The following is a 229,665-nucleotide window of genomic DNA, read 5'->3' as shown; positions in this document are numbered from 1 at the left end:
CCGGATCGTACTCGCCTCTCACGACGAGCACCGGTTGGTCCACTTCTGAAAGCCGGTCTTCGAGAGGGTAGGTCATTACCACCGGCAGTTCGCGGTGAAACCAGCGGGGCCCGCACCGCATGAGGTCCAGCAATTGCCGTCCGGTCAGCGATGGGGATTCCATCAGGGCGTTGTAAAACAGTGCCAGAGCCTGTTCGGAAGCCGACCGGCGCGCGGAGTCGACGGCCGGGCCGATCAGGATGAGGTGCGAAGCCAGCTCCGGCTGCTCAATGGCAAGCTCGACGACGGGTTGGGCGCCCATGGAATGCCCCACGAGGACGGCGTTGCTCACTCCGAGTCCATAAAGAACCTTCGCGAGCAGGCCGGCGTAGTCTGACATCGAGAGACGAGAGTCCGGTGTACGGGTGCTTCCGAATCCTGGCAGATCGATCGAGTACGTGTCGCCGACGTCGGCAAGGACATTGTGCAATCTGTGCAGGTACCGGTGTGACATGCCCATGCCGTGGATCAGGACAAAGGCAGGGAGCCCTTCGGTCCTAGGTGGACTGGCGCTGGAGTGAATGTGGCATTCCAGACCGGCCACTTCCATGCTTTGAAACGACGCCTTGTTTTGCAGCGGTGCGTTCCTGATGTTCATACCTGCAATTCGCTGCCATCGGTGCCATGGATTGCCAGATAGGATGCACTGGTGACTTGGATACTCCCTTCCCGCCCAAAACGCAGTGTCAGCGCAACAGACCGGACTGAACTAAGAAACCTCAGGAACGACCAGGAATACGCTCTCCTGCTTGAGACAATTCGGGAAGCTGGATCCGGCAAGAGAATTTTCTACGTGCCGAATATCGGCAATTGGGGCGATGGCCTCATACATGAGGGAACGGTTCAGTTCCTTCAAGAACATGGCATTGAATACACCCAGATTGACCGGCCGAAAATTGCGCAGATACGAAAGGCATTGGAAGGGACAGGTCTCGGCCTTTCAGATACTCTCCTTATCGCAGGCGGTGGAGGTGCCTGGTGCGAGGCGTGGTCCAGCACCCGGAATTTTCTAACGGCGAACGCTTCGCTCTTCGACCACGTAGTGCTATTACCTACAACCTTCGAACTGCCTCCCCTGGAGAACGTCGACCCTGACCGGATCACCTACTTCGCCCGCGATCGTCACACGAGTCAAGCGGTAAACTCGGCGAGCATGTTTTGCCATGATATGGCGTTCTATCTGGACTTAACGGTCCCGGTGGGGGAGCCCATGATTGAGCGGGGCAACTTCTTCCGGGACGATAAAGAGAAGCACCCTGACGCCAAGATGCCCGCAGACAACCTCGACCTCAGCCTGCAGGCTAAGCATCTGCAACCTGCTCTGCCTTTCTTCCAAATTCTGGCTCCATACCGGAAGATCTATACCGATCGGATGCACATAGCGATTGCAGGATCCATGCTGGGCCGGGAGGTAGCGCTTTATCCGGGCAACTACTTCAAATCCACTGATGTCTTTCGCAGCAGTATCGAACCCAACTACCCGGCTACCGCACTGGAAGTTTGGACATAGCCGACGGCTCGAAGGCGCAATGTTTCAGCCCGGCCTGAACTCGAGGGGACTAAAAAACAGCCTCTATGACACGCCGGGCCGCGTGCCCGTCGTCGTACGGTAAAAATCTCCTGATAAACGCATCGTAGGCGGCTGTCCGGTGTGAAGCGGGGTCAGCCCGCATCTCTATGGCAGCGGCAAGCTCGTTCGTTGAGTTGACCAAGGGGCCAGGGGCGATGGTTTCCAGATCCAGATATAGGCCGCGGCTCCCTTCCCTGACGGAATCGAGATCGGGAACCAGGAAATAGATGGGTTTTGCCGTATTGCAGAAGTCGAACATCGCTGAAGAGTAGTCGGTCACCAGAATGTCGGCAGCCAGATAAAGCTCATTGATGTCCGGGTATGACGTTACGTCCACCCCGATATCCAGGGACGAATTCCGCGGTCCTGTCATATCCGGATGACTCCGGTGCAATACCACGTAGTCGTTTCCCAGGGCGCTTTGAAGAACGCCGCAATCCATGAAATCGACCTGCCCATGCGGTTTCCCGATATCACTCACATCGTCGCGCCAGGTGGGGGCATAAAGAATAGCCTTTTTATGGTCCGCGATTCCAAGCAGTTCCCTGACCTGCCGGCGCCGGCCATCCTCGGCACCGGACAACGTGTCGTTTCGCGGGTAGCCAGTGACCAAGGATTCACCGTTGTAGCCGAGGGCTTTAGGCAGCACGTCCGCAGCAAAGTCGTTCTGGGCCAGCAGGATGTCCCAATCCTCAGCCTCGCGTTTTAAGGCTGCAAGTTCAGGCAGCTCCAAATGTGCAGTTGGGCCGTCGTGGCCTGTCCTCTTCAACGGGGTGCCATGCCAGGTCTGAATGTATTTCTGCCTGGAGTTTTTACGGAAGTAGTGGGGGAACAAGCCGTTATTCACGAGGAGCCCAGCGGATCCGAGCAACTCATACCACCGCCGCGAGTGACGTATCACGGGCACAGCACCGGCCGGCACGGGGATGGACCGATCCTTGACCGACCAATATTTGGTTCGTGTATCGCCCAGCCGGACCAGTTCGCGGTGGAGTTCCAACCCGCTGTCTGAGACAGCGCGGCCTCCGTACGATTCAAAAAGGATCGACTCCTCTATTCCAGGCCGGTGCACCGTCGAATGCAGGCTGGTTATGAGCCCGGTTTGCTGGAACTTTCCTGATTCATCAGCCTTTAGTGGTGCAGCAAAAGAGATGTAAAGATTCGCCGCGACGGCACTGCGTGTAACGCGAATTGTTGTGCTGTTCGTATCGAACTCGAGCGGAAGCGATGACTCAAGTCCCGCAGTCACCGGAACAGTGCCTTGGAATGGTTCGTCCCCGTCTTCCTTGGTGAGATACAGCAAAGAATAATTTCCGGGTTGAGGAGCTGCGACAATCCTTCCCCAGATTTTTTGGGCCAGCGGAAACTCCACGTCAAAGATGCCGTCGTCGTCGATGGTGAAGCGGGAAGCCTCCATATTGCGCTCGGCGGAAGCGAGGATCATTTTCTGGACTCCAGGGCGGAATCCGGTCGTGGATCCAGCAGTTACGCGGCCCTTGATAGCCAACGTTGCTTTTTCGCTGTCCAGGGTTACTGTTTCGGCGAAGATGGCCAGGGCGGATTCTCTTAGCTCCAGCTGGCCGAGTCCGTCTACGCTCGGCCGTAAAGGCAGGCCTTCAGGATACTGATGGCGTAGTTCAGCAGAAGAGCCGGGCCAGGTGAGGCGATGCAGGGCCCCGGAACTGGACCGTCCCCGTATTTGCCACACCTGCGGTTTCGAAGGACTTTCCCCTGGTGCTGGGGCGGTCAATTCCGGCAGGGCTACGAGGAATTCCGCTTTTCCGGTGGTTGAGTTTCGTGGTGCCGCGGTTAGGGATATTTTCCGGCCCCGTGCCTGCAGCACCAGACTTTCCGCCGTTTCGCCGTCCGGCGTCGCTATGTCCAGTTCAAGATTGCGGCCATTCAGCCGGACGGCCGGAACCTTCCACGTGACAGGGACGACTTGGAGGATCAATCCCTTGCCGTCGTCAAACCGGGCAACGCACCTGCTGGCTTCACCTGCCGCCACCAGGGGCAGGGTTGCAGCGGGACCCGAACGATCGCGCCCGGAGAACGGACCGGAGACAGCCACGTCAGCGACCCGTAACGTCATCTCCAGTTGCCACTCCGCCGCGTCAGTACTGCCAGGTGCGGCGTTGGCGTTTTCCAGGGAGCGGGGATCGATGGTTGTTTTGAATGCCGCTCCGACGTGGCTGGTCCATGCGTCATTCGAGGATTGGTCTATTGCATCGTCCCGAAACCGGCTGACGGGCAGCTTGATGGGAGCTCTTCCATCGTCTGCCTTGAGCCATAGGGTCAATTCCGAAGGGTTTGACGCCAAATCCAATCCAGGAACGTATGCGGCTCCTTCGACGTCGAGCTTTCCTTCCGCGCCGGCGCGGACGGCGGTCAGCCGGCTCCGGAGTTGGAGATAACGCGGATCAATGAGCAACAGGCGCTCTTCGATGGGATGTTGCAGGCTGGTCAGGAACGACGGCTCGGCTGACAGCACACCCCCACGGTTCACAAGCGGGAATGCAGAGCCATATTGGGCCAAGTGCAGTAGAACGGTCTCAAGATCGGAGCGGTGTCCGGCTGCCACCAGGTGCACCAGCAACCGTTCATGCACCCTCATCCGCTGCCAGACAGCGTCGTCGGCCCTGGCCAACAACTTCCGCACCCCGATCTGGAGAACAGTCCAATACCCATCGGAGACTCGAGGGATCTGCCGGTAATATTGCCCCAGGTCGTGGCCGAGTATCCTGGCGAACCAGTCCCGCCATACCTCTTCATCCGCCTCTGCCTGCACGAGAGTGGACGTACGGTCAACGACCGCAAGCCTGTCTTCAAGGTTGCCCATACTGGTTTTTTGCTGGGTGATTGAGGAACGATCGAGGCGGATCCGCCACTCATAAACTACGTCCGTCAGAATGTCGAAGGATTCCGCGCGGAGGAACGCCTTGGCTGATGGCTCCTGGTCTTCATAACGGAGTCCTTCGGGAAATCCGCCGACTTGCGCATCCCAAAAGGAACGGCGGAACATCTTGTTCCAGGCAAACACGTCCCGAAGGGCCTCCGGGAAATCCGTAATGCTGATTCCTATCCGCTGGCGACTATGAACGCCCCCGGCCGATCCAAAGGGTTTGCGACGGTCCCCGGCCAGTCTCCGCACAGATCCGACGGCGAAGTCCGAGCCTGATCTCTTGAGCGTGTCCACCATCAATTGATACGCGCCCGCCGGGACGACGTCGTCGGAATCAGCGAACGTCAGGTACCGGCCATAGGAGTGGGCAATTCCGGTGTTCCTTGCAGCGCCCAAACCAGCGTTAGGCTGCCTGACAATCGTGAAGCGCGAATCGCTGGCTGCATACCGCTCGGCGATCGCCAACGACCCATCGGTGGAACCGTCGTCGACGATAATGATTTCCATCCGGGTGATGGGTTGAGCAACCAGACTCGACAAACATTCGTCCAGGTACTGCTCTACGTTGTAGACAGGTACGACAACGGAGAGTATCGGGGCGGGCGGGGGAGCTGTCTGACTGGGCGCTTTGGTATCTGTTGCCAGAATCCGCCGCACAACCGGTTTGAGCCGGCCTTTGAGCGTGGGGGGCAGCAACCGCCACGAGGCCCGCAGAATGTCTGTATTGCGATTCTTCAAGGAATGCATTCACTACTTTCACTTCAAGGTCACGCCAGGGGCGCACGATGCAAAATCTCCGACTGGCCGTCCGCGGTACCGTCTTACGATACCAACGTGCAGAACGGCGCACCTCGTTTACTTCTAAACGCAGGCGGCGCAGCGTTTGGGATGCTTTCTAAGCATGCTTATGATGACGTTGGTATCCGGAAAGGGCGCCGTGCAGCCTGTCTTCCTGGCAATCGCTGGCATTCGCCAGAGGTCGACCAAGGGGTAGCTGACCGAAGAGGAGTGGAGATACAGACATGGGAAAAGTTCAACAGATAAGTCCATGGCGCGACAGCATGGGCCGCAGCAGCACCAGGGCGGCGCAGACATTACTGCTGCTCGCATTGGCGACGGTGCTGGTCTACGCCCTGATCCAGGTTTCGCTGGTCGTTATCCCGCTGCTGTTGGCGTTGATTCTCGCCGCCGCGATTGCGCCGTTCGTTAACTGGCTGCGCCGCAAAGGATGGCCGAGCGCAGCGGCCACCGGTTTCTCCTTCGTGATGCTGCTGCTCGTGTTCGGAGGAATCATTACAGGCATTGTCTTCGCGGTGATGAGTCAAGCCAGCGAACTAGCCCGCCGCGCCACCGAAGGCTTCAACCAGGTCTATAACTTTATTCGGAATGCTCCTTTACCAATCAGCGACCAGCAGATCGAACAGGCGAGGAACGCCGTCGTCGATTTTGCCACCAGCAGTGCTGTGGGAGCAGGAGCACTGTCCGGGCTTAGCGCCGTGACAAGCTTCATCACTGGCGCCTTGCTGATGGCAGTCATCCTGTTCTTCTTCCTCAAGGACGGCGAGCGGATCTGGGCGTTCATCCTGCGCGCATTCAAGGGCAAGCGACTGGTGAAGGCCCGCCGCGTGGGTTACAGCAGTCTGGCAGTGCTCGGCGGCTACGTACGCGGGACGGCGATTGTCGCCCTTGTCGACGCATTCTTTATAGGTATCTCGCTCTTTTTCCTGGGGGTCCCGCTCGCGCTGCCGCTGGCCGTCATCGTATTTATAGGCGCTTTCATCCCGTTGGTGGGCGCTACCCTGGCCGGTGTGCTGGCCGCCCTCATCGCACTGGTGGCCAATGGACCGTTTACGGCGCTGATGGTGATCATCGTGGTAGTTGTGGTCAACCAGCTTGAGGGAAACTTCCTGCAGCCGGTCGTGATGGGCCGGACCCTCAGCGTGCACGCCCTGGTGATCCTGCTCGCGCTGACTGCCGGAACCATCCTGGCCGGAATTGTCGGCGCCATCCTGTCCGTCCCGGTGGCCGCCGTCGGCTGGGCCGCGATCAAGGCATGGAACGCGGAAGATGACGATGCGATCACCCAGGAGGATGTCGAGGAGGCTGAACGCGCCACTGCACTGGACGAGACCGGACGGGGTCTTAGCGCAAGTCCCAAGAGCAAGCGGGGACAGAAAAAAGCTCAGGCTGACGCCGCCGTCGACGTTGCTGACACCCGTCCTGTTTCAGCCGCCCGGCCCGTCGATACGGGCGACGAGGCGAAGGATTCCGGCAAAGACGACGACGGTCAGGGAAAGAACGGCGGGCCTGCAGGGTTTTGACGTAATCGGGGACGCTTCTGCGCGCTCTTGTTAGTGGCCGATACCTTCTTCGCTTGTTTGCTCAGCGCTCATATCTGCGACGGCGATAATTTCGGAGGGTTCCAGGCCGGACGCCTTGGCAATGTCCTCCACGCTCTGGCCATGTTCAAGGGCTTCGGCCACGCGCGAATCAAGATTCAGGGTTGCGTGATCGCGTTCGAACTCGGCCGATTCGAGATCCGCTGCTGCGATCCAGACATTCTTGACGTCGTCTTCATTCATCTTGCTCGTCTCCAGCCAATCGATTCTTACCGGCACTGCGACAGTGCCGATGGGGGAGTGAAACGCCGTACTCGCAGTATGGCAGACCTCCCGCGCTTCGGAAGGGTCACGATTGCGCCGCCTCAGTCACGATCGCGTTAAAGTCGTTGTTCCGTTCGAATCAGCCTGCCTAGCGTTGAATGTGGGGACTCTTGAGCTCGCAACCTATGGAGGGCAACGCGATGAAAGCCGACGAGAAGCTGGAACCACCGGTGCGGTGCGGGGCGGAAGAAAACTGGCCGGCGTCGCATAAGGCCTGCGGTGCTGTGGCGAACCTGATGCGGTTCGCGGCAGTGGTGAGCCTCTTCGCCGCGATCGCGTGGATGGGCAGGGGAGAGATTGCATTGTTCGCGATCGTGTTCCTTGCGCTGCTGGTGCCCCGGATGACCTTGATTCCCCGCCCGTTCGACGCCGTTTTCTGCGCAACCCTGCTGTTCGCTACCTGGGCCGCCGTCGAAGCCTGGTACCAGCAGATCCACTGGCTGGACGACGTCGTGCATTTCACCACCAATGGAGCCGTGGCGGGCACCGTCTACCTGGTCCTCGCCCGGATCAACCTTGTCCGTGGATCCGGCGGCATGGGTCTGCAGCGCAGCTTGGCCGCGCCCGTGATCCTGACGACTTTGATGGGGCTGGCCATCGGGGTGATGTGGGAATTCTCGGAGCGCGTGGACACGATCCTCAATCCCAACACCATGCACAGCTACGCAGATACCGTCGGGGACATGGCAGGCGGAGGACTCGGCTCCTTCCTGGCCGGACTGGCTGTCCTGTGGCTGCTCACCGCCGAGCGGGATTCGACGGAGGCCTCCGACGTCGAGAGTCCGGTTCTTCCATCTAGGCTTGGCATGTGCGGGTGACCCGATTGATCAAAACCATGGAACGTCGACAGGTTGCCTTGTACCTGCTGGCCATCGTCACCGGAGCGGTTTTGGCTGGCTGGTTCCTGCCGCGTCCGTAACACTGGAGCAGGCAATTAACCCTGTCCTGGGGTTGCTGCTCTTTGCGACGTTCCTGGGAATCCCTTTTGCCTCGATCGGTAAAGCGTTACGGGATTTCCGGTTCATGACGACTGTTCTCGTCCTGAATTTCGTGGTCGTACCGGCTGTTGTCTTTGGTCTGTCGCGATTCATCGCGGATGAGAGGGCCCTGCTGATCGGGGTACTGATGGTGCTGCTGACGCCATGTATCGATTATGTGATCGTGTTCTCGGGGCTCGCAGGCGGCTCAAGCGATCGACTTCTTGCCGCCGCACCGCTGCTGATGCTGACGCAGATGCTGTTGTTGCCCGTATACCTACTGGTCTTTGCCGGACCCGGACTGGTTTCCGCGATTGAACCGGGCCCCTTCATCGAGGCGCTTGTCCTGCTGATCATCGTCCCGCTTGTGCTGGCCGCAGTCACGCAACAATGGGCAAAGCGGGCCACCACCGGCCGGTCCGTAATGGCGGTCATGGAAGCGATGATGGTTCCTTTGATGATACTGACGCTGGCCGTCGTCGTGGGATCACAGATTGTCGGCGTCGGCAACGAGATCGGATCCCTGCTGTCGGTGATCCCCATATATGTTGCCTTCCTCGTGGTGATGGTCCCGCTGGGCGTGGCAGCATCCCGGTTGGGGCAGCTTGACGCCGGCAGTACGAAGGCCGTGATTTTCAGCGGAGCGACGCGTAACTCTTTGGTTGTGCTCCCGCTGGCTCTGGCCCTTCCGCAGCCGCTCGCCTTGGTACCCCTCGTCGTCGTCACCCAGACGTTAGTGGAACTTATCGGGATGGTGGCCTACGTCAAAATCCTCCCGCGGATCATCAGGACGGACCGGAACCTTCAACCCGGATAGGCGCATGCTGCAGGCAGTGGCCTAGTCGAAGATCCCTCCTCCGGTGGGGTTGATGTGGTGAGCCCGTACCTGTGTCACGGCGAGGTCCAAGAACGGTGTATCGACATCCAGGGTTCGTGCGCGGGCCGCGAGGGAGCCGAGAAGGTGCTCCGCTTCGACTGCTTGCCCGCTTTGCAGATCGCGGTAAAGCGAAGAGGTGAACGTAGACCCCGGAGCAGCCAGCAAACTCAGGCTCTGCTGGTGCCCTGGATCGCTCACCGGGTAGCCGGCCGCTGCGGCAACGTTTTCGGTTTCGGCGATTGCTTGAAGGATCTGTGGTTCCCCTCCTGCTTCGAGGATTGCTCCCACGTTGTTGCGGAGCAGACAGGTGATTGCTCCTGCTGCGCTGATGAATGCCCACTTTTCCCAGAGCTGCTGCATCACCATGTCCGTGACGGTGAGGTCGATGCCGGTAACGTCCAGGGTTTTCTCGAGGGAGTCAGGAAGCGGACCGCCCGTCAAAGCACCGATGGTCATCGTGGCCATGGGTGTCATCTGCCGGATGGCGCCCGTTTCGTCGATCATGGCGAGGATTTTCACGAGACCGCCGATAACCTGTCCTGGATATACGTCTCCGAGCAGATCCATATGGTCCAGCCCGTTGAGGAAAGGCAAAATCAGCGTCTCGTTGCCGATTGCCGGGCGGACAGTGTCGAGGACCGCTTTGAGTGCGGGTGCCTTCACCGCAATCACCACCAAGTCGTAATGATCGCCCTCAGAGATGCTGGTGACTGCTGTAACGGCATGCTTCCGTTCGCCGTCCGGGGCCACGAAGCGCAGACCATCCCGTTGCAGGAGCCGCTGACGTTCCGGACGAACAAGGTACGTGACGTCCTTGCCGGCTTCCTGCAGTCGGGTTCCAAAGGCGCCTCCGGTGGCTCCCGCCCCAACAATCAATACCCGCATACGTGCTTCCTTCCAATCGTCCCCGGCAACTAAGGTGCCCGGAGGGCATGGTTCTGATCGTTTCCAGTCTCTCAGCCAGTAGGCGCCGAGGGTATTTCGCGGGCACTTTAACTGAGTCTTGTTGTCCGCTGGCGATGCGCGCGTGGGCCGAGTATTCTGATGAGGATCGGACTAGTTGGCACCCCTTTGTGGAGAACCTCATGCCCAGCACCAAAATGGGCGCGTGCCCGCTCCGCGCCCACGTCGATCCGCGACTCTTGCGATTCAGCGCCGGGGCCACCGCCGGTGTGCTCGCCGTTGTGCTGCTCATCGTTGACGTTGTTCGACCGTTGGGTCTCGGCCTCCTCGCGTCTCAGGTCGCCGTGTTTGGGTTCACCGGGTTCGTGAGTTTTCAGTGGTCGTTGTGGGCGCAGATCTTCGCCCGTTTCATTTGGCCGCGGATCGGAGAACCAACCGGGTTGGAGGATGCCCGTCCGGCGAGATTCGCCCAGTGCGTCGGCTTCGTGTTCACCACACTGGCGCTGATCAGCTTCGTCGTCGGCGTCGATGTCGCCGGCTACGGCTTCACCGCGCTCGCCTTCGGTGTGGCAGCCCTCGACGCATCCACCGGCGTGTGTTTGGGCTGCAAGGCCTACCTGCTGATCCACCGCCGGCAACCGGCCTGAGTCCGATCGAGCACGAACCACACGTGTTCCACCGAATTCAGCCCATCGAATCCGGGCCGATCATTCGCGACTGTGGTGCATCTGGCTCCTTTGCCGAGCCGGGGCGTTTTGCCTTCAGGATTTGGGTAGCAGGCTGAATTGTTCGGTCTTTTTGGTGGGCCCCGCGACGATGATGGTGTCGTCGTCGTAAAGCACTGTTTGAGCGGTCGTGTAGTCCCACTCTCCGCCAGCCCTTTTTACCGCCACAATGGTGATGCCGTATTTACGGCGTATTTCGGTCACCCCGAGCGGCCGGTCCTGGGAAACGAGCGGAGGGCTGGTTTTGACCATCGCGAAGTTGTCTTCGAACTCGACGTAGTCGAGCAGCGCTCCCCGCACCAGGTGGGCGACCCGGCGGCCCATGTCCTGCTCGGGAAATATGATGTTGGTGATCCCGAGCTGTTCAAGGATCTGGCCATGCGTATCACTGGTGGCTTTGGCCCAGATCGTTGGGTTCTTGAATTTGAGCAGGTTCGATGTGGTGAGAATGCTCGCTTCCAGATTAGTTCCGATGCCGACGACGACCCGGTCGAAATCGGGCACAGAAAGCTGGCGCAGGACGTCTTCCTGGCTAGAGTCGCCGCGGACGACATGGGTCAAATGCCCGTTTAGGGATTGGACTATCGCCTCGTCAGCGTCGATTCCCAGCACTTCGGTTCCGGCCTCCTCAAGCTCCAGCGCCAGAGCTTTGCCGAAGCGGCCCAGACCGATGACGACGACGGAATCCGCCTCCGCCAGTCGTTCCGGTGTGCGGCGGGTGAATACGGGTGATCTGCTAGCCAATGATCGGCCTTTCCTTGGGATACTCGTAGAGCCGCGGTCGATGTCGCAATGCCAGCGCTGTGGCGAAGGTGATCGGTCCGAGACGTCCAACGAACATCAGCATGACGAGGATCAGTTGGCCGCTGCCGGGGATGGCGGCGGTGATCCCGGTGGACAGTCCCACGGTTGCGAAGGCTGAGACGACCTCGAAGAGGACCCGGTCGAGACGGAATTCAGTGATCAGCATCAGGACCATTGTTGAAAGGGCCAGCAGCCCCACGGAGAGCAAGACAAGAGTGAGCGCTTGGCGGTGTACGGCCCGGGAGAGCCGCTTACCGAACACGTTGACCGCTGTTTCACCGCGGATCTCGGCGTACATGATGAAGAACAGTACGCCGAAGGTGGTGATTTTCAACCCACCGGCGGTACCGGCCGGGCCACCGCCGATGAACATGAGAATGTCCATCCCCAGCCAGGTAACCGGGTGCATCGCGGTGATGTCGAGGCTGTTGAAGCCGGCCGTGCGGGTCAGCACCGATTGGAAGAAGCCGGCCAGGACTTTGTCGTGGGTTGGGAGGCGGCCCATCGTGGCAGGGTTGGACCACTCAATCATCGTGATGAAGATGGTGCCGATAAACAAGAGTGCAACGGTCCCACTGATCACCAGTTTGGTGTTCATGGACCAGTGCCGGGGGACCCGGTACCGGCGGCGCAGCTCGAACAGCACAGGGAACCCGAGTCCGCCGAGAATCACGGCCGCGGCGATCGGTAGACAGATCCATGCATCACCGACGAAGCGCATGAGGCTGTCGCTGTAGAGGGCGAAACCGGCGTTGTTGAATGCCGACACGGAGTGGAAGATACCCAGCCACAGCGCATCTCCCAACGTTTCTTCATACCGGGTGTAGAAGCGTATGGTCAGGGCGGCCGCTGTGAGGGATTCAATGACCAGGCTGATCTTCAGGACTCCGAGGACCACCTGTTTCACATCTCCGAAACCGACACTCTTGGTTTCGGCCGCCGTCGATACGCGGGATACCAGGCCCAGTTTCCGCGACAACAGCACGCCTAGCAGAGAGGCGAAAGTCATGATTCCGAAACCACCGACAGCGATCATGACGAGAATGATGCCGTGGCCGAAAGGGGTCCAGTAAACGGGTGTATCGACGACGATCAGTCCCGTGACGCAGACGGCGGACGTGGCGGTAAACAATGCTTCGATAAACGTAGCGCCCCCGTTCCCTGCTTTTGAGAAGGGAAGCAGCAGCAGTGCCGTTCCAGCGGCGATGGCTCCCGCGAACCCGAGAACGATGACCTGAGCGGGGTGACGGGGTTCGAGCCGCTTGAAGAACCGGCTCAACAACAAGCTCACGGATTGCATTTGAAGTACTACCAACGATCATCTGTCCGCAGGGCCGCGATAGCGCCAATCCCACAACAGGCTGCCAACAGGAAAGCCAACACCACGATCCATCCGGACAACTCCAGGACCAGACCGGCTATGCCGAGGGCAAGAAAGGCGCACACCAGAACTGCCAGCACAATTCCCAGCAGCCGCATTTCCTCCGAAGATCTCACCGTTGACACCTCACATTTTCGGAATGGACCTTTGTTCTAAATGTTCCTCTCCGCATCACCGGTTTTGGCCGGTATTGATGGAATCCTGACGCCGCTGGTGTGGTTCCTGACGGATCCCGGACGGGGCGGATCCACCAATGGAGCATCTTCAGTGGTTCGATGGAGGCATCGGGAACAGAGAGTGAGGCGATGGTGGACGTGCACCGTGGAAGCCTGCGGGTATATCTGGGAGCAGCACCCGGAGTCGGGAAAACCTACGCCATGCTGGGTGAAGGTCATCGGCGGCGTGAACGCGGCAACGACATTGTCATAGGCTTCATCGAAACCCATGGCCGGACCCCCATCGAAGCACTGCTCGACGGACTGGAAGTGGTGGCCCCACGGATTGGGACCGCCGACGGTCTCGAACCCAGGGAGATGGACGTCGAGGCGGTGATCGCCCGTGCGCCATCGGTGGACGAGTTGGCCCACACCAATGTCCCGGGTTCCCGCAATTTCAAGCGGTGGCAGGACATCGAAGAGATCCTCGCAGCCGGCATCGATGTTGTCACCACCATGAATGTGCAGCATCTGGAATCACTCAACGACGTCGTCGAATCCATCACGGGCATCCGGCAGCAGGAGACAGTCCCGGATGCGGTGGTGCGCCGCGCCGACCAGATCGAGCTTGTCGATATGAGCCCGGAGGCGCTGCGGCGTCGGCTGGCCCACGGCAATGTGTACTCGGCAGAGAAGATCGACGCGGCGTTGACCAATTACTTCCGGCTCGGCAATCTGAACGCGCTGCGGGAACTGGCTCTGCTGTGGGTAGCTGACCGGGTCGATGATGCACTGGAGAAATACCGCATCGAGCATGACATCGATTCGCCTTGGCCTGCGCGGGAACGCGTCCTCGTCGCCCTGACCGGTGGACCTGAGGGAGACGCGCTGATCCGCCGTGGTGCGAGGATCGCCCAACGTGCCCAAGGCGGACAACTGTTGGCACTGCACGTATCCCGCAGCGATGGCATGGCTGATGCGCTGCCAACTATACTCGCCCAACAGCGCGCCCTCGTGGAGTCGCTGTCGGGTACCTGGCACACCGTCGTCGGCGATGACATCACCTCAGCGATACTGACCTTCGCACGAGGCATCAACGCCAGCCAGATTGTCCTCGGTGCCAGCAGGCGCAGCAGGCTCTCGGCGGCGATCTCCCCAGGGGTTGGTCGGGAAGTGGTCCGCGATTGCGGGGACATTGACGTGCATATCGTCACCCATGAACACGCCGGCCGTGGAAAGAGACGGTCACCTGCGCGGGGACTTCTCTCCAGAGCCCGGCTGACTTCCGGGTGGATACTCGCCGTTGCAGGACCACCGTTGCTGGCCGCGCTCCTGTATTTTCACCAGGGCCAGCAAGGCTTACCGAACGTATTGATGCTCTTCCTTGCGTTGACGGTTGGCATAGCCCTGGTAGGTGGACTGTGGCCAGCGATCTTTGCGGCATCTGTCAGTGGACTGCTGGCGAATTACTGGTTCACGGATCCGCTCCATACCTGGTCCATCAACGAGCCTGCCAACGTTCTGGCGATCATCGTCCTCGTCAGCGTCGCCGCGGCGGTTTCGGCTGTGGTGGATCTTGCGGCGCGCCGGTCACGGCAAGCTGCCCATGCCAGGACCGAGGCCGATACCCTTGCCACGCTCGCCGGATCAGTTCTGCAGAGCGACAACGCTGCGTCGGCCCTCCTCGAACAAGTTCGGGAGATGTTTAACTTCTCCTCGGCTGCGCTGCTCGAACATCTGGCCAACGGATCATGGGCGGCACGCGGTCACGCCGGATCCAACCCACCTCCAAGTCCCGGGGAGGCGGACACAACAATCCCGGTTGGCACTGGAATGGTGCTGGCTTTGCGCGGCCGCCCGATTTCAGCACAAGACTTGCGCATCGCGACCGCCATGGCGTCCCAAACTGGGGCTCTGATCGAACGGGACCGGTTGCGTGCCGAGTCCCGGAATAATCGGCAGGAGCGGGAGAGGACGGCTATCCGCGCCAGCCTGCTCGCAGCGGTATCGCACGATCTACGCACTCCACTGGCCGGAGTCAAGGCCAGTGTCAGCAGCCTGAGGTCCGATCTGTACGAACTCACACCGGCCGACCAGGCCGATCTACTTGCCGGCATCGAGGATTCCGCCGATCAGCTGAAAGCGTTGATCGATAATCTGTTGGATATGAGCCGCCTCGACGCCGGCGCCGTCGTTCCCCGGCTCGCCCCGGTTGCTTTGGATGAAGTCGTTCCCAGGGCGCTGTCGGCAATTCCCGCTGGACGTGTTGTCATCGATGTCCCCGAGACCTTGCCTCTGGTTAATGCGGATGCGGGGTTACTTGAACGGGCCGTTGCCAACGTCGTCGAAAACGCCGTCCGCCATGCCCCGGAGGAAGAACCCGTGCTGGTCGCGGCCGGATACGCCGGAAATTCGCTGGTACTTCGCGTGGCCGACCGGGGTCCCGGCGTTCCTGAGAATAAGCGGGAAGATATCTTCCATGCGTTCCAGCGGCTGGGCGACGCCCCCGATGGACATGGCCTGGGTCTTGGCCTCGCGGTCGCGCGTGGATTTACCGAAGCGAACGGCGGAACCCTTGAAGCCGAGGACACTCCCGGCGGAGGCCTCACCATGGTCTTCAATCTCAAGATCGTCTCCGAGGAGTGGCCGTGACCCGCGTCCTTATCGTGGAAGATGAACCTGCCCTCGCCCGGGCGCTGGCAATCACTCTTCGTGCCCGCCATTACGACGCCGATGTCGCCTTGAGTGGGTCTGCTGCCTTGGAGTTGGCGGCGAAGGGGCATCACGACGTCGTCATTCTCGACTTGGGTCTTCCGGATCTGGACGGACTCGATGTGCTGCGGGCGCTGCGTGGCTGGTCGCAAGTTCCCGTCGTCGTTTTGTCCGCCCGGCAGACCAGCGACGACAAAGTCGAGGCCCTTGATGCCGGCGCCGACGACTATGTCAGCAAGCCGTTCGGCATGGACGAACTGCTGGCCCGGTTGCGCGCCGCTGAACGACGTGGCCAGCCTGTCACCACGGCGCCGGTCGTGGAGACGGCTTCGTTCACCGTGGACCTTGCCCGCCGCCGCGTCAGCCGCAACGGAACGGAGGTCCGGCTCACTCCGACGGAATGGCAGCTTCTCGAGATCCTCGCCCGCCATCCAGGCGACGTCGTCGGCCGCCGCGAGATGCTGCTGGAACTACGGGGACCTCACCTGGACCGCGAAACCCACTACCTCCGCGTGTACATCGCCCAGCTGCGACGGAAATTGGAACCAAATCCCGCCAACCCAAGGCACCTCATTACCGAACCCGGTGTCGGCTACCGTCTGGTCCCATAGCTGTCGCTCATAAAATCCTGGCCCGGTCCGGCGTCGCGGTAGCCGTCGCAGGAAAAGCGTGCGCGACGGCGGATTGCCGGCTACTGATTGTTGGCTTCGTCTTCGAAGAAGGCGGCAATTTCCTCGTCGGTCGGTTCAGCCACGACGATTTTATGGACAGGTTCTTCGCCGAGTTCAATGAGGTAGTCGTTGATGGATAACTGCCCATCCAATTCGGCCGACGGCTCGTCCGCAGACTCTTGTTCATTGTCCATGTTCCGAGCCTATGCCGACCGCTGCGGCGATATCCGGCGGGACACGCTGCATTCGACCTGGCGTCCCACGATCGGAGACAGATGTGGCCCTTGACACTTGTTTTGGGGTTGGACAGTCTTGATTCTGGAGGAACTGGTTACGACCGGCGTGCCACCCACGGGCGGCTGATTCCGGTGATCCTTTCATCCGTCTGGGGGGCCAGACGCCAACCGGGCATCGGCAGCGTCTGCGACTGGAAAGTTACTCTCAGACGGGAACTGCAAAATGAAGAAAACTGTTACAGCAATGTCGACGGCGGCCATTGGCGCCTTGGCGCTGACCGGATTCGGCGGCGGGATGAACATCCAGGGGATGACCTCTGAGGCAGGACTGGATGTACAGCCGGCAGCACTCGCCAACGCACCGCTCGACCGCGGCGACCGCGGCGACAATCGTGGCAGGGACGGCCGGGGTAACGGGAAGCATGGCTTCGAAGCCGAGAACGTGATCCTGCTCGTCGCCGACGGCATGGGAACCGCCCAGCGCAACGCCATCCGGCTGTCCCACGTGGGCCTGAGCGGGGAACTAGCGATGGATTCGCTTCCGTACTCGGGCCAGGTCCACACCAACTCCGCCGATCCGGAAACCTTCGTCACCGACTCGGCCGCTGCGGCAACCGCCATGGCGTCCGGCATCAAGACCTATAACGGAGCCATTGGCGTCGACCTGGACCAGGAACCCGTCACTACGGCGCTGGAGGTGGCCGAGGAGCTGGGCAAAGACACCGGTTTGGTGACGACGAGCCAGGTCACTGACGCCACCCCGGCTGCGTTCGGCTCCCACGTGCTGGACCGGGATGCGCAGAGCAAGATCGCGGAGCAGTTCCTGAACAGCAGCCATCCGGAGGTCATTCTCGGCGGCGGCGAAGACTACTGGTACCCCGAAGGCAATCCCGGTAAGCACCCGGACAATCCCGCCGAAGATCCGTCCGAGGAAAGCGCCGGCACCGAGGGGAACCTTGTGGAACAGGCACAGGAGGAGGGCTATGAATATGTCTGGGATCTCGAAATGCTGCAAGCAGCCGACGGACCCATGCTGTTGGGCCTTTTCGCCAATGAAGAGATGTTCCAGTACGGCGACGACGTCGAGGAGGTGTACGAGCCCGCCGTCCCGCTGACAGAGATGACGAAGAAGGCTCTCGAGATTCTTTCCAGTGATGACGATGACGACCGCGGCGACCGGGATGATGATGACGACGACCGCGATGACCGTGGCGAGCGCAGCGACCGGGGCGACCGGGATGATGACGACGACGACCGCGATGACCGTGGTGACGATGAGGGCTTCTTCCTGATGGTTGAGGAAGAAGGAACCGACGCTATGAGCCACGTCAACAATGCGGAGCTGACCATCAAGGCGGGCATCGAGTTCGACAAGTCTGTTGCACTGGCGAAGGCTTTTGCCGAACAGGACGGTGAAACGCTCGTGATCGTCGTCGGCGACCACCAGACCGGCGGCATGACCATCGAGGCCCCGGATTCCGCGGAGAATCCGGATGAATCAGGAGAGGGCCTCTCCGCCGAGGATGGGCCGTTGCCGGTTGGAAATTCCGATCAGGAGTTCATGGTGGACTGGACGACCGGCGGGCATGCCGCCGTCGACGTTCCCTTGACCGCGATGGGACCAGGATCATCGCTGCTGACCGGTGTCTACGAGAACACCCACATCCATGACGTGATGGTTCAGGTCATGCGCGCCGGGGACTAGGAGGGACTGGCGGCCCACTCCAAAGGTGGGCCGCTTCGCTTAATGTTGTGGGAGCTTCCTTTGCCGGCCGGGTCACGGCCGGCCGGGGGTGTATGACTGCCGAGTATTAGGAGCAAACATGACGACGGCGATGGGTTTCCAGGTGCGGCACCGTGGCTGAATCCGGACTAAAGGGTTGGCAGAAAGCGTCGGGGATCATTGCGGACCTCGTCCGGTTTGCGGGGCTATTGAGTATCGTCGCGGCGGTGGTCTGGATGGATCCCAGCGACATCGTCCGGTTTTCCATTGCGTTTCTCGGACTGCTCGTGCCGCGGATCTTCCATCTGCCGCGGCCGTTTGATGCGGCCTACTGTACTACCGTGCTGCTGGCCACCTGGAGCGGCGCGGCAGGATGGTATGAGGCCATACCGTGGTGGGATTGGGTGGTCCACTTAATCACAAACGGGGCGGTCGCTGCCGCGGTGTATTTGGTCCTTGCCCGTGTTCGGGTGGTGCACGATATGCATGACCATACTTTGAGGCACAGCCGGGTGGCATTGGTGGTTTTGACCGCCGCCTTTGGGCTTGCCTTCGGTGCGTTATGGGAATTTATCGAATGGATCGGTGAACAGTACATGCCGCAGTCCATTCACATCGGCTATGTCGATACGATCGGCGACATGTCGGCTGGCGGCCTGGGCTCGGTGATCGCCGGCGTCGCACTCGTCATCTGGGCCGCTGCTGGTGGCGGAACCCGCCGCGAGAAGCGGGAGGGCACGACCGGGCAGGATGGCCACCGGTCAAATTCGGGCGCATAATAAACATCGAGGTGACACCCATGACAAGCTACACCTTTGATATCTTCAGCACACTGGACGGCTACGGCTCCCACGACGGCGATTGGGGCGGTTATTGGGGCAAGCAGGGCCCCGAGCTGCTCGACCACCGGGCGCGTCTCTACGCCGAGGACCAGCTTATGGTCTTCGGTCCCGCCACGTACCGCCAGTTCGCCGGCTTCGCGCTTGAGGGTGTTGAATTCGACGCGTGGGCGGCCAGGATGAGTGACTTGCCGAAGGTCATCGTGTCGAAATCCATGTCCCTGGACGAGCCGTTGCCATGGCCGAATGCAACCCTTATGCGCGGCGACGCTGTCGACGTCGTCTCCCGGCTCAAGCAGGAATCCGAAGTTCCGCTTCGATCGATTGGGAGCCTGTCGATGAACCGCGCTCTGATGGCCGCGGGTCTCGTTGACCGGGTCCAGGTGACGATCTTCCCCGTTATAACGGGAATCACCGGCTTGGAACCGATCTTCCAAGGCGCCGCAGATTTCGATCTCGAACTGGTTGATTCCCGAATCCTGGATGGACACATCCAGGAGCTGACCTACGCTCCGACCGTGCACCCTGCGAGTCCCGCGGTCGAACCAGCCTGACGCCGTAGAGGAGCAACGAAGCACCGACATGCGTACCAACGGATGTGGCGATGCCAACTGCGCTCAGCTGTTCTCCGGCTTTACCGGGGTGCCCTCGTCTTTTTCCTCTTCCAGTACGGAGTCTTCGTCCTCATCCCGCTGTTGCCGGAAAGCCTCGCTGCCAGGGCTGGATTTCTCCGTTGTCTCCTCGGAATCATCCTCCAGCTTGCGGTTGACTGCCTCGTGGAAGTCCTTGTCCGCCTTTTGCTCTCGTTCATTCATGCTTTACTCCTGCCTCTCAACGTGCACCAAAGCTGGCTCTTAACTAAGGCTACTTGGCAAGAGTACGATGACGACAACAGAACCGGCACACACGGAAGGTCACTTGTCCTCAATGTCGCAACCACGAGGCGGATATGTCGACCGTCCGCAATCAAGTTCGTTGGCCGACGTCGTCGAGGTGATCCTGGACAAGGGACTGGTGATTGACGCTTACGTCGGCGTTTCGCTAATCGGCATCCAGATGCTCACAATCGATGCTCGTGTGGTGATTTCCAGCGTGGATACGTATTTGCGTTTCGCCGAAGCCACAAACCGCCTGGACCTGACGCAAACAGGTGGTACGGCCCCGATGGATCTGAAGGACGAGGTTATCCACAGCGGTGCCAAGGGCGCGGTGAGCGGAGCAATCGCCGGTATCAAGGAGGGGCTGACTGGATAAACGATGCCGGCGAAAGGCGCGTCATCTGTCAGATTGGCCGGTGCGCAGCCCGTCCAGCAAACTCACAGGAAACTCCCGGGGCAGATCTGCCCCTAGCGTTATTCATCTGTGACACGCTAGATTCTAAGCATGCTTGGTGTATCCGTAGAGGAGGGATGCACCGAAACAACCTATTGGGAGGGCATCTCATGGACGACAAGGCAAAATTCGCAGCAATCCTCTTGGGCGGATACCTGCTCGGACGCACGAAGAAGGCGAAACTCGCACTGACACTGGCGAGCGCGATTGCAGGTAAGCAACTCAGCAGCAATAAGGGCGAACTGATGGGGCAGGTTAGCGAGCTCGTCAAGTCATCGCCGGAGGCGAAGAAATTGATGGACCAGCTCACCGGCCAGCTCGTTGAAGCCGCAAGGGGCGCTGCCATTGCCGGTGCAACACGGGGTATCCAGTCCGTTAACACGAACCTGCAGAACCGCACCCAGAAGCTGACCGACCTGCAGGGCAGCGTCCCGGATCTCGGCCAGAAGAAGTCCTCGGATGAAGAGGACGAAGAAGCTGGCGATGAGGCTCCCGAGGATCAGGCTGAAGAAACCGTAGGGGACACCACCGATACGGCCGAGGAAACCGCCGGCGACGTCGAAGACACGGCTGAAGAAGCGACCGGCGAGGCTGACGACACCGCGGACGAAGCAACTGATGAAGCCGAGGAGACTGCGGGCAAGGCCACATCCACTGCAGCACGCGCCACCGGCTCCAAGCGGACTGGTGGCACTTCACGTGCGACCAAAACCGCCAAGGCAGGCACCTCCACCGGCCGCAAGGCATCGGCACCGGCGAAGTCGGCCGGCAAAGCTGGCGTGAAGACGACGAGCGGCGCGGCAAAGAAGACCGCCGGCGCGGCGAAGAAGAGCGCGGGGGCCGCGAGCTCAAAGACCAGCTCCACCGGTAAGTCCACCACCCGCAAGTCGTCGTCCAAGTAAGGAGCAGATGTCATGGCCGATAAATCCACTTCCGGCTCACTTGCGGATAAGCTTCCGCTCGACAGCCTCAAAGACACAGCAGCCAGCTATGGCAAGTCTCTGATCAGCAGCACGCTGGGCAAGGCCTCCGACAAGGTCGGGGACCTGACCGGCAAGATTACCGACTTCACCGAAAATGGCGGGTCGCTGAAGGGCCAGGCCGCCTCCGGTGGCGCAAAGGCTCTTGCGAAAGGTGAAAGCCCCGCTAAGGGTGCCATAGGCGGCGTATTCTCCGGCCTCAAAGACAAGGTGAAAGACGTCTTCACCGGCGGTGGAGGCAGCGGCAGCAAGCAACAGAAGCTGGTCAATCTCGTCGAATGGATCGACGTCGGTGTTCCGGTCACGGTTGCCTATAACCAGTGGACGCAGTTTGAAGACTGGTCGGGCTTCATGAAGAAGGTCGAAAATGTCGAACATTCGGAGGAGGAGGGCACGGTCAAGTTCAAGGGTCAGGTGTTCCTTTCCCACCGGACCTGGGATGCGACCATTAAGGAGATGGTTCCGGATGACCGCATCATCTGGACATCGACTGGCCAGAAGGGACATCTCGACGGCGGCGTCACCTTCCATGAGTACGGTCCCCGGCTGACGAAGATCTGCATCGTCGTCGAGTACTACCCGCAGGGCCTGTTTGAGAAGACGGCGCAGATCTGGCGGGCCGTCGGTCGACGGGTGCGGGTGGAGATGAAGCGCTATGTCCGCCATGTGATGACGACGACGATCCTCGACCCCGATGCCGCCGAAGGCTGGCGCGGCGAGATCCGTGATGAGGAGATTGTCCGTACGCACGAGGAGGTCGTCGAGGAGGAAGAGGCCCAGGCCGCCGAAGACGAGGACCAGGAGTACGAGGACGAAGGCGAAGAATACGAAGACGAAGAACCGGACGCCGACGCCGAGGAGGTGGAGGATGAAGAGTACGAAGAAGAGCCGGACACCGCGGAGGACACTGCGGAAGCTGACGAGGGCGAATACGAGGAAGAACCGGAAGCCGGGGAAGCTGTCGCTGACGAGGCGGAGGGCGACGAGTACGAAGAGGACGCCGACGCCGAAACTGCTGAAGAACCGGCCGCTGAAGAAGAGTACGAGGAAGCCGAAGACACTGCTGAGCCGGCTGAAGAACCGGCTGAGGAAGTAGAAGAGGAAGTGGAAGAAGAACCAGAACCAGAACCCGCACCGAAAAGGACAGGCCGGAAGAGGAAGTAGGTAGCAACAATGACCACCATGAGCCAATCCCGCGGTGGCTACGTCGACAGGCCGCAATCAAGTTCGCTGGCCGACGTCGTCGAAGTCATCCTCGACAAGGGACTCGTGATTGACGCGTACGTCCGCGTCTCCCTGGTCGGCATTGAAGTACTGACCATCGACGCACGGATCGTGATTGCCAGCGTTGACACGTATCTGCGGTTTGCGGAAGCCACAAACCGGCTGGATCTCACTCAGCAGGGTGGCAAAGATCTGCCGGAACTGATGGAGTCCATGAGCTCTGGCGGCGCAAAGAGCAAGACCAGCGGCGCCATTTCGGGAGCCAAGGACGCGTTGACCGGGAACAAGCGCGACGATGATGACGACGACAACGAACGGTCACACCGCCCGCGCCGGAAGGTGGCAAGTAAGTCCGAATGAGCGTGGAAGAAGCAAATCTGGTCGGTGACCAGTACGTTTACGGCATAGTCCCTGCGGAAGCCGAACTGCCGCAGGGACTTACCGGCGTTAAAGACGAGCCGGTGGAGAAGCTTGTCTCCGGTGGTTTTGCGGCGCTGGTAACTCCGGTGCAGGAGCCCGACTCCGTTGGGACCCCGGACGACTTGCTGGCGCACAGCACCGTGCTGGACAAGATCTCCGCTGACGGGCCGGTGCTGCCGATGACGTTCGGGACGATCGTTCCGGATGCGGACACCATTACCTCCGTGGTGATGCCTTCGATGCAGGACACCTATGCCGACAGCATGCGGCGGGTGGACGGGGCCGCGCAGTACACCGTGCGTGCCCGGTATGTACGGGAGCAGGTCATCGGGGAAATGGTCGCGGAGAATGGTGAGATCGCTGCGCTGCGCGAGTCCACGTCATCGCAGAGCGAGGACGCTTCGCACTACGACCGGATCCGTCTCGGTCAGTTGGTGGTTGAAGGATTCCAGCGCAAAGCCGCAGCGGACTCCGGAGACATCGTCGACGCCCTGGCGCCGCTGGCCCGCGAAACATCGGTGCGCGAAACCACGCAGGCCGACGACGTCGTCGAACTGGCGCTGCTGGTGGACCGGGGATCTGCGGAAGGATTCGAGCAGGCCGTTGAAAAGCTGGCGGAGGAAACCCTCGGCCGGATCAGCTTCCGGCTGCTCGGACCACAGGCTCCCTACGATTTCGTGGGGGAGGTCTAGGCCATGGGCCTGTTCTCCTCCATCCTGGGACTGCCGTTCGCGCCGGTCCGCGGGACCATCTGGGTTGCAGAGAAAGTGAAGGAAGAAGCCGAACGACAGTACTACGATCCCGGCCTTATCCGCCGGAAACTCGAGGAAGTCGCCGACGCGAAAGAAGCCGGGACTATCACTGAAGAGGAAGCCGCCGACCTTGAAAAAGAGCTTGTCGGCCGCCTCATCGAAGCCAACCGGCGTCCACGCCAGAAGGGATAACCATGGCCAACGACGACGAAACAGCCACCACGGAACGTACGGAGAGCGCTGAGGAGACCGGGCGTACTGAGCGGTCCGCAAACACTGACAGTTCCGGCGCTTCTGAGCGTTCCGCGCAGCCTCCCCGGGATGGAGATGCGCCGAAGAAGCGCGTCCGCAAGACTAGTTCATCCGGAACGGCGCAGAAGCCAGCCACAAAGAAGCCAGCCGCGAAGAAGCCGGCTGCGAAGGAGCAGTCCAGTTCGTCCTCAGCGGAGCGTCCACGCCAGGACTCCTCTGCTGGAGAGGACAGCTCGAATAGTTCAGAGGAAAACTCCTCCAGGCAAAACCCAAGTGACGAGGGCGAGGAACGTTCGCAGTCGCCGTCGAAGCCCTCCGGCCCCCGGATGAACGCAGCCAGGGCCGCCCGTGAGGCGATGAGCCAGCTTGAATTGCTCACCAACCGGGATGCCGAAGGCGTCGTTGGGATCAAGAAGAACGACGACGGCACCTGGACCGTCACAGTGGAAGTCTGCGAAAGCCGGCGCATTCCCGACACTGCCGACGTTCTGGCCGAGTACGCTGTCACCATCGATTCCGACGGCGACCTGACGGCATACTCGCGTGAATCGCGCTATGTGCGCGGTCGCACGAACCGGGGGGAGTAGATTCGCTTCATGACAGTAGTGGCACTGGGATGTTCTGGCGACCTACACGAGGCGGATTTATAGATGAGTACGAATAACCCCGAAGGGAAAGCCACTCCGGCACGCAGCGGTCCGGCAGGTAGTGATTCCACGGGCGGCAATCCTGCCCGCAGCGGCGGCAATAATCCCGCGCGGACGGGCAGCGGCATGTCCGGCGTCGCCCGGGATACGCCGGCGGCCGGCAACGCCATGCAGCCATCGCGCGACGGCGCGGGCACACTCACCCACGTTATTGAGACACTCCTGGACAAGGGTTTGGTCATCAATGCCGACATCATGGTCTCTGTCGCCGGAGTCGAACTCTTGGGGATCCGGATCCGCGCCGCGCTTGCATCCTTTGAAACCGCGGCGCGCTACGGGCTCGAGTTCCCGGCCGGTACCGACAGGGACACCGTTGCATGGAACAAAGCGATCGAGCAGAAGGAAACCTGCCCGGAATGCGGCAAACGCGCGCCGATCGAGCAGTTGCTGAACGAGTTCTGTCCCTGGTGCGGGTGGAAGAGCGCGCAGGCGCTGGAGGCCGGCCGGGACCGGACCCCGAAACAGACGGACAAGTAAATGGCTGAGGCGATGCAGCCCACCCGTGATGTGCAGGCAACGCTGCCGGAACTGGTGGATGTGCTGCTCAACAAGGGCGTCTACCTCGACCTCGACCTGATTATCACCGTCGCTGACATCCCCCTGATCGGCGTCAACCTCAAGGCGACTATCGCCGGCATGGAGACAATGCTCGAGTACGGGATGATGAAGAACTGGGACGAGCGGACCCGCGCCTGGATCCGGCATTCCGTCTCCCGCCAGGTGCCGCTGCGCCCGGGCGAACAAGTGATCGCCAAGATGGCCGGCGGGCACTACTGGCAGGATCCGAACGGCACATTCGACACCTGGCGGCCCGGCAGTATCTTCCTCACGACACACCGGATCATTGCCTTCCGCCGCGACCCCCAGGAAATCCTCTGGCAGGCGAACCTGTATGACATCGAACAGGTCGTGCTGCAGAGCGAAACCAGTGTCGGCGGCGAGAAGCGCAGCAGGCTGCTGGTGGAGAAGCACGACGGCGGCACAGCGCTGCTGTCCGCGGCGCAGCCACACCGGATGCGCGATCTGGTGCGCCAGGCACAGGCCGGAACGGTGGAAATCGAAGCCAGCGCCGGCGGACCCGCCACCCGGAGCCAGGCCGAACGCGACGGCAAGGAAGACGCCCCGGATACGCTGCTGTTTGAAGGCGATGTCTGGTTCCAGGAGCAGCGCGCCGGAAGTCCCACGTGGCGGGGCGGCACCGCCAAATACGACTCGGAAGAAGGCTTTAGTTGGAAGGCGGCGCTGGACCGGCGGCCGGCAGTCCGGTTGAAGGCGGAAGAGATGACTGCTGTCCGGGCGGAAAACGGACATACGCCGGTGGGGAATTCATCTATCCTGATTCTGGAGTCGGAAGCGGAAACGTACCGGTTCGCGAGCGACCGGGTGGAACAATGGGCGCTGCTGCTGCATGGCGTCAGCCAACAGGAGCGGGAGGTGGACGATGACACTGAAAGTCAATGAGGACAACCTGAAGAACGGCGTCCTGACGCTGGTCGTCACGCTCGTTGAGGTCATCCAGGAAGCGATGGAAACCCAGGCCGTTCGGCGGCTGGAAGGCGGCGACCTGACCGAGGAGGAACAGAACCGGCTCGGAGATGCGCTGCTGGAACTGGACGAGGCGATGGAGCAGATCAAGAACGATCACGGCATCACCGGCTCCGTGGCAGAACTGCATGCCGGACTGGACGACGTCGTCGACGAAGTCGTCAATAAACTCATCAACCCCGAGCGCTGGTCCGATGAGTCCGACAAGCCAAAGTCCTTCAGGGACCGTAAATGAGGGAACCCGCCGACGGCGGAATGCCCGCCGGAACTGGAGAGCCCGAAGCTGAAAATCCGGCTGAAAACAAAAAACCGGGCGAAGACGGCAAGCCAACCGGACCGGGACTGTACGTGTACGCCATCGTCCCCTCCACGCTGTCCCCGGACGATCTCGGGGCGGGTATCAATGCCGCACAGCTGAAACTGGTCGCGGTCGCGGAGGGTCTTGCCGCCGTCGTCCATCAACACGAAGCTGAACCTTTCGATGGTGCAGATGCCGACGTCGAACGCTGGATCCTGGAACACGGTGGCGTCGTCGAGCGGTGCTGGGAAGCCGCGGGAACGGTCCTGCCGATGAGTTTCAATGTCATTGTTGCGGCCGGTGACGGTTCGACGGCGGAGCAGCGGCTGGCCGGTTGGCTGGGGGAGTCCGCGCGGGAACTCACGGAGCGGCTGAAGGCGCTTCAGGAGCGGGTGGAGCTGCGGATCGAGATTTCGCTGGATCAGCATGCCACCGCGGAAGCCAGTTCAGAGGCGGCCGATCTGCGGGAGGAAATGCGGCAAAGGCCGGCCGGTGTGCAGAGGTTGCTGCAGAAACGGCTGGACAAGACGGAACGCGACATTGCCGAGCGGCTGGCCGACGGGCTCTATCCGGAATACCGGCGCCGGCTCGCGGCGCTGTCCGAGGATCTGACGGAGAACCGCCGCGCGCACCGCCCGCCGGGCACCGTTTCAGTGTTGAGCGTCGCCGTGCTGGCGCACCGGGACGATGTGGAGAAAATCGGGCTGGAGCTGACCTCCATCGGCGATGAGCAGCCGGCCGCACAGATCCGGTTCCTGGGACCATGGCCGCCGTACTCATTCGCCGAGGTTCCGGAACTCGGCGCCGGCTAGCACCCTTGCTTTCCTCGGGGCCGGCTGGTTAGACCTCCTGCCAGCCTCCGGTCTGGGTGTATTTTGCCACCAGCTCGCCGTCACCTTGCGCCGTCGAATTGGTCGGATCCTCATAGAGAGCCGCCTTGGTGGACTTGCTGTGCGTGATGATTTCCTCGGCGGCTTCCTTGGCCTCCTCCAGCGAGGCACCGAACACACCACTGCGGGCGGACAGCTGTTCGACGTCGACAATCTCCGCGTCCGTCTCCGTCAAGGGAACGGTGTAGCCGGATTCCTTCTCGTTGACCGGAATTTCATAGTGATCGTCATCCTCAGGGTCCGGGATGGTGTATTCCACGTAGTAAGCCATCGGCCAGCCTTTCAAAAATAAGACAGTTTGCTTTCCATCTCCAGCTTTCTCCCTGTATCCGATTACCGCAAGCCGGAACTAGGCTGACTGGAACAACGACCGGAAGCACCCATCGTGTGGAGGAAAACATGATCGAGAGAGTCAGCAGGGCGGCCGGATATGGATTCGCGGCGATCTTTGCCGTCTTGAAGGTATTCCGCCACAAACGGCCAATTCATCCACAAGGCGTCTCGCTAACCGGGACGATCGAGCGTTTTGGCGCCGCCGACAGCGGGCTTTCCTGGGTCGACGCCCCTGGCGTCTCGCCGCTGCACGGCCGCTTGTCGAGGTCCGTGGGTCTGCCTAAGTCCTTGCCGGATATCATCGGCCTTGGTCTGCGGATTTCCGACGACGGTGGTTCCTCCGACGTCCTGCTCGCCTCGACAGGCATGTCCCGGGTGGCGCGGTTCCTGCTCTTGCCGCACAAGATGGCGTCGTCGGCGCGGATGACGAGTTTGATGCCATACCGCGGCGATCATGGGCCGGTGTTGCTCGCGGCCCGCACGCTGGAACCCGCCGACCCGCTTCCCTCAGGTCCGGAGGCGTTCCGCTCGGCGCTCGGCGCCCGGGATTGGCAGTTGGCGTTGTACTTCGCGTCTCCCTCGGGGGAGTGGAACCGGTTTGGCACGCTCTTCTTGAGACCCGATGCGGGACCCGTGGATACGGATCTCCGGTTCGATCCGGTACTCAACCCGTTGCCCGGTGCCGGAATTTACGGATGGACCAGCCGCCTCCGCGTCCCTTCCTACGCCACAGCACGCGGACGGAAAGGACACGGATCAGGAGTATGACTCCATCCTGAAGCGTCCAACGGCTGGAGTTTGCTCACACGTTTACTTGTTGGTTCTGCAGGAACTTGTCCAACGTAAGCAGGAAGCGGTTCTCGCCCAGCGGTACGAGCATCACGTGCTTCACCGTCATCCCGCGCGGATCGACGGTCTCCACGTAGGGCTTGGTGACGCCGGCGTGCTTCATCCAAGGCGTGTCGCTGGCAATTCCGCCGATGATAATATCGAGCTTGTCGTGTTTGATTTGCTCTGCGAGCTCGTGCTCGGCGCCTTGAATCCACTCGATTTCGGCGTCGCGGGCGTCGGCGAATTTGCGTACAAGATCGGGCTCAGTGCCCTGCGGTTCCTGCCCCGGCTCCAGCTGTACCCAAGGTTCGAATTCGGTAACGCCGACGCGCAGTGTTCCGCCGGTAATCTCCTCCAGCGTGCCATTCGGATCGCTGGGGATGGTGACCGCGCCGCACCCGGTCAGTACCAGAAGCAGCGAGGCGAAAAGCACCGCCAACGACGTCGTACGATTCTTGGTATTCACCGGTCACCTCCGGATTGACGGTCGCGGGATGCTCAATTCGAACTCTAGCACCCGATCAGTGCACCTTCTTTTTTGGCCACGATGGCGGCGGGGGATCGGATCACGATCCAATTAAGTCCCTTGGGTGCAGTTCTAAGCCTGCTTATGATTGACGGACGGTGTAATTGAAAGAACAACTGGCGGCGGAGGTCCGGCACGTCGCCGGCGCCGCCGTGCAGAAAGGACGAGTCATGGATACCCGCAACAAGGACATCTGGCTACGCAAGACCGCGGCGGCTGTGATCCTGCCCTTTGCCGCGCTTGGACTCGCCGGCTGCGGTGGCGGTGAGGACACTGCCGGTCCCGAGGTAAGCGCCGACGTCCAGGACGTCACGGAGGACATCAATTCCTATGTCAGTGAAACGCTCACCCTGTCGGCCAAGGTGAACGACGACATCACTCCGATGTTCTTCTCCATCGCCGGAACAGATGACACCGATGTGGAACCGTTGCTGGTGATGCACGGGGAAGACACGATGGATGTCCAGGACGGTCTGACGGTCAAAGTCACCGGAACGCTCCACAAGGCGCTGGATATCGCGGCCCTTGAGGAGAACATGGGCGTCGACCTGAATGAGAGCGCCCTGGAGAATTGGAACGGTGAACCCTACGTGGAGGCTGAAAAGATCAGCGTTCTGGACGATAACTAAACCGCCCGATAGCGGTGGGGATCGTCGTCGTCGACTGGATCATCCGCTGGAATCAGAAGTACTTGGACAATGCAGCGCGGCTGACGGCGGCATTGCAATGATTTACGTGGTTCCATGGAGAAAGGAATGTTCGGCCGAACAAGAAACGGGTGGTAAGCATGGCAGGCGGTAGCACCAAGGCGGTCATTACGGCGTTATTCGCGAACATCAGCATCGCCGTGATGAAGTTCGTGGCCTTCCTCTTGACCGGATCTTCATCCATGCTGGCCGAGTCCGTCCACTCTGTCGCGGACTCCGGCAACCAGGGCCTGTTATTGCTCGGAGGTAAACGCGCGAAGCGGGACGCAAGTCCGGAGCACCCCTTTGGCTATGGCCGCGAGCGGTATGTCTACTCCTTCCTGGTGGCAATCGTGCTTTTCAGCGTCGGAGGCCTTTTCGCGCTCTACGAGGCGTTCCAGAAGTGGCAGCATCCGCATCCGATTGAGGGTTTCTGGTGGTGGCTGCCGCTGGTGGTGTTGATTGGGGCCATCATTGCCGAAGGCTTCGCCCTCAAGACGGCAATTGTTGAATCAAACCGTGTGCGGGGCAAGCAGAGCTGGGCCGAGTTTGTCCGCAAAGCCAAGTCGCCCGAACTGCCGGTGATCCTGCTTGAGGACACCGGTGCCATTACCGGGCTGGTCTTCGCGTTGCTCGGGGTCAGCCTGACCCTCATTACCGGCGACAGTATCTGGGATGCCCTCGGCACGGGCATGATTGGTCTGCTGCTGGTGATCATTGCCATCATCCTTGCCATTGAGATGAAGTCCCTGTTGCTGGGTGAATCTGCCAGCCGGTCGAATATTGAGTCGATCAAGAAGGCCATTACGGCTGAGGGCGGGACCAGAATAATTCACCTGAAGACATTGCACCTCGGCCCTGAAGAACTCCTGGTAGCCGCCAAAATCGCGATTGAACGCTCTGACTCCGGCCAGGATGTCGCAGAGGAAATCGATGGTGCCGAGCGCAGGATCCGTGAAGCAGTTTCCATCACCTGCGTGATTTACCTCGAACCCGACATCTACTCAGCCAAGGCGGCGGCCACCAACGACGGCGCGTGAGGGCGTTTGTCATCGAATACGGGAGAATGGGCCTATGCGCTTAATTCTCGTACGCCACGGCCAAACTTCTTCCAATGTAGGTGGACTCCTCGACACCGCCGAACCCGGTGCGGATCTGACCAATCTCGGCCGCGAGCAGTCAAAAGCACTGCTGGATGTGCTCGCGGACGAGCCGATAGAGGCCATTTACGCGTCGACGTTAGTGCGCACCCAGCAGACAGCCGGACCGTTGGCGGAGTCCCTCGGGCTGGACGTTCTCGTCCGGGACGGAGTCCGGGAAATCAGCGCCGGAGACCTGGAGATGCTCAGCGACGTGGCGTCCATCCAGACCTACCTCGAGACCATCTTCCACTGGAGCGATGGAGACTTGGAGATGCTGATGCCCGGTGGCGAGAACGGAACCGAAGTCTACGCCCGCTTCGACAAGGTGGTGGCCGAAGTTGCAGGATCCGGTGTGAACACCGCGGTCATCTTCAGCCACGGAGCCGTTATCCGCACCTGGACGGCGGCGCGGGCGGACAACATCACCACCGACTTCGCAGCGCATAGCGCAGTCACCAACACCGGCGCCGTCGTGCTCGAAGGCAGCCCGGGGGAGGGCTGGACGGCCCTGACTTGGGAAGGACACGCCCTGGGCGGCCCCGAGGTCGACACCCCGCGCACCGACGGGCCGGCCGGCGAGCCTGTCGACATAGACGAATGACAGCGGGCGGAAGACCTTCGTCGCCTTGCCGGCTCATGGTGCCAGTCGCGCCCTGCCGGCGCATGGTGCCAGTCGCCCCCGCCTGCGTGAGGCGCCTGGTCGGCAGTGAGCCTTGTAAGTTGGATGTATGAGTGAAATTTCCGGCATCGCCGCTGATGGTCAGCCTGTAGCTGCTGTTGTTTACAATCCCGTAAAGGTGGATCTTGACGCCATCAAAGCGGCCGTAGCGGTGGAAGAACCGCGTGCCGGATGGGGAACGACACTTTGGTTTGAAACCACCGAAGACGATCCGGGACAGGGGCCCGCGCGCCAGGCACTGGAGGCGGGCGTCTCGATGGTCATCGCGGCCGGTGGAGATGGAACCGTGCGGGCCGTTTGCGAGGAGTTGAAAGGCAGCGGGATTCCGCTCGCCCTGCTGCCCTCAGGGACTGGCAATTTGCTGGCCCGGAACCTGGATCTCACGCTCGACGACCTCGAGCACTCGATTAACGCTGCCTACACTGGTGAGAACCGGAAAATCGACCTCGGTATGGTTGCCATCCGACGGGAGGATGACTCAGTGACCGACCACGCCTACGTGGTGATGGCCGGGCTGGGACTCGATGCGAAGATGCTCGCCAACACCGATTCTGACTTGAAGTCCAAAATCGGGTGGCTGGCCTACGTCCACGCGATTGGCAAGGTCCTCGGGGACAAGAACCGGCTCCGGATGCGGTACAAGCTCGATGAGCACCAAACCCGGTCGGTGCGGGCGCACACCATCATCATCGGCAACTGCGGGTCACTGCAGGCGAACGTGATGCTGCTGCCCGAGGCCGCCGTCGACGATGGGCTGCTGGACATCATCATCCTTCGCCCGGAAGGCTTCATGGGCTGGGTGCAGGTGCTGGTGAAAATCGTTTGGGAAAATGGCGTCCTGCGGCGCTCCAAGCTTGGCCGGGCGATGATGACCAAGGAGGTTCAGGCGCTGAACTACGTCAAGGGCCGTGAACTGATCGTCCGGCTCAGCCGGCCTGAAGGCGTGGAACTCGACGGCGACACCTTCGGGGAAGCCGTGGCATTGAAGACGTGGGTGGAACCGGCAGGACTCACCATCCGTGTTCCCGGGGAGACAACACCCGAAGCCTGAACCTCACCCTCAGACTGGAGTAGCGCCCTGGCCGGCGGCCGTTGTCTCGATCCGGAGCCGGACGGTGGAGAATATGCGCTGCAGGGCCATGGCGATGGTGGCCGCGGCGCTCATGGAGGCGGGGCCGGCGGTGCGGTGTTCGTCGATTCCGTTGAAGAGCGATTCGATACTGGCCTCTGCCCGTCGGATTGGTTCCTGCACTTCAGCCTCGTCCTCCCAGGTCGTCAGCATGTCCGCCACCGCAAGGATGGCCTCGCTCAGAGGTGGACACAACTCGGTGGGAAGCTCCACGGGGAACGGCTTGCCCCAGACGGCTCCGGCGAGGACCTCGGTCAGGTCGCGGATGTGGAAGGTTACATTCTCGAGGGCTGCCAGGTCGTCGTAGTCCCCTTCCAGGTTCCGCTTGTGGATGCGTGCGCGCGGGTTGCCTTTCCGGCTGTCGTCGGCGAGGTGGATGGTTTCCCGGACTTCCGCCGCCGTGCCCGAAAGTGCCTGGTTCTGGGTTGCCCAGTCCTCCCGCTCCGGCGGCCAGTTCTCGGTCAACGCTGTGCCGACGTCGTTAAGGTGGCGGGCGAGGCTCCTGCGGAAATGTGAGAACTTTTGGACCGCTGAATCGAATGTCAGGGGAGGCAGGACGAGGAGGTTGATCAGCAGCCCCACGGCGACACCGACGGTCATCTGCACGAGGTAGCCGATCGAATACTGGCTGGCGTCCTGCCCGCCGACGATCAGCACAAACAGGGCTGCGATCGGCAGGTATTCCTGGCCGGGAGCGCCGAGCCAGCGCATGCTGCCGATCAGGACACCGGCGGCTACCACGAGTGAGATGGTCAGGAAGTTTGGTGCGCCGAAGGCGAGCACGATCGCGGCGAGAAGGATTCCGATGGCCAGACCGCCGAGAATCTGCAGTCCGTACTTGGCCGAGCCTTTGAGCGTCGAATGCATGCTGAGCAGTGCACCGAGCGGCGCGTAGTAGGGATACTCATCGGCGACGCCGGGCATGAAGGGTGCAACCACCCAGGCAATGCCGACGGCGAGCGCGGCTTTGAAGGCGAGTAACAGCTTGTGGCTCATCATGGATGGCGTGAAAAATGTGGCAATGCGCCGCCAACTGCGGTGAGTGTCCATGGGGTATGGCTCCGGTTCGTCCAGTACAGGATGGGACCGGGGCTTGATCCGCATGCTTCATCGAACATACCGACTCTGCAGGGTCTGCGTAAAATCTGGAAGGGTGGGAGCGGAACCAACTCCAGCACTGCGGACTATTTTAAGCACCGGCGGTGTTGCCGCCCTTGTACCGCCCAAACGATAAGGAGACTGATTATGGCCAACGTGCCAAACGTGTCATTGAATAACGGTGTCAACATTCCCCAGATCGGCTATGGCGTGTTCCAGGTGCCGCCGGCCGAAACCCAGGAGTCGGTGGAGGCTGCCCTGACGGCGGGATACCGCCACATCGACACTGCTGCCGCCTACCGGAACGAGTCCGGCGTCGGCGCTGCCATCGCCGCCTCGGGTCTCTCACGCGACGAAATCTTCATCACCACCAAACTGCGTAACGGTGAACAGGACAAGCCGCTTGAGGCGTTCGACAACAGCCTGCGGGCACTCGGCGTCGACCAGGTTGACCTGTACCTGATTCACTGGCCCGCCCCGGATCAGGGATTGTTCGTCGAGGCATGGAAGGCGTTCGAGAAGATCTACGCCGAGGGCGGCGCGCGTGCCATCGGCGTCTCGAACTTCCTGCCGGAGCATCTGGACACTCTGCGGGAGGCCACCGAGATTGTCCCGGCCGTGAACCAGATTGAACTGCACCCGACCCTGCAGCAGACGGCTGCGGCGGAAAAGAGCCGCTCGCTCGGCATAGCGGTTGAAGCCTACAGCCCCCTGGGCCAGGGCTCTGATCTGACCGACCCGGTTGTACGGGATATTGCGACCAAGCACAACGCCACGGCCGGACAGATTGTACTGGCGTGGAACCTGCATCAGGGCAACATCGTCATTCCCAAGACGGTCCAACCGGCACGGATGAAGGAGAATCTGGAGGCGGCGGATATTCAGCTCAGCCCGGAGGAAATCGAAGCTGTTGGCCAGCTGGAATCCGGTAACCGGGTGACGGCCGATCCGGCTACGGCGAACTTTACGCAAATGTAGAAGTGGGGTTAACCCGTGCGTGAGTGGAGATTGTCCTTTTGCGCGTACGAGTCCCTCCGCGGCGGCTGGACGGAGGATTCCCCCCGTACCGGCCGCCCGGAGGGCTCGCGTTTGGGTTGCTGCACAGAAGGTTGCCGCACCGGCGGCTGCGGATCCCTTTGGGAAGGGGCAGCTGTGTTTGGCGGAGAATTTTCGCGCATCCGCGGTTGAGCTGAAGGTGAAAGAACAGTGCGCTGGAAGTACTGCTGCTCCGCGGCTTCCTGCCGGCGACGCCGGCGGAGTCTGCGCATAATGTCGATGATCGCCAGGGCAGCGGCCACGATTGAAAGTGCGACGGCTGCAAGCATCACGTAAAGCCATATCAACACGGTCAACGCTGGTTCAGGAGAATGGAGCACACGTAGCCCGCCCAGAATGCCCACGACCCAAAACACACAGACGCCAAACAGTACAATGGCTGCTGGTAAGTATTCCCGACCGCCATAGCCGGGACGGGGTCCACCGACTCGATCCTTCATAGCAAGAGTCTGCTGCCCAGAGTCACTTAAGACACCCCCGACACGCGGAGAAAATCCTATCGTCACCGGATCGTAAGATTTGCCTGCCCGCCCGGTCCTCAGCGGCTACGGCCCCACCATCAAGGGCAGCCGTGTCGCCTGAGACGGGAAATGCATGCATTGCGCAATAAATACCTTCAACATGCTTGATACGCGCAATGGCATAGTCCATGCTGGGAACTGTCCGGACGACGCTGCCCGGGCCTCGTTCCTTTGAGAAGGGGAATCCCCGCCGTGGATATACAACTCTTGCTGGCACTGGTTCTGGGCATCACGACAATCATTGTCCTCGTGCTGCGGACCCGTCTGGACGCCTTCGTGGCGTTGCTCATTGCCGCGCTGGTCACAGGCGCAGTCGCCGGACAGCCGGCACTCGAAATTGTCGGTTCCATCACCACCGGATTCGGCAACACGCTCGCCTCTATCGGAATCGTCATCGGTCTGGGCGTCGGAATCGGTAAGATCCTCGAAGTCTCCGGCGCGGCCAACGCCCTGGCGCTCGCGTTCCTGAAGGCCTTCGGCAAGGGACGCGAGCCGTGGGCGATGGGCAGCGTTGGCGCTCTGGTATCGATCCCGGTGTTCTGCGACTCCGGGTATGTGATCATGAACCCGCTGGCCCGCTCGATCGCGCGGGTGAAGAAGGCAGGATACGTCACCCTCGCGCTGGCGCTGGGCTGCGGTATGACCCTGACGCACCACCTTGTGCCCCCGACACCCGGTCCGCTCGCTGTCGCTGGTATTCTCGGTGCCGACCTGGGCGCATTGATCCTCGCCGGCCTCGCCTTCACCGTGATCTTGCTTCCCATCGTCGTGTTCTATGCCAAGTGGATGGGACCGAAACTGGAATCGTCTGTCTCTGAAGAAATCCGCGAGGCCGTATACGGGAGCGCCGCGCTGGCCGGCCGCCATGGCTCCGGTTCGGGGACAGCCGGCACCACCTTCGCCGACGACGACGATGTGGTCACATCGAATGCCAGGGACGTCGAGCCTGCGGAGGAAGCGGGTTACGATCTCGGTACCCCGCCCGAAGGTGCCAAACCACACCGGGTCGGAGCGTTGGTCGGGTCACTGCCGCTGGTGATTCCGCTGCTGCTCATCATCCTGAACACGGTCACCGCCGCCGTCGATCAGTCCAATCAGGGTGTCATCGGGGCCGACGAGTACACCCCATCGGCCTGGGCTGTCCCCTTCGCTTTCATCGGGAACCCCGTCGTCGCACTGGTCATCGGTGTTCTGCTGTCTGTCTACATTCTGTTGCCGCGGTGGACGCCGCGCACCAAGGTCCAGGGCTGGTTTGCCGATGCCGCTGCCTCTGCCGGTCTGATCCTGCTGATCACCGGTGCCGGCGGCGCCCTGGGACAGGTATTGCGCGACTCCGGTGTTGGTGACGCGCTGGCCGAAGCGATCGCCGCCACCAACCTCCCGGCGTTCCTGGTTCCGTTCCTGATCGCCACGCTGGTCCGCGTTGCGCAGGGCTCGGGAACGGTCGCCATGATCACCGCCGCTTCCGTCACCGCTCCACTGGTGACGTCCCTCGGCGTCGACCCGCTGATCGCCGCCCTGGCCTGCACCGCCGGTTCCATGGTGTTCAGCTACTTCAATGACTCCTACTTCTGGGTGGTCACCCGCTTTACCGGGATCGAAGGCACCGCGGCGCTGAAGGGCTGGTCCGGGATTACGACGGCGGTCTGGGCCGGCTCCATTCCGCTGCTGTTCATCGCCAACATCATTCTGGGCTGACAGCGGCGTTGGAGGTGGCACCCGAGCTGCGCAAGGGCACCCGCGACCGGCATGAACGGCTGCTGGCCCTTGTGCGCTCGGGTAAAACCAATGTGCACGACCTCTCCGGCCAACTTGGCATTTCCGCCTCAACGGTCCGCCGCGATCTTGCCCGGCTGGACAAAACCGGGGTGCTGACCCGCACCTACGGCGGCGCCACCACGGGCGGAACCTTCCGGGAGCGGGACCTAAGTGAACGTCTCTACGTCGAACGGGAAGCCAAGGCGGCCATCGGGGCGCGCGCGGCGGAACTGGTCCCCGACGGCGGAACCATCTTCCTCGACGCCGGTTCGACCTGCGCGCAGCTGGCCGGACATCTGCCTGGCCGCGGCGGGCTCACAGTACTGACCCGTGGCCTCGACGCTGCCCTCCAGCTGGCGGGGGACGCCGATCTCGAGGTGATCATCATCGGCGGGCGGGTCGCCCGGAAAAGCCACGGCCTGGTGGGGCCGCTGACGGATTATGGGCTCAACCGCTGCCTGGCCGACGTCGCATTCCTCGCCGTGGACGCGCTCGATCCGTACGACGGCGTTGGCGAACCGACCCTGGCGGAAGCACAGGTGAAGGAGACCGCAGCCCGCCGGGCCCGCCGCGTCGTCGTACTGGCCGACGCGACCAAACTGGCCCGCGGATCAGTGCCGGCGTGGGCGCCTCTTCCCGAGGGCTGGACGCTGATAACCAATGCCGACGACGACGGCGTGCTGCAGCGTTACCGGTCCGCCGGCGTCGAGGTCATCAGCACAGGTGTCGGCGAAGTAACGGATTGACAAACTCTAATGTTTCTCTAACCTCCAGTCGCTAGACTTTGAAAATGGACACCGAGGGGAATAAGCGGGGCCGTGCAGGCACGGACACCGCTGACGGATACCGGGGGAAACAGGCAACCTCGCAACTGGACGCCGGCACGCCCACAGAGGCGGCCGACGTCGAGGAACTGCGTGCGGGCCTCCATGATGACCTGCCCAGCCATGATGACCTTCCCGATGCAGGCGCCGATGCCGGTGCCGATTTCGGTGCCGGTGCCGCAGGCGTTGCTACCGTTGCCGGTAAGTCGGCCGATGAACCTGCCGGCGCCTCACCGCGCCCGCCACGCCCACCGCGGCGGCCCGGGGGAGCGGACGGTTACGTACTGGCTGACCGGTACCGGCTCGGCCAGCGGATCGGCCAAGGCGGCATGGCGAGCGTGTACCAGGCGCGGGACGAGGCCCTGGGCCGGGAAGTAGCCATCAAGCTGTTCCATTCCGACGCCACGGATGCGGACGAAATCAACCGCCAGCAGGGTGAAGTCCGGGTGCTGGCAAGCCTGAATCATCCGAATCTTGTCATAGTGTTCGACGCCGGCACCGACACCAGTACCTTGGAACCGCGGACCTACCTCGTGATGGAGCTGGTGCGCGGTACGGATCTGCACCGGCTCCGGCGTCGTTCTGAGCTGGGCGAAGAGTCCAAGCTCAGCCAGGAAGAGGTCGCGACGATGGGCGCGGGCCTGGCTGATGCGCTGGCCTATATCCACGGCGAGGGAATCGTCCACCGCGATGTGAAGCCGGCCAACATCCTTCTTGGTGGAGGCGACAGCCGGCACCGGATCGGCCACCCCAAACTCACGGACTTCGGCATTGCGCGATTGGTCGACAGCGCACGCCTGACGGCGACCGGCCAGTCCATGGGCACAGCCACTTACTTCAGCCCCGAGCAAGCGCAGGGGCTGGCCATTACTCCTGCCTGTGACGTCTACTCGCTCGGACTGGTGCTGTTGGAATGCCTCACCGGACGGGTGGCATTCCCCGGTCCGGCCGTCGCATCGGCCGCGGCCCGCGTGCACCGTGATCCGGAAATTCCGGCGTCGCTGGGGCGCGGCTGGGTGGAACTGCTCACCGCCATGACGGCACGCAATCCTGCCGACCGTCCCTCCTCCGACGAGGTCGCCGCCGCCCTGCGCTCCGGGCCGGCAGCGGGCGCACTCGGCGGCTGGCGCGCCGGTAATCAGGGAACGTCGACCGAAGCGATGCAATCTGCCGCAGCAACCGGGCTCTACCCGTCGTCGGAGCCGGCTGGTCCGGACACCCACCCGGTCAATTACGGCCCGACGACGTCGCCCCTGCCGGTCACGCCGGCCGCCGGGATGGAGCAGGTCGATAGTGCGGCTTCATCATCGGCCCGGTCTGGCCGGCAACTCGATCTGCCGGAGGAACGCGAGGACCAGGAACCGTCCAATCGACGACGGCGGAAGGGCGGTGGCCTCAGTGCGCTGCAATGGGTGCTGCTCGTGTTCGTGGTGGCTGTCGTGGCCGCCGCTGCGGTCGTGGTGACCATGCTGCTGCTGGGGCCAACTGGCGTCGAACCCGTTGATTACCCATCGGTTCCCGGCGAGCTTGGCCAACATCTGGAAGACCTGCAGGAAAGCGTGGCTCCGTGATGAAACTGGACAAGCGTCTGCTGCATGGCGCAGCGGTTGGAGTGCTCAGTGTCGGATTCCTGTCCGGCTGCAGCTCATCAGGCAACTACGGTTCCGAGGCGGCCAACCAACTTCAGGCGGCCGTCCAGGTGGTGACTCAGCTTTCCGCGGATGAACAGTATCCCCGGGCCATGAACGCACTTCAGCGGCTGGAAGAGACCCTCGAATCGGTGGCTTCGGAAGGCTTGGTTACGGAAGACCGGCGTCAACAGATCGAAGGCGCCATCGTCGTCGTACAGTCCGATCTCAAGGCGAAAATCACTGATGAGCGGAAGAAAGAGGAAAAGTCGCCGGACCATTCCTCCGACAATCAAGCTCCGCAGGCGCCCGCACCGGCGCCGGCTCCGGAGCCACCGGCTCAACAACCTCCGGGCGGCGGATCGGACGTACCAGCGCCGGAAACGGAAGTGCATCCGCCGGACGTCGACGATACCTTCGACAATCAGCAGAAGGTGGAGAAGGAACGGCAGAAGGAACAGGAACGTCAGCAGCGCGAGCAGGAAAAGCTGCAGCAGGAACAGACGGAAGAACAGCAGGAGCAGCAGGAAGAACAGCAGGAAGAGTTACAGGAAGAGCAGCAGGGGCAGCCGGCGCAGCCCGGTCAGCCGTCGCAGCCAGAGGAGCAGCCGGGGCAGCCGGAGCAGCCGGAGGGCCCCGTGCAGCCGCCGGGGCAGTCGGAAGAGGAACTCGAGGAACAACGCGAGCAGGCCGAGGAGGCGGCAGAGGAAGCCGCCGAACGGGCCGAGGAACGGGCCGAACGGAACGGAAACAGGGCTGGAAACAGCGGCAGCGGCAACGGTGGCACCCCGGGTTCGGGAGCCGAAGGACCCCGGCCATAGCAATGGCTCACCCCGATTGCCAGGTGGAACGGATCTAGTAGGCCGGCTCAGCGAACCAAAGCTGGGTTTCGCCATACTTTTTTGAGGAGAACCACTCCAGACCATCCGGCCAGCCGGGTTCAGCGCTGCGGGCGGAACGTTCGACGACGACCACCGACTCCTCGGCCAGATGCGGCACCAGATACTCCAGAATGTGCCCGAGTTTGCTTTGCGACAGACCGTACGGCGGGTCGATAAACACCAGATTCCAACCGCCGGCGCTTTCACGCTGCAGGAACGATTCCACCTTGGTCCGGTGGACCTTCACGACCGAACTGCCCAGAACCTTGTTGACGATGTCCGCATTCCGCTGGCACACGTCGGCGGCACGGGCATCCATCTCGACGAGGTGGGCAAGATGCGCACCGCGGCTCGCACTCTCGACCCCGAGCGAGCCGGATCCGGAGAACAAGTCCAGTACGCGCGCATCGGAAATGACGTTGTACGACTCGAGCCGGGAGAACAGAGCCTCCTTCACCCGGTCCGTCGTCGGGCGCGTGCCGTCGCCCGGAACTGAAAACAACCTCGTCCCGCCGGCGGCTCCTGCGATGATGCGGCTCATTACCCAAGCGTAGCGAACACCTGTGGTGAGCGGACTTAGCCGGGGCCGAGGCCGCCGTCGTAATTCGAATTGTTGGACTGATCCGTCCCGCGGCCGGTCTTTGCCTGCAGGCGCTCGCTATGCCCGGATGCTTCCGCAGGGACTACAGCGCGTCGTAGTTCGGGTTATGGATCTCCGCCTCGCGGTTGCGCATTTTCATCGATCTCATCGAAGCAAGTCCGCCGACCACAATGACGATCAATCCAACGATCCAGGCGGTGAAAGCGGCTCCCAGCGAACCCGCGTACATCAGCACCCAGGGGGAGATGAACAGAGCGAATCCGAGCGCTGCTTGTGTCCAATTCATGATCATCACGATCGGTGTGCCGAGGGAAAGAATGCCCGCCGCCACGATCATGAGTCCGGCACTGATCAACGCCATCGCGCCGATCCTTCCCGTCGGTGTCCAGATGGGGGAGAGGGCCGCGTAGAGCCCTGCCACAACCGCAACCCAGTTCTGCCAGCTTCTCCATGCCTTCACGGTAACCAACATCCTTTCGGTGATCGGCCCGGGAGGTAGCTGCGGGCCTGTGAGCGGTCATGACGCGTTCAGTAAGGCTGCTTCGTAGTCTCGAATGTGACGTTACGCCCGGCACGGGTGCCGGTCAATGGCGATACTTCATTGCGCATGTCCTCCGCTCCTACATAGGCTGTAAGCATACTGATTATCGGGTCGCGGGCACGTTCGGTGTTCCGCAGCCGGGAACCTGCGAGGAGGAGCCGTGGCGTCAATGTTGGTGGCTGACTATATTCTGGACCGCCTGCGGCAGTGGGACGTGGAGCATGTTTTCGGCTACCCGGGCGACGGGATCAACGGCATCATCGGCGCCTTCGGCCGGTCGGATAACGAGCCACAATTCATTCAGGCGCGGCATGAAGAGATGTCGGCATTCGAGGCCGTCGGCTATGCCAAATTCACCGGCCGCTTGGGCGTCTGCATGGCCACCTCCGGACCGGGAGCGGTGCATCTGCTGAACGGACTTTACGACGCGAAGCTGGACCACGTTCCCGTCGTCGCCATTGTCGGCCAGACCGCGCGCACGGCGATGGGCGGCTCCTATCAGCAGGAAATCGACCTGCTCAGTCTCTATAAAGATGTGGCCAGCGACTATGTCCAGATGGTGACTATGCCCGAACAGCTGCCCAATGTCCTGGACCGGGCCATCCGGGTGGCGATGGCCGGGCGCGCTCCGACTGCCGTCATCGTGCCCGCCGATTTGCAGGAAATGGAATACAGTCCGCCGGCGCACGCCTTCAAGATGGTGCCCTCCAGCCTTGGCACCGAATGGCCGGAAATTAAGCCCGACGACGGCGCCATCGGCCGGGCTGCCGAGGCCCTGAACGCCGGTTCCAAGGTGGCGCTGCTGATCGGGAACGGAGCGCGCGGTGCGGAACGGGAAGTGGAGCAGGTCGCCGATCTGCTCGGCGCCGGCGTCGCGAAGGCGCTGCTCGGCAAGGACGTTCTCTCCGACGAGCTGCCGTTCGTGACCGGTTCGATCGGACTGCTGGGGACCCGTCCGAGCTACGAGATGATGATGGAATGCGACACGCTGCTCACGGTTGGGTCGAGCTTTCCGTACTCGCAGTTCCTGCCCGAGTACGACCAGGCACGCGGCGTGCAGATCGATATCGATGCCAAACAAATCGGCATGCGCTATCCATATGAAGTCAATATTGTCAGCGACGCCGCCTCCGCTCTGCGCGCGCTGATTCCACAGTTGCAGCGCAAACAGGACCGCAGCTGGCGCGAGGGGATCGAAAGCAACGTCACGCAGTGGTGGGAAACCATGCAGCAGGAAGCGATGGTGGACGCCAATCCGATTAATCCGATGCGGCTGTTCTCCGAACTTTCCAGCAGACTGCCCGACGACGCCATCGTCACCGCGGATTCGGGTTCCGCGGCGAACTGGTACGCCCGTAACCTGAAATTCCACGGCCGGATGCGGGGATCCTTATCCGGCACGCTGGCCACCATGGGGCCTGCCGTACCCTACGCCATCGGTGCGAAATTCGGCTGCCCGGAACGTCCCGCCATCGCACTTGCCGGCGACGGGGCGATGCAGATGAACGGGCTCGCGGAGCTCATCACCATCAGGCGGTACTGGGAAGAATGGGCTGACCCGCGGCTGATCGTGGCGGTGCTGCACAACGATGATCTAAACCAGGTGACTTGGGAGCTGCGCGCGATGGGCGGGTCCCCAAAATTCACCGAGTCGCAGATGCTGCCGGACATTTCCTACTCTGATTTTGCCGAAAGCATTGGTCTGCAGGGGATTTATGTGGATGATCCCTCGCGGATTGGCGAGGCGTGGGAGCGGGCTCTCGCCGCAAACCGCCCGACCGTGCTCGATGTGCGGGTGGACCCGGATGTACCACCGATCCCGCCGCATGCGACCTTTGCGCAGGCGAAACAGTCTGCCGAGGCGATGATCAAGGGTGACGAGGACGTCCTCGGGGTGCTTAAACACGGCATCAAAGTCAAGGCGCAGGAGTTCCTGCCCGGCCGGAAGAAGTAGAAGGGAACGACCATGGCGCATCTCAGTGTTGGGACCGAGAACACCACACCCATCGAGCTTTACTTTGAGGACCACGGGGCCGGACAGCCCGTCGTCCTGATCCATGGGTACCCGCTCAGTGGCGCCTCCTGGGAGCGGCAGACATTGGCACTGCTCGACGCCGGTTACCGGGTGATTACCTACGACCGTCGCGGCTTCGGCAGGTCCAGCCAGCCGACGACCGGATACGACTACGACACCTTCGCCAGCGACCTGAATATCCTCCTGGAGACACTGGAACTGGACGACGTCGTCCTCGTCGGATTCTCAATGGGAACCGGAGAGGTGGGCCGGTATCTGGGCACCTACGGTTCGAAACGGGTGGACAAGGCCGTCTTCCTCGGATCGCTCGAGCCGTTCCTGCTGCAGACCGAAAACAATCCGGCCGGCGTCCCGCAGGAGGTCTTTGATGGGTTGCATGCCGCCGTGGCAGCCGACCGCTACGCGTTCCTGACGGACTTCTTCATGAACTTTTTCAATACCGACGAGTTCCTCGGCAACCGGCTCAGCGAGGAGGCGCTGCGGGCACACTGGACGGTTGCTGCCGGCGCCGGCGCGCATGCCATGGTGGCGGCGCAGGCAACCTGGCTCACCGACTTCCGCGAGGATGTCGCCAGGATCGATATTCCAGCGATGATCGTGCACGGAACGGCCGACAATATCCTGCCCATCGACTCAACCGGACGGGAATTCGCCAAGGCGCTGCCGATCGCGAAGTACGTCGAAATCGAGGGCGCGCCACACGGGATGCTCTGGACGCATGCACCGGAAATTAACGACGCTCTGCTTCGTTTCCTGAACAGCGACCTGCCGTTTCCTTGATAGCGTGCCCTTCTATGCGAGCTGACCGAGCCAGAGCCCGGCAGCAGCGGCCGGCACCGCGACAAGCATCGTTCCGAGAGCATTGAGCAGGGCGAGCACGGGACGGCGGTTCTGGATCAGTCGGACGGTTTCGAGATTGGTCGTGCTGAAAGTGGTGTAGCCGCCCAGAAATCCGACGCCCACGATTAGCTCCAAGCTGGCCGGCACTGTTAAGGATGCGGCCAGACCCACGAGCAGCCCCAGGAGCAGTGAGCCGCTGATGTTGATCAGAATGGTTCCCAAAGGCATCGCCGTACGGAATTTGGAGCCGGCGACGCCGTCGACCACGAACCTTGCGCCGGCTCCAAGGCCACCGGCCAGCGCCATGAAGACAATGATCACGGTGTGCCCTTTCGATACCGGGCGTGTCCCAGCCAGATCCCGGCCCAGCTTGCCAGAACGCCGCCGACGAGACTCACGGCCAGGTAAAGTGTTGCCACTGCGGTCTGGCCGTCCAGGAATTGTTGCACTGCTTCGAGGGTTAGCGCACTGTAGGTGGTGAACGCCCCTAGAAACCCCGTCCCGGCCATCAGCCGTACAGTCCGCCGCCGGCCACTGTCAGTGCCGCGGCGGACAAGGGCTTCGACCAGCATGCCGAGCGCGAACGCACCGACAATATTTACGGTTAGCGTCGACAGCGGCCAACCGCCGGGTGAAGGCATTACCAGATCAACGCCATACCGGGCGAGGGTGCCCAAGGATCCGCCGGCGATGACGAGCAGAATTACTGGACCGGATCTTCCGGGCATAGCTCACCTACCTCTGTTTGCAAGGCAGGAACCATCAGCCACTCGGCGGTTCGAGCTCCAATACAGGGGCTCCGGCGGGATCCATCGCCGTCGGACACACTATACCCGGGCCCTTGATGGCTGTCGCGGTCGTCCGTGGCCTTCGGGTGGCTTCCGCCGGCGGCAACGAAAATCCGCTCGTTCCTCACGAATTATTAAAGCCGCCTCACGGAAGCCAGCCCTTCGCCGATGCACGCGGCCAGCCTTTCGGCGATGGGCTCGGCCGGCCTCGTGGCCAGGCTGGCATCCAGATCGGCGTCGACGTCGCATACTTGACTGCGCGGAACCTGAGGAATGGTGACTCCATCATCGGTGGGCAGCGTATTAACGGTCAGTTCGTTATCGTTTCGTGATACGTATCCATCCAGATATTCGAATACTGTCGGTGGCGGGTCGTAGCGTTGGTGGCATGAAGAACGCAGCAGGTTACAGTACCGGATCCGGCACCGCCGCCGGCTCTGGTTCTGCTGCGTTGGAGACGATGGCGGATGAGTTGCGGGTGCTCTCGCATCAGGCGGCTGCGGGCACCGCCGGTGTGGTGGAGGCTGGTGAGGCTGCGTTGTTCGCGCACCGGGTGGAGGAACTCTCCCGGACCGTGGAGCATTTGCAGGTCGTCGCGGCCGGCCGGCTCGAACAAGTCCGCTCCGACGCCGAATCCGAGGGCAAAACCACGTCTTGGGTGAGTGCGGATGGGAAGGTGCAGCAGGAATACCGGCATACCGCCGACTACCTCCGCGCCGCGCTGCGGATCGGCCGCGGCGAAGCGGCTAAACGCGTCCGGCTCGCCGCGACCCTGCTGCCTACTACGGGGATGACGGGGGCACCGGTTCCGCCGGTGCATGAACATTTGGCTGAGGCGATGGCCGACGGGGACGTCTCCACCAGGGCAGCGGTCGCGGTGACGACGGTGCTGCGGAAGGCTAAGCCGTTGGCCGATCCTGCCACCCTGGTGCGGATGGAGGAGTCGCTGACGGCGACCGCCGCGGAACAGGACCCCGACTTCGTCAATATCGCCGCGGCGAGGTGGATGAACCACATCGACCAGGACGGCGCGGAACCCACCGAGGACGTGCTGCGGCACCGGCAGGGGATCTTCACCCGCGCCAAACGGGCGGGTCTGCATCATTTGGAGATCTTCGCCACCGACGACCAATACGAACATCTGATCACCACGGTCAATACCGCCGCGAATCCGCGTGCCCGCGGCTGCGGCACCGAGGACCCCGACCCAGCAGATGCCAGCCGGGCTGGCGAAGCTGCAACCGGTGCTGATGCGGGTGTGGTGGATGGCCGGTCGCGGCCGCAGAAACTGCTCGATGGTCTCGTCGCCGCCTGTAAAGCCGCTCTCGCCGCCGGTGGGATGCCTGCCACGGGCGGGCACCGGCCGCAGGTAATGGCCGTGATCGACTACCAGGACCTGATCAACGACCTCGACCTTGACTCCGGCACGGGTTCGTACACATACACGGGTCCGGTCACCGCGCAGAACATCCGCAAACTCGCCTGCGACGCGGAGATCATGCCCGTCGTCCTCAGCACCGAAGGCCGGATCCTCGACGCCGGCCCCGGTCAACGGCTCTTCCCGCCACACCTGCGTAAAGCACTCGTCGCCCGCGACGGCGGCTGCGCGTTCCCCGGCTGCTACATGCCCGCCTCCTGGTGCGAAGCACACCACATCGACTACTGGTCCAAAAACGGTGCCACCAGCACCGACAACGGTGTTCTGGCATGTTCGTTCCACCACCACCTGATACACAAGGAAAAATGGCGGATCCACGTCGAAAACGGGGTCCCCTGGTTCATCCCACCCCAATACGTCGACCCCTACCAAAAACCCTTACGGAATCACTACTTCGACCGGCGCCCCCACACAACCGGCCACCACCAAACGAGTCTCCCACTACCAGCCACAGGGTAGAACCATGCCTACACCCAAATTCTCATGTCTTGCGGCTGCAAAAGCTTCATCATCCGATTGACATACCGGCGATGATGGACACTTCTCTAACGGAGCGGATCCAATTCCGGGCCGGTTTTCACTCCGGCAGGATGTGGTCCGGCATCCAACAAGCGCTCGGTCCATTCCGCCGTCCATGGCCGGTTCAGTCCGACCAGCACGATATTTCCGGGGTAGCGGCCGCTGAACATAGCCTCCTCAGCCAACGCAGCGACGTCGTCCATTACCTGATCAAGGGCCCGGATCTGGCTGCGGGCGAATGCCAGTGGCGGGTCGTCACCCACATTCACCAGGAGCACGCCGCGCTCCGACAACAGGTTGGCGGCTTCACTGTAAAAGGACGGTTCCGTGAGGTGCGGCGCGGAATCCGGACCGGCAAAGACATCAAGCACGACGACGTCGAACGCGCCGCACCCGTCTTTGTCGAGCCCGTCGCTGTCGAATGCGCTGCCGGGAAACGCGCCGCCGTCGAATTTTGCGAGGGCTTCGCGGGCATCGCCAATTTGGTTCGTAAGGTCCGTTCCGGCGGGCAATGGAAGGTGGCGGAGGACAAAGTCCAGCAACTCACGTTCGTGCTCGACGGCGTGCTGGATCGAGCCTGGCCGGGTCACAGCGATGTAGCGGGCGAGCGTCAGCGCGCCGGCTCCCAAATGCAGGGCACGTATGGGCTGATTCTCCGGTGCCACAAGGTCCACCACGTTGGCAATTCGGCGCAGATACTCGTAGAACACCGATTCCGGATGGGCGAGGTTGACGTGCGACTGCTGGGCGCCGCCGATGCTGAGGATGTATGCACCTGGAGTGAACGCATCCTCATCGATGGTCGCATGCATGCCCGAGACGCGGAGAAGGCGGCTGGGATTCATCCGCTAAGCGTACTGCCGAAGGATACGATTGGGTCAGCCGGCCGTGGAACCTGCGAACGCATTGGATCAGCCCGCCGTGCTGCCGGCGAGAGCTGCCGCTCCCAAGGCAACCAGCACCAGTCCACTCGCTGCAGCGACGAACTGACGGACTCGCGGGCGTTGAAACAATCGCTCCCATACTCCGATGGCGGAGCAGAGGGCGACATACCAAATAACAGACAGGCCGAGGAAGACGGCGGCCAGGGCGATGTTGTTCCACAATCCGGTCAGTTCTCCGAGCTGAAACTGGGGCAGAAGTGCGAGGTAGAAGACGGCCACTTTGGGGTTGGAAAGGTTGCAGATCATTCCTTGCCGGTAGTGTGCACCTCTGCGTGGGCCAGCGGATTCCTGCCTCGCCCGGACGGTACCGGTGCGCAGCTGCCACCAGCCGATGAGCGAGGTGATGCCGAGATAGAGCAGGTACGCTCCGCCAGCCAGGGTGAGCACCATATAGGCGGTTTCCGATGTGCGCAGGATCGCTGTCAAACCCGCGACGGCGAGGGAGGCGAGTATCAGGTTTCCGGTCATGACGCCGGCTGCTGTGGCAACCGCTGCAGATCGCCCGCCTTGGGCGGTGTTGCGCAATGTCAGCGCGAAGTCGGGGCCGGGGACGACAATAATTACCAGACACACGGCAATAAAGGACAGCAGATCCGGCATGCCACATAGCCTAGACCGACATCGGCGCCACGGTCCTATTCACATACCGGGCGCCCGAGTCAGATAAAGTCACGGGGGATGGTGGTGGTCCAGTTCTTGGAAACCACCCGTCGTCCACCCTCGTAGGCATCCAGTTCCGCATCCACATGGAAGTCCGTCGGGGTCGAGGTCAACACGGTCTTCGTCGTGATTTTTACTCGCCAGTCCCCGCGCTCGAATCCCATGGTCCAGTCGGTCTCGCCGCAAACCGAGTTGGCGTCCCTGGTGGCGAAGCTGTACTTCTCGTAGGCCCGGCGGGTGACGGCGAGATCAATGTCGTCGAACCGGACTACCCCCAGATCCTTGACCACCTGCAGCTGTCCGGTGAGGTCGACCAGATTACGCGAGACGTTCCAATCGTGCTCGCCGGGCTGGATCTGGGTCACCGGGATGGGCGGGGCTCCTTCCGGTTCGCCAAACGAGGGAACGGGGCCGTCGTCGTCGGCAGTTGCGGGACGCACAGGCAGCACGAGGACGCTTTTCTCCGGGTGCACCGTGAGCCGTACCGGTTCCGGTGATGGCCAGACCACCGGCCAGTACGACGTCGACAGCGCCAACCGCAGGCGGTGGCCAGCGGGGAAGGACTGCGCCATGCCGTTGAGCTGAACCTTGACGGTCTGAGGTTCTCCCGGCTCCAGCGGCCGGGGATTGTCTGAGCCCTTGTAGTGGGTCAAGTTGTAGAGGCCATAGCTGACCCGGGTCGTCTGGTCGTCGGGGGCTACGTCCGAGAGCCGCACGGCCACCATGGCTATCGGCCGGTCTGCGGAGAGTGTGAGCTCCACCGTCGGCGCCCCCAGTAACTCCAGGCGCTCGGGCAGCCGGTCGCTGTCGAACACCATCGAGCCGCCGTCCTCCTCGCGCTGGTCGAAGGGCATATCCGGAGGCGCGTTGTAGGAGCACCATTTTCCCGCGAACTGGCCGACCGACAATGGCGACTGCACGGTCAGCGCGGGGCTGTGCATCTCCGAGTCCGGCTCACCGATCCGGTGACGTCCCAGCGGATACCGGGTTTCGATGATGCGCGGGCTGGGCCAGCTCGGCTCGCCAACCCACCGGCCCGGCCGGTGCTTGTAGGTGGTCGAAGGTTCCACCGAGTCCTGCATCCAAATGCTCAGGTCCGGCCCGTCCACCGCGCCGTTGTCACTCTTGTCCTTGAGCCAGTGATCCCACCAGGCAACGCACTCCTGCAGGAACCCGATGGGTGGTCCGGGCTGGCCCATGTGCGGGTACTTGTGGCTCCATGGCCCGATCAGGCCCCGGGTTGGTACGTCCAGACCTGCCAGCATTCTGAACACTGCATTGGAGTATCCGTCGGCCCACCCGCTCACCGCGAACACCGGGCATTCGATGTCCGAGTAGTCCTCATTGATCGAACCGTGCTGCCAGTACTCGTCGCGGCGCTGGTGCCGCAGCCACTCTTCGAGCCAGAGCCCGCTGTGCTCGAGCCGGTCCATCCAGAGCTCCCGCCACCGCTCACCGACAATTGCAGGATCCGGCGGACACGAGTTGTAGGCGAACATCGTCGACGCCCAGGACAAGTTGTCGCTGAGCAGGCAACCACCCATGTAGTGCACGTCGTCGGCGTAGCGGTCGTCGGAGGAGCAGACGGTGATGATCGCGCCCAGGCCCGGTGGTCTGCGGGCGGCGACCTGCAGGGCATTGAACCCTCCCCAGGAGATGCCCATCATTCCGGAGCGTCCATTGCACCACGGCTGCTCACCCATCCACTCGAGAACCTCCTCGGCGTCCTGCAGTTCCTGCTCGAGATATTCGTCGGTAAGCACCCCCTCGGAGTCGCCGCTCCCACGGAGGTCAACGCGCAGGCAGGCATAACCGTATCCGGCCATATACGGGTGGTGGATGGAATCCCGCTGCGCTGTGAGATCCCGCTTGCGGTACGGAATCATCTCCAGCACACCCGGGACGGGTTCATCATCAGCGGAGACCGGCCGCCACAGCCGTGCGGCAAGCCGGGTCCCATCGGACATAGGAATCCACAAGTGTTCGGTCTCCTCGACATCGTGCGGCAAAGAGGTGACAGCACGCATCAGGCTCCTTCCTGGCGGTCCTCGATCTCAAATTTGAGGGCCTTTACACATTGGTCGTACTTCTCTATCAGTTCAGCTTCGTCGCGCCCCCCGATGAAAATCTGTGCCAGGACGTAGCTGTAGCTGTCTTCGCCAAATCCCTCCGAGAGCCGTTCCCCTTCATCGACAGTGACCTCGACTGTGATGCCGGGAATCTTTTGTTCGAGCTCCGCAATTTCCCCTGGGGCCGGCACCCGGTGCACAACGCCGTCGGAGAAGCGCCGCAGAAACCACTTCGCCGCGTGCCCATACATCCCCTCATCACGGGTGAGAACGGGGTCGCGGTCGAGGGCCAGGTCGACCATGCACTTGTGGTTGGACACGCCGTCGACCATCTCAAAGAGTGAGGCGTGGGACTGGGAGTGACGGGCATTAACTTCCAGCAGCCTGAGGCGGTCGTTCTCCGGATTCCAGAAGTATTCAATGTTGAAGGTGCTGTTGGTGAGGCCGACGGCGAGGATCACCTTGCGCGAGACCTCGGCCATATACTCCTTAACGGGTGCCGGAAGCCGGGAAGGGTACTGGTAGCGAAGGAAGCTGGGAGCTTCCCGGTAGGGGATCGAGTCAATCACACCGTAGACTTCGATCCGCCCGCCGCGGCTGAAACCCTCAACGGTGACTTGGTTGCCGACGGCCGCCTCCTCAATGAGACAGGCGCTGCCGCCGATTTCGGCGATTTCTGCCGGCAAATCAAGCATCGCGAGGATATCGCCGAACGGGCCGCCGAGCCTGCCGACCTCCTGGCGTTCCTTCTCAAGGGCAGCTTGGAGCTGCTCATCGTTCTCGACGTAGTGGGCGCCTTCGGACGAATGCGACTTGATTGGCTTGATCCACGCCGGGTAGGAGACATGGTCCGGCAGGGTGGTGTGCTCGTCATCGAGGTCGAGGAGAGCGAAGGCTGGGTGCTCATCGATCACCTTTTGCTGTTCCAGACGGCTCCAGTACTTGTGCTCACATTTGACGACGGCTTCGAGATCCGCCGATCGCAGCCCGTTCCGATCGCACAGGATCGGCACCATCATGCTCACCGGAAAGTCCCAGTAACCCACGATTGCATCAATGGGGCCGTTAAAGGCATCAAGCTGGCGCTGGGCCTTGTCCAGCAGATCGGGAACTGAGATCGTTCCTTCCTGCAGTTCCTCGGGCACGAGCAACTGGTGGAAGTCATACTGGTCGGCACCAGGCAATGCGCGAAGTACCGTGTGGTTGTGATCGTCGAGCCCGACCACGAAGATATTCTTCTTCACTTGGACCTTCTTTCAGGTGCCATGCTCCGCAAACCCCGCCCTGCGGACGTCGTCCGGTGGCCATCATCATGGCAGGAACGGAGACTAGCCCTCATCCATCACGATACGCCTGCGGGTGCCGCGCAGCGACGGATCGCTGATCGGGACGGCGTCAATGCAAACGACGCAACAGAAGAGGTGGTAGGCGGAGCCTATTTGACGACGTCGTGCAGCTGCGCCAGGCGGCGGGCACCTTCGGTGAGCTTGTCATCGGATTTACAGAAAGCGAAGCGGAGCAGGGAGTTGTTCCGTTCGGCGCCCTCGGGATGGCAGAACGCAGGAACCGGTATCGCCGCGACGCCCACAAGTTCGGGCAGCTGCCGGGCAAGATCCAGGCCGTCCGTGAATCGTCCGCTCCGGAGCAGGGGAGCGGTGTCGGCAATCACGAAGTAGGTGCCGCGTGGGTTGTAGACCTCGAAGCCGGCTTCCCGCAGACCGTCGCTGAGGACATCCTTCTTCCTGGCGAGTTTCGCGGCGATTCCGGCGTAGAAATCGTCCGGCATGCCGAGCCCCTCGGCGATGGCCATCTGGAACGGCGTACCGGAGCTGTAGCTCATGAAGGTCTTCACGGTACGCACCTGGGCGATCAGCTCTTCGGGACCGGAGAGCCAGCCGACCTTCCAGCCTGTGAAGGAGAAGGTTTTGCCGGCAGAGGAAATCGTGATGGTCCGCTCTGCGCCGCCGGGCAACGTGGCTACCGGAGTGTGGGCAACACCGAACGTCAGGTGCTCATAGACCTCATCGGTGACGATGACGGCGTCGTACTTTTGCGCCAGCTCAATGACCTTCGCCAGGGTTTCCCGGCTGAACACCGTACCGGTGGGATTGTGTGGATTATTGACCAGCACCACGCGGGTCCGGTCGCTGAAGGCCGCTTCGAGGGTCGCCGGATCCGGTTCGAATTCCGGAGCGAGCAGCGGCACGGTGGTGTGGGTGGCCCCGGAGAGTCCGATGACGGCGCCATAGGAGTCGTAGAACGGCTCGAAGGTCAGGACTTCGTCTCCCGGTCCGGTCAGCGCCAGCAGGGTGGCCGCGATGCCTTCGGTTGCGCCGGTGGAGACGATGATGTCCGTATCGGGGTTCGGGGTGAGACCGTAAAACCGTTCCTGATGCGCGGCGATGGCTTCGCGCAGGGCGGGCACACCCTTGCCGGGAGCGTATTGGTTGTGGCCGTTCGAAATCGCGTCACGTGCCGCCTGTGCAATCTCCGCGGGCCCGTCCTCATCCGGAAATCCCTGCCCGAGATTGATCGCCTCGTTCCTCACCGCCAGTGCCGTGATTTCCTCGAAGATCGTCAGCCCAAGGTGGCCGTCCGCGCCCAGCAGGTTGGCGCCCTGTGCCGTGCGCTGCCACGGTGCCAGTTGTCCACGGGTGGCTGGCGACGGGTGGGCTGACTCTTTGGGCATATCGACCTCTTTAATGTCTATATCGTGCTGGACCTCTGAACGAGCATAATAGCTTGTCTGCAGCTGACTCATTGGGTGGGTTGGCGATGAATAAGCGAAGCGTATTTCCGGTCTTGAGGTTCCAGCATATTCTGCTCCCAAAGCAATTCCGCTTATCGCTATGGGTCGGCGGTCGCCGGACGCAATACAGCGCGTCTGGAAAGCCAATGCGCCAAAAGTGTAGATTTATTGGCATGATGCGCGCAGTTTGCCCCGGTTCCTTTGATCCTCTCCATAATGGCCACGTCGAAGTGATAGCCCGAGCCTCCAGTCTGTTCGACGAGGTCATTGTGGCCGTTTCGAAGAACCCCTCCAAGAAGCCGCGGTTCAGTCTTGAGGAGCGGATGGATATGGCTCGGGAAACGCTGACGCTATTGCGGGGGATAACCGTAGAACCGATGGGGGAGGGACTGCTGGCGGAATTTTGCCGTGATCACGGCGCAGGGGTCATTGTAAAGGGGCTGCGATCGGCTGTTGATTACAATTACGAGGTGCCCATGGCCGCGATGAATCGGCAGTTAACTGGTGTAGAGACGGTCTTCCTCGCGGGGGACAGCCATTACACGCACCTTTCGTCGACATTATTGAAGGAAGTCGCAAGTCTGGGTGGAGACATTTCGGACTATGTTCCCCGCGCTGTCTACAGGGGGCTGAACGGCACGCAGTGACCGGAACGGTTCAAGCGTCGAATGGGTCTGCCAGCTTCAATAAATCCCCAAAAAAGTCTGGCGCCGATTCCGGGAACAACGCGATAGCACCCGGGTGGCCATAAACGAACGGCTAATAACGTTTCGGGCAGACCGCAGGAATTATGATGCTGCGGCCTATTTATGATCACAGCGTGGGAAAAGTCGCCCTAATGTATGTCATTCCAATGATAAGTAGGCTTATGCTGGGTCCATTCGAAAGGTTCGAAGTTCTGATTCACAGTTGGTAAAGAGGCCAGCCGTTTTTCAGATCATGAGCATGTAAGGAAATCTAATGGACTTCTTGCAAAGTTTCGATTGGCCAGGGATAGTGCAGAAGGTGGTCGTCGCACTGATCATCCTGCTCCTAACTTGGCTCCTTGCAAAAATCGTAAAGTGGGCTATGGGCAAGCTGGTCGGTAAGGCTGAATTCCTGCAACGCGAAGGTGCGGATGGCAAGCAAATCGGCGAGTCGTTTGGAACAATAGCGGCGCTCATCGTCTGGCTGTTTGGCCTCGTGGCAATCCTGCAGGTATTTGCATTGGCTGAAGTCCTGGCGCCTGTGCAGGACCTCCTTGCGACGATAATGGGCTACCTGCCCAATATCATCGGCGCGGCAATTGTTTTCTTCATTGGCTACGTGATCGCAAAGATCGTCCGTCAGCTGATAGAAGCTGCTCTCAATACCGTGGATCTCAGCCGGATCACCAGCCGGTTCAAGCATAATGATCCGAGTGGAGATCCTGCCGAACGCGGTGAAACCAACGCCAAGGTTGCATCAGTTGTCGGCAATCTGGTGTTCGCTATCATTCTCATTGTCGTTGGCATAAGCGCCTTGCAGATACTCGGTATTGCTGCCATCTCGGATCCAGCAACTAATATGCTGAACTTGATCCTGAACGCCATCCCGCTGATTATTGCGGCCATCATCCTGCTCGCCATTGGCTACGTCATCGCAAAGTTTATTGGCGCCCTTCTGGAGGGGCTGCTTCGCAGCGTGGGAACGGACCAGGCTGTTGGAAAATTGGGAATTGTTCCCGAGGGCCAGAGTGCTTCGTCGATCATTACCACCATAGCCAAGGCAGCAATCATGATCTTCTTCGGCATCATGGCCGCGCGGCTACTGAACTTTGCCGAAGTGACGGAAATTCTCAACGAGATTCTCACCCTGGCTGGCAATGTCCTCTTCGGTGGTGTGATAATCGCCGCTGGCTTCCTGATTGCCCGGATCCTCTTCAGGTTCATGGGAGCGGGAACGGTCTCAAAGATTGTCAGGTATTCCGTGATCGCTCTGTTCGCTGCCATGGGTTTGAGCTACATGGGAATCGCCGATTCGATAATCAACCTCGCATTCGGGGCGATCGTCGTCGGTGCTGCGATTGCGGCAGCTCTTGCCTTTGGTCTCGGAGGCCGCGACGCGGCCGCACGGACGCTCTCGAAGCTGCAGGCGAAGCAGCAACAGCCAGATGCGACTCAACAGCCGGATTCGACCCGGAGGCCTGATCTCGGCTGACCTTGTTTGTGTAGAACTGATAGGTCGGGGCGCCGGTGGCATTCTGCCGCCGGCGCCCCTTCTGAACCAATGTGTGTTGGTTTGAGTCTGAACCTTCGGGCACTGTAGACTGGGTCGTCGGTCATTTGTTCTACAGGAGTTCTCATTAGTACTGCCAATCAGCGCGAGCTGAAGTCGCCTTTGATGCACAGCGTCAAGGACCTCGGGCGAAGCCCGGGCAGCATGCGGACGCTGGAAGAACATATACCTGCACCAGATGACTTTGGTACCCCGCTCATTGGAGTTCGGCCCGGATCCGGGATGGATCTTCAGCTGAGGCTTGAGGGTGTGCACGAAGGAATTCTGGTTTCCGGAAGCGTAACCGTCGATGTGATGGGTGAATGCGGCCGGTGCCTGGATCCTCTCGAGTACGACCTTGAGGTAGATGTGCAGGAGCTCTTCAGCTATGAGGATCGGGAAGATCTTGAGGCTGAGGACGAAGAAGAGCAACGCCTGGTTGAGAACGAGATGATCGATCTTGAGCCGGTGTTGCGGGACGCAGTGGTTACCGCACTGCCGTTCCAGCCGGTATGCCGGGAAGACTGTGAGGGTCTGTGTTCCGAATGTGGAATCCACCTCGCGGAGGACCCCGGTCACCACCACGAGGTCCTGGATCCTCGCTGGGCGGCCCTTCAGGGGTTGGCCGGCCAAACTGCAGAGACTGCAGACAACGACAATGTGTTGGACGAGAGAGAAGAGAGTTAGCCGTGGCTGTTCCCAAGCGGAAGATGTCCCGCTCGAATACGCGTGCCCGCCGGTCCCAGTGGAAGGCTTCTGCCCCCAATCTGGTCAAGACCGTGGAGAACGGCCGCGTCACCTACAGCTTGCCGCACCAGGCCAAGGTCGTCACCGACTCCGCCGGTACTGAGCTGTTCCTTGAATACAAGGGCCGCAAAGTAGCCGACGTCTAAGGAACGGTTTCCGCCCCTGCAGCGTCGATCCGACGTGGCGGGGATGTAAACCTTGCTCTTGGCCATGGCTGCTGACGAACAAGACCTGCTGAAGCGTCTCGGTGTCAATATTGACGCCGGGACGCTTCGTCTTGCCCTCACACACCGTTCCTACGCGTATGAGAACGGTGGCCTGCCCACGAACGAGAGGCTCGAATTCCTGGGCGACTCGATTCTGGGTTACGCCGTCACGGATTCGCTCTTCCGCGACCACCCGGATCTGCCTGAGGGTGACCTTGCCAAGCGGCGCGCCGCCGTCGTCAGCACCCGTGCCCTCGCCGGCATTGCCCGCGACCTGAAGCTTGGCGACTACGTCCTGCTGGGCCAGGGCGAGAAGCTGACCAACGGCAAAAACAAGTCCTCCATCCTTGCCGACACCATGGAGGCAATCTTTGGCGCCACCTACCTGAGCTGCGGCATCGAAGTTGCCCGCCAGCTGGTGATGCGCCTGACCGGTCCGCTGCTTGGGGACGCTGCCGCGCTGGGCGCCGGCACAGACTGGAAGACCAATGTCCAGGAAACCGCGGCCACCGAGGATCTTGGCGCCGTCGAATACATCGTCGAAGGCTTCGGTCCCGATCACGCGCGCACCTATGAAGCGAAGCTGCTGATCGGCTCCGTCGAATACGGAACCGGCAATGGCCCTTCCAAGAAGGAAGCAGAGAAGGACGCCGCCGCCCAGGCGTGGAAGAAGCTGTCCGCGTCCGGGATTCCAGCGCCCGATACCCCCAACTTCGCACAAGGGCCGTTTGCCGACCCCGAATCCGGACAGGTCACCTCCGGCAGTTCCGAATACGCCCAAGAATCCGGTGCCTGAACTTCCCGAAGTTGAGGTCGTCCGGCGCGGCCTCGCCGCCTGGGTGGTGGGGCGTTCCATTGAAGACGTCGAAGTCCTGGACGAGCGCTCCATCCGGCGTCATCTCCTCGGTGCTGAGGACCTCCGCGGCAATCTCATCGGAACGACGGTCACCGATGCGGTCCGGCGCGGTAAATTCCTCTGGCTGCCGCTGTCTGATGATGGGCAGGACGACGGCGTTCCTCAGTTTGCGTTGATGGCACACCTGGGCATGAGTGGGCAGTTGTTGATTGAGGACACGGTTGCGCCGGATGAGAAGCATCTCAGGGTGCGGTTCCGGCTGTCCCGGCAAGCCGCCGACGTCGGATATCTTCCGGATGAATTGCGCTTTGTGGACCAGCGCATTTTCGGAGGGGTCTTCCTTGCCGAGCTGATTCCGACGGCTGACGGCCATCCGGGTGGGCTGTCGGAAACACCGCTGCCGCTGATACCGCGTGAGGCCGCCCATATCGCCCGTGACCCGCTGGATCCGGCCTTCTCCATCGACGAATTCCACCGGCGGCTGCGCAAGCGCCGGACCGGGCTGAAGCGTGCGCTGCTGGACCAGGGCCTGGTGTCCGGCATCGGGAACATTTATGCCGACGAGGCACTCTGGGCCGCTAAACTTCATTACGCCCGGGCCACCGACACCATCCGCCGGAACGAAACCGCCAGCCTGATTGAGGCCTGCCGGCAGGTAATGCTCCATGCACTGGAGGCGGGCGGCACCAGTTTCGATTCGCTATACGTCAACGTCAATGGCGCCTCGGGCTACTTTGAGCGCTCACTGAACGCCTACGGGCGGGAAGGTGAAGCGTGTCCACGCTGCGCCGCCGTCGGACTGCAGACAAAAATACGGCGCGATATCTTCATGAACCGCTCCTCCTACACCTGCCCGGTCTGCCAGCCCCGGCCCCGCAACGGCCGCTGGTAACAGGCTGTCAAAACCCGTCAGTCGGCTTAGGACTCTTCACAGACGGAGATCGGTGGAGTAGCGTCGGAATTGCCCGCGCCTTGGGGCTGAAGTCCGACCGCACTGGTCGTCAACCGTAGATGAAGGAGACGCAAATGCAGATCGACAAGCAGCAGATCATCGATTTCCTAAAGAGCCGTGGTGAGGATCAGAAGGCCGACCAAGCGACCCAGGAGTTGCCCGACAAGGTCGATACCGACAAGGACCAGGGAACGCTGGAGAAGTTGGGCATCAATCCCCAGGACCTCACAGGCAGCCTCGGCGATGTCGGAAAGAAATTCGGCCTGTAGCAGGGGCACCTAACCTTCGCGTGCGCGCGGGCCGGCGGCGAACATCTTCGCCGGTCCGCAGCGCCGGAACAGTCAGACCGACTGATGGGAGCAGAGTATGGACGCAATGGGACAGGTCCGTGAAGGAATGAAGGTACTTGACCAGTCCGGCCAGGAGATTGGAACGGTTGAGGAGTTCAAGCTCGGCGACCCTCAAGCAGTAACCGCGGAAGGCCAGGCGCCGGACAGCGGCGGCGGCCTCGTCGACGATTTGGCGCGGACCATTTCCGGCGGTCCGGACCTTCCGCAGCAGTATGCCGAACGCCTGCTCCGTGTCGGTTACATCAAGATCGACAGCAAGGGGCTGTTCAAGTCCGACTGCTATGCCGGCGCCGACCGGGTGGAACGGGTCGACGGCGATACGGTCCACTTGAACGTCGAGAAGTCCCAGCTGGTTAGTTAGCAGACAAACCTCGCAGCCCGAAAGGGGATTTAGTCAGCGAAAATAAGGACTCTGGCCGGTCATGGCCATACCCCGGTGGCACTCTGCTACCGGATGCGAGGGGCTGTTCCCGCCGCGCCATAGTAGGCCGCCAGGCGGGACAGCCCCTCATCTACGCTGATCCTGGGTTCCCAGTCGAGTATCCCGCGGGTCTGCCGCTGGTCGAACCAATGCGCTGTCGAGAGTTGTTCGGCTAGAAAACGGGTCATTGGCGGCTCATCGGCCCCTGGCCGGACAGCCCAGAAGCGTTCGACGGCGGCTCCGGCCCAGCGTGCCAGCCAACCGGGAACGCGCCGTTGCGGCAGTGGGGCACCACCCGCAGCGCAAATGCCGGCCAGCAGTTCGCCGACGGGACGGGGTTCCCCATTGGTCACGACGAGGGCTTTGCCGTGGGCGTGATCCATCCGCTCAAGGCCGGCAATAATCGCGTCGGCCGCATTGTCCACGTAGGTCGTGTCGATCAGCGCCGCTCCGGCGTCCAGCAGCGGCAGCCGTCCGGCCTTGGCGCGGGCGATCACCCGTTCTACGAGTTGGGTGTCGCCCGGACCCCACACAATATGCGGACGGATTGCGGTAACGCGGAATCCCGAACGGTCGGCGGCGAGGGCGAGCAGCTCGGCCTCGCCCTTGGTCCGGGCATAATCGCCCCGCGCCAGTTGCGGTGTGGCCGGTGCGGCGCCGTCGCCCATGATGGCAGTCCCGTGGTGGGCGACGGAGGGGGAGGAAACGAAGACGACGTCGGCCACGCCAGCCTTTTCCGCGGCATCCAACAGCAGCCGGGTGCCCTCGATATTCACGGCGTCGAACTCCTCCGGAGCGCCGGCGAAGGATACCTTGGCTGCCAGATGGATGACGGCGTCCACGCCGGCTACGGCATGCTCAACCGCGTCCCGGTCGGTGAGAGAGCCCAGCCGGTCCTCCGCCCCGTGCACACCGGAGGGACCGCGCTGGAAAGTATAGATGCGGTCAAGACGCTGCAACCGGGCACTGCGGGCAATCAATGCCGCGGCGACGGTTCGACCGAGCATGCCTGAGGCACCGGTGACGAGGATCCTCACCGTGCCACCATCCGTGTTGGTCGGAGGAAGGGGCGGTGGGCAGGACTGTTAGTAATCATGGCGCGGTCATTCGTCCACCGGCGAGTACCTTTGAGGCCCATTCAGCCAAGCGGGCGCGGTCGATCTTGGCATTGTGCCGGATATCGGTAGGCAGTTCCGGAACCACGACGACGGCGGCAAGGCCGGGGGAGACCGACGCCTCTTCCCGTGCAACTGCCTGGCGTACGGCCGCTGCTGCTTGTGCGACGGCCTGGCGCACGGACGCCGCGAGGACGGTACCCGCGACTGCCGGTTGTCCGGCCGGTGGAACGGTCTCCACGATGGCAACCAGGACCTGCGCTCCGGAGGGACCGACCCCGACGACGGCTGCCCGGCCCACGCCGTCGGCGGTTTCGATGCTTTGCTCCAGCGCGACTGGAGTCACGACGCCCTGCGCGGTCGTGATGATGTGGCCGAGCCGGCCTTCAACCCACAGCCTGCCCTTGGAGTCCAGATGGCCGACGTCGCCGGTGCGGTGCCAGCCGGGATTCTGCGAACTGATCTGTTCGGTTGCCCAGAGCCGGTCGTAATGACTCTTCACATGCGGGGCGCTGACCAGGATCTCACCGGTAACGCCGGACTCGGTGGTCAGGTCGCCGGTCGCGGCGCCAGAACCGTCCAGCGGGCTGACGCAGATCTTCGCGCCCTCGACAGGCGTGCCGACGCAGACTCCATTGCCAGCACCGTCGAGGGGCGGCGTAACGTTGTCGCTTTCCGTTGCGGGCGATGCATTTCCGGCGTCGAGCCGGGCACCGCGGATGCCTTCCAGATCGATGTCGGTGATCGGGAGCGCTTCGGTCATGCCGTACGGCGTGTGCAACGAAGCATTTGGAAGGAGCCCGGTCAGCTCGTCCAGCAGGGCTTCCGCAATCGGCGCACCGGCCGAGAGCAGCAGATTCACCTTCGCCAGCGCATTCCTGTTTCCAGCCTCCAGTTCGACGGCGGTGTCCAGCACGTTGCGCAGAGCCGAGGGCGAAGCGAAGACCGCCGTCGCGTCGACAGCCGCAGCAGCCTCGGCCAGGGCCTTTGCGCTCAGTGTTTTTGGAGCGGTGACGTCCATGTCGGGGGTGACTGTCGTGGCGCCGAGGGCGGGACCGAGCAGTGCGAACGGGGCGAAACCGGCGACCAAAGCAGTGCCGGCTGTCAGGCCGTACGTGCCGGCGACCGCGTCGCGCATGGCCGAGAGCTGGCGATGGGTGTAGACGACACCCTTGGCCGGACCGGTGGACCCGGATGTGAACAGGATCGCCGCCTCATCATCGGCAGCGGGTACCTGCGGTTCGGCAGCCCCTGCACGGAGCGAGGCGGCGCCGCGGGCGGTGATTTCCGAAAGGGTGTGGCTGACGCCCAGCAGGCGCCGCCTCGCCGGGGGTAGGTCTGAGACGCTGATGCGGTCGCCCGGCCAGTTGAACAGGCGGGCGGCGGTCAAGCCGCGTTCGATGCCGACAAGGTAATCGGGGCCTGCGCCTTTGATGGCACGGCTCAGACCCTTGGCGCCCAGGCCGGCATCGGCGACGACGATGACCGCGCCGATGCGCAAACAGGCGTAGATCAGCGAAGTCAGATCCGAGCCGGGCGGCACCAGCAGGTTAACGCGATCGCCGGGTTTCACCCCCGCGGCAGTCAGTCCAGCAGCCAGGTTGCTGACCCGGTCGGCCAGCTCTGCCCAGCTGAGCTTCCGTACGTCGCCATGGACCATGTCGACGACGGCGGTGCTGGTTTCCGTGGAACGGCGGTCGAGTTCTGCCCAGAGCGGCGTGAATTCTGTTGGTGGGCCGCCGTCGTCGTTCCTCTTCCTTTGGCCCAGCCAGCGCAGGACTGTGCCGGCAACATCGCGGTCCTCGACCACAAGGTGTCCAGCGCCTTCGAACCTGTGCACATCCGCCTGCGGCAGCCGGTCCATCAGGTCGCGCAGGTAGCGATCGGAAAAGACCGGATCCTTGGGGCCCCACAACAGCAGCGCCGGAACACCGAGGGTACGCACACCCTCGGCGACAGCCTCCAACGTGGGGTAGCTCGGATGGGAGGGGCCGGCCGGGATGTCGGCGACGAAATTGCCGACACCCTCCCGCCGTCGGGCACGTCGATACGGCGCCATGTACGCCGCTTCCACGTCCTTCGGCAACGGCGGATGGGCGAGCGAATGCGTCACGCGCAGGAACGCGCTGCTGGATTTGGTGCCCCAGGCGTGCACGGCAGGATTGAGCACGAGCTTCAGCGGCGCCGGGATGGAGGCGTTGGCCGGCTGGTGGATGGCGGTATTGGTCAGAACGACGCCGGCGAGCTGGTCCCGGTGGCGGGTCGCCCAGCCGAGGGAGATGACTCCGCCCCAGTCATGCCCGATCGTTATGACCGGCCCTGCCAACTGCAACGAGTCGGTCAGGTCGCCCAGGTCGGTGATGCGGTCCTCGAGGCGGCGGAACCGGTCCGCGCGGTCGGAGTAGCCCATGTCCAGCTGGTCGACGGCGACGACGCGCCACGGCCGGGGGGCCTCGGTGGCTGCCTGGATAAGACTTCGCCACAAGTAGGACCAGGTGGGGTTGCCGTGTACGCAAAGGAGCGTGCCTTCCGGCGTGAGGCCGCGTTCTTCCAGTTCCTGTCCATTGTCGAGCAGATGCCAGTTATGGACGGTTCCCGGTGGGTCGACGGCGGCCGTTGAGGGCACACTGACACGGCGGGACCAGCCCAGTTCGACACCGGGCCATGCTGCACTTACCAAACGAGTTCCATCATGGTGGTGTTCAGCCCGGAGCCGACCCCCATGCACAGCACCCTGTCTCCGGTATTGAGGTTCTGCGATTCGGCGGCGAGGGTCATCGGCAGCGAGGCGGGACCGACATTGCCCCACAGCGGGAAGGTCATCGGCACCTTTTTGGGATCCAGGTTGATTGCGTCCACGATGGCCTTGGTGTGGGCTGTGGATACCTGGTGGGTGACGTAGCGGTCCATATTCGCCCAGTCCCAGTTGTCCGCCTGCGCCTCGTGCCAGGCTGATTCAACCAGGTCGAGTCCGCCCTCCATCAGGCCCTTCGCATCTGTGTACATTCCGTCGACGCCGCCGACACACAATTCATGGTGTTCGGTTCCAGCCCGCGAGACTCCGCCGATGACCCGGTGGGAACCTGTATGCGCGTCCGCCGGTCCAATCACAGCAGCTGCGGCGCCGGAGCCTAGGGTGAGGGTGGCGAACTCCCGCATGAAGTCATCGCGGGTGGTGTCCGGGCGATTGAGCCGGCGCACGGTGGCTTCCTGCGTGGCCTGCGAATCCTCGCCATTGACGATCACGGCGTACTTGATCTGGCCGCTGTCGATCATGGTCGCCGCCAGGTTGATGCCATTGAGGAAGCCGAGGCAGGCGTTGGTGATGTCGAAGTTGACCGCCGATGACGGCAGTCCGAGTCCGTGGTGGATCTTGACCGCTACGGAAGGTTCAAGATTTTCGCGGCTGACGGAGGTATTGATCAGCATCCCGACCTGGCCCGGTTCGATCCCGGCAGCGGCAAGGGCTTTGGCACCGGCTTCCATGGCGGCGTCGACGAATGTTGTTCCCTCGTCCCACCAGCGGCGCTCTCTTATCCCTGCGACGCGTTCCAGCAATCTGGAGGAAAGTCCCAGACGTTTCAAGGCCGAACCCAGGCTGCGGTCGAAATCCGCTGAGGGGACAATAACGGGCGCCTCGACGCTGGTTACCGCCAGCAAAGCGGTGTTGGTATGCCGAAACGTTGCGTTGCCGATCAAATCGCTGCCTCTGTGTGATGCCGACTGGGACGCCTGCAGGTTGCCGAAACGCGCAAAAAACAGGTCAGGTAGTTAACTATGCACCTCTCAGCGTAGTTCCGCATATGCCGCCAAGAGAACATACGGCGCTGATTGCCGCGTCATTCACCGTGCTCCGGCACAGGGAACTATGCTGGAGTACCCGTAATGGAAAGGATACTTACTATGTCCACCGCATTGGTAGTCGTCGACATGATGAATGCCTTTTTTGAGGGCGAACCGCTGAAACCGTTGCGGAAGGAACTGACGGCCAGGGTCAACGAACTGGTGGATGCGGCAAAACAAAAGGGCATTCCGGTGGTCAATATCCGCACCCAGCACGAACGCAATAAGTCGACCTGGACGCGGAGCATGATCGAGGACGACCAAGGCTTCGTTTTTGTCGGTGACGACGATGCGCAAAATGTGGACGGTCTGGATGTCGAGGATGCGGTGCAGGTCGTCAAGACCCGGGATAACTCCTTCTATGGAACGGATTTGGAAGAGCGGCTGAAAAACCTGCATGCGGAGAAAATCGTCCTGTGCGGCGTGTCGACCCATACCTGCGTTGCGGTGACCGCCGCGGAAGCCTACGCACGGAACCGCGAGGTGATCCTGGCCAAGGAGGCCATCGCCTCGCATGTGCCCGACGTGCATGAGCGGACACTCGAACTGCTCAATGCCGAGTATCGTCAGCCGATACTGTCCAACGAGGAAATCCTGCGGGACGTTTTCGGGGTTTCCTGAGCTAACTGGCGAGCATATTGGCAAGCCTGACCACTTCTGCGGCGCACCCCCAGCCGATGGTGATGCCGGAGCCGCCGTGGCCGTAGTTGTGGATCACCGGAACGGGGAGCAGCTCCGTGTCGGTTTCCAGCCGGACTTCGGGCCGTCCGGGCCGGAGCCCGACGACGCTTTCGATGACTTCCGCACTGGCCAAGGCGGGCACGATGTCGGTGCAGCGGTCCAGGATCGCTTTCGTCTCGAAGGGATCGGGTGTGTCGTCCCATTCACCGACGTCGAACGTTCCGCCAAGGATGCAGTCACGGCTGCGGGGATGAACATAGGCACGGCCGCCGGGGTGTTTTTCGTCGCGGACCGAGGTGCTGAGGCCGGGGTTCCGCACCCGGACGATCTGTCCGCGGACCGGATAGGTGCTGTCGTCGCCCACCAATGGACCAGCGGCCATTCCGGCGGCGTTGACTATCAGGTCCGGTCTCCAGGAGAGCAGATCTTCCAGCCGGTGAACCCGCTCGGCCACGTAGTTCACCCCCGCCGCACCCGCCCGGCGCAGCAGCCCGGGCAGATACGTCGGCATCTCGACCAGCGGCACGACGAAGCGCAGACCGTGGGCATAACCGGGCGGCAACTCCTCCGCCATTGCCGGGCGCACATCGCCGACCGACTTGACCCAGTCCGGCTCGCCCGGCTCTTCCCTGTAAAGGGTTAGCGATTCGAGCATCGTCACCCCGGGATGGCCGTCCGCTGCTTCGCCCGCCAGCACGGAATAGGTTTCATCGCCCCAGGGCCCGACCCTCTCCGGCGGGCCGGCAGCAGTGGGAAACCACACGGCGGCGGCGAGATGCGACGTCGTCGCCTGCACGCGCTTGTCGCTGACGACGGTGACGTCGTGGCCGGCCCGGCGCAGCAGCAGGGCGGAGGCCAACCCACTCATTCCGGCGCCAAGAACGACTGCGTGCATGAGCTCATAATGGCATAACGCATGTGAATGGCGGCCGAAACGCGTTACTCGCAGTAAATTGGAACAGAACACCGCCGCGCCAGAAAGAGTCCAAGTCCTTGCACCTGAAGAGTTTGACCGTCCGCGGCTTCAAGTCCTTCGCGTCTGCGACGACCTTTGACTTCGAGCCCGGGGTAACCGCCGTCGTCGGGCCCAATGGCTCCGGCAAGTCCAATGTGGTGGACGCCCTCGCCTGGGTGATGGGCGAACAGGGTGCGAAAACCCTGCGCGGCGGGAAGATGGAAGACGTCATCTTCGCCGGCACCTCCGGCTCCTCCGGCCGGGCTCCACTGGGGCGGGCGCAGGTTTCGCTCACCATTGACAATGCCGACGGCGCCCTGCCGATCGAATACTCCGAAGTCACCATTTCCCGCACGCTGTTCCGCGCCGGCGGGTCGGAGTACGCGATCAATGGTGCCAACTGCCGGCTGCTCGACATCCAGGAACTGCTCTCGGATTCCGGCCTCGGCCGCGAAATGCATGTGATCGTCGGACAGGGCCAACTGGACAAAATCCTGCACGCAACCGCCGAGGACCGCCGTGGGTTCATCGAGGAAGCCGCGGGAATCCTCAAGCACCGCCGCCGCAAGGAAAAGACCGTCCGCAAGCTCGAGGCCATGCAGGGCAACCTGTCCCGGCTGAACGATCTCACTGGTGAAATCCGACGGCAGCTCACGCCCTTGGGCAAGCAGGCCGAGGTAGCCCGCCGCGCGCAGACCGTCCAGTTCGAGGTCCGGGACGCCCGCGCCAGGCTCCTCGCCGACGATCTGGTCCGCCTCACCACCAACCTGGAGCAGGAAGTCGCCGACGAGACGGCCCTGAAGCAGCGCCGTTCAGAGGTCGAAAAAGCACTTGAGACGGGCCGCGCCAGGCAGTCGGAACTGGAGCGGCTGGCCTCAGAGGCGACCCCGAAGCTTCGGGCGGCCCGGGACGTTTGGTACCAGCTCTCGTCCACCCGGGAACGGCTTCGCTCGCTCCGGAACCTGGCAACGGAACGACGGCGGCTGCTGGGTTCGTCCGACGAGCCGCAGGACACGGGGCGGGATCCGGATCAGCTCGAACAGCAGGCGGCCCGCGTCCGGAAGGAACAGTTCGAGCTGGAAGGTTCCATTGCCGACCAGCGCAACGCATTGGAAACCGCCATCGCTGCCCGCGGTCAGGCCGAACACATGGCCGCCGAAGAGGAAAAACGCCTGACAGCGATCATGCGGGCCGCGGCAGACCGGCGCGAGGGACTCGCCAAACTTGCCGGGCAGGTGGGGACAGCGCGTTCGAGGGTCGAATCGGCCGAAGCTGAACTTGGCCGGCTGCGACAGTCCATTCAGGATGCCGAAGAGCGCCGCACGAAGGCTCAGTCCGAGTTCACCGCTCTCGAGAGCCAGGTCGCCGGAGCGGAGGAGGGAGAGGAGGGACTCGATGCCGCCTATGAAAGCGCCAATGAGGAGCTCGATGGCATCCTGGACCAGATTGAGGCCCTGAAAACCGAAGAACGCGAGTCCGAACGGGAACGTGATTCCCTGGCCGCCCGGCGCGAGGCCCTCGAGGTGGGGCTCAAGCGCAAGGACGGCTCCGGCGCGCTGCTCTCCGCCGGCTTGAAGGGCGTCCTGAGCGGCGTGGCTGATCTCATCACGATCGAATCCGGCTACGAGACGGCCATCGCGGCAGCACTGGGACCGGCCGCCGAAGCCGTGGCTGTGACCGACGCGGACGCCGCGGTGCGGGCGCTGCGCAAGCTCAAGGACGGCGCCGGCGGCCGGGTCGATCTGGTGCTGGCCGACGGGGCGTCCGTTGAGACTTCCGAATATAAGGACCTGCCGTCAGGCGCCAAGCCGGCGGTCGATCTCGTCACCTCCAAACCCGAACTCAAGGGTGTCGTTGAGGCGCTGCTGGCCGGCGTCGTCGTCGTCGATAATCTGGCAACGGCCGGGGCCGTCATCGCGAAACAACCACAACTGACCGCCGTGACATCAGACGGTGACGTGTTCACCGCTCTGTCCGTGCGCGGCGGATCCTCCAGTGCGCCGAGCCTGCTCGAGGTACAGGCAGCGGTCGACGAGACGACGGCGAAGCTGAACGCGGCGACGGCGCGGTCCGAACGGGCGCGATTTGCGCTGGCCAATGCGAATGCCAAGCGGGAGGAAGCCCAGCAACGCACCGACGCGGCGCTGGAGCGGCTGCACGAATCGGACGCGAAATTCTCCGCAGTCGCCGAACGGCTCGGCCACCTGGGATCGACGTTGCGTTCGGCAGTGGGGGAGTCGGAGCGGCTCGCCAAGCTGGTCGAGGCCGCCGAGGCGAACATCGTCACCGAACAGGAAGCGCTGACGGCCGTGACCGAGCGGCTCCAGGCGGCCGAGGATGCTCCTGCCGACGAGGAACCGTCCACCGAATACCGGGACGAACTCGCCGAAGCGGCGACGGAAGCACGCCAGACGGAAATGGAGGCCAGGCTCGCACTGCGCTCGGGTGAGGAGCAGCTGACCGCGATCGGAAACCGCGCTGCATCGCTGGAGCGGGCGGCGGAAACGGAGCGGCGGGCGCGGGCGCAGGCGGCCGAACGTGCCAGGCGCCGACAGATCCAGGCACGCAAGGCCGCAGCGGTGGCCAAGGGTGCAGAGACGGCGCTTGCCTTCATTGACGTGTCGGTTGACCTTGCCGGCAGGGAGCGGGACGAGGCCGAGGAGGTGCGTGCGGCGTGGGATTCAGAACTCGTGGCGATCCGCACGGCCAACGAGAAGTATCTGGCGGAGCTGGCGGAGTTGACCGATTCCGTGCACCGGGACGAGCTGGCGCGGGCAGAGCAGCGGGCGCGGATCGAGGCGTTGGAAACCAAGGCGATCGAGGAGCTGGGGCTGACCGCCGATCACCTGGTGGCCGAATACGGCCCGGACCAGCTGGTGCCTCTGCCGAAGGAACCGGAGCCTCTGCGGAAGGCCGCGCCGGCCAAGCCGGACAAGTGGGCCGCACTCGACGCGCCCCTGAGCGAGGAAGAGAAGGCGGCGGCCGAAGACGGCGCCGACGAGGGTGGCAACCACGGGAACGACGACGGCGACGGTGAAGCAGGAGCCGGGACGGCCGAGGGCGACCCCGGCGGTAGTAGTGATCATGCCATCGGCGCGGATGGCGGCGATGGCGTCGACGGGGGCGGAAACGCCGATGTCGGCGGTGGATCCGAAACGGAAAAGTCCGGCGGGAACGAGCCGGAGCCGGAGGGCATCCCATTCAAACGTGCCGAGCAGGAGAAGCGGCTCAAGCGGGCAGAACGGGATCTGGCGGCCCTCGGCAAGGTCAATCCGCTCGCCCTGGAAGAGTTCGCCGCCCTTGAGGAGCGTCACCAGTACCTGAGCAGCCAACTCGAGGACCTAAAGTCAACGCGCAAGGATCTGCTGGACATCATCCGGCAGGTGGACGAACGCGTCGAGCAGGTCTTTACCGCCGCCTACCAAGACACCGCCGTGCAGTTCGAGCGCGTCTTCGGACGCCTGTTCCCGGGCGGCGAAGGCAGGCTCGTCCTGACAGATCCGGACGACATGCTGAACAGCGGCATCGAGGTGGAGGCCAGACCGGCCGGCAAGAAGATCAAGCGGCTGTCCCTGCTGTCCGGCGGGGAACGTTCACTGACCGCCGTCGCCCTCCTGGTGGCGATCTTCAAGGCGCGGCCGTCGCCGTTCTACGTGATGGATGAGGTCGAGGCCGCACTGGACGACACCAACCTGAGCCGGCTGATCACCATTTTCGAGGAACTGCGCGAGTCCAGTCAGCTGATCATCATCACGCATCAGAAGCGGACCATGGAAGTGGCCGACGCGCTCTACGGGGTAACCATGCGCGGCGACGGCGTCACGACGGTGATCAGCCAACGTATCGGCGCCGACGCGTAGGCGAGAAGGGCGCCGACGTTTAGGCGAGAAGGAAGTCCGCTCCCGATTGTGACAAATTGACCTGCGCGTCCGGGTCAATTTGTCACAATCGGGAGCCGGCCGCCTGACCGTGACCGTCTTACGTCGCTGTGCGGCGGAGTGACGGTCTTATTCGCCGCAGCGGCGGAGTACAGTCGTCGCCCAGTCAGCGTCGTCGTCGAACGAGGCCAGTTGCCAGCTCCCGAAACGGTGCTCAGTCCGGAAACCGGCGGCCGAGGCGTCGGCGTCGAACTGCTCGAGGGTATAGTCCCTGTCGGTCGCGAAGCCGGTGACAAGGCGGCCGTCGTCGGTAAGCAGAGCCGCGAAGTTCCGCAGCACCTGGATTTCCGATCCGGGAGCCAGATACACCATCACGTTGCCGATCGCCGCGATCAGGTCATAGGTCCGGGGCAGTCCACCCGCCGCCAGCCATTCGCCTGTCACGTCCACGAGATCCGATCGCAGGAAGTCATGGCCGGGGCCGTGCAGTTCCTTCGCTGTCCTGAGCAGCTTTGGATCCTTGTCGACGCCGATGCAGAGGTGTCCGCGCAGGTTCAGCTCCGAGGTCAGCCGGCCGGTGCCGCAGCCGGCGTCGAGCACTGTCGATCCGCGGTCCAGCAACATGTCGATGAAACGCGCCTCGCCAGCCGTGTCCGTTCCGTCGTCGTGCATCTGCCGGAACCGGTCCTCGAATTGCTTCCGGATGCCCGCGTGATCCGGACGTTCCCAACGCGTCTCGTCAGTCATCCCTCCATTGTGCTGTCCGTGCCGAGGGGATGCCGGACCGACACGGTGCGGCGGGAAGCAGACAAAGTCGCAGAGGTACGCCCGCGCCGGAGCGACACGGGCGCGGAACGCGGGCCGGCCAGGTCGCCAGGGGTTATGCCCCTTCGGCCGCCTCGTCCTTCTTCGAGTGCTCCACATGCTCGTCCCGGGACAAAGTCTCCCGTCCGCCGAGCCACGCCGTCGCAGCCAGCAGGGCGATGACACCAGTCAGCCCGAAGGCCCAGCTGTAGGACAACCGATCAGCCAGCAGCCCTGCGAGGATCGGCCCGAGGATGGCACCGGTGTCGGCGGTCATCTGGAAAGCGGCCAGCACCTTTCCACCGCTGCGGTCATTTCCGACGACGTCGGCCACCGTTGCCTGCTGCGCCGGGTTCAGCAGGCCCGAACCCATGCCGGCGATGACGGAGACGGTCAGGAACAGCCAGACCGTGTCGGTAAAACCGATCGCACCGGTGGCTACGCCGTTGACCACCAGTCCGGTCAGGATGAGCGGTTTGCGTCCGATGCTGTCTGCGAGGCGTCCGGAAACTGTCAGGGCGGCGGCATTGCCGGCGGCGAAAACGGCCAGCGCGATGCCGGCAATCTGCGGACCGGCACCCAGGGCAGCGGCGGCGAACAACGGAATCAGGGCAACCCGGACACCGAAGGATGACCAGCCATTGGCGAAACTGGAGGCCAGAGCGGAGCGGTAGGCACTGTCGCGGATGGCCTCCCGGAACGTCATCGGAATCTGCTTCTTCTTCGCTTCCTTCGAGCCCAGGGAAGCATCCTTGAGCCGGAAGAATACGACGGCGTTCGCAATCAGCAGGGCGACGGCATAGACGAGGAACGGCACACGGAGTCCGAACCCGGCCAGCAGCCCACCAAGCACCGGACCGCCGATACTGCCGAGTAGGAAGGCGGAGGCGTAGGCGCTGGAGACGCGGCCGCGGATCGATGGCGGTGCCAACCGGATGATCAGACCCATCGCCGACACGGTGAACATCGTTGACCCAATGCCGCCAAGGCCACGGAAAATCAGCAGCTGCCAATAGTCCTGCGCGAACGCACACGCACCTGTCGAGGCGGCCACGATCAGCAGGCCTGTCACGTACACCGGACGTTCGCCGAGCTTGCCGATCAACTGCCCGCCAACCGGGGCAAAGATCAATCGGGTGAAGGCAAAGGCGCTGACGATGACGGAAGCGGCGGCGACACCGACGTCGAAGCTTTGAGCGAACTGCGGCAGGACGGGCGAGACCAATCCGTAGCCGAGTGCAATCACGAAGGCGGCGGCAATGAGGACGCGGATCTCCTGCGGGATCGGTAACCGAGGGGCTGGAGGAGTCGCCGTGCTGGGTGCGCCGGGCGGGCGGGAGAAGCGGGGAAGTCTGACCATGGCAGGTAAAGTCTCTCAGATAACCCGATCCGCAGCCTGTCGGACGCATGTGAGAAGCTAGGACGCGTGACTGATTCAGGTATTCTTCCGATCATTTTGTACATCGTCCTGGCTATTGCCGTGCTGGGAATCCTGGCCGCCGTGCTGGTCAAGACCCGCCGCACCAAGGACACGTTCACCACCACCCGGGACGCCAACGATCCCGCTCCCGGTGGCGGAACGGACACCCTTGAACGGCCGACGGAAGCTCCGCCCGGACCGGAAACCGTCGAGCCGCGCGAGGACCTGACGGAAACGGCACCCGTCGAGGATGATCTTGCCGGTCTTGAGCAGCTTGAGGTGGAAGCTCCAGAACCGGCCGCCGGACGCCTGGTGCGGTTGCGCGAACGCTTGTCGAAGTCCAACAACGCCCTGGGCAAGGGCCTGCTGATGCTGCTGGCCCGGGACAAGATTGACGAAGACGTCTGGGACGAAATCGAAGAGACCCTGCTGCTGGCCGACCTCGGAACCGAACCGACCATGCAGCTGGTGGACGCGCTGCGCGAACGCGTGAAGGTAATGGGCAGCCGCACTCCGGAGCATGTCCGCGAGCTCCTCCGCGAGGAACTGATCAAACTGGTGGACCCGACGATGGACCGCTCGCTCGCCGTGGACCGGCATGCTGACCGGCCGGCCGTGATGATGGTGGTCGGCGTCAATGGGGTGGGCAAGACCACAACGGTCGGCAAGCTCGCGCGGGTGCTGGTGGCTGAAAACAAGGAAGTCCTCCTAGGCGCCGCGGATACCTTCCGTGCCGCTGCTTCCGAACAGTTGGCAACTTGGGGCCAGCGGGTCGGCGTCGCCACCGTGAAGTCCGACGTCGAAGGTGCCGATCCTGCCTCCGTTGCCTTTGAATCGGTGAAGGCCGGAATCGAAGGTGAGGTCGACGTCGTCATGATCGATACTGCCGGGCGCCTGCAGAACAAGGTTGGGTTGATGGACCAGCTGGGCAAGGTCAAACGCGTTGTGGAAAAGCAGGCCACCGTTGATGAGGTCCTGCTGGTGCTGGATGCGACGACCGGACAGAACGGCATGGCCCAGGCCAAGGTGTTCTCGGAGGTAGTGGACATCACCGGCATCGTGTTGACCAAGCTGGACGGAACCGCGAAGGGCGGCATCGTCGTGGCCATACAGCGCGAGCTCGGCGTGCCGGTCAAACTGATCGGATTGGGCGAGGGAGCAGACGATCTTGCACCCTTCGACGCTGAGCAGTTCGTGGACGCGCTGCTGGCATAACCCCTGCGGATTTGGCGCCGCCATCTACCGAAAATGGTCTGGCGGCCATAGTCTGTTGATGTGGAACGCAAGGTGCTGACGCCTAATCCTGACGCACTGCCCGGAGCCGAAAAGCCGCGGGCAGGTTATTACGCGGTCAACGGCACCAGCATCTACGCGGAGGTCCGGGGCAGCGGTCCAGCCGTCTTGTTGATTTCGTCTATCTATGAAGATGCGGAGATCTACCGGGCGGTTGCCGAAAGGTTGACCGGTTTTACCGTCGTCACGTACGACAACCGGGGTACTTCCCGCAGCGGCAGGGAGAACTGGCCGGGATGCGGTTCGGGGCAACATGCCGACGACGCGGCCGGGCTGATCCAAACTCTTGGACTGGAAGACGTCGTCGTCTTTGGATCCGGTACCGGCGGGATCATTGCGCTCCAGTTCGCACTGCGGTATCCAGAATTGGTGAAGTCCGTCCTGGTCTACGAACCCGGGTATTTCAGTCTCACGGAAGACGGACGAAGACTGCAGGACGTTGCATCCCGCACGATAGACCACTATCTGACTGCGTTTCCCGATGACTGGGTCGGCGCCCTTGCGGCTTTGGGCAGGGCCACCGCCGGCGTCAAGGAGGGCACCTCGAGAGGATTTTTTGAACCCCCTGCGGGTAAAGAGTGGTACGGAGAACGCCGCGATCTCAATGCCGAGGCCTTCGTGAAAAACGATATCCAGCTGGGGTTCGAAACCCCGGACGAAGCAGCGCTGGCAGCCCTCGACGTCGACGTCCGGGTGGTGTGCGGGACGTCGGCCGTACCGGTGTTCAGCGATATCGCGGCGCGCCTGGCTGCCATCCGCGGGACGGTGCTGGATTTCATTCCGCGCACTCACCATCACCTGTATTTCAGGGCGGATGCCACGGCAGCATACATCCAGGAACGCGCCTCCGCTCCCAACCAAGGTCGTCCCCAGCCACAAGCGGCCGATGGCTCCTGACTTTTTACACGCCTGAAATCTAACTCTCCTGTAGCTGAAACATAGCGGCGGCATGCTCGAAACCAGCGGGAAATTCCCGTAGTTGGTGAGAAGGGCATGGATGATGGAACTGACTGCAGGTCATATATGGGTCATGCTGTCCGCGGCACTGGTGTTGCTGATGACCCCCGGACTGGCGTTCTTCTACGGCGGAATGGCCAGGGCGAAGGCCGCGGTAAACATGATGATGATGAGCTTTGTCTCCGTTGCACTGGTCGGCGTCGTGTGGGTCCTCTGGGGATACTCGATGACCGGCGGGAACGGAATCGCCCAGTTGTTCGGCAATCCCTTCACCTCGGCGGGGCTGATGGATCAAATAGGGACAGAAGACCTGATCGGCGCAGGTTACGGCGCCACCTTCGCCATCATTACCGTGGCGTTGATCAGTGGGGCGATCGCCGACAGGACCAAATTCGCTTCCTGGACGTTGTTCGTGCCGCTGTGGGTGACTCTGGTCTACTGCCCGATGGCGTTCATGGTTTGGGGCGGTGGATTGCTGACCGAGGACGGCCTGATCGGTAGAACCTTCGGTGCGGCCATCGACTTTGCCGGCGGGACGGTCGTGCACATCAGCGCCGGCGTCGCCGCGCTGGTGCTGGCACTGATTATCGGAAAGCGGCACGGTTTCACCAAAAGCCCGTTCCACCGCGCGCACAGCGTTCCTTTCGTGATGCTCGGTGCGGCACTGCTCTGGTTCGGCTGGTTCGGGTTTAACGCGGGCGCCGCGGGCTCGGCGGAGGAAGCCGGCCTGATCTGGATCAACACTCTTGCCGCTCCGGCTGCGGCCATGATCGGTTGGTTGGTCACCGAACGGATCCGCGACGGCCGTCCCACCTCCGTCGGTGCGGCATCCGGCGTCGTCGCCGGGTTGGTGGCAATCACGCCGGCCTGTGCGAGCGTCAGTCCGCTCGGTGCACTCGCCCTCGGCGTGGTCGCGGGCGCCGTGGCGGCGTTGGCCGTCGGATTGAAGTACCGCCTGGGCTTCGATGACTCGCTCGACGTCGTCGGCGTACACCTTGCCGCCGGTTTGGTGGGTACCGTGGCGCCGGGCTTCATTGCTATGCCGGTCGACGGCGGGGGCAGGGCAGGCGGCGGGCTGTTCTACGGCGGCGGTTTCGACCAGCTCATCGCCCAGGTTGCCGCCGTCGTCGTCGCTATTGTCTTTACTGCGGTGCTGACGTGGCTGATTGGATTTGGCATCCACCGCACTGTTGGATTCCGGGTCAGCCAGGACCACGAGGTGGCGGGAGTCGACCTCAGCGAGCACGCCGAAGCGGCCTACGAGTTCGCCGAACCGGATCCCGGCTACACCGAGGTATCGACCCGGGGCGATGACAAGGACCGCATCCCGGTTGGCTGAATACTGGGACGAATAAGAACAACGGGATCGCTGCAAATTTAGTGCCTTAGGCCCTGCCCGTCCGGGGAATCGCGGTGCTAGACTGACGCCCTTGCAAGTGTGTGAGCACAATGTCTGGAGCGCCTCCGGGGCCGGCGCCTTCCGCCCGGATACGGCGGAAGTGCGGCCGGTATCGAAGACGGCTCTTCCTTCATTTATCCCTGGCAGGGGAGCTTCACCGCCCTGATGCCGGGACCGTTTCGCTCCGCCTAAGGAAGTCGATCGCAATGCGAGCTCATTCCAAAGTCAGACCCGGCATCACCGCCGGTTTTATCTCAGTCATCTTCAGTCTGGTGGTCGCCGGTTCTGTGGGAACCGCAACGGCCGGACATTCGCCCGGGCCGGGGGCTCCCATCGCCGATCCGATTGATGGGCATATTGACGACGGCGCCATCCAAATGGAACTGGAGACCGTCACCGAAGGCAAAGGCCTGACGGCGCCGAACTGGGGAACATACGCCCCAGGTGTTCCCGGCGTACTGTTCGTTGTCGACCAGGACGGCCCACTGTGGGCGGTGGACCTGGAGACCGGCGACAAGAACAAGATCCTGGATACCGCATCGTTGCTGGTGCCGCTCATCCTCGACGCCGACGAGCGAGGCTTCCTGGGACTTGCGTTCCACCCCGACTACGCGACGAACGGCCTGCTGTACACGATGACGTCCGAACCCATTCCGGGCACCGCCTCGACACCTGACCAGCAGCCGAATCACTTGGCGACAGTGCGGGAATGGACGGTTCCAAATCCCACGGCAGACGTGATGAAGCGCCAGCCACTGACGCCCGCGGCCAACAGCAGGGTTCTCTTCACCATCCTGGAGCCGCAGTTTAATCACAACGGCGGTGCGCTGTTCTTCGGGACCACGGCGGCAGACCGGAACCTGATGTACATCACCTCCGGCGACGGCGGTTGTGCCGACGACCAGAATGGCCAGTTGGGCTTGGCGGGTGAGGGTCCGTGCATCAGTCACGAAGACCCGGGCAATGCGCAGAATCCGAACAAGCTGCTGGGGAAGATCCTGCGGATGAATCCGCTCACGGACACGGTGCCGACGATCTTCGCGTCCGGGTTCCGCAATCCGTTTCGTGCCTCGTCCGACCGTGCCGATCTGGGTGGAACGGGCATGATCTGGACTGCCGACGTCGGACAAAACAATATTGAAGAGGTTGACGCGCGGATTGTGCAGGGTGGCAATTACGGATGGCACCTCAAGGAGGGAACCTTCCAGTTCAACCCCAATGGCACGGCGCTGAACGGGTTTGCCTCTGACGGTTTCGTCTTTGCCAATACGCCGGGTCTGCCCAAAGGTTTGATCGATCCGGTCGCGCAATACGACCATGATGAGGGAGTCGCCAGCATCGGCGGATTTGTCTACCGTGGCTCCGAACTGCCGGAGTTGTTTGGCACGTACGTGTTCGGCGACTACTCGGACGGCTTTAATTCAGCCAATGGACGGGTGATGTATGTCGTTGAGGACGATAATGCGGATCCGGACGAACGCACTCCGAACGTCTTCAACCTGGTCAACGGGCACATCAATCTGTTCGTGCTCGGGATTGGCGAGGACATGAACGGCGAGCTCTATGTGTTGGCCAACAAGAGCGGCGGGCCGGACGAGGAGCGGGGAGTCGTGATGAAGCTGGTGCGTGAATGCGCCGACGACGCCGACTGCCGCGATTAAGTTCGCGTGTGCCGGGTTCTGCGGAGCGGTGACTACGCCCCCAGGGCCCGGCCAACGCATCAGCCGGGAAGCGGTTTCTCCCGCGAGGTGTCCCAGTCCTCGGGTCCCAGTGAACCGGCGGGGTACTCCTGCAGGGGTACCTCGCCGTTCTCCCAGGCAGTCAGCGTGGGTTCAACGATCCGCCAGCACTCCTCGGCAGTGTCACCGCGCACGGACAGCAGCGGATCGCCGGACAGCACACCTTCAATGACTTCGCCGTAGGGAAGGACTTCCGCCTCGTTCAGCTCTGCGGACATGGCGACCCGGTTCAGCTCGAAGATATCGCCCGGTCCGTTGACGTCGAGCTCGAGCTGAAGGGTATCCGGCCCGAAACCGATGCGCAGCCGGGTGGCTTCGTCCGGGCCTTTGAAGCCTTCGGGGAGGTGGGGGACAGGTTTGAAAGTGATGACCGCTTCTTTCCGCGGCTGCCCGAGGGCCTTGCCGGAGCGGAGGATGAACGGTACGCCGGCCCAGCGCCAGCTGTTGATCGAGACCTCGACTTCGGCCAGTGTCTCGGTTTCGCGCGATGGGTCGATCCCCTCCTCATCCGTGTAGTTGGGAACTTTCCGTTCACCGATGACGCCGGCGGTGTACCGGGCACGGCGTGTCGTCCCGGAAAGGGGCGCGTCAATGGTGCTGGCGCGGAGTACTGAACTGATCCTGTCACGCAGATCGCGTTCATTGAGTGATGCCGGGGCGTCCAGTGCGATCAGTGCCATGATTTCGAGCAAGTGGCTCTGGATCATGTCCCGCAGGGCGCCAGCCGTGTCGTAGTACCGTGCGCGGTTTTCGAGCGTGAGTTCCTCATCGAAGAGAATCTCCACCTTCTCGATGTGGGTGTTGTTCCACAGCGGCTCCAGCAGCCGGTTGGCGAACCGCAGACCGAGGATATTGAGGACAGTGACCTTGCCCAGGAAATGATCCACCCGGTGGATATGGTCCTCGGGAACCAGACGCACCAGGGTCGCATTAAGGTCCGCAGCCGATTGTTCACTGGAACCGAACGGCTTCTCCATCACCAGCCGCGTGCCGCCCGGAACATCTTCTGGCTCAAGCACTTCGCAGGCCTTCTGGCTGACCGCCGGCGGCAGTGCGAAGTAGATGGCAACGGGCCCCTCCAGCTTGTCCAGCAGGGACGCCAGCGCGCCGGGCGCCGTCACATCGACGCTGTGGTAATCCGAATCCGTGGCGAACGCTTCGAGCGCTGCCTTGCCGTCGTCGTTCGATTTTTCCGTACTGCCTGCAAAGGAGGTGCGGACGCGGTCCTGCCACTTTTCCCGGGACCACTCCTCGATGCCGGCGCCGACCAGCTGGATCTTCCCGGCCTTGCCGCGGCAAATCAGCCGTCCCAGTCCGGGCAGCAACAGCCGGCCGGTCAGGTCGCCCGACGCGCCGAGGATCAGCAGCGTTTTCATTTCCGTCTCAGGTTGCTCCACTGAGCCTTTAGATTCAGTCACTGTTTCAGCATGCCACCGATCAGGAAGATTGTGCAGGCTTGATACCCTAGGTAGTTGAATCCACCTATACGTTTGACGAAAGAAGTGCACTTCGCGTGTTCAATTCACTCTCCGACCGGCTTGCAGCGACCTTCAAGAACCTGCGTGGCAAGGGCCGCCTGTCCGAGGCGGACGTCGACGCCACGGTCCGGGAAATCCGCCGCGCCCTGCTGGATGCGGACGTTGCCGTACCGGTGGTGCGCGCCTTCACGGCCAGGATCAAGGAGCGGGCGCTCGGCGCTGAGGTATCCGCTGCCCTGAACCCGGGCCAGCAGGTCGTCAAGATTGTCAATGAGGAACTCGTCAACATCCTCGGTGGCGAGACCCGCCGGATCCGGCTGGCGAAGAACCCGCCGACCGTGATCATGCTCGCGGGCCTGCAGGGTGCCGGTAAGACGACGTTGGCCGGAAAGCTGTCGAAGTACCTCACCGGACAGGGGCACAAGCCGTTGCTGGTGGCGTCCGACCTGCAGCGCCCGAATGCGGTGAACCAGCTTCAGGTGGTTGGTTCCCGGGCCGGTGTTCCGGTCTTTGCGCCGCATCCCGGTGCCACCTCCGAACTGGACACGCCCACCGGTGATCCGGTCCAGGTTGCACGCGACGGTGTTGCCGAGGCGCGGGCCAAACTGCACGACGTCGTCATTGTGGACACCGCGGGCCGCTTGGGTGTGGACGCGGAAATGATGCAGCAGGCCGCGGATATCCGCGCCGCCGTCAACCCCGACGAAGTGCTTTTCGTGATCGACGCGATGATCGGGCAGGACGCGGTGAACACCGCCCAGGCGTTCGACGAAGGCGTCAACTTCACCGGCGTCGTGCTGTCCAAGCTCGACGGCGATGCCCGCGGTGGTGCCGCGCTGTCGGTGGCGCAGGTGACCGGCAAGCCGGTGATGTTCGCCTCCACAGGTGAGGGTCTGGACGACTTCGAGTTGTTCCACCCGGACCGGATGGCGAACCGCATCCTCGACATGGGTGACATGTTGACCCTGATCGAACAGGCGGAGAAGTCCTGGGACCAGGATGAGGCCGCGCGGATGGCGCAGAAGTTCTCCGACCAGGAGGACTTCACGCTGGACGACTTCCTTGCTCAGATGGCCCAGATCAAGAACATGGGCTCGATGAAGAAGATGCTCATGATGATGCCCGGTGCTGCCGGGATGCGCGAGCAGTTGGAGAACTTCGACGAGCGCGAGATCGACCGGGTTGAGGCGATTGTCCGCTCGATGACGCCGCACGAACGCGTTGCCCCGAAGATCATTAATGGCTCACGGCGTGCCCGTATTGCCCGCGGTTCAGGCGTGGCCGTCTCCGAGGTCAACGGGATGCTGGAGCGGTTCGGCCAGGCTCAGAAGATGATGAAGCAGATGGCCAAGGGCGGCGGCGTTCCCGGTATGCCGGGGATGGCCGGACCCGGTGGGTTCAGCGGCGGCAAGAAAAAGCAGCAGCAGGCCAAGAACAAGAAGAAGTCGCGTTCGGGCAACCCGGCGAAGCGTGCGGCCGAAGAAAAGGCGCTGGCTGAACGGCGCGCCAACGGCAACAAGTCCGTTCCAACCGGTGCGTCGTTCGGCAGCCAGTCGGGACAGGATTTCGATCCGTCGAACCTCCCCAAGGGTTTCGACAAGTTCCTCGGCGGCGGACGGTAGGACGGTAGTTACAACGGATAGCCGGAATCTTTGCGCGGCGATTCTGTCGTTGGCGTCGGATAGCGTGCACGCATGAGTAAAGAGCGGATTGTCTTCGTGCACGGCAGCGGAAGTTTCGGTGCTGCCGCCTGGCCGAAGCAGCACAGGCTCGCCGGCCGCTATGACTGCCTGTTCGTCAAGCGGCACGGATTCGATACGACGGCGGATCCGGAGCCCACCGATTTCGACGCCGACATGCGCATCGTGCTGGACAACCTGAATGGCAGGCCGGGACATCTCGCAGCGGCCAGCCAGGGTGCTATTGCCGCGATGATGGCCGCCGTGGAGCGGCCGGACTTGATCAAATCGCTCACCTTGTTTGAACCCGCATGCTTATCACTGACGGTGGATCTGCCCGCGACAATGCAGCACAGGGAAGTCGTCGGTCCGTTGTTCGAGCGACCGGCCGAAATGACCGACGGGGAATTCCTGCGCGAATTTGTCCGGCTGGTGCACTCCACCGATGCCCGGATGCCGACCACCGAGGATGCCAAACGGTCTGCGTCCCGGCTCCGGTTGCAACGTCCGTCATGGGAAGCCCCGCTGCACATCGTTCCCGGCGTTCCGACGCTCGTCGTCACTGGTGCGTGGGAGCCGCTGTATGAAGAAGTGGCGGACTATTTGGAAAGTACCGGCGCGATGCACGTCCACACCGGCGGTCACCATCGGCCGCATGACACTGACGAAGGACACCAGGCACTGGCGGATTTCATTTCCAGCCATGAATGACCTCCCTGATCTCATCCCTTAGGCGGACCCGGGATGGAACGCCGTCCTATTAAGCTGAACCATATGGTCAAAGGTCGTTCCATGATTCCGGAAGGTCTCGCCGAGTGGTGGTCCGATGCGGATCAGTGGGAACGGCCCGCTCCGTCGGAGGCACAGCTGCGCCGGGATATCGCCGGTGCTGGTGTCTTTGTGCTGGTCAGCGTTGTACTGCTGGAGCTGAGCCGCAGTTTTGGCGTGATGAATTCCGACGACCACGCGGTCTGGCAGCAGTATCTGGTGCTGCTGATGATCACAGCGCCGCTGGCCGTCCGGCGGCGCTACCCGCTGACGGTGATGCTCGTGCTCTCGGGACTCTTTATCGTTCTGGCGCTGTGGATTCCGGCGATGGCTATGCAGATTCCATATCAAGTCGCGTATTTCGCGTCGCTCTATACCGCCGTCGCCTGGGCCAGGGACCGGCGGATGCTCTGGCTGGGCGCCGCCGTCGTCATTACCGCCATGTTCACCTGGCTGATCCTGTCCATGACCGTTGCCTCCGCGGTGGACCAGATCCTGGAGCGGGCCCTTGAGGATGGGGCGGCCCCGGGGCCCTTTCCACCGGTCGTCTCCTACGCCGTGTACCAATTCATCATTAATATTGCCTACTTCGGTGGAGCCTTGATGGCCGGACAGGTCTCGTGGCGCAATGCCCTGCAGCGCAGCCAGCTGGCGGAGCAGGCCCGGCGGATCGAGCAGCAGTCGGCAGAGATTGCCCGAAGGGCGGTGATTGAAGAGCGGCTGCGCATCGCCCGTGAGCTGCACGACGTCGTCGCACATCACATTTCCGTCATTGGCGTGCAGGCGGCTGCCGGCCGGCGGGTCCTGGAGACTAAACCTGCGACGACGGCGGAGTCGTTGCAGGTGATCGAAGAGTCCAGCCGCGAAGCAGTGGCGGAAATGCGCGGACTTCTCGGTGTCCTTCGCACAGACACCGAACTTCCGGACGACGGCGGGCAGTCCTCCGGGGGCAACGGTTCCGGCGATTCGGGCGCCGGTGGGGCAGACCGGAACACGGGCGGACGGGCGCGGACACCTGAACCGGGGTTGGATGACCTCCCAGCGCTGGTGGCCGAGCACAGGGAACTCGGGCTGGAAGTGGAGTTCTCCGCCGTCGAACATGAGCCTGACGCCCTCGAGGCGGTGTCCGGTCCGGTGGCACTTTCGGTCTACCGCACCGGGCAGGAATCGCTGGCCAATATCCGCCGCCACTCGACGGCCACGGCCGCGGTGATGACGTTGCGGACCGGAACGACTGACGAACGGAAATGGGTGGAACTGGAAACGGTGGACAACGGAAGGCCGAAGGAATCGGGCGACGGCGGTTCGGGCTACGGACTGCGCGGGGTACGGGAAAGGGCCTCGCTGCACAGGGGAGTTGCCGAGATTGGTCCGCGTGAAGGCGGCGGCTGGCGGGTGCGGGTCCGTTTCCAGTTGCAACCGGAGCGGGCTATTCCAGCCGCGCGGACTCAACGATGAAGCCGGTACGTGTCCTGCTGGTGGATGATCAGGCGCTGGTCCGGTCCGGTTTCGCCGTCATGCTTTCTGTGGAGGACGACATCGAAGTGGTTGGCCAGGCGGGGAACGGGCAGCAAGCCGTTGAGGCAGCCATGCGCTTGGATGTCGACGTCATCTTGATGGATGTGCAGATGCCGGAGCTGGACGGGATCGAGGCGACCGAGCGGATTGTTGCCGCAGGCCGTGGCAAGGTGATCATCCTGACCACTTTTGAGCGCGACGACTATCTGTTTGATGCCCTTCGTGCCGGCGCCAGCGGCTTCCTGCTCAAAAACGCCGATCCGGACGAACTGGTCGGTGCCGTGCACGCCGTCGCGGATGGACACGCGTTGCTGGCGCCGGAAATGACCGTCCGGGTGATCGAAAAGCTGACTCAGCACACGAGCCGCGAGGACAACAATCCGGCTGCCCGCGGCGGGGAACTGCTCCTCCGGGTTACGGAGCGGGAGCGTGAAGTGCTTCAACTGATCGCCCGCGGCTGCAGTAATGCGGAGATCGCCACTGCGCTGTTCCTGAGCGAAACGACCGTCAAGACACACGTATCCAATCTGCTGGGCAAGATCCAGGCGCGTGACCGGGTGCAGGCCGTCGTCTTCGCGTACGAATCCGGGCTCGTCCGGGCGGGGGAGCCGGAGAGCTGAACATCTCGGTCTTCCGGCCGATCCGTTGGAGTTGACGCGTTCCTAAGCTGGAGGAAATAGAGCCGGCGCAAGAGTGAGGAAACAGCAGCCATGCTGCAGATTGAGCATCTGAGAAGGACGTTCGGAGACCAGACGGCGGTCGACGACGTCAGTTTCACCGTCGAACCTGGCCGGATGACCGGCTTTGTCGGCGCAAATGGAGCCGGCAAGACCACCACCATGCGGATGATCATGGGCGTGTTGGCCATCCACTCGGGCCAGGTCCAGTGGAACGGACGACCGATCACGGCGTCGGACCGCTCACGCTTTGGCTACATGCCGGAGGAGCGTGGCCTGTATCCGAAGCAGCCGGTGCTCGATCAACTGGTCTACCTCGGACAACTCCGCGGCATGAGCCAGGGCGATGCCCGCCGCGAAGGTCTGCGGATGATCGGGCGGTTCAGCCTTGAGGAACGGCAGAAGGACAAACTGGAATCGCTGTCCCTCGGGAATCAGCAGAGGGTGCAGATCGTCGCCGCCCTGCTGCACCGGCCGACCGCGCTGATACTCGACGAACCGTTCTCCGGTCTGGATCCGGTCGCTGTCGATTCCATGGTCGATCTGCTCCGCGAACGGATTGCAGAGGGCACGCCGGTGCTGTTCTCCAGCCATCAACTGGATCTTGTGGACCGGCTCTGCGATAACCTCGTCGTTCTCTCCGGCGGGCGTTTGGTCGCGGCCGGACAGGTGGATTCGTTGCGGCGCCAGGGGCAGCAACGTCACCGCGTGGTGACCGGGCCCGACGCCGGGTGGCTGCGTGAAGTGCCGGGTGTCAGGGTTCTTGACGTTGAAGGTTCCAAAGCAATCGTGGAGATCGTCGATCCGGCTGCACGCAGGGCCATCGTCGAACAGGCTCTGCACCGCGGAGGCCTGGACGAATTCACTCCCATTGTTCCCAGTCTCAGCGAGATCTACCGGGAGGTAACCCAATGAGCGCCCCCGCCAGCACAAAGTCCAAGCCGACCGCACCGCCGTCGTCCCCGTCCCCGGTGAACAACGCCTGGGCAATTGTGACGCTGCGGGAAGTGACAGTGAAGGTCCACGACCGCGGCTTCGTCGTGTCCACCCTGGTGACGCTGTTGTTGATCGCCGGCTGGATGGGCGTCAGTGCCTTCTTCTCCAATCAGGCCGACGAGCATACGGTCGCTGTGGTAAGCCCCCAGGCGGAACGCGTGGTCGGCGGTGCGGGGAACTCAGATCCTGTGGCCGGCGACGAAGTCGTTATCGACGCTATGGAGGTTGAATCCGGAGCGGCTGCACGTTCGGCCGTGGACTCGGAGGAGGCCGGTGCAGCCCTGCTGCAGGTTGATGGCGAATGGACCTTGATCGGCAAGGACTCCATCGACGACGGACTTCGCGGGCTGGTAGCGGAGTCTTTGGCGGATTTCGTGCTCGGGATGAACGCGCAGGCGGCGGGCACCAGCTCCGGGGAGTTGCTGGCCGGCAGCGAACTGGAAACCGATGTCCTGCAGGGGAGTGTGGAGGACGAGACGCTGAACACTATTGTGGCTTTCGCCTTCAGCTTCCTGTTCTACATGTCGGCGATCATTTTCGGGATGGCGATAGCGACTTCCGTGCTGGAGGAAAAGCAGAACCGGGTGGTCGAAATCCTCGCCACGGCCATTCCGATCCGGCAGTTGCTGTATGGGAAGGTGATCGGCAATACCATACTGGCCATGGTGCAGCTGGCCCTGTATGGCTGTATTGCGCTGATCATGATGAACCTGACCGGAGATACCAGCATGCTGGGAAGCATCATCGCCGCATCCGGCTGGTTCTTTGTGTACTTCCTGGTCGGGTTCCTGATCCTCGCATCCGCCTGGGCGGTGGTGGGTTCGCTCGCCAGCAGGTCCGAGGACCTGCAGTCCAGTTCGATGCCGGTCATGATGGTGATCTTCGCCGCCCTGTTTGCTGGCATGTTCGCCGAGGGTACCCTGCTGACCGTTGCCTCCTATGTTCCCGTGGTCTCGTCGGTGGCGATGCCGGTGCGGTTGCTCGCCGGCGATGTCGCGCTGTGGGAGCCGTTGCTGTCGATCGCCGTGGCACTGCTCGCGGCTGTGGTGCTGGTGCGCCTCGGCGAGAAGATCTACCAGCGGGCCGTGCTGCAGTCCGGCGGGGCGTTGACCCTGCGGAAGGCCATGCGCCTCGAGCAATAGTTGGCCTTGCGCAGGCGGTCGGTGTTCGCCTGCGAGGTAGCCCCTGACCGTCGACGTAGCCCCTGACAACCCGCTACCCCGACGGGGAACCCGCTACCTCGACGGCGAACCGCCAACTTCGAAGCAGACCGTCCGGCGGGGGCTTGGCAAAAGGTGAAGCTTCAACTATTATTGTACGTATGAACCTTCAAGCAACGAATCAGGACCTCCTCCCGGCCGATCTCGCCATGGGCACGGTCATGCTCAAGGTCGGCGACATGAAAAAGATGCTCGACTACTACCAGAAGGCCCTTGGCCTGGATGTAGTGGCCGAGGCCGACGGCGGCGTGTATCTGGGCCGCGGCAGCACGCCCCTGATCCACCTCGCACCCGCGGCGGGCCTGAAGATCCCTTCCCGCGGCGAAGCCGGACTCTTCCATACCGCCCTGCTCTTCAACGATCAGGCCTCGCTTGCCGCCACGGTCGCCTCTGCGGCACAGTACAACCCGCAGGCGTTCGTGGGCAGCGCCGACCACTTGGTCAGCGAAGCGTTCTACTTCACGGACCCTGAAGGCAACGGGATCGAGCTCTACTACGACAAGCCGCGGAGCACCTGGCAGTGGCAGAACGGGCAGGTGCAGATGGACAACGTCGCACTCCCGCCGCAGGGGTACCTCAACTCCCACCTGACCGAAGAAGCGGTGACGGGCCAGCGCAAGGCGGGTGCCGGCGTCGGGCACGTTCATCTTCAGGTGGGCGACGTCCAGACGGCACAGCAGTTCTACGTCGACACGCTCGGATTCGAGAAAACCGCAGGATGGCATGGCCAGGCACTGTTCGTCTCGGCCGGCAAGTACCACCACCACATGGCCATGAACGTGTGGAACAGCCGCGGCGCCGGGCCCCGGAAGGACACGCTGGGCCTCGGTGAAGTGCTGATCACGGTGCCGGGAACGGACGACGTCGGTGCACTGGCTGAGCGGCTGTCCCACCGGGGCGTTGCGGCCAGCCACGACGGCGCAGAGCTGCGGTTCGAGGATCCGTGGCGGAACACCATCCGTGTCGCCGCCACGTAAGCCGTCGCCTGTCTGGATTCGCCGGATCTGCGCGTGAACCGGCGTCGGATGAGGTGTCAGCGGCAAGCCAATGACGGCACTGGCGCGCCAAGTCGCGGAAGGGGCCGGGTTTCTGGCACAATAGACTCCGTACCCGATCCGTACGGCCCCTCTCACCGTGCGCGCATTGTGTCCTCAGAACCCCCATGAATGGCCCGCCCCACGGGTGCAGGAAACGGGTTCGCCCTTAAAATCATCAAGGAGTGACCACACAAGTGGCCGTAAAGATTCGTTTAAAGCGCTTCGGCAAGAAGTTCGACGCTCACTACCGCATTGTCGTCATGGACGGCCGTGCCAAGCGCGATGGCTATGCCATCGAAGAGGTCGGCAAATATCAGCCGATGCAGGAGCCCTCGTTCATCGAGGTCAAGTCCGAGCGCGTCCAGTACTGGCTCGGCGTTGGCGCACAGCCAACCGAGCAGGTTGCCGCCATCCTTAAGATCACCGGTGACTGGCAGAAGTTCAAGGGCCTTCCCGGTGCCGAGGGCACCCTGAAGTACCCCAAGGGCAGGGAGCCGTTCGTGGCTCCGGAGAAGGACTCGGTCATCGTGCCCGAGGCCATCACGCCCAAGAAGAAGGATTCCGCTGAGGCATCCGACGCAGAGAAGGCTCCGGAAGCGGACGCCTCCACTGAAGAGGCTCCGGCCGCCGAAGCTGAGAAGGCTGAGTAGATTGCTGGCTGACGCACTCGAACACTTGGTCCGCGGCATTGTCGACAGTCCTGATGACGTCGACGTGTCGATGAAGAGCAACCGCCGGGGGGAAACCCTTGAGGTGCGGGTTCATCAGGACGATCTCGGACGGGTGATTGGCCGCCAGGGCCGCACCGCACGCGCCCTGCGCACGGTGATTTCAGCGTTGGCCGATGGTGAGCCGGTACGCGTGGACGTCGTTGATACGGACCGCCGCCGCTGACCTCAGCTGTATAAATGAAGACTGTTCGGCCCCGCCACCAGATAATGGTGGAGGGGCCGAATTCTTTTATCATCGAAGGAGAGTCCATGCAGGTTCAGATTGCAAGGATCGGGAAACCACACGGAATCCGCGGAGAGGTCACCGTCCAGGTGATGACGGACGATCCGCAAAACCGTTTCGTCACCGGCGCCGCGTTCGACGTCGAACCCCCGAAGCTTGGTCCGTTGACCGTGGCCAGTTCCCGCTGGAACAAAGACATTCTGCTGCTCGGATTCGAGGGCGTGCCGGACCGCAATGCCGCTGAGTTGCTGCGCGGGGCGAAGCTATTCATTGAAACAGAAGAGGTCGACGACGACGAGGACGACGCCTGGTACGAGCACGAACTGGTGGGCCTGAAGGTCCGCGTGGTCTCCGGCGCCGACGAACCCTACGACGAGGTCGGCACCGTCAGCGGCTTGAACACCATGCCGGCGCAGGACCTTTTGGTGGTTGAAACAACCGCCGGCGATGAAGTCCTGGTCCCGTTTGTCGCTGAGATCGTTCCCGAGGTCAACGTCGAGGGCGGTTACATCCTGCTCGACCCGCCGGCCGGCCTCTTTGAGCTGAACCGAGGCGACAATGGCCCAGGAAGCAACGGCTAGTGAGAATCGACGCCGTCAGCATCTTCCCCGAGTACCTGGCACCGCTGGAGCTCTCCCTGATCGGCAAGGCGCGGCAGGATGGAATTATTGACCTGCGGATCCATGATCTCCGCAGCTACACCACCGACCGGCACCGTACCGTTGACGACTCGCCCTACGGCGGCGGCGCCGGCATGGTGATGAAGCCCGAGCCGTGGTCCCAGGCGCTCGAGTCCGTCCTTGCTGACGATCCGGGTGCGCGCCCGACGTTGATCGTCCCCTCACCGGCGGGTGAAGTCTTCAATCAGGCGCTGGCGCACGAACTGGCCGAAGTGCAGCATCTGGTGTTCGCTTGCGGCAGGTACGAGGGTATAGACGAGCGGGTCATCGACTGGGCTCAGGATCATTTCACGGTGCGCCCGGTGAGCCTCGGCGATTACGTCCTGAACGGGGGAGAGGTCGCGGTCCTCGCCATGGTGGAGGCGGTCGGACGGCTGCTGCCCGGCGTCGTCGGTAATCCCGAGTCCCTGGTGGAGGAATCCCACGCCGATGGGTTGCTGGAGTATCCGGTCTACACCAAACCGTCGAACTGGCGCGAACGTGAAATACCGGAGATCCTGCTCAGCGGAAATCACGCGAAAATCGCACGATACCGGCGCGACGAGCAACTCGCCCGGACCGCAGCCCGGCGCCCGGACCTGATTGAGCAACTGGATCCCGACTCGTTGTCGAAACACGACCTCGCGACGCTGTCCGCTCTCGGGTACGCGATTGAGGGCGCCGCCGTCGTGCAGGTACGACGATTACCATAGATTGCCCAACTGTGGCAGAATAAAACCTTGTGTTTACTGGGTTCGCCCCTGCCACAGGGGGAGCGCAATCGACAGTCAAACACACCGGCTCCGCACCTCATCAGCGGAACCGGTGCAACCTCAACTTTCGGCAAGGTTTCCTGCATTGGGCAGGCTTCGTTGCCGCGACCAAAGTGAGCGACCTGTGGCGTTCACCAGGAGTGACAATATGCACATCCTAGACAGCGTAGACGCAGCCTCGCTGCGCAGCGACATTCCCGAGTTCCGCGCCGGTGACACCATCAAGGTGCACGTGAACATCATTGAAGGCAGCCGTTCACGTGTCCAGGTGTTCCAGGGCTTCGTCGTGGGACGCCAGGGCCATGGTGTTCGCGAGACGTTCACTGTCCGCAAGGTTTCTTTCGGCTGTGGCGTGGAGCGTACCTTCCCGGTGCACTCGCCCATCATCGACAAGGTCGAGGTTGCCAGCCGTGGCGATGTCCGCCGCGCGAAGCTGTACTACATGCGTGAACTGCGCGGCAAGGCTGCGAAGATCCGCGAAAAGCGCTAAGCACTCCTCGCAAGAGAACGGTGCACGATACACAAACTCTTCGCGGCAACACCGCAGAGAACAACACAAAACGCCGGCCCCGGAAACTGGGCTGGCGTTTTGTGCTCTGGGCGGCCATCGCAGGAGTGGTGGCGGCCGCCATCGTCCGGGCTTTCTTCGTGGAGATCTATTACATCCCCTCCGGATCCATGGAACCGACGCTCCAAGAGGGGGACCGCGTCCTGGTCAGTCGCAATGGTTTCGACGACGGCGGCATCCGGCACGGTGACGTGGTGGTCTTCGACGGCCGGGGTTCCTTTGCGCCCCTGCACAGCGGTGATCCGTTTCCCTTGGCGGCAGCGAAAACCATCGGGCAATGGCTGGGTCTCATCGGCAGCGACACGGTCTACGTCAAACGCGTCATCGGACTTCCTGGCGACCGCGTCACCTGTTGCGATAAGGCCGGCCGGTTGTTGGTGAACGGTGACCCGCTGGAGGAGAATTACCTGTACCCTCAGGATGCAGCCAGTGAGTTGGAGTTCGATGTGCGCGTGCCGGAAGGTAAGTTGTGGTTAATGGGCGATCACCGGTCGGTTTCGGCGGATTCGCGTTCGCTGCTCGGAGCACCGGGCGGCGGATTCGTGCCGATCGACCGTGTTATCGGCCGGCCAACCACCATCATCTGGCCGCTTGACCGGATCGGCCCGCTTGAGCGGGTTCCGGCCACCGGGGGAACAGCTATGACAATGAAGGGCACATAAATGCCGGACAGCACCGCCAATCAGGCCGAGGACGACGGTTCCGCCCGCCATTCCGCCCAGCACCGGGAGGACCCGCCGGTCACTGGACCTGGTACTCCTGCCGCCGAAACACGTGCCGGGAGCCACACAAGTAGAGGCAGTCACGCCAAGGACAACGACGGCGACGACGACGGTAAAGGTTCGGGTGGCGGCAACTGGGGCTGGCTGCGCGAGATCCTGGTGATCATCGCCGTCGCACTCATTCTGTCGTTCCTGATCAAGACCTTCCTGTTCCGCGCATTCTTCATCCCGTCCGGATCCATGGAGAACACGCTGCGGATCGACGACCGGATCTTCGTCAACCTGCTGGCGAAGGAGACCGGGGACATCGAGCGCGGCGACGTCGTGGTCTTCGAGGACAACATGGGCTGGCTGCCGCCGGTCGAGCAGCAGCCTGACGGCCCGGCCAACTGGTTCAACGAAGCGCTGACTTTCGTCGGGCTGATACCGGACAGTTCCCAGCAACACCTGGTTAAACGGGTCATCGGCGTCGGCGGAGACCATGTTGTCTGCTGCAACGCGGAGGGCCAGATCACCATCAATGGTGAACCGATCGAGGAGCCCTACCTCTATCCCGGAGCGGCGCCGTCGGACAGTGAATTCGATGTGACAGTCCCCGAAGGTAAAATCTGGGTCATGGGCGACCACCGGAATGCCTCCTCGGATTCACGCGAACACCACCGGACAGACGGCAACGGCTTTGTCGATTTGGATGCCGTTGAAGGCGAAGCTGTCGTCATCGCCTGGCCCTTGAGCCACTTCGACTTCCTCGGAAGCTATCCGGAGGTGTTCGACGACGTTCCCGAACCCGCTTCGTCCGCCCAGTCACTAACCCGCCCGGAGCCGGTAGGAGCGGAATGAGTAAGAGCCCCACCCTGCGGTACGAGCGGTCGCTGACGTCCTCGGGGCACCGCCTGATCGCCGGCTGCGATGAAGTCGGCCGCGGTGCTTTGGCCGGTCCCGTGAGCGTCGGCATGGTGGTCGTTGACGCCTCTGCCGTCCGCAGTCTCAAGGGCGTACGGGACAGCAAGCTGCTCTCCGCCGTCGACCGGGTGGCACTTGTGCCGAAGATCCAGCGGTGGGCCATTTCCTACGGCGTCGGCCACGCCAGCGCTGAAGAGATTGACGACGTCGGACTCATGGCTGCGCTGCGCCGCGCCGGTAACCGTGCCTGGGCGGAGTTGCAACTGCACGCACGACCCGATGCTGTGGTGCTCGACGGCAATCACGACTGGCTCTCAGTACAGCCACAGGGCTCGCTCTTCGAGGCTGAACCGGCCGGTGACTGTGAACCCGCGGCATGCAATGCCCCGGTCTACACGAAGATTAAGGCCGATCTGCAGTGCCTCAGCGTTGCAGCGGCCAGCGTGCTGGCAAAGGTCGAACGGGACACGCACATGGCGGAACTAGCCGTCGAATATCCCGCCTATGGGTGGGAAATGAACAAGGGCTATGCCACAGCGTCCCACCGCAAGGCGATCCAGGAACACGGACCGGCACTGGTGCACCGGCGCAGTTGGAACCTCACCGGTGCCCCGCGGATCGATGCGTCGTCCTCTGAGATGATGGGTTTATGAGCGCCGAAGATCTTGAAAACTATGAAACGGACATGGAGCTGCAGCTCTACCGCGAATACCGCGACGTCGTCGGCTTGTTCTCCTATGTGGTCGAGACCGAGCGGCGTTTCTATCTGGCCAACAAGGTCGATGTGCAGGCCCGCTCGGCCGAAGGCGAAGTCTATTTCGACCTGACCCTCCAGGATGCCTGGGTGTGGGATGTGTACCGGTCGGCGCGCTTTGTGAAGAATGTCCGGGTCATCACGTTCAAGGACGTCAATGTCGAAGAACTGGTCCAGTCCGACGAATTGCAGGTCCCCAAGGATCCCGGGCCCGGCCTGTAAACCATCCCTCCGCGGATAACTCACTGGCTCCGCCGCGCATGGTCCGCCGTCCCGGGGCCATCTTTTCCTCCACAATCTCCCCTTTTTGCCTGACCGTCCACATAGCGCCTTGATGCTCTTACCCTCTGCTCCAGCAGCGCCAATGCTGGAAGCGGAGGTAATTGATGAGAGCGAAAGATGCACTGGGCCAGCGCGGCGAAGCACTGGCAGTGAACTATTTGGAAGAGACCGGCCTCAGGGTCGTTGACCGGAACTGGCGCTGCGCCGACGGGGAAATCGACATAGTCGCCATCGACGGCAATATTCTTGTTGTGGTGGAGGTCAAGACCAGGACCTCGCTCGCGTACGGCCATCCATTTGAGGCCATTACCGAAGCGAAACTGCAGCGGTTGCAGCGGCTGTCGGGTGCGTGGTGCCGGTTCCACAATCTTCGGTTCCGACGGCGGCGCATCGACGCCGTTTCCGTGCTGGATGATGGTGCGGGACCCGTGGATATTGAGTATCTGAAGGCGGTCGGCTGATGCCGCTGGGGAGGACCCACGGTGTGGCGCTGGTGGGACTGACCGGCCACATCGTCGAGGTCGAGGCTGATATTGGACAAACCCTGCCGGCCTTTGTGCTGCTGGGGCTGCCGGACGCGTCGTTGCATGAGGCCAAGGACCGGATTCGTTCCGCCGCGCAAAATTCAGGAATTCCACTGAGCAGGCGCAAGATCACCGTGAACTTGATCCCTGCAACACTGCCCAAACGGGGATCCAGTTTCGACCTGGCAATTGTCGTGGCCGCGCTCAGGGCAGCTGGTGATATTCGTGATCCTGGTCAGGAGGTGTTCATCGCTGAACTTGGCCTCGACGGTCGGCTCAGACCGGTCCGCGGAGTGCTTCCGGCCGTGATGGCCGCCGCCGGCGCAGGCTACAGCGATTTTGTAGTCGCAGCGGCGAACGCCGACGAAGCAAAACTGGTACCTGGAGTCAATGTGCACAGTTACCGAACGCTTGCAGAGGTCGCACTGGCCCTCGGCGCTGACCCGCTGCATCTGGCCTTGCCCGAAGATTCCGAAGCCGCAGCTGAGGTATCAATGTCGTCCGCTGATGACGACGGAACGGGTGCGGCTCCGCGGGATGTTCCCGATATGGCCGACGTTGCCGGGCAAGGGGATGCGCGCCTGGCGTTGGAGGTGGCTGCGGCCGGCGCCCATCACCTCCTGATGACCGGTCCTCCCGGGGCAGGCAAGACAATGTTGGCCGAACGATTGCCCGGCCTGTTGCCTGACCTCGACGATTCGAAGGCCATGGAGGTCACCGCTATCCACTCACTGGGTGGAATCGCCGCGGAGCGGGCGTCGCTGATCCGCCGCCCGCCTTTCGAGAGCCCGCACCACAGTTCCACGGCAGTTGCCATTATTGGCGGTGGGACAGGGATTCCGCGGCCCGGAGCGGCTTCACGTGCACACCGGGGCGTGCTCTTTCTCGATGAAGCGCCCGAATATCACCGCGGTGTACTGGACGCCTTGCGCCAACCACTCGAGAGCGGCCAGCTGGTCATCCAGCGTGCCGCCGGCACAGCATCATATCCGGCGCGTTTTCAACTGGTGCTTGCCGCCAATCCATGTCCATGCGGGCAGGCTTCCGCCAAAGGAATCAACTGTACGTGTACGCCGTTCAAACGCCGGCAGTATTTCACACGCATTTCGGGACCCTTGCTGGACCGGGTCGATATTCAAATATCCGTCCCACGCGTTAGTTTCTCTGATTTTGCCGCAGGGGAGACGGCCGAGAGTTCGGCTGTAGTTGCCGAACGGGTGAAGCGGGCCAGAATTCAACAGCACCGGCGGCTGGCTCCTTTCGGTTGTGAGACCAATGCCGAGATTCCGGGCAGGGTACTGCGCAACCGCTTTGCGCTGGATAGGAGCATAACGAGCGCTATGGACCTAGCTCTGGAGCGTGAGACGCTCACGGCCCGGGGATACGACAGGGTGCTCAGGGTGGCGTGGACTTTAGCCGACCTCCGAGGCAGGGAGAGACCGAACGATGAGGATGTGGGGACGGCCTTGGCCTTCCGGCAGCAGGTGAGCGCGGTATGACGACAACAAGGCAGGAGACGAAAGCATTGGACCTCCGCACATCGAGGGCTGCACTGTCGCGGTTGATGGAACCATCCGACATGGTTGGCATGGCTCTGATTGAGAGCGTCGGTCCTATAGACGCACTCCGCATTGCAACGGGACAAATCAGGGCCGGTTCCCAGACGAGCCAGGATATCGCAATGATACTGGAGGCGCAGGGGACCATATCCAAACGCTCAGGTCTGGGGGAAGCACTCAAACGCTGGGCGCCCAGGACCGCGGATTTGGCGCCGGAGCGGGATATCGCGACCATGCAACGGTTAGGCGGACGGATCTGGACGCCTGAGGACAACGAGTGGCCGGAGGCACTGCTCGACCTTGGCATCGCCCAACCTATATGTCTATGGATCCGGGGCGGTCCGGACAGCGGAGTCCCCGTGGAAAACCGCAGTGTCGCGCTGGTCGGCTCAAGAGACAGCACCAATTACGGCAACAGCGTGACAGGGGATCTGGCTGCGGGCCTGGTACAGCGGGGTATCTGTGTTGTGTCGGGTGGTGCCTACGGCATCGACGCCCAAGCCCATCGTGCTGCCCTCACGACCGGAGCAAGGGGTGACGCGATACCGACGATTGCCGTTTCGGCCTGCGGTCTGGACCGGTATTATCCTGCGGGCAACGAAGATCTGCTCCGGGCCATAGGCCAGCAGGGAATGCTGATCGCCGAAGTCCCGCCTGGTTCATCCCCTACACGTTGGAGATTCCTGCAGAGGAACAGGTTGATCGCAGCGCTGTGCTCGGTCACCGTGGTGGTGGAGGCACGATGGCGGTCCGGTGCCCTGAACACCGCGCACCACGCTGCAGACCTGAGCCGTGAGGTCGCGGCAGTGCCAGGGTCGGTCCACTCGGCCAACTCTGCCGGCTGCCACCGCCTGTTGCGGGAGGGCTCCGCTGTCTGCGTCACCGATGCGGCCGAGATCGCTGAACTGGCCGGACCCATGGGGCAATCATTATCTACTGAACCGGCCGGCCGGGCAGCTGACCACGATGGTCTGAACCTGGAGGATCTGCTCCTGCTCGACGCGCTGCCCGTCAAGTCATCGGCGACATCGGACAAACTCGCGGCAGTGGCCGGGCTTAGCCATACGGCAGTGCTTGCGGGGCTGGGACGACTACAGCTGGCAGGACTGGCCGAATCCATCGGCGGCTCATGGCGAAGGAGGAAACCAAATCGCTAAATCGTTCCGGACAGGTCGGGAAGGCATGTCCGCGGGCATGGCATCCCGGAATGCTGAGGCAACGGGTATCTAATGGAGTGAGACTCAACGAACAGGCACGGGACAGGCAGAAGGGATGGCGCAGCGGCATGGCCCGAAGCAGCAGTAACGGGGACAAGGGCGATGAACGTCTGCCGGGGGATGTACATGCCTTCCAGGAGGCGATTGACGGTTTCGAGCGATACATCACCGCGGAGCGGGGCAGATCGCCGCACACTGCCAGGGCCTACATCGGAGACCTGAACAGTCTTTCCGGCTATGCCGCGTCTACGGGAGCATCTGCACTCGGAGACATCACTCTGGGCATGCTGCGCAGCTGGCTGGGGGAGCTTAGCGCTTCAGGACTCGCACGCTCATCCCTTGCCCGGCGGGCGGCGACGGCGCGGACCTTCCTGCAATGGGCCGTCCGCGAGGAGCTCCTCGAGCTCGACCCGTCCATCAGATTGAAGGCACCAAAACGAAACAGCAGCCTTCCGCAGGTCCTGCATCAGCAGCAAATGTCACGGATGCTCGAAACCCTAGCCGATGGCACCACCACCGGGGAGCCCCTGCGGGTGCGGAACCGGGCAATCGTGGAACTTCTTTACGCCACAGGTCTTCGAGTCGGGGAGCTGGCGGGGCTCGACATCGATGACTTGGACCCTGACCGGCGGACCCTCAGAGTGGTCGGTAAGGGCAACAAGGAACGCACGGTCCCGTATGGATTACCGGCCGCCGTCTCCCTCGATGATTGGCTCCGACGCGGCCGTCCTGCCTTGATTGTGGACGGAAGCGGTCCTGCCCTGTTCCTAGGCAAACGGGGAAGGCGCGTGGACCAGCGGCAAGTACGGGAAATGGTTGGCAAGGTCCTGGCTGAACTCGGCGATACTGCTGCAACCGGCCCACACGCCCTGCGCCACAGCGCCGCCACACATTTACTCGATGGGGGAGCCGACCTGCGGGCGGTTCAGGAGATCCTCGGACACAGCAGCCTCGCAACCACGCAGATCTACACGCACGTCTCGGTTGACAGGTTGCGGCAGAGCTACCAGCAGGCTCACCCACGGGCGTAGCTCTCACACATAGGGTGCGGCGGCTGCCAGGGTTTGGCGCAGGTAGCCGCCGCCAAACAGGATCGCATGCACGAGGAGAGGATACAGCTGATGCAAGCCGACGCGGCCGCGCCATCCCACCGCGAGAGGATGGGCGTCCTCGTAGGACGCGATGACCGTGTCCAAGTAGGGCAGTCCAAACAGCGACAGCATCGCCAGGTCCGATTCCCGGTGCCCGCCGTGGGCGGCAGGATCGATCAGGACAGCCCCGTCCGCGGTCCACATGACGTTTCCCGACCACAAGTCTCCGTGGATACGTGCAGGTGGTTCATGATCATCGAAGTCGCCGGCCCCCAGCCGGTTCGTAACAGCTTCGAGCTGCCGCCGGGCGGAGCTGTCCAGAACACCCTGGGTTGCGGCGATTCCGATCATTGGACCGAGTCTCGCCTCGGCGTGGAAGGTTCCCCACCGGTCGTAGGGCGCGAGCGGGACGGAAAGTGGATTGTCGAGCGGTCCAAAGAAGCCATCGCCATTCCACCCAGGCGGGCCGGCGCCGAATGCCGGTGCCCCTGCGTCGTGGGTGGCGGCCAGCCGGCGGCCGAAGTCCGCGGCCGCTTCACGAGTCGGTGCCGTTGGACTGAGCCGTTCCAATTCCAATGATGTTTGCGAGACCTTGCGGACCTGAGCACAGGGAACGCCCTGCGCTGCCGAGCCCAGCCACTCCAGCCCGGCGGCTTCCAAGGCGAAAAATCCTTTCGGCGCGTCGGCGCGCTGCTTGATGAATCCAGCCATGACAACAGGCTAACGTTTGTGTATCAGGTCTCGTAGAGGTCCCGCCTTGGACGCGTGTCTGCCGCAGTTTGTCACTGTCACTAATTACACTGGCGCAATTCGGATTTGTACGGCAGAATGTGACAGAGCAAGTATGTGGGCTGGTTAACCGGCACGGTACTGCGCGGTAAACAGAATTTCATCACAGGTTGAAGGTCGTTGGGGAAGACGTACCTACAGCTATGGAGGATGGAATGTCTGTTGTGATGGCGCGCGGTGTACTCTTCGTGCACTCAGCCTCTAGTGCGTTATGCCCGCATATCGAGTGGGCCATCGGATCCGTCGTGGATAAGCGAACGGATCTTGAGTGGACCCCTCAGCCTGCCGCGCCTGGAATGTTCCGGGCCGAATTGTCGTGGTCCGGCAAGCAGGGAACGGGCGCCCAGCTGGCGTCTGCGTTACGGGGGTGGGCGCACCTGAGGTACGAAGTCACCGAGGAACCGAGCCCCGGAGTCGATGGCGGCCGCTGGTCCCACACTCCCGAACTTGGCATTTTCCATGCAACCACAGATGTGCACGGCAACATCATGGTGTCCGAGGACCGCATCCGCTATGCCTATGAGAACGGCGCGGGAGACCCCGCAGCGGTCTACCACGAGCTGTCCCTGGCGCTCGGTGAGGCGTGGGACGAAGAACTGGAGCCGTTCCGTCATGCTGCCGAGGGCGCCCCCGTGCGCTGGCTGCACCAAGTCGGCTAGGTAAACCAGCCACCAAATTAACGAAAGAGGAGCCGGTCCCAGTAGGACCAGCTCCCAATTCGGCGTACCGCTTTCTCCCTACCGGTTGAGCTTGGTTTCCTCCAGCCAGCTTGAACAGCCGCCGGAGGAATCCACTGGCTAAACGTTGCGGATTACGATGACGGCGTTGTGGCCGCCGAATCCAAACGAGTTGCTCAACGCGACGATGTCTCCACTGGGCAGTTTCCGCTCGGACGTGACGACGTCGAGGGGAATATCCGGATCCTGGTTCTCAAGGTTGATCGTGATAGGTGCTGTGCGCTCGTACACCGCCAGGACGGTCATGACCGCTTCAACGGCACCGGAGGCGCCGAGCAGGTGCCCGGTCTGGGACTTCGTCGCCGAAACGCAGACGTCGTCGACGTGTTTGCCCAACGCCTCGCGAAGGGCTGAGTATTCCGGCTTGTCGCCAACCGGCGTCGACGTTGCATGCGCGTTGACATGGACGACATCGTCGGGCTGTACCCGGGCATCGAACAATGCGCCCTTGAGCGCACGGGTGGCACCGAGCCCTTCCGGGTCCGGAGCGGTGATGTGGTACGAATCGGAAGTTACGGCCGTACCCGCCAACTCGCCGTAGATTTTGGCGCCGCGCGCGAGAGCGTGCTCCTCGGCCTCCAAGACCAATGCACCTGCTCCTTCGCCCATCACAAAGCCGTCGCGGTCGATGTCGTAGGGACGCGAGGCGTGTTCCGGGTCGTCATTGCGGCGGGAAAGCGCCTGCATAGAGCTGAATGCCGCCAGTGGCATCGGGTGGATGGCGGCTTCGGCGCCACCGGCCACGACGACGTCGGCCCGGCCGGCACGGATCAGGTCGATTCCCTGGTGCAATGACTCGGTTCCCGAGGCGCATGCAGAGACCGGTGTAAAAGCGCCCGCCCTGGCGCCCAGATCCAGGCTTACGGCTGCGGCCGGCCCGTTTGGCATCAGCATGGGCACGGTCATGGGCAATACGCGGCGCGGACCCTTCTCGCGGAGGGTGTCCCAGGCGTCGAGAAGAGTCCATACTCCACCAATACCGGTTGCGAAAGACACAGCGAACCGTTCACGGTCAAGGTCCTCGATACCGGCGTCCGCCCAGGCCTCCCGGGCGGAGACCATGGCAAATTGGGTGGATGGGTCCATCCGCTTGGCCTCGTGCCGGCTGAGTACCTCGGAGGCCGGAGTGCTGACCCGGGCGGCGAAAGTGACGGGCAGATTGTACTTTTCAACCCAGTCGTCCTCGAGCGTGCGGGCCCCGGAGACGCCCTTCAGAGCGTTCTTCCACATGGTAGGGACATCGCCGCCGATGGGAGTCGTTGCTCCCAGTCCGGTGATGACTACTTTGCGTGCCATTAATTCACTCTCTTCGCCGATATTTTCTGCCGTGTGCGCGGTTGCGGACGGTGGCAGAAATCAAATTGGTGGAGGCTGGGGCCGGTCGTCCGGCCCCAGCCTGAGCAACCCTGTACTAGCCCTCCTGGGCGTTCGAGATGTAGGTGACGGCATCGCCGACGGTCTTGAGGTTCTTGACCTCTTCATCGGGGATGCGGACGCCGAACTTCTCTTCAGCATTGACCACGATGGTCATCATGGAAATGGAGTCGATGTCCAGGTCGTCGGTGAAGGACTTGTCCAGCTCAACCGCCTCGGGTGCCAAGCCGGTCTCTTCGTTGACGATCTCAGCGAGTCCGGCCTGGATTTCTTCATTGCTAGCCATGGTGGCTCCTTTTCTTATGTTTGCCGATACTTGACTTGGCATGGGGTTTCAAACCGCGGTCCGCGGCCTGTCGGATTGGATTTTACGGAAGTGCGATGACCTGGGCACCGAAGACGAGCCCTGCACCGAAACCGATCTGCAGGGAGAGGCCCCCCGAGAGTTCCGGATTTTCCTGCAGCAGCCGGTGGGTTGCCAGCGGGATCGACGCTGCCGAGGTATTACCGGCGTCGGCAATATCGCGGGCGATGACAACCGACTCAGGAATCTTAAGCTTCTTGGCAAGTTCGTCGATGATGCGCATATTTGCCTGGTGAGGAACGAATGCGCTCAATTCCTCCGGCTTCACCCCTGCGGCATCAAGCGCCTGCTGGGCGACCTTCGCCATTTCCCAAACGGCCCACCGGAAGACAGTCTGGCCGTCCTGACGGAGAGTAGGCCACAGGCTTTCGGCGGCGACGTCGTCTTCAACGTTTGCGGTGGCGATGCGCCCGGCTGCCTTGCCTTCAGGGGCGTGATCGCGCAGCTGAAGGGACGAACCGGTCATGCTGATGGCATCCCATTTGCTGCCATCGGAGCCCCAAATCGAAGGCCCGATTCCAGGAGTATCGGAGGGACCAATGACGACGGCGCCGGCACCGTCTCCGAGGAGGAAGGAAATCGTCCGTTCCGAGTTGTCAATAATGTCTGAAAGCTTTTCCGCGCCGACGACAAGTACATATTCGCTGGTCCCGCTGCGGACCAGTGAGTCGGCCTGGGCCACACCGTAGCAATAGCCTGCACAGGCAGCGGAGATGTCGAACGCCGGTGCCGGGGTGGCCCCGAGGCGCTCCGCGAGCAATGCCGCGCCCGAGGGCGTGGGGTACGGGTGGGTAACAGTGGACAGGATGACCGCATCCAGTTGCGAGCCGTCGATCCCGGCGGCCGACAGAGCATCGTGGGCTGCCCCTTCGGCCATGTCGATGACGGAGACGTCCTCCGCGGCGCGGTGCCTGGTGACGATTCCTGTCCGTTGCCGGATCCACTCATCCGAAGAGTCGATCCACTGGCAAACGTCCTCGTTGGTGACAATGATGTCCGGCCGGTAGGAACCGAATCCCATAACCCGGGTGTGTTCCCGCAGCGGGTTTTGATTCATCACTGGAGTGCTCACTAAGCGCCTTCTTCCGCGGCTTCGGTCTTGATCATTTCCCTGGCGGCATCAAGGTCGTCGGGAGTCTTCAGAGCGGCAGTGGCGACGCCGGGCATTCCCCGCTTCGCCAGCCCCGCCAGCGTACCCGCCGGCGGCAGTTCAATCAGGCCGCTGACGGCCATGGTCTTGAACTGCTCCATGCAGAGGTCCCACCGCACGGGGCGGGAAACCTGTGCGATAAGACTGTCCAGATTTTCCTCACCTGTGGTGACCGGACCGCCGTCGTAATTCGACAGCAACGGCAGGGAAGGGGTCTTGGGGGAGAGCCGGGGGCGAAGCGCTTCGAGGGCATCCGCCGCAGCAGCCATGTGCCGGGTATGGAACGCACCGGCGACCTTCAAAGGAATGACGCGTGCCTTGGCGGGCGGATTGTCGGCCAGGTTCTGCAACTGCTCAAGAGTGCCGGCTGCGACGGTCTGGCCGCCACCGTTGGCGTTGGCCGCTGTCAGTCCAGCATTGTCGATGGCGGCCAGAACCTCTTCCGGATTGCCGCCGAGCACAGCGCTCATTCCGGTGGGCGTCCGGGCCGCGGCGTCGGCCATGGCATTGGCGCGTTCGCGCACAAAAGCGATGGCGTCGTCTTCGGTCAACGCCCCAGCCAGGGCTGAGGCGGTGATTTCGCCGACTGAGTGTCCGGCCAGTACGACGCCGGAGGTGCCCTTGGCCGCTGCAGATGTGCCTTCCAGCAAAACGCGGGCGGTAACAAGGCCAGCCGCAACAATCAGTGGCTGCGCGACGGCGGTGTCCTTGATGGTGTCCGCATCCGATTCGGTACCGTGCTTGACCAGGTCAAGCTGCGCCGAATCACTCAGCCGCTCCAGATGCTCTTTGACACCGGGCAGTTCGAGCCACGGAGATAGGAATCCAGGAGACTGGGAGCCCTGGCCAGGGCAGACAATTGCAAGCACCATTCAAGCTTTCCAAAATACGTCGGGCAACGAGGTGTTTCCAGTGACGAAGCTGGTCCGGTCACTTTGTAGGAAGTCTACAACGTCCAGTCTAATGTCCGCGCCCGTTGTTACGCTCGGCGGGCTTGCCCGGCACGGAGGCGAGCCGGCCCATAACGAGTGCCGTTTGCAGCACGAACGCCTCCCGCGGGAGCAGCGGATCCCAGCCGGTGACATCGGTGACGCGGCGGAGCCGGTAGCGGACAGTATTGGCGTGCACGAACAGTTCCCGGGCTGTCGCCTCGAGGGAATGTCCCAGATTGAGGTAGCTGGACAGCGTCTCCACCAGGCCGTTGGAGGCTGCGACGAGCGGGCGGTAAATGTTATCGACCAGAGCGCGTCCCGCTGCTTCATCGCCGGACATGACACGTTCCGGCCACAGGTCGTCCGCCGCAACCGGACGGGGAGCCATCGGCCAGGCGCGGGCAGCGGTGAGACCGGCGAAGGCGGCTTGGGCGGAGGCGCTGGCATCGGCAAGGGACTCAGCCAGCGGCCCGTGAACGACGGGACCGGGCCCGAAAAGTTCGCTAAGCCGCTGGTATGCGGAGCTTCGCCCATTCATGCCGCCCAGAACCAGGATCAGCCGGTCGCCCTGAATCCCCACGAGGGTGTCGTCGGCGAAACGGGCGGTGGCGCGGCGGAGCTCACTGACGAAGGTGGGGCTTGGTTCTGACGGCGAGCTGCCGACGATGACGGTGATTTTTGACTGTGATTTCCAGCCGACGGCAGCAATCCGCGACCGCAGCGCGTCCGAGCTCTCGCCGCGGAGGATGGCGTCGACGACCAGCGCCTCCAGTCTCGTGTCCCAGGAACCGCGGGTCTCGGCCGCACGGGCGTAGACGTCGGCGGCGGCAAAGGCCACTTCCCGGGAGTAGCGCAGTACTGCCTCGCGCAGGTCGGTCTGGTCGGCCTCCGGTGCCAACTCCGGAACCTGGTCCTCGACAACCTGGACGACAATACGGATCAACTGCAGGGCCTTCTGCAGCGAGATGGAACGAGTCAGTTCTGTGGGCGCGGCGCCGAACACATCGCTGAGAACCCAGGCAGGAGACGCCGGGCGTTCATACCAACTGACGAAGGAGGAAATGCCTTTCTGGGCGATGAGCCCCAGCGCGGAACGCTCATCGGCGCGCAGATGCCGGTACCAGGGAAGCGACGTTTCCAACTGCCGCAGCGTCGTCGTCGACAGGGTTCCAATATTGGACCGAAGCCGGGCCAGCGTCTGGGCTTTTCCGGCCGACGGCGGAGCCGGGGACTCCTTGGCAGGGTCTGCCGAACCGCTGGCGGAACTGCCGGAGCGGGTGTTTGCACCCTTGGTGGAGGTGCTGCGTGAAGCGGCCATCCTTCGAGCTTACGACGAGTTCGGATCAAACCTCCATTTGTGCGAAGGCTACAATAACGCCGTCGCGGCGACGGTGACCGATAGAGTGATGCCATGAGTCAGTCTTTGTTAAAGCCGGGACGGAACGTGTGGGGTGTTTTTGCGGATATTTGCCGGATCGCCACGTTGCTGAGCACCGGATTGGCTCTCGTTTTCTGGGGACCTGACAAGGTCATTGCCTTCCTGGCCGTCTTTGCGATCCTCGTCATTCCCCGGATGATGCGGATGCCGGAACCCTTCGATGCTGCCTTCGCCATAACGATGTACATTTCCACCCTGACCGGCGCCCTCGGCTGGTACGAAAATCTCGACTGGTGGGACAAGGTGGCGCACGTGGTGACCACCGGCGCAGCGGCTGCCATGGTGTGTTTGATCCTGTCCCGTTATGGCTTGGTGGACAACGTGCTTGACCGGACCCGCCGACTGTTCCGCTGGCGGGTTGTTCTCCAGACGACGGCGTTTGGCCTCAGTATCGCCGTGATTTGGGAAATCCTGGAATGGTTCTACAAGACTGTTAACTCCAACGACCCGCCAGCTACATATCTTGACACTATGGCGGACATGCTTGGCGGCGCTGTTGGATCAGTTATTGCCGCATTCTTTCTCACTGGCTGGGCGCGGGATAACAGGCACGAAGCCACGCAGGAGAGTGGGATGCGGCACGCAGATCCGCTGCCTGGTTCTTTGAGTGACCTGGACGATTCCGGCATTTAGCACCCGGGCACAGCAAAGGACGGCCAACCGGAGTTGACCGCCCTCAATGCTGCCGGAAGTGTTTATGCCACCCGGCGACAATCAGTCCCTACTCGGCGCCACCTGCAGCGCCGGACGTACCGGCGGTAACGTCGTGCAGCTTGTACTTCTCGATCGCTTCACCCGGAGCGCGCCAGTCGACCTCGCCCCGGCGGGCCAGCATCTCCAAGGCTCGGACGACCATGGATGGTCCGTCGATCTTGAAGAACCGGCGGGCGGCTGCGCGGGTGTCCGCGAAGCCGAAGCCGTCAGCCCCCAGGCTGGCAAACTCGTTGGGCAGGAACTGGCGGATCTGGTCGGGTACGGCCTTCATGTAGTCGGTGACCGCCACGATGGGACCAGTGGCGCCTTCGAGCTGCTTGGTCACGAACGGTGTGCGTGCCCCGGCAGAGGGGTCCAGGAAGGCTTCCTCCTCGGCAGCGAGACCGTCCCGGCGCAATTCTGTCCAAGACGTCACTGACCAGACATCGGCGGAGACGCCCCAGTCCTCGGCCAGCAGCTTCTGGGCTTCCAGCGCCCACGGCACCGCCACACCGGAGGCGAGTAACTGGGTGCGCGGTCCATCGATGTCGGCCGGATTGAGCAGGTAAATGCCCTTCAGAATGCCTTCGACGTCGGTTTCCTCCGGCGCCGCGGGCTGGCTGATCGGCTCGTTATAGACCGTCAGGTAGTAGATCAGGTTGCGGTCGTCTGAGTCCGGGCCATACATCCGCTCCAGCCCGTCGCGCATGATGTGGCCGATTTCGTAGCCGTAGGCAGGGTCATAAGTGACGACGGCGGGGTTGGTGGAGGCGAGCAGCGGCGACTGTCCGTCGGCGTGCTGCAGACCCTCACCGGTCAGGGTCGTCCGGCCGGCGGTGGCACCGATCAGGAAGCCACGGGCCATCTGGTCCGCGGCGGCCCAGATGAAGTCGCCGGTGCGTTGGAAGCCGAACATCGAGTAGAAGATGTAGATCGGGATCAGCGGTTCGCCATGTGTGGCATAGGAGGTGCCGGCAGCGGTGAAAGCCGCGACCGAACCGGCCTCATTAATACCCGCGTGCAGGATCTGGCCCTGCTCGGACTCCTTGTAGGCGAGGACCAGTTCGCGGTCCACCGAGAGGTAGTTCTGACCCTTGGGGTTGTAGATTTTCGCTGTCGGGAAGAACGAGTCCATGCCGAACGTGCGGGCCTCATCCGGAACAATCGGCACCACACGCTTGCCGAACTCCTTGTCCCGCATCAGGTCTTTCAGCAGCCGGACGAAGGCCATCGTGGTCGCCGCCTGCTGCTTACCCGAACCGCGCCAGGCAGCCTCGTACGCCTTTTCCTCAGGCAGGTGAATCTCTTCTGCCTGCTCGCGGCGTTCGGGGACGAAGCCGCCGAGTTTTTCGCGGCGTTCCATCAGGTACTTGATCTCCGGGGAGTCTTCGCCGGGGTGGTAGTACGGGGGTAGTTTCGGGTTTTCCTCCAGCTTCGCGTCATCGATCGGGATCCGCAGGTGATCGCGGAAGTCCTTCAGGTCATCGATGGTCAGCTTCTTCATCTGGTGCGTCGCGTTCCGGCCCTCGAAGTTCGTGCCCAGCCCGTAACCCTTCACGGTCTTGGCCAGGATCACGGTTGGCTTGCCGGTGAACTCGGTCGCGGCCTTATACGCCGCGTACACCTTGCGGTAGTCATGCCCGCCACGCTTGAGCCCCCACACCTGCTCATCATCCATATCCGCGACCATCTCCTTCGTCTGCGGAGACTTCCCGAAGAAATGCTCCCGCACGAACGCACCGGACTCGGCCTTATACGTCTGATAATCCCCATCCGGGGTCGAATTCATAATGTCCACCAAAGCGCCGTCGGAGTCGTTGCCGAGCAGTTCGTCCCACTCCCGGCCCCAGACGACCTTGATGACATTCCAGCCGGCGCCGCGGAAGAACGCCTCCAACTCCTGCATGATCTTCCCGTTACCCCGGACCGGACCATCCAGGCGCTGCAGGTTGCAGTTCACCACAAACGTCAAATTGTCGAGTTTCTCATTCGCGGCCAGCTGCAACAATCCACGCGATTCGGGCTCGTCCATCTCCCCGTCGCCGAGGAACGCCCACACATGCTGCTCGGACGTGTCTTTGAAACCACGGTTCTGCAGGTACCGGTTCGACTGCGCCTGATAAATCGCGTTCATCGGCCCGATCCCCATCGACACCGTCGGGAACTCCCAAAAATGCGGCATCGACCGCGGATGCGGATACGAAGACAACCCATGCGGGGCCGCGGACTTCTCCTGCCGGAACCCGTCCAGATCCTCCTCTGACAACCGTCCCTCAAGGTAGGCGCGGGCGTACATGCCGGGGGAGGCGTGGCCCTGGAAGAAGACCTGGTCCCCGCCGCCGGGGTGGTCCTTGCCGCGGAAGAAGTGATTCAACCCCACCTCATAGAGGGTCGCGGCGCCGGCGTAGGTGGAGATATGGCCGCCGACGGCGATATCGGGCTGCTGGGCCCGGTGCACCATCACCGCGGCGTTCCACCGCAGCCAGGCCCGGTACTTCCGCTCGATCTCCTCATCGCCGGGGAAGGGCGGTTCCTGATCGGTGGGAATCGTGTTCACATAATCAGTGGTCGTCACCATCGGCACACCAACACTGTGTGAACCGGCACGCTGCAGCAACGAACGCATAATATACTGCGCCCGCTCCGTCCCCTGCTCCTTAATCAACTGATCAAGGGACTCAATCCATTCAGCCGTCTCCTCGGGATCACGGTCAGGCAGCTGGTTTGTTAACCCGCTCAGGATTTGCGTTTCTTCTTCTCCTGCGGCCACGTCCAACCTCTCTTGTGTGCGGTACATATGCGTGCTTGTCAGCATCCGGTGTCGCTGACACCCGGCGGTCTGTGGACCAGGTGCGACGGACGGCGGAGCCTCTGCCCGGCACAGCGGTGTTACGGGCATAAAAATCCACATAACCACTCTAGTCCCGCGTTCGCCCGGATGCGTAGCCGGGCAGTCTCCGGGTGGAAATCCCGCCGTTTCCGTCCGCGCCCAAACCGCGGTGCCGTCGTCGTAATATCCCGTCAAGGTGAGAGGCGGTGGTGGGAGAGATGCGCGTTTGAGCAGGCTTTTTACGCAGGCCACGCCCGTGTGGCTTGATGCGTAGGGCTTAAAGGTGTTGGCTTGTAGTTAGGCATCTCACCGGCTCTTGACGGAACACGTCCGCAGGCGGGGATTTGCAGACCATATTGGCAAGTCAGTACAGGAGGAAACACGTGAGCGAGGCCGAGGCCGCCGCGGTGGACAACGTGGCGAGCAAGTTGGGTTTCAAAAACGGAGACCTGATTCAGGAATTCGGCTATGACGAAGACGTCGATTTCGAGTTGCGTGCTGATATAGAAGATCTGATCGACTCCGAGATCCTGACTGAAGAGGATCAGGAAGTCGTGGATGCGGTCCTCTTGTGGTGGCGCGACGAGGACGGCGATCTTGTCGATGCGCTGATGGACTCGCTGACGACTCTCGGAGAAGGCGGCGAAGTCTGGGTTCTTACCCCGAAGGCCGGCCGCGACGGATATGTGCAACCAGCCGATCTGCAGGAAGCCGCCCCGACGGCCGGGCTGCACGTGACCACACAGGCGGCCGGCGTTTCCGGAGACTGGACGGCGACCCGTCTGGTCAGCAAGCGCAACAAGGGCTAATGCCGGCTCACATACCCCGGATCGGCGAGACCGCTCCGGACTTCGAACTGCCCAACCAGTTTGGCGAACCGGTACGGCTCTCGAAACTGCGCGGCAGGATCAGCGTTGTGGTGTTCTACCCGTTCGCTTTTTCCGGCGTCTGCACCGGTGAGCTGTGCGAGCTCAGGGACAACCTCGGTGCGTTCACGGCGAAGGATGCGCAGGTGCTTGCCATCTCCGTGGACGCCAAGTATGCCCTGCGGGCGTATGCGCAGAGTGAAGGATACGAATTCGATCTGCTCAGTGATTTCTGGCCGCATGGGGACGTGGCGCGCAGCTACGGTGTTTTCAACGAGAACCGCGGGATGGCCGAACGCGGCACATTCATTATCGACGACGGTGGCACTGTCCGTTACAGCGTGGTGAGTCCGGTGGGGGAACCGCGCAGCCTGGCCGAGTACCGGAAGGCTCTCGACGAACTCGCCTGATTCGGCAAGACTGGCAGGGTGACTGAACAGAAACCGGTCGGCATCGGCATGACAGCGTTCGTGAGCAATTCACCCAGCAACGGTGTTCCGCCGTTGATCACCAGCGAACAGCAGAACCTGGCCGCCGTCGTCGATCTGCTGTCCGGGCACCGGCTGGCTGTTCTCACCGGGGCCGGGCTGAGCACGGATTCCGGCATTCCCGACTACCGCGGCCCCAATTCCGCGCCCCGCAATCCGATGACGTATCAACAGTTCACCGGTGACGAAGCGCTCCGGCGCCGGTACTGGGCACGTAACCATGTCGGTTGGCATTTCATGCGCCACGCCGCACCCAATCCCGGTCACTATGCGGTGGCGCAGCTTGAAGAGCGCGGCCTGATGTCCGGTCTGATCACCCAGAACGTGGACCGGCTCCATGAGGAGGCCGGCAGCAGGACCGTCGTCGACCTGCACGGGCGTTTCGACCGGGTCGTCTGCCTCGACTGCCACACCGTGGTGACCCGCGACGACCTTGCCCGGCGCCTGGACGAGCTCAATCCCGGGTTCGCCGAGCGGGTGGGGCAGGAGGGGATTGTCGAGCTGGCTCCGGACGCCGATGCGGTGGTGGACCAGACGTCCGATTTCGTCATCGCGCCATGCCATGTCTGCGGGGGAATGCTGAAACCGGACTTTGTCTTCTTCGGTGAGAACGTCCCCAAAGACCGGGTGGCCAGATCCTACGAAATGGTGGACGACGCCGGGGCGCTGTTGGTCGCAGGCTCCTCGCTGGCGGTGATGAGCGGCCTCCGCTTCGTCCGGTATGCGCATAAGCAGGAAAAACCGGTGGTTATCATCAACCGTGGAGCCACCCGGGGTGACGACCGCGCGGCACTGACAGTCAATGTGGGAGTTTCCGCCGCGCTGTCGATGCTGGCGTCATCACTGCCGGATTTGCCCGGGACGGCCGGCTAGTGCCGGTCCGGTTAGCGGAGCCGCGACTGATCAGGTACAGTTATTGCTCGTGAACTGGAGCGGATCTGCTGCTTTTCACGCGTGCAAGGGTCTTTAGCTCAGCTGGTAGAGCGCCACGTTTACACCGTGGATGTCATCGGTTCGATCCCGGTAGGACCCACCATCCGATTACTGCTTCACGGCAGCCCAGCCGTGTCCCGGCTTTGGTAACGGAACGGTAACAACTAGACTGTTCCGATGCCCACCACGTCCCCGCGTGACCAGCGGCTCGACTCCGCCAAAGGTATCCTCATTGGCCTGGTTGTTCTCGGTCACCTGTTGGAGGCCACCAGCGCGTGGCACGCCGACCTCATCCGTCTTCCCTTGACGATGATTTACATGTTCCACATGCCCGCCTTCGTGTTCCTCTCGGGGATAACGGCCAAAAGGGACAACCTGCTCAAACGGGTCGCCACGTTCACGGTCCTGTTGCTGACCTTCCAGGCGCTCTACTACCTCGCCGTGCGACTGCTGCCGCTGGAACGCGATTTCTCCGCCTTCATGCCGTTTTGGCTCCTCTGGTTTCTGCTCGGGATGATCTGGTGGCTGCTGCTCCTGCCATTGGTCATGAAAGTTCCCAGGACCGCTGTGACAGCATCCTTCGTGATCGCCATCGCCGCTGGTGCGATCGACGTAATGGGCTACGCGTTCAGTGTCTCGCGGGCGCTGGTCTTCCTGCCGTTTTTCATCACCGGCGCGGTCTACGGAAGGCAGATCCTGGACGCGGCCACAAACCTCTCGAAGAGGTGGAAGGTGTCTGCGGCGGTTCTGTGCAGCGCGCTGGGACTGATCCTGTTCAGCACAGACATACACCAGGGTTGGCTCTATGGCAGTTACAGTTTCGAACGGCTCAACGCCTCCACAGGGGAGGGGCTCGCGACACGGGCCGGCTTGCTTGCGATTGCGGCGTTGACCACGTTCGCCGTGTTATCCCTCATGCCGCAGCAGCAGAACCCCGCCACCGTCATCGGCCGGCGCAGCCTGGGCATTTTCGTCCTGCATGGGTTTGTGGTGCTGGCGGCCACGCCGTTGCTTCCCGGTCCGCTGGGGGCAAACAATATCTGGGCGCTCGTTGCCTGTGCGGCGATTGCCATCGTGACGGTCAGCGTCCTTGCCGCTCCGCCCTTCGACCGCGGGGTCCGGTTGTACACGTCCAAAGTGGTGCAAATGTCCGCCCGTCCTTTCCGGCAGGAGGAGCATCCGGCAGCCGGGCGGCGATGACCCGGGGCGGCAGGGAACGGAGGCCCAGTAAGCCCGGGGCTTGATGGGCCCTCAGGCGCCGCGCTGGCTTAAACGAAAACCCCTTATCCGGAATCTATTTGGGGGAATAAGGTCCAGGATAAGGGGCCGAAGCTGAATATATCTGCTTTATTTCGGCTTCTGCAAATTGGTTGCGGCACCACGTGTGGAATTGTGATGTGGTCTATCAATAGAGTGGGAGCATCCGACCGGACGAAGGAGCGAGTATGGCCCATTCCAAACTCAAGGGTAAGAAGCTTCCGCCGATGGTGGTTTTGGGGGTCTCCGGCTCCGGTAAGAGCACAATAGGATCGCTCCTTGGCGAATCATTGCAGGTGCCCTATGTAGAGGGCGACGAACTGCACTCGGATGCCGGCGTTGGCAAGATGAAAGGCGGCAGCGCCCTGGACGACGCCGATCGGGAGCCCTGGCTGCGGCGGATCGGCGATCTTTTGAAAGAGCGTAACGACGACGGCACATCAGTGGTCGTCGCCTGCTCGGCGCTTAAGCGTGGCTACCGCGACATATTGTGCGGCTACGTGCCGGAAACGGTATTCATCCATCTTGAAGGCAGCCGGGAGGTTATCGCCGCCCGGCTGAGCCAACGGGAACACGCGTATATGCCCAAGGATCTGCTCGATTCGCAGATCAAGGCGTTGGAATCGCTGGTGGACGAGGAATCAGCGATCATCGTGGATATCGATCAAAGTCCTGAGGAAATCGTCCGGGATATTGAAGAACAACTGGTCATCCTGACCGACAGCAGCGCGGACGTGCCGGACGAGCACTAAGGACAGGCACTGGCTCAATCAGTGTCGGTACCGCGCGGTATCTGCGCCCACTCCTGTTGCATTTCGGCAATCGTCCGGCGCATGATTTCGTTCATCGCCCCACGGGCCTCTGCGGGCCGGCGGATGGCAATCGCTTCGGCAACGTCCATGTGCAACTGCACCGCTTCTTCGTGAGGATGGGCTGGCAACAGGCCCATATCCCGGCGGCCAATTAGAATCTCCTCAACCGCATCATGCAGTTTGGCGAACATTTCGTTGCCGGACCCGGCCAGCACAACCGAGTGGAAACGCACATCGAGCTCCAGGAACCGACGGGCGTCCTGGCCTGCTGACCGCATCTTGTTGGCAATGTCGTGCAGCTCTTCGGCAACCGATTCCGGCGCGTATTCCGCTGCGAGTTCCGCCGCCATCGGTTCGATGGCGACGCGCATTTCAGTCAATGAGCGCAGCTGGGCGCCGCGGTTGTTTCCACGCAGGCGCCAGCGGATGACGAGTGGGTCGTACGGATTCCAATCGCTGCGCGGCTGCACCCGGATGCCGACACGCTTGGTCGACTGGACGAGACCGAGGGACTGCAGGACGCGCACCGCTTCGCGGACGACCGACCGTGACACACCCAGTTCGGATTCCAGCTGCTCCGCCAGCATCACATGTCCCACCGGCAGAGTGCCGTTGACGATGCGGCTGCCAAGGTCTTCGAGGGCCCTTTGATGCAGTCTGCTTGGCATTTTCTGTCCCCCGGATTGGCTGTCAACGCCCTCGAGTCTAGCTCAAACCGGTAGTCCGCCCGGCCGTCATATTTACCCGCGAAGTAGCCGTACCCGGAGGCTGACTCATAGGGTGTAAGGGAGAGCCGGGCGCTGGCAGCCGCGCTACCGTACCGACGTCGTACCTTCCGCCGCGGCCACGACGCTTCATCCGACAAAAGGAGTAAGAATGTCTGCACAGATCGGTGTCACCGGATTGGCCGTTATGGGCGCCAACCTGGCCCGCAACCTGGCACGGAATGGATTTACCGTCGCCCTGCACAACCGCAGCGTCGAGAAGACGGATACCTTGCTGGAGCGTTACGGCGACGAGGGCGAATTCGTCCGTACGGAATCGCTGCAGGAGCTGGTCGACTCACTCGAGAAGCCGCGCCGCATCCTGATGATGGTCAAGGCCGGCCAGGCGGTCGACTCGGTGATTGAGCAACTCGAGCCATTGCTGGAGGCCGGCGACATCATTATCGACGCCGGTAACTCACACTACGAAGACACCCGCCGGCGCGAGGCGGCCCTCGCCAAGAAGGATCTCGATTTCGTTGGCATTGGTGTGTCCGGTGGTGAAGAAGGCGCTTTGCTGGGCCCCTCGATCATGCCCGGTGGATCCAAGCGTTCCTACGACGCGCTGGGACCGCTGCTGGAGAAAATCTCAGCCCACGTCGACGGCGAACCCTGCTGCCACTGGATCGGAACCGACGGTGCCGGTCACTTCGTCAAGATGGTGCACAACGGCATCGAATATGCGGACATGCAGGTTATTGGCGAGGCCTACGACCTGCTGCGGACCGGTGCCGGAATGGAACCGGCCGAACAGTCGAAGGTCTTCGAAGAGTGGAACAGAGGCGATCTCGCTTCGTTCCTGATTGAGATCACCGCCGAGGTGCTCGCGCACACCGATGCGAAGACAGACAAACCCTTCATCGACGTCGTCGTCGACGCTGCCGGCCAGAAGGGCACGGGACGCTGGACTGTCGTCTCGGCGCTTGAGCTGGGCCTGCCGACGTCGGGCATTGCAGAGTCGGTTTTCGCCCGGGCGCTGTCCTCGCAGGCGGACCAGCGCGCCGAGGCGCAGCAGGTGCTGGCGGGGGAGGAGAACGACGTCGAGATTCCGGAAACGTTTGTCGACGACGTCCGCCAGGCGCTGTACGCCTCCAAACTGGTCAGCTACGCACAGGGTCTCGATATGCTTACCGCTGCTGCCGGCGAATATAACTGGGACCTGAAACTCGATGAGATCGCTTCGCTGTGGCGCGGTGGCTGCATTATCCGCGCCGAACTGCTGGCCGAGATTACCAAGGCTTATGCCGCTGAGGACAAACCGCTGAACCTGCTGCTCGCTCCGGCCTTCAGCAAAGCCATCGCCCAGACGCTGCCGGCATGGCGCCGCGTCGTGTCCACGGCAGTTCAGCTGGGTGTTCCGGTACCCGTCTTCTCGTCCTCGCTGGCATACTACGACGGGCTGCGTCGCAAGCGCCTGCCCGCCGCGCTGACTCAGGGACTGCGCGACCTCTTCGGCGCACACACCTACCAGCGGATCGACACCGAGGGCACTTTCCACACGCTCTGGGGCGAAGATAAGTCGGAAGTTTCCGCAGACTAAGCAGACTAAAAAGGGAAGAGCCGCCATGTGGACGATATGCGGTCCACATGGCGGCTCTTCCTGGGTCTATCAGTATTCAGCCGATCAGGTTTCGTTAGAACTTCTGGTCATAGCGGAACAGGAATGCAGCCATAGCGTCGCGGTTAATATCGGCCAGCGGACGGAAAGTCCCGTCGTCCCAGCCTTTCGTGATGCCGGTTGATTCGAGCCAGGTAACTTCTTTATAGAATTTGCTTCCACGGGGATAGTCCGTGAATGGGGAAGTCCTTGGTGGATCGAAAGACGGCTTTCCGGCGAGCCGGTAAAGGAAAGCGGCTATTGCCTCGCGGTTAACATCGGTCAGTGGCCGGAACGTATCGTCGTCGTAGCCGGTTGTGATGCCGGTTGATTCCAGCCACGTGACTTCTTTATAGAACTTGCTTCCCCGCGGATAGTCCTTGAACGGGGAGTTCGATGGCGGGTCGAAGGCAGGTTCGCCGGCAAACCGGTAAAGGAAGGCGGCGACGGCGTCACGGTTTATATCCGCCCGTGGCCGGAAGGTGCCGTCGTCCCAGCCGGTCGTGATTTTCTGTCGGTCTGCCCACATTACTTCTGAGTAGAAATCGCTTGACGTTGTCACGTCGGCAAACCCGTTGGTAGCGAATTGCTGCAGCTCTTTGTACGTTCCGTTCCACTGGTTCGAGTCGCCGGCGAAAGGACCGTAGGCCGAATACTGCCACACCGTGAAGTCCCGCCAACCGCCAAACATCCAGATGTCGAAATTGTCCTGGTAACCGGGATAGGGGAAAGCAGCCACGTGGAGGTCGTGGTTGTTCAGCGCAGTGCTGTTGTTGGTGCACTCGGTCCACCATGCGTACGTTGTGTAGATCATGGGCTTGCGGCCCGTCATACGCTGAATCTGGCCGGAAAAGCTCTGCACCCAGTCGACCATCTGCCCAGCAGACATGTTGTAGCACATGTTGCCGAGTGACTCGTAGGGGTTGTGTTCAATGTCCAGCAGTGGCGGAAGGGTATGCCCATCGGCAGACCATCCACCACCATTATTAACAAAGAACCTGGCCTGCGACCGGGCGTTACCCACCTGCGGCAGCGCGAAGTGATAAGCCCCGCGGATCATACCTGCGTTATAGGCACCGGCATATTGCCGGTTGAACGTGTCGCTCCTGAAGGAGTCGCCTTCAGTGGCCTTGACGTAGGCAAAGCGTGCTCCCATGTTCCATTGCGTTTGCCAGTCGACATCCGGCTGCCAACCGCTAACGTCGATGCCGTTGATCCCGGGTGCTTTCCACGTGTACCCGGCTTCCATCGGCTCCCCGGCGCTAGCCTCCATTAGCCGCGGCGGTTTAGCGTCCTGAATCTCCACCCTCTGCTGTTTGGCGATCACGGATTGCCCCATAAAGGACCCGCGTTCACCAATAGCCTCGGCCCCTGGCGATACAGCCGAAGGTGCAGACGTGGAGGCCGGCGTTGCAGCGACGGATGGTGATGGGGACTCTTCGGCGATAGCTGGCGAAGAGAGGCCTATCGACCCAATAACGACGGCCATGGAGCACGAAAGTGCAACTAATCCCTTGGCGCCGCGGTTACCCGCACGGTTTTTCTCTGGATTGTTTCTGGATTTCATGTATTAGCTCCGGTGAAGGACATCTTCGAACGGTGTGGTGAATTACTGGTCATTGCTAGAATTTCGTGTCGAATCGCTGCAGGAATGCCGCCATGGCATCGCGCTTGATGTCGGCACGAGGGCGGAAGGTTCCGTCTTTCCATCCTGTGGTGATTTTCGTGGACTTCAGCCAGGTGATTTCTTTGTAGAACTTGTCGCCAGGTTGTACATCGGTGAACGGTGATTGGCTTGGCGGGCTGTAGTGTGGCTTATCCGCCAGCCGGTACAAGAAGGCGGCCATGGCATCACGGTTGATCGGTTCGACTGGCCGGAAGGTATCGTCGTCGTAGCCCGTTGTGATGCCCGTTGATTCGAGCCAGGTTACTTCTTTATAGAACTTGCTACCTCGCGGATAGTCCTTGAATGGTGAAGTCCTCGGTGGGGTGAAGCTGGGCTCGCCCTCCAGCCGGTACAGGAATGCCGCCATAGCATCGCGGTTGATTGCCGAATAGGGGCGGTAGGTCCCGTCGTCGTAGCCGGTGGTGATTTTGTTGTCGTATGCCCAGCGGATGGCGTCTTGATGCGCGGTTCCCCCATCAACGTCGGTAAACGGGCCGGCGGCTTGCGATGGTCCGGGAGCTGTGATCGTGACCTTCGCCTCGGCGTGTGGCCCGCTTCCGGAGATCCAGTTCACCTTGACTTGTGTTCCGGCATGAGTCGTGAATACCTGCCCCGCTTGCCAGGCGTGCTCCATGCTGTAGTAGTTGGCGAAGGGCCGTGTGTCGGGTTCGAGAACTATGGATGATGGCAATTCGTATTGTCCATAGGCAGGCACCTGAGTGATTTTCACGCCGCGGTTCAATTGATGCAGCCCACTTGACAGGAATCTGTCCTCATCAACGGGAAGCCGCAGTTCCAGATAGTAATTTTCCCCGCTAACCGGGTCCCTGAATTTGACTGCCCGGTTGGACTTCTCTCCACCCCAGGGCCGCAGTATGTAGGACTTAGAGCCGGAGACGGATCCGACGTTGCGGATGTCATCGTAACTGCCAAAACCGGCGATGTCCCAGAAGCTTGCGCTGATCGTTGGACGGTGAACCTGGGAGGTCCCCATAAGATCAAGTGTGTCGCCGTAGGCCCGGACCCAGCAGCCGGCGTAATCGGGTGTGTCGGAGCCCCCATCCGAGCAGGTCAGTGCATTGGCGTGTCCCAGGCCGAATACATGACCAAACTCATGCGCGAGGACGCTGTCGGTTAAGGAGTTGTGGCCCCAGGTACTCGGTCGAGGCATCAGGATCCGGCCGGACGTACCGTCGGTGCTCCATCCCGCTCCGTATGCTCCAGCAGAAAGAGTTTGGGTAGGGACAAAAACGATCAAGACCCTGTTCTTTTGATAAGACCAGTTCAGTTCCTTGGTGACCTGGGCCATGATGTCCCAGTAGTTCCAGGTTGATTTAGCGTCTGTCTGGAAGCGTGGTTTCGTCTCGGCGACCGAAAGGGAAATTCTGCCCTCGGACATGTCCGACCAATACCGGTCGGCGACGTCGATTGCCTCGGTGGCTGCCGCCAGCGAAACGGAGTCTACTGCTGCCCGGCTCATGTCTTTGGGCTGAGCCCGAACGAGCGTAATTTTGACATCCCCTGCAGGGTGCACGCTCCGGGCCGCCATGGGTGAATCTTCCCCTGTTGGCGGATCGATGCCGGGAATCAGACCGGGTTCGTAGTTGTGTACAACCTTCGGACCGCCTTCCACATGTTGCTCGGGTGGAGGTGTCGGCGCGGCGACAACCTGAGGCGCGGAAACCAGTGAGGCCGCCACGAAAGTTGCCGCGGTTAAAGCCGCGAACGAGACTGTGCGAGTGGTGGTGCCTATGGACATAAATGGATTGCGAGTTTTTATCATGCTGCGAAGAACTCCCCGACGTACTCCTGTCGTATTTCGACAAGGAGGGGTAGCTGTTCCCCTGTAATCCCCCATGGGCAGATGCCCCAGATTCAGTGCGGTGGGTACAGCTGTACCGAAGAAAAGATAACACCAAAGTGGCTTGTGTGGCCAATGTTATTTATGTGAATCGGCGTGTCGAGTCGACACGCCGACCTTTGAGGGCTAGCACTGTCAGAGCGAGGACAGGCTGGACGCACGTGTGGTCCGCACCGGGCTTGGTTCTGCTTGGTGCGGACCACACTCTGCGAGTGGTTTGCTTACTTGTCGCCGGCCTCGACGTTGCCGTCAATTTCCGTTTGCGGTGCCTCTTCGGCCGGTTCTCCCTCAGCTAGCCGCTGCAGGAAGACAGCCATGGCATCCCGGTTTATCGGCGTGTATGGCCGGTACTCTTTGGATTCTCCTACAGTCCAGCCGGTCGTGATTTCCTGCTCATACAGCCAGGAGACCTCGTCGTAGAACTTATTATCGTCGTCGTAGTCCGCAAAGTATGACTCAGCCGGGCCCTCGAATTCTCCTGTGGGGCCGTCGAATCGATCGCCTTCCAAAGCGGCGAAACGGTACACGAAGGCAGCCATCGCGTCTCGATTGATCGGCTCAAAGGGGCGGTATTCGGCCGTGTTTTCAGTTTCATCGACGGTCCAGCCGTTGGAGATGTCATTCGCCTCCAGCCAAGTGACTTCCTTGTAGAACTGGTTGTTCGAGTCGTAATCGACAAAGGGCGAAACCTCTGGCGCGTCGAACTCGGGCTCGCCGGCCAGCCGGTACATGAAGGCAGCCATCGCATCCCTACTGATGGGGGTGTACGGCTTGAAGACACCGTCTTTTTTGTAACCGTTGGTGATGCCAGCTTCGACAGCCCACTGAATCGCCTCGTAGTACATGGTGCCGGGCTTCTCATCGGTTCCTTCGAAGACATCGGTGAAGTCGAGGGTATAGGTTGCGCTTTGAGTCACTGATGCGTTCCCGGCGCCATCAACAGCGAAGTACTTAAGCTCGAACCAACCTTCGATGGCAATCGGAGTTTCGTAGAGGGTGCTTTCCTCCGTCGGCGCAGAGCCATCAATGGTGTAGTAAATCTTCGCGTCCTCGTTGGCCGAAAGCTCGATGTCGGATCCATAGAGGTGCTTCCCCGCCTCCAATGAAACAGAGACTTCAGGGGCGACTACGTCGGCCGGCGCGATAACGTCCGTGGGATCGCTGATCACTGTGGTGGTGTTGTAGCCGTCCTTGGTGCCCGTGACACTAACGGTCATGACAGCACCCTCGTCTTCGGCGACCGTTTCATAGGTGGACGATGTAGCACCAACGATGGAGGTATCGCCCCGGAACCACTGGTACGAAAGTTCGACCGGCTCCGGGCCCCATACACCTGCATCGGCAGTTAACGTTTCGCCGACATAAAGCGGTCCGCTGACCGTAGGCGTTGGCGTTGCGCTCAGGTCCGCCGCCTCGACCTGGAATTCAACTGCGTCACTCCATGCTGATACGCCCGCGGCGTTCTCAGCTGCAATCGAGAGCGTGTATGTTCCCTCTTCGAGCAGGGTGGTCAATTCACATGAATCGCAATTGACCGTTTCCGTCGCAAACGAAGAAACCTCAGCGCCCTCGGCGTTCCGGATGCTGCCAACGTACTTCACAACTGGAGAACCGTTGGGCTCCGGCGCGTCCCACGATGCGGAGATCTGGGAGATGATAGCCGAGCTGACCTCGACCGTGGCGGGCGCGTCCGGTGCTACTGCATAGGTGAATGTCTCGGAAGCGCCTTCGCCGACATTGTTAAGAGTGTCGGACAAGGGCGCGAGGGCTACTTCCCACTCGCCAAGAGGCTGCTGGCCATACGCGCTGACCGGAATTTCGATTGTAGCCTCGTACGTGGCATCCGTCTTATCGCCTGGGTCTCCGACAGCGGAAGTCGTCGCCGGACCATATAGGTTTCCGGCGGCGTTGAAGATGGTGACCTCAGGCAGATCCTTCAATCCTGTTTCGTCGGTGATTACCAGTTCGGCGGTGACGATGGCGCCCTCTTCACCATCAACGATGTTCGGCGTGACGGTGAACGACTCAAGGACCGGTGCTTCGAGGTCCACGTCATTTGCCATGGCGGGCGCCATGGAAATGGATGTGAATCCGAAGAGCATTACCGTGCAGAGTGCGACCTTTTTAGGCCTGAAAAATGAATTGCTCAAAATGAGCTACCCCTTTGTTAGTGCGACGTGATACGCCAAAAACTTCCCCGACGTACGGGTGACCCCCGTGGTCCCCCCAGTCTCATGTTTATCATGAGTCACACTCAGTTGCTGCAAGCCACAGAATTTTGCCGCGGCTAATTCCAGCTGAGGAGCCGGTTCCGTTGTATTTTTCGGTGCGTCTGCTGGTGCTAACGGCCTCGCCGGGAGGCGGCGCGCATGCGTCGCTGGACGGAGTCGGGAACTACGCGGCGGAGCAGCGATGACTGGCTCAGATTGCGTACAGACTTACGTGCCAACGCACGGTCCCGCAGACGACGCGCGATGGTCGCACAACGGGCCAGCGTCATGCCCGACGGCGAAGGCGCAGCCGGAGCCGGGGGAGCCCCTTTAGCGGTCTGGGAACTATCAGTGGCGGCTATCGTCGTCTGGCTCAGTTTACGGCGTGCCACCCGTAGTTCGCGGCGCAGCCGCTGGGCTTCAGTCCGCAGATCGCCGATGCGCTCATTGGCCACGGTGTGGAAGGCTGCATGGTCGATGGCATCGGTCGACCAGCCGTTGGGCGCAAGTTTGAGCTTGTCGATGTTCCAGCGGTCTCCGAAGGCCGTGAAGTCGTCGGCGTAGGCGTCCTCGATAATTTCCCGCACTCCGGATTCGAGCACCTCTGCCGTCATGCGCAGCGGGGTATCATTCGCCTTCAGTATGTACAGCTCCTGATCCAGCCCCAGCTTTCCCAGATGGGCGTGAATATCGCTGAAGAGGGTGGGCAGTTCCGGCAGACTATAGATCTGTGTGTAATTGATGCCGTCCGGTTTGATGGCGTGGACCTGCGGCCGGAAGTGAGCATCTTTGTCCAGACCCGGCACATCGTCCCACGGACGCGCACGCACGAAGGCCCGCCAATCATCGAGGACTTGACCGCTGCTCTGCGGGACACGCGGCAACCACGGTTGATCCGAGTACCGATCCATGAACTTCACATTCCGGAGCAGCAGTTTCGATTCCCACGCCGACCAGAGACGGCTATAAGGATCACGAACGACGGCGAAGATGAACCAGCCGTTGTCCTGTGAGATCTGTGCCAGTTCGGCCGGCGGCAGATCGGTGAGCCGAGGCGTTTTCTTCCACCGTTGCCGGCCATCATGGATGCCCATGAGCCTCGTCTGCTCTCCGCCGATCCCCGCGTAGAATGGTTCGAAATCCTCGCCGGCCAGGTCCGCTATCATCCACCGGAGGGTGGTGCTGGCGGCCTTGGTGGTGTCGATGTAGACGAGCTTGTGCTCGGGCAAGACGAAGGAGTTCGCTGGGGCGCTGATTCCGTTCAAGAGCGGTGTCGGGGTGCTGGTCACGATTATGGTTCCTAGCTAGTGTCGAAATGTCTCTTTGCACAGTAGCGTAAGACGTGTCATGGCAAATCCGTCGAATGCAGGAGGAAGCAATGAGCGAGAACACTTACAGGGTTATAGAAATCGTCGGAACTTCGACGGCCGGTTCCGACGAAGCTATCGCCAATGGCGTGGACCGGGCCAACAAGACGATGGAGAATCTCGACTGGTTCGAAGTGATTGAGGTCCGCGGCCATATCGAGAATGGATCCATCCAGCACTACCAGGCACACCTCAAAGTAGGCTTCAGGCTCAACGAACCCGCCTAGAAACCACTCCGGGCTTAAACATGTTGGCCCCGGGACGAAAGAAAACGTCCCGGGGCCATCCCCCTCATGGCAACTGCCGCTGCCTTCGAGCACAACGAACTAGATATACATTGCAGGATCGATGTATTCAGCCGGATCAACCTGTGGCTGTTTTTCCCGTTCCGAGACGCGCGGACGGGCCTTGGCCGGAATGCCGGTGATGATGGAATCCGCCGGTGCATCCTTGACGACGACGGCATTGGCGCCTACCGCGCTGTCCGCACCGATCACGACGGGTCCGAGTACCTTGGCTCCGGCACCGATCACGACGCGGTCGCCGATGGTCGGGTGGCGCTTCACGCGGGCGAGCGACCTCCCACCGAGCGTGACGCCCTGATAAATCATGACATCCTCGCCGATTTCGGCGGTTTCCCCAATGACGACGCCCATACCGTGATCAATGAAGAAACCGCGGCCGATAGTCGCACCGGGATGAATCTCAATTCCAGTGATCCACCGCGCGGCCTGGCCGATCAGCCGGGCAGGAAAACGCAGTGCCGGGTTCGTCCACATGCGGTGTGTCAGCCGGTGAATCCAAATGGCATGCAGTCCTGAGTACGCGAGCAGGTTCTCCGCGTCGCCGCGGGAGGCAGGATCGTGCGCCCGGGCTGAAGCCAGGTCATCGCGGAGACGCGAGATGAAAGTCATGTATTCCTTCGGTTGCTTCGGCTTTAGCCGCGGATGTCGTCGTACAGCAGAGTGGAGATGTAGCGCTCTCCAAAGTCAGGCACGACGGCGACAATGAGCTTACCGGCATTCTCCGGCCGCTTCGCCAGCTCCAGGGCGGCCCAAACAGCAGCTCCGGAGGAAATCCCGCCGAGGATGCCCTCCTTCGTGCCCAACGCCCGTGCGGTGGCAACGGAATCCTCGACGGTGGCGTCGAGGACCTCGTCGTAAACATCTGTGTCCAGAATATCCGGGACGAAGTTCGCACCAAGGCCTTGAATCTTATGCGGACCGGGAGCGCCGCCGTTAAGGATGGCAGAATCCTTCGGCTCGACGGCGACAATCTGCACGCCGGGCTTACGCTCCTTCAGGAGCCGGCCCGCACCGGTGATGGTGCCGCCGGTGCCGATCCCGGAGACGAGGATATCGACCGCGCCGTCGGTGTCTGCCCAGATTTCTTCGCCGGTGGTGTTCCGGTGCACGTCCACATTGGCCTGGTTGGCAAACTGCTTGGCCCAGATCGAGTTCTCGGTGTTGGCGACTATATCCTGCGCCTTGTCGACCGCCCCGCGCATACCTTCAGAACCCGGTGTCAGCACGATCTCGGCACCAAAAGCCCGCAGCATGACCCGGCGTTCGGTCGACATGGTTTCCGGCATCGTGAGGATGACCTTGTAACCGCGGGCGGCGCCCACCATGGCCAGGGCAATGCCGGTGTTGCCCGACGTGCCCTCGACGATCGTTCCGCCCGGCTTGAGCGCGCCCGCCTTCTCCGCGGCGTCGACTATGGCGACACCGATCCGGTCCTTGACCGAATTTGCCGGATTATAGAATTCCAGCTTGACCGCGACCTGGGCGTCCAGTCCTTCGGTCAGCCGGTTGAGCCGCACCAGGGGAGTGCCGCCCACAATCTCGGTGACGTCGTCGTAAATCCTTGCCATGGAGATGCCTGCCTCAAAAAGTAGTGTCAAAAAGCAAAAGTGAAAACCGCCGGCCACGAGATATTGGCCGGACCTTTCAGCCTAGCCAGCGGGATGGTGCGGTGGCTATGCGACCAGCCATTCTTTGTAATGTTTACGTGCCTTGGCCAATTTGGGGCTGATTATGACCTGGCAGTAGCCGACTTCGGGGCGCTGCCCGTAGAAATCGTTATGGATTTCCTCGGCCGGATAAAACCGCGGCACCGGCGACAGTTCGGTGACAATCGGGCTCTTCCAGTTTTCCTGGTTCCGCTCGATCGCTTCCTGGAACAGCACCTTTTGATCGTCGTCGGCATAGAACATGACCGAACGATACTGGGTACCGACGTCGTAGCCCTGGCGGTTGAGAGTGGTTGGATCATGGGCCGTGAAGAACATATCGAGGATCACCTCGGGCGGGATGGTTTCCTCATCGAAGGTCACTGCCACCACCTCGGCATGGCCGCTCGTCCCCGAACAAACGGTTTCGTACGACGGCGCGCGGTCATGGCCGCCGGAGTAACCGGAAATCACCTCCGTCACGCCACGGGTCTTCTGATAGATCGCATCGAGGCACCAAAAACAGCCTCCTCCTAGTACAAAAGTCTGCATGCCCTTAACAATGCGCCACAGGCCCGGAAGATTCCCTTTGCGTGCACCGGCGGTTTCATAAGGTAAAACTGGACTCATGGATACACCAGCATCGCAACCCGGTGGACCCTCCAGCGCCGGCGGCTCCAGTGTCCCGTCCGGTTCAAGTCAGGGGACCGACGACGACGTCCGCACCGCCTCCGGGCCAACGCTGGGAGAGGTGTTGCTGGCCGCGGAAGAACTCTGGCCCGAATCCCTCGCCGAGGATTGGGACGCCGTCGGACTGGTGGTCGGACGCAGTGAAAAGACCGTGGCGAAGATCCTGCTGGCGGTTGATCCGACGTCGGCCGTTCTTGACGAGGCGCTGGAATGGGGTGCGGATCTGCTCATTACGCACCATCCGCTGCTGCTGAAGCCGGTGAACTCGGTTGCCGGATTCACTTTCAAGGGCGACGTCGTGCACCGCCTTATCGAGCGGGGCTGCGGCCTGCTCACCATCCATACCAACGGGGACAGCGCGATCGGCGGCGTTTCGGACGTACTGGCGGACGCGCTGGGGCTGCTGGATGTGCAGCCATTGAAGCAGGCGTCGGCCGGACTGGATGAGGAAGGCATCGGCCGCTGCGGCGATCTGGCGGAGGTGACCAGCCTGGGTGACTTCGCCGCCAAGGTTTTCAGCATCCTCCCCGCAGTGGCCGGGGGAGTAAAGGTGGCGGGTGATCCTGACGGTCTGGTGCGCAGGGTGGCCGTCTGCGGGGGAGCGGGGGACGCCCTATTCGACGAAGTCCGCGCCTCCGGTGCGGACCTCTATGTAACCGCGGATTTGCGGCACCATCCGGCCTCGGAAGCGCGCGAAGCGGCTGCCAATGGTCGGCCATACCTCATAGACGTGTCCCACTTTGGCAGCGAATGGCTGTGGTTGACCCCTGCTGCGGAGGCGCTGGACAACGTGCTGCAGGACCTGGGCTACAAAATCGACATCCGGGTCAGCAGCATCAATACCGATCCGTGGGACTTTATCCTGACGCCTGGAACGGATTGAGCGGCTCCGGCCGGGATCGGTCCGGGCAGGCCGCCTCGCAGATTGCTTCGGGCAGGTGCCCAGCGCGCAGGCTGAATTCACCGGCCGGTCTGGACTACCCTAATACAGACCGGGCCAACGGCGCCTGGTAAACGTTTGGAGGATTTTCGGTGGCAAAAGCGGCAGTAGCGGACCAATTGAAATTGCTGGACTTGCAGGCACTGGACACCAAACTGGCTCAGCTTGCACACCGCGCACGGACGGTGGCCGCCAACCCGGAGATCGCCGACGCCGAGAACCGGTCCTCGGCTTCAGGCCGCGAACTCGTCGAGATTGATACGGCGATTGACGACACCCGGCGCGAACTGACCCGGTCGGAAAACGATGTCGAGGTTGTCGCGACGCGCATCGAGCGGGACCAGAAACGCCTCGACAGCGGCTCCGGTACTTCCAAGGATTTGACCGCCCTGCAGAGCGAATTGGCCTCACTGGCCAAGCGCCGCTCAGACCTGGAAGACGTCGAGCTCGAGGTGATGGAGCGGATGGAAGCGCTCAATGTCCGCCGCGCGGAGCATCAGGAAGCGGCTGAAGCCCTCACCGCCACTCTGGCTACCTTGTCCGAAAAGCGCGATGCGGAGCTGGCGGCGATCAAAGCTGAGGAAGAGACGGTCTGGAGGGAGCGCGGGGAAATGGCTGCCGGAATCGATGCGGCCCTCGTAGCCAGCTACGACAAGATCCGCGCAAACCACAATGGCGTCGGCGCGGGCGCCCTGCACCAGAAGCGTTGCGAAGCCTGCCGGATGGAGCTCAACCCCCGTGACCTGGCCGATATTGCCAAGCGCGCGGAGGACGACGTGGTCCGCTGCGAGGAATGCGGCAGAATCCTTGTCCGCACTCCGGAATCGGGGTTATAGAGGATGACACTCTTTGGCGAAGCAGAAAAGTCCGGCAATAACGACGACGGCGGTTCCGGCCGCCGTTTGATTGTGGAGACCGACGGCGGCTCCCGTGGCAATCCCGGACATGCCGGCTATGGTGCTCTCGTCCGTGATCCTGACACCGGAAAAGTGCTGGCCGAAAAGGCTGAGTACCTGGGCAAGGTATCCAATAATGTGGCTGAGTATTCCGGGCTGGTGGCCGGACTGGAGCTCGCATTGCAGCAAGACCCGGACGCGTTGATTCACGTCAAGATGGACTCAAAACTCGTCGTCGAACAGATGAGCGGCCGCTGGAAAATCAAGCACGCTGATATGCGGGCGTTGGCCACCAAGGCGCGCAGCGTCGTCGACCCCAGGCGGGTGACATACGAGTGGATTCCCCGGGAAGTCAACACGGACGCGGACCGGCTTTCCAATGAGGCCATGGATGCCGGTGAGGCGGGCGTCGAGTGGAAGTCATCGGGGACGCTCATGGCCGGCGGACCGGAGCCGGTGGAAGAGCCCGCCGGCGTCGAACCGGAGCCAGCGGAGACGCCGTCGGAAGCGCCAGCCGAAACCACTCCCGAGGAAGAGCCGGAGCTTGGGCCGGCGCCAATAACCACGCCGATGCCAATTATCGTCGACCGTGATCCTGAACCGTTCTACGAGCAACCGGACCCGCTCGTCGAAGAGTTTGCCCAACCGGCGGAACCGGCCGCTCCTGCCTTACCGAGCGGACGGCTTCACCATATTGAACTCTGGGTGGAGGACTTCGCCGAAGCCCGCACCTCGCTGGGTTGGATCTTTGAGCGACTCGGCTACCAGCGGAAAAACGAGTGGGAGTCGGGGGCCAGTTGGCAGGGCGCCGTCGGCTACATCGTGCTCGAGTCCGGCCCCGACGTCACGCCCGGACGGCATGAACGCAAGCGGCCGGGTATGAATCATCTGGCATTTTGGGCAGGACCGCCGTCGTTGGTCGATGCCATCGTCCGCGACGCGCCCGAATACGGCTGGAAGCTCATGTACGAGGACCAACACCCCTATGCCGGCGGCAGCGGACACTACGCCGCCTATCTGGAAAACGAGGGCGGTTTTGAAGTGGAGTTGGTCGCAACGCCCGACAGCGCGTAGACGGTGTCCTCCGTCGTGAAGTCCTTTAAACGCGGCGCCGGAAAATTCCGGGACGACATAGGACCTGTCGTCGATGCTGCCGAAGAATTCTCGAACACCAAGACATTGGACGTCATCGCGAGATTTGGCTACGCGATAACTGGTCTGTTGCATTTGCTGATCGGAGTGGTGGCACTACAGCTGGCGATGGGCGGCACTGGCCAGGCGGATACCGCCGGCGCCATTGAGACCCTTGCACAGGAAACCCCTGGGCGCATTGCGGTGTGGGCCGGCTTCATCGGTTGCATGGGCCTTGCCCTGTGGCAGCTCAGCGAGGCAACCCTGCGGGCAAGACGCCTCGAGCCCGGCGAACGGGCGGCGAAAATGTCGACGTCTGGTTCTTTGGCTGTAGCGTACGCGGTTTTGGCCCTGTCCTTTGCCAACTTCGCCGTAGGCCCCGGGTCGGACTCCAGCCGAAACACCCGTCATTTCAGCGCTACCGTGCTCAACGCTCCCTTCGGTGTGGCCCTGTTGATCGGCGTCGGGGTGGTGGTCGCGGTTATCGGCATCTACTTCGTGATTAAGGGACTGACACGCAAATTCCGGACAGAACTACATTTTGCCGACTCAAATCGTGGGGTTGTCATCGACGGCATCGGTGTAGTCGGGCACGTTGCCAAGGGTATCGCGCTGGTATTGGTCGGGGTTTTGTTTTGCGTCGCTGCGATTCAGCAGGACCGGGTGCAGGAGACTGGCTTGGATGGAAGCCTGAAGTTGCTGCTGGAGCAACCGCTGGGGCCCTACCTGCTGGGTATCATCGCCGTTGGTTTCATCTGCCACGGCTGCTTCGGGATCATCCGCTCCAGATATGGGTTGATGTAACTTCGGCAGGAATGGCGGCGGACCGCTCAGCCGGGCAGCACAATATTGAGTCAGCCGGGAAGCACAATATTGAGCTGATGCGCCTTGCGTCCCTTTGCCTCGACCAGTTCGGCATTCCACTTCTCCCTGGCCGCCTTGAGGAGTTTTGCCGCCGTCGAAGGTGCGGCGCCGCGGCGGGTCAGCAGGTGCCGGGCAAGTTCCCCGCGGGTGTGCTTGGCAAAGTGCGAAACCACCGTACGCCGGCCATCCCGCTCCTGGAACACGTTGACGGCCACGGACTGCCCCGCCGGAGGAGCCCATGCCGCCGAGTAGCTGCTCGACCGGCAGTCCACCACCAGTTCATCGGCTGCGCGGTCATCGAGCGGAGAGGCGAGCTGCTTCTTCCAGTACGTTGACAGCTTTCCGGTGCCGGGCAGAGAAACATTCATGGACAGCCGGTAGGCCGGAACACTGTCGCCAAAACCGATGGCGCCCCACAGGCCGGAGATGACGACGACGGCGGCATCGGCCTTGCGCTTCTGCCCGGCGGTCATGCTCTTGTAGCCGAGCGCGTCGTAGAGCACCCCGGTGTAGATCTTGTGGGCGGGCGCTGCCGGTTCTGTCTCCAGCGAGGTGTTCCGGCGCACGTCGTCAACCAGCGAAGCGCCGACACCCAGAACGTGCATGGCATCGTCGCGGGAACTGACGTGGGCCAGCGTTTGCAAAACCTCTTTACGCGCCGCATTCAGCTCCGGAAAACTCAGCTGGTCGAGCTCAAACGGCTCTCCTTTGGTGGCGGCGGTCTTACCTTCGGACGGTGGGAGCAAAATCAGCACCCATCGATCCTACCGGGATCTGGGGGGCCGCCTTCCTGCGCACCCTTTGCCCAGCGGCGGGACGGGAACGGAGGTCAGCGGCGAGAACGGTGCTGGTCACCCCCGTCCTCGCCGGTCACCCCGTCGTCGCGGCTCACCACCGTCCTCGGAGCTGTGCGCCGTCGTCGTTGTTGAGCATCTAGACTGGTGTATGGATGGGTTGGCCAGGCGGCCGCGTTGACCCGGGATGGATTCGTCCTTACCCGGTGCACCGAGGAACGTCCGGGCTCCATAGAGCGCAGGTGGTGGGTAACGCCCACTCGGGGTAACCCGCAGGCCAGTGCCACAGAAAATAAACCGCCGTCCTGCCATTGTGCGGGGCTGGTAAGGGTGAAAAGGCGGTGTAAGAGACCACCAGCGCTCCGGGTGACTGGAGCGGCTAGGTAAACCCCACCCGGAGCAAGGCCAGACAGGGCACGTTTGAGGGCTGCTCGCCCGAGTGTCCGGGTAGGCTGCTGGAGGGCATCGGCAACGGTGTCCGTAGATAGATGGCCGCCCCACCGTTGCGGGTAACCGCGGTGGTGGACAGAACCCGGCGTACCGGCCAACCCATCCCTCGACCGGCGCTGATAGTCCTGGTTGGCGGGACCGGCAGGTACGGCGCCTTACGCTTGCGCCGCTCCGGAACCGGATGGGTCGCGGTTGTCCAGCTGTGCCTGGCGAATGAGCCCACCGACGTCTTCGGCGCGGTTCAATACACGATCCAGGTCATAAGGTGGCGGATCAGTGGCACGGAAAGCGTCTGTCATCAGCGTGATCTGGTTCAGGAGGGCGGCAGCTGTTTCGGCGGGTATCGGTTTCCGGCCAACCCGCCCGGCCAGAACCAGGCTTGCGAGCAGGACGGAAGGATGACTGAGCGCGTACGAACGCACGGCGTCGAACACGAAATCAATGAGCTCAATGGGACTGGTTTGCCGCGCAATCACCCGCAGGACTCCGTCGTCGTCCACCCGTCCGTTTCCCGGGTCCGGCCGCTCACAGAACGGAACAAGCCCGACGGCGATTTCCTGCAGGGCGTTGTGCGCCGTGAATGGATCATTCATGCTGGGCGATAGTGCCCTGACGGCCATTTCCGTCAGCTGTTGTACCGCATAACCGACGTCTTGTTCGGGGGCCCGGTCGTTTCCCAATGTGATGCAATGCCGGACATCTTCCAAAATGGTGTCGTCCGGCTTGTCCTGCCACACATGTGCCATCGGTTCTTCGGCAATCATGTGCTCCCCGGGCATCACCAGAAGTTCGACGACGAGCCGGTTCCTGGTGGAGAGTCCCAAAAGGTTTTCGCGATCGATTGTCTGAACGAATCCGGTGCCCTTGGAGAAGACCGTCCGGCAGGGCCCGGACGGGCCGGCAGCATCCTGGACAGAATTGGACGGTGCCTGTCGCGGCCGCACGCGGTTTACGACCGCAACCAGTTCCACCCGGACCCGGTTGGAAAGCGTTGCCACTTGGATGGAGTCGGCAATGTGATGGATGAAGTAGACCAGCACGGCAACATCGACGATGGCAAAGAACACCGCGAGGTTCACGGATATGTCAGGAACAAAGCCCCCGCCGGGAGCGTCGACCGAGCGGATAGTCCGCAACACCATAAGTGCATAGAGGAATGTTGCGCCGAAGATACCTAAGACAAACTGGTTCCGGCGGTCGATCATGAAATTCCGCACCAGCCGGGGACCGTAGGTGGCGCTTGCGGTCGCGAGCACCATGATGGTGACGGAGAACGATGTTGCGGCCACAGCCAGCATGGATCCGCCAATGGCTCCGAGGATGTCCCGGCCGCCGCTGGCGCCGACCTGGAACAGCAGGACGTCGAGAACGCCGGCGGCATTCTGGTCAACCAGCCGGTCCACCCAGACCATAAGCTGGGCAAAGACGAGCGCCGCCAGACAGAGTATTGCCGGGAGGAACCAGAAGGAGTCCCGGACGCGTCTGAACCAGGTCATGTCCCCACCCTACCGGGGTAAGAATGCGCCTCCGGGAACCTGTTATGGACGGGTATTTTGTGCCATGATGCCGTCATGGAAGAAACTGCTGAATACCAACAGGCGGAAGCGAATCTCAAGGAAGCCGACAGGCAGCTCAAGAAGGCCGAGAAGGATCACAAAGCGGGCGACATTGACGATGAGCGCCTGGCGGAGCTGACCCGGCTTCGGGAGATTGCCGCCGAGGACGTGCAACGGCTCACCGGGCACTGGTACTGACCGGCGCAGCGTCAGTGGCCGAACGGGTCGGGATCGACGCCTGGCATCCAGATCAGTCCCGGCACGCCCCAGCCATGTTCTTTTGTTGACCGCTTCGCTTTCCTGGCGTAGCGGTCATTGAGCCGGTCCACATACAACCGGCCGTCCAGGTGGTCGTATTCGTGCTGCATGCAGCGGGCAAACCAGCCGGTCGCCTCAAACTCCACCGGGTTGCCTTCCGCGTCGAAGCCGCTGATCATGGCCCAGTCGGCACGCTTGAGCGGAAAGCTCTCGCCCGGCACCGACAGACAGCCCTCGGACTCTTCGTCCGGGTCCGGGACGGTTCCGGGTACCTTCGACGTCGTCAGTGTCGGGTTGACCAGCACGCCACGGTCCGGAGCGTCGTCGTCGTTGTTCATCCCGTAGACAAAAATCCGCAGCCCGACGCCGATCTGCGGGGCTGCAAGTCCCACACCATAGGCCGCATCCATCGTCTCGAACATGTCCGCCACGAGCCGGCGGAGGTTCTCGTCGAAGTCTTTGACCTCGGCCGCCCGGCGGTGCAGTACAGGCTCGCCGGTAATAACGATCGGATGGACGGTCATCAGTTGGTTCCTTACTTACCCGCGATGTTGCGGCCGACGACGTCGCGCATGATTTCGCTGGTGCCACCGAAGATACTGAGCAGCCGGACCGCCAGGAAGGCCTGCGCGATCGGGTATTCGAGCATGTAGCCGTAGCCGCCGTGCAATTGCAGGCACCGGTCGGTGATGGATTTCACACGTTCGGAGGCAAACAATTTCACGCTGGCGGCGCTGGCGGTGTCGAGTTGTCCTTCATTGAACGCGCGGATGGCATTGTCCACGTAGGATTCCGTTGCCTCGACCTCGGCCAGCACATCTGCGAGCACGAAGCGGGTGTTCTGGAAGTCGATCACTCGCTCACCGAACGCGTTGCGCTCCTTGGTGTAGGCGACGGCGGTGGAATAGGCCTGGCGGGCGACGGCGGAGGAGGCCACCGCGATGGCGAGCCGCCCCTGGGGGAGCTGCTCGGCGGCGTAGCGGAGACCTTGGCCCTGCTCGCCGATCAGGTTTTCCGCCGGGACCCGGACCTTGTCGAAGAACAACTCGGTGGTGTCGGAGGCGCGCAGGCCCATCTTGTCCAGCTGCCGGCCGGGTGTGTAGCCCTCGCCTTTGTCCACCATAAAGAGGCTGAAGCTGTCCGAGGAGCCGCGGCCGGAACCGCCGTCGGTCCGTGCCAGCACCAGCGACGCATCACCGCTGATCCCGTTGCCGATGAACGTCTTCTGGCCGCTGATCAGCCAGTCACCGCCGTCCTGCACGGCTTTGGTCCGCACGCCGCGCAGGTCACTGCCCGCACCCGGTTCCGTCATGGCGATGGAAGTGACGCGTTCACCGGAGACCATGTCCGGCAGCCAGCGCTGCTTCTGCTCGTCGGTGCCGTAGGCCAGGATGTGGGGGAGCACCATGTCATCGTGCAGGTGGAAGGCGAGACCGACGGCGAGGTGGTTGGCTTTGGCGAATTCCTCATCCAGCACGGCACGGAAGCGGTAGTCCGGCATTTCCGCTCCGCCGAATTCCTCTGGAACCGCGAGCCCCAGCAGTCCCTGTTCGCCGGCCGCGGTCCAGACCTTGCGGTCCATCATGTGGTCGCGGTCCCACTGCTCGTAGTCCGGTGCGACCTCACGGACGTTGAATTCACGGGCTACTTCGCGGAAGAGTTCGTGGTCTTCCTCGTACAGGTTGCGTTTCATCGTTGCTGCCTCTCCGCCGTCGTCTCGAAGCTAACTTCATTGTTGCCGTGCATAAACTGCTGCTCATACAAAAGGCCGCCCCGGATTCCTCCGGTGCGGCCTCTGCCGAGGCTTCAGGCGCTCGAAGCCTCCATGGGGTGAGTAACGGGGCTTGAACCCGCGACCTCCTGGACCACAACCAGGCGCTCTGCCAACTGAGCTATACCCACCATGCGACCCTACGACTTTATTCTGCTTCGGCTCCGGACACAAACCGAGCCGCAATTTTCCTCGCTTTGGCGCTGTCGGGTCCAGGAGACGGCACAAAAACAGCCTGCCGGTAGTACTTCAGTTCGTTAATCGAGTCCTTGATGTCACCCAGGGCACGGTGGTTGCCGGTTTTGGCGGGCGACTGGAAGTAGGCGCGCTGGAACCAACGCCGGGATAGCTCCTTGATGGTGGAGACGTCAATGATCCGGTAATGCAGATGCTCGACGACGGCGGGCATGTCACGGGCCAGGAACATCCGGTCCGTGCCGACCGAGTTGCCCGCGAGCTGGGCCTTGCGCGGTTCGGGAACCCACGCCGTGATGTAGTCCAGCACCTGTTGCTCCGCTTCGGCCATGGTGATGCCGTCCGGCAGTGCATCGAGAAGTTTGGAGTCGGTATGCATCTGGCGGACGAAATCGCCCATCTGCTCCACCGCCGCGGGTTCCGGTTTGATCACGACGTCGACGCCGTCGCCGAGGACGTTCAGCTCGGAATCGGTGACCAACACCGCAACTTCAATCAGCGCATCCTTGAGCAGATCGAGCCCGGTCATTTCACAGTCGATCCATACGATGTGTTCATTAGTGATAGGCACCTGTCCAATGTATCGTGCCCGGCGCCGCTTGGAGGAGAAGGGACCGGCGGCGGGCCGGTGCTAAAATTGCATCACCGCAAAACTTTGCCCGCTGCCTGTCCGTTCGCAGGCGACATGGCCGCCGTCGTGCAGTGTTTCACCGCCAGACCATGTCGAACCCCGTAGATAGGAACGACCCGCAGATGACCGCCCCGGTTCCTTCGACTGAACCTTCGGAGCGCGACAGCCGGCCGGAAGTCGATCATCCGAAATCCGCCATCATCTCGGGCACAGTCGGATCGTTCATGATGTTCCTCGGCTCGTTCGGAGTCGGGTGGCTGGCCTCGGTATCGGATCTGTCGCGGTGGCCGCCGATTATTTTCCTGCGGCTGAACCCTTTCGGTGTTATTTTTTCCGTCGTCCTGCTGGCCGCCGGCGCGATGCTGCTGGTGCGGTCCTGGTTGCGGCTCGGGCAAAAGGTGCGGATATGGGGCCCGGAAGCACGCTCTGCGACGATGACGGCGGTGCTTGCCTGGGGCGCTCCCATGATGTTCGCGATCCCGCTTTTCAGCCGCGATGTTTACGCCTACATCGTCCAGGGCCAGATGGTCATTAATGGCCTGAATCCTTACCAGGAGGGCTTCTCGCAGATCTCCAATTGGTTCTCCTCGGGTGCCGATGGGCTCTGGGCGCAGAGCCCCACTCCGTATGGCCCACTGTTCCTGTGGCTGGAGGAATGGGTGGTCTGGTTATCCGCGGGCCACCAGGAATTGTCGATCCTGCTGTTCCGGTTGGTGGCTCTGGCCGGAGTGGTGTTGTGCATTATCTATATCCCCAAATTGGCGGAGCTGCACGGGATCAATCCGAACCGTGCGCTCTGGCTGACAGTGGCGAATCCGTTGTTCCTGATCAACTTCATCGCCTCGGTGCACAATGACGCGTTAATGATCGGGCTCGCCCTGGCCGGGCTCTATTACACGGCCACCAGCAAGGCGTTGCGGGGCGTGCTGCTGGTAACGCTTTCGATCGCCGTGAAGCCGGTGACTATCGTTTTCCTGCCCTTCGTCGGGTTGCTCTGGGCCGGCAAGGGCGCAGGCTGGGGGCGCAAACTTTTCTACTGGGTCCTGACAGCGGCGGTTTCCTTCGGGGTGCTCGGCCTGCTCGGGCTGTTTAACGGCTATGGCTTCGGCTGGATCGGGGCGATGGCGACTCCCGGGAGTTTATGGATCTGGTACTCGCCCGTCGGCATTGCGGGCTGGGCGGTTGCCACCATCTTCAGCGCCTTCGGCCTGGATGGTTGGACTTTTGGCAACGTGGTCCACCTGATGGGGCCAGCGGCCGCCGTCGTCATCATCCTGATCCTGGTGTTCAAGGGCAGTTACGAGCGGATTATCCGCCGGCTTGCCATCGCCTTTGGCGCCCTGGTGTTCCTGTCGCCGATTATCCAGTCCTGGTACGTCGTATGGCTGATCCCGCTGTTCGCCGCAACCGGCATTCGGAATGACTGGCAGGTCAAAACTCTCTACTTCCTGGTCTCGTTCTTCATGATCTACTCCGTCTCGGACCAGCTGGACATCGCCTGGTTTATTGATCTGGATCTGAACGTCGCCCGCGTCATTGCCTCGCTGGTGGCCGTCGGCTTCGCGATGTACCTGATTTTCGTGGACTCAAAAACCAAGCGGCTGTTCCAGCGCAAGCTGGTGGATCCCGGAACGGCGCATCAGATCTGAGGGTCCTCGTTGCTGCGTTAGTCGGTACGGGGAATGATGATCTCGAAGCGGGCACCGGATGCAGTCCCGGAAGTCCCAGAGATTACGCGGGCGGAACCTCCATGGGCATCGGCGATGGCTGCAACTATTGATAAGCCGAGTCCGGCACCGCCCTGACTCCCGCTGCCTTTCGCCTTCAGCGAGCCACGCTGGAAGCGCTCGAAAATATGTTCCGCCTCTTCGGCCGGTACGCCAGGGCCGGTGTCCGCCACCCAGAGAGTCACCGAGTCCGGGACGAGGTCGGCGCCTATCCGGATGACTGAATCGTCGTCGGTGAATTTCACGGCGTTCTCGGCCAGTTGCAGCATGCCTTGGGTCAGCCGGTTCCAATCCGCATTGATGACGATTCTTTCCGGAGCGTGCAACTGCCAGTCGCGCCGCGCCAACGCTGTTGCTTTGCGGTGGACCGCTCGCACGAGGTCCTGAACATCCATCGATTCAAGCTGGAGAAAGTCCGGCCGTTGTGCCTGGGCGAGCAGAAACAGGTTGGACACCAGTTCATTCATCCGGTCGATTTCCCCGGTGACCAGTGCAACGGTTTCGGCCCGCTCAGCCGGTGTCTCATCGAGTTCGATCAGTTCGATGTGTCCCCGGATAATCGTCAGGGGAGTGCGAAGTTCATGACTCGTATTGTTCAGGAACTGCCGCTGATCCGTGAAGGCGTGCTCCAGCCGGGCGAGCATGTCGTTGAATGCTGCGGCTATCTGTGAGGCCTCGTCGTGTCCGGTGACCTCTATCCGCTGGCTCAAATCGGTATCGGAAATCTTCCGAGCGGTGGTGGCTAAGGATTGAAGCGGCGAAAGCACTCGTCCGGCCAGGGCCAGGCCGAGTAACGAGGCCACGAGCAGGGTCACTGTTTGTACGGTGATCTGGGTCTGTACTGCATCGTTGATCTCGTCCCGCTCGAAGGCTGGAAAATTGGCTACGACGAACAGGCCGTCGTTGGGCTGACCGTTAACCGGAATGGCGACATAACGGGCCGATCCGGCGGGGGTGTTCATCATGCCTCGCTCCGTTTGCTCCAGCGACAGCCAATAATCGATCGTCGACTGGATCTGTTCGGGAGCGGCCACACCCTGCGATCGCCGGGATTCGTAGAGCTCGCCGTCCACGAAGGCCAGCAGCGTTTCCCCCTCATCAGGGACATCGCGGGCAAAATAGACATCGAAAATGGCCGATAAGTCATTTCCGAATGGCCGACCTGTCCGCGGATCGGTCCCTCCAGCCAATAATTGGAACTCTTCCGTTTCCTGCCGCAGACTCGTCCGGATCTCCGCATCGAGGTGTTCGAACAGCACAACCCGCAGCAACAGTACGGAACCGATTGACGACAGCAGCAGCAAAGCGACAATGACAGCAACGATGCGAACCCGGATGCTGCCCAGCAGGCGTCGGGGTTTCCAAGTCGTCATAACGCCAGACTCATTTTCCAGACTTGCCCGCGCGGATAATGCCTCGTACGGCCCATCCGAGGACCACGAACGACAGCACGTTCCGGATGGTCAGCAGCAGCGCGACCGCCGGATTCAGCGAGAACAACTCTCCATAGAAGGTGGGATAAATAAGCGTAGTCAGGGCGGAAATGACCAGCATGAGGACGCCGGGAACCATCCAGCGCCGGCGGTCAAAGGCCAACCCCACGGCGACGACGGCGATGACCCACAGTTGAAACTGCGGCGAGCCTACCTTGTTGAATACCACGAAGGCGGAGACCATGGCCAAAGAGCCGAGCAGTACCAGCTGTCCCCGCGCGGCGCCGTTTTTCATCGCCCACAGCAGCAGGCCGGCGACGGATAACGAGGCGAGGAAGAGCAGCGGCGTCATTAGATCCGCCACGAATGCTCCCATTGCCCCGCGGATTTCCAAGGTGTTAATGCTCACATCATGGTAGACATGTGCACCATCCAGACCCAGCACAGCCTGCCACAACCCAGGTGTGGTGAAAGGCGCCTCGAGCTGCATTCCGCGGTCGGCTTGGGCGCCGATGAAACTAAGCAGATGCTCCAATCCACCGAGCGCCGTGACCACGGCAGCGATGATGGCGGACACCGCCATGCCGGTCAGGAGCATTGCCAGCCGCTGCCGGCTTGCCACCAGAAGCACGCCAATAACGGCGGCGGGCCACACCTTGATCCAGGTCGCCAGTGCCAGGATGGCCGATGCAATCACCGGCCGCGCCGTCATGAGCACCAGACCGGCGATAACCATCGGTCCGGTCAACCCATCGATGCGGCCGACGGCGACCGGCCCCAGAATACTGGTCGCGGCCAACCACCAATATGCGGCCGGGTAACCCTGGATGCGTTTGCCCTTGCGCGTCAGCACCAGTACGGCAGCGGCATTGAGCGCGGTGAACATCAGCCACCACGTGAGGTGGTACAGGTCGTAGCCCAGAGCCGTGGCCGCAACCATCGGCAGCAGCGCGGCCACGGGATATACCCAGTCCTCGGTGATGCCAACCCAAACGCCGTCGCGAAGACCGTCGAAGGCCCACGACCGGTAGAACGCGACGTCGCTGAGCACGTCTCCGGTGACGATCAGCGGAAGCAGGAAAAACAGGAAGACCAGATGAACGACGGCGAAGACCGTCGCCAGGGTACGTGGCCGGCGCAGCCTGTCCCGGATGCCCGCGGGGATCTTTTCCTCCGGGCCGGCAGTCATTACGGGCGGCCGAGTGCGCCGAAGGACCAGCCCGCGGTACGCCATGCCGTGGGGTCGAGAACATTGCGCCCATCAATCATGACCGGTTCGGCCACCAGTTGCCGCAATGCCGCCGGATCAAGTTCGCGGTACTCCTGCCACTCAGTGAGCAACAGCATGCCGTCGGTGTCCGTTACTGCATCAATCAAGGTGTCGGTGTAGGTGAGATCGGGAAAGCGCAGGCTGGCGTTGGCGGTGGCATGCGGGTCGCAGACGGTGACGACGGCGCCGGCATCCTGAAGCTGCTGGGCGACGTCGAGGGCGGGGGAGTCGCGGACGTCATCGCTGTTGGGTTTGAAGGCAGCACCCAGGACGGCGAGCCGCTTGCCTTCGAGCCCACCGCACATCCGGGCCGCCAGATGCACCAGGCGGGAGCGCTGGGATTGATTGATGTGATCAATGTCATTGAGGAAATTGACCGCCGAATCGACGCCGAGATCCCGGGCCTGCGCCTGCAGCGCCCGCACATCCTTTGGCAGGCAGCCGCCACCAAACCCGACTCCGGCGTTGAGGAATTTCCGCCCGATCCGGTCGTCGATGCCGATGGCGTCCGCCAGTTCCGTCACATCCGCTCCGGAGGCATCGCACAGTTCCGCCATGGCGTTAATGAACGAGATCTTGGTGGCCAGGAAAGAGTTGGCACTGTTCTTGACCAGTTCCGCCGTCGGATAAGCCATCACCAGACGCACCGTTCCGCGGTCCAGCATGGTGGCATATGCCTCATCCAGATCCTGGATGGCAGCGGCGGATGCCTCCTTGTCCCGCACGCCATAGATCAGGCGGTCGGGATTGAGCGTGTCCTTGACAGCATGCCCCTCGCGGAGAAACTCAGGGTTCCAGATTAAGTCCGCACCGGCGTCGACAATCATTGGAGCCAACCGCGCAGCAGTCCCAACCGGCACCGTTGATTTCCCGACGACGACGTCGCCTGGCTTGAGGTACGGCAACAGTGACTGGACGGCCGCGTTGACGTAGGAGACATCGGCGGCGAGGCTTCCATCGAGCTGCGGCGTGCCGACACAGATGAAATGCATGGTCGACGGCGCCGTGTCGGAGAAATCAGCGCTGAAGCGGAGGCTTCCCTTGTTCTGCGCCTCGATCAGCAGCTCATCCAGGCCGGGCTCAAAGAACGGTGAATGTCCGGCGGTCAGGCGGTCCAGTTTGTCCTGGTCAACGTCTATTCCGACGACGTCATGGCCAAGCGAGGCCATGCCCGCTGCGTAGACGGCGCCGAGAAATCCACACCCTACTACGGAAATCTTCACAGTTGTCCTTTGCTGGAGACGGCCAACGCCATGGGCGCGGTGAGTTGGAAGCGTATCAATTACACTCTAAAGGGATGCGGTCCGCCCATGCGGCACCGCGAGACTTGAAATCATACTTGGGTAAGGGAACTAGCTGGCATGAGCGTTGCCGACTTCGCGGCTGAGAACAATCTGCACAGGGTTGGTGCCCGGCCATCACTGCACAAGTATCTGCAGGAAATGTGGCGGCGCCGGGATTTCGCCATCGCCATGGCCCGGTACAAGATCGAGGCGGACAACCAGAAGAACCGGCTGGGAATGATCTGGATCGGGTTGAGCCCGGTCCTCACCGCCATCGTCTACGGCGTGGTGTTCGGCCTGCTTCAGGGCGATCGCAGACCCGATAACTTCGCATCGTTCATCATCGTTGGCGTATTCCTGTTCCAGTACTTCACCAACACGATGAACAGCGGCGCGAAATCCATTGTGTCCAACAGGTCCTTGGTCCAGTCGCTGGCGTTTCCGCGGATGACACTGCCGATGGCAACCGTGATTCAGCAGTTAATGAACGTTGTCGTGATCATCGGAGTTATGTACGTCATCCTCCTGGTGCTGGGTAATCCGCCATCGTTGTCGTGGCTGATGATAATTCCACTTGTGATGATCATGACAGTATTTAATGCTGGAGTGGCGCTTTTCACCGCTCGTCTGACTGCTCATACGCGGGACTTGACGCAGGTGCTGCCTATCGTCACCCGGATCTTTTTTTACACCTCCGGCGTGCTGTTTCCGATCGATAGGGTCTTGTCTCACTTTCCGGCGCTGGTGAAGGTCTACGATTTCCATCCCATCTACGAGTTCCTGGTGATTGGCCGCGGTGTCCTGTTGGAGGGGTACGAGGTACCGCCGGAGTACTGGCTGTACGCCTCAGCATGGGCGGTGCTCCTGCTGGTCATTGGTACGGTGACTTTTTGGGCAGCAGAGGAGAGCTATGGACGCGTCGACTAGATCGGAAAGCATCGTGGATACGAATGATTCGCCGTCCAAGACGCCGGTCGTCGTCGTGGATGACCTCTATGTGGATTACAAAGTTCATGCGACGGGCAAGCGGTTCAAGGGTGCCAACAAGAAACTCCTGACGCCGACCCGTGGGCTTCGAAGCGTCCATGCATTGCGAGGCGTTTCCTTCACCGCCTACGAGAACGAATCAATCGGCATTATTGGTTCGAACGGTTCAGGCAAATCAACATTGATGCGCGCCATCGTCGGGCTGACCCCAGCGACCAAAGGCTCCGTGTACGCGGCTTCACGGCCCAACATGCTGGGCATAGGCGCCGCGCTAATTCCCGATCTCTCCGGGGAGAAGAACATAGTGCTCGGCGGATTGGCCCTTGGCCTGTCGAAGGCGAGGATCAAGGAACTGCAGGAGCAGATCATCGAGTTTGCCGAACTCGAGGATTTCATCGACCTCCCAATGCGAACCTACTCCTCGGGCATGCAGGCGCGCCTGAAGTTCGCGATCGCCGTGGCGCGCGATCACGAAATCCTTATCGTCGATGAAGCCCTCTCCGTAGGCGACCGGCGTTTCCGCCAGCGGAGCGAAGAAAAGATCCGCGACATCCGTGCGAACGCCGGTACTGTTTTCCTTGTTTCACACTCCATGAAATCGATCAAAGACACCTGCACCCGGGTGATCTGGATCAATCAGGGTGAACTGCAAATGGATGGCAACCCTGAAGAGGTCATCGAAGCCTACGAGGGCTCGAAGAACCAGTCCGATGATTGAACACAACGGAACGGGATCCCAGGACGGGCTTCCCGGAGTCTCCTTCATCATGCCCATCCTCAATGAGGCCAGATACATCGAGCGCGCCGTTGGCAGTGTGTTGGGACAGGACTACGACGGCGACAAGGAAGTCATCCTGGCGCTTGGCCCCTCCACCGATGGAACCAATGAAATTGTGTCCCGGCTCCAGAGCCGCGAGCCGAGGCTCAAGACGGTGCACAGCCCGACCGGTGCCACACCGGCGGGACTGAATCTAGCAATCGAAGCGTCGCAGTATCCCGTGGTGATCCGGGTTGATGCGCATTCAGAACTATTGCCCGATTACACCCGGGTCGGTGTCGCCACCCTGGAGCGGACCGGAGCGGCCAATGTCGGCGGACTCATGGACGCCAAGGGGGAGACGCCCTTCCAGGCGGCCGTGGCGCGCGCCTATGTGAGTCCCGTTGGTCTGGGTGGTGGTGTCTACCACAGTGGGACCGAGCCGGGTCCGGCAGAATCCGCCTACCTGGGAATCTTCCGGCGCGAGGCGCTGGTGGCAGCCGGTAGTTTCGACGAGACTCTGCGCCGCGCCCAGGATTGGGACCTGAATCTTCGCATCCGCGAGGGTGGTGGAACGGTGTGGTTCGATCCGGAGTTGAAGGTGACGTACTGGCCACGGTCCAGTTGGTCGAAACTTGTACGCCAGTTTTATGCGACGGGAGTCTGGCGCGGCGAACTCGTCCGCCGGCACAGCGCCAGGAACTCACTGCGGTATTTCGCCCCGCCCCTGCTCGTGGCGTCGATTTTTCTCGGATCCCTCTCCGCGGCGTTGAAGCTGTCCGGAGCGACGTCATTACTGCCCTCATGGGGTGCCCGCGCGGCCACGATGGCGGCATGGGCGCCGGTTGCCTACCCTGCGTGGCTGCTCTGGGCGATTGCGACCTCAGGCGAGGGAATGAGCTTGAAGGAGCGCCTTTATCTGCTGTTTGTACTGCCCAGCATGCACATTAGCTGGGGATCAGGTTTCATGTCCGGCCTCCTCAAGGGAGCAACAGACCAAGTCGATACCAGCAGGTAGGCGGCTATGACCTCCAGCCAGAGGCCGGCGGACCGGCCTGCCCGCCCGACACTGGAAGAACTGCGATCCATTGCCCAGCCGCCGGAAGTGCGGGCGCGGAAGAACGCGGAGCACTGGACCGCTGATCTGTATCTCCGGCATTTTTCGATTTACTTCACCATGCTGCTTGTCCGGACGCGGATATCGGCAAATGGAGTAACCGGGCTAATGATCCTTGCCGGTTGGGCGATTGCGGCGTCGTTGCTTATTCCCGGTATTTGGGGGCCTGTGCTGGCGGTCTTGTTCTCCCAGGTGCAGATGTATATCGACTGCTGCGACGGCGAAGTGGCGCGTTGGCGCGGAACCTTCAGCCCCAAGGGGGTTTTCCTGGACAAGGTCGGCCACTACACCGCTGAAGGCTTCATCGGCATCGCCATCGGGCTGCGGGCCATCGGGGACCTCGACCGGTTTGGCACCGATCCAGCAACTGCATTCGGATACGCGTGGGCGGGAGCAGTGCTGGGCTTCTTCATCGTCCTCAATAAGTCGTTGAACGATATGGTCCATGTATCCCGGGCCTTTGCCCAACTGGGGCGCCTTCCGGACAGCACGGAAGCCACAACCGTCAGCCAGACGACACTGGTCGGCAGGCTCCGTGGCGCTGCCCGGTTCCTGCCCTTCCACCGGATTTACCACTCAGTCGAACTCAGCCTCCTGACACTGGCCGCCGCCGTCGTAACTCTCATTTCGGGTGCCCCGTTGTTGGGTGAACGGCTCCTGCCGCTGGTGCTGGTTCCGCTCGTAATTCTGGCGACGGTCGGCCACTTTGTGGCCATTATGGCCTCTTCAAGGCTGACCAAATAATGGCCGTTGAGCACCGGTCCGCCCCGACATTCGGCGTCGTAATTCTCACCCAGGGAAAGCGGCCGTCCGACCTGCAGCGGGGATTCGAATCCATACTGGCCCAGACCGGCGTCCAACTGGACGTGGTCGTCGTCGGTAATGGTTGGGAGCCAAACGGCCTTCCGGAGTCATTCAAGGCTCTTTATCTGCCGGATAATGCGGGAATACCGGCCGGGCGGAACGCGGGCGTGACGCTTGTGCAGGGGGAGTACCTTTTCTTTCTCGACGACGACGCATGGTTGCCGGACCCGGATTTCCTGCTCCGGGCGGCCCGGATGTTGGAGCAGCAACGCGGTATCGGAATGATTCAGCCGCGGATAGAAGATCCTGATGATCAGGCGGCTCCGCTTCGCTGGATTCCTAGATTGCGCAAGGGCTCGCCCTATCGGTCCGGGAACGTTTTTTCGGTGGTGGAGATGGCGGTTGTGCTCCGCCGCAAGGTGTTTGAAGAGGCCGGCGGATGGGCCGGTGCGTTCTGGTATGCGCATGAAGGGATCGAACTTTCCTGGCGGGTCTGGGATACCGGCTATAGAACCTGGTATGCCGGGGACCTGCGTGCAGGACACCCGGTGATCGATCCCGCCCGCCACGAGGAGTATTTCCGGCTCAATGCCCGGAACCGGGTCTGGCTTGCGCGGCGGAACCTGCCCTGGCCCGTCAGTTGGGTCTATGTGGGAACCTGGACCCTCGTCCAAACCGCGCGCTGGGCAAGTAAACCTGACCAGTTGAAGCCTTGGGTCTCCGGATGGGTATCCGGATGGAGACAGGGTCCTTGGTCTGGGGACGAACCCCGCCGTCTGCTCGCCTGGTCGACCCTCTGGCGAATGGCGAGGTATGGGCGGCCGCCGTTTATTTGAGCGGCCTCCACAAGATCCGGGGCGTTCGGCCCTAAACTGAACAGCAGCTATGACCGATGCAGTGACAATCTTTGAGTGAGGTAGGACTATGGCGAAAACGGTTCTGACGTATGGGACTTTCGATCTGTTCCACATCGGACACCTGAACATCCTCAAGCGGCTAAGCGAGCTGGGAGACAAGCTCATAGTTGGCGTTTCGACTGACGAGTTCAACGCCATTAAAGGCAAGAAGCCCATTGTCCCCTTTGACCAAAGGCTCGAAATAGTCCAGGCGATCCGCTACGTCGACCAAGCCATTCCCGAAGACCGGTGGAGCCAGAAGCGTGAGGATATCGACACGTACAAGGCGGACGTCTTTGGAATCGGCGAAGACTGGAAGGGGAAGTTTGACGACCTCGAAGACAGGGTGGAGGTCGTCTACCTTCCACGTACCAGCGGGATCTCGACGACTGAGATGAAGCGTGTGTTGAGCGCCTTTGACACCAAACATGTCGAGGAGCTGAAGAAGACGCTCGACAGCATCAGCCAGATCGTAAAGGAATTGAGCTGATTGCCCAGCGGCATTGCCCGGCGGGCACTCTGGACGAAACCGCCAACCGCTTCCCCTCTACAATGGATAGCCGAAGGAAGTGTAATCCTCGCCATAGATCTCTTTAACCTTGGTCTCCATACTTGGCGAGACAATGACATCGCTACTGGAAAATCCGGTTTGCTGCTTACCGTCTTTTAGTTTGGGGATGTCCGGGTTCAGCCCCAGGTCCAGGCGCGCGTTAAGGTCGTCCACGACGCCCCGCATGCCGTCCTCGAACCGATAGACGCTACTGTTCGGAAGATGGAATTCCACTTGCCGCCTGAGGTGGTTGTCAAAAATGAAGTTATCCCGGGCATACTGCTTAAACGCCTTGGCGCCCCAGCTATTGACTGACTCTGCGTCTACGACCTTCAAGTCTTTTCTATTGCGCCAGATGTATTCAGATTTGAAACGCGCCAAGGGGTCGCGAACCATCATGAAAATTTCGTCGAAGTTCCCGAGCCGGAAGTTCATTTCCAACATGTCGGCATGCATGTGTTGGGGCGTGCACCGGCGTACGTGGTTTACTGACGCCGGGCCGACCTTTCCGTCCAGATAGAGCGTTTGGTAGCCGCTTTCCCTGAAGACCTTTTCTATTGTTGACCCACCGGTCTTGGGCACATGGACGAAAAGTATGTTTCTTCCGTCTTTTCTGAAGATTGGCACTCTCTAGAGCCTTTCTGGAATTGGCGATCTGGCTTGGGCGGGCGGCACCTCAAGCAACCTGACCCGAAGAAACGGATGCAGGATAGTTATTCTTGCGAAATACAGAATACTTGATTTGAAGCGGACTCCGGCGTAGCGCAGCCCCGCCTCATTCCGTCCCCGGGATGAGGGAGCGCCGCGCTATGAGGCTGAGTACCGCGTCGGTTGCTTCCTTTACCGAAATTACAGATGTGTCGACGACGTAGTCTGCATCCCCAGGCTCGTCGTACGGCGAATCGATGCCGGTAAAATCCGGGATCAGACCCGCTCTGGCCTTGGCGTAAAGTCCCTTGCGATCCCGCCTCTCGCATACTTCCAACGGCGTCGAAACATGGACAAGAATGTACTGCCCGGCACGTTCTGCGAATTCGCGCACGCGCTTTCGGCTTTCATCGAACGGAGCAATCGGGGCGCATACGGCTATGCCACCTGCGGACGAAATTAGTGACGCGACCCAACCGATTCTCTCGACATTGGTATTCCGGTCCGCCCGGGTGAAACCCAACCCTGCAGTTAGGAATCGTCGCACATCGTCGCCGTCGAGCAATATCGCCTGACGGTCATCGATGGTTTGTATTTGTTCGACGACGGACCGGGCCACTGTCGACTTTCCTGAGCCGGACAGCCCCGTGAACAGGACAACCATCCCTCCTTGGCGGGGAGATGCAGTGTCGCTTCGCGCCGGCTCGTCGAGGGATGAGAAGTTGAGCACCTCACGTGCGCCCAGACGCCGCAGGACAAAATCGCCTATAGAACCATCCCCCTCATGAGCTGTGGCCGCATAGTCCGGAACAACCAAGAGGTTGGCTTCGGCGTTTTCCAATGGACCCGCACACGCGCGCACTGCCGCCAGCAATTTTGCCAACTCGTTATCGGTTGCGTCGCCTGTTCCAGCCAGGGCGACAAGGTGCAATTGAGCGGCCGATTTCTGTGCTGTCGCCACGGCTAAGGCGAGTTGCTCCGCGGTTGGTGCGCGGTCAAAGGCTGCCACGATCCGGGCCGTTCCGGAAGCACTGAATGGGGCGGTGATCCGCAGGTCCCGTGCGGCAGAATGCTCGGGCTCCTGCAGTCGCGTCAGCGGACCGGCAAGATAGACCGCATCTGGTGGTGCTGCTTCGGTGGAAGTTACCTCCAGCCGGGCCAGAGGTGTGCCGTCGGGGTCCGCGAGCAATAACGCGCCGTATTCCGTGGCTTTGTCGGCAACAACAGGGGGGACGGTGAGCAACGGCTCGACTGGGAGGTTCGATGGCACTTGCCCGGGGAGCATATACGACGTCGTGCCCAGCAGCCCGCCCATGAGCAACTCAAGTGTGTCGAGGATGCTGTAGTCGAGTGAGTGGCTTGGTTCGTGCAGCATTTCCTGCCACGGCGTCATCTATGGTCCTTTCGAAGGGCGTTCTCGTCTTGGTGCGCGGACTCGGACGTGGGGATGTAATTGATTCCGGCGACGACCGCCATCATCATACCCGCGACAGTGCGGAAATATCCGGAGCTCCGGCGCGGCGACGGTCATGGATCGCTCCGGCCGGCCAGGTCATTGCCCATCGGCATTACCTGTAGTTTTCCTCACACTGTGGAATAGGAAGTCTGGCGGATTGAGGAGTGGGCGCCTATGGTCTGTAAGGTGATTCCCGAAAGGGCTGCCGGCTTTGGCTGCCTCACAACGAGCATGGAGTCATGAGTGGAGTCGGAAGAGTGGCTGCGGAATGAATTCAGCCAGAGCGAAGCCGACGCGGCGTTCGCATCGCATCTTGCAGGCGAGGCTGGCCGGATGCTGCGGAATTTTCGGTCCGAGGCGCTGGCAGAAGGAATCGCGAAAGACCAGCTGAAAGACGAAGGTGACGCTCGTTCCCAAGCCTTGATGAGCTCGGTTCTGTCTTTCGCCCGCCCGGATGATGCCGTCCTTTCGGAGGAAGCCGTTGACGATATCGCACGCGTCCACGCCAATCGCGTCTGGATTATCGACCCGCTGGATGGCACCCGTGAGTATTCCGAGAATCGTCACGATTGGGCGGTGCATGTTGCGCTCTGGATCGATGGCTCGCTCAGTGCCGGTGCGGTTGCACTGCCAGGTAAGGACATGGTCCTTGGCAGCGCCATAGAGGTGGGCTCCTCCAACGCCGCCCATTCGGGCCGAATCAGAATAGCCGTGTCCAGGAGCAGGGCCCCGAAGTTGGTTTCGGATGTCGCTGCTGCTCTTGACGCTGAGCTGGTGCCGATGGGTTCGGCAGGGTACAAGGCTTCCGCCGTCATCCGGGGCGAAGTGGACGCATACATTCACGCCGGTGGGCAATTCGAATGGGATTCGGCCGCACCCGTCGCTGTTGCAGTGGCGCAGGGCCTGCATGCTAGTAGAATTGATGGTTCGGATCTTCGATACAATCAGGAAGACCCTTATCTGCCTGACCTACTGGTATGCCGTGCCGACTTGGCCGACCAGTTGCTGAGCGCCATCGAACAAGTTAAATGACACAGACAACGGAAGTTGAGAGACGGACGGGATGCACACATGAGTACCGCTAGCGGCTCTAAATATAATCTGAGCCAACTCAAGGCGCTCGAATCGGAAGCGATCTTCATCATTCGTGAGGTCGCCGCCGAACTCGAACGACCAGCGATGCTGTTCTCCGGCGGCAAGGATTCGATGGTGATGCTTCACCTGGCGGTGAAGGCCTTTGCGCCTGCCGCAGTACCCTTCCCAATTGTCCACGTGGACACCGGGCATAACTTCGACGAAGTCCTTGAGTTCCGGGATCAGGAAGTCGAGCGGTTGGGTCTGAATCTGGTAGTCGGGTCAGTTCAAGAAGCCATTGATAGGGGAATCGTGGCGGAGGAGCGCAATGGCTCCCGCAACCGCATCCAGACGCCGGTCCTCCTGCAGACGGCGGAGAAACACGGATTCAACGCCCTCATGGGCGGAGCGCGCAGGGATGAGGAGAAAGCCAGGGCCAAAGAGCGGGTCTTTTCATTCCGGGACGAGTTCGGACAGTGGGATCCGAAGAACCAGCGGCCGGAGCTATGGAACCTCTTCAACACTAAAGTTCACCCTGGCGAAAGTATCCGTGTATTCCCGCTCTCCAACTGGACTGAGCTGGATATCTGGAGCTACGTCGAGCACGAGAACATTGATCTCCCGTCGATCTACTTCGCCCACGAGCGCGAGGTATTTGAGCGGAATGGCATGCTGATGGGCGTTCACAGGTTCTGCCAACCGCAAGAGGGTGAAGAAACGTTCATCGAAACTGTGCGGTACAGGACCGTCGGTGACGCCAGCCTGACTGCAGCAGTTCGCTCTTCAGCGACGACGGCTGCAGACATCGTTGACGAAGTGGCGGCATCACGTATTACCGAGCGCGGCGCCACCCGTGGGGATGATCGAGTTAGCGAAGCGGCCATGGAAGACCGCAAGAAAGAAGGATATTTCTAAATGGACCTCCTGCGATTTGCAACGGCTGGCTCGGTTGACGACGGTAAGAGCACCTTGATAGGCCGGTTGCTTCACGACTCGAAATCAATTTTCGAGGACCAGCTGGCGGCTGTGGAAAAAACCAGTCGCGCCCGTGGAGACGACTATACCGACCTGTCGCTTTATACTGATGGCCTGCGGTCTGAGCGGGAACAAGGCATCACCATCGATGTTGCGTACCGCTATTTCGCCACGCCGGAGCGCAAGTTCATCATTGCGGACACTCCGGGTCACATCCAGTACACACGCAATATGGTCACAGGTGCCTCCACCTCCGATTTGTCCATCGTCCTGGTGGACGCACGCAAGGGCTTGGTGGAGCAGAGCCGCCGTCACGCATTCCTGGTTTCTCTCTTAGAGGTTCCACATATGGTGGTGGCCGTGAACAAGATGGACTTGGTCGATTGGTCGGCGGATGTTTTCAAGGAGATTGAACGGGACTTCGCAGAATACGCGACCCGTCTCAATATTGCCGACCTGACTGTCATTCCGGTATCTGCCCTTAAGGGCGATAATGTTGTTTCACGTTCGGAAAACATGCCGTGGTACGAGGGTCCGTCTCTTTTGCATCACTTGGAGCACGTTCATATTTCGAGTGACCGGAACCTCGTTGACGTTCGCTTCCCGGTTCAGAATGTTATCCGCCCCAAGAGTGACGACTTCCACGACTATAGGGGCTACGCCGGCCGCATCGCTGGCGGAGTGATGAAACCCGGTGACGATGTCATCGTATTACCCAGTGGGTTGCCTTCACAGATCGAGTCGATTGATACCGCTGATGGGCCGCTCGAAGAGGCATTCGCTCCGATGTCCGTCACGGTGCGGCTGAAGGACGATATTGATGTCTCGCGCGGTGACATGATTAGCCGGCCGAACAATCAGCCACATGTTACCCAGGACATAGAGGCAATGATTTGCTGGATGGACCACGCTCCACTCGTGCCCGGCACGAAACTTGCCATCAAGCACACCACGCAGTCCGCCAGGGCCATGATTAAGGATCTGCACTACGAGCTCAACATCAATACTCTGCATCGCAACAAAGAGGCAACAGAGCTCAAGCTGAACGAGATCGGGCGGATCCGCTTGCGGACCACCAAGCCACTGCTTGCGGACGAGTATCACCGCAACAGACTGACCGGTGGCTTTATCCTGATTGATGAATCTACGTACAGCACGGTGGCTGCGGGAATGATCGTCAGCGCCGAATAGCCCGCCGTTTCACCGTGATGTCATGCATGCCCCGGGGTGGTCCAGCAACAAAGGATCCGCTCCGGGGCACTTTCAGCGGTATCCACGGATAGAGTCCGCGCAGGCAGCCCTCACATGATTAGGGTTTCCATATTGGAGGGGCCTGGTGTTTGGCGGCTAAGCTCCGTTCACTGCCCCAATTGCCCGGTAAAATTCGTCCATCGCCCGCCTGTTGTAGGCATCCGCATCGAAGAACCCGGTGGGAATTTCCCTTTGGATAGCCTTACGCATGCCCTCTGCGAGCGCTTCGTCATCCTGTTCGACAATTAGCCCCATCCCATCAGGCAGAGCGCTCTTTGCTGAACCGAATGCTGTGGTCAGAACCGGCAGCCCCAGAATCAAGGCTTCCAAAATGACCATCGGCTGCCCCTCGTAGTCGCTTGATACCACCATGCAATCCGCCGCGGCCATGAGGGCGGCCGCGTTCGGCTGTTGACCGGCAAATGTAACGGAACGGTTGAGCCCATAATGGGCAGCGACGTCGCGCAGGTATGCAGCCAATGGTCCGCTGCCGACGATGACAAGACGGGTCGCGGGGTTCTCAATGTGGACTGCCGCAAATGCGCGCAGAAGCCGGGCATGGTTCTTTTCCGGCGACAGCCGGCCGACGGTGACAAACGTGGTCACGCCGTCCCGCTCTGGCATGTAGGTGTCCACAACCTTTTGGCGTTGCACCTCATTGGAGACAGTTGCCAGCGGATAGGTCTGCTTCAATGAGACTATAGCGTCCCGCAGATTTCGTATCGGATCAACAATAGGCGCTGGCTCATTGAGTCTGTCTATTGAGATGGGGTCGCCGAATGCCTGTCGACGGACTTTCTGTGCATCGACCGTATTCGCAGCAGCAACAAACTTCTCGGCCGGTGCGTGTTCTGCCAGCTTTGGCTGGTTCACTTCCCTCAGAGCTTCCGACACAGAAACGAGCCGGTCAAACCGCGGAAAGGTCGAAAACACGGCTTCGAGGCCTCGCTTGAGCGGCCGCTTGCCATCGACGGTCCGCTCCGAATCGTTGCGAACATCGTTGTGCAGCCAGATCGAGTGGGTTTTTGCGTCACCATTAAGGAGTATGTAGTCCCAGAATGGGCCATAACCGCTGAAATCGACTATGTAATCGAATTTGCTATTACCGAAGCAACGACTCCACTCGTCTTTCCAGATTCGGGCATCAGGAGCATGGTCCGTGGACGAGACGCCCCGTCCCTTGCCCTGATGCCGTTTGGCAAACCAGTGTTCGAGCTTATTGCCGTTGAGGCCTCCTTCCCGGGGGAAGAGCCGGACATTGTCGTTGATTGCCGCTTCACTTGCTTTTTTGGCGTGGGTCCGGCTGTACGAGTAAAACGCAGAGACGTCGTATCGCTCATGATCTATATTGTTCAGTAAATTCAGCGCCGACGTCGTAATGCCGTTCGGTTGCATCCCACCGAGGTAAATGAGGATTGATTCACGACCGTCTGAAAAGTCGTCGTAGACCTCGTAAGTGTTGTCGTTCTTGAAAACAATGTCGACAACCCTCGCCGCTGCTTGACCGTCCTCGTGCCCGCAGAACCGCTGCCTGGCACACTCGTATCTACGCGATAGGGCCTCATCGGCAAAGGGTGCCGGCCCTGCTTCATCCAGGGCATTTACATTGTCGGCCAGTACGGAAACATGATTGGATAGTGGACCTGGCAGTTCATCTGTGGAGAGGTAGAGGCCACGACCGGCGGAATACTGGTCCAAGTCGGGAAGATGAAACAGAATCGGCTTTCCTGATGCGAGAAAATCATAAAAAAGACTTGAATAGTCGGTTATGAGAACGTCCGTGGCACCCAGCACCATGTTGGTCGGAATCTCATTTGGAACCAGATAGCCAGCGAGTTCTGGGATAGTCTCCATTTCCTGAAATACGACTTGGTGCGTTTTGAGGAGAACCCTGTACTTAGAAGTGTCGATCCGGCTCTCAAGTTGCTCAACGACCCGCTTGAGAGCGATTGCATCATTCAGCGGCCGATAAAAGGACTCACCCTTCCACGTGGGCGCGTATAGAATAACTTTGCGGTCGTCAAGAATGACTCCACTTGACTGCATCCGTCGACGGAATTCGCCGGCGTCTTTCCTTGGGGTGAATTGATAATCGATTCGAGGATAACCTTCCTCGATAATCCGCCCTTGAAATATATTCTTAAGCTTGTATCCATCCAAATACATTTGCTTCGTCATGAACTCATTCGCTGAGAGCAGAAAGTCTGCTGCGACGAAGTTCCGGATAATGTTCCTCGTGTCCGGTCCACCGCCTGGAACGTCGTATCCCATACACTTCAACGGGGTACCGTGCCATGTATTGATATATGTCTGACCATCCCTCTTGCTGAATTGCCAAGGGAACGTTGCGTTATTGATTAGGTACTGGGAAGTGGCCAGAGCTTTATAATACTTATCTGACTTATATTCGACGAAAACCACATTTGGGTAGTTCCGGTACATTTCAATTGTGGACCTATATCGATCCATGTTGGCAAGCACCCAAATATGTTTCAGATGTTGTAGGTCAGAATCGCGCAACAAAGTTTGGAATATCGCCTCAGGGTTACACAGCATTCCATTTCCGGAGAAGGACTCATACACGACCGTGTTTTCCTTAACCGGCCGTGTGCTCCAGAAAGCGTACGATTCATACCGCTTGGCTTTGGAGAGTTTGTCCCCGACAAGCTTAACGTAGTTGCGACTACCCAATACTTCCTCCGATTAACGTGGCCGCCGTGCGCTCTGAACAGGCACCGAATGAGCCCGGGCTGCCCGGTATCGCATTCTCGGTGACGGCGAGCCCCAGTCTAACGTAGAGGTCTGAAAGTGTCGTTGACCCGGCTCCTCCAAGGAGACCTTGGTTTCTTCCGGGATTTGGGTGGACACTAGTCGAGGAATGTCGTGCAATCGTATGCGTGCAGGAGAGTCGCGATGGCGGAGTTGGTTGCGCCTCTTTACGTGGATCGCTTTAGTTTGCTACTTCAACGTGGGACGGTGAACGTCCTTACAAAGGGGGATGAATCAGTGGTTTTGCCTGACAAGACTAATTCCGGCGCGGACCATGCCTGCCGCATGTTCGAATGGCCCGCTAATGAGGCAGTGCCGCGCAACCTGGTGGAACACGTTGAGTACTGGATTGGAGTCACGATCCCAGGTGCAGGCGCACAAGGGTTCCTGGGTTCTATCGAAGTCGTTCTGAAGTGAAATCGATTCGACGGATCAAGAGTCTGCTTGGACGCCTGGGTTCTGGGAGGGCAGAGGGCCCGATACTCGTTGGAATGGACCGAGCCACGAGTGGGCCTTTGCGGCAATCGTTAAAAGTCGACCAGAACGAAGCAAAAATCCACATTGCAATCACTCTGGCCCGCGGTGCGCGAGTGGTGGCATTATGGGCTCGCCAGCATGGATCCGGATGGGTGCACATCAGCGACGCCTTCGAAAAGCCTCAACATTCTCCGGGAGGCGAAGTCCGATCATCTTTCGAGCTGACTCTGGACCTAATGGGCCGATTCAACAACTTAAGCAGTGGAGTCACAGCGCCAGTCGACGTGAAATCAGCAATGCCGTCCAATGGAGCCGAGCAGACCCTTGACCAGCCGGCACTGAACAATCCACAACCGAATGTCACGCTGTTCCTCGAGGTTGAGTGCATGGAATCCCTGTTGTTGTGGGCCGGAGTCGCCTCCCGGCCAATTGGCAGCCGCTTCAGCAGCGAGCAACCGGCAGGCCCGGGGTGCAGTGGTGCTGCCCGGACCGAGGGGCCCGAAGGCATGGTTCGGGCACGCATTCGCCTGGGAGGATTTCAACATACACATCTCGGTTCCCTGCCAAGTGTTTCAGCGGCGGATCAGCGAAGGAAGGCGTATGTGAACCGTGATGGGAACCTCGTCATTGCAGTAAACCGCGAGTTGCGAGGCTATGGCAATATTCATCTGAATTCATTAGGCATCCAAGATGGCAAGCTCAAACTTGAGGGGGAGATGGAGACTGGTGATCGGGTGATTACTGGCTCACGGCTGCTGCTGATCAGCAGTGTCGGTGGACAGAGGCTATCTGCCGACTGTGTGCCTCAGATCGATGATGAGAGGACTTCGTCAAGGTTTGGACTGCGGCATTACACCTTTGAAGTCGTACTTCCATTGAGTCGGCTCCTCGGAGAAAATAAGCCAAGTGCTGACGTCTTCCTCAGTGCTTGGCTTGAAACAACAGCGCTTGGAGAGGGACAACCACATCGCGCCCGTTTGGGCCGAGCACGCCAGCCCATCCCTATCGAAAATGCGCAAGGATGGGTGGAGAGCAACGACACCACGCTGTCGATTCACCACTACTACACTCCAAAGTCCGACAAATCGTCGTTTGTCGTGGAAGTGTTCGATCGCGCAGCGCATCAGCACCTTAGGGAGCGAATTTCCACTTTCTCAAGAAGTGCTCATCCACTTGAGCGGGTTTGGCTCATTGGCGAACTTCCCTACAAGGCACAAGACAATGGTCTTCATTTTTTCCGGTACGTGTCCAAGAACCATCCTGAAATCAACGCATACTATGTCATCAATACAGAATCTGTTGAGACGAAGAACCTAGTCGGCCACGAAAACGTTGTCCATTTTCGGTCAAAAGAGCATATTGAATTGTTCTTCAAAGCAGAGCGGTTTATTGGTTCCCACCATATTGACTATCTCTATCCCAGCCGCGCCCCGCTCATTAAAAGCGCCGCAGGCGGGACGAAGATATTCTTGCAGCACGGTGTGATGGGAACGAAATGGATGGTCCCTAACTATGGCAAGGATGCTCCCGGATTCGAGACCGATCTGTTCTTGGTCAGTTCGGTACGGGAAAAAGAGATCATTGTGTCGGACTTTGGCTACGGGCCGGACGAGGTTGCCATCACGGGCTTGTCGCGGTTCGACGCCTTACTCACCCACGATGTCGATGTACGAGCTAAGCAACTACTAATCATGCCTACGTGGCGGGATTGGTTGGGAGATGCAGGGCGGTTTTTGGAGTCCAAGTATTTCCACGCTTGGTATGGACTTCTTCGTGATGAGCGACTGCGCGTCCTTGCTGCAAACTACAACTTGGATATCATATTTTGTCTCCACCCTAACATGCAGAAATATCGCGATTATTTCATGGATATGCCTTTTAAAGTGGTCGCACAGGGGGAAATTGATGTTCAGTATCTGTTAAAACAGAGCGCCATAATGATCACAGACTTCTCGAGTGTTGGTTTTGATTTTAGCTTCCTGCATAAGCCTGTCATCTATTACCAATTTGACCGGGAAGAATTTATCGGTTCGTGGGGATCTCATCTGGACCTGGATGTCGAGTTACCGGGTCCTATTCACGGCACCATCAATGGGCTAATTGAGGAGGTACGGACCACGCTCGCTGCTGATTGTGAAATGGAGCCCCGGTATCAACAGCGTGCGGACCGGTTCTTGACCTACCGGGACACCGGCAGTAATCAGCGAATATTCTCCCGCGTGGTGGCTGGGGTTACATGATCCTTAGGGATCGACTGTGTATGGGCTCGCCCTCGAACTTTGCTGAAGTTGTTGCCATAAGCAGTCCGTAAACTCCGGATGTGGCCAGGGACCGTCAGACTCGGAAACTCAAGTTGCCATGGATCGTAGAGTAGGCGTCGACGCCGTCGTCGATGCTGCCCGTTGAAACGCGGGCAGATTGCAGTCCATCTCTTCCCAGTATCTCGACGAATGCGTCATAGACCGCCTTTTTATTTCCGACCAGAATATCCGCCGGCCACTCCGCCGATACACGAAAATAAGTGTCTGTTTCGCGAGCAACGGCATTGGTATTGGACCGGTAGAGTTCCTTACCGCCGCGCTCACGGAGCGCTATCGTAATGGGAAATGCCGGAACACCGACAAGAGCCGGAGGTGCTTCGAAACGGACACTGCAATTGATGGCCAGCCGATTTCCGCTCACGGCAGTGTCTCCATTCTCCGCCTCGATGGAGCCCTTCCAATCAAGGCCGGCTTTCCATCGTTTGGCGTGGTCGAGGGCGGCCAGCCAAAGCGGTACGGTTGCCTCGTCGGAAAAGTCGCCAGACCTCTTGACGGCTGCTTCCCGCATGGCGGCCTTCTCCGCAGCAGGTAGTCGCAGAAAGTCGTTGATTGTTTCTTTGAGCGCCTCTTCGTCACCCAGGGGAACCAGGAAGCCGTTAACTCCATGGTCAATAACTTGGGAGGGCCCATAATTCATGTCGTAGCAAATGGGAATACAACCCATGGCCATGGATTCGAGAATAACCAGTGGCAATCCCTCAGAGTGGCTCGTCAGCAAGGAATATGAGGACCTCGCAAATTCGCCAGCCACATTGTCTGTGAACCCCTCCAGATGGATGGACTTGCCCATCTGGCTGTCGCTAATCAACTGGCTCAAGGAATCAACTTGAGAACCTGAACCGAAGATATGCAGGGATGAAACACTTTTGGGAGTATTGAGCGCTGATACTGCCCTGACGGCATGGTCAACCTGCTTTCGGGTGTCCAAGCTTGCCACGATGATCCCGCGGGCTTCATCCCGTTCCCTCGTTTCGACTTTTTGGGAACCGGGGTTCCAACTGTTCGGAATGACAGTCAGGTTCCCAAAGTCACCCAAACGCACCGCTGTATGGAACTTCTGACGATCGGTTAGGAGCACGACCCCGTCGAACCGTTCCAAACCTGCAAAGGCGTCCCTGCGCACGCGGCTCAATGGCGCATAGGGAGAACGTACCCGCCAATCAATATGCGCGCCATGGACCATATACATCGTGGTGACATTCGAACGGCGGTATTGCGCAATGAAGTCAGCGGCGAACTTGCTGTCGACGATCATGAAAGCGTCATCACCGGCCGTGAGCTGGTCAAGCCATAAGTGATAGAGAGCCGACGTGTTAGTCAACGTTCTAACCGGCTTTCCTGAGCTATCGCAGATGAAAATCCGGCGGGCTGCCTTTTTTCCTTCGGTTACTGCTACGTCGAAACGATCTGATGCAAGCAGCGAACCGTCTTGGCGGTAATAGTCCTGCTGCAGAAGAGTTTTCCCGTCCTGGGAGTAACGCCTTCGACGATCCATTCGATTCTGATCTGGTCTTTCCGGTGCGTCCAGGGGCATAAAGCCCTCCCCGCTTTGCCTGTCGCCCAGAGCACGAAGGTGCCTATCGTCTAGATCCGCCAGCCACTCCCACATGTTCAGCAGCTCAACGCCTTTGGCGAGGGCACCTCTGCGCTGCAGCGCTTCCCGTGCATCGTCGTAATTCGGACGCCAGTCGAAGGTAAGTACCGTAACGTTCAGGCCGGCCTCCCGCGCAAGCGCGCGGGAACGATGGAACAACGCGTTCGTCATGCCGCCATAGTTGTCTGGAATTGCCCATGTGACGACAAAGTGCTTGGAGCGGGCTACCGCGTCGCCGGGCCTGTTCGGTCCACCGCCGGTACCTCGAGCCGGAATATGCCGGCTGATGCGATTCAGGATGCGCCGGGGTACTTCAGTGGAAATAGGCACGCAATGATCACCTTTCGAGACAGTATAAGACTGGTTGAGTTGGAAGGACGGCATCAGTCATGGGAAACCGGGAACTCCCCACGCGTGAAAGCTGTTGATGTTTTGCTAAGCGTACGTGGCAAGTGGCCGGGCCTGCTACCGTAACGTGAAGCGAAAGGCTTATGTTGCACGAGTGATGCAGCAGCAGGGCGAACTTCGAATTAGAGGAATGAGTTGAAGGACTGGATCGGTAAAAAGGTGCAAGTGGCGGTGTCGTCACCGACTGGCATCTGGTTGCGCAACTGGATGGGTTTGCGGGGTGCGTCCCGATCCAACCACGAAATACACGGCATACCTGTTCCCGCGGATGTCGTCGTCTATTTCGGCGACGTCGCGGCGAAGGCCTATCAGCTCGAACAATGGCTTCCCGTGCTCGAGCGTCTTAACCGTGATCACAAGGTCCTGCTTGTTTTCCGCAAGGTTGGTGCGCTGCGTGAATTACGGAAACACACAACCCTTTCAATGATCTTCGCCCGCCGTTTCGACGATGTCATGGAACTTTTCGACGCCAACGACTACTCCCTTGGCATCTATGTCAATAATGGCGTGAACAATTTCCAGTCGCTGACCTTCGCCCGCATGGTCCACGTTCATGTCAATCACGGTGAAAGCGACAAGCTTTCCATGGTGTCCAATCAGGTCAAGGCGTACGACAAGGTTTTTATCGCCGGTCCTGCGGCATTGGAGCGACACCGTTCAGTCCTTCTCGATTTCGACGAATCGAAGCTCGTGATGGTGGGACGGCCACAACTGGACCTCGACTTCCCCCCGGAGCTCGAACCTTCCGCATTGCGGACTGTGATGTATGCGCCAACGTGGGAAGGCGAAAATGAGTCGAACAATTACACATCGCTGGATGTGTATGGACAGCAAATCGTAGATGTCTTGCTCGCCCTCCCCGATACGCGCGTGGTCTACAAACCGCATCCCCGTATTGCGTCAAGCCCGAACCGGGATGTTGCGCAGGCACACGAAGATATTGTCCGGGCGATCGAAGAAGCGAATATTGACCGTCAGACCCCGCACATAATCTCTGAGCAAGGCAACATTCTTGCGATGTTCGGCAGCGTCGATGGGTTGGTAACCGATGTTTCCAGCGTTGGTTTGGATTTTCTATACCTTTATCCTGAACGGCCGCTGGTCCTTACCGACCGGAGAACGGACAGGCTTTGCCTCGAGCGCGACGCGCCGGTCGCCCGTTCCTGCCCGGTAATCGACGGGGAGTCTGTGAACGAAGCGTATGGGTTGATCGCCACTGCGTTGGAACAGGATAAGTCTTCAGCAGAACGTGCAGAGGTGCGGCGATTCTACTTTGGTGACCTTGCCAAGGGAGATTCAACGGACATCTTCGTCTCAACCGTTCACGACCTGATTACCGAGCGCAGGAAGAAACTTGTGAACCATCAGTTCCATGCCAGCGCCGGGGAAGCGGCGGACGAGTAGGTCTGGCATGTCACTGTTGAAGAAGTCTGCGCGGGGAGCCACCATTATCCTCAGGCGGGCAGCGAATGTATGGCTTGAAGCGAAGGCCAGGCACCAGCTCGCTGGTCAACTCCCGATGGCGGGAAGCGTTGAATGTGGCCTGTACTTTGCCGACGAACGAATCAACGCGTACCAGGTACGCCAGTGGTATGAGCCCATGCGGCGGCTGTCGGAATCCCATCCCGTTGCTCTGCTGGTCCGCTCACCGCGGGCCGCTCTCGACCTGATCGTTGACTGTCCTTTACCGATCGTACTGGCCACTAACATGCCTGAGCAGGAGCGCTTCCTCGGTTCCCATCCGATACAGATCTTTTTTTATGTGAACAACAACAAGGAGAATTTCTTACCGCTGCGTTTCAGTGAGCCTATCCATATCCACTTAAGCCATGGCGAGAGCGATAAGACGTCTATGGCATCGAATCAGTTGAAGGCCTACGACTACGCATTTGTAGCCGGCGCCGCGTCACGAGACCGCATCCAGAGGCAACTTCGGAATTTCGACGTCGGGCATCTTCTGGAAATTGGCCGGCCCCAACTGGACGTACCGAGGAACCGGCGGCCAATGCCCGACGACGGCCGGACAGTCGTTCTGTACGCTCCGACTTGGGAGGGAGACCGGGCGGCCATGGCTTACGGCTCCATCGTTTCGCACGGCGAAACTATAGTTGCTGAATTACTGGCGGATCCCCGCTTCCGCCTCGTTTACCGACCACATCCCAGGGTCGGGGTACGGGACAAGCGCCAGGCGGTTGTTTCAGCGGCGATTAAATCTGCCATTGTCAAGGCTAATGAAGCCGATTCGGGTGCCCACCACGTTGTGGACGATGCACGGGAGTTCGGCTGGCCGATGGACGCTGCCGATGTCGGCATTGTCGATATTTCGGCCATGGCCGCCGATTGGCTGTCCACCCGTAAACCTATGATTGTGACCAAGCCGTCCGAGCCCAATGCCAAAGTGGATCCGGACGGCCTGGCCGGTGCGTTGCGGCTGATGCCGGCGTCGGAAGCTCAGGATGTGGGCCAAATCATTGGGCGACTGATGAGCGAAGGAACCCCCGAAGAGCAGCTCGCTCAGGTGGAGCACCATTTCGGTGACACCACCCCGGGAGCGAGCATGCAGCGGTTCCTCCGGGCTGTCGAAGTGGTGTTGGATTAAACAACATTCCAACTGAGTATGCTGGACGGTGATTCGTCGAGAGGAATTAGTGTGCCCATCAGCGTAAACCTTCCCCCATTCCGCTACTTTATGGTGACGTGGGGAGTCGGCGCGGAGTTTGGCGGCATGACGACGATGTGTCTGACGCGTTCCCGGACAATGCGGCAGCTTGCAGGGATCCATGCCCCGGTTATCACGTTCGACTTCCAACCGAACTACGAGGATATTTGCGCGAACCTGCTGCGTGCCGGACACATTGTCGACAGCCGGGACATCGTCAACATTTATCATGATTACCGCTCCAGGGATCTCACTGGCCGCCCGTCCATCGCGGGGCAAAACGCGGGTGAGTCGCTGGCTCCACTGAGCGACGTCCAAACCCAGACAGTCCGGGACGCTGAGGGATTGGTCTTTTGCCGGGTGGTCCGCACCCTCGATGCCGAGACGGAAATCCGGCGCGAATACTTTCGGAAGGATGGCAGCCCCTTTCTTGTCGAGGAGGCCAAGCCGAAAGCCGGCAGTGGGGAGGGACGCTCGATCTCGTTGCTCGACAACGAGGGCCGGTGCGTCGCAGCTTTTGCCAGCCGGCACGAGTTTTATCAAGCTTGGATGGTGGAGTTGACGGGTGGCGAGCCCAGCGTCTTTATCGTCGATAGTCAACAGACCATAAAACATGTGGGCACGCTCGACGCCGACCACATCATGAAGTTTGCCGTCTTTCATAACAGTCACATTTCCGGTGGCGGAGACCCGTTGAGGGGCAAGCTGGCTCCGGGACGGCGCGAGCTGACAGAGTTTTCCCAACGGTGGGATGGGTTGCTCTTCCTGACTGAACGCCATAGGCAGGACTTCATCGACAGGTATGGGACTGCGAATAATCTCTTCTGCCTGTCCAACCCTTCACCGCGTGCCGATGCGCTACCGCCATTCGAGCAACGGACCCCCCACCGGGGCGTCATGGTGTGCCGGCTTGAGGAAGTCAAGAACGTCCGCGCGGCCATCGACGTAATTAGTATCGTCCGACGGTCCGTACCGACGGTTAAATTGGACGTTTATGGGACGGGTAGGCAGCGTCAGGAGTTGCAGGAGCATATCGAGGATCTGGGGCTGCAGGAGAACGTTGAGCTGCATGGGTATCTGCCGATGGCCTCGGCGCAGTTTAGGACCGCTGCGTTTTCCCTGCTGACCAGTAACAAGGAGGGCCAACCGCTGGCGCTGCTGGAGAGTCAGGGCCTCGGCTGTCCTCCCGTCGCATACGATATCCGCTACGGCCCCGAAGACGTGCTGGAAGACGGTGTGAATGGTTTCCTGGTGCCGCGGGGAGATATAGAAGCTGCGGCTGCGGCAATTATTGAACTGTGCACTGACCATGTCTTCGCCGAAAAGCTAAGCGCGCGGGCCTGGGAGGACAGCAGGAAATTTGGTTTCGGGGGAGTGCTGCAACGTTTAGGAACGATAGTGGATAAAGCATGGGAACAACGAACAGATCGGCTGGAAATGGACGAAATGCAATTCGTATGTGAACGGTCGGCTATCCTGTTCACCGGAGAGCTGGAGCTCATGGGCAGATTCACCTGGGACCAGTCAGCAGGTGAACCTGCCGAAGACCTGCTTTCAGCCGAGCTTCAGATCATTCCGAGGAAAGACGGCCCCGCGCATTCGTTGCCCGGCGAGATTCTGTCGCGGGCACCAGGGGAGATCTCTGTGCGATTCCTTGCCGGGCTGGACGAACTTGGAGAGGGCGCATCGAAGGACGACATGCTGGATGCCTTCGTACTGGTTACCGGCCGGAACGTTTTGTACCGGCACCGTTTGGAATTCAGTACAGGACACGCGCAATGGATTCCGTGCTCCACGGCAAAGGGCAAGTTGAGTCTCAAGGCTGCCCCAGCATCGTCGTAAGGATTACTCGGAGGGTACGGCCAGGAGTGGAATATGACTACCACGGGACAATTACTGTTCACAGTGGGACACGGAGCAGCGCCACAGTGGGATTTTACACAACTGCTCGACGATAACGACGTCCAGTCACTCGTGGACGTCCGGATTGGTCCTGGAAGCCGGAAGCACCCGCACTTTGGCAAGGACCGCATGCAGGAATGGTTGCCGGCAGCAGGGATCGACTACCGATGGGAGAAGCGGCTCGGCGGTTTCCGGAAACTCCTGCCGGATTCGCCGGACATGGCGTTGCGGAATGAGTCGTTCCGGGCCTACGCAGGGTATATGCGCTCCGATGAATTTCTTGCTGCCCTCACTGAGCTCATCGCTGACGCAAGTGAACGCCGTACGGCGATCATGTGCAGCGAAACCCTCTGGTGGCGCTGCCATCGGCGCTTGATCTCAGACCACGGCGTCCTGCTTGATGGACTCGATGTCCGGCACCTCATGCCCAAGGGAAGGACGACGGCGCACAAACCAACCGACGGCGTCAGGGCCGCTGAAGGCGAACTGATATACGACGTCGTCAACAAAGTGGACGCCGACTCCTGACTCTCCGCCGCTACGCTGCCCGTGGAGGTCCCGTCTCCTGGCGGTGAACCTTCTTGCCGCGGATGGCGGATCCCAATCCAATGACGAACGCTGTCAGGCCTATCAGCCATGCGATCCAGGCAGAGCCTGCGTTTGCTGTGTAGCCGAGAACCCAGGGTGTCAGAAACAGCAATAATCCAAATACGGCCTCGAACCAGAACACGGAGACAGCGTTGGGAGCGGCGAGGTTTATTACGGCCGCCAATACGAGTAGCCCGCCCAAGAGTGCCAGCGCGCCGGCAGAAGCCGGAGTGGTGGGAAAGAACGACGGGGAAAATGCGGCGATGATTCCGCCGACGATAATGATCCAGTCGGGTAAACGCGTCCATGCCTTCATTAGTGCCACGCTCCTTTGGTTGGGTTCGCCCTATAGTCAGTATGCTGAGTGAACGCTGTCTGATCAACCTTGGAAGAACCGCAGGGCACGCTTCAATCGGCAGGGGCAGTGTCGACAATCGGGCGCCTGGTGGAAATGCACCACCCGATAACCTGGGTGGGCACGGATAACTAGAGTGCTTGACGAATGGCATTCGACAAATACGGCGCCAAGGTGCGCGCATATGTAGCTGTTATATGCGAACCGTCGAAGTAGACAACGACGCCTCCAATAACCGCCCGGCATCGGCCTTCTCCACAGAAATAGCTGTCGAGATTGACCGTATGGATGTTCGGCCGTGCCAGCTCTTTTGCCGCTGCGAACAATGGAGTCATGACATGCCATTCCTCAGGCGTACCAGAGCATGACAAGTGGTTTTCGAGGTTCTCCGCTAAACAGTCTGGTACAGAACCACCAGGAAAAGTCGGATCCTTAATTATCACCAGATTGGTGCCGCCCTCGGACCAGTCTTTGAGGTAGGAGATGTAACCGTCCTTCGCCGGCTCAGAGGAATTTGAATAGCTGTAGCCTTGAACCGGCACCGACTGCCTTTCTGACGTAAAGACGAGGTCATACTTGGTGCCTTTAGTTTCCTCCATTGCCCAGCGGCCCCACTCCAGACAGTTCTCCGTCTTTTCTGGAGTATCAAAAGTCAGCGGCGCGTCTGTCGGGTTACACCGCGAAACCAGATATGTCGTTATAGTCCATCCCCTTTGTTCGGCAATGACCTGGAGGGCTGGCAACCAGTGTCCAGCATGGGAATTGCCTACGAGCGCTACCTGCTTGGGGCCGGAGCCGTAAGTACATTTCGTTCGCTCGGTAAATGGGGCGTTGTTCCAGCAATGATCCTCGTAGGCCTCAGCCTTATCCGTTTTTGCGAGAGTGAGGTCGGGGACAGGGGCAACCGACGGATTCTGCGGGCACTTATCAAATCCTGCAGCAATCGAAGACGCACCAAAACATGGGTCGTTACCATTGACGGCTGACTTCAACTGATTGGTGGCCGCGGTTTGGCGGTATTCCACTTCCGCCAATTGGACGGCAGACAATGCCACAACCGCTATCATGCCCACGCCCGCCAGACGATACGTTGCCGCCAGCGATGCGCCTGGCTTACTGACGCGATACCGATCCTCAATGAACTTTTTACTGGCTCCTGCCAACAGTAGCGTCGCGACGAGAATGAATGCCTTGTCCAACCTTCCAAGATGTCCACCACTGACATAGGGGATCAACGCAATCAACGGCCAATGCCATAGGTACACGGAGTAGGAAACGTTCCCAAGCCACTGGATGGGACGAAGTTGGAACACATTGGTCGGAGAGAAGGCATCACATGCGCCAGTCCAAATAACGAGAGCTGTGCCTAGAACTGGTACGAGCGCAGCGTATCCGGGAAATGGAGTTGAGCCGCTGTAGTACACAGCAGAAATCACAATGGCGGTTACTCCGAGCCATGCCAGAAGCGGCCCGAACCTGGACGCCAATCTTGTCGACATGATTGGGAGAGCCGCTATTGCTCCACCCATGGCGAGTTCCCACATGCGGGTGGGGGTAATGAAGTATGCGCTGGCAGGCTCGTTGATAGTCGCCGATACGGAGAAGGCAAGTGACAGGACAATCACGCCGGAGATCACCGCCCGCGCAGTGGTCGTTGGCGAAAGCTTAAAGCGGCGGGCAACCCAGAATGCGGCGAGTAAGAGTATCGGCCAAAACAGATAGAACTGTTCTTCCACCGAAAGGGACCAGAAATGTTGGACGGGAGAAGCACTGTTATCAGCAGCCAAATAATCGGTCGCAGACGACGCCAATGCCCAGTTCTCAATGTATAAAGCAGAAGAAATGATTTCCCGTGATATCTGCTCCCATTGGGTAGGCGGTGCCAGCAGACGGGTCGCCACGGCGGTTATTGCGAGAACAACAAGGGAGGCAGGGAGCAGTCGTCTAATACGGCGACTCCAGAATCTCGCTAGATCGTGGAACCGGGCCGGCGGTTTAGCGAGCAAGTGTGCTGTTATGAGGTAACCGGAGATAACGAAGAAAGCGTCTACTCCAACGAACCCGCCGGATAGGCGATTTGGCCATAAATGATAAATGACCACAAGACTTACGGCTAGCGCGCGCAGGCCTTGGATGTCTTTTCGGAAGTTCTGCCCGTCCTGAGGGGCACGTTCCATGACGGCAGTAATGTGACTTCTCCCTGTATTAGCTATCCCGCATATGACCGACCACAAGCTTATCCGGCCGACGGCGGCAGAACTCTCCCGGCGCGGCCGCAGGTCAGCTTCATGAGCGGACTTTTGAAGGCAGTGGGAGGGCACCACAGTTCACCACAGTGGCAGTTGTGTACTGTCGCTGTAAAATGACGCCATGGCTGACCGAATCTACGTCCATATTGGCGCGCCGAAATCAGGCACAACCTTCATCCAAACCATCTTGTGGGATAACAAAGAACGCCTCGCCGCCAATGGAATCCTGCTCCCCGGGCTTCGGCGGTATGACCATGTCGAGATGGCAAATTATGTCCGCTCGTCAGCACCGTCCAAGAGCTCGGCAGCGACCTGGCGCCGCATAGGCGAACAAATTCGTTCGTGGCCGGGTACGGTCATTCTGAGCAACGAGTGGTTCACCTTGGCGACTGGAGAACAAGTACGCAAGTTCATAAATGCGCTCAGGCCAGCCGAGGTACACGTCGTCTTTACAGCCCGGAATTTCGTCTACACAGTTCCCGCTGCATGGCAGGAGATGCTAAAGCTGGGAGGTGGTCAATCCTTCGAGGAGTTCTACACTGCGTTTGAGAAGTCACGGGCGGGGCGTTGGGGATGGAACACTATGGATGCGTCGCTAATCCTTCCCGTTTGGACAGAGAGTGTGCCGACAGAGCAAACCCACATCGTTACCGTCCCGCCGCGTAGCTCGGGAACTGGGCTTCTATGGGAACGTTTCGCAACCGTGTGTGGGCTGGATGCATCGGCTTTCCGCACAGACAGCGCTTTCGCGAACGAGTCCATTGGCGCGGAAAGCGCCCGGTTGCTCGAACTGATCGGCCCGGAGATTCGGCACGCCGTCGAAGCGGATCGTGGACATCGGGCATCACAGTATAAATTGATCCGCAATTATTTCAGCCATTCACTACTGGCGCCTTTGGGCGGAACGAAGATCGGCGTGGACAATGAGTACATAGCAAGAATAAACACTCGTTCAGAGGCTACCGTCGAAAAGCTGCATGATGCAGGCTATGTCGTCGAGGGAAACTTGGACGAACTGCGGAATGGTGATCTGCCGGAGTCGCTCTTACCCGAGAAGGTGGAAGGCGAGGCAGTATTGTCAGTTGCCCTGAGCATAATTCCACAGTTGCTTGGACGTATCCATCAGGAATCCCGGAAGTCAGAGACTGAGGCTAAGAAGGTCAAAGAGCTTCAAATGCAAGTTGATCAGCTGCGCGGTGTGCCGAACCACGCCCCTTTGGCGGCTCGGCCCCTAATCCGTAAAGCATTGCGCGCACTGGCAAGGACTCGCAGGGGGAGTAGGCGGAGCGGTCCACCAACCAAGTCCTAGAGCGATCCCTGGTTGCCAAAGATATGATCGACAACTCGTTCGGTGGCATGCCCGTCCTCGAGCGGACTGAACCGGCGGATAAATTCCCGATACGACGATGCGTAATCCTTGTTCACTTGAGACAAGTCGCCGATCGCATCAAAAAGTTCTGATTGGTTCCTAACAACGGGACCAGGTAGATCAGTATCGTAGTCCAGATAGAAGCCGCGGAGCTGATCTCGATAAATATCCAGGTCGTAGGCATAAAAGATTATTGGCCGTTGCAGATTCGCATAGTCAAAGAAGACCGAGGAATAGTCGGTTACCAGAGCATCGCTTATGAAATACAGCTCATGGATATCGGCCACATCAGAGACATCAATAACATTGCCCTTCAGCTCCTCAGGGATCGTGATCCGGTCGCGCACGAGCACATGGGTGCGAAGCAGCAGGACCGTAGTATCGCCGAAACGACTATTGAATGCCTCCAGGTCTATGGGTAACTTGAAAGAAAAACGACCCTTTCCCTTCGACTCGTTGTCACGGAAGGTGGGGGCGTACAGGATGACGGTCTTGTCTTTATCGATTCCGAGACGCGAGCGCATATTCGTGGCCGCCTCATCGTCCATCTCACTGAACAGAACGTCGTTTCGGGGATATCCCGTCTCAAGTACCTCGCCTTGGAAGTGAAATGCGCTCCGCATTGCCCGTGTTGCATAAGGACTCGGCGATATTAGTAGGCTCCACTGACTCGCTGCCTTGCTGACCCGGTTCAGATATCCTTCATCGCGACCATATACTTCATCAAGGTCATGTGCCATGCGTTTAACCGGAGTCCCATGCCAGGTCTGCACATAGACACCGCCTTCTCGACGTGTAACATAGTGCGGAAAACTTTGGTTGTTCACCCAGTATTTCGCTTTGGCGAGATACCAGTAGTATTGCGGCGACAAACGCTTAACGACAATCGTATTCGGATCGGATACGGGAAGACTCTTGGAGTAAGCCCATACCTTGAGGCGCTTATCTCCTCGGCGAATGAGTTCTTCATAGACATACCGGGGACTATCAGCGTATTGGGTGCCGACGCCACTCTCAAAGACGATGACGTTTGGATCCAAGGGAAGCAATTTAGCTAATCGGAACATAAGGCGCATAGCAGGGAAGTAATGCCTGCTGCGGCGGAATACGCGAAAGGCAGCCTGAAGTATTTCATTGCGCCCCATCCGGGTAATCCAGTTATCTGAGCGCCGCGCTTTCGATATGGCCTCGTATATGCGTTCGCTACTGGAAGTGTCCCGATACTCGATGAATTTGTCCGCGCGATCAACATACTGAGCATCCATGGTGTTACCAGTGGAAATGTAGCGATCTACCGTGCTAACGAGCCTGTCTAGGTCGAGAGCGATTGGCCCTGGAAGTTCTCGGTCAAGGTCAAGATGGGAACCACGGTTGCCCAGGAAGCGTTCGCGATCGAATTGATAGTAAATTACTGGCTTATGTAAAAAGCTAAAGTCAAATGCAACGCTTGAATAATCGGTGATCAAAAGACCACTTTGTTTGAGGAGAAATTGCACATCCACTTCTCCCTGGCTGATAATACGGGCCGGTACATCCGCGAACATTCCGCGATGCTGTTGCATATTGGGATGCAGGCAGAAGATGATGTCCAGTTGATATTCTTCGGCCAGTTCTTTGACTCTAGGGTGAGTCAAAAACTCTTTCCATCGATGATAGTAATCTGAATCCAGGAAGAGTTTAGAATCCTGAAGCCATTCCCGCCACGTCGGAATGATCAGGATTTGATGAGTCCTGGATGGAACATCAGGCTTGAATAGAGTATCGAAACGAGCCAATCCCGTAACCGCCACATCATCCGGGGCATACCCGAAGTCACCAACGATATATTCCTTCTCCCGCTGAGAGCTGACGATGAAGAGGTCGGTCTCAAATGTGCTTACGGTCTTTCCATACATGGGCGCGAGCCATTTCGTCCCCATCACTCCGTGTTGAAGAAAGACTTTTGCGCCGCTCATTGCTTTTATAAAGGCTGGCGTACGCAATGGATACAAGAAATCAGGGTGATGCGTTCCAATTAATCGATCGGCATTCAAGGCCACGTTGACATGTTCTTTCGACCGGAAGTTGATCACATTTCCAAGGCCAGCCAGGTTCCTTTTTTCCGGTGACGAAGCTTCGATGACATAGTACGCATCTATCTCGGGCCGGTTTTTGCGGAGATACTTAAAGAACTGAAGACCATTGTCTTGTGCCTTGTAGGGACGTTCACCAATCAGCCAGATCGGTTTCCTGCGCAACAACGTTGATGGCACCCGACGTCGACGCATTTGTTTACGAAGATCGGAAAATACATCGGAATCGAACTGTTCCAGATGGAAAGACGTATTCTTGGCTTTATATGTGTAGTAGGGGGAGACGGAAACCGTAGAGTCCCCATTCCGCGCCCATCCCGGCCGGCTTAGAAGCTGGACCAAGAAGCGCGTACGACCGACTCGGACTTGGAAGGGTTCCGCCGCCCCTTGGGGAGTGTATTCAACCCAGGCATCGAGCGTGTCATCCTGACTGGATTCGTCAGAAATTAGTCGTGACAGTCGCCATCTCGCTACAAAGTCGTAGTGACGGAATCCATATTTTCTTCGTGTTAACGCCTCATTGAATCGAAGTATCAGAGGAGCTTGACCCCGAAGACCCGTTGCACGCCCCTTTAGGAGGAGGCTCGCAGACTCGACGTCATCGTGACGGGTTACCAATAAACCCTTGAGTATTAGGACACCGTCCTTTATCCGGAGAGACCGGACACGCACTTCCCCGTACGGATTTAGCTGGCGGTCGATGGCAACCGATAATGTTCCGTCCCTATTGGGGTACAGAATCGCCTGGGATCCGTCAGTGGATACAACTGGCGACATCGTAGCTAGTTGCGTGTCCGCAAAACGACCAAGAGAGAGCCTGTACCGGATGCGCACCCACTCTTCTCCCTCTGCGCGCCGACCCGTCGGTACTTCCGGGGATGGCTCGGTTCGCAGCGGGACAGCGCTAAACAAGGGGCCGGCTTTGGCAGCAACCGTCTTGGCAAGGTCGGAATCGCCCTCCACGTCACGTTCAACTTCGAGAAACAGCGCCAGAGCGCCGCCGATTGACTCCGTCAACGCATTTGGCATGCCTGTTCCCGCAACAGGGCTCTCCGATGACGACAAGCTATTCGTGTAGTCAGAATAGGATGCATCCGTGAGGCTGATATTCGACAGCTCTTTGTCTTCAGCGACTTCCCGGAAAAGTGCGGCACCCGCCTGGCAAACTGATTCGAGATCGATTTCGGCCCTATAGTCCTGCCCATATTTATCGATGGACGCGGGGTTGTCGTCGGGAGTAGGCACGGTTATCCGTATCCAATGCTCTCCCTGATAACGCCCCCATAGAGCACGAGGCTTTACATCCCGGCGGAGACGAAAGCGAAGCTTGATTACGCTGCCTTGCTGATGAGCGCCCAGCGAGCGTCGCACCGGACCAATCGCAGTGGGGCCGTGCCTACCGGAAACCAACTGGCGAACGCGCATTGCCGCACGCTTCGCCGTCGTATTAGTTAGGTTGGCAGGTTTGATCACGTTGACTCGCTGTCGTAGTTGGTGCCCGGCACTCGTCTTACTGTCATAGAAATATCCCTGCGTACATTCTGGCAGATGCTGACGTGGCATCGACCATTCAACTATTCTGCGTAATCTTGTCCCGTTAGTCGGAGCTGCCTCCACATGCTGGTTATTGACGGTGCACGAGAGACGGTTTGCAGGCGTGTCCCTTTGCCACCGATGAGCTCCGCAGCCGCCGTTCCTGCCGGGAATGGAGCTTGGATGGGCAACATGCTGATCTCCATAGACATAGCTTGGTAGTGTTGCTTTCGGGTGGGTAGGTGTGAGCCGCCTATGGCCGAAATGCATAGTCTCTCGAGTGGGACTTCAGGTGCAATATCCGCCAAGCTAACAGTGCCTGCGATGAATGGAGAAGCTTTTGACCGAGCAGTCCTCACGAGAGTCGTTGCTACTTCCCGAACGATCCCGCCTCTTCTATATCGGCTTGCCGAAAACGGGCACTACGGCGATGCAGACGACGGCCAGCAGCAAGCGCGATGCACTGCTGGCTGCGGGCGTACGCTATCCCGGGGTGGGGATGAACCATAGACTGGCAGTCGCTGCATTGATGGGAAAGCGAATCGGTTGGGACGGTGCTGTTCCCCCGCAGAAGCACTGGAATTCGATGATGCGTGAAGTCGAGGCTGATCAAAGCAACCGCATATGGATCAGTCATGAGTTTGCTTGTGAGGCTGGCGACGCCTCAGCCGAACGATTTGCCAGCAATCTGGGCGAACCTATCCACGTCGTAATCACCCTTAGGAACTATGCCTCTACTTTGGCATCCGTATGGCAACAGAGCAAGAAAATCGGCAATGCCCAGCCATTCGAAGCCTGGCTGCAGCGCGTACTGGTCCCATCGTCAGCAAAAGCGTCGTCGAGCCTTCCAGACAGTATTGGAAACCAAGGCGGTGTTGTCGAACGTTGGGCTTCGATAGTCGGCAAACAAAACGTCACTGTAATCCTTGTTGATAAGAGTCGTCCAGAATTGCTGGCGAACTCCTTTGAAGATTTGCTTGGTCTACCCCGGGATTTCCTCAGCGCCCAAAGCGGGGGATTCACCTCAAATAGATCCATGTCGCTCCCGGAGGCGGAGCTACTTCAACGTCTGAACACCCAAATAAAGGGCAAAAATGTGGCGTGGGCTGATCACCTGAATCTCATACAGAGAGGCGCTGTCAAGTCATTGCTCACAAACAGAGTGCCTGGGGAAGAAGAAGACCGCATTCTCGTACCTGATTGGGCTGCCGAAGTGGCGGCCACACGAGGACATGAAGTTGCCGAGCGCATTGATGCGAGTGGAGTTCGTGTGGTGGGCAGCTTGGAAACACTGTATGAATCCTCCCGATCCATCCGCGGCTCGCAACCAGCTGTCGACAGCGTGCCCATGGATGCCGCGGTAGAAGCGATGATGGGGCTGTTCAACGCAGCGCTCAAACGTGAGGGATCGAGTTCAAAGTCTGACGTCAAAGCCTCCGATAATAGCTTGCCCGCGGTCCGTGCAGCAGCGAACTTCACAACGCATGACCTCATAAAAGCGTTAAAGATTCGGCTCACTCACAAAGTCAGGACTGGCCGTTCGAAACCGACATCGTAATGGCTGGTATGCAGAACCACGAGACACCGCTGTTGGCGATGGGATGGCCTGTGAATGAATGTTGGGTCATTGGGTGGGACGCTATTGACCCTGTTCATGTACGAAGGAGCGCGGCGTTCAGCATCCGTGACTACCAGTCTGGGCGGGCTGGAGACTGTTTGTTTGAGCGGCCCAATGAGAAGGGTTATTGACGTTGTCTGATAGTTCCATTGGTCAAAAACCGACACTGCACTTCACCGTAAACAGTCTGGCACTTAGGAGAGGCGGATTAGTCAAAGCCGTACGGGAACGGGCCAGTTCTCTCGCAGCGGAGAAAGCCTTCCACCAAGTATGGATCGATGTGCTGGGGTTTCAACCACGTATTGAACAGAACGTGAATGATCTCAAAGCATCCGGCCATCTTCATGCCGACGTCAACGTCCGGAGTATCCTGTATTCCCTGGATGAGAGCAACGCAGGACTTTTGCAGACCGCAGCTTCTCCGGCATTTGACCGACTCATTGATGAGACGCGCGACCATAAATATGAAAGAGCGACGCGTTTCGACAAGCAGGGCCTCGTTCGATCCGTTGACTACTTTACGAAGAGCGGCCGTCTAGCACGCCGGGATCAGATGAACGCTAATGCCCAACTCGCCCGTGTACTGGAGTTTCCGGAAGCCGGCGATGGCCACATAACCCAGCACTACATCGGTGATAATGGTCGCTGTTTTTTGCAGATCCACCAATCGCCAGAGTCCTCCAAGTGGTTGTCGAGTACGGTTTTCGGTGAACACGAATTGAACTTCGACAGTATGGGTTTGCTATACCAATACGCATTCGAAAAGGTGTTGGCCCTTGAGCAGAGCCCGGTAATAACTTCTGAGTTCCGGGAAACTCTCAATAACTTGCCATCAGAAAATCTGGACGACGTCGTTAGGCTCCTTCGCCACCCACGACTGCGCAAGGTTGCTGTGGCGCATAGCAATCACCTAAAACCCCCATATGTTCCTGGTTCGGGTGTAAGCGCAACGTGGCAGCGGTTGCTGCGGAATATTGATGATATAGATTCTTTGGTGGTGCTAACGGAAGCGCAAAAAGAAGATCTGGCGAATGAATTCGGGCACCCGGAAAAAATCGAGGTCATCACTCATTCAGCACCTACCTACGACATTGTTCCGAAGAATATTGATCCTAATCGCGTCGTGGTTGTCGCTCGTACGCATCCAAAAAAGCGCGTAGACGAAGCGATTCGGACATTCAGAAAAGTACTTGATGGGAATCCAAAGGCATTTTTAGAGGTTTTTGGATTCGGATACGGGGACGCGGAAGAAGCTAAAGTCGTCAAGCTGATTGACGAACTGGACCTCAATCAAAAGGTGCGCTTTGTGCCGTTTACGAGCCATCCAGGTGAGATCTATGATGGGGCCTGCGTTACGCTGATGACTTCCGCATCCGAGGGTTTCGGGCTCGTCCTGCTGGAGAGCATGAGCCATGGTGTGCCGGTCGTAGCCTATGACGCCAATTATGGACCGAGAGACGTGATAATCGATGGCCAGAATGGCTTTCTGGCGGCGTTTGGGGATTCGGACATACTGGCGGAAAAGGTCTTAGAGATTATGGGCGATCCGAACCTCCGCACCCGTCTTGGCAAGAACGCTCAGGTGACGATGAGCAAATTCGACAGGAAGGGCTTCATCTCAAAGTGGGTTGAAGTGCTTGGGGGCATACCGCCTCGTGGCGGGGCCACTAATTCGCTGGAGAATAGGATAGTCGATGACGCTTGGTGGAGCGGTGAATCATTGGTGTTGCAAGCAGCCGCAGTTGTCCCAGCCGGATCCTGCATCCTTATAGAAAAAAGAGGAGCAGACGCCCCGGTCATCGAAGAGCTGCTAAACGAGGGTGTTTGGCGGTTCGATATCCCACCAAGTGGCCATAAGGACATTTTTGACGTCTACGTTAAGTTCACGCCTGACGAAAGGCGGCGGCGGGTCTCGTACAGTCTGGACACAGTACAACAGCGGGGTCCGCTGAAGCTCTATGCAACCAAACACGGCGCCTTGTCCCTGAAAAATGTCGGTGTCCAGCCGAACTGACGCGTGCGTTGGGTGGCGGACTCGATCCACGGTAGTCAGTATTGGAAACGGGACAGCGACACAAACTACCACTTGCGCGGGTTCCATACTGGTGTCGATCTTTGCCGAGCCGTTCTGGCGGATTCCTGGACTCATACCTATTTGCCCCCGATGGCCCGTGCGAAGTCGGCAGTTTCTCCATGAACGATGGCGCGGCTCACAAGAACAATGGTGCCCCGGGCGGGAATCGAACCCACGACCAAGAGATTAGAAGGCTCCTGCTCTATCCGCTGAGCTACCGAGGCAGATGGATCTCCACCGCAACAGTCAGACATCCGGAAATTACTTTATCAACTTTGTCAGCCTTGGTTCATTTTCGGCATTTCGTCGCAACCGTCTTGAGGGTTTCCGCGCTTTGGTCCAACTCTTTGTGGCGGCTGGGCTTGGGGTGTGCACAGTTCGGACTCCCTGACATACCGATCAGACTCTTCCTCCACAGGCCACGTTCTGCGTCCTGCTTATACACAGTTGGCGGATGTGCTCTTTCCCGCCCGTCACTTCCCGCCGAAGCTGGATTCAGTAGCAGATTGCTGCAGGAACGAAGGGAAAAGCAATGAGTGAATTAATCACGGTACGTGGCTTTGTAGCCTCCGGAGTCCGCGAAGACAAGACCCACAGTGGGGACCCGGTAGCCAGTTTTCGCATGGGCGCAACGGAACGTCGATATAACCGCGAGGACAAGACATGGGAGGACGGGGATACCAACTGGTTTTCTATCGCCTGTTTCCGCGCATTGGCCAAGAACGTGGCATTCAGTGTCCAAAAGGGTGAGAAAGTTGTCGTCACCGGGCGGCTGAAAATCCGCAACTGGTCCCTTCCCGACGGACGAACCGGAACGACGGCTGATATCGATGCTGAAACAGTGGGACATGATTTGATGTGGGGCCTGAGCAAGTTCAAGCGGGTTGGCAAAGAGGACCCTGCAGCGTGGAATTCCCAACAGAACCAAAGTGGGGACGTCGAGGGTGAGAATCCCGGCTTGAACATGGAGACCGGAGAACTACCAGATGGAGCACCCGCTGCGACAGACGGCGCGCAGGTCACGGCCAATGAAGCATCCTACGCCGGACAGTCGGCTGACGATGCCCATAGAATTTCGGCTACGGACGACGGGGACGAAGGACAGGAAAGTGATGACGCGGTGGACAGGGATAGTGCTTTCGTCGGCTAATGGCTGGAGGCCCAGTCGGCCCCGTCCCGCGATGGCCGCCAGGGAGGAGGCGCCGTGCCGGCTATCCGGTTCGATAAGGTGACTCTATGGAGTATCCGCGTACCGCAGGAGTAAGGCGGCGAACGCCGGTAGTGCTGTTGATAGGCACAGTATTGACCTTCTCCTTGGCTGCATGCAGCAGTGGAGCAGGTAACGCAAATGGTACTGATGAGCCGGAAGCAACGGCCCCCGTGACGGCCGCGGCGCCTCCCACGGCAGGAAGCGGCGCAGATACTTCCGCCGATGCCAGGCAGTCGAAGGCGTCAGAGGGCGATGCGGAGTCGAAGACCGGTTCAGGCGATGGAAGCCGCACGGAAAGTGTTCGTGAGACGGTTGGAAACTCCTTGAGGGAACTCACGGCGGATACCCCCGAACCAACGAGAGATCAAGTGCAATCCACGCTCAGGTCAGCAGGATTTCCTGCAGAGAAGACCGAAGTGTCAATTACGCGCACCCCGACGGGGCTGGAGGTGGAAGCCATTGAAGCAGCCGTTCACGTTGAGGACGAGTGTGTGGTTGCGCAGCTGAGAGACGGTTCGGTTGCGCTGGCAGTATTGCCTGTCCTGGAGACAGGATTGTGCTTCGTGGGAGACCAACGCTGATTCGGACCGGTTTCCATCCGGAAGCAAGCACCGGTCCGAAGCGCCGTTCGACGGCTGGATACGGCGGAACGAATATGAGATCTGACCTGAGACAGATTAGCCTTGGGGCATGGCGGAATTTATCTACACGATGACCAAGGCCCGCAAGGCCGTTGGCGACAAAGTTATTCTCGACGACGTAAGCATGTCCTTTTACCCCGGAGCCAAGATTGGTGTGGTCGGGCCTAATGGTGCTGGTAAATCGACCATCCTGAAGATCATGGCGGGGCTGGACACGCCCTCCAACGGCGAAGCCAGGTTGAGTCCCGGTTACACGGTTGGAATCCTTCTGCAGGAACCGCCTCTGAATGAGGAAAAGACGGTACTCGGCAACGTTGAAGAGGGCGTTGGGGACATCAAGGCGAAACTGGACCGGTTCAACGAGATCTCAGAGGAAATGTCCAGCCCGGACGCGGACTACGAGAAGCTCTTGGACGAGATGGGCAAACTCCAGGAAGCGATCGACGCCGCGGATGCCTGGGACCTCGATTCACAGCTTGAACAGGCGATGGATGCCTTGCGTTGCCCGCCGCCTGAGGCAGACGTCTCGAACCTTTCTGGTGGTGAGCGCCGCCGGGTGGCATTGTGCAAGTTGCTGTTGCAGAAGCCGGACCTGCTGCTGCTCGACGAACCCACCAACCACCTTGACGCTGAAAGCGTCCTCTGGTTGGAAAACCATCTCGCCTCCTACGCGGGCGCCGTTCTCGCCGTCACCCACGACCGGTACTTCCTCGACCATGTGGCCGAGTGGATCGCCGAGGTCGACCGTGGGCACCTGTACCCATACGAGGGCAACTACTCGACCTACCTCGAGAAGAAGCGAGCCCGTCTAGAGGTCCAAGGCAAGAAGGACATGAAGATGGCCAAGCGACTGGCCGATGAGCTCGAGTGGGTCCGCTCAAATGCGAAGGGCAGGCAGACGAAATCCAAGGCCCGTCTGGGACGCTACGAGGAGATGGCGGCCGAAGCCGAGCGCACCAAGAAGCTGGACTTCGAGGAGATCCAGATCCCGCCCGGCCCACGACTCGGGAATCTGGTGATCGAAGCCAACGATCTCGAGAAGGGATTCGGCGACCGTGTGTTGATCGACGGACTCAGCTTCTCCCTCCCAAGGAACGGCATCGTTGGCGTTATTGGTCCGAACGGCGTCGGCAAGACCACATTGTTCAATACGATAGTTGGCCGCGAAGAGCTTGATGACGGCGAACTGAAGATTGGGGATTCCGTTGAGATTGCATACGTGGACCAGTCCCGCAGCGCAATTGATCCGGAAAAGAACCTCTGGGAGGTTGTCTCCGGTGGGCACGACTACATTCAGGTCGGCAAGGTGGAAATGCCCTCAAGGGCCTACGTTTCCGCATTTGGCTTTAAGGGTCCGGACCAGCAGAAGAAGGCCGGCATCCTCTCGGGTGGCGAGCGCAACAGGTTGAATCTCGCGCTGACGTTGAAGCAGGGCGGTAACCTGCTGCTTCTCGATGAACCGACTAACGACCTGGACGTTGAGACGTTGGGAAGTCTGGAGAACGCATTGCTGGAGTTCCCCGGTTGTGCCGTGGTCACGTCTCACGACCGGTGGTTTCTGGACCGGGTGGTCACGCACATTCTCGCCTGGGAAGGTACGGATGAGAACCCGGGCAACTGGTATTGGTTCGAGGGGAACTTCGAGTCCTATGAGCAGAACAAGATTGAACGGTTGGGCCCTGACGCTGCCAAACCACACCGGGTGACACACCGCCGTCTGACCCGTGGTTAGGTCTCTACAAAGCGTGATTTAGCTGCTGAGCAATGAGGGGAGGTTTCCATCGGAAGCCTCCCCTCACTCGTTCGCGCGTCTATTCAGGCACACGAACTCACTGAGTGACTATTTGGGAATGCGGACCATGCCTTCCTGTGCCACCGAGGCGATCAAGTGGCCGGCCTGATCAAAGATCCGGCCGAACGACAATCCGCGTGAGCCCGAAGCGTTGGGGGAGTCCTGGACATAAAGCAGCCACTCATCCACGCGGGCAGGACGGTGCCACCACATTGCATGATCGAGGGACGCGACGCTCATTCCCTCGGTGATCCAGCTAAGGCCATGCCGCCGAAGGACCGGCTCCAGCAGGGTGTAGTCGCTGGCGTAGACCAAAGCCGCCCGGTGCAGATCAGGATCGTCGGGCAGCGGACCAAGTGTCTTCATCCATACCGCGTTGTGTGCGGTTCGTTCGCCGTCGACCTGCAGGTAGATGCTGGATTCGATATGCCGGACGTCGAAGGGGCGTTCGTAGGCCCAATGCTGTGCCACCGGATGGTCAAGAGCGCCCAGGAGGTCGGCTGTACTTGGCATATCCTCCGGATCCGGGACGCCCTCCGGCATCGGATCCTGATGCGTGATCCCATCATCCGGAACCTGGAAGGACGCAATCATTGAAAGGATGGGTACGCCGTCCTGGTACGCATGGGCGCGGCGGGCCGAAAAGGAGCGGCCGTCCCGCAACCGCTGTACTCCAAAGGTAATCGGCCGGTCCGCATCACCTGGCCGGAGAAAATAGCCGTGCATGGAATGTACCGGTCGATTGTCGTCCACGGTACGGATAGCAGCGGCCAGGGCCTGGGCCAGTACCTGCCCCCCGAACACCCGGGACCGGGGCTGGGGGAGCGAGACTCCGACGAAGATTTCCTCATCCGTTTGCGCCCCGTCCGCTTCGCTCAGATTCAGCAACTCAATCAGTGCCTTCGTCGGATCCTGCTTCTGCGGTATGCCGGTGTTGGCGGTCTTCGTCAAGGTGCGCTCCTCGCGATGGATCTCCCGCGGCATGTCGCGCACGGTAACTCGACTGTAGAGCTTGGACAGGCCTGCTCTCAACTGCAAATCACCACGGTTCGTGCTCGGAACAGGCATTTGAGAGTATAAGGAGATGGAATCCAAGAAACATCCGGGCTTACAGTTCCCGATACAGATCCGCTTCGACGACATCGACTCCTATGGTCACGTAAATAACGTCACCTTCCTGACGTACTTGCAGGACGCCCGCGTGCAACTGATCCACAGATCGCTTGGCGCCGCTGCCGGAGCGGGTGCTGCCGAGGAAGACACGTTCTATGACTTGGTCGGCAAGGGAAATTTTGCCTTGGTCGGCCGTCATGAGATCGAATATCTTGAGCCTCTGAGTTTCCGGCCGGTTCCGGTGTACGTGAATATTTGGGTCACCCATATGGGTGGCTCCAGCTTCGAATTCGGTTACTCGGTCGCGGAGCAGGACGGCGCCAAGGTTTATGCACAGGCCACTTCCGGAATGGTCCTGGTGAGCAAGGAGACGGGCAAACCCATCCGGTTGACCGACGCCCAGCGCCATGCATTGCAGGAATGGTCCGGAGACCCGGTCAGCTTCCGCCGCCGGCCCAAGTTTTCCTAAGGACTACATGAGGAACGACGACGGCGCCAACGCGGCGCTGCTGCTCGCGGATGCCCAGATCGCCTCAGATCTGCGCACGTATGTCACCCGGGCAAGGGCCGTGGACGACGGCGGGATCCGGCTCCAGGCGGCAGGCCGGGTTCTAGCCGCATATGTGTGCATGATGCAGCCTAAGCTGCTGGGGGAATCCACTCCCACCATCCTCGGACTCAGGACCATGGGTCTGGCGAGGCCTGCCGAACTTGACGTTACGGTGCCCCTGGCCGCGGTTTCCGACCGGTTGGCCAGGCTGAACGACCGCGTTGCCGACCCGGTATCGAGCGTCGAACTGGCCGTTCCCCCGATGAGCGTGAACCATAGCTGGTCAGGGGTGAGTCCGCCGAGGTCCGGCTGGTCGAGCATGTCGGAATTGCCAGGCCAGGAACTGATAGACATCGCGAAATCCGGCATTCAGGAAGTGGCAGAAATCGTACCGGTCAACCCAGGGGCGCTGATCGTCAACAATGCCCGGGGAGCAGTATGGGGACGTTCCATCCGCGACACTGATGTTCCGGCTGGCGCAGCCTTTGCCGCCTACGGGCTGGGCTTCCTGCAGCCGGATCAGCCGGTGCAGGTCTTCGGGCACGACCGCTGGCTTCGACTCAGCAGTGCGGGCGGACACGTGTTGGTGCGGCCTGCGGTGACTTTCTAAGCTGCGCTGGATTCAGCGGCATGGCCGGATCAGGCGCAGTTGACCATCGAATGTGCGGCACGCTCGAGGTAGTCCCAAAGCGTTGATTCATGCAGCGGTGAAAGCTCGAGCGTGTCGACCGCGTCGCGCATATGCTTCAACCACCGGTCACGTGCTTCCGGTGTGACTTGGAAAGGCATGTGCCGCATCCGCAACCGGGGATGGCCTCGCGTGTCGCCGTAGGTTTTTGGCCCTCCCCAATACTGCTCGAGGAACATGCGCAACCGCTCCTTGGCCGGCCCCAAATCCTCCTCTGGATACATCGGCCGCAGGAGCTCGTCCCGGGCAACACCTTCATAGAAAACGTCGACCAATTTCACGAACGTCTCATGTCCGCCGACGGCGTCGTAGAAATTATCCGTGTAGGCAGGCTGATCATACTTCTGCCCCACGGGTGTCAGTTTCGCCAGCGGCTCGCCAAAACGGGAGGGGATCGACATCGGGCCTGGTTCGCCGGATGGTCCAGGGTTTTGCGCAGTCATGCAAACTTCTCTTTGTCGGATGAGGGCTAAATTCCACCCTACCGCCGTAGGCTGTTGCTATGCGTATTCTCGTACTCGGCGGAACCGTCTTCCTCTCCGCTGAAATCGCCCAACAGGCGCTGGACCGCGGCCACCAAGTCACCTGCCTTGCCCGCGGAACGGAATCCCGGCCCCCTGCCGGGGCCGAATTTGTGCGCGGCGACCGGGATGACGGTCCGCGAAGCTACGCCGGGCTACAAGGCGAGTGGGACGCCGTCGTCGACGTTTCCTGGCAGCCAACCCATGTGCGGCAGGCGGTCGAAGCACTCGCGCCGCGGGCAAAGCATTGGACTTACGTCTCCAGCTGTTCCGTTTATGCGGACAACAGCACGCCGGGCGAGGATGAATCCGCCGCACTCCAGCCCGCACTCGAAAGCCGGGACAATGGCGAGGTTGAGGGTTCGAAGTACGGTCAGGCGAAGGTCACCTGCGAGCAAATCTGCACTGCGGCGCTGGAGGGCCGGCTCCATATCTGCAGGCCAGGGCTGATCGGGGGTCCGGGCGATGGCAGTGACCGCTTCGGCTACTGGCCGGCAAGATTCGCCCGCGATAATGAGCCCGTCCTCGTGCCCAACATTCCGGACGCTCCGACACAGACAATCGACGTCCGTGATCTGGCGGGGTGGATCCTGAACGCCGCGGAGAACGGTGTTGCTGGAACGTTGAACGCGCTCGGGGAGGGCATTTCGTTCGGGCGCCTGATCCGGTTGTGCCAGGAACTGGCCGAGTCGACCGCGCCCACCATCTGGGCGGATCCGGCCTGGCTGGTGGACAACGACGTCGCCTATTGGGCCGGTGAACATTCCTTGCCGCACTGGCTCCCGGAGGGGTACGAGGGATTCGCCGCGCGTTCGGCAGAAGCGGCGGTCAACCGGGGGCTGACCCGCCGGCCGGTGGTGGATATCCTGGTGGACACCCTTGAAGATGAACGACGCCGGGGGCTGGGCCGCGAGCGGAAATCGGGCTTGTCTGCGGTCACCGAGCAGCTGTTGGTGGAGCGATGGCGGCGTCAGCTCGCCGGGGGACCGGAGCACGGCGGGCTCGAATACGAGATCTGACTCGGCAACAGGGGATAACGGCTTGCCCGTCTGTCCCGGGGTGTGGTTGAACGTGATCTGTTCCACAGTATGGTAAATTTGCGCTGGTTCCGCAGTCGATTGGATGGGGTCTGAACCGCACAGCGGTGGAGTGAAACTCCCGCGGCGGAACCGCAAACCGTGCGTTATTGCGCACATACTCGTGCCTTACCAAGGAGAACCTCATTGGGACGTAAATTTCTTTCTGCCACCGCCTGCAGCTCAGCTCTGCTCCTCGCGCTGACCGCCTGCGGCTCTTCCTCAGAGTCCGAAGACGTCGCGCTGACCGGCTCCGGAACAGGCGCCGAATGCACCATTGACGCTGAGGTCCCCATCGCGGCGACGTTCGGCCTCACCGGCGCGGCCGCGCAGTACGGACAGGGCCAGAAGAACGCTCTTGAACTTGCCGTGAAGAACCTGAACAAGGCCGGCGGTGTTACCTATGATCTCACCGTCGAGGACTCGCAGACCGATCCTCAGCAGGCGATCCAGTTGTTCCAGGGGTTCATCAACGACGGCGCGAGCATCATCGTGGGCCCGACCCTTTCCAACACGGCCAAGCAGACCAACCCAGTGGCGCAGGAGAACCAGACTCCGGTAATGGGTGTTTCCAACACGGCGTCGGGCATAACGGAGATCGGTGACTACATTTTCCGTGTCTCGCTCACCGAGGAAGCGGTGATCCCGCAGACCGTCGAGGCAGCTAAGGAAAGTCTCGGACTGGAGAAAGTTGTCGTGATGTACAGCAACGACGACGCCTTCACCGAGTCCGGCTACCAGGCCTTCGTCGCCGCTCTTGAGGAGAACAACGTCGAGATTGTCGAGACGCTGACGTTCTCCAAATCCGACACGGACTTCCGTGCACTGCTGGACCAGGTCAAGGGCACCGACGCGGACGCGATCGTCGTCTCGGGTCTCATCGAGGCTGCGGTGCCGCTAGTCACGCAGGCCCGCGACATCGGCATCGACCTTCCCATCATCGGCGGCAATGGCTTCAACTCGCCGGCGCTGATTGAAAGCGCCGGCAAGGCAGCGGAAGGCGTCATTGTGGGTGCGGCCTGGAACTCCGCCTCGGACAATCCGCAGAACACGAAGTTCCTTGAGGACTACACGGCCGCCTATGACGGCCAGCCTGATCAGTTCGCTGCGCAAGCCTATGCGGGTATGCAGGTTATCGACCACGCAGTCCGGGCAGGATGCTCCGGTGAGCGCGAGGATATCAAGACTAACCTGGGCAACATCGAGGACGTTCCGACCGTACTGGGCGAGGTCACGTTGAACGAGAACCGTGACGCCGAGCATGAGGCTCTCGTACAGGTTGTCGAGAACGGCGAGTTCACGATACTCGACTAGAACCGCAATCCGGGGTGTATCACTCCCGGAACAAAGCCGTGCGCCGGACCGCACAACGTGCCGGCGCACGGCTGAGTTAAGGATATCTTTATGCAGCAGTTCATGGATGGCATTTTCCTGGGCTCGATCTACGCCCTCTTCGCCATCGGCTTCACCTTGGTTTTCGGCGTCCTCGACCGGCTGAACCTGGCCCACGCGGCAGTATTTTCGGCCGGAGCATTGATCGGAATCGAGGGCGTCACACGTCTCGGTATCTCCATTTGGCTGGCGATCCCGCTGGTCATGATCGCCGGGGCCCTTATGGGCATCTTGATTGAACGGATCGCCTTCCGTCCACTCGGAAAGCGCCATGACGCCCACTTCGGCGGACTGATCTCGTCCATCGCGTTGGGGACCATCATCCTGGCCCTCCTGCAGGCGCGGTACGGGCCGGATACGCGGCGCTTTCCACCGGAAGCGTTCCCCAGTACCCGGTTCGAATTTCTGGGTGCGACGGTATCGCTGCTGCAGGTGGTGATTCTGATCATCAGTGTCTCCCTGATGCTGATCCTGACGTGGGTGGTGGCCAAATCCAAGCTGGGCCGCGGTATGCGCACCATCGCCGAAAATCCGCATGCGGCGTCAGTCCTCGGTCTGAACGTCAACCGGATCACCAGCACGACCTTCGCAATCTCCTCCGCACTGGGCGCCGTCGCCGGTGTGCTGTTCACCCTGAACGTCAACGCCGCGTCCCTTGGGCTCGGACACGCGGTCGAGCTGAAGGGGCTGGCGGTCATCATCGTGGGAGGCATGGGCTCGCTGCCCGGAGCCCTTGTGGGAGGACTTGTCCTCGGTCTGGCCGAGGTTTACGCGGTCAACTATGTCGGCAGTTCCTGGCGGGACATGGTCGCCTTCGGTCTGCTGTTCCTGATCCTGATCCTCCGGCCGCAGGGACTGTTCGGCGCCCGTAAGACTCGGGAGGTCTGACCATGATCTTCGAATATTCGGCCCTGGTGACGCTGATCGCGCTGACTGCGATCCTCGCCTACAGTTTCTACGCCGTCCTGCTGGCCGGCCAGCTCAGCCTGGCGCAGATTGGACTGGCGTCCCTCGCGGCCTTCACCTCTGCCTTGGTGGTCCCGGCCGAACCGCTTTTCGGGTTCATTCCGCCGCTGGTGATCGGAATCGTTTTCGGAATGAGCGTCGGCATGATTGCTGCCTTCATCCTGGGCCTTCCCGTCATCCGGTTGCGCGGTGTCTTCCTGGCCATCGCCACGCTCGCTTTCGCCGAAATGGTGCGGATCTTCCTGATCAACCAGACCTGGACGAACGGTGCCCAAGGCATGTCCTTCCCCAAACTGGTGGGACCAGTCAGTGCATGGCTCATACTGATCCTGGTTGCATATTGGTTCTGGCGGCTGGCCGGCTCCCGGCTGGGGCGTGCCTTCGACGCCATCCGCGAGGATGAACTCGCCGCCGGCTCCATGGGCATAAACGTCGCTCGCTACCGGATGGCGTCGTTCGTCATTGCCGGGGCGATATCGGGTCTCTATGGCGTGCTGTTGGCTTATTTCTCCCGCTTCGCAGACCCGAACGGGTTCTCCTTCGTTGCCGCGGTCGACGGGCTGGTTACCGCCGTCGTCGGAGGCGTAACGCTGTTCATCGGGCCCATTCTCGGGTCAGTGTTCCTCTCCGTGTTGCCTGAGCTCCAGCGCACCCTGGGGATCGATGCCGGGTGGATCCGGCCGATGATTTCCGGCGTGCTGCTGCTCGTCGTCATCCTGTTCCTGCCCGGCGGATTGTCCAGTCTCATTCCCCGGCGCAAATCTGCGGTGAAGCTGGAAACGGATCCGGCACTGATGCCGGCGCTGGCCCCGCTCCCGGAGCGCGGAACCGAGATCGTCCGGCTGCAGGGGCTCGGCAAGCATTACGGCGGTGTGCATGCCGTCCGCGAAGTCGACCTGCACCTCGAGGCCGGCGAAATCCTCGGCCTCATCGGCCCCAACGGCGCAGGCAAGACAACGCTGGTCAACATGGTGACCGGACTGACCCCGCCGTCGTCGGGAACGGGAACGGTGCTGGGCAACACACTAACGGTGAGGACCAGGGCGCACCGGCTCGCCAAGTCCGGAGTTGCCCGCACCTTCCAGCAGATCAAACTCTTCAACCGGCTCTCAGCGCTCGAGAACGTCCTGGTCGGCGGCTACCGGATCGGCAAAGACACGCTGCTGCGCAGGCTGATCTTCCTTCCCTCCGCACGCCGGCAGGAGCGGGAACTGCTGGCGATGGCATCCACCCAACTGGCGAGGGTGGGACTTGCCGATAAGGCAGCCACCGCGGCTGGTGACCTTTCCTATGGCGATCAGCGCCGGCTGGAAATAGCGCGGGCCCTCGCGGCGCATCCCACACTGCTGGTTTTGGATGAGCCGGCGGCGGGCATGAACCATGTGGAAGCGGCGGGTCTTTCCGAGCTCATCCGGTCGCTGGCCGACGACGGCATCACCGTTCTCGTGATCGAGCACAATGTGCGGATGATGCTGCAGACATGCGACAGGATCATCGTCTTGAACTTTGGGGAAGTCATTGCTGCCGGTGAGCCGGCCGACGTCGCGCGTGATCCACAGGTGCTTGAGGCCTACCTTGGGTCCGACGCGGATGACGATGCCCCGCAGGCGGAACCAGGCACGGGCCGCCACGCGGCCGCCACACCCGAACCGGAGGAGCAGCGATGAGCGCACCGATCCTGAGCGCCGAAGGACTGCAAATCAGCTACGGCCACGTCGACGCCGTCCGGGGTGTCTCACTGGAGGTCCAAGCCGGTTCGCTGGTGACGCTGGTCGGGGCCAACGGGGCTGGCAAAACTTCCATCCTGAATGCCATTTCGGGTCTTGTGCGCCCCCGCTCGGGGGTGATCCGGTTCAAGGGTGAGGACATTACCAAGTGGCCGTCCCACCGGATGGTCAAGGCAGGACTGGTCCAGGTCCCGGAAGGGCGCGAGATCCTGGCCGCCCTGACCGTCGCGGAGAACCTCAGCCTGGGCGGCTGGCACCGCGGCAAGACGCTGCGGCGGAACGTCGACCGGATGTATGAGCGTTTCCCGGTGTTGAAGGAGCGGCAGAAGCTTCAGGCCGGTGCACTATCGGGCGGTGAGCAACAGATGCTGGCGATCGCGCGTGCCTTGATTGCCGAGCCGGAGGTCCTGTTGCTCGACGAGCCGTCAATGGGCCTGGCGCCGAAAATCGTCGACGAGGTTTTTGCCGTCATCGACCAGATCAGGCAAACGGGTACGACAGTGGTACTGGTTGAGCAGAATGCCCGCCGCGCCCTCGCGGCAGCCGATTATGGCTACGTAATGGAGACTGGGGAGATTTCCCACTCCGGGCCGGGACGTGAATTGCTGGCCGACGAAAAAATTATCGAAGCGTATCTGGGCCTGAGCTGACCCGGCCAGTTGGCCGCTGCGGTATCAGGGCCCGCTCCTGCAACTACCGCGGCCACGGTCGGATCAGTTCTGCTCCGGACGCCGCAGCCATGGGAGGTCAGTCCGCTGCGGTGATCTCCGGCTCGTGCTTGACGGGAAAGTTCACCGAGCGGCCGATGAAACATGCGCCTGCCGCATCTCGGTGCAGCGTCCGCGCGAGTTCAACCTGGTCTGCGGCGGCGACCACCACGCGGGGATGGAGCGTGGCGGCGATGAATTCGCCGCTGCCGTCACGGTTCAGCTTCAGGGTGCCTTCGGCGTGGTCGGTGTACTCGGTAACCACGACCCCCGCAGCTGAGGCCACATGGAAGTAGGACATCATGTGGCACTGAGTCAGGGCGGAGAGCAGCAACTGCTCAGGATTCCAACGGCTTTTATCACCATGGAACGTCGGGTCGGCGGAGCCCAATAGTTTCGGTACACCGGGGGCTTCAATTTGGTGATTCCGGCTGTATTTCCTATAGCCGGTTGTTCCCTCTCCAAGGTTGCCGGTCCATCGAACCGTCACCTCGTAATGATGTTCCTCCAGGCTTCCCGAGCGTGCCATTTCCTACCTCCTGGTGTTCTTTTTGCCCTCAGCGCCCCTGCTCGAAAATTCCTGCTAAGACTGCTTGTCAGCGGCCTGGGCTTTCAGAGCACGGACAACGCCGTCGCGGCTCTCCAATATCAGGCGGCGCAGTGACGGCGACTCGTCGCCCAATGTTTCGAGAAACCCGTCGGTCTGCTCGATGGTCTGCCGGGTGGTCAGCTGCGAGGGGTAGAGCCCGACGACGATCTGCTGCGACAGTTCGTGGGTGCGGGTCTTGACGATTCCAGGCACCGCATCGAAGTACTTGTCGGCGAAGGGTTCGAGGAGCTTCGTGTCGTGGACCCGTCCGAACCCGGCGATCTGGGCCTGCTGAGTCGCTTTCGAATACTCATTATTGACGACGACGGACTCCCACACCTCGGCCTTTGCCTCCGGAGTCGGGATGGCGGCCTTCGCCAAGGCGGCAGCTCGCTGGCCGCTGGAGGTGTTGTCCCGCGCCAGCTCCTCCTCGATTTCGGCAGCACCGAAACGGCCGCCGGCAATCAGCGAAGTGAGCAGGTCCCAACGGAGGTCCGTATCGACGTCGAGCCCCTCCAACGCGAGCGCCCCGGCAAGCAGGCCGGCGACATTGTCGAGCTGTTCTTCGGTCCGCGCCTGGCCGGCGAAAGCCTTGATGAACTGCAGCTGGGAATCGGATCCTGGGACGGCTGACTGGGCCAGTTCCCACAGGGAATCAGCTGCGGCAATGGCCGTCGATTCCTGCGCCGTGGGGTGGACGTAGAAGGTCAGGGTGGAGACGAGCTGGCGGAGCAGTACGAGCACGACCGAGGAGTCCGACTCGTGGGCAATATTGTTCAAGATCAGCTCGACATAGTCCCGGGCCGGAGTTTCGCCGTCGCGGGCAGCATCCCAGGCGGAACCCCAGACCAGTGTGCGGGGAAGTGAATCCGCGAAGTCCTTCAAGTGACGCTTCGCGGTTTCCAGCGACGAATCGTCCATCCGGATTTTGGCGTAGCCCAGGTCGTCGTCGTTGAGCAGGACCAGATCCGGGCACTCGAGTCCGAGCAGACCGGGAACTTCTGTGCGTTCGCCGGAGACGTCCAATTCGACCCGGTGGTTCCGCACCAGCTTGCCGGTGCCGGTTCCGTCCTGTGCCACATCAAGGTCGTAAAACCCGATCGCGAGCCGGTGCGGCCGGAGGGTGGGGTAATCCGCAGGGGCGGACTGGACGATGGTGAAGGATGTGATGATCTCCCCGCCGTCGGTTTGAATTTCCGGCCGCAGAGTATTGACGCCTGCAGTTTCGAGCCACTGCGCAGACCAATCTTTCAGGTCCCGGCCGCTGGACTTCTCCAGTTCAACGAGCAGATCGTTGAGTTCGGTATTCCGCCAGGCGTGCTTGCCGAAGTATTCGCGGACGCCCGCCATGAACTCCTCCTGGCCGACCCAGGCTACGAGCTGCTTGAGGACGGACGCGCCCTTGGCATAGGTGATGCCGTCGAAGTTGACCTGCACATCCTCCAGGTCGTTGATCGGGGCGACAATCGGATGGGTGGTGGGCAGCTGGTCCTGCCGGTAGGCCCAGGACTTCTCCATCGAGGCAAAAGTGGTCCAGGACTGCTTCCACTCGGTGTTCTCCGCCGCGGCGAGGGTGGACATGAACTCGGCGAAGGATTCGTTCAGCCAAAGATCGTTCCACCAGCGCATTGTGACCAGGTCCCCGAACCACATGTGGGCAAGCTCGTGCAGGATGGTGATCGCCCGCCGTTCGACCATGGCGTCGGTGACCTTGGAGCGGAAGATGTAGTTTTCCAGGAAGGTGACGGCGCCTGCGTTCTCCATGGCGCCGGCGTTGAACTCCGGGACGAAGAGCTGATCGTATTTTGCGAAAGGATATGGTGTGCCGAACTGCTGCTCGTAGAACTCGAACCCCTGGCGGGTGAGTTCGAAGACGTTATCCGCATCCAGATACTGCATCAGTGACTTGCGGACAAACACGCCCAATGGAATCGTGCGGCCGTCGGAACTGGTCAATTCGCTGCGCACTGACTGGTACGGACCTGCGATCAGGGCCGTAACGTAGGAGGACATTACGGCCGTCGGTTCGAAGTCCCATGTGGAACTGGCGCCGCCGTCGTGCTCTGGTTCCTTCTGCTTTGGCGAGGGCGTGGGGGAGTTGGAGATGATGTCCCAGTGCGACGGCGCGGTCACTGTGAACTTGAAGGATGCTTTCAGGTCCGGTTGCTCGAAGACGGCAAACATGCGGCGCGAATCCGGCACTTCGAACTGGCTGTAGAGGTACACCTCGCCATCAACCGGATCCACGAACCTGTGCAGCCCTTCGCCGGTATTCATATACAGCGCGTCGGCCACAATACGCAGCTCGTTCACAGCGGCGAGTTCCGGCAACTGGATGCGGACGCCGTCGGACACCTCCGCAGGATCCAGCTGCTTGCCGTTGAGGACAACCTCGTGCACGGTGTCGGTCACCGCATCGATAAAGGTGGAAGTGCCAGCTTCGGCGTTGAATCTGACGAAAGTCGTGGAACCGAAAATCTTCTCTCCACGGGTTAGGTCGAGGATGACCTCGTAGGACTCTACATTGAGCAGCTCCGCACGCCCGCGAGCTTCTTCACGGGTCAAGTTCATGCCTGGCAAAGTAGCGCCTCCAGTGTTGTGAGTATCAAGGCCCTGCGCAGCGCAGGAATAAGACAGATTTAGTCATTCTCTCACTCAAGCCGGTTTTGCCAAGTTCATCGGCGGGCGAACGGATTCTGCCGGGACGGCAAAATCCATATCGGGTACGGGTTAGGCTACAAATATGACCTCTTCCTTCACTCCGGCTGACCAGTTCACGACCCGTCCGACGCTGCGCGGGACGTTCGGTATGACGTCCTCGACGCATTGGCTGGCGACGGCGGCTGCGCAGGCGGTGCTTGAGCGCGGCGGCAACGCCTTCGACGCTGCGGCCGCGGGCGGGTTCGTGCTGCATGTAGTGGAACCGCATCTGAACGGTCCCGGTGGGGATATGACGGCCATTGTGGCCGGCGTCGGCGGCACGCCGCAGGTGTTGATGGGGCAGGGTCCTGCTCCGGCGGCGGCCACGATCGAGCACTATAAGGGCGAGGGCGTGGATATGGTTCCCGGCGCGGGTGGACTTGCCGCCGCGGTGCCTGCCGCCGTCGACGCCTGGCTGCTGCTGCTGGCCGAGCGCGGCAGCTGGGAACTGGCCGACGTACTGGCCTTCGCCATCGATTACGCCCGCAACGGGGCCCCGATGGTCGGACGGGTCGGGGCGACGATCCGGGCGGTGCAGGAACTGTTCACCGAGCATTGGCCGACGTCGGCACAACTGTGGCTGCCCGAAGGCAAGGTCCCGGCCGAGAACGAGCTGGTCAAGAACCCGGCCTACGCGCGGACGCTGGAACGGCTGATCGAAGCCGGCCAGGGGGAACCGGACCGGGCGGCACGGATCGAAGCGGCCCGCCGCGAATGGGGCTCCGGATTCGTCGCCCGCGCCGCGGAAGAATTCCTCAAGACACCGCACCGGCACTCGAGCGGAACCGATCACGCCGCGGTGATCACGGCGTCGGACTTTGCCAACTCCTCCGCAACCTTTGAACCGGTGACCTCCATCGACTTCCGCGGGGTCACGGTCACCAAAACCGGTCCCTGGGGACAAGGACCGGTACTGCTGCAGACGCTGGCGATCCTGGACGGCTTCGACGACGCGGAGATCGACCCCTCAACGGCCGAGGGCGCGCACAACGTCCTGGAGGCACTCAAACTGGCCATGGCCGACCGCGACGCGTACTACGGCGACCCCGAAAGCGCCGCCGACGTACCGCTGCAGGTGCTGCTGTCGAAGGAGTACGCCGATGCGCGGCGGTCACAGATCAGCCCGGCGGCCTCACACGAATTCCGCCCCGGGACAATCGACCGCTTCATCCCCTACTATCCGCCGTTGCTGACCGAGCAGGAATGGAAAGCCACCCCCGCCGGCGATGCGCCCTCCGGTGCCGCCGGCGAACCCACGGTCAGCAAGGCCGGCGAAACCCGCGGCGATACCTGCCACATCGACGTCATCGACCGCTGGGGCAACATGATCGCCGCAACACCGTCCGGCGGCTGGCTGCAATCCTCGCCGGCAATCCCCGAACTCGGATTCTGCCTCGGCACCCGGCTGCAGATGACCTGGCTCGACGAAAGCGCCCCATCGGCGCTCAAACCCGGCCGCCGCCCGCGCACCACCCTGACCCCCACCATGCTCATGATCGACGGCGAACCAGTCACCGCCCTCGGCTCACCCGGCGGAGACCAGCAGGAACAATGGCAACTGATGTACCTGCTGCGCACCATCGTCGGCGGCTACACCCCGCAACAAGCCATCGACGCACCCAGCATGCACACCACCTCGTTGGCCGGCTCCTTCTGGCCCCGCACCTGGGAACCCGGCGGAGCCGTCGTCGAAAACCGCCTCGGTGAAGACGTCATCACAGATCTCGAACGCCGCGGACACATCATCACCCGCGCCGGCGACTGGGCCCTCGGCCGGCTCTGCGTCGCGGGAAAGAACAACGACGGCAGCTACTACGCCGCCGCCAACCCCCGCGGCGCACAAGGCTACGCCGCCGGAAGGTAGCGAAAGCCGGCACCGTAAGTGCTCGAAGAATCGGACATTCTGGTGCCCCGAGGCTAAGCACCGTCGCGCCGCACCCAGTAGGCTGTTCTGCGGACCCGATTTGAAGAGCCAGAATGGAAAAAGATGCGTGTACATATCGCCACCGACCACGCGGGCATGGAGCTCAGCGCCCACCTGCAGCAGGATCTTGCCGCCAAGGGGTATGAGGTCGTCGACCACGGTCCCCAAGTGTATGACGCTCTGGACGACTACCCTGAGTTCTGCATCAACGCAGCGAAGGCCGTCCTCGCGGACGAGGCGGCGAACATCGACTCGCGTGGCATCGTGCTCGGGGGATCCGGAAACGGTGAGCAAATCGCGGCCAATAAGGTCAAGGGCGTTCGGGCCGCGCTGGCGTGGAGTACCGAAACGGCCGTTCTGGCACGGCAGCACAACAATGCGAACGTTGTCGCTGTCGGCGGCCGCCAGCATTCGGTGGAGGAAGCGGCGGGGATTATCGCGGCCTTCCTGGCCGAACCGTTCAGCAATGAGGACCGCCATCAGCGGCGGATACGGCAGATCGCCCGGTTTGAATCCACCGGCGAGCTGCCCGGCGATCGTGGCTCCGGCCCCGCAACCGGTGCCTTCCCGCTGCCGGAAACCGACTAGATCCGATGCCGGAGGGGCACTCCGTACACCGGCTTGCCAGGCAGTTCAATTCCGTTTTCGCCGGGCACCGGGTTGCCGTCAGCTCTCCGCAGGGACGCTTCGCCGCCGGGGCGGAACGGCTCGACGGGCATACCTTGACCAGTGCCGCGGCGCACGGCAAGCAACTGTTCCTTGACTTCGATAATGACCTGCTGTTGCGGGTTCACCTGGGCCTGTATGGGGCCTGGGACTTCGGCGGAGACGCCACATTCCGTGGTGCCTCGAGTATCGGTGCCCCGCGGCGGGTGGGGGAGCGGGAAATCAGCGACGACGACGGCGGCGCTTCAGTAGCAGCCCCGCGGGCCTACTCCGGTCCGCCGGAGCCTGTTGGGGCCGTCCGCGTCAGGCTGGTCGCCGAACATGGGTGGGCGGACCTGCGCGGGCCGACGGCCTGCGAGGTAATCACCGAAGCCGAGGCCGCCGTCGTACTGTCCAAGCTTGGACCGGACCCACTGCGGCCGGACGCCGATCCGGATGAATTCGTCCGCCGGATCACCTCACGGGGAAGTCCACTAGGGCTGCTGCTGATGAACCAGGATGTTATTGCCGGTGTAGGCAATGTCTACCGCGCAGAGGTGTTGTTCCGGCAGCGGCTGAATCCGTGGCGGTTGGGGAAATCCCTCTCTGGCGAAGAAGCGCGTTCGCTGTGGAAGGACATTTCTACGGCGATGGGCGACGGCGTCCGGGATGGCCGGATCATTACGACCGCGCCCGGGGACCGTACCAGCCTGGACCCTGACGTCCCGGCCGAGGACGCGCATTACGTGTACAAACGCGCAGGGCTAGAATGCCGGATCTGCGGCACGCCGGTGGCTCTCGCGGAGATGAGCGCCAGGAAGCTCTACTGGTGCCCCAGCTGCCAGCAGGACTGATCCGCTTCCTGCTGGGTCGGGTGCAGGCTATGCCCGTGCCTTTGACCGTTCAGTGCACTCGGGACAGAGGCCCCTAAGGATCACCTGTGCGGATTCAACTGTTGCGCCGGGGACCTCCGACAACAGCGAGCCGTCGATGGTTGAATCGCTGGGAACATCAATCAACGCATTGCACTGCCGGCAGATGAAATGGTGATGGGATTCTCCCCGGACCTCATACAGCGTGGTGCCGGGTCCGGCGTCGACCACATCTATCAAACCGGCGTCGACCAGTGCTTTCAAGGCGTTGTAGACGCTTGTCCGTGGCAGCGACGGACCGACGGCGGTGATGGAGACGGCAACTTCATCGGCGGAACGGTGCCCGCCCTGGTGCGCCAAAGCGTTGTACACGATCAGCCGAGGACCCGTGACCCGCAGGCCACGGCTCCTCAACCGTTCGCTGAGTTCATCCACGCCGAGCGGCTGCCCGGACGCCGGAGAACCGGAATCTTTCGCCATGACGGACCTAATCAGACCGTGCGGCTCGAATCGAGGAACCAACGGTCCTTATCCAGCCCGCGGACGATCTCAATCGCAACGTCCTGGCTCGTCTCGTCGAGCTCGCCGAGGGGTGCAACAGTCTCGCGGACCTTGTCGAGGGCGGCATCAATGTGCTTGACGACCTCGTCCACGGCAGTGTCCGTGGTAATGAAACCGGTGGGGAAGGCAGGAGCTGCCGTTTGCTTGGCGACGGCGGCCAGGGTCGCGTCGATCGGCGTGCCGAGAGCGACAATCCGCTCCGCAGCCAGGTCAGCGAAGGCGCGTGCATTATCGACAATGGTGTCGAGCAGCTCGTGCACGGGGACAAAGTTGGGGCCCTTTACGTGCCAGTGGGCCTGCTTGCCGGTTACGGAAAGCGCGGTCAGTTCGACGACGACGGGACCCAGCAGCTGGGCAACGCCGGCGGCTGTAGGTGCTGGTTTTACGTTTACGGTGGCAGTCATGGTGATTCCCTTCCAAGCCAAGGCAGTGCGGGTTCCAGTGAGGTTAGCCTAAGCTCTTTATACAAGATCCAAATTTTGAATCTGTACAAATAATACCGCTCCCTGTTGAGGAATCAATGAAGGAAGGCCTTGCTTACCTGATGAACAAGGGCGCGGCGGGCAAAAAAATAGACCCTCACCTGTGGTGGGAGTCTATATATTATGCGCCGGTGTGTCGTTAGCCGCGGCTTCAAGGGCAAGTGGAGGGGATGACGGGAATCGAACCCGCGTAATCAGTTTGGAAGACTGAGGCTTTACCATTAAGCTACATCCCCGAAGAGACCTGTCCGGGTGCTCCAAAGAACGTTTTCCGAACGGGTATAACTACATCATACCGGTAGCCCCAGGTGTCAAATGTGCACGCGGGGCCAAATGCCCGTAGACTGTTCTGTGCACTACGGGGCGTAGCGTAGTGGCTAGCGCACCTGCTTTGGGAGCAGGGGATCGCAGGTTCGAGTCCTGTCGCCCCGACGTATCACCTTCGAATTATCTCCAGACCCCTACATTTATCAGGAGTGCCACGCTGTGAAGAGCGCCGTCGAGAACCTTAATCCCACCCGGGTGAAGCTTAAAGTAGAGGTTCCGTTCGAGGAATTGAAGCCGCAGATTGACGAGGCCTACAAGACTGTCGCATCGCAGATTCAGGTACCCGGCTTCCGCAAGGGCAAGGTCCCCAACAAACTGATCGATCAGCGTGTTGGCCGGGCCTACATCATCGAGAGCGCCGTCAACGAGGGTCTCAATGGTTACTACCAGGCCGCGGTCCAGGAAACTGAGATTCACCCGCTGAGCCAGCCTGAGGTTGAAATTACAGCGGTTCCGGACCCCGAGTCCTTCGAAGGTGACCTCAACTTCGAGGTCGAGGTCGACATCCGTCCGGAGGTCGAACTGCCTGACTACTCGGGTATCGAGGTTACCGTTGAACCGGCGAAGTCCTCCGACGAGGACGTAGAGAAGTCACTGGAGGAACTGCGCGGCCGTTTCGGCACCCTGAAGAACGTGGATCGTCCCGCCGCCAAGGATGACTTCCTGACTATCGACATCAGCGCCAAGATCGACGGCGAGGAAGTCGACACGGCATCGGATCTTTCCTACCAGGTTGGCGCCGGAACCATGCTCGAGGGCATGGACGAGGCTGTCGAAGGCCTCTCCGCCAGCGAATCGGCCATCTTCGAGACCAAGCTCGCCGGCGGTGACCACGCCGGTGAGGATGCCGAGGTAACCGTCGTCGTGCAGGCCGTGAAGGAACGCGAGCTGCCTGAACCGAATGACGACTTCGCCCAGTTGGCCAGCGAATTCGACACTATGGAGGAACTGCGCGCCGATCTGGCGAAGCAGGCCAGCCAGTCGAAGGTTGTCGACCAGGGTGTCGAGGCCCGCGACAAGGTCCTGGAGAAGCTCGTCGACATGATTGAGGTTCCAGTTCCGGAGTCCGTCATCGAGCAGCAGGTTGAGCAGCACTTCAACCAGGAGAACCAGGAAGAAGACCACGACTCGGAAGAGCACCGCAAGGAAGTGGCTGAAAACGCCGAGCGCGCCTTCCGCAACGAGATCATTCTCGATGCCGTCGCCGAGAAGGAAGAAGTAGGTGTTGATCAGAGCGAGCTGATCGACTACATCGTCTCGACCGCCAGCCAGTACGGCATGGACCCGAACCAGTTCGCGCAGATTATCGACCAGAGCGGCCAGGTTCCGATGATGGTCTCCGAGGTCCGCCGCCGGAAGGCATTGGCGATCGTGCTTGGCGAAGCCAAAGTCACCGACACTGAAGGTGCCGAGGTCGACCTTACGGAGTTCGTGCGTCCGGCCAGCGAGGTGCAGGGTGCTGAAGCCGCTGCGCAGGCAGCCGAGGCGGATGAGGCAGCAGATGCTGACGCGCCGGCGGATGCGGTCTCCGATGAGGAAAAGCCGGCCAGCGCCGACGACCCCACTGCAGTCCGCTTCTGATCCGAAATGATTTATGGAGCCGCCGGTCCCTAAGGGTCCGGCGGCTTCGTCATTTAACCGTCACAGCTGATTTCAGCACCGGAAAGCTACGCCGTCGAAACCGCCGTGGCGGCGCCTGCAGCCTGATGCGCCGTCAGCGAACAGCGCCGGTTTGGGAAACAAACAACCCCTGAATCCCGCTAGTGTCCACAGTGAGAATATTAGGGACATCGCCTGTCCCACCGTTCCATGCAGAGCGAGAGGTAACTGAGAATGTCGACCGAATCCCAGACCCCCCGAATGGCCACCGTTGAGCCGGCCAGCCGGGATGACTACATCTACAATCGTTTGCTCAAAGAGCGCATTATCTGGCTCGGTTCAGAGGTGCGGGACGAGAACGCCAACACCATCTGCTCCCAGTTGCTGTTGCTTTCAGCCGAGGATCCTGAGAAGGATATCTACCTCTACATCAACTCGCCAGGCGGTTCCGTGACTGCCGGCATGGCGATCTACGACACGATGCAGTTCATTCCGAACGACGTCGTTACCGTAGCCACCGGCCTCGCGGCCTCCATGGGGCAGTTCCTGCTGTCTTCCGGGACCAAGGGCAAGCGCTACGCGACACCGCACGCGCGCATCCTGATGCACCAGCCCTCAGGCGGCATCGGCGGCACGGCTTCGGACATCCGCATCCAGGCCGAGCTGATCCTGCACATGAAGAAAACGATGGCGGACCTGACCGCTGAGCAGACCGGTCAGAGCGTTGACCAAATCCTCAAAGACAACGACCGCGATAAGTGGTTCACTGCACAGGAAGCCCTCGACTACGGTTTCTTCGACCACATTTCCGCACATGCAGGTTCGGTGTCGGGCGGCGGCGGTACCAGCCAGGAGTAAACCGGCGCCGGACGCCGGTAACAACCGCTTTCGACGTCGTCGTGCAAGACTTTCCTTCACCCATCAGGAGTAGAGAGATAATGAATTTCAATTACGGTGCCGCCGCAGGTGGCATGGCCCCACAGATGCCCAATGACAGGTACGTGCTTCCACAGTTCGAAGAGCGCACGCCGTATGGCTTCAAGCGCCAGGATCCGTACACCAAACTCTTTGAGGACCGCATCATCTTCCTCGGCGTGCAGGTGGACGATGCCTCGGCCGACGACATCATGGCCCAGCTGCTGGTGCTCGAGTCAACCGACCCGGAACGCGACATCACGATCTACATCAACTCGCCGGGTGGATCCTTCACCGCGATGACGGCCATCTACGACACGATGCAGTTCATACGGCCCGAGGTTCAGACAGTCTGCCTCGGCCAGGCCGCCAGTGCTGCTGCAGTGCTGCTGGCAGCAGGGGCTCCCGGCAAGCGGCTTGCTCTGCCCAACGCACGCATCCTGATCCACCAGCCTGCCCTGGCAGGTGGCCAAGGCGGCCAGGCCTCCGACATCGAGATCCAGGCCAACGAGGTCATGCGGATGCGGACCTGGTTGGAGGACACCCTGGCGAGTCATTCGGGGCGTACCGCCGAGCAGCTGAATCAGGATATCGAGCGCGACAAGATCCTCACCGCGGCAGATGCCAAGGACTACGGACTGATCGACGAGGTCCTCGAACCCCGCAAGATCAAAGCGACGGCGCTGAACAAGTAACACCCCATCCGGCGCGAAACCTCACCCTGTGGTGCGTCACTTTGCACCACAGGGTGTTTGGTTACTGAACCGGAGTAAAATCTGACCTACAGTAGAACTTGATCGAAAGTCGATTCGAACTCCGCGACACCAAATGCGGACTCGAACGAGAACCACGTAAGGGGACTGACTATGGCTCGCATCGGTGAGAGCACAGAGTTACTCAAGTGTTCTTTCTGCGGCAAAAGCCAGAAGCAGGTCATAAAGTTGATCGCCGGCCCCGGCGTCTACATCTGTGACGAGTGCATCGAGCTCTGCAACGAAATTATTGAGGAAGAGCTGGCGGAAGTCGCGGATGTCGGGACTTTCGAATTGCCCAAGCCCAAGGAAATATTCAATTTCCTGCAGGAGTATGTGATCGGCCAGGAACCGGCCAAGCGGTCACTCGCTGTAGCGGTCTATAACCACTACAAACGCATCCAGTCCGGACATGCGGCCAAGGCGTCCACGCTCGGCGATTCATCACAGTCCGAGGACGTGGAAATCGCTAAATCCAATATCCTCATGATCGGCCCGACCGGTTGCGGCAAAACGTACCTGGCTCAAACCATGGCGCGCCAGCTGAATGTTCCCTTCGCCGTCGCCGATGCCACCGCACTCACTGAAGCCGGTTATGTCGGTGAAGACGTGGAGAACATCCTCCTCAAGCTCATCCAGGCTGCCGACTACGACGTCAAGAAGGCCGAGCAGGGAATTATCTACATTGACGAGATCGACAAGATCTCGCGCAAAAGTGAAAACCCCTCCATTACCCGTGACGTTTCCGGCGAGGGAGTGCAGCAGGCACTGCTGAAAATTCTGGAAGGCACCGTAGCCTCAGTCCCGCCCCAGGGCGGACGCAAACATCCGCATCAGGAATTTATCCAGATCGACACGACCAATGTCCTCTTCATCGTTGCCGGCGCCTTTGCCGGCCTCGAGGAAATTATTGGCGGGCGGGCCGGCAAGAAGGGGATCGGCTTTGGTGCCCCACTTAGCTCGCTGAAGCAGGACGATGGCAGCTACGCCGACGTCCTTCCAGAAGATCTGCTCAAATTCGGCCTGATTCCCGAATTCATCGGGCGGCTTCCCGTGATCACCTCCGTGGAAAACCTCGACCGCACGGCGTTGATCCAGATTCTGACTGAACCGAAGAACGCACTGGTGAAGCAGTACCAGAAGATGTTCCAGCTCGACAACGTTGAACTCAACTTCGATCCGAAGGCCCTCGAAGCCATAGCGGACCAGGCCTTGAACCGCGGAACCGGCGCCCGCGGTTTGCGGGCGATCCTGGAGGAGGTACTCCTTCCGGTGATGTTCGATCTTCCAAGCCGCGAGGACGTCGCGTCAGTTGTCATCACCGAGGACGTGGTCAAGGATGGAGCGGAGCCGACGCTGATTTCCCACGACGTCGTCGCGAAGCGCCGGAATAAGTCCGCTTAGGTAGTCGTCAGGTGTCTCAAACATCAAAAGAGCGCGGGCGGCCGGCAGATACACACGTCGCTTATCCGGCACTCCAAGGTGTCGCACCAGCATCGGCCGGAGCCCAAATCGGTTCAAGGACCTTTGACGTCATCGTCGTGGGAATTCCCGTTCTGGCGCTGTCCTTCTTCGGCCTGGCACTGTTGGGTTTATTTCTGCTGGCGATGTCCATGACAGGTGATGATCAGACCAGCGACATCATCGCGGCCTATGCGGGTCCGTTGGCGGGCATCGCCGTGGTCTGGCTGTTGGCGGCTATCTTTTTCATCGGGCTGCTGGCGATCAGGGGCAGTTCCGCTGGCAATGCCATGAAGGGCCTTCGACTGGTGTCCACCGCTGACGGCCAGCCCATTGGCTGGCGTAAAGCACTCCTCTGGTACGCCGTCGTTATCGTTGGATCCGTCCTTACCGTTGGAATACTTGGTCTCCTCTTCCTGTTATCGCCATTGTTCGACACTGAGTCCGGATGGCATCAATCGTGGCAGGACAAGATGGTTGGAGCGGTCATGATAAATCGCAAAATGGGCCCTGACACCCTGAAACATTGACTGCACTCCGAGACCAGTATTTTGCGTCTGTTCCGCAGCTGCATCCCTGACTCTAAGACATTGCGCCGGCATGGCCGGCGAAGCAGAGGAGAGAATATGAGTGAGAAGAACACCGTCGATTTCTGGTTCGATCCCGCCTGTCCGTGGGCATGGATGACCTCCCGCTGGATTGGTGAAGTCGAGAAGGTCCGTGATCTTCACGCCGAGTGGCATGTCATGAGCCTGGCCATCCTCAACGAAGGCAACGACGACTCCGAAGAGCACCGGGAAAATATGGAGCGGCTGCGGGGGCCGGTCCGCGTGGTCACCGCTGCAGCTGAATTGCACGGCAGCCAGCACATCAAGAAACTCTACGATGCAATGGGCACCCGCATACATCCGGGTGGAAACAAGGATTTCGACGCCGTCATCGCCGAATCACTCGAAGAAACAGGGTTGCCCGCGGAGCTGGCAAAATACGCTACAAGCGAGGAGTACGACGGACAACTGAAGACCAGCCACGACAAAGGCATCAGCCTGGTCGGACACGACGTGGGAACTCCCGTCGTCGCGTTTAACGGAACGGCTTTCTTCGGTCCTGTGATGACTCCAGCGCCGAAGGGCGAAGACGCTGGCAAGGTCTGGGACGGAGCCGTTCTCCTCGCTGGATACCCAGGATTCTATGAACTCAAGCGCAGCCGCAGCGAGGACCCGATTTTCGACTGACAACCTCTTGTGCCTAATCCAGCCCAGGAGTACAACTTAAGTACCACTCGATAAGGGTGCGGAACGGACACCAAGGATTCAGTGATCCAGCCGGATACGTCCGGTTGGGGCCGGCGGGTGACGAGGCCGGGAAGACCTGAAGATCGGCGGAGTCCGGGAGATCAGTGCCCGTCACCCACTGACCGACGATGCCCCCTCCACCTCATACTGGAGGGGGCGTCGCCGGTTAATCATTTGTACTGAAGAAAAGTCCCTGCAGGCTCATACTCAAGCAGGGCCAATCCCAGTAAATACCGCATTTAAGCCTGCAGCACGCAGGCTCGCCGCACTATTCGGCGACGGACGCCAGCTCGACGTCGGAGACGGAGAGTTCCGCTTCATGCTCGATCAGGTCCAGCTGGCGCACATTGCCGGCAGCCTTGAGGTCGCCCAATCCAGCTTTCAGCTGTTCCAGCGGCAGGGCAGGGGCGCTGATTGTTGCCTTGACCACCTCGGTGCGCTGCTTTACCTTTGCCTCGGATTTCGCCTTGCGGATCCCGCTCAGTGCCTCGCCAACCGTTGCCAGCATGGCGATGTCGGCTGAGGAACCCGCCGACTCCAGCGCCGCCGTCGTGGGCCAAGGAGCCCGGTGAACCGACCCGGAGCGCCACCACGACCAGACTTCCTCAGTAGCGAAGGGCAGGAACGGTGCGAACAAACGCAGGACGCTGTCCAGGGTTGTGGCCAACGCCGCCAGTACCGACGCCTGCTCCTGCTCGCCGGCCGCCCCATACGCCCGGTCCTTGATCAGTTCGACGTAGTCATCTGTGAAGGTCCAGAAAAAGGATTCGCTGATCTGCAGCGCGCGGGCGTAGTCATAATTGTTGAATGCAGCAGTTGCTTGGTCGACGACGCCGGCAAGCTGGGCGAGCAGGGCCTTGTCGAGTGGATTGGTGACAACAGCAGCTTCCCCGGCAGTTACGACTGAATCAGCCGTAGCACCCAGGTTGAGCACGAATTTGGAGGCGTTGAGGAGCTTGATGGCCAGCCGGCGGCCAATCTTCATTTGCCCAACCTCGTACGCTGTGTCCGCGCCGAGACGTGCGGAGGCAGCCCAATAGCGGACAGCGTCCGAACCGAACTGCTCGAGGATATCCGTCGGGACGACGACGTTGCCTTTGGACTTTGACATTTTCTTCCGGTCAGGATCCAAGACCCAGCCGGAGAGTGCCGCGTGCTTCCACGCGGGACTGTCATTGAGGGCGTCCGCCCGCACGACGCTGGAAAAGAACCAGGTCCTGATAATGTCGTGGCCCTGCGGCCGGAGATCGAAGGGGAATACGTTGCCGAAGCGCTCTTCGTCGCGGCTCCAACCACCCAGGATCTGCGGGGTCAGGGACGACGTTGCCCAGGTATCCAGCACGTCGGGGTCCCCGGTAAAACCACCCGGCTGGTCACGCTGGGACTCGTCGAATCCGGGTGCAGGTTCGCCCGCGGGATCTACGGGCAACGATTCGGAAACGGGCAGAACCGGCTGATCGTATTCGGGCTCGCCGGCATCATCGAGCCTGTACCAGACCGGAATGGGCACCCCAAAATAGCGCTGACGCGAAACGAGCCAGTCGCCATTGAGACCCTCAACCCAGTTCTTATAGCGGGAACGCATGAATGCAGGATGGAAGTCGATCTGCTCGCCGCGGGCAATCAGCTGCTCCCGGCGTTCTGCATCACGTCCGCCATTGCGGATGTACCACTGCCGGCTGGTAACTACTTCCAGCGGCTTATCGCCCTTTTCATAGAAATTCACCGCATGCGTCGTCGGCGTCGGATCGCCTTCCATGTCGCCGCTCCCGCGCAACATTTCCACGATCGCTTCTTTGGCGCTGAAGACGGTCTTGCCGGCCAGGGCAGCATAATTCTTTTCCGCCGCGTCGCCGTTGATCCACTCCGGCGTATCGGCGATGATGCGCCCGTCGCGGCCCACAACCGGGCGGGTGGGCAACTGCAGTTCGCGCCACCAGGTGACGTCGTTCAGATCGCCAAAGGTACAGATCATCGCAATGCCCGAGCCTTTGTCCTGCTTCGCCAGCGGGTGCGCCATGATGGGAACTTCGACACCGAAAAGCGGAGAAGTCACGGTCGAACCAAACAACGGCTGGTAGCGCTCATCGTCGGGGTGTGCCACCAGTGCCACGCAGGCAGGAATAAGCTCCGGACGGGTCGTTTCGATAAAAACGACGCCGTCGGATGAGCCGGTGCCGGCACCGCTGTCCGCGTTGCCGGTTGAGAGCTTGAAACCGATGCGGTGGAAGGCGCCGGGACGTTCCCGGTCCTCCAGCTCGGCCTGGGCTACAGCGGTACGGAATGTGATGTCCCAGAGTGTGGGAGCCTCGGCCATATAGGCGTCGCCGTCAGTGAGGTTCTGTAGGAAAGCCCGCTGGCTCACTGCACGGGAGGTGTCATCGATGGTGCGGTATGTCAGGTCCCAATCCACGGACAGGCCAAGCGTTGTGAAGAGGTTCTCGAATACCTTCTCGTCGTCGACCGCTAATTCTTCACAGAGTTCAATGAAGTTCCGCCGGGACACCTGTTCAAAATCCCGGTCGTTCTTGGCGGGTTTGGCCGGGGGAGTGTAGTCCGGGTCGTACGGGAGTGCCGGGTCGCAGCGGACACCGAAATAGTTCTGTACGCGCCGCTCGGTGGGCAGTCCGTTGTCATCCCAACCCATCGGATAGAAGACATTCTTGCCTTGCATCCGGTGAAACCGCGCGAGGACGTCGGTCTGCGTGTAGGAGAACATGTGCCCAACGTGCAAAGAACCGGACGCAGTCGGGGGAGGTGTGTCAATCGAGTAGACCTCTTCCCGGCTGGTCTCCGGATTGAACTTGTAGGTTCCCTCCTCACGCCATCGCGGCGACAGTTTCGCCTCGAGGCCCTCGAGCCCCGGGCGGTCAGGAACGTTTACTGCTGCGGATTCGGGCTTGGTCGCGGATACGGACTCGGATGCGGGCGTGTCTGTGCCCTGATTATGTTCAGCCATGAGGCCAATTGTTTCACGAGAACCGCACGGCCGTGGGAACCGGAGAGGACGTGCTGTTGCGGGCGGTAGGATTCGGATCATGGCGCTGAAAATCAAACGGATTTATGAACCGGCAGCTGATGACGATGGTCTTCGGATCTTGGTTGACCGGCTCTGGCCGAGGGGCCTTTCCAAGGAGACTGCCGCCGTCGACCTCTGGCTTAAAAACGTGGCACCGTCCACAGAGCTGCGCAAGTGGTTTAACCATGACCGGGAAAAGTTCGCGGAATTCCGGAAGAAGTACGAGGCGGAACTCTCTGACAATGATGCGCTTGCATCGTTGGAGGACGCTGTAGAGGAGCATAAGACGGTCACGCTGCTTTATTCGGCCAAGAGCCAGGACCTGAATCAGGCCGTCGTCCTCAAGCAGTTGCTGTAACCGCGGCCCGCAATTGATTGAGAGTCCGGGAGAAAACTATCCATACACATCCTGAAAGTAAGGCGAATACATTGAAGAACCCACGTGCCCTTGTCACTGGCGCAAGTTCCGGTATTGGTGCAGCAACAGTCAGAGCATTGGTGAAGTCCGGCTGGGACGTCATCGCAGTCGCCAGGCGCCAGGACAGGCTCGCCAAACTGGCGGAGGAAACCGGCGCGAGAGCTATCGCTGCAGACGTAACCGACTCCGCAGATGTCGGGAAACTTGCAGACGAGGTCTTGGCGGGCGGCGGGCTGGATGCTCTCATCAACAACGCTGGTGGTGCGTTCGGCGTGGATACCATCGCCGATGGAAAGATTACCGACTGGGAGAAGATGTACAACGTCAATGTGCTCGGCACGCTGCGGCTGACGCAAACCTTCCTGCCCGCTTTGCGCGACAGCGGCCGTGGGAGTGTATTGCTGCTTACGTCGACGGCGGGGCTTACGGCTTATGAATCCGGCGGCGGCTATGTGGCGGCAAAGCATGCTGAACGGGCATTGGCCAATACATTGCGGCTGGAGGAAGCAGAGAACAACGTGCGGGTCATAGAAGTGGCGCCGGGCATGGTCCGAACGGAGGAGTTTGCCTTGAACCGGTTGGACGGCGACGAGGAGGCTGCGCAAAAGGTATATCAGGGTGTTGAAAAGCCGCTCACCGCCGACGATGTGGCGGACGTGATCGCATACGCACTGAACGCGCCCCACCATGTGAACATCGATCAATTGGTGGTGCGGCCCCTGGCTCAGCCAGCCAACCATAAGGTCATCCGGACCGGACCATAGCCCTGGCCTGCAGCCAGACCCGCTATCGCGTCCGTCGGCCCTGCCGTTGAACTCTCCCCGAAGTCATACAGGCAGTCCCGCATTCGCAGCCGGCAGTAACAGATCGAGGTTTTGATCTGGTTCTATAACAATGACTCGACTTCGAAAGTAGCGGTTCTTTCTCCGGGGATATCAGATCGAATGTGGAAGGATATTCCGAAACGCGGCGGTAAAATGATCGCAGTATGGGGCAAGGATCGAAGTAGTTTTACAGCCTGGATATATACCATGTCATTGACGGCTGTTTGTCCCTGTGTTCTGATATGACTATTAGTCGTCAAGCAGGTGGCGGCCACCTTAGTCCTGGAGGCTAACTCGAAAGGTGTGCTGGTATGCCATCGACAATGAGGTCCTCGGTTTTCAAAATGACTGGCGTTGCTGCTGCTCTGGCGCTTGTTGCAACGGGTTGCGCAACAGGTTCAGGCGGGCCTGAGGAACCGGAAGTTACCTCATCGTTCCCGCCTGATGCTGAGCTTGGTGGCGAGCTGACCGTTATGGGTTTTGGAACGTCCGACGAAATTGGACAGACGCGTTACGATTTGGCCACCGAGGAGCTCGCTAACGTCGACGTCAGCCTTGTTGAGGGGCAGTTGAATATTCAGCAATTCCTCTCGGCAGTTGCCACTGGGGAACCGCCGCAATTGATTTATGCTGATCGTAATCAAATAGGCACATTTGCCTCCCGTGGCGCAATTATGCCCTTGGATAAATGCATATCCGGCGAGGGAATTGAAATAGACAATTTCCTTGATACCGCCGTGGAACAAGTTACATTTGACGGAAATATCTACGGAGTGCCGGAATTCAACCAAGTGCAAGTCCTATTTGCTAATTCCGAATTGTTAGCAGAAGCAAATATGGAACTGTCCGATGTGGATGGTTCCGACTGGGACCGGGTCGAAGCGGCAGCAGAGGCCATGGTAAAGCGTGAAAATGGGGATTTGAAGGTCATAGGCTACGACACAAAACTCCCCGAATTCCTGCCCTTGTGGGTCCATGGCAACGGTGGTGCCCTCATTTCCGAGGATGGTCGAACGGCTCAGTTGAACTCACCTGAGGTGGTGGAGGCATTAACCTTTGCGTCCTCCGTTTACGAATTGCAGGGTGGTTTCAGCGAAGTGAAGGCGTACCGTGATTCGACGGACTTCTTCGGTGCTGGTAATCAATTCGCCACCGGCACGCTCGGGGCAATGCCCATGGAGCAGTGGTACATAAACGTACTAAACGATGTCTCTCCGGACGCCCCCGTCACCTTCACAACCTTCAAGACCAAGGACGGGGAGCCGTTCTCCTATTCGAGTGGTTCGACCTGGGCCATTCCTGCTGACAGTTCCAACCCCGAGGCTGCCTGCCGGTTTATCAAGACCATGACTGCTACGGAATCGTGGATGGCAGCGGCCGAGGCCAGGGCCACTGAACGTGAGAAGGAGGGCAAGCCGTTCACCGGACTGTTTACCGCAAATGTGGAGGCCGATAAGAAGATCAAGGAAACCTTCGTCGAGGATGCCGGCGCGGAGAACTGGAATGCCGCCATCGAAGCTGCTTACGCGGCGAACGACAACGGCTTCGCACTGCCGGCGAATCCCGCGGATGCACAGTTCCAGACTGCTTGGCAGGATGCTGTAAACAGTGTCCTGAATGGCCAGCAGGATCCTCAGGAAGCCCTTGACCAGGCCCAGGAGAAAGCGCAGAGCGTTCTGGACAAGGCCTGGGAAAGCTGGGAATCAGGGGAGTAGCGCGTGGCCTCGGTGATCGGCGGCAAAAAGGAAAAAGTCCAGCTGCGGCCCGGGCAGCGGCGTAACCGCAGGCGAAACGTTCGGGCAGCCCTGCTCTTCATCAGCCCGTGGATTCTCGGCATGCTGGTATTCACGGCCTGGCCGATCTTCTACAGCGGCTATTTGTCCCTGACGGACTATGACGTCATCAATGATCCGACTTTCATCGGACTCGAAAACTATGCCCAGATGCTGCACGATCCAAAGGTATCGCTGGCACTGTGGAACACGTTCGTATACACGGTTGTCTCGGTCCCGCTGCAGGTCCTGATTTCCTTGGCTTTGGCCCTGCTGTTGCTCAAGGTGGGGCGGGCATCCGGTTTCTTCCGGACTGCGTTCTATCTACCAAACATGACGCCACCCGTGGCCATTGGCATTATCCTGCTGCTGATTTTCAACGGCCACGATGGTCTGGTCAACGAAATCCTTGAAGTGTTCGGCATAGACGGACCGGCGTGGACGACCGACCCGGACTGGATCAAGCCCGGATTGATCCTGATGAATCTATGGACGCTTGGGGCGTCAGTTATTATCTTACTCGCAGCACTGCACAATGTGCCCCAGGAAATGATTGATTCGGCGCGGGTGGATGGCGCCAACTCCTGGCAGGTCACCACCCGGATAACAGTGCCGATGATCAGCGGCACGATCTTCTTCATCTTCATTGTGAACACCATTGCCTCCTTCCAAACCTTCACCGAGGCCTATACCGCTTACTTTGGCGCCGGCGGAACGACCTACAGCACTGATGCCGCTCTGTTCTACGTGATCTACCTGTTCCAGCAGGCGTTCGAGTTCCTGCACATGGGATACGCATCGGCCATGGCATGGCTGCTGTTCGTCATCATCATGGCGGTCACAGCCGTCCAAGTGCTGATCAGCCGCAAACTGGTCTACTACGAGGGAGGACGGTAATGGCCACCCGCGCTGATATTCCACGCACGTCGACGACAGCGTCCACCGGCCTCGACGATTCCGGCCCCCTGACCCCGTCCGACGGCGTCGAGCCTCCCCATCGTCCAGCGCGACCGAGCCACCCCGTGAGCGGAGGCAAGCGCCGGCGCCGGATGCTGGGGAAAGTCATCATTGGTGCGGCGCTGGCGCTGGCGACCCTGATGTTCATCTACCCGCTGGTTTGGCTGCTCAGTGCCTCCTTCAAACCACGGTCGCAGGTATTCGACAACAAGCTGATTCCTGAAACTTTCACTCTGGATAACTATGTGCGCGTGTGGCAGGAAGCGCCGCTTGCCCTGTGGATTGGCAATACCGCGATCGTCACCGTTCTCGGCGCCGTGGCGGTGACGATCTCGAGCGCTTTGGTCGCCTGGGGATTCGCACGCTTCCGGTTCCGGGGCCGCAATGTCTTGTTCGGCGTCGTGCTTGCCACCATGATGCTTCCCGGCGCAGTGACCATGATCCCGCGGTTCTTGATTTGGGACAGTCTGGGAATGGTGGGCACTTTGACGCCGCTGTGGGCAGCGAATCTTTTTGGCAGCGCCTTCTATATTTTCCTGCTTCGACAATTCTTCTTGACTTTGCCGAACGAGGTGTTTGAGGCGGCAACGATTGATGGTGCCAACCACTGGCAGCAGTTCTGGAAGATCGGGGTTCCGCTCTGCAAGCCGGCCATGATCGTGACCCTGATCTTCGAATTCCAGGCGGCGTGGACGGACCTCATGGGTCCACTGATCTATTTGCGGGACAGTTCCACGTTCACCGTTCCCCGTGGTCTGAAGGCACTGGTCGACCAGTTCGGTGTGGCAGGCGAGTTCGCCTGGGAAATTCCGATCACCGCCAGTGTGATCACTACGATTCCGATGATCATTCTCTTCTTTGTGGCGCAAAAGCACTTCATTAAGGGCGTTGCCACGACCGGCGTCAAGGGTTAGGAAGCCGACCGCTTGGCCGAACGTGTACCGTTCCTTGTAGACTAAAGGAACAAGCATCGACCCGGCCATCACCGGTGAGCTTCCGGAAGAACAGACCGTGCAGCGGCAGTGCCATCAGGTGCTTTGCAGCAGATCCCATTAGAGCCGGACGGGTAAGCCCGTCACAGCAGTCAACGAGCGGCAGCCAGCATCCTCCCGAAATGGAGGAAGATGGCTGTAAGTGAGGTGGTACCGCGGAATTGGTGCCGGATAGTTGCCCGACGACCGGAAGGTTGCGGTTTCCAACGTTGCCGGCGTCGGATCCGTCCTCGCATCCTGTATCAGCCTCAACCAGGATGTCTTAGATGCCTCAGTACTATCCCAAAGCCACCACCGCTGATTCCGCTGCCGCGGCCACCAGTTCATCCCCACGCTTTCCCCGGCTCGAAGAGAGGGTACTTAAGTACTGGGACGAGGATGGCACGTTCCAAGCCAGTATTGATGCCCGCGACGCCGGCGAGAACGGCGAGAACGAGTTCGTTTTCTACGACGGCCCTCCCTTCGCCAACGGTCTGCCGCACTACGGACACCTGCTGACCGGTTATGCCAAGGACCTCGTCGGCCGCTACCAGACCCAACGCGGCCGCCGTGTCGAGCGCCGGTTCGGCTGGGACACCCACGGTCTGCCAGCAGAGCTTGAGGCAATGAAGCAGTTGGGCATGACGGACAAGCAGCAAATCGAAGCCATGGGCATCGACAAGTTCAACGACGCCTGCCGCGCCTCGGTGATGAAGTATGCCGACGAGTGGAAGGCCTACGTCACCCGCCAGGCCCGCTGGGTCGACTTCGAAAACGACTACAAGACGCTCAATATCGAGTACATGGAGTCGGTCATGTGGGCATTCAAGACGCTGCATGAAAAGGGGCTGACCTACAGCGGCTATCGGGTTTTGCCGTATTGCTGGAAAGACGAAACCCCACTGTCGAACCATGAGCTGCGGATGGACGACGACGTCTACCAGATGCGCCAGGACCAGACCGTCACGGTCACGTTCCCCATTGTTGGTGCGGCAAGCGGCGCTACGGCCGGAAGCGACGACGGCGGCACAACTGCTGGTGCCAACAGCGGCGTGGCCATGAGTGCAGCTTCAAACCCAGCGGCGGCGGAACTGGCCGGTGTGCAGGCTATCGCCTGGACGACGACGCCCTGGACTCTGCCCACAAACGCTGCCCTCGCCGTCGGACCCGACATAACGTACGCCGTCGTACCTGCTGGACCTCAGGGGACCAATGTCGAGGGCTGGTCCCCGAAAACGGTCCTGGCCGGCGAGAACGGTGCGGACCAGCACCGTTCTGGCGGCCAAGCACCGTTCTCGGAAAAAGACCGGACGGGCGAAGCGGGGCAGGCGACGGGCAGCCCGGTCCGGTTCCTCATTGCGGAGGAGTTGCTGGCCGGCTATGCCAAGGACCTGGGCTACGACTCCGCCGAAGAAGCCAGGGACGCTGTGGCCGCCACCTATTCCGGCAAGGATCTGGGCGGGCTCAAGTACGAACCGCTGTGGGATTACTTCGCCGATCCGGACAAGGGTGGCTACCGGAACGCGTTCCGTTTCCTGGTCGCCGACTATGTCACGACCACTGACGGTACGGGAATCGTGCACCAATCGCCCGCCTACGGTGAAGAAGACCAGCAAATCACCGAGCAGGCCGGAATCCAGGTCATCCTCTCCGTGGACGAGGGGGCGAAGTTCCTGCCGCTGTTCAGCGAAGGGCCGCTCTCGGCTATAGCCGGCGTGCAGGTTTTCGAGGCGAACAAGGCCATCATCCGCCAGCTGAAGGAATCCGGCCGACTGGTGCGCCAGGCGAGCTACGACCGCTCCTACCCGCATTGCTGGCGCTGCCGTAACCCATTGATCTACCGGGCGGTCTCGTCCTGGTTTGTCGAGGTGTCGAAATTCAAGGACCGGATGGGGGAGTTGAACCAGCAGATCAACTGGATCCCCGGGAACGTCAAGGACGGACAGTTCGGCAAGTGGGTGGAAAATGCCCGCGACTGGTCGATCAGCCGCAACCGTTACTGGGGCAGCCCGATCCCGGTCTGGCAGTCGGACGACCCCAAGTACCCCCGGACCGACGTGTACGGCTCGCTTGCCGAAATGGAGGCCGACTTCGGCAGGTTGCCGCTCAACAAGGAGGGACAGCCTGACCTGCACCGCCCGTTCATCGATGAGCTGACCCGCCCGAACCCTGATGACCCGTCCGGCAAGTCGACCATGCGCCGCGTCGAGGACGTGCTCGACGTCTGGTTCGACTCAGGTTCGATGCCGTACGCCCAGGTGCACTATCCAATGGAGAACGAAACCTGGTTTGAAAACCACAACCCGGGTGACTTCATCGTCGAATACATCGGTCAGACCCGCGGCTGGTTCTACACGCTGCATATCCTCGCAACGGCGCTGTTCGACCGGCCGGCCTTCCGCAACGTGATCAGCCACGGGATCGTGCTGGGCTCCGACGGGCAGAAGATGTCCAAGTCGCTGCAAAACTACCCGGACGTCTCGGAAGTGCTGGACCGCGACGGATCGGACGCGATGCGCTGGTTCCTAATGGCCAGCCCCATCCTGCGCGGCGGGAACCTGGTGGTGACCGAGCAGGGCATCCGCGACGGGGTACGTCAGGTGATGCTGCCACTGTGGAATGCATGGCACTTCTTCAGCCTCTACGCCAATGCGGCCGACGGCGGAAAGGGGTACGAGGCGAAGCTGGTAACCGACTCGACGGAAGCCGGCGCAGGCAAAGACTCCGGGCGGGATCCGCTGGACGATTACATCCTCGCCAACACCGGCGCCTTGGTCCGGACGATGACCGAGTCCCTCGACGCGTTCGACATCAGCGGCGCCTGCGAGTCGCTGCGGCTCTACCTCGACACCCTCACCAACTGGTATGTCCGCCGCAGCCGGCAACGCTTCTTCGCCGAAGATACGGCCGCCTTCGACGTCCTCTACACCTGTCTGGAAACGGTCTGCCGGGTCGCGGCATCACTGCTGCCGCTGGTGACCGAGGAAGTATGGCGTGGACTCACCGGCGGCCGTTCCGTCCACCTTGCGGACTGGCCTGACGCTGCTGCTTTTCCGGAACAGCCCGGACTTGTGCAGAAGATGGACCGCACCCGGCAGATCTGCTCCACCGGTTCCAGCCTACGGAAGGCCGCGAACCTCAGGGTGCGGCAGCCACTGTCCGCCCTCACCGTCGTCGCTCCCGGCGCAGACGGATTGAGTGGGCATTATGAGGCGATCATCGCCGATGAGCTGAACATCAAGAAGGTCCAGCTGTTGGATTCGGCCACGGCGGAGCCGGAGGCGTTCGGTATCAGCCAGAAGCTCGTCGTCAACGCCCGCGCCGCCGGACCGCGTCTGGGCAGAGATGTGCAGCTCGCCATCAAGGGTTCCAAGAGCGGGGATTGGTCAGTTGACGACGACGGCACCGTCACCTCAGGGGGGCTCGCCCTGCAGGAGGGCGAGTATACCCTGGAAACGGTGGTCGACGACGACGTCGCTTCCGGCCGGGCGGTCAGCGTGCTGCCCGGTGGTGGTTTCGTCGTGCTGGATACCGATCTGACGCCAGAGTTGGCGGCCGAAGGCATGTCCAGGGACGCCGTCCGCGCGATCCAGCAGGCGCGCCGCGACGCCGGGCTGCATATCAGCGATCGGATCCGCACCTCGGTGACCGCGCCGCAGGACGTGCTGGACGCCGTCCAGGCCAACAGCGTTCTCGTCAAGACCGAAACGCTCACCGATGATTTGGTGCTGAACCCGTCCGGCTCCGCTGGAGAATCCTCGGCTGCCGTCGCAGGACCTGAGGATGTGGGTGCATCCGCCGAGGCCGCAGATGCCGTGATGACTGTCGCCGTCGAAAAACTGGAGGGCTGAGAAATGCCAAGCGAAGGACTGGACGAGTTTTCGGTGGAGAGCGTCTATGCCGAATTGCTCGGCCGCGCGCCCGAATCGAAGATGGAGCCGCGGCTCGATCCGCTGTTCCGCGCCATGGAACTGCTCGGAGATCCGCAGAAGGCGTATCCGGTTATCCACATCACCGGGACCAACGGCAAAACCTCCACGGCACGGATGATCGAAGCCGGGCTGCGCGCGCATGGATTGCGGACCGGCCGGTACACCAGCCCGCATCTGGCCAAGGTAACCGAGCGCATCAGCGTGGACGGCGAGCCGGTCAAGGACGAGACCTTCGTCCGGATCTGGGATGAAATACACCCGTTCCTGCAAATGGTCGACGGCGAACTTGAGGACGCAGGCGAGCCCCGGCTGACGTACTTCGAATGCCTGACGATCCTGGGTTTCGCGGTCTTCGCGGATGAGCCGGTGGATGTTGCCGTCATCGAGGTCGGCCTTGGCGGCATCACGGACGCCACCAACGTCGCGGACGGGCAGGTGGCCGTGGTTACCCCAATTTCCGCCGATCACACCGAACTGCTCGGAGACACGCTGACCGAAATCGCCCTTGAGAAGGCCGGCATCATCAAGGCCGGGGGATTCCTGGTCAGCGCAGCGCAACCGGTCGAGGCTGCGCAGGTCCTGCTGGAACACGCGCAGGAAGTCGACGTTCCGTTCCGGTTCCAGGGCATCGAGTTTGGCGTTGAGGCGCGTGCGATGGCGGTCGGTGGGCAGCAGCTGACCATTACTGGGCTGGCCGGCCGCTACGAGGACCTGCTGCTTCCGCTGCATGGAATCCACCAGTCGCAGAACGCGGCGGTGGCGGTGGCGGCGCTCGAGGCTTTCATCGGCGGCGGCAAGAAGGAACTCGAGACTGAAGTGCTGCGCGAGGCCTTCGCCGATGTCACCTCCCCCGGACGCATGGAGGTGGTCCGCACCGCTCCGACCACCATTATCGATGCGGCACACAATCCAGACGGCGCCCGGGCCACGGCCGGCGCCGTCCAGGAAGCCTTCACTTTCAGCAAACTCGTGATCGTCATCGGGGTGCTGCAGGAGAAGGACGCGCAGGGGATAGTGACCGAACTCAAGGACTCCCTCTCGGAGCTGAACCCGGATTTCTGCTTTACCCAGTCATCCTCACCCCGCGCGATACCGGCCGAGGAGCTCGCCGAGAACGCCATCAGTTGGGGTATACCGTCCGAATCCGTTTTTGCAGAAGCACGCTTGGACGACGCCATCGAGTGGGCTGTCGCCAGATCGGAGGAGTTCAACGATCTCTCCGGCGGTATCCTCATCACAGGCTCGGTGACCGTCGTCGGTGAAGCCCGCACCCTGTTGCTACAGAAGGGGACGGACGATGGCTAGGATGACCAAGGCGCAGCGGGAGTGGCGCCCCGACATGCCAAAGAAAAGGCGTTCGATCAAGGTCATGTTCGCCTCCACGGTACTCAGCCTGGAAGCCTTCGTGGTCTTCTTCGCCACCCTGGTTGCCTTCGGCATCGGAGCCCGTGGCATACCGCAGCCGGTATTGTTGATCACCGGAATCGTGCTCAGCGCGGTGCTGGTGGCCGCCTGCGCTTTCCTGACCAAGCGGTTTGGTTACCCGGCCGGCTGGGTTTTGCAGGTTCTGATTATCGCCACTGGTTTCGTGGTCCCGATGATGTTCCTGGTCGGTGCGCTGTTCACTCTTACCTGGTGGTACGGAGTGAAAACCGGGGCGAGACTGGACCGCGAAAACGTCCAGCGGGACGCGGAACAGGCCGAGTGGGAGCGCCGCAATCCCGACGGCGGCACAGAGAATTGACTGCCCCGCCACTGGACGCCGTCCATGGCATTTAGAGTTGTAATAACACCATCAACTTCCTGCTAGGAGATATTTGTGAGCACTGAACGCACATTGGTCCTGATAAAGCCCGACGGCGTTTCCCGCAGCCTGACCGGGACCATACTGGGCCGGGTCGAAGCCAAGGGGTACAACCTGGTGGATCTGAAACTGATGAACGCCAACCGCAGCCAGCTCGAACAGCACTATGAGGAGCACATCGGCAAGCCCTTTTACGAACCGCTGGTCGAATTCATGCTGAGCGGTCCAATCGTCGCGGCCATTTTCGAAGGCGAACGCGTCATCGAGGGATTCCGCTCGCTGGCCGGTTCAACCGAGCCGACGGCGGCAGCGCCGGGAACCATCAGAGGCGACCTTGGGCGTGACTGGGGCCTGAAGGTCCAGCAGAACCTGGTGCACGGCTCCGATTCGACGGAGTCCTCCGAGCGGGAAATCGGTATCTGGTTCAGCTGACCGGCTGGACGCCGCCGGTTCGGAGGAGCTTACAAGCCGGTCCACCGGACCTTACAAATAGAAAAGCGGCCCCCGCGTGGTGGGCCGCTTTTCTGTTTGCCGGTGCTATCCGATGTTGCCGATGAAGAAGCGGAAAACGATGCTGGTGATAATTCCGATGTAGGCAAGCACCACGATGATCCACGCCCATTCATTGAGGAACCTGGTGAAGCCGGGGGAGAGCCGGAACACTCCCTGGTTCATATTCCGGACGGTGACCCAGACGAACATGGGAATCATCATGGCCCACACCACCATGCAATAGGGGCACAGCGCACCAATGACGTACAGCGACTGGTACCACAGCCACCCAATAAAGATCATGCCCAGCGTGACGCCGGTCTGCAGCCCGATCCAGTACCAGCGGGCCAGCCGCCCTCCGGAGAGCAGGACCATTCCTGTCGTGATGACGACGGCGAACGCCACGATGCCGATCAGCGGATTGGGGAAACCAAACAGGGCGGCTTGTTCCGTTTTCATTACAGAGCTGCAGGAGACCCACGGGTTGATGTCACAACTGGCGATATGGTCGGGGTTGCGGAACAGCGCCAGTCTTTCAAGCACGAGAACGCCCGCCGCAACCCAAGCGACGGCGCCTGTAATGACCAGGAACAATCCGAACGGACGTTGCTGGGTCAGGCGCGGTTCATCGTTCGCGATGGCGGTTTCCCCGGCCCCGGGCGCCCCGGCCGGGGGATTGGGGCCGTTGGCGCCTGAACCGGTCTCCTGCACTGAATTCACCATTCTGTCCTATGCCGTTCGGGATGTGACACTTCGATTGTAGTTCCGAGGATGGTTCGGCGCCGCCCGACCCCGGTATGGGTTGGGCGCCGCTAATACCTGAGAACTCATGGCCTGTGTGAGACAATGAAACCGGCTGGATGACGAACCACATTCGATGTCCAGTCCAGCGAGAAGCTTAAGGGCTCGCAGGCGACGCTTCAGGTGTAAAGCCCCCATCAGCGAATGGGAACCTGAAATCCGCCGGAGAGCCGCTGCTGGTGAAAAGATAATGCAGCAGGATACAGAGCATCCGTTGGCCGGTGAGTGATACCGCACCCCACTGTTGGTGCGACCTCGCGGGTACCATGACGATTTCCGTCTGACGTGGAGCCAAGAGCCCACGGAGTAGACGACAACTGCCCCTTGGGGGATCGGAATGTGGCCGGTACCTCAAGGGCTGGAGCACAGCTATATATGGAAAACGATCAGATCACTTCAGATTCATCTGAACAGTCAACCAACGCAGAACCAGTTGAGCCCGTCCGCAAGCCGGCGAGGCCACGGCGCAAGCCCGCAGTCAAAAGCGACGGCGGCACACAGTCGGTTGCCGAAACGGGCGGTTCCGCGGCGGATGCCGACAGCGGCGCATCGGAGGCAAGCGCTCCGGAGGCAGGCGCTCCGGTAATGGAGAATGAAGGTGCAGCCCCGGCAATTGCGGAGGCCACGGACGCAGAATCGGCAACTGGTGAAGCAGCCAAAAAACCGGCGCGCCGGTCGCGTGCCAGGAAGACCGTACCCACCGAAGACCAGCCGACCGGGGAGGATCAGCCCGGGCACCAGCCGGCATTGGACCTTCCCGCGGATGAGTCCACTAAGGATGCGTCATCCGCAAGTGAAGACACTCCGGAAGGCACCCCGGAACCGGGCCCCGCGGCAAAGCGGAAGCGCGCGCCCCGCAAGAAGGCCGAAACTACGCCGGCTGCACCTTCCAGCACGGAAGAAGAGCCGGAAGCACCTTCCACAAAAGAAGAGCCGGCGGCAGCAGAAGACGCCACGGAGCCGACCACCAGTGCCGCCGCCTCAACCCCGCCCGTCCAGCCGTCGCCCGTTTCCGTGCTGTTCCAGGCCCCGGATCTAACTGAAATCCGGTCGAGCAAGGCAAAATCTCCCTCGGAAACACCGCCCGAGCCGCAGCGGAATTCCGATGCCGATGACGACGACGAAAACGAGGATTCAGGTAACCGCCGTCGTCGCAGCCGGAGGGGACGCAACCGGAACCGCGGACGTGACTCCTCCGGTGGCAACGACGGCAATGCCGACAACGAATCCTCGGACAGCGGGGACGATGAGGCATCGCCGCAGGACGGTCCCGGGCAGCAAAAGCAGGACGAAGCCGGCAATGGCGATGGTGTGACAAGCCGGAGGCGCCGCCGCCGTCGCCGCGGTGAGTCGGATCTGGAACTCTCCGGCGGGGACGATGATGATCCGCCCAACACCGTCACCCGGGTCCGCGCCCCCCGCCAGCACAGCGAAGTTCCGGCCTCCGACCGGGTCACCAGTGTCAAGGGATCAACGCGGCTGGAGGCCAAGAAGCAGCGCCGTCGTGAGTCCCGCGAAACCGGCCGCCGCCGTCAGGTCATCACTGAGGCGGAGTTCCTGGCGCGCCGCGAATCCGTGGACCGCACCATGGTGGTGCGTCAACGGGACGAGAGGATCCAGATCGGTGTCCTCGAGGACGGCGTTCTAGCCGAGCATTTCGTGTCGAAGACCCAGCAGGACTCGCTGATCGGCAACGTCTATGTCGGCAAGGTGCAGAACGTACTGCCCTCGATGGAGGCCGCCTTCGTCGATATCGGACGCGGCCGCAATGCTGTGCTCTACGCCGGCGAAGTTAACTGGGATGCCGCCAATATGGGCAATGCGCCCCGGCGGATCGAAAACGCACTCAAGTCCGGCGACTCCGTCGTCGTCCAGGTCACCAAGGACCCGGTGGGGCACAAGGGCGCCCGGTTAACCAGCCAGATTTCGCTGCCGGGCCGCTATCTGGTCTACGTGCCGGGCGGCTCCATGACCGGAATCTCCCGCAAGCTTCCCGACGTCGAACGCAACCGGCTGAAGAAGATCCTCAAGGACCGGCTGCCGGACAACGCCGGCGTCATTGTCCGCACCGCTGCGGAGGGCGCGAGCGAAGAGGAACTGACCAATGACATCAACCGGTTGCGCGCCTTGTGGGAGACCATCGAGTCCAACTCGAAGTCGAACAAGACGCTCCCGCCGGAGCTGCTGTATGGCGAACCGGACCTGACGATTAAGGTTGTCCGCGACGTCTTCAACGAGGACTTCTCCAAGCTGATCGTCTCCGGCGAGGAGGCCTGGGACACCATCGAGGCCTACGTTACCTACGTCGCGCCGGACCTGGTCGGCAGGCTGGAGAAGTGGACCAAGGACGAGGACATTTTCTCGGCCTGGCGCCTCGACGAGCAGATCACGAAGGCGCTGGACCGGAAGGTTTTCCTGCCCTCGGGCGGCTCGCTGGTGATCGACCGGACCGAGGCTATGACCGTCGTCGACGTCAATACGGGGAAGTTCACCGGCAGCGGCGGCAATCTCGAGGAGACCGTCACCAAGAACAATCTGGAGGCCGCCGAAGAGGTGGTCCGCCAGCTGAGGCTGCGCGACATTGGCGGCATCATCGTCATCGACTTCATCGACATGGTGCTGGAGTCCAACCGGGATCTGGTGTTGCGCCGCATGGTCGAGTGCCTCGGCCGGGACCGGACCAAGCACCAGGTGGCCGAAGTAACGTCGCTCGGGCTTGTCCAGATGACGCGCAAGCGGATGGGCACTGGCCTGCTCGAAGTCTTCGGGGAAACCTGCGAACACTGCGCGGGCAGGGGAGTTGTCACGCACGATGAACCGGTCGAGCACCGCAAGCAGCACGCGTTGGGCACGGAACACCACCAGCACCATCTCAGGGCGGAAAAGCAGTCCCGCAGCGAAAAGAAGCGCAGTCGGAAGCAGCGGCAGCAGGATAGTCCTGAACCCGCACCGAAGGCCGTTGAAGAGCAGCCTGACGACGCCGGGAAGCAGGCGAAGGCGGAAGCGGCTCGCGCAGCACTGGCCAATATCGCCGCTGCATCGCATGCGGCACATGCTGACGAGGAACACCGGCCGGAACAATCCACAGCTGATGCCGGTGCGCCCGGCGGTGGTGCAGCAAACGCCGGCACGTCCAGCCGGAAGGACCGCCGCAAAGACAATGCTGCACGGAACGACGGCGGCGCTGACGAGACACGGGGTGCCGCCGGCGGCGATGATGGATCCGGGACGGTCCTCACGATCCATGGCGAGTCTGTTGTAGTGCCGAAATCGGGCGCCTCGGAAGCGGCCGAGGAGCAGGAGAGCAGCCGTTTCACGCTGGAGAGTCTGACCGAAGCGTTCGACAGCCAGCCCGGCGCGCCGGCGCGTGAGCCAGGCCAGGACGGCAAGGACCAGCCTTCCGCGCCGGCACGGCGCCCACGCCGGCACCGCTCGGCACGCAGCGCGCAGGGTGCGGCGAACGCCAACCCGGTCGAGAAGTACGATGACAGCCAATTGGCCCAGGCGACGAAAGCGGTCTGGTCGGGAGCGGCTGCTTCCAGTGACGCAGCCAACCATGTCGGAACGCCGGCCGCAGTACCGGAAACGCAGGACAGCAAGAAGGACGATTCCGAGTCGAAAAAGCCGAAGGCCGCGGAACCAATGATTCTCGGCACCGGCGTCCCCGCGTCGGAACTCTAAAGTGCTGTAGAGTCAGAGCCAGTGACACGGGGTGCTCCAATTGCGGGGCTGAGATCCAGACCCGTTGAACCTGAACTAGTTAGGACTAGCGAAGGGATGTCGCGCTCACCATGCCGGCGGCCGAAGGTCCGGGAGCAAAACCGCTTCCGATAATGCCGGAACGTGCGGCTGCGCCACCTTCGCTGCGACGTCGGCGAATGGAGCGTATGAACAGCATGCCAGGCAACAGCATTCCACGGGTTCTCAGCATTGCCGGGACCGATCCGACCGGTGGTGCCGGTATCCAGGCTGACCTGAAGAGCATCGGCGCCAATGGCGGTTACGGCATGGCCGTCGTGACCGCCCTGGTGGCCCAGAACACCCAGGGCGTACGCTCGGTGCACACGCCTCCGGTCAGTTTCCTGCTGGAACAGCTCAACGTGGTCAGCGACGACGTCGTTATCGATGCCGTCAAAATCGGCATGCTCGGTCGGCAGGACGTAATCGACGTCGTACGGAACTGGCTTATGCGGAACCGGCCGCCCGTCGTCGTGCTTGATCCTGTCATGGTGTCCACCAGCGGCGACCGGTTGCTGGACCGCGCTGCCGAGGAATCCTTGCGCGGGCTTGTCTCCTGCGCCGATTTGGTTACCCCGAACCTGGCCGAATTGGCTGTGCTGCTGGACGAGCCTCCGGTATCCAGTTGGGAGCAGGCGCTCCAGGCCGGTAAACGTCTCTCCGGGCGCCACAATGTCGCGGTGCTGGTCAAGGGAGGCCACCTGGACGACGGATCCTGCCCGGATGCCGTGGTGGACATGTCCTTAGCGGAAGAAGAGCAGGTGCAGGAGGCCAGCGCCATCCGTGTGCACACCCGGAACACGCACGGCACCGGATGCTCCCTCTCGGCGGCCCTGGCAACGGTCCGGACCCGCACTGACAACTGGGCCGCCGCGTTGACGACTGCCAAGGAATGGCTGACGGTCGCTCTGGAACGGGCCGACGACCTCGACGTCGGCCGGGGCAACGGTCCGGTCCATCACTTCCACAGTTACGGCAGCAAAAACCCAGGTGGCTTCAGCAGGCGGCTTTGGGACGATATTGCTCCGCTGCGGGACGAGATCCTCGCACTCGGCTTTATCCAGCAGCTGGCCACTGGAGCACTGAACCCGTCGGAGTTTGGCTACTATCTCGCTCAGGATGCTCTGTACTTGGACGGTTATGCCGAAGTCCTGAAACTCATTGCTGCTATGGCTGAGCCACCGTCGGAGCGGACCTTCTGGCTGGACGCCGCGGATAACTGCATCAATGTCGAAGCCGAACTGCACCGGAACTGGCTGGCCGGAACCGACGCCGGCTCCCAATCCGGCTCAGTCACCGCAGCGTATCTGGAGCACCTCCGCGCGGCTGCGGCAACAGGTTCCTACGCCATCGCAGTCGCTGCCGCGATACCGTGCTTCTGGCTCTACGCCTATGTGGGTGAGACACTGTACGCAGGCTACGTCGACGGGCAGGACGCGGCAGGGCATCCGTACGGAGCATGGCTGGACACCTATGCCGACGAGGAGTTCCGTGCCGCCACCGACCGCGCTGTGCGGATCATGGACTTTGCTGCCACTGCTGTAGATCAGCAAGAGCGCGAGGCCATGGAACAGGCGTTCATCCGCTCGGCTGTATTCGAGCGGGAGTTCTTCGATGCACCCCGTCTCGATGCCGGTGCCGTTACCGCTGAACGGCTGGTGTGACGGCCGCCACGCGCCGACTCGCCGCAGATCCGTCATTTGCGGCTGGCGGTCGATCTAGCGTATTCTTGATCTTCGGTGCAAACGCCGCATGCACGGTTATGTCCTCGGCGTTGCACAGCGTGAGCACTGTATTACGAGCAGGCAGCTCCGCTAGTAGAAACTTCAGTATTAAACGTCGAGAGAAGTGAGTTCCCAAGTGGTGTACGCGATTGTCCGCGCTGGCGGCCGTCAAGAGAAGGTCTCGGTAGGAGACTTTATTACCCTCAACCGCGTCCCCGGAGGAGCCGGCAGCAACATTGAGCTGCCCGCACTGCTTCTGGTCGACGGTGAGAAGATCACCTCCGCACCGAAGGACCTGGCCAAGGTCAAGGTCACAGCGGAGATTCTGGAAGACCTCCGTGGTGAGAAAGTCGTGATCCAGAAATACAAGAACAAGACCGGTTACAAGAAGCGCCAGGGCCACCGCCAGGAACTGACCCGCGTTAAGGTTACCGACATAGCGTAAGTCTTACCTGTTGCCGCAACTTTGGGAGTCCTCCGATTGCGGTAATATCCGGATCCGTTAGCTAGAGATTTTTACCAAGAAGGCAGGCATTTCAGATGGCACATAAGAAGGGTGCGAGTTCCACTCGCAACGGTCGCGACTCCAACGCGCAGTACCTCGGCGTGAAGCGTTTCGGTGGCCAGGTTGTCAAGGCCGGAGAGATCATCGTCCGTCAGCGTGGAACCCACTTCCACCCCGGCGCCGGCGTTGGCCGTGGCGGGGACGATACGTTGTTCGCACTGGATGCAGGCGCCGTCGAATTTGGCACACGCCGCGGCCGCAAGGTTGTCAACATCGTGAGCGCCAACGCTGCTGCAGCTGCAGAGTAGCTGCCCAGCTGCCCCCGGCACGCTTCGGCGCGCCGAGGAACCTGCAGCTGGGAGCTAACAGCCTCAGGTTTCGAATAATGGGGTGAGCCGATCAGGCTCACCCCATTTTCTTTTAACCGCAACATTCCGGTCATTTTGAGCCGTGGTGTCCGCGGGTTCCTGCATCACCAATAGAATCGATGCAGGACATTAGGCAGGAGAAGGAGATATCGTGGCCAGTTTTGTGGACAGGGTGGTATTGCACGTGTCCGGCGGAACGGGTGGCCATGGTTGTGTCTCCGTTAAGCGTGAAAAGTTCAAGCCGCTGGGCGGGCCCGACGGCGGCAACGGCGGCAATGGCGGCGACGTCATCCTGCGCGTCGACCCGCAGACGACGACGTTGCTCTCCTATCACCATGCCCCTCACCGGCACGCCACTAATGGCGGCGGCGGCAAGGGCGATATGCGCCATGGCAGCAATGGCGAGACACTGATCCTTCCCGTACCCGAGGGAACCATCGTCAAAACCCAGGACGGCGAAGTCCTGGCCGACCTTGTAGGTGCCGGCACGGAATACGTCGCTTCGGCCGGCGGCCAGGGCGGGCTCGGAAACTCCGCGCTGTCTTCCCAGAAGCGCAAGGCGCCGGGATTCGCGTTATTGGGCGTGCCAGGCGAAGCGCGGGATATCGTCGTCGAACTGAAGACCGTCGCGGACGTCGCACTCGTCGGCTTCCCCTCTGCCGGGAAGTCAAGCCTGATTGCTGCCGTATCGGCGGCGCGTCCAAAAATCGCGGACTATCCATTCACCACGCTGGTTCCCAACCTCGGCGTCGTCGAAGCCGGATCAACACGGTTCACCGTGGCAGACGTTCCCGGCCTTATCCCGGGAGCCAGCCAGGGCAAGGGCCTGGGACTGGAATTCCTCCGGCACGTGGAACGCTGTGCCGCATTGGTGCACGTGCTCGACTGCGCCACTTTGGAGCCCGGCCGCGATCCCATCTCCGATCTTGAAGCTCTGGAGAAGGAACTCGATGCGTACGAGGTTGATGCGAGTTTCGCCGGTACCTCGGGGGAGGTCGTCCCGCTCAACAAGCGCCCCCGGCTTGTGGCGCTGAACAAAATAGATGTTCCCGAGGCGCGGGAGCTTGCCGAATTCGTCCGGCCGGAACTTGAAGAACGCGGCTACAAGGTGTTCGAAATTTCCGCCGTCGCGCATGGCGGGCTGCGTCAATTGACCTTCGCCATGGCTGACATCGTGGCAGCGGCGCGTGCGGAATCAGCCAGCTCCGAGGCGCCGCCCAAGGTCATACTGCGGCCCAAAGCCGTCGACCGGGCCGGATTCGCCATCCGGCGCGAAGAGAAGAACCTGGAGCCGTTGTTCCGCGTGCTCGGCGAGAAGCCGGTGCGCTGGGTGCAGCAGACAGACTTTACCAATGACGAAGCCGTCGGTTATCTTGCCGACAGGCTGGCCAAACTCGGCGTCGAGGAGGGGTTGTTCAAGGCAGGTGCCCTGCCCGGCTCCACCGTGGTTATCGGCGAAGGCGACGGCGTCGTCTTCGACTGGGAGCCGACCATGATCGGCGGCGCAGAGCTGCTGGCCTCCCGCCGCGGAACAGATCTGCGGCTCGAAGACTACGATCGCCCGACGCGCGATCAAAAACGTGAGCAGTATCAGGATCGCAAGGAAGCCAGAGCTGCGGCACGTGACGAGCTTGAGGCGGAACGCAAGGCCGGTATTTGGACCGAATCCGTCTCCAGTCGCAAAGCCCGGCCCGTAGCGAAGGAATCCGACGCGCAGGAGACCGCCGACGGCAGCCCTGAACCTGATACCGACATGGACCCTGACACCGACCCTAGGAACTAATGTCCTCAAAACGCGCAATTAAGAGCCGCTCAGGTCTGGCTACGGCCGACCGTATAGTCGTAAAAGTAGGTTCCTCCTCCCTGACCTCCGTTGCCGGCGGAATCGATGAGGAAGCCCTGATCAAGCTCTCGGACGTTATCGCCGAGCGCCACAAACAGGGAACTGAAATTATCCTCGTCTCTTCCGGCGCAATCGCAGCCGGTATTGCGCCTCTGGGGCTGGACCGGAGGCCGAAGGACCTCTCCTCCCAGCAGGCTGCAGCCAGCGTGGGACAGGGATTGTTGATGGCCCGGTACAACCAGTCATTCGGTGCACACGGGGTCAAAGTAGGCCAGGTCGTACTGACCGCGGACGACTTGATCCGCCGCAGTCACTACGCCAACGCCCACCGGGCGCTCGAACGCCTGCTCAACTTCGGTATTGTGCCCATCGTCAACGAAAACGATGCGGTCGCCAGTCATGAAATCAGGTTCGGCGACAATGACCGCCTTGCCGCCTTGGTCACGCACTTGGTCAAGGCCGATGCGTTGATCCTGCTCTCGGACGTCGACTCGCTCTACGACGGCCCACCGTCCCAGGGTGCCAAGCGGATACCGGAGGTGGCAGGTCCGCAGGACCTCGAAGGCGTGAAAATCGGCTCCACCGGTGCGGCCGGCGTCGGAACCGGGGGAATGGTCACCAAAGTGGACGCAGCATCCATGGCCGCAGCGTCCGGGATTCCAGCCCTGGTCACCAATACCGACCAGGCAGCGGATGCCCTTGCCGGCAAGGACGTCGGAACCTGGTTCACGGCAAAGGGACGGCGTAAGCCGATCCGCCTGCTCTGGCTGGCCCATCTGGCCCGTATCGAGGGCACCCTGGAGCTCGACGACGGCGCCACCCGGGCCGTGCGTGACCGCAGGCGGTCCTTGCTGCCGGCAGGCATCACGAAGGTGACGGGGAATTTTGAGGCCGGAGACCCTGTTGAAATGGTTAACCAGCAAGGCGAGGTCATCGCCCGCGGACTCATCAATTACGATTCGGATGAACTCCCCAAAATGCTGGGCCGCACCACACGTGAGCTGTCCAAGGAACTCGGCAGCGAATATGAGCGCTCCGTGGTGCACGTCAATGACCTGGTGGCCTTCAAGACTCCGCCACCGCGCTGATTACGCTCCGACCTCAGCATTCCGCCCCTGTGGATACGGTTCCGCAGGGATGGCGCCGGATATTCCCATATTCGAAACGCCATAGCAAAGTACCCGACGTTAGAATGGATTCATGACTGTTAGTGCCGAAAAGACTTCCGAAGCGACTTCAAACACTGCGTCAACTGGTGGCGCCGCCCCGGCGGACCCCACAGCGCCCTCCTCGGAGGTAACTGAAGCGGTTCACACCCTGGCCGACCGGGCGCGTACCGCGTCACGCCGGATGGCGCGTGCCAACCGCGGCTGGAAAGACCGGGCACTATTGGCCATCGGGGACGCCCTGGTCCAGAATCAGGACGCCATTCTGCGTGCCAACGCCCTCGATGTCGAAGCCGGTGAGAAGAACGGAACAGGCAAGGCTCTGCTGGACCGGCTGACGCTGACCGGCGACCGGATCGCCGGCCTGGCCACGGCACTCGAGAATCTCGCATCGCTGCCCGATCCGGTGGGTACCATCGTTCGGGGACAGACGCTCCCCAACGGATTGCGGATGCGGCAAGTCCACGTCCCCATGGGTGTCGTTGCCGCCATTTATGAGGCGCGCCCCAACGTGACCGTTGATATTGCCGGTCTCGCCATTAAGAGCGGCAACGCGGTGATCCTGCGTGGTGGCAGCGCCGCGGCCAATACCAACGAGACGCTCGTCGCCATTATCCGGGATGTGCTCGACAAAGCCGGTTTCCCGTCCGACGCCGTTCAGAGCGTCGATGCCTATGGCCGCGAAGGCGCCAACGTGCTGATGAAGGCCCGTGGACGCGTGGACGTGCTGATTCCCCGTGGCGGACGCAACCTGATCCAGACTGTCGTCAACAACGCCTCCGTGCCGGTCATCGAAACCGGTGAAGGCAATGTCCATGTATACGTGGACGAGTCAGCGGTCGAACAGATGGCCGTTGAGATTGTTCTCAACGCCAAGACCCATCGCCCCAGCGTCTGTAATGCCGCCGAGACCCTGCTGGTACACAAGGACTCGACCGTGCTGCCGCAACTGCTTTCGGCACTGGCGAAGGCCGGCGTCCGGCTTCATGCCGACGAACGCGTGATGAATGCCTTGCCCGACGGCGTCGACGCTGATCTTGCGACCGATGAAGATTGGGCCACCGAATACATGGATCTGGAAATGGCGGTGGGGATGGTCGATTCATTGGACGACGCCATCAGCCACATCCGGACCTGGAGCACCGGCCACACTGAGGCCATCGTCACCAACAGCCTGTCCAATTCCGAACGGTTTACGTCCGAGATCGACTCGGCAGCGGTTATTGTTAATGCCTCCACCCGCTTCACCGACGGGGCGGAGCTTGGGCTGGGCGCCGAAGTCGGCATCTCCACGCAAAAGATGCATGCACGTGGCCCCATGGGACTGCCGGAACTGACGACCACTAAGTGGATCGTAAACGGCGACGGCCAGGTTAAGCCGTAGAGCACGTAGGATATAGGTGAATCCGTTCAGGACCCTGTTCAGACGGGGTACTGAAACCATGAGACCCATAGGGGAGAGACCATGCTGACAACGCTTCAGAGCGCAGTCCAGATCACGGCCGAGACAGTGGAGCAACACGCTGAACTTCCAGTCCCGGCCTGGGCCTACGGAGTAGGGATTATGGCGGTGCTGCTGTTGATGATGTTCGTCACCTTGGCCTTCATGAATCTGGGCAACCGTCACGAGGCCGTCGAGGAGCATATGGATCCGCATAAGAGTTTCCCCGACGAGCAGCATCACCCGAACGTCGAAGAGAAGTCCCATCACTGATAAAGCGGCTAAGCGGGACCTTGCAGCCGATGCTGCGTCCCGGTCCCACATTGATTCGCCGACTGTGTCTGGAAGACGCTTCCGCCTGGGGGTGATGGGTGGCACGTTCGATCCCATCCACCACGGCCACCTTGTTGCAGCCAGTGAGGTGGCTTCGGTCTACGGTCTCGATGAGGTTATTTTCGTTCCCACCGGACGCCCATGGCAGAAGGACGGACGGAAAGTCAGCAAGGCAGAGCACCGGTATTTGATGACGGTTGTCGCCACAGCGTCGAACCCAAGCTTCACGGTGAGTAGAGTGGACATCGACCGACCGGGTCCGACCTACACGATCGACACCCTGCGGGACCTGAAGAAGGCCCGTCCGGAAGCGGACTTGTTCTTCATCACGGGCGCCGACGCCATGGCCCAGATCATGTCCTGGAAGGACATCGAAGAGCTGTGGTCGCTGGCGCATTTCGTGGGCGTCACCCGCCCCGGTCACGAGCTCGACGACCTTGGCCGCAAGGATGTCAGTCTGCTGGAAGTGCCGGCCATGGCCATCTCTTCCACGGATTGCCGGGCCAGGGTGGCCGACGCAAAGCCGGTGTGGTATCTCGTTCCCGATGGTGTGGTTCAATACATCGCGAAGTATGGCCTTTACCGCCGCCCAGCACCGGACCCTGGGGCGGTCCATGCAGGTCCAAAGCAAGTAATCAGCTTCTAGTACTGAATGAGTTAGCAATGAGTAAGGATCAGGAGTCACTGCGGAGCCGCAGAGCTCTGCGGCAGGCCCGCGAGGCTCAAAGCGGGCAGGCGGACGAGCCGCAGAACGGATATCCGTCTGTGCCGGTGGTTCCTGCGCCGGCACCCGGCGCCGTGGGAAACAGCGGCCGGGACGCCGAAGCCGGAAACGAGTCCGGCGCGACTAATGATCAGCAGAATCAGGTTCAGCAACCCGGCGGTCAACAGCCGGCTGAGCAGCAAAAGCCGTCCCGCCGACGACGCGTTGCGGATTCGCCCGTAGACGCTCCGGTATCCAAGCCGGCAGAACGGACTTCGCAGGCACGGGCCCGCGACCGCGAGAATCTGCGCGCTTACAAGGCGCTTTCCGAGCAGGAAGCCAGGAAAGAATCGTCGGCACCTCTGACACGCCGTCAGCTTCGACAGCAGCAGCTCGAAGCCGAGCGCCGGGCTGCCGGATTGTCCACCTCACGCCTGCCAATTGTGCCGCCGTCGTCTCCAGGACAGGGCGGGACGAAGCAGGAATCAACCAACGCTTCCGGAAGCCCTGTGCAGAACAAGTCCGGGCAGAATCATGGTTCTGAGTCTGCGCCGGCGCCGGGACCGGAGAACACACTTAACGACCTCAGCGTGGAAGAGGCGCTGGCGGCAAGATCGGCTTTGGTCGAGCAGGCCAAGAACCAGATGGCGATGCTGAATGCATCTGAACAAGATCCCAAGACGGTCGATCTTGAGGTACTCGCCGAGCAGAAGAAGCTGGCTGAGCGCGCCGCCGTACTGAACCAACGGGCGATTGCCAAGCAGCGTCTATCCGAGCAGAACCGCCAACGCACCTCACAGCAGAACGATCCCACATCGGCGCACAACCTTGCCATGGTGACACCGCTGGAGTTCGTTAAGATTCCAGGAATTGACCGGCCGGTAATGAAGCCGCCGACGACGTCGCACATCCCCGTGATCACCTCCTCCACCCCGCGGGTGCCTCGTCCCGCCCCGGGCCCGGCGTCCAATCTTTCATCCCGTCCTGCTCCCACACCGCCGGCACGCCAAAAAACGGAGGATGCCGCCGTCGGGCACTCCCGCAACACCGGGCAGGCTGGCGCAAGGGGCAGCAGCAGGTCCAATGTACTCGCGCGGGCAGAAGCGGCCGCCAGGACCGCTCCATCCAGGACTGCATCCGCGGGTCGGCAACTGCCTCCGCAGGAATCTGCACCTGGATCGATGGAGGAAGGTGGTCCGATCAGTGCGCATACCGCGCATGGCCTTGAACCGCTGGATTCCATGACTGCGGGGATGGGACGCGTGAGGCGGCAGCGTCTGCTGGAGGTGCTGATATTCGCCCTTGGCGCCATTGCGCTCATGGTGGGCCTGATAATGATAATGGGCGGCTGACTTTGACACCGCGCTACTTTTGAAAAATGACAGCTCGAGGAGATTTGTGAACGCTTCTGATACGTCCGTCGCATTGGCGCGGAATGCCGCACGGGCGGCCGCCGACAAACTGGCGAGTGACATCATTGCCATCGACGTCAGTGAACGCCTGGCCATCACCGACATCTTTCTGATCGCCTCGGCCTCGAGCGAGCGGCAGGTCAATGCGATTGTCGATGGCATTGAAGAGGAACTGCTCAAGCAGGATCTCCGTCCTGTCCGGCGCGAGGGTCGCTCGGAGGGACGCTGGGTGCTCCTCGACTATGCGGAAATCGTCGTCCATGTCCAGCATGAGGAAGACCGCGTTTTCTATGCGCTGGAGCGCCTGTGGGGCGATTGCCCTTCCGTCGATCTTCAACTGGACGACGACGGCAGCCGTGACGGCGGATCAGCCGGCACGGAAGCTGGCTAAGGCTCTATTAGATGTCCCGTCCCACATTGCCGGCATGGCACCCAGCCCGAAAACGCCGTCGAATCATGTTTTGGCGGCATGGGCGCACCGCTTGGAACTCCGAAGGCCGGTTTCAAGGCCAGGAGGACATTGAACTTGACGCCACAGGGCGTCAGCAGGCCGCCGCTGCCGCGGAGCTTCTGGCAAACAGCAGTCCCACCAGGATCGTCTCGTCCGACCTAAGGCGTGCTTTCGGCACGGCGCAGGCACTGGCGAGCGTCACGGGGTTGGAAGTGGATGTGGACTCCAGGTTGCGGGAAACCTTCCTCGGCGATTGGCAGGGTCTGACCTTCGCCGACATCGTGGAGCGGTTTCCCGCACAAATGGAAGAGTGGAACGGTGGATCGGTTGAAGTGCGTCCCGGCGGGGGCGAGACACGAGCCGAGATGGCCGAACGCATGGCTGCTGGAATTCTTGAAGCGGTCGACGCACTGGATGCAGACGGAACCCTCGTCGTCGTGACCCACGGTGGTGCTGCGCGCGTTGGAATCGCCCATCTTCTCGGTTTGCCGTATGAATACTGGGGTGTCCTTTCGGGATTGGCCAACTGCAACTGGTCGCTGCTGGAAGAAGTGGAAGGCAGCGCATTGGAAGGAAAACTGCGCTGGCGGTTGACTGAGCACAACGCAGGCACGCTGCCTCAGCCAGTGACGGTGCAGGAAGGTTAAAAGACGTTGAAGAGGTCAATTTGGTATCTGCTAATTGTCTCTACTAAACTCAGACAAGTTGCTTCGGACGCCACCGGCGGCCGGGCAACAAATATTCCGGGGCTGTGGCGCAGCTGGTAGCGCACCTGCATGGCATGCAGGGGGTCAGGGGTTCGAGTCCCCTCAGCTCCACGGTGTAATGTCTCGGGACATCGGTAGAACGATGTCCCGAGACATTAGTCTTTAACGAGTCACCTGTTCAGGCGGGAAATTGCTTTTTGGTAGTTCTTCGATGGGTCGATTTTG

208 protein-coding genes, 6 tRNA genes, 1 other RNA gene and 2 riboswitches (1 of these 217 only partly in view) are annotated in these 229,665 nt (G+C 61.0%); of the genes, 146 read left to right on the top strand and 69 right to left on the bottom strand.

Features of this window, described 5'->3' with window-relative positions; all coding sequences use genetic code 11:
* A protein-coding gene (locus tag ACX80B_RS01075; RefSeq protein ID WP_459292152.1) for an alpha/beta fold hydrolase crosses the window boundary here: on the bottom strand, positions 1 to 637 show its 5' portion. 215 nt of this gene lie to the left of the window's left edge; only the first 637 of its 852 coding nucleotides appear in the window; the start codon lies at positions 635 to 637; the stop codon falls past the left edge of the window.
* A 51-nt stretch (positions 638 to 688) separates the two neighbouring features.
* On the opposite strand from ACX80B_RS01075, the gene ACX80B_RS01070 reads away from it, so the two are divergent.
* Positions 689 to 1,549 carry a hypothetical protein gene (locus tag ACX80B_RS01070; protein ID WP_459292150.1) on the top strand — a complete coding sequence of 287 codons (861 nt, stop codon included), beginning with the start codon at positions 689 to 691 and terminating at the stop codon, positions 1,547 to 1,549.
* Positions 1,550 to 1,598: 49 nt separating this feature from the next.
* On the opposite strand, the gene ACX80B_RS01065 is transcribed toward ACX80B_RS01070, so the two are convergent.
* Entirely contained in the window at positions 1,599 to 5,249 is a 3,651-nt protein-coding gene (locus ACX80B_RS01065; protein ID WP_459292148.1) for a bifunctional glycosyltransferase/CDP-glycerol:glycerophosphate glycerophosphotransferase, read from the bottom strand.
* Between the two features lie 284 nt (positions 5,250 to 5,533).
* Here ACX80B_RS01065 and ACX80B_RS01060 point away from each other — a divergent pair, with 284 nt between their 5' ends.
* Positions 5,534 to 6,832 carry an AI-2E family transporter gene (locus tag ACX80B_RS01060; protein ID WP_459292146.1) on the top strand — a complete coding sequence of 433 codons (1,299 nt, stop codon included), beginning with the start codon at positions 5,534 to 5,536 and terminating at the stop codon, positions 6,830 to 6,832.
* A 30-nt stretch (positions 6,833 to 6,862) separates the two neighbouring features.
* Here the strand turns inward: ACX80B_RS01060 and ACX80B_RS01055 are convergent, their stop codons facing one another.
* A complete protein-coding gene (locus tag ACX80B_RS01055; RefSeq protein ID WP_459292144.1) occupies positions 6,863 to 7,093 on the bottom strand; it encodes a hypothetical protein in 231 nt (76 codons plus the stop codon).
* A gap of 191 nt (positions 7,094 to 7,284) precedes the next feature.
* On the opposite strand from ACX80B_RS01055, the gene ACX80B_RS01050 reads away from it, so the two are divergent.
* Positions 7,285 to 7,992 carry a hypothetical protein gene (locus ACX80B_RS01050; RefSeq protein WP_459292142.1) on the top strand — a complete coding sequence of 236 codons (708 nt, stop codon included), beginning with the start codon at positions 7,285 to 7,287 and terminating at the stop codon, positions 7,990 to 7,992.
* Positions 7,993 to 8,125: 133 nt separating this feature from the next.
* Positions 8,126 to 8,968 carry an arsenic resistance protein gene (locus ACX80B_RS01045; protein ID WP_459292140.1) on the top strand — a complete coding sequence of 281 codons (843 nt, stop codon included), beginning with the start codon at positions 8,126 to 8,128 and terminating at the stop codon, positions 8,966 to 8,968.
* Positions 8,969 to 8,989: 21 nt separating this feature from the next.
* Here ACX80B_RS01045 and ACX80B_RS01040 read toward each other — a convergent pair whose 3' ends face one another.
* On the bottom strand, positions 8,990 to 9,913 hold the full coding sequence (locus tag ACX80B_RS01040; RefSeq protein WP_459292138.1) for a ketopantoate reductase family protein: 924 nt from the start codon (positions 9,911 to 9,913) through the stop codon (positions 8,990 to 8,992).
* A 200-nt stretch (positions 9,914 to 10,113) separates the two neighbouring features.
* Between ACX80B_RS01040 and ACX80B_RS01035 the strand changes: the two genes are divergently transcribed.
* The gene (locus tag ACX80B_RS01035; protein WP_459292136.1) at positions 10,114 to 10,578 is read left to right on the top strand and encodes a DUF4395 domain-containing protein; all 465 of its coding nucleotides are present in this window, start codon (positions 10,114 to 10,116) and stop codon (positions 10,576 to 10,578) included.
* A gap of 114 nt (positions 10,579 to 10,692) precedes the next feature.
* Here the strand turns inward: ACX80B_RS01035 and ACX80B_RS01030 are convergent, their stop codons facing one another.
* Genes ACX80B_RS01030 through ACX80B_RS01020 form a run of 3 tightly spaced genes read right to left on the bottom strand, consistent with a single transcriptional unit; the run spans position 10,693 to position 12,957 of the window.
* The gene (locus tag ACX80B_RS01030) at positions 10,693 to 11,400 is read right to left on the bottom strand and encodes a potassium channel family protein (RefSeq protein ID WP_459292134.1); all 708 of its coding nucleotides are present in this window, start codon (positions 11,398 to 11,400) and stop codon (positions 10,693 to 10,695) included.
* Positions 11,393 to 12,751, bottom strand: coding sequence for a TrkH family potassium uptake protein (locus tag ACX80B_RS01025; protein WP_459292132.1), 1,359 nt, complete (start codon positions 12,749 to 12,751; stop codon positions 11,393 to 11,395). The genes ACX80B_RS01030 and ACX80B_RS01025 overlap by 8 nt, the downstream gene beginning before the upstream one ends.
* 17 nt (positions 12,752 to 12,768) lie before the next feature.
* On the bottom strand, positions 12,769 to 12,957 hold the full coding sequence (locus ACX80B_RS01020; RefSeq protein WP_459292130.1) for a hypothetical protein: 189 nt from the start codon (positions 12,955 to 12,957) through the stop codon (positions 12,769 to 12,771).
* Positions 12,958 to 13,116: 159 nt separating this feature from the next.
* Between ACX80B_RS01020 and ACX80B_RS01015 the strand changes: the two genes are divergently transcribed.
* Both ACX80B_RS01015 and ACX80B_RS01010 read left to right on the top strand, forming a co-directional pair.
* Positions 13,117 to 15,648: a DUF4118 domain-containing protein gene (locus tag ACX80B_RS01015; protein ID WP_459292128.1), complete on the top strand. Its 2,532-nt coding sequence runs from the start codon at positions 13,117 to 13,119 to the stop codon at positions 15,646 to 15,648.
* On the top strand, positions 15,645 to 16,319 hold the full coding sequence (locus ACX80B_RS01010) for a response regulator (RefSeq protein ID WP_459292126.1): 675 nt from the start codon (positions 15,645 to 15,647) through the stop codon (positions 16,317 to 16,319). The genes ACX80B_RS01015 and ACX80B_RS01010 overlap by 4 nt, the downstream gene beginning before the upstream one ends.
* An 80-nt stretch (positions 16,320 to 16,399) precedes the next feature.
* On the opposite strand, the gene ACX80B_RS01005 is transcribed toward ACX80B_RS01010, so the two are convergent.
* On the bottom strand, positions 16,400 to 16,573 hold the full coding sequence (locus tag ACX80B_RS01005; protein ID WP_459292124.1) for a hypothetical protein: 174 nt from the start codon (positions 16,571 to 16,573) through the stop codon (positions 16,400 to 16,402).
* Positions 16,574 to 16,838: 265 nt separating this feature from the next.
* Here ACX80B_RS01005 and ACX80B_RS01000 point away from each other — a divergent pair, with 265 nt between their 5' ends.
* The 3 genes from ACX80B_RS01000 (at position 16,839) to ACX80B_RS00990 (ending at position 19,731) form a co-directional block, all read left to right on the top strand.
* Positions 16,839 to 18,320, top strand: a complete 1,482-nt coding sequence (locus ACX80B_RS01000; protein WP_459292122.1) for an alkaline phosphatase — start codon at positions 16,839 to 16,841, stop codon at positions 18,318 to 18,320.
* Between the two features lie 152 nt (positions 18,321 to 18,472).
* Positions 18,473 to 19,117, top strand: a complete 645-nt coding sequence (locus tag ACX80B_RS00995) for a hypothetical protein (protein ID WP_459292120.1) — start codon at positions 18,473 to 18,475, stop codon at positions 19,115 to 19,117.
* Between the two features lie 20 nt (positions 19,118 to 19,137).
* The gene (locus ACX80B_RS00990; protein ID WP_459292118.1) at positions 19,138 to 19,731 is read left to right on the top strand and encodes a dihydrofolate reductase family protein; all 594 of its coding nucleotides are present in this window, start codon (positions 19,138 to 19,140) and stop codon (positions 19,729 to 19,731) included.
* Between the two features lie 63 nt (positions 19,732 to 19,794).
* Here ACX80B_RS00990 and ACX80B_RS00985 read toward each other — a convergent pair whose 3' ends face one another.
* Entirely contained in the window at positions 19,795 to 19,992 is a 198-nt protein-coding gene (locus ACX80B_RS00985) for a hypothetical protein (protein ID WP_459292116.1), read from the bottom strand.
* 112 nt (positions 19,993 to 20,104) lie between these two features.
* On the opposite strand from ACX80B_RS00985, the gene gvpJ (ACX80B_RS00980) reads away from it, so the two are divergent.
* The 11 genes from gvpJ (ACX80B_RS00980) to ACX80B_RS00930 all read left to right on the top strand — a co-directional run bounded on the left by gvpJ (ACX80B_RS00980) (position 20,105) and on the right by ACX80B_RS00930 (position 27,499).
* Complete coding sequence (gene gvpJ, locus ACX80B_RS00980; RefSeq protein WP_459292114.1) at positions 20,105 to 20,431, top strand: gas vesicle protein GvpJ; 327 nt, start codon at positions 20,105 to 20,107, stop codon at positions 20,429 to 20,431.
* Positions 20,432 to 20,619: 188 nt separating this feature from the next.
* Complete coding sequence (locus ACX80B_RS00975) at positions 20,620 to 21,411, top strand: hypothetical protein (RefSeq protein ID WP_459292112.1); 792 nt, start codon at positions 20,620 to 20,622, stop codon at positions 21,409 to 21,411.
* A 12-nt stretch (positions 21,412 to 21,423) separates the two neighbouring features.
* A complete protein-coding gene (locus tag ACX80B_RS00970) occupies positions 21,424 to 22,653 on the top strand; it encodes an SRPBCC family protein (RefSeq protein WP_459292110.1) in 1,230 nt (409 codons plus the stop codon).
* A gap of 18 nt (positions 22,654 to 22,671) precedes the next feature.
* Positions 22,672 to 23,073, top strand: coding sequence for a gas vesicle protein GvpJ (gvpJ, locus tag ACX80B_RS00965; RefSeq protein WP_459292108.1), 402 nt, complete (start codon positions 22,672 to 22,674; stop codon positions 23,071 to 23,073).
* A complete protein-coding gene (locus tag ACX80B_RS00960; protein WP_459292106.1) occupies positions 23,070 to 23,825 on the top strand; it encodes a GvpL/GvpF family gas vesicle protein in 756 nt (251 codons plus the stop codon). The genes gvpJ (ACX80B_RS00965) and ACX80B_RS00960 overlap by 4 nt, the downstream gene beginning before the upstream one ends.
* A 3-nt stretch (positions 23,826 to 23,828) precedes the next feature.
* Positions 23,829 to 24,077, top strand: coding sequence for a gas vesicle protein GvpG (locus tag ACX80B_RS00955; protein WP_026534528.1), 249 nt, complete (start codon positions 23,829 to 23,831; stop codon positions 24,075 to 24,077).
* 2 nt (positions 24,078 to 24,079) lie between these two features.
* Positions 24,080 to 24,724 (top strand): gas vesicle protein GvpO, encoded by a 645-nt coding sequence (gene gvpO, locus ACX80B_RS00950; RefSeq protein ID WP_459292104.1) that lies wholly within the window; start codon positions 24,080 to 24,082, stop codon positions 24,722 to 24,724.
* A 63-nt stretch (positions 24,725 to 24,787) separates the two neighbouring features.
* The gene (locus tag ACX80B_RS00945; RefSeq protein ID WP_459292102.1) at positions 24,788 to 25,321 is read left to right on the top strand and encodes a gas vesicle protein; all 534 of its coding nucleotides are present in this window, start codon (positions 24,788 to 24,790) and stop codon (positions 25,319 to 25,321) included.
* Positions 25,322 to 26,305 carry a gas vesicle protein gene (locus ACX80B_RS00940; RefSeq protein WP_459292100.1) on the top strand — a complete coding sequence of 328 codons (984 nt, stop codon included), beginning with the start codon at positions 25,322 to 25,324 and terminating at the stop codon, positions 26,303 to 26,305.
* On the top strand, positions 26,286 to 26,624 hold the full coding sequence (locus ACX80B_RS00935) for a gas vesicle protein K (protein WP_459292098.1): 339 nt from the start codon (positions 26,286 to 26,288) through the stop codon (positions 26,622 to 26,624). The genes ACX80B_RS00940 and ACX80B_RS00935 overlap by 20 nt, the downstream gene beginning before the upstream one ends.
* The gene (locus ACX80B_RS00930) at positions 26,621 to 27,499 is read left to right on the top strand and encodes a GvpL/GvpF family gas vesicle protein (protein WP_459292096.1); all 879 of its coding nucleotides are present in this window, start codon (positions 26,621 to 26,623) and stop codon (positions 27,497 to 27,499) included. The genes ACX80B_RS00935 and ACX80B_RS00930 overlap by 4 nt, the downstream gene beginning before the upstream one ends.
* Before the next feature lie 28 nt (positions 27,500 to 27,527).
* Here the strand turns inward: ACX80B_RS00930 and ACX80B_RS00925 are convergent, their stop codons facing one another.
* Positions 27,528 to 27,848 carry a hypothetical protein gene (locus ACX80B_RS00925; RefSeq protein WP_459292094.1) on the bottom strand — a complete coding sequence of 107 codons (321 nt, stop codon included), beginning with the start codon at positions 27,846 to 27,848 and terminating at the stop codon, positions 27,528 to 27,530.
* Between the two features lie 128 nt (positions 27,849 to 27,976).
* On the opposite strand from ACX80B_RS00925, the gene ACX80B_RS00920 reads away from it, so the two are divergent.
* Positions 27,977 to 28,678 (top strand): hypothetical protein, encoded by a 702-nt coding sequence (locus tag ACX80B_RS00920; protein WP_459292092.1) that lies wholly within the window; start codon positions 27,977 to 27,979, stop codon positions 28,676 to 28,678.
* Positions 28,679 to 28,712: 34 nt separating this feature from the next.
* On the opposite strand, the gene ACX80B_RS00915 is transcribed toward ACX80B_RS00920, so the two are convergent.
* Positions 28,713 to 29,207, bottom strand: a complete 495-nt coding sequence (locus tag ACX80B_RS00915) for a transporter substrate-binding domain-containing protein (protein WP_459292090.1) — start codon at positions 29,205 to 29,207, stop codon at positions 28,713 to 28,715.
* A gap of 164 nt (positions 29,208 to 29,371) precedes the next feature.
* On the opposite strand from ACX80B_RS00915, the gene ACX80B_RS00910 reads away from it, so the two are divergent.
* The 4 genes from ACX80B_RS00910 to ACX80B_RS00895 all read left to right on the top strand — a co-directional run bounded on the left by ACX80B_RS00910 (position 29,372) and on the right by ACX80B_RS00895 (position 32,825).
* Positions 29,372 to 29,896 carry a hypothetical protein gene (locus ACX80B_RS00910; RefSeq protein ID WP_459292088.1) on the top strand — a complete coding sequence of 175 codons (525 nt, stop codon included), beginning with the start codon at positions 29,372 to 29,374 and terminating at the stop codon, positions 29,894 to 29,896.
* A 158-nt stretch (positions 29,897 to 30,054) separates the two neighbouring features.
* Positions 30,055 to 30,993: a cation diffusion facilitator family transporter gene (locus tag ACX80B_RS00905; protein ID WP_459292086.1), complete on the top strand. Its 939-nt coding sequence runs from the start codon at positions 30,055 to 30,057 to the stop codon at positions 30,991 to 30,993.
* Between the two features lie 34 nt (positions 30,994 to 31,027).
* Complete coding sequence (locus ACX80B_RS00900) at positions 31,028 to 31,696, top strand: histidine phosphatase family protein (RefSeq protein WP_459292084.1); 669 nt, start codon at positions 31,028 to 31,030, stop codon at positions 31,694 to 31,696.
* A gap of 127 nt (positions 31,697 to 31,823) precedes the next feature.
* Positions 31,824 to 32,825 (top strand): diacylglycerol/lipid kinase family protein, encoded by a 1,002-nt coding sequence (locus ACX80B_RS00895; protein ID WP_459292082.1) that lies wholly within the window; start codon positions 31,824 to 31,826, stop codon positions 32,823 to 32,825.
* A 9-nt stretch (positions 32,826 to 32,834) separates the two neighbouring features.
* On the opposite strand, the gene ACX80B_RS00890 is transcribed toward ACX80B_RS00895, so the two are convergent.
* Positions 32,835 to 33,953 (bottom strand): FUSC family protein, encoded by a 1,119-nt coding sequence (locus ACX80B_RS00890; RefSeq protein WP_459292080.1) that lies wholly within the window; start codon positions 33,951 to 33,953, stop codon positions 32,835 to 32,837.
* A gap of 195 nt (positions 33,954 to 34,148) precedes the next feature.
* Between ACX80B_RS00890 and ACX80B_RS00885 the strand changes: the two genes are divergently transcribed.
* The 5 genes from ACX80B_RS00885 (at position 34,149) to ACX80B_RS00865 (ending at position 40,609) form a co-directional block, all read left to right on the top strand.
* Positions 34,149 to 34,979 (top strand): aldo/keto reductase, encoded by an 831-nt coding sequence (locus ACX80B_RS00885; protein WP_459292078.1) that lies wholly within the window; start codon positions 34,149 to 34,151, stop codon positions 34,977 to 34,979.
* A 791-nt stretch (positions 34,980 to 35,770) separates the two neighbouring features.
* Positions 35,771 to 37,276, top strand: coding sequence for a GntP family permease (locus ACX80B_RS00880; RefSeq protein WP_459292076.1), 1,506 nt, complete (start codon positions 35,771 to 35,773; stop codon positions 37,274 to 37,276).
* A 14-nt stretch (positions 37,277 to 37,290) separates the two neighbouring features.
* Positions 37,291 to 38,082: a DeoR/GlpR family DNA-binding transcription regulator gene (locus ACX80B_RS00875; RefSeq protein ID WP_459292074.1), complete on the top strand. Its 792-nt coding sequence runs from the start codon at positions 37,291 to 37,293 to the stop codon at positions 38,080 to 38,082.
* A gap of 44 nt (positions 38,083 to 38,126) precedes the next feature.
* The gene (locus ACX80B_RS00870; protein ID WP_459292072.1) at positions 38,127 to 39,731 is read left to right on the top strand and encodes a serine/threonine-protein kinase; all 1,605 of its coding nucleotides are present in this window, start codon (positions 38,127 to 38,129) and stop codon (positions 39,729 to 39,731) included.
* Positions 39,728 to 40,609: a hypothetical protein gene (locus tag ACX80B_RS00865; protein ID WP_459292070.1), complete on the top strand. Its 882-nt coding sequence runs from the start codon at positions 39,728 to 39,730 to the stop codon at positions 40,607 to 40,609. The genes ACX80B_RS00870 and ACX80B_RS00865 overlap by 4 nt, the downstream gene beginning before the upstream one ends.
* Positions 40,610 to 40,643: 34 nt before the next feature.
* Here ACX80B_RS00865 and rsmD read toward each other — a convergent pair whose 3' ends face one another.
* Positions 40,644 to 41,210 carry a 16S rRNA (guanine(966)-N(2))-methyltransferase RsmD gene (rsmD, locus tag ACX80B_RS00860; protein WP_459292068.1) on the bottom strand — a complete coding sequence of 189 codons (567 nt, stop codon included), beginning with the start codon at positions 41,208 to 41,210 and terminating at the stop codon, positions 40,644 to 40,646.
* A 142-nt stretch (positions 41,211 to 41,352) separates the two neighbouring features.
* Positions 41,353 to 41,730 (bottom strand): SPW repeat protein, encoded by a 378-nt coding sequence (locus ACX80B_RS00855; RefSeq protein WP_459292066.1) that lies wholly within the window; start codon positions 41,728 to 41,730, stop codon positions 41,353 to 41,355.
* A 250-nt stretch (positions 41,731 to 41,980) separates the two neighbouring features.
* On the opposite strand from ACX80B_RS00855, the gene ACX80B_RS00850 reads away from it, so the two are divergent.
* Together ACX80B_RS00850 and ACX80B_RS00845 are read left to right on the top strand one after the other, a co-directional pair.
* A complete protein-coding gene (locus tag ACX80B_RS00850) occupies positions 41,981 to 43,765 on the top strand; it encodes a thiamine pyrophosphate-requiring protein (protein ID WP_459292837.1) in 1,785 nt (594 codons plus the stop codon).
* Between the two features lie 12 nt (positions 43,766 to 43,777).
* A complete protein-coding gene (locus ACX80B_RS00845; protein WP_459292064.1) occupies positions 43,778 to 44,626 on the top strand; it encodes an alpha/beta fold hydrolase in 849 nt (282 codons plus the stop codon).
* Between the two features lie 12 nt (positions 44,627 to 44,638).
* On the opposite strand, the gene crcB is transcribed toward ACX80B_RS00845, so the two are convergent.
* The gene (gene crcB, locus ACX80B_RS00840; RefSeq protein ID WP_459292062.1) at positions 44,639 to 45,007 is read right to left on the bottom strand and encodes a fluoride efflux transporter CrcB; all 369 of its coding nucleotides are present in this window, start codon (positions 45,005 to 45,007) and stop codon (positions 44,639 to 44,641) included.
* Positions 45,004 to 45,414 carry a fluoride efflux transporter FluC gene (locus ACX80B_RS00835; RefSeq protein ID WP_459292060.1) on the bottom strand — a complete coding sequence of 137 codons (411 nt, stop codon included), beginning with the start codon at positions 45,412 to 45,414 and terminating at the stop codon, positions 45,004 to 45,006. Before ACX80B_RS00835 ends, crcB begins: the two co-directional genes overlap by 4 nt.
* Positions 45,415 to 45,432: 18 nt before the next feature.
* A riboswitch (Fluoride riboswitch) is annotated at positions 45,433 to 45,512 on the bottom strand.
* A gap of 15 nt (positions 45,513 to 45,527) precedes the next feature.
* Between ACX80B_RS00835 and ACX80B_RS00830 the strand changes: the two genes are divergently transcribed.
* Together ACX80B_RS00830 and ACX80B_RS00825 are read left to right on the top strand one after the other, a co-directional pair.
* Positions 45,528 to 45,806 carry a hypothetical protein gene (locus tag ACX80B_RS00830; protein WP_459292058.1) on the top strand — a complete coding sequence of 93 codons (279 nt, stop codon included), beginning with the start codon at positions 45,528 to 45,530 and terminating at the stop codon, positions 45,804 to 45,806.
* 56 nt (positions 45,807 to 45,862) lie between these two features.
* On the top strand, positions 45,863 to 47,371 hold the full coding sequence (locus tag ACX80B_RS00825; protein WP_459292056.1) for an HNH endonuclease signature motif containing protein: 1,509 nt from the start codon (positions 45,863 to 45,865) through the stop codon (positions 47,369 to 47,371).
* An 86-nt stretch (positions 47,372 to 47,457) separates the two neighbouring features.
* On the opposite strand, the gene ACX80B_RS00820 is transcribed toward ACX80B_RS00825, so the two are convergent.
* From ACX80B_RS00820 to ACX80B_RS00800, 5 genes are all read right to left on the bottom strand, one after another.
* Positions 47,458 to 48,276: a spermidine synthase gene (locus ACX80B_RS00820; protein WP_459292054.1), complete on the bottom strand. Its 819-nt coding sequence runs from the start codon at positions 48,274 to 48,276 to the stop codon at positions 47,458 to 47,460.
* A 66-nt stretch (positions 48,277 to 48,342) separates the two neighbouring features.
* The gene (locus tag ACX80B_RS00815) at positions 48,343 to 48,975 is read right to left on the bottom strand and encodes a LysE family translocator (RefSeq protein WP_459292052.1); all 633 of its coding nucleotides are present in this window, start codon (positions 48,973 to 48,975) and stop codon (positions 48,343 to 48,345) included.
* A gap of 59 nt (positions 48,976 to 49,034) precedes the next feature.
* A complete protein-coding gene (locus ACX80B_RS00810; RefSeq protein WP_459292050.1) occupies positions 49,035 to 51,062 on the bottom strand; it encodes a CocE/NonD family hydrolase in 2,028 nt (675 codons plus the stop codon).
* Entirely contained in the window at positions 51,062 to 52,348 is a 1,287-nt protein-coding gene (locus tag ACX80B_RS00805) for an ATP-grasp domain-containing protein (protein ID WP_459292048.1), read from the bottom strand. Before ACX80B_RS00805 ends, ACX80B_RS00810 begins: the two co-directional genes overlap by 1 nt.
* A 191-nt stretch (positions 52,349 to 52,539) precedes the next feature.
* Entirely contained in the window at positions 52,540 to 53,793 is a 1,254-nt protein-coding gene (locus ACX80B_RS00800) for an aminotransferase class I/II-fold pyridoxal phosphate-dependent enzyme (protein WP_459292046.1), read from the bottom strand.
* A 233-nt stretch (positions 53,794 to 54,026) separates the two neighbouring features.
* Here ACX80B_RS00800 and coaD point away from each other — a divergent pair, with 233 nt between their 5' ends.
* From coaD to ACX80B_RS00760, 8 genes are all read left to right on the top strand, one after another.
* Positions 54,027 to 54,500, top strand: a complete 474-nt coding sequence (coaD, locus tag ACX80B_RS00795) for a pantetheine-phosphate adenylyltransferase (protein ID WP_459292044.1) — start codon at positions 54,027 to 54,029, stop codon at positions 54,498 to 54,500.
* Positions 54,501 to 54,813: 313 nt separating this feature from the next.
* On the top strand, positions 54,814 to 56,031 hold the full coding sequence (locus tag ACX80B_RS00790) for a mechanosensitive ion channel (RefSeq protein ID WP_459292043.1): 1,218 nt from the start codon (positions 54,814 to 54,816) through the stop codon (positions 56,029 to 56,031).
* A 183-nt stretch (positions 56,032 to 56,214) separates the two neighbouring features.
* A complete protein-coding gene (locus ACX80B_RS00785; protein ID WP_459292041.1) occupies positions 56,215 to 56,775 on the top strand; it encodes a YceD family protein in 561 nt (186 codons plus the stop codon).
* A 2-nt stretch (positions 56,776 to 56,777) separates the two neighbouring features.
* On the top strand, positions 56,778 to 56,981 hold the full coding sequence (gene rpmF, locus ACX80B_RS00780) for a 50S ribosomal protein L32 (RefSeq protein WP_287902373.1): 204 nt from the start codon (positions 56,778 to 56,780) through the stop codon (positions 56,979 to 56,981).
* A 64-nt stretch (positions 56,982 to 57,045) separates the two neighbouring features.
* On the top strand, positions 57,046 to 57,837 hold the full coding sequence (gene rnc / locus ACX80B_RS00775) for a ribonuclease III (protein WP_459292039.1): 792 nt from the start codon (positions 57,046 to 57,048) through the stop codon (positions 57,835 to 57,837).
* Positions 57,830 to 58,789: a bifunctional DNA-formamidopyrimidine glycosylase/DNA-(apurinic or apyrimidinic site) lyase gene (gene mutM / locus ACX80B_RS00770; protein ID WP_459292037.1), complete on the top strand. Its 960-nt coding sequence runs from the start codon at positions 57,830 to 57,832 to the stop codon at positions 58,787 to 58,789. Before rnc ends, mutM begins: the two co-directional genes overlap by 8 nt.
* 134 nt (positions 58,790 to 58,923) lie before the next feature.
* Positions 58,924 to 59,118, top strand: coding sequence for a hypothetical protein (locus ACX80B_RS00765; protein ID WP_459292035.1), 195 nt, complete (start codon positions 58,924 to 58,926; stop codon positions 59,116 to 59,118).
* 97 nt (positions 59,119 to 59,215) lie between these two features.
* Positions 59,216 to 59,560 (top strand): hypothetical protein, encoded by a 345-nt coding sequence (locus tag ACX80B_RS00760; RefSeq protein ID WP_459292033.1) that lies wholly within the window; start codon positions 59,216 to 59,218, stop codon positions 59,558 to 59,560.
* An 86-nt stretch (positions 59,561 to 59,646) separates the two neighbouring features.
* Here ACX80B_RS00760 and ACX80B_RS00755 read toward each other — a convergent pair whose 3' ends face one another.
* From ACX80B_RS00755 to ACX80B_RS00745, 3 genes are read right to left on the bottom strand one after another with little or no spacing between them, the layout of a single operon-like run.
* On the bottom strand, positions 59,647 to 60,657 hold the full coding sequence (locus ACX80B_RS00755; protein ID WP_459292031.1) for an NAD-dependent epimerase/dehydratase family protein: 1,011 nt from the start codon (positions 60,655 to 60,657) through the stop codon (positions 59,647 to 59,649).
* A gap of 55 nt (positions 60,658 to 60,712) precedes the next feature.
* Entirely contained in the window at positions 60,713 to 63,415 is a 2,703-nt protein-coding gene (locus ACX80B_RS00750; protein ID WP_459292029.1) for an alpha/beta fold hydrolase, read from the bottom strand.
* Entirely contained in the window at positions 63,409 to 64,434 is a 1,026-nt protein-coding gene (locus ACX80B_RS00745) for a 3-oxoacyl-ACP synthase III (RefSeq protein ID WP_459292027.1), read from the bottom strand. Before ACX80B_RS00745 ends, ACX80B_RS00750 begins: the two co-directional genes overlap by 7 nt.
* A gap of 204 nt (positions 64,435 to 64,638) precedes the next feature.
* Here ACX80B_RS00745 and ACX80B_RS00740 point away from each other — a divergent pair, with 204 nt between their 5' ends.
* Positions 64,639 to 65,199: a cysteine hydrolase family protein gene (locus ACX80B_RS00740; RefSeq protein ID WP_459292025.1), complete on the top strand. Its 561-nt coding sequence runs from the start codon at positions 64,639 to 64,641 to the stop codon at positions 65,197 to 65,199.
* Between the two features lies 1 nt (position 65,200).
* Here the strand turns inward: ACX80B_RS00740 and ACX80B_RS00735 are convergent, their stop codons facing one another.
* Positions 65,201 to 66,154, bottom strand: a complete 954-nt coding sequence (locus tag ACX80B_RS00735; RefSeq protein WP_459292023.1) for an FAD-dependent oxidoreductase — start codon at positions 66,152 to 66,154, stop codon at positions 65,201 to 65,203.
* A gap of 98 nt (positions 66,155 to 66,252) precedes the next feature.
* Here ACX80B_RS00735 and smc point away from each other — a divergent pair, with 98 nt between their 5' ends.
* Positions 66,253 to 70,074, top strand: a complete 3,822-nt coding sequence (smc, locus tag ACX80B_RS00730; RefSeq protein ID WP_459292021.1) for a chromosome segregation protein SMC — start codon at positions 66,253 to 66,255, stop codon at positions 70,072 to 70,074.
* Positions 70,075 to 70,221: 147 nt separating this feature from the next.
* On the opposite strand, the gene ACX80B_RS00725 is transcribed toward smc, so the two are convergent.
* Positions 70,222 to 70,839: a class I SAM-dependent methyltransferase gene (locus tag ACX80B_RS00725; RefSeq protein WP_459292019.1), complete on the bottom strand. Its 618-nt coding sequence runs from the start codon at positions 70,837 to 70,839 to the stop codon at positions 70,222 to 70,224.
* Positions 70,840 to 70,972: 133 nt separating this feature from the next.
* Positions 70,973 to 72,256 (bottom strand): MFS transporter, encoded by a 1,284-nt coding sequence (locus tag ACX80B_RS00720; protein ID WP_459292017.1) that lies wholly within the window; start codon positions 72,254 to 72,256, stop codon positions 70,973 to 70,975.
* 66 nt (positions 72,257 to 72,322) lie between these two features.
* Here ACX80B_RS00720 and ftsY point away from each other — a divergent pair, with 66 nt between their 5' ends.
* The 4 genes from ftsY to ACX80B_RS00700 all read left to right on the top strand — a co-directional run bounded on the left by ftsY (position 72,323) and on the right by ACX80B_RS00700 (position 77,626).
* On the top strand, positions 72,323 to 73,531 hold the full coding sequence (gene ftsY, locus ACX80B_RS00715) for a signal recognition particle-docking protein FtsY (protein WP_459292015.1): 1,209 nt from the start codon (positions 72,323 to 72,325) through the stop codon (positions 73,529 to 73,531).
* A 60-nt stretch (positions 73,532 to 73,591) separates the two neighbouring features.
* Positions 73,592 to 74,506: an alpha/beta fold hydrolase gene (locus ACX80B_RS00710; RefSeq protein WP_459292013.1), complete on the top strand. Its 915-nt coding sequence runs from the start codon at positions 73,592 to 73,594 to the stop codon at positions 74,504 to 74,506.
* A gap of 103 nt (positions 74,507 to 74,609) precedes the next feature.
* Positions 74,610 to 75,905, top strand: a complete 1,296-nt coding sequence (locus tag ACX80B_RS00705; protein WP_459292835.1) for an ammonium transporter — start codon at positions 74,610 to 74,612, stop codon at positions 75,903 to 75,905.
* Positions 75,906 to 76,171: 266 nt separating this feature from the next.
* Positions 76,172 to 77,626 carry a PQQ-dependent sugar dehydrogenase gene (locus ACX80B_RS00700; protein ID WP_459292011.1) on the top strand — a complete coding sequence of 485 codons (1,455 nt, stop codon included), beginning with the start codon at positions 76,172 to 76,174 and terminating at the stop codon, positions 77,624 to 77,626.
* A 59-nt stretch (positions 77,627 to 77,685) separates the two neighbouring features.
* Here the strand turns inward: ACX80B_RS00700 and ACX80B_RS00695 are convergent, their stop codons facing one another.
* Positions 77,686 to 79,122 carry a glucose-6-phosphate dehydrogenase gene (locus ACX80B_RS00695; protein ID WP_459292009.1) on the bottom strand — a complete coding sequence of 479 codons (1,437 nt, stop codon included), beginning with the start codon at positions 79,120 to 79,122 and terminating at the stop codon, positions 77,686 to 77,688.
* A gap of 95 nt (positions 79,123 to 79,217) precedes the next feature.
* Here ACX80B_RS00695 and ffh point away from each other — a divergent pair, with 95 nt between their 5' ends.
* The 20 genes from ffh (at position 79,218) to ACX80B_RS00595 (ending at position 97,023) form a co-directional block, all read left to right on the top strand.
* A complete protein-coding gene (ffh, locus tag ACX80B_RS00690; protein ID WP_459292007.1) occupies positions 79,218 to 80,804 on the top strand; it encodes a signal recognition particle protein in 1,587 nt (528 codons plus the stop codon).
* Between the two features lie 72 nt (positions 80,805 to 80,876).
* Positions 80,877 to 81,572 carry an alpha/beta fold hydrolase gene (locus tag ACX80B_RS00685; protein WP_459292005.1) on the top strand — a complete coding sequence of 232 codons (696 nt, stop codon included), beginning with the start codon at positions 80,877 to 80,879 and terminating at the stop codon, positions 81,570 to 81,572.
* A gap of 81 nt (positions 81,573 to 81,653) precedes the next feature.
* Positions 81,654 to 83,087: a sensor histidine kinase gene (locus ACX80B_RS00680; RefSeq protein WP_459292003.1), complete on the top strand. Its 1,434-nt coding sequence runs from the start codon at positions 81,654 to 81,656 to the stop codon at positions 83,085 to 83,087.
* Positions 83,084 to 83,767, top strand: coding sequence for a response regulator (locus ACX80B_RS00675; RefSeq protein ID WP_459292001.1), 684 nt, complete (start codon positions 83,084 to 83,086; stop codon positions 83,765 to 83,767). The genes ACX80B_RS00680 and ACX80B_RS00675 overlap by 4 nt, the downstream gene beginning before the upstream one ends.
* 90 nt (positions 83,768 to 83,857) lie before the next feature.
* Entirely contained in the window at positions 83,858 to 84,739 is an 882-nt protein-coding gene (locus ACX80B_RS00670) for an ABC transporter ATP-binding protein (RefSeq protein ID WP_459291999.1), read from the top strand.
* Positions 84,736 to 85,962: an ABC transporter permease gene (locus tag ACX80B_RS00665; protein WP_459291997.1), complete on the top strand. Its 1,227-nt coding sequence runs from the start codon at positions 84,736 to 84,738 to the stop codon at positions 85,960 to 85,962. The genes ACX80B_RS00670 and ACX80B_RS00665 overlap by 4 nt, the downstream gene beginning before the upstream one ends.
* Before the next feature lie 179 nt (positions 85,963 to 86,141).
* Positions 86,142 to 87,017, top strand: coding sequence for a VOC family protein (locus ACX80B_RS00660; protein ID WP_459291995.1), 876 nt, complete (start codon positions 86,142 to 86,144; stop codon positions 87,015 to 87,017).
* A 254-nt stretch (positions 87,018 to 87,271) separates the two neighbouring features.
* The gene (rpsP, locus tag ACX80B_RS00655; RefSeq protein WP_459291993.1) at positions 87,272 to 87,727 is read left to right on the top strand and encodes a 30S ribosomal protein S16; all 456 of its coding nucleotides are present in this window, start codon (positions 87,272 to 87,274) and stop codon (positions 87,725 to 87,727) included.
* A gap of 1 nt (position 87,728) precedes the next feature.
* Positions 87,729 to 87,971 (top strand): RNA-binding protein, encoded by a 243-nt coding sequence (locus tag ACX80B_RS00650; RefSeq protein ID WP_459291991.1) that lies wholly within the window; start codon positions 87,729 to 87,731, stop codon positions 87,969 to 87,971.
* Positions 87,972 to 88,057: 86 nt separating this feature from the next.
* A complete protein-coding gene (gene rimM / locus ACX80B_RS00645) occupies positions 88,058 to 88,612 on the top strand; it encodes a ribosome maturation factor RimM (RefSeq protein WP_459291989.1) in 555 nt (184 codons plus the stop codon).
* The gene (gene trmD, locus ACX80B_RS00640; RefSeq protein ID WP_459291987.1) at positions 88,612 to 89,403 is read left to right on the top strand and encodes a tRNA (guanosine(37)-N1)-methyltransferase TrmD; all 792 of its coding nucleotides are present in this window, start codon (positions 88,612 to 88,614) and stop codon (positions 89,401 to 89,403) included. The genes rimM and trmD overlap by 1 nt, the downstream gene beginning before the upstream one ends.
* A gap of 208 nt (positions 89,404 to 89,611) precedes the next feature.
* A complete protein-coding gene (rplS, locus tag ACX80B_RS00635; RefSeq protein WP_459291985.1) occupies positions 89,612 to 89,953 on the top strand; it encodes a 50S ribosomal protein L19 in 342 nt (113 codons plus the stop codon).
* A 20-nt stretch (positions 89,954 to 89,973) separates the two neighbouring features.
* Positions 89,974 to 90,693 (top strand): signal peptidase I, encoded by a 720-nt coding sequence (gene lepB / locus ACX80B_RS00630; protein ID WP_459291983.1) that lies wholly within the window; start codon positions 89,974 to 89,976, stop codon positions 90,691 to 90,693.
* Entirely contained in the window at positions 90,694 to 91,593 is a 900-nt protein-coding gene (gene lepB / locus ACX80B_RS00625; protein WP_459291981.1) for a signal peptidase I, read from the top strand. It begins immediately after the preceding gene.
* On the top strand, positions 91,590 to 92,309 hold the full coding sequence (locus tag ACX80B_RS00620; RefSeq protein WP_459291979.1) for a ribonuclease HII: 720 nt from the start codon (positions 91,590 to 91,592) through the stop codon (positions 92,307 to 92,309). The genes lepB (ACX80B_RS00625) and ACX80B_RS00620 overlap by 4 nt, the downstream gene beginning before the upstream one ends.
* On the top strand, positions 92,306 to 92,632 hold the full coding sequence (locus ACX80B_RS00615) for a DUF2469 domain-containing protein (RefSeq protein WP_026535151.1): 327 nt from the start codon (positions 92,306 to 92,308) through the stop codon (positions 92,630 to 92,632). The genes ACX80B_RS00620 and ACX80B_RS00615 overlap by 4 nt, the downstream gene beginning before the upstream one ends.
* A gap of 164 nt (positions 92,633 to 92,796) precedes the next feature.
* Positions 92,797 to 93,153 (top strand): YraN family protein, encoded by a 357-nt coding sequence (locus tag ACX80B_RS00610; protein ID WP_459291977.1) that lies wholly within the window; start codon positions 92,797 to 92,799, stop codon positions 93,151 to 93,153.
* Positions 93,153 to 94,715: a YifB family Mg chelatase-like AAA ATPase gene (locus ACX80B_RS00605; RefSeq protein WP_459291975.1), complete on the top strand. Its 1,563-nt coding sequence runs from the start codon at positions 93,153 to 93,155 to the stop codon at positions 94,713 to 94,715. Before ACX80B_RS00610 ends, ACX80B_RS00605 begins: the two co-directional genes overlap by 1 nt.
* Entirely contained in the window at positions 94,712 to 95,932 is a 1,221-nt protein-coding gene (dprA, locus tag ACX80B_RS00600; protein ID WP_459291973.1) for a DNA-processing protein DprA, read from the top strand. The genes ACX80B_RS00605 and dprA overlap by 4 nt, the downstream gene beginning before the upstream one ends.
* Before the next feature lie 128 nt (positions 95,933 to 96,060).
* Positions 96,061 to 97,023: a tyrosine recombinase XerC gene (locus ACX80B_RS00595; protein WP_459291971.1), complete on the top strand. Its 963-nt coding sequence runs from the start codon at positions 96,061 to 96,063 to the stop codon at positions 97,021 to 97,023.
* A gap of 3 nt (positions 97,024 to 97,026) precedes the next feature.
* Here ACX80B_RS00595 and ACX80B_RS00590 read toward each other — a convergent pair whose 3' ends face one another.
* The gene (locus ACX80B_RS00590) at positions 97,027 to 97,794 is read right to left on the bottom strand and encodes a fructosamine kinase family protein (protein ID WP_459291969.1); all 768 of its coding nucleotides are present in this window, start codon (positions 97,792 to 97,794) and stop codon (positions 97,027 to 97,029) included.
* 233 nt (positions 97,795 to 98,027) lie between these two features.
* On the opposite strand from ACX80B_RS00590, the gene ACX80B_RS00585 reads away from it, so the two are divergent.
* Positions 98,028 to 98,531, top strand: coding sequence for a DUF3145 domain-containing protein (locus ACX80B_RS00585; RefSeq protein ID WP_459291967.1), 504 nt, complete (start codon positions 98,028 to 98,030; stop codon positions 98,529 to 98,531).
* A 138-nt stretch (positions 98,532 to 98,669) separates the two neighbouring features.
* On the opposite strand, the gene fabF is transcribed toward ACX80B_RS00585, so the two are convergent.
* The 5 genes from fabF to ACX80B_RS00560 form a co-directional block, all read right to left on the bottom strand.
* Positions 98,670 to 99,905 (bottom strand): beta-ketoacyl-ACP synthase II, encoded by a 1,236-nt coding sequence (gene fabF, locus ACX80B_RS00580; RefSeq protein WP_459291965.1) that lies wholly within the window; start codon positions 99,903 to 99,905, stop codon positions 98,670 to 98,672.
* A gap of 115 nt (positions 99,906 to 100,020) precedes the next feature.
* Positions 100,021 to 100,269, bottom strand: a complete 249-nt coding sequence (locus tag ACX80B_RS00575; protein WP_026535158.1) for an acyl carrier protein — start codon at positions 100,267 to 100,269, stop codon at positions 100,021 to 100,023.
* An 82-nt stretch (positions 100,270 to 100,351) separates the two neighbouring features.
* Positions 100,352 to 101,404: a beta-ketoacyl-ACP synthase III gene (locus ACX80B_RS00570; RefSeq protein ID WP_459292833.1), complete on the bottom strand. Its 1,053-nt coding sequence runs from the start codon at positions 101,402 to 101,404 to the stop codon at positions 100,352 to 100,354.
* A 14-nt stretch (positions 101,405 to 101,418) separates the two neighbouring features.
* Positions 101,419 to 102,366 (bottom strand): ACP S-malonyltransferase, encoded by a 948-nt coding sequence (locus tag ACX80B_RS00565; protein WP_459292831.1) that lies wholly within the window; start codon positions 102,364 to 102,366, stop codon positions 101,419 to 101,421.
* 91 nt (positions 102,367 to 102,457) lie between these two features.
* Positions 102,458 to 103,747 (bottom strand): PucR family transcriptional regulator, encoded by a 1,290-nt coding sequence (locus ACX80B_RS00560; RefSeq protein WP_459291962.1) that lies wholly within the window; start codon positions 103,745 to 103,747, stop codon positions 102,458 to 102,460.
* 93 nt (positions 103,748 to 103,840) lie between these two features.
* On the opposite strand from ACX80B_RS00560, the gene ACX80B_RS00555 reads away from it, so the two are divergent.
* Positions 103,841 to 104,500 (top strand): hypothetical protein, encoded by a 660-nt coding sequence (locus tag ACX80B_RS00555; protein WP_459291960.1) that lies wholly within the window; start codon positions 103,841 to 103,843, stop codon positions 104,498 to 104,500.
* Positions 104,501 to 104,588: 88 nt separating this feature from the next.
* Here ACX80B_RS00555 and aceE read toward each other — a convergent pair whose 3' ends face one another.
* Complete coding sequence (gene aceE / locus ACX80B_RS00550) at positions 104,589 to 107,357, bottom strand: pyruvate dehydrogenase (acetyl-transferring), homodimeric type (RefSeq protein ID WP_459292829.1); 2,769 nt, start codon at positions 107,355 to 107,357, stop codon at positions 104,589 to 104,591.
* 416 nt (positions 107,358 to 107,773) lie between these two features.
* Here aceE and ACX80B_RS00545 point away from each other — a divergent pair, with 416 nt between their 5' ends.
* The 6 genes from ACX80B_RS00545 (at position 107,774) to ACX80B_RS00520 (ending at position 111,686) form a co-directional block, all read left to right on the top strand.
* Positions 107,774 to 108,199 (top strand): DUF3052 domain-containing protein, encoded by a 426-nt coding sequence (locus ACX80B_RS00545; RefSeq protein WP_459291958.1) that lies wholly within the window; start codon positions 107,774 to 107,776, stop codon positions 108,197 to 108,199.
* Positions 108,199 to 108,666, top strand: a complete 468-nt coding sequence (locus ACX80B_RS00540) for a peroxiredoxin (protein WP_459291956.1) — start codon at positions 108,199 to 108,201, stop codon at positions 108,664 to 108,666. The genes ACX80B_RS00545 and ACX80B_RS00540 overlap by 1 nt, the downstream gene beginning before the upstream one ends.
* A 48-nt stretch (positions 108,667 to 108,714) precedes the next feature.
* Positions 108,715 to 109,617 (top strand): NAD-dependent protein deacetylase, encoded by a 903-nt coding sequence (locus ACX80B_RS00535; RefSeq protein WP_459292827.1) that lies wholly within the window; start codon positions 108,715 to 108,717, stop codon positions 109,615 to 109,617.
* Positions 109,618 to 109,704: 87 nt separating this feature from the next.
* Positions 109,705 to 109,780: transfer RNA gene (locus ACX80B_RS00530), tRNA-Val, on the top strand.
* 74 nt (positions 109,781 to 109,854) lie between these two features.
* Positions 109,855 to 110,877 carry an acyltransferase family protein gene (locus ACX80B_RS00525; protein WP_459291954.1) on the top strand — a complete coding sequence of 341 codons (1,023 nt, stop codon included), beginning with the start codon at positions 109,855 to 109,857 and terminating at the stop codon, positions 110,875 to 110,877.
* 245 nt (positions 110,878 to 111,122) lie between these two features.
* Positions 111,123 to 111,686 carry a gluconokinase gene (locus tag ACX80B_RS00520; protein ID WP_459291952.1) on the top strand — a complete coding sequence of 188 codons (564 nt, stop codon included), beginning with the start codon at positions 111,123 to 111,125 and terminating at the stop codon, positions 111,684 to 111,686.
* A gap of 14 nt (positions 111,687 to 111,700) precedes the next feature.
* Here the strand turns inward: ACX80B_RS00520 and ACX80B_RS00515 are convergent, their stop codons facing one another.
* Positions 111,701 to 112,414, bottom strand: a complete 714-nt coding sequence (locus ACX80B_RS00515) for a FadR/GntR family transcriptional regulator (RefSeq protein ID WP_459291950.1) — start codon at positions 112,412 to 112,414, stop codon at positions 111,701 to 111,703.
* 208 nt (positions 112,415 to 112,622) lie between these two features.
* On the opposite strand from ACX80B_RS00515, the gene gndA reads away from it, so the two are divergent.
* Positions 112,623 to 114,050 carry an NADP-dependent phosphogluconate dehydrogenase gene (gene gndA / locus ACX80B_RS00510; RefSeq protein ID WP_459291948.1) on the top strand — a complete coding sequence of 476 codons (1,428 nt, stop codon included), beginning with the start codon at positions 112,623 to 112,625 and terminating at the stop codon, positions 114,048 to 114,050.
* A gap of 94 nt (positions 114,051 to 114,144) precedes the next feature.
* On the opposite strand, the gene ACX80B_RS00505 is transcribed toward gndA, so the two are convergent.
* The 4 genes from ACX80B_RS00505 to ACX80B_RS00490 all read right to left on the bottom strand — a co-directional run bounded on the left by ACX80B_RS00505 (position 114,145) and on the right by ACX80B_RS00490 (position 121,133).
* A complete protein-coding gene (locus ACX80B_RS00505; RefSeq protein ID WP_459291946.1) occupies positions 114,145 to 115,674 on the bottom strand; it encodes a GH25 family lysozyme in 1,530 nt (509 codons plus the stop codon).
* Positions 115,675 to 115,729: 55 nt separating this feature from the next.
* Entirely contained in the window at positions 115,730 to 117,472 is a 1,743-nt protein-coding gene (locus ACX80B_RS00500) for an S-layer homology domain-containing protein (RefSeq protein ID WP_459291944.1), read from the bottom strand.
* A gap of 383 nt (positions 117,473 to 117,855) precedes the next feature.
* Positions 117,856 to 119,697, bottom strand: a complete 1,842-nt coding sequence (locus tag ACX80B_RS00495) for a chitobiase/beta-hexosaminidase C-terminal domain-containing protein (protein WP_459291942.1) — start codon at positions 119,695 to 119,697, stop codon at positions 117,856 to 117,858.
* 278 nt (positions 119,698 to 119,975) lie between these two features.
* On the bottom strand, positions 119,976 to 121,133 hold the full coding sequence (locus ACX80B_RS00490) for a sulfotransferase family 2 domain-containing protein (RefSeq protein WP_459291940.1): 1,158 nt from the start codon (positions 121,131 to 121,133) through the stop codon (positions 119,976 to 119,978).
* 89 nt (positions 121,134 to 121,222) lie between these two features.
* Between ACX80B_RS00490 and ACX80B_RS00485 the strand changes: the two genes are divergently transcribed.
* On the top strand, positions 121,223 to 121,438 hold the full coding sequence (locus ACX80B_RS00485) for a dodecin (protein ID WP_459291938.1): 216 nt from the start codon (positions 121,223 to 121,225) through the stop codon (positions 121,436 to 121,438).
* Between the two features lie 99 nt (positions 121,439 to 121,537).
* On the opposite strand, the gene epsC is transcribed toward ACX80B_RS00485, so the two are convergent.
* The 3 genes from epsC to msrA all read right to left on the bottom strand — a co-directional run bounded on the left by epsC (position 121,538) and on the right by msrA (position 123,714).
* Entirely contained in the window at positions 121,538 to 122,125 is a 588-nt protein-coding gene (gene epsC / locus ACX80B_RS00480) for a serine O-acetyltransferase EpsC (RefSeq protein WP_459291936.1), read from the bottom strand.
* A gap of 23 nt (positions 122,126 to 122,148) precedes the next feature.
* The gene (gene cysK / locus ACX80B_RS00475) at positions 122,149 to 123,084 is read right to left on the bottom strand and encodes a cysteine synthase A (protein WP_459292825.1); all 936 of its coding nucleotides are present in this window, start codon (positions 123,082 to 123,084) and stop codon (positions 122,149 to 122,151) included.
* A gap of 105 nt (positions 123,085 to 123,189) precedes the next feature.
* A complete protein-coding gene (gene msrA, locus ACX80B_RS00470; protein ID WP_459292823.1) occupies positions 123,190 to 123,714 on the bottom strand; it encodes a peptide-methionine (S)-S-oxide reductase MsrA in 525 nt (174 codons plus the stop codon).
* A 76-nt stretch (positions 123,715 to 123,790) separates the two neighbouring features.
* Between msrA and ACX80B_RS00465 the strand changes: the two genes are divergently transcribed.
* The 4 genes from ACX80B_RS00465 to ACX80B_RS00450 all read left to right on the top strand — a co-directional run bounded on the left by ACX80B_RS00465 (position 123,791) and on the right by ACX80B_RS00450 (position 127,623).
* Complete coding sequence (locus tag ACX80B_RS00465) at positions 123,791 to 124,735, top strand: Nif3-like dinuclear metal center hexameric protein (RefSeq protein WP_459291934.1); 945 nt, start codon at positions 123,791 to 123,793, stop codon at positions 124,733 to 124,735.
* A gap of 149 nt (positions 124,736 to 124,884) precedes the next feature.
* On the top strand, positions 124,885 to 125,628 hold the full coding sequence (locus ACX80B_RS00460; RefSeq protein WP_459291932.1) for a zinc ribbon domain-containing protein: 744 nt from the start codon (positions 124,885 to 124,887) through the stop codon (positions 125,626 to 125,628).
* Between the two features lie 3 nt (positions 125,629 to 125,631).
* Positions 125,632 to 126,762 carry a reverse transcriptase-like protein gene (locus tag ACX80B_RS00455; RefSeq protein ID WP_459291930.1) on the top strand — a complete coding sequence of 377 codons (1,131 nt, stop codon included), beginning with the start codon at positions 125,632 to 125,634 and terminating at the stop codon, positions 126,760 to 126,762.
* 15 nt (positions 126,763 to 126,777) lie between these two features.
* On the top strand, positions 126,778 to 127,623 hold the full coding sequence (locus ACX80B_RS00450; RefSeq protein ID WP_459291928.1) for a DUF1206 domain-containing protein: 846 nt from the start codon (positions 126,778 to 126,780) through the stop codon (positions 127,621 to 127,623).
* Positions 127,624 to 127,673: 50 nt separating this feature from the next.
* Here ACX80B_RS00450 and ACX80B_RS00445 read toward each other — a convergent pair whose 3' ends face one another.
* Positions 127,674 to 128,438 (bottom strand): YaaA family protein, encoded by a 765-nt coding sequence (locus ACX80B_RS00445; RefSeq protein WP_459291926.1) that lies wholly within the window; start codon positions 128,436 to 128,438, stop codon positions 127,674 to 127,676.
* Between the two features lie 195 nt (positions 128,439 to 128,633).
* Here ACX80B_RS00445 and rnpB point away from each other — a divergent pair.
* An RNA gene (gene rnpB, locus ACX80B_RS00440) (RNase P RNA component class A) lies at positions 128,634 to 129,033 on the top strand.
* Positions 129,034 to 129,082: 49 nt separating this feature from the next.
* On the opposite strand, the gene ACX80B_RS00435 is transcribed toward rnpB, so the two are convergent.
* On the bottom strand, positions 129,083 to 130,423 hold the full coding sequence (locus ACX80B_RS00435) for a DUF2254 domain-containing protein (protein ID WP_459291924.1): 1,341 nt from the start codon (positions 130,421 to 130,423) through the stop codon (positions 129,083 to 129,085).
* Positions 130,424 to 130,498: 75 nt separating this feature from the next.
* Between ACX80B_RS00435 and ACX80B_RS00430 the strand changes: the two genes are divergently transcribed.
* Entirely contained in the window at positions 130,499 to 130,681 is a 183-nt protein-coding gene (locus ACX80B_RS00430; protein WP_459291922.1) for a hypothetical protein, read from the top strand.
* 11 nt (positions 130,682 to 130,692) lie between these two features.
* On the opposite strand, the gene def is transcribed toward ACX80B_RS00430, so the two are convergent.
* From def to orn, 4 genes are all read right to left on the bottom strand, one after another.
* Positions 130,693 to 131,265 carry a peptide deformylase gene (def, locus tag ACX80B_RS00425; protein WP_459291920.1) on the bottom strand — a complete coding sequence of 191 codons (573 nt, stop codon included), beginning with the start codon at positions 131,263 to 131,265 and terminating at the stop codon, positions 130,693 to 130,695.
* Positions 131,266 to 131,276: 11 nt separating this feature from the next.
* Positions 131,277 to 132,434 (bottom strand): acyl-CoA dehydrogenase family protein, encoded by a 1,158-nt coding sequence (locus ACX80B_RS00420; RefSeq protein ID WP_459291918.1) that lies wholly within the window; start codon positions 132,432 to 132,434, stop codon positions 131,277 to 131,279.
* 133 nt (positions 132,435 to 132,567) lie between these two features.
* Positions 132,568 to 132,643, bottom strand: a tRNA-His gene (locus tag ACX80B_RS00415).
* A gap of 17 nt (positions 132,644 to 132,660) precedes the next feature.
* A complete protein-coding gene (gene orn / locus ACX80B_RS00410) occupies positions 132,661 to 133,278 on the bottom strand; it encodes an oligoribonuclease (protein WP_459291916.1) in 618 nt (205 codons plus the stop codon).
* A 14-nt stretch (positions 133,279 to 133,292) separates the two neighbouring features.
* Between orn and mptB the strand changes: the two genes are divergently transcribed.
* Positions 133,293 to 134,987 carry a polyprenol phosphomannose-dependent alpha 1,6 mannosyltransferase MptB gene (gene mptB / locus ACX80B_RS00405; protein WP_459291914.1) on the top strand — a complete coding sequence of 565 codons (1,695 nt, stop codon included), beginning with the start codon at positions 133,293 to 133,295 and terminating at the stop codon, positions 134,985 to 134,987.
* A gap of 17 nt (positions 134,988 to 135,004) precedes the next feature.
* Here mptB and ACX80B_RS00400 read toward each other — a convergent pair whose 3' ends face one another.
* Genes ACX80B_RS00400 through ACX80B_RS00390 form a run of 3 tightly spaced genes read right to left on the bottom strand, consistent with a single transcriptional unit; the run spans position 135,005 to position 138,991 of the window.
* Positions 135,005 to 136,438 carry a sensor histidine kinase gene (locus tag ACX80B_RS00400; RefSeq protein ID WP_459291912.1) on the bottom strand — a complete coding sequence of 478 codons (1,434 nt, stop codon included), beginning with the start codon at positions 136,436 to 136,438 and terminating at the stop codon, positions 135,005 to 135,007.
* Positions 136,439 to 136,448: 10 nt separating this feature from the next.
* Positions 136,449 to 137,687 (bottom strand): glycosyltransferase 87 family protein, encoded by a 1,239-nt coding sequence (locus ACX80B_RS00395; protein WP_459291910.1) that lies wholly within the window; start codon positions 137,685 to 137,687, stop codon positions 136,449 to 136,451.
* Positions 137,687 to 138,991: a UDP-glucose dehydrogenase family protein gene (locus ACX80B_RS00390; protein ID WP_459291908.1), complete on the bottom strand. Its 1,305-nt coding sequence runs from the start codon at positions 138,989 to 138,991 to the stop codon at positions 137,687 to 137,689. The genes ACX80B_RS00395 and ACX80B_RS00390 overlap by 1 nt, the downstream gene beginning before the upstream one ends.
* 138 nt (positions 138,992 to 139,129) lie before the next feature.
* On the opposite strand from ACX80B_RS00390, the gene ACX80B_RS00385 reads away from it, so the two are divergent.
* From ACX80B_RS00385 to ACX80B_RS00360, 6 genes are all read left to right on the top strand, one after another.
* The gene (locus ACX80B_RS00385) at positions 139,130 to 139,978 is read left to right on the top strand and encodes an ABC transporter permease (protein ID WP_459291906.1); all 849 of its coding nucleotides are present in this window, start codon (positions 139,130 to 139,132) and stop codon (positions 139,976 to 139,978) included.
* Entirely contained in the window at positions 139,962 to 140,756 is a 795-nt protein-coding gene (locus ACX80B_RS00380) for an ABC transporter ATP-binding protein (protein ID WP_459291904.1), read from the top strand. Before ACX80B_RS00385 ends, ACX80B_RS00380 begins: the two co-directional genes overlap by 17 nt.
* Positions 140,749 to 141,813 carry a glycosyltransferase family 2 protein gene (locus tag ACX80B_RS00375; protein ID WP_459291902.1) on the top strand — a complete coding sequence of 355 codons (1,065 nt, stop codon included), beginning with the start codon at positions 140,749 to 140,751 and terminating at the stop codon, positions 141,811 to 141,813. The genes ACX80B_RS00380 and ACX80B_RS00375 overlap by 8 nt, the downstream gene beginning before the upstream one ends.
* Before the next feature lie 6 nt (positions 141,814 to 141,819).
* Complete coding sequence (locus ACX80B_RS00370; protein WP_459291900.1) at positions 141,820 to 142,656, top strand: CDP-alcohol phosphatidyltransferase family protein; 837 nt, start codon at positions 141,820 to 141,822, stop codon at positions 142,654 to 142,656.
* Positions 142,656 to 143,552: a glycosyltransferase family 2 protein gene (locus ACX80B_RS00365; RefSeq protein ID WP_459291898.1), complete on the top strand. Its 897-nt coding sequence runs from the start codon at positions 142,656 to 142,658 to the stop codon at positions 143,550 to 143,552. Before ACX80B_RS00370 ends, ACX80B_RS00365 begins: the two co-directional genes overlap by 1 nt.
* Before the next feature lie 88 nt (positions 143,553 to 143,640).
* Entirely contained in the window at positions 143,641 to 144,102 is a 462-nt protein-coding gene (locus tag ACX80B_RS00360) for an adenylyltransferase/cytidyltransferase family protein (protein ID WP_459291896.1), read from the top strand.
* 57 nt (positions 144,103 to 144,159) lie between these two features.
* Here ACX80B_RS00360 and ACX80B_RS00355 read toward each other — a convergent pair whose 3' ends face one another.
* On the bottom strand, positions 144,160 to 144,789 hold the full coding sequence (locus ACX80B_RS00355; protein WP_459291894.1) for a sulfotransferase family 2 domain-containing protein: 630 nt from the start codon (positions 144,787 to 144,789) through the stop codon (positions 144,160 to 144,162).
* Positions 144,790 to 144,937: 148 nt separating this feature from the next.
* Positions 144,938 to 146,203, bottom strand: a complete 1,266-nt coding sequence (gene cysC / locus ACX80B_RS00350) for an adenylyl-sulfate kinase (protein WP_459291892.1) — start codon at positions 146,201 to 146,203, stop codon at positions 144,938 to 144,940.
* 306 nt (positions 146,204 to 146,509) lie between these two features.
* On the opposite strand from cysC, the gene ACX80B_RS00345 reads away from it, so the two are divergent.
* The 3 genes from ACX80B_RS00345 to ACX80B_RS00335 are packed head-to-tail and all read left to right on the top strand — an operon-like array spanning position 146,510 to position 149,506.
* A complete protein-coding gene (locus ACX80B_RS00345; protein ID WP_459291890.1) occupies positions 146,510 to 147,298 on the top strand; it encodes a 3'(2'),5'-bisphosphate nucleotidase CysQ in 789 nt (262 codons plus the stop codon).
* A gap of 39 nt (positions 147,299 to 147,337) precedes the next feature.
* On the top strand, positions 147,338 to 148,255 hold the full coding sequence (cysD, locus tag ACX80B_RS00340) for a sulfate adenylyltransferase subunit CysD (protein WP_459291888.1): 918 nt from the start codon (positions 147,338 to 147,340) through the stop codon (positions 148,253 to 148,255).
* Positions 148,256 to 149,506: a sulfate adenylyltransferase subunit 1 gene (locus ACX80B_RS00335; RefSeq protein ID WP_459291886.1), complete on the top strand. Its 1,251-nt coding sequence runs from the start codon at positions 148,256 to 148,258 to the stop codon at positions 149,504 to 149,506.
* Between the two features lie 156 nt (positions 149,507 to 149,662).
* Here ACX80B_RS00335 and ACX80B_RS00330 read toward each other — a convergent pair whose 3' ends face one another.
* A complete protein-coding gene (locus ACX80B_RS00330) occupies positions 149,663 to 152,257 on the bottom strand; it encodes a CDP-glycerol glycerophosphotransferase family protein (protein WP_459291884.1) in 2,595 nt (864 codons plus the stop codon).
* 222 nt (positions 152,258 to 152,479) lie between these two features.
* Between ACX80B_RS00330 and ACX80B_RS00325 the strand changes: the two genes are divergently transcribed.
* A complete protein-coding gene (locus ACX80B_RS00325; protein WP_459291882.1) occupies positions 152,480 to 152,752 on the top strand; it encodes a hypothetical protein in 273 nt (90 codons plus the stop codon).
* Positions 152,753 to 152,826: 74 nt separating this feature from the next.
* Positions 152,827 to 155,052 (top strand): CDP-glycerol glycerophosphotransferase family protein, encoded by a 2,226-nt coding sequence (locus ACX80B_RS00320; RefSeq protein ID WP_459291880.1) that lies wholly within the window; start codon positions 152,827 to 152,829, stop codon positions 155,050 to 155,052.
* Between the two features lie 94 nt (positions 155,053 to 155,146).
* On the opposite strand, the gene ACX80B_RS00315 is transcribed toward ACX80B_RS00320, so the two are convergent.
* The gene (locus ACX80B_RS00315) at positions 155,147 to 157,057 is read right to left on the bottom strand and encodes a glycosyltransferase (RefSeq protein WP_459291878.1); all 1,911 of its coding nucleotides are present in this window, start codon (positions 157,055 to 157,057) and stop codon (positions 155,147 to 155,149) included.
* A 249-nt stretch (positions 157,058 to 157,306) separates the two neighbouring features.
* Here ACX80B_RS00315 and ACX80B_RS00310 point away from each other — a divergent pair, with 249 nt between their 5' ends.
* Genes ACX80B_RS00310 through ACX80B_RS00295 form a run of 4 tightly spaced genes read left to right on the top strand, consistent with a single transcriptional unit; the run spans position 157,307 to position 162,224 of the window.
* Positions 157,307 to 158,539, top strand: coding sequence for a CDP-glycerol glycerophosphotransferase family protein (locus ACX80B_RS00310; RefSeq protein ID WP_459291876.1), 1,233 nt, complete (start codon positions 157,307 to 157,309; stop codon positions 158,537 to 158,539).
* A 7-nt stretch (positions 158,540 to 158,546) separates the two neighbouring features.
* Positions 158,547 to 159,734 (top strand): CDP-glycerol glycerophosphotransferase family protein, encoded by a 1,188-nt coding sequence (locus ACX80B_RS00305; RefSeq protein WP_459291874.1) that lies wholly within the window; start codon positions 158,547 to 158,549, stop codon positions 159,732 to 159,734.
* 51 nt (positions 159,735 to 159,785) lie between these two features.
* Positions 159,786 to 161,636, top strand: coding sequence for a glycosyltransferase (locus tag ACX80B_RS00300; RefSeq protein ID WP_459291872.1), 1,851 nt, complete (start codon positions 159,786 to 159,788; stop codon positions 161,634 to 161,636).
* A gap of 33 nt (positions 161,637 to 161,669) precedes the next feature.
* On the top strand, positions 161,670 to 162,224 hold the full coding sequence (locus ACX80B_RS00295) for a DUF488 domain-containing protein (RefSeq protein WP_459291870.1): 555 nt from the start codon (positions 161,670 to 161,672) through the stop codon (positions 162,222 to 162,224).
* A 10-nt stretch (positions 162,225 to 162,234) separates the two neighbouring features.
* Here the strand turns inward: ACX80B_RS00295 and ACX80B_RS00290 are convergent, their stop codons facing one another.
* Positions 162,235 to 162,600, bottom strand: a complete 366-nt coding sequence (locus ACX80B_RS00290) for an SPW repeat protein (RefSeq protein ID WP_459291868.1) — start codon at positions 162,598 to 162,600, stop codon at positions 162,235 to 162,237.
* A 170-nt stretch (positions 162,601 to 162,770) separates the two neighbouring features.
* Complete coding sequence (locus tag ACX80B_RS00285) at positions 162,771 to 164,816, bottom strand: acyltransferase family protein (RefSeq protein ID WP_459291867.1); 2,046 nt, start codon at positions 164,814 to 164,816, stop codon at positions 162,771 to 162,773.
* 193 nt (positions 164,817 to 165,009) lie between these two features.
* Between ACX80B_RS00285 and ACX80B_RS00280 the strand changes: the two genes are divergently transcribed.
* Complete coding sequence (locus ACX80B_RS00280) at positions 165,010 to 166,197, top strand: hypothetical protein (protein WP_459291866.1); 1,188 nt, start codon at positions 165,010 to 165,012, stop codon at positions 166,195 to 166,197.
* Here the strand turns inward: ACX80B_RS00280 and ACX80B_RS00275 are convergent.
* Positions 166,194 to 169,802 (bottom strand): CDP-glycerol glycerophosphotransferase family protein, encoded by a 3,609-nt coding sequence (locus ACX80B_RS00275; protein ID WP_459291865.1) that lies wholly within the window; start codon positions 169,800 to 169,802, stop codon positions 166,194 to 166,196. The genes ACX80B_RS00280 and ACX80B_RS00275 overlap by 4 nt on opposite strands.
* Positions 169,803 to 170,202: 400 nt before the next feature.
* Here ACX80B_RS00275 and ACX80B_RS00270 point away from each other — a divergent pair, with 400 nt between their 5' ends.
* Positions 170,203 to 171,420, top strand: a complete 1,218-nt coding sequence (locus tag ACX80B_RS00270) for a hypothetical protein (RefSeq protein WP_459291864.1) — start codon at positions 170,203 to 170,205, stop codon at positions 171,418 to 171,420.
* A gap of 187 nt (positions 171,421 to 171,607) precedes the next feature.
* The gene (locus tag ACX80B_RS00265) at positions 171,608 to 173,494 is read left to right on the top strand and encodes a glycosyltransferase (RefSeq protein ID WP_459291862.1); all 1,887 of its coding nucleotides are present in this window, start codon (positions 171,608 to 171,610) and stop codon (positions 173,492 to 173,494) included.
* A gap of 208 nt (positions 173,495 to 173,702) precedes the next feature.
* Here ACX80B_RS00265 and ACX80B_RS00260 read toward each other — a convergent pair.
* Positions 173,703 to 173,778, bottom strand: a tRNA-Arg gene (locus tag ACX80B_RS00260).
* A gap of 308 nt (positions 173,779 to 174,086) precedes the next feature.
* Between ACX80B_RS00260 and ssb the strand changes: the two genes are divergently transcribed.
* From ssb to ettA, 3 genes are all read left to right on the top strand, one after another.
* On the top strand, positions 174,087 to 174,704 hold the full coding sequence (ssb, locus tag ACX80B_RS00255; RefSeq protein WP_459291860.1) for a single-stranded DNA-binding protein: 618 nt from the start codon (positions 174,087 to 174,089) through the stop codon (positions 174,702 to 174,704).
* Between the two features lie 86 nt (positions 174,705 to 174,790).
* A complete protein-coding gene (locus tag ACX80B_RS00250) occupies positions 174,791 to 175,345 on the top strand; it encodes a DUF6993 domain-containing protein (RefSeq protein ID WP_459291858.1) in 555 nt (184 codons plus the stop codon).
* 109 nt (positions 175,346 to 175,454) lie between these two features.
* Positions 175,455 to 177,137, top strand: a complete 1,683-nt coding sequence (gene ettA / locus ACX80B_RS00245) for an energy-dependent translational throttle protein EttA (RefSeq protein WP_459291856.1) — start codon at positions 175,455 to 175,457, stop codon at positions 177,135 to 177,137.
* Positions 177,138 to 177,245: 108 nt separating this feature from the next.
* On the opposite strand, the gene ACX80B_RS00240 is transcribed toward ettA, so the two are convergent.
* On the bottom strand, positions 177,246 to 178,181 hold the full coding sequence (locus ACX80B_RS00240; RefSeq protein WP_459291854.1) for an acyl-CoA thioesterase: 936 nt from the start codon (positions 178,179 to 178,181) through the stop codon (positions 177,246 to 177,248).
* Positions 178,182 to 178,281: 100 nt separating this feature from the next.
* Here ACX80B_RS00240 and ACX80B_RS00235 point away from each other — a divergent pair, with 100 nt between their 5' ends.
* Positions 178,282 to 178,779, top strand: a complete 498-nt coding sequence (locus tag ACX80B_RS00235; protein WP_459291852.1) for an acyl-CoA thioesterase — start codon at positions 178,282 to 178,284, stop codon at positions 178,777 to 178,779.
* Between the two features lie 7 nt (positions 178,780 to 178,786).
* Positions 178,787 to 179,470, top strand: coding sequence for a hypothetical protein (locus tag ACX80B_RS00230; protein ID WP_459291850.1), 684 nt, complete (start codon positions 178,787 to 178,789; stop codon positions 179,468 to 179,470).
* Between the two features lie 29 nt (positions 179,471 to 179,499).
* Here ACX80B_RS00230 and ACX80B_RS00225 read toward each other — a convergent pair whose 3' ends face one another.
* Positions 179,500 to 179,949, bottom strand: coding sequence for a globin (locus tag ACX80B_RS00225; protein WP_459292821.1), 450 nt, complete (start codon positions 179,947 to 179,949; stop codon positions 179,500 to 179,502).
* Positions 179,950 to 180,050: 101 nt separating this feature from the next.
* Between ACX80B_RS00225 and ACX80B_RS00220 the strand changes: the two genes are divergently transcribed.
* The 5 genes from ACX80B_RS00220 (at position 180,051) to ACX80B_RS00200 (ending at position 185,880) form a co-directional block, all read left to right on the top strand.
* A complete protein-coding gene (locus ACX80B_RS00220; protein ID WP_459291848.1) occupies positions 180,051 to 181,088 on the top strand; it encodes an NAD-dependent epimerase/dehydratase family protein in 1,038 nt (345 codons plus the stop codon).
* Between the two features lie 204 nt (positions 181,089 to 181,292).
* A complete protein-coding gene (locus ACX80B_RS00215) occupies positions 181,293 to 182,459 on the top strand; it encodes an ABC transporter substrate-binding protein (protein WP_459291846.1) in 1,167 nt (388 codons plus the stop codon).
* Positions 182,460 to 182,549: 90 nt separating this feature from the next.
* Positions 182,550 to 183,425: a branched-chain amino acid ABC transporter permease gene (locus ACX80B_RS00210; protein WP_459291844.1), complete on the top strand. Its 876-nt coding sequence runs from the start codon at positions 182,550 to 182,552 to the stop codon at positions 183,423 to 183,425.
* Positions 183,426 to 183,427: 2 nt separating this feature from the next.
* Positions 183,428 to 185,170 (top strand): branched-chain amino acid ABC transporter ATP-binding protein/permease, encoded by a 1,743-nt coding sequence (locus ACX80B_RS00205; RefSeq protein ID WP_459291842.1) that lies wholly within the window; start codon positions 183,428 to 183,430, stop codon positions 185,168 to 185,170.
* Positions 185,167 to 185,880 (top strand): ABC transporter ATP-binding protein, encoded by a 714-nt coding sequence (locus ACX80B_RS00200; protein ID WP_459291840.1) that lies wholly within the window; start codon positions 185,167 to 185,169, stop codon positions 185,878 to 185,880. The genes ACX80B_RS00205 and ACX80B_RS00200 overlap by 4 nt, the downstream gene beginning before the upstream one ends.
* Positions 185,881 to 185,977: 97 nt before the next feature.
* Here the strand turns inward: ACX80B_RS00200 and ACX80B_RS00195 are convergent, their stop codons facing one another.
* Positions 185,978 to 186,466: an OsmC family protein gene (locus ACX80B_RS00195; RefSeq protein ID WP_459291838.1), complete on the bottom strand. Its 489-nt coding sequence runs from the start codon at positions 186,464 to 186,466 to the stop codon at positions 185,978 to 185,980.
* 54 nt (positions 186,467 to 186,520) lie between these two features.
* Positions 186,521 to 189,097, bottom strand: coding sequence for an aminopeptidase N (gene pepN, locus ACX80B_RS00190; RefSeq protein ID WP_459291836.1), 2,577 nt, complete (start codon positions 189,095 to 189,097; stop codon positions 186,521 to 186,523).
* Between the two features lie 172 nt (positions 189,098 to 189,269).
* Here pepN and ACX80B_RS00185 point away from each other — a divergent pair, with 172 nt between their 5' ends.
* The 3 genes from ACX80B_RS00185 (at position 189,270) to ACX80B_RS00175 (ending at position 192,649) form a co-directional block, all read left to right on the top strand.
* The gene (locus ACX80B_RS00185) at positions 189,270 to 191,090 is read left to right on the top strand and encodes a gamma-glutamyltransferase family protein (RefSeq protein WP_459291834.1); all 1,821 of its coding nucleotides are present in this window, start codon (positions 189,270 to 189,272) and stop codon (positions 191,088 to 191,090) included.
* A gap of 123 nt (positions 191,091 to 191,213) precedes the next feature.
* Entirely contained in the window at positions 191,214 to 191,738 is a 525-nt protein-coding gene (locus tag ACX80B_RS00180) for a ribose-5-phosphate isomerase (RefSeq protein ID WP_459291832.1), read from the top strand.
* 5 nt (positions 191,739 to 191,743) lie between these two features.
* A complete protein-coding gene (locus ACX80B_RS00175) occupies positions 191,744 to 192,649 on the top strand; it encodes an Fpg/Nei family DNA glycosylase (protein ID WP_459291830.1) in 906 nt (301 codons plus the stop codon).
* A 27-nt stretch (positions 192,650 to 192,676) separates the two neighbouring features.
* On the opposite strand, the gene ACX80B_RS00170 is transcribed toward ACX80B_RS00175, so the two are convergent.
* The 3 genes from ACX80B_RS00170 to ACX80B_RS00160 form a co-directional block, all read right to left on the bottom strand.
* Positions 192,677 to 193,147 carry a Fur family transcriptional regulator gene (locus ACX80B_RS00170; protein ID WP_459291828.1) on the bottom strand — a complete coding sequence of 157 codons (471 nt, stop codon included), beginning with the start codon at positions 193,145 to 193,147 and terminating at the stop codon, positions 192,677 to 192,679.
* 11 nt (positions 193,148 to 193,158) lie between these two features.
* Complete coding sequence (locus ACX80B_RS00165; RefSeq protein WP_459291826.1) at positions 193,159 to 193,632, bottom strand: Dps family protein; 474 nt, start codon at positions 193,630 to 193,632, stop codon at positions 193,159 to 193,161.
* A 240-nt stretch (positions 193,633 to 193,872) separates the two neighbouring features.
* Positions 193,873 to 193,946 (bottom strand) — tRNA-Gly (locus ACX80B_RS00160).
* A 123-nt stretch (positions 193,947 to 194,069) separates the two neighbouring features.
* On the opposite strand from ACX80B_RS00160, the gene ACX80B_RS00155 reads away from it, so the two are divergent.
* The 7 genes from ACX80B_RS00155 (at position 194,070) to ACX80B_RS00125 (ending at position 199,999) form a co-directional block, all read left to right on the top strand.
* A tRNA-Pro gene (locus ACX80B_RS00155) sits at positions 194,070 to 194,142 on the top strand.
* Between the two features lie 54 nt (positions 194,143 to 194,196).
* Positions 194,197 to 195,618 (top strand): trigger factor, encoded by a 1,422-nt coding sequence (gene tig / locus ACX80B_RS00150; RefSeq protein WP_459291824.1) that lies wholly within the window; start codon positions 194,197 to 194,199, stop codon positions 195,616 to 195,618.
* A gap of 279 nt (positions 195,619 to 195,897) precedes the next feature.
* Complete coding sequence (locus ACX80B_RS00145; protein WP_459292819.1) at positions 195,898 to 196,494, top strand: ATP-dependent Clp protease proteolytic subunit; 597 nt, start codon at positions 195,898 to 195,900, stop codon at positions 196,492 to 196,494.
* Positions 196,495 to 196,574: 80 nt separating this feature from the next.
* The gene (locus ACX80B_RS00140) at positions 196,575 to 197,246 is read left to right on the top strand and encodes an ATP-dependent Clp protease proteolytic subunit (RefSeq protein WP_459291822.1); all 672 of its coding nucleotides are present in this window, start codon (positions 196,575 to 196,577) and stop codon (positions 197,244 to 197,246) included.
* A 171-nt stretch (positions 197,247 to 197,417) separates the two neighbouring features.
* Positions 197,418 to 198,707, top strand: coding sequence for an ATP-dependent Clp protease ATP-binding subunit ClpX (gene clpX, locus ACX80B_RS00135; RefSeq protein ID WP_459291820.1), 1,290 nt, complete (start codon positions 197,418 to 197,420; stop codon positions 198,705 to 198,707).
* An 11-nt stretch (positions 198,708 to 198,718) separates the two neighbouring features.
* A complete protein-coding gene (locus tag ACX80B_RS00130) occupies positions 198,719 to 199,294 on the top strand; it encodes an RDD family protein (protein ID WP_459291818.1) in 576 nt (191 codons plus the stop codon).
* Between the two features lie 96 nt (positions 199,295 to 199,390).
* Entirely contained in the window at positions 199,391 to 199,999 is a 609-nt protein-coding gene (locus tag ACX80B_RS00125; protein ID WP_459291816.1) for a mycothiol-dependent nitroreductase Rv2466c family protein, read from the top strand.
* A 328-nt stretch (positions 200,000 to 200,327) separates the two neighbouring features.
* Here ACX80B_RS00125 and valS read toward each other — a convergent pair whose 3' ends face one another.
* On the bottom strand, positions 200,328 to 203,018 hold the full coding sequence (gene valS, locus ACX80B_RS00120; protein ID WP_459291814.1) for a valine--tRNA ligase: 2,691 nt from the start codon (positions 203,016 to 203,018) through the stop codon (positions 200,328 to 200,330).
* 79 nt (positions 203,019 to 203,097) lie between these two features.
* On the opposite strand from valS, the gene ACX80B_RS00115 reads away from it, so the two are divergent.
* From ACX80B_RS00115 to ndk, 9 genes are all read left to right on the top strand, one after another.
* Positions 203,098 to 203,436 carry a DUF488 domain-containing protein gene (locus ACX80B_RS00115; RefSeq protein WP_459291812.1) on the top strand — a complete coding sequence of 113 codons (339 nt, stop codon included), beginning with the start codon at positions 203,098 to 203,100 and terminating at the stop codon, positions 203,434 to 203,436.
* Between the two features lie 71 nt (positions 203,437 to 203,507).
* Entirely contained in the window at positions 203,508 to 204,260 is a 753-nt protein-coding gene (locus ACX80B_RS00110) for an SDR family oxidoreductase (RefSeq protein ID WP_459291810.1), read from the top strand.
* A gap of 404 nt (positions 204,261 to 204,664) precedes the next feature.
* Positions 204,665 to 206,035, top strand: coding sequence for an extracellular solute-binding protein (locus ACX80B_RS00105; RefSeq protein WP_459291808.1), 1,371 nt, complete (start codon positions 204,665 to 204,667; stop codon positions 206,033 to 206,035).
* Between the two features lie 3 nt (positions 206,036 to 206,038).
* Positions 206,039 to 206,989 (top strand): carbohydrate ABC transporter permease, encoded by a 951-nt coding sequence (locus tag ACX80B_RS00100; protein ID WP_459291806.1) that lies wholly within the window; start codon positions 206,039 to 206,041, stop codon positions 206,987 to 206,989.
* Positions 206,989 to 207,963, top strand: a complete 975-nt coding sequence (locus ACX80B_RS00095) for a carbohydrate ABC transporter permease (protein ID WP_459291804.1) — start codon at positions 206,989 to 206,991, stop codon at positions 207,961 to 207,963. Before ACX80B_RS00100 ends, ACX80B_RS00095 begins: the two co-directional genes overlap by 1 nt.
* Positions 207,964 to 208,307: 344 nt before the next feature.
* Entirely contained in the window at positions 208,308 to 211,871 is a 3,564-nt protein-coding gene (locus ACX80B_RS00090; protein WP_459291802.1) for an isoleucine--tRNA ligase, read from the top strand.
* A 3-nt stretch (positions 211,872 to 211,874) separates the two neighbouring features.
* On the top strand, positions 211,875 to 213,257 hold the full coding sequence (locus ACX80B_RS00085; RefSeq protein WP_459291800.1) for a bifunctional folylpolyglutamate synthase/dihydrofolate synthase: 1,383 nt from the start codon (positions 211,875 to 211,877) through the stop codon (positions 213,255 to 213,257).
* Positions 213,250 to 213,696: a DUF4233 domain-containing protein gene (locus tag ACX80B_RS00080; protein ID WP_459291798.1), complete on the top strand. Its 447-nt coding sequence runs from the start codon at positions 213,250 to 213,252 to the stop codon at positions 213,694 to 213,696. The genes ACX80B_RS00085 and ACX80B_RS00080 overlap by 8 nt, the downstream gene beginning before the upstream one ends.
* Before the next feature lie 75 nt (positions 213,697 to 213,771).
* The gene (gene ndk, locus ACX80B_RS00075) at positions 213,772 to 214,188 is read left to right on the top strand and encodes a nucleoside-diphosphate kinase (protein WP_459291796.1); all 417 of its coding nucleotides are present in this window, start codon (positions 213,772 to 213,774) and stop codon (positions 214,186 to 214,188) included.
* A gap of 105 nt (positions 214,189 to 214,293) precedes the next feature.
* Here the strand turns inward: ndk and ACX80B_RS00070 are convergent, their stop codons facing one another.
* Complete coding sequence (locus ACX80B_RS00070) at positions 214,294 to 214,971, bottom strand: vitamin K epoxide reductase family protein (RefSeq protein WP_459291794.1); 678 nt, start codon at positions 214,969 to 214,971, stop codon at positions 214,294 to 214,296.
* 453 nt (positions 214,972 to 215,424) lie between these two features.
* On the opposite strand from ACX80B_RS00070, the gene ACX80B_RS00065 reads away from it, so the two are divergent.
* The 13 genes from ACX80B_RS00065 (at position 215,425) to ACX80B_RS00005 (ending at position 229,551) form a co-directional block, all read left to right on the top strand.
* Complete coding sequence (locus tag ACX80B_RS00065; protein WP_459291792.1) at positions 215,425 to 218,730, top strand: Rne/Rng family ribonuclease; 3,306 nt, start codon at positions 215,425 to 215,427, stop codon at positions 218,728 to 218,730.
* Between the two features lie 17 nt (positions 218,731 to 218,747).
* Positions 218,748 to 218,844, top strand: a riboswitch (TPP riboswitch).
* A 92-nt stretch (positions 218,845 to 218,936) separates the two neighbouring features.
* Positions 218,937 to 220,451, top strand: a complete 1,515-nt coding sequence (gene thiD / locus ACX80B_RS00060) for a bifunctional hydroxymethylpyrimidine kinase/phosphomethylpyrimidine kinase (protein WP_459291790.1) — start codon at positions 218,937 to 218,939, stop codon at positions 220,449 to 220,451.
* Positions 220,452 to 220,647: 196 nt separating this feature from the next.
* A complete protein-coding gene (gene rplU, locus ACX80B_RS00055) occupies positions 220,648 to 220,956 on the top strand; it encodes a 50S ribosomal protein L21 (protein ID WP_459292817.1) in 309 nt (102 codons plus the stop codon).
* A 95-nt stretch (positions 220,957 to 221,051) separates the two neighbouring features.
* Complete coding sequence (gene rpmA, locus ACX80B_RS00050) at positions 221,052 to 221,324, top strand: 50S ribosomal protein L27 (protein ID WP_459291788.1); 273 nt, start codon at positions 221,052 to 221,054, stop codon at positions 221,322 to 221,324.
* 211 nt (positions 221,325 to 221,535) lie between these two features.
* A complete protein-coding gene (obgE, locus tag ACX80B_RS00045; RefSeq protein WP_459291787.1) occupies positions 221,536 to 223,167 on the top strand; it encodes a GTPase ObgE in 1,632 nt (543 codons plus the stop codon).
* A complete protein-coding gene (proB, locus tag ACX80B_RS00040) occupies positions 223,167 to 224,315 on the top strand; it encodes a glutamate 5-kinase (protein ID WP_459291785.1) in 1,149 nt (382 codons plus the stop codon). The genes obgE and proB overlap by 1 nt, the downstream gene beginning before the upstream one ends.
* 112 nt (positions 224,316 to 224,427) lie before the next feature.
* A complete protein-coding gene (locus ACX80B_RS00035; RefSeq protein ID WP_459291783.1) occupies positions 224,428 to 225,777 on the top strand; it encodes a glutamate-5-semialdehyde dehydrogenase in 1,350 nt (449 codons plus the stop codon).
* Between the two features lie 81 nt (positions 225,778 to 225,858).
* Entirely contained in the window at positions 225,859 to 226,107 is a 249-nt protein-coding gene (locus tag ACX80B_RS00030; RefSeq protein ID WP_459291781.1) for a hypothetical protein, read from the top strand.
* Positions 226,108 to 226,171: 64 nt separating this feature from the next.
* On the top strand, positions 226,172 to 226,813 hold the full coding sequence (gene nadD, locus ACX80B_RS00025; RefSeq protein WP_459291779.1) for a nicotinate-nucleotide adenylyltransferase: 642 nt from the start codon (positions 226,172 to 226,174) through the stop codon (positions 226,811 to 226,813).
* 17 nt (positions 226,814 to 226,830) lie between these two features.
* Entirely contained in the window at positions 226,831 to 228,222 is a 1,392-nt protein-coding gene (locus ACX80B_RS00020) for a hypothetical protein (protein ID WP_459291777.1), read from the top strand.
* 46 nt (positions 228,223 to 228,268) lie between these two features.
* The gene (rsfS, locus tag ACX80B_RS00015; protein ID WP_459291775.1) at positions 228,269 to 228,673 is read left to right on the top strand and encodes a ribosome silencing factor; all 405 of its coding nucleotides are present in this window, start codon (positions 228,269 to 228,271) and stop codon (positions 228,671 to 228,673) included.
* Between the two features lie 65 nt (positions 228,674 to 228,738).
* On the top strand, positions 228,739 to 229,380 hold the full coding sequence (locus ACX80B_RS00010) for a histidine phosphatase family protein (RefSeq protein ID WP_459291773.1): 642 nt from the start codon (positions 228,739 to 228,741) through the stop codon (positions 229,378 to 229,380).
* Positions 229,381 to 229,478: 98 nt separating this feature from the next.
* A tRNA-Ala gene (locus tag ACX80B_RS00005) sits at positions 229,479 to 229,551 on the top strand.
* The last annotated feature ends 114 nt before the right edge of the window (positions 229,552 to 229,665 follow it).

Source organism: Arthrobacter monumenti (assembly GCF_054511255.1).
Note: the sequence above shows the minus strand (reverse complement) of the source record. Positions and strands in the feature narration are given on the sequence as shown.

Bases quoted from the DNA above. Each gene is read 5' to 3' on its own strand.
- ACX80B_RS00605 (WP_459291975.1), top strand. From the start codon at position 93,153: ATGCCGCTGGGGAGGACCCACGGTGTGGCGCTGGTGGGACTGACCGGC.
- ACX80B_RS00935 (WP_459292098.1), top strand. From the start codon at position 26,286: ATGACACTGAAAGTCAATGAGGACAACCTGAAGAACGGCGTCCTGACG.
- ACX80B_RS00360 (WP_459291896.1), top strand. From the start codon at position 143,641: ATGGCGAAAACGGTTCTGACGTATGGGACTTTCGATCTGTTCCACATC.
- ACX80B_RS00815 (WP_459292052.1), bottom strand. From the start codon at position 48,975: ATGCCGGATCTGCTGTCCTTTATTGCCGTGTGTCTGGTAATTATTGTC.
- ACX80B_RS00920 (WP_459292092.1), top strand. From the start codon at position 27,977: ATGATCGAGAGAGTCAGCAGGGCGGCCGGATATGGATTCGCGGCGATC.
- cysC (WP_459291892.1), bottom strand. From the start codon at position 146,203: ATGACGCCGTGGCAGGAAATGCTGCACGAACCAAGCCACTCACTCGAC.
- ACX80B_RS00295 (WP_459291870.1), top strand. From the start codon at position 161,670: ATGACTACCACGGGACAATTACTGTTCACAGTGGGACACGGAGCAGCG.
- ACX80B_RS00080 (WP_459291798.1), top strand. From the start codon at position 213,250: ATGGCTAGGATGACCAAGGCGCAGCGGGAGTGGCGCCCCGACATGCCA.
- ACX80B_RS01015 (WP_459292128.1), top strand. From the start codon at position 13,117: ATGGAGGCATCGGGAACAGAGAGTGAGGCGATGGTGGACGTGCACCGT.
- rplS (WP_459291985.1), top strand. From the start codon at position 89,612: ATGCACATCCTAGACAGCGTAGACGCAGCCTCGCTGCGCAGCGACATT.
- ACX80B_RS00940 (WP_459292100.1), top strand. From the start codon at position 25,322: ATGGCTGAGGCGATGCAGCCCACCCGTGATGTGCAGGCAACGCTGCCG.
- ACX80B_RS00785 (WP_459292041.1), top strand. From the start codon at position 56,215: ATGCACAGCGTCAAGGACCTCGGGCGAAGCCCGGGCAGCATGCGGACG.
- ACX80B_RS00970 (WP_459292110.1), top strand. From the start codon at position 21,424: ATGGCCGATAAATCCACTTCCGGCTCACTTGCGGATAAGCTTCCGCTC.
- ACX80B_RS00010 (WP_459291773.1), top strand. From the start codon at position 228,739: ATGTTTTGGCGGCATGGGCGCACCGCTTGGAACTCCGAAGGCCGGTTT.
- ACX80B_RS00205 (WP_459291842.1), top strand. From the start codon at position 183,428: ATGATCTTCGAATATTCGGCCCTGGTGACGCTGATCGCGCTGACTGCG.
- ACX80B_RS00700 (WP_459292011.1), top strand. From the start codon at position 76,172: ATGCGAGCTCATTCCAAAGTCAGACCCGGCATCACCGCCGGTTTTATC.
- ACX80B_RS00960 (WP_459292106.1), top strand. From the start codon at position 23,070: ATGAGCGTGGAAGAAGCAAATCTGGTCGGTGACCAGTACGTTTACGGC.
- ACX80B_RS00670 (WP_459291999.1), top strand. From the start codon at position 83,858: ATGCTGCAGATTGAGCATCTGAGAAGGACGTTCGGAGACCAGACGGCG.
- ACX80B_RS00235 (WP_459291852.1), top strand. From the start codon at position 178,282: ATGGAATCCAAGAAACATCCGGGCTTACAGTTCCCGATACAGATCCGC.
- ACX80B_RS00030 (WP_459291781.1), top strand. From the start codon at position 225,859: ATGCTGACAACGCTTCAGAGCGCAGTCCAGATCACGGCCGAGACAGTG.
- ACX80B_RS01040 (WP_459292138.1), bottom strand. From the start codon at position 9,913: ATGCGGGTATTGATTGTTGGGGCGGGAGCCACCGGAGGCGCCTTTGGA.
- ACX80B_RS00020 (WP_459291777.1), top strand. From the start codon at position 226,831: ATGAGTAAGGATCAGGAGTCACTGCGGAGCCGCAGAGCTCTGCGGCAG.
- ACX80B_RS00520 (WP_459291952.1), top strand. From the start codon at position 111,123: ATGGCCCATTCCAAACTCAAGGGTAAGAAGCTTCCGCCGATGGTGGTT.
- proB (WP_459291785.1), top strand. From the start codon at position 223,167: ATGTCCTCAAAACGCGCAATTAAGAGCCGCTCAGGTCTGGCTACGGCC.
- ACX80B_RS00620 (WP_459291979.1), top strand. From the start codon at position 91,590: ATGAGTAAGAGCCCCACCCTGCGGTACGAGCGGTCGCTGACGTCCTCG.
- ACX80B_RS00525 (WP_459291954.1), top strand. From the start codon at position 109,855: ATGCCCACCACGTCCCCGCGTGACCAGCGGCTCGACTCCGCCAAAGGT.
- ACX80B_RS00035 (WP_459291783.1), top strand. From the start codon at position 224,428: ATGACTGTTAGTGCCGAAAAGACTTCCGAAGCGACTTCAAACACTGCG.
- ACX80B_RS00825 (WP_459292056.1), top strand. From the start codon at position 45,863: ATGAAGAACGCAGCAGGTTACAGTACCGGATCCGGCACCGCCGCCGGC.
- ACX80B_RS00370 (WP_459291900.1), top strand. From the start codon at position 141,820: ATGACCTCCAGCCAGAGGCCGGCGGACCGGCCTGCCCGCCCGACACTG.
- ACX80B_RS00250 (WP_459291858.1), top strand. From the start codon at position 174,791: ATGGAGTATCCGCGTACCGCAGGAGTAAGGCGGCGAACGCCGGTAGTG.
- gvpJ (WP_459292114.1), top strand. From the start codon at position 20,105: ATGTCGCAACCACGAGGCGGATATGTCGACCGTCCGCAATCAAGTTCG.
- ACX80B_RS00145 (WP_459292819.1), top strand. From the start codon at position 195,898: ATGGCCACCGTTGAGCCGGCCAGCCGGGATGACTACATCTACAATCGT.
- ACX80B_RS00740 (WP_459292025.1), top strand. From the start codon at position 64,639: ATGTCCACCGCATTGGTAGTCGTCGACATGATGAATGCCTTTTTTGAG.
- ACX80B_RS00800 (WP_459292046.1), bottom strand. From the start codon at position 53,793: ATGCCCAAAGAGTCAGCCCACCCGTCGCCAGCCACCCGTGGACAACTG.
- ACX80B_RS00760 (WP_459292033.1), top strand. From the start codon at position 59,216: ATGGACGCAATGGGACAGGTCCGTGAAGGAATGAAGGTACTTGACCAG.
- ACX80B_RS00240 (WP_459291854.1), bottom strand. From the start codon at position 178,181: ATGCCGCGGGAGATCCATCGCGAGGAGCGCACCTTGACGAAGACCGCC.
- ACX80B_RS01035 (WP_459292136.1), top strand. From the start codon at position 10,114: ATGCCCAGCACCAAAATGGGCGCGTGCCCGCTCCGCGCCCACGTCGAT.
- ACX80B_RS00365 (WP_459291898.1), top strand. From the start codon at position 142,656: ATGGCCGTTGAGCACCGGTCCGCCCCGACATTCGGCGTCGTAATTCTC.
- ACX80B_RS00465 (WP_459291934.1), top strand. From the start codon at position 123,791: ATGGATACACCAGCATCGCAACCCGGTGGACCCTCCAGCGCCGGCGGC.
- ACX80B_RS00680 (WP_459292003.1), top strand. From the start codon at position 81,654: ATGATTCCGGAAGGTCTCGCCGAGTGGTGGTCCGATGCGGATCAGTGG.
- ACX80B_RS00705 (WP_459292835.1), top strand. From the start codon at position 74,610: ATGGAACTGACTGCAGGTCATATATGGGTCATGCTGTCCGCGGCACTG.
- ACX80B_RS00375 (WP_459291902.1), top strand. From the start codon at position 140,749: ATGATTGAACACAACGGAACGGGATCCCAGGACGGGCTTCCCGGAGTC.
- ACX80B_RS00185 (WP_459291834.1), top strand. From the start codon at position 189,270: ATGACCTCTTCCTTCACTCCGGCTGACCAGTTCACGACCCGTCCGACG.
- def (WP_459291920.1), bottom strand. From the start codon at position 131,265: ATGACCGTCCATCCGATCGTTATTACCGGCGAGCCTGTACTGCACCGC.
- ACX80B_RS00320 (WP_459291880.1), top strand. From the start codon at position 152,827: ATGGACCGAGCCACGAGTGGGCCTTTGCGGCAATCGTTAAAAGTCGAC.
- ACX80B_RS00395 (WP_459291910.1), bottom strand. From the start codon at position 137,687: ATGACTGCCGGCCCGGAGGAAAAGATCCCCGCGGGCATCCGGGACAGG.
- dprA (WP_459291973.1), top strand. From the start codon at position 94,712: ATGACGACAACAAGGCAGGAGACGAAAGCATTGGACCTCCGCACATCG.
- ssb (WP_459291860.1), top strand. From the start codon at position 174,087: ATGAGTGAATTAATCACGGTACGTGGCTTTGTAGCCTCCGGAGTCCGC.
- ACX80B_RS00455 (WP_459291930.1), top strand. From the start codon at position 125,632: ATGACACTCTTTGGCGAAGCAGAAAAGTCCGGCAATAACGACGACGGC.
- ACX80B_RS00090 (WP_459291802.1), top strand. From the start codon at position 208,308: ATGCCTCAGTACTATCCCAAAGCCACCACCGCTGATTCCGCTGCCGCG.
- ACX80B_RS00955 (WP_026534528.1), top strand. From the start codon at position 23,829: ATGGGCCTGTTCTCCTCCATCCTGGGACTGCCGTTCGCGCCGGTCCGC.
- cysD (WP_459291888.1), top strand. From the start codon at position 147,338: ATGAGTACCGCTAGCGGCTCTAAATATAATCTGAGCCAACTCAAGGCG.
- ACX80B_RS01055 (WP_459292144.1), bottom strand. From the start codon at position 7,093: ATGAATGAAGACGACGTCAAGAATGTCTGGATCGCAGCAGCGGATCTC.
- ACX80B_RS00845 (WP_459292064.1), top strand. From the start codon at position 43,778: ATGGCGCATCTCAGTGTTGGGACCGAGAACACCACACCCATCGAGCTT.
- ACX80B_RS00585 (WP_459291967.1), top strand. From the start codon at position 98,028: ATGTCTGTTGTGATGGCGCGCGGTGTACTCTTCGTGCACTCAGCCTCT.
- ACX80B_RS00870 (WP_459292072.1), top strand. From the start codon at position 38,127: ATGGACACCGAGGGGAATAAGCGGGGCCGTGCAGGCACGGACACCGCT.
- fabF (WP_459291965.1), bottom strand. From the start codon at position 99,905: ATGGCACGCAAAGTAGTCATCACCGGACTGGGAGCAACGACTCCCATC.
- ACX80B_RS00105 (WP_459291808.1), top strand. From the start codon at position 204,665: ATGACTGGCGTTGCTGCTGCTCTGGCGCTTGTTGCAACGGGTTGCGCA.
- epsC (WP_459291936.1), bottom strand. From the start codon at position 122,125: ATGACTTTCATCTCGCGTCTCCGCGATGACCTGGCTTCAGCCCGGGCG.
- ACX80B_RS00570 (WP_459292833.1), bottom strand. From the start codon at position 101,404: ATGAATCAAAACCCGCTGCGGGAACACACCCGGGTTATGGGATTCGGT.
- coaD (WP_459292044.1), top strand. From the start codon at position 54,027: ATGATGCGCGCAGTTTGCCCCGGTTCCTTTGATCCTCTCCATAATGGC.
- ACX80B_RS00505 (WP_459291946.1), bottom strand. From the start codon at position 115,674: ATGAAATCCAGAAACAATCCAGAGAAAAACCGTGCGGGTAACCGCGGC.
- ACX80B_RS00595 (WP_459291971.1), top strand. From the start codon at position 96,061: ATGGCCCGAAGCAGCAGTAACGGGGACAAGGGCGATGAACGTCTGCCG.
- ACX80B_RS00765 (WP_459292035.1), top strand. From the start codon at position 58,924: ATGCAGATCGACAAGCAGCAGATCATCGATTTCCTAAAGAGCCGTGGT.
- ettA (WP_459291856.1), top strand. From the start codon at position 175,455: ATGGCGGAATTTATCTACACGATGACCAAGGCCCGCAAGGCCGTTGGC.
- ACX80B_RS00070 (WP_459291794.1), bottom strand. From the start codon at position 214,971: ATGGTGAATTCAGTGCAGGAGACCGGTTCAGGCGCCAACGGCCCCAAT.
- ACX80B_RS00200 (WP_459291840.1), top strand. From the start codon at position 185,167: ATGAGCGCACCGATCCTGAGCGCCGAAGGACTGCAAATCAGCTACGGC.
- ACX80B_RS00195 (WP_459291838.1), bottom strand. From the start codon at position 186,466: ATGGCACGCTCGGGAAGCCTGGAGGAACATCATTACGAGGTGACGGTT.
- ACX80B_RS00945 (WP_459292102.1), top strand. From the start codon at position 24,788: ATGAGTACGAATAACCCCGAAGGGAAAGCCACTCCGGCACGCAGCGGT.
- ACX80B_RS00430 (WP_459291922.1), top strand. From the start codon at position 130,499: ATGGAAGAAACTGCTGAATACCAACAGGCGGAAGCGAATCTCAAGGAA.
- ACX80B_RS00085 (WP_459291800.1), top strand. From the start codon at position 211,875: ATGCCAAGCGAAGGACTGGACGAGTTTTCGGTGGAGAGCGTCTATGCC.
- ACX80B_RS00385 (WP_459291906.1), top strand. From the start codon at position 139,130: ATGAGCGTTGCCGACTTCGCGGCTGAGAACAATCTGCACAGGGTTGGT.
- ACX80B_RS00555 (WP_459291960.1), top strand. From the start codon at position 103,841: ATGAGTCAGTCTTTGTTAAAGCCGGGACGGAACGTGTGGGGTGTTTTT.
- ACX80B_RS00540 (WP_459291956.1), top strand. From the start codon at position 108,199: ATGCCGGCTCACATACCCCGGATCGGCGAGACCGCTCCGGACTTCGAA.
- ACX80B_RS00590 (WP_459291969.1), bottom strand. From the start codon at position 97,794: ATGGCTGGATTCATCAAGCAGCGCGCCGACGCGCCGAAAGGATTTTTC.
- ACX80B_RS00225 (WP_459292821.1), bottom strand. From the start codon at position 179,949: ATGTCGATCCCCTCCCGTTTTGGCGAGCCGCTGGCGAAACTGACACCC.
- ACX80B_RS00675 (WP_459292001.1), top strand. From the start codon at position 83,084: ATGAAGCCGGTACGTGTCCTGCTGGTGGATGATCAGGCGCTGGTCCGG.
- ACX80B_RS00610 (WP_459291977.1), top strand. From the start codon at position 92,797: ATGAGAGCGAAAGATGCACTGGGCCAGCGCGGCGAAGCACTGGCAGTG.
- ACX80B_RS00885 (WP_459292078.1), top strand. From the start codon at position 34,149: ATGGCCAACGTGCCAAACGTGTCATTGAATAACGGTGTCAACATTCCC.
- ACX80B_RS00180 (WP_459291832.1), top strand. From the start codon at position 191,214: ATGCGTGTACATATCGCCACCGACCACGCGGGCATGGAGCTCAGCGCC.
- ACX80B_RS00905 (WP_459292086.1), top strand. From the start codon at position 30,055: ATGGCAGGCGGTAGCACCAAGGCGGTCATTACGGCGTTATTCGCGAAC.
- cysK (WP_459292825.1), bottom strand. From the start codon at position 123,084: ATGGCAAGGATTTACGACGACGTCACCGAGATTGTGGGCGGCACTCCC.
- ACX80B_RS00810 (WP_459292050.1), bottom strand. From the start codon at position 51,062: ATGCGTGCTGTCACCTCTTTGCCGCACGATGTCGAGGAGACCGAACAC.
- ACX80B_RS00575 (WP_026535158.1), bottom strand. From the start codon at position 100,269: ATGGCTAGCAATGAAGAAATCCAGGCCGGACTCGCTGAGATCGTCAAC.
- ACX80B_RS00380 (WP_459291904.1), top strand. From the start codon at position 139,962: ATGGACGCGTCGACTAGATCGGAAAGCATCGTGGATACGAATGATTCG.
- rsmD (WP_459292068.1), bottom strand. From the start codon at position 41,210: ATGAGCCGCATCATCGCAGGAGCCGCCGGCGGGACGAGGTTGTTTTCA.
- ACX80B_RS00125 (WP_459291816.1), top strand. From the start codon at position 199,391: ATGAGTGAGAAGAACACCGTCGATTTCTGGTTCGATCCCGCCTGTCCG.
- rimM (WP_459291989.1), top strand. From the start codon at position 88,058: ATGCAGGTTCAGATTGCAAGGATCGGGAAACCACACGGAATCCGCGGA.
- ACX80B_RS00820 (WP_459292054.1), bottom strand. From the start codon at position 48,276: ATGAATCCCAGCCGCCTTCTCCGCGTCTCGGGCATGCATGCGACCATC.
- ACX80B_RS00790 (WP_459292043.1), top strand. From the start codon at position 54,814: ATGGACTTCTTGCAAAGTTTCGATTGGCCAGGGATAGTGCAGAAGGTG.
- ACX80B_RS00660 (WP_459291995.1), top strand. From the start codon at position 86,142: ATGAACCTTCAAGCAACGAATCAGGACCTCCTCCCGGCCGATCTCGCC.
- ACX80B_RS00925 (WP_459292094.1), bottom strand. From the start codon at position 27,848: ATGGCTTACTACGTGGAATACACCATCCCGGACCCTGAGGATGACGAT.
- ACX80B_RS00175 (WP_459291830.1), top strand. From the start codon at position 191,744: ATGCCGGAGGGGCACTCCGTACACCGGCTTGCCAGGCAGTTCAATTCC.
- ACX80B_RS00230 (WP_459291850.1), top strand. From the start codon at position 178,787: ATGAGGAACGACGACGGCGCCAACGCGGCGCTGCTGCTCGCGGATGCC.
- ACX80B_RS00725 (WP_459292019.1), bottom strand. From the start codon at position 70,839: ATGACTGACGAGACGCGTTGGGAACGTCCGGATCACGCGGGCATCCGG.
- ACX80B_RS00305 (WP_459291874.1), top strand. From the start codon at position 158,547: ATGTCACTGTTGAAGAAGTCTGCGCGGGGAGCCACCATTATCCTCAGG.
- ACX80B_RS00975 (WP_459292112.1), top strand. From the start codon at position 20,620: ATGGACGACAAGGCAAAATTCGCAGCAATCCTCTTGGGCGGATACCTG.
- valS (WP_459291814.1), bottom strand. From the start codon at position 203,018: ATGGCTGAACATAATCAGGGCACAGACACGCCCGCATCCGAGTCCGTA.
- ACX80B_RS00560 (WP_459291962.1), bottom strand. From the start codon at position 103,747: ATGGCCGCTTCACGCAGCACCTCCACCAAGGGTGCAAACACCCGCTCC.
- ACX80B_RS00325 (WP_459291882.1), top strand. From the start codon at position 152,480: ATGGCGGAGTTGGTTGCGCCTCTTTACGTGGATCGCTTTAGTTTGCTA.
- gndA (WP_459291948.1), top strand. From the start codon at position 112,623: ATGTCTGCACAGATCGGTGTCACCGGATTGGCCGTTATGGGCGCCAAC.
- ACX80B_RS00985 (WP_459292116.1), bottom strand. From the start codon at position 19,992: ATGAATGAACGAGAGCAAAAGGCGGACAAGGACTTCCACGAGGCAGTC.
- ACX80B_RS00140 (WP_459291822.1), top strand. From the start codon at position 196,575: ATGAATTTCAATTACGGTGCCGCCGCAGGTGGCATGGCCCCACAGATG.
- ACX80B_RS00210 (WP_459291844.1), top strand. From the start codon at position 182,550: ATGCAGCAGTTCATGGATGGCATTTTCCTGGGCTCGATCTACGCCCTC.
- ACX80B_RS00895 (WP_459292082.1), top strand. From the start codon at position 31,824: ATGAGTGAAATTTCCGGCATCGCCGCTGATGGTCAGCCTGTAGCTGCT.
- ACX80B_RS00515 (WP_459291950.1), bottom strand. From the start codon at position 112,414: ATGCCAAGCAGACTGCATCAAAGGGCCCTCGAAGACCTTGGCAGCCGC.
- ACX80B_RS00335 (WP_459291886.1), top strand. From the start codon at position 148,256: ATGGACCTCCTGCGATTTGCAACGGCTGGCTCGGTTGACGACGGTAAG.
- msrA (WP_459292823.1), bottom strand. From the start codon at position 123,714: ATGCAGACTTTTGTACTAGGAGGAGGCTGTTTTTGGTGCCTCGATGCG.
- ACX80B_RS00495 (WP_459291942.1), bottom strand. From the start codon at position 119,697: ATGGCAAATGACGTGGACCTCGAAGCACCGGTCCTTGAGTCGTTCACC.
- ACX80B_RS00665 (WP_459291997.1), top strand. From the start codon at position 84,736: ATGAGCGCCCCCGCCAGCACAAAGTCCAAGCCGACCGCACCGCCGTCG.
- rpmA (WP_459291788.1), top strand. From the start codon at position 221,052: ATGGCACATAAGAAGGGTGCGAGTTCCACTCGCAACGGTCGCGACTCC.
- ACX80B_RS00165 (WP_459291826.1), bottom strand. From the start codon at position 193,632: ATGACTGCCACCGTAAACGTAAAACCAGCACCTACAGCCGCCGGCGTT.
- ACX80B_RS00890 (WP_459292080.1), bottom strand. From the start codon at position 33,953: ATGGACACTCACCGCAGTTGGCGGCGCATTGCCACATTTTTCACGCCA.
- ACX80B_RS00435 (WP_459291924.1), bottom strand. From the start codon at position 130,423: ATGACCTGGTTCAGACGCGTCCGGGACTCCTTCTGGTTCCTCCCGGCA.
- ACX80B_RS00115 (WP_459291812.1), top strand. From the start codon at position 203,098: ATGGCGCTGAAAATCAAACGGATTTATGAACCGGCAGCTGATGACGAT.
- ACX80B_RS00720 (WP_459292017.1), bottom strand. From the start codon at position 72,256: ATGGTCAGACTTCCCCGCTTCTCCCGCCCGCCCGGCGCACCCAGCACG.
- ACX80B_RS00685 (WP_459292005.1), top strand. From the start codon at position 80,877: ATGAGTAAAGAGCGGATTGTCTTCGTGCACGGCAGCGGAAGTTTCGGT.
- ACX80B_RS00735 (WP_459292023.1), bottom strand. From the start codon at position 66,154: ATGCACGCAGTCGTTCTTGGCGCCGGAATGAGTGGGTTGGCCTCCGCC.
- ACX80B_RS00170 (WP_459291828.1), bottom strand. From the start codon at position 193,147: ATGGCGAAAGATTCCGGTTCTCCGGCGTCCGGGCAGCCGCTCGGCGTG.
- ACX80B_RS00065 (WP_459291792.1), top strand. From the start codon at position 215,425: ATGGAAAACGATCAGATCACTTCAGATTCATCTGAACAGTCAACCAAC.
- ACX80B_RS01005 (WP_459292124.1), bottom strand. From the start codon at position 16,573: ATGGACAATGAACAAGAGTCTGCGGACGAGCCGTCGGCCGAATTGGAT.
- ACX80B_RS00220 (WP_459291848.1), top strand. From the start codon at position 180,051: ATGCGTATTCTCGTACTCGGCGGAACCGTCTTCCTCTCCGCTGAAATC.
- ACX80B_RS00535 (WP_459292827.1), top strand. From the start codon at position 108,715: ATGACAGCGTTCGTGAGCAATTCACCCAGCAACGGTGTTCCGCCGTTG.
- ACX80B_RS00850 (WP_459292837.1), top strand. From the start codon at position 41,981: ATGTTGGTGGCTGACTATATTCTGGACCGCCTGCGGCAGTGGGACGTG.
- rnc (WP_459292039.1), top strand. From the start codon at position 57,046: ATGGCTGCTGACGAACAAGACCTGCTGAAGCGTCTCGGTGTCAATATT.
- ACX80B_RS01060 (WP_459292146.1), top strand. From the start codon at position 5,534: ATGGGAAAAGTTCAACAGATAAGTCCATGGCGCGACAGCATGGGCCGC.
- ACX80B_RS00990 (WP_459292118.1), top strand. From the start codon at position 19,138: ATGACAAGCTACACCTTTGATATCTTCAGCACACTGGACGGCTACGGC.
- ACX80B_RS01000 (WP_459292122.1), top strand. From the start codon at position 16,839: ATGAAGAAAACTGTTACAGCAATGTCGACGGCGGCCATTGGCGCCTTG.
- ACX80B_RS00290 (WP_459291868.1), bottom strand. From the start codon at position 162,600: ATGAAGGCATGGACGCGTTTACCCGACTGGATCATTATCGTCGGCGGA.
- lepB (WP_459291981.1), top strand. From the start codon at position 90,694: ATGCCGGACAGCACCGCCAATCAGGCCGAGGACGACGGTTCCGCCCGC.
- ACX80B_RS00615 (WP_026535151.1), top strand. From the start codon at position 92,306: ATGAGCGCCGAAGATCTTGAAAACTATGAAACGGACATGGAGCTGCAG.
- ACX80B_RS00485 (WP_459291938.1), top strand. From the start codon at position 121,223: ATGAGCGAGAACACTTACAGGGTTATAGAAATCGTCGGAACTTCGACG.
- ACX80B_RS00095 (WP_459291804.1), top strand. From the start codon at position 206,989: ATGGCCACCCGCGCTGATATTCCACGCACGTCGACGACAGCGTCCACC.
- ACX80B_RS00285 (WP_459291867.1), bottom strand. From the start codon at position 164,816: ATGGAACGTGCCCCTCAGGACGGGCAGAACTTCCGAAAAGACATCCAA.
- ACX80B_RS00900 (WP_459292084.1), top strand. From the start codon at position 31,028: ATGCGCTTAATTCTCGTACGCCACGGCCAAACTTCTTCCAATGTAGGT.
- thiD (WP_459291790.1), top strand. From the start codon at position 218,937: ATGAACAGCATGCCAGGCAACAGCATTCCACGGGTTCTCAGCATTGCC.
- pepN (WP_459291836.1), bottom strand. From the start codon at position 189,097: ATGAACTTGACCCGTGAAGAAGCTCGCGGGCGTGCGGAGCTGCTCAAT.
- ACX80B_RS00835 (WP_459292060.1), bottom strand. From the start codon at position 45,414: ATGCCCGGAAGATCCGGTCCAGTAATTCTGCTCGTCATCGCCGGCGGA.
- gvpO (WP_459292104.1), top strand. From the start codon at position 24,080: ATGGCCAACGACGACGAAACAGCCACCACGGAACGTACGGAGAGCGCT.
- aceE (WP_459292829.1), bottom strand. From the start codon at position 107,357: ATGTACCGCACACAAGAGAGGTTGGACGTGGCCGCAGGAGAAGAAGAA.
- ACX80B_RS00930 (WP_459292096.1), top strand. From the start codon at position 26,621: ATGAGGGAACCCGCCGACGGCGGAATGCCCGCCGGAACTGGAGAGCCC.
- clpX (WP_459291820.1), top strand. From the start codon at position 197,418: ATGGCTCGCATCGGTGAGAGCACAGAGTTACTCAAGTGTTCTTTCTGC.
- ACX80B_RS00420 (WP_459291918.1), bottom strand. From the start codon at position 132,434: ATGAAACGCAACCTGTACGAGGAAGACCACGAACTCTTCCGCGAAGTA.
- gvpJ (WP_459292108.1), top strand. From the start codon at position 22,672: ATGAGCCAATCCCGCGGTGGCTACGTCGACAGGCCGCAATCAAGTTCG.
- ACX80B_RS00280 (WP_459291866.1), top strand. From the start codon at position 165,010: ATGGCTGACCGAATCTACGTCCATATTGGCGCGCCGAAATCAGGCACA.
- ACX80B_RS00400 (WP_459291912.1), bottom strand. From the start codon at position 136,438: ATGACGACTTGGAAACCCCGACGCCTGCTGGGCAGCATCCGGGTTCGC.